The following is a 230,686-nucleotide window of genomic DNA, read 5'->3' on the forward strand; positions in this document are numbered from 1 at the left end:
TGAATGTACCTAATGCGACGGTAATGGTGATTTATGATGCGGACCGCTTTGGATTGGCCCAACTTCATCAACTTCGCGGACGGGTGGGACGGGGGGGAGGAAAAGCAACCTGTATTTTGGTGGCCGACCCCAAGTCTGAGACGGGAGTTGAACGGATGCGTGTAATGACCGACACGACAGATGGATTTGAAATTGCCAGACGGGATCTGGAATTGCGGGGACCGGGAGATTTTTTTGGCGTGAAGCAAAGCGGAGCACCGGAATTCAGGGTGGCGGATCTGATCGGAGATTTTCGTGTGTTAGAGGTGGCCCGGGCGGATGCGGCGGCACTCCTGGAAGATCCGGATTGGGAAGATTCCGATGAGATGGAGCCTTTGCGGAAGGCGATAGAGAGGTTTGGAAAAGAAGGAACCCAATTTGATTAGACAAGTTTTAAAAATGAACCCAACACATATATTGTTGTTGTGACTGAAAAGCCCGGTGGAGTGGGGTCCACCGGGCCGGGATTGGTCGGAATGCCCTGCCGGTTACAGGTAGGGATTTTTTTTTCGGCTCTTTCGTTTGTACTTTTCACCGTAACGCTGAGAGAGTTGTATCAGGGTTTCGAACATTCTAACGACAGCGGACAACAGCAGAATCCATCTCTCCACGTTAGTACCCTCCTTTCAAACCAAGCTCCGACGGAGTGAGCCAACCTGCTCTGAAAGATTGCTGCGGGCCGGTCCTTGAAGGAGATTTACTTGAGGGATGATTTCGCTGTCTTTGTCTGTATTATTTTGGCCTTGATCGGAAAAGGATGTCCTGAAAAAGTGGGTAGTTGGCCTAAGGGTAATATACCATAAAAGTGAAATATTGTAAATACATAGAAAAGAGTTGTGATTTAAGTTCTTTTGTCGTTTTTTGAATATCATTCTGTCAGCCGTGATTCTTCTCATTCCGCCACATGTCCTTTTTCTGTTCAACTGCATAGTTATAAGGGGAGGTCCAAAGACGGGAGGTGTAGTGGATGAGGAGGAATCGGGATTTTTATACGGATTTGGCCCGGACGGTGAACCGAATCCTCGGCAGAAAAGCCCTGTCGGTGGAACGAATCGTCCGGACGGTGGATGAAGCGAAGAGAATCCGGCAAACCCGGGGGGTATTGGTTCTGGTTCAGTATCTGACGACCCTCAGCGAACGCCTGTTTACGCCGGCAGAGGTGGAGAAATTGAGACGTTCTCCACGAAAAAGGGAATATACGGACCGGATGTTGGATCTGATGGTGTCTGAGCAAGTGGTGACTTGCACGGAAGCCCGGATGTTGAAGCGGATGGTTTAGTTGTGTGTCTGGTGAAGTTTGTGTAAGTAGTGAGAGCCCGGTATGGCCGGGCTTGCACTCAGGAAGTACAAGTCTCGCCTGAGGTTGCTACCGCTTCCGGGTCTCGCTAGGCGCTGTTTCGTAAGAGATCGGAGACGGTCATACCGGCCCATTCCCAGCAATAATTGGATCAGACACGCCTTAAAAGCTCTGTGATCTGGAAGTGTTGTGATTTAAAGCAGTCCAGGACGGTCGGGATTGGGTTTCACATTCCGCTTTATTTGTTCTGGCGAGCCAAATACGCTTCAGAAAACCCAGCCCACCAAATTATAATGCTTTTAATGGGAGGATCAGAGGAAATAGGCGGGGGTGTGGGCATTGGCCGGGGACAGGCAACGGGCGAAAACATATGGTATGAGTGTACGGTATCCCAGATTATCTGAAAGGAGGAGACCAATCGATGAAAAGACGACCGATCCGGGCATCCCTTTCCAGAGTGCAAGAAGCCAAGCGTTGGGCTTGGTTAAAAACCAAGATGGAACAGCTGGCGGAGCGCTTGCCTCCACGACCGCCCCAACAGCCCTTTTTTCCTCCGCCACGGGATCCGGAGCCACGTGGATTTGCCAACCCGGGACCCCGCGGCCGCGGTGGAGGATTTGACGATCTCGGATGGGATGCGCCCTTCGGGCTTCCCCCTCGTCCGGAAGGCGGAGCCTCGAGGCGGCCCGAAGAGAGAAGCCCCCGTGACGGGCGGGACTTCCGACAGGATGAATGGTGGGGTGGACCCATGATGGGGTGGGGACGCCCACAGGACCGGGAAGTGCCTCCCTGGACCGAGTCTCCCCGCAACCGTAGCAGGGAAGGAGAAATTCCTTCTTGGAATCAGGCTCCCCGTTATCGCGACGGAGACAGAGAAAGGGAGGTGCCTTCCTGGAGCGGTCTGCCCCAGGACCGGGAAGAAGACACCCCCTATTGGGGCCATTCCCCTCGCGATCGCATCAGAGAAGGAGAAGAGGCGCCTTCCATGGGTCGCAGTCTGCGCTACAGGGAGGGGGATAGGGAAGGTCCGGCGGATCGCCGTTTGGAAGGCGGGCAGAGACGGGGGGAACGGTCCCGGAGAAGGTCCTCGGGACGGGATTGGGAAGAGCTTCCTTCGTTGTTCGATGAAACAGAACATGTGACCAGTTCCGGTGTTCGCCGCCGAAGGAGTCGCAGTTTTCAAAAGAGAAAATATTAAAGGAATATCTGCCTGCGGATCTATTACCCGCAGGTTTTATTTTTAAACCAAAAAAAGACCTGCGGAATTGTGTCCACAGGTCCATGGGATCCGCTTGCGGGCGGATCCTGAATGGGAGAGGAGAAACCGGAGGAAGAGCTTATGGGGAAACGTAAGTCTTCTCCGCGGTTTGACAGCATCTCCCGATGCTGTCATCCCCTATCTTTACCCTTTTCAGGTAGAATATACATACCTCAGGGCATTTTTTTGAGAAAGTCATGATTTCCATCCAGCGTGTTGATTATCCATGTTAGATAGGAAACAGGGGCGGGATGGGAGGCAGTGAAGAGGTCTTTGCACTCACCCGCACAAGTCTCGCCAGTGTCACTTCGTTCCTGGGTCTCGCTATGCGCTTTTGCAAGGAACCATAACCGTCCCACCATCCTCACCCCACAAGCAATATTTACGAGTGGGGTCAGGACGGAACGAAAGGTCTGTTTTTTAACACCTGGTTCCTACAGCCGGATTTCCATGTTTCAATCCTTTATGGTAGGATAAAAAATGTTCAAAACTTGACGGTAGGTGTCGTGATGCGGATCATTGCCGGTGAAGCAAAAGGAAGGCGGCTGAAAATGGTTCCGGGGGTGAAGGTACGGCCGACCACGGATCGTGTCAGGGAGTCTCTGTTTCAGATCATCGGTCCCTACTTTGAGGGGGGATGGGTCTTGGATTTGTTTGCGGGCAGCGGCTCCCTCGGCCTGGAGACACTCAGCCGGGGAGCTGAGCGAGGGGTGTTTGTGGACCGTTCCCCGGAAAGTGTGAAGACGGTGAGGCAAAATCTCCAGCTGGTGGGATTTGCGGATCGGGCGGAGGTTTACAGAAGGGATGCCAGGGCAGCTTTACGTGTGTTGGCTCGTCGAAAACTTTCCTTTCGGTACATATTTTTGGATCCGCCTTACCGGGAAACATTTTTGCCGGCTCTCCTGACGTATATTTCAGAACACGGTTTATTGGAATCCCAGGGAATCCTGATGGCGGAACACGGAGCCGCCTCCCGTCTTCAATCCCGATACAACCATCTGTCAATGGTCCGGGAGTTGGAGTACGGTCATACAGTGATCCATCTTTATCAAATGGAAAATCCAGGAGGTGTAAAGAATGCGAGTGGCAGTTTATCCGGGAAGTTTTGACCCGATCACCAACGGACATCTGGACATTGTGCAGAGGGGGGCGAGAGTGTTTGATCAGGTGGTGGTGGCCGTTCTTCACAACTCCCAGAAGAATCCGCTTTTTTCAGTGGAAGAAAGAACCCGCCTGATCCGGGAAGTCACTCGGGACATGGAGAATGTGGAGGTGGACAGTTTTGATGGATTGTTGATTGATTATGTTCACCAACGGGGGGCCCAAGTGGTGATCCGGGGTTTGAGAGCGGTTACCGACTTTGAATATGAATTGCAATTTGCATCCATGATGAGGAAGCTGGATTCCCAGGTGGAGACATTGTTCATGATGACCAACAACCAGTATTCTTTCCTCAGTTCGGGAATTGTCAAGGAGGTCGCCTCCGGGGGAGGGGATATCAAAGGCCTGGTGCCGGAAGTAGTGGAGCAAGCCCTTGCCGGAAAGTATGGATATTGAAAACCCGATGGTGTCATCGGGTTTTTTCGGTTTGGGGTAAGGGGGATCACTATTTTTCAATGGGTTCTTTCTGTCCGGAAATGTCTCAAAAATTGGATTCCCACTCCTATCAAAGCCAAGATTCCGAGCAAAAGGATCGCTCTCCATCCCAGATAGGAAACCCGTTCGGCCAGACCGTGCCATCCCGTCTCGGGAAGTTGGCGAAGAAAAGCGGGGACGGCGGCATCTGAATATAGGATGTACTGTTCCACCGGATTCCAGATCAGGAGGGTGATCCAACCGGCGAGAATCCCATGAATCAAGCGGGCGATTCCATAAGGGGCATAACGGATGTCTGTCCGGCTCAAGATGCTGGCCACTTGGGCGTGAACAGACAGACCGCTCCATGCAGTGACGGTGCCGACGATGGCGATTTTATAGGCCAGGTGGACAGTGTTGGGCACCTGGCTGGCAACTTGGGCACCCAGTGTGATTTCAAAAAGACCGGATATCACTGGGGATGCCAGTTCTCCCGGAATCCGGAGGAGGGAAAACAGATGGCTGATTCCCGCAGCCAACCATTCGGTGATCCCCACTTGACCCAATACTTCGATAATGACGGAAAACATCATGATAAATCCGCCGACCACCATTAAAGTGTTGATAGATGAGGTGATCGCATCCCCCATCAATTCTCCCAAGCTGCGGCCGTCTTTTAACCGCGCCTGATGCATTTCCCGATAGGCCCGGATCAGGAAATGGGTTTGATCCTTCGCCGGTACGGGAGTCGTGGATCCCTGAGGGTCGTGAAAACGCATCAGAATTCCCAGCAACAAGCTGGATGTATAGTGGGCGATCGCGATAATCACCCCCAGGGAGACATCGTGGAAAAAACCGACGGCGACAGCACCGAACATAAACAAAGGATCGGCGGTGTTGGTAAAGGAGACCAATCTTTCTCCCTCGGATCGGGTGATCAGATTTTGTTCCCGCAAACGGGCGGTCAGCTTGGCCCCGATGGGATAACCCGATGCCAGTCCCATCGCCATCACAAATCCTGCTGCTCCGGGGACGCGGAAGAGAGGCCGCATCAATGGCTCCAACAGAACACCGAGGAAATGGACGACGCCGAATCCCATCAGAATCTCCGAAGCGATAAAAAAAGGCAATAAAGCGGGAAAAACGATATCCCACCAGGTTTTTAGTCCTTTCAGCGAAGAGTTGAAAGCTTGCTCCGGAAACAGGATCAGGGAACCCACGAGAAATAAGGCGACACCTCCCAGGGTCAGGGAGCGGAAGTGGTTTTGGAAGGGGTGGTTCATCGGCTCCATTCAAATCCTCCCGTTCATCTACTGGGTTTGGTACATGTCTACGCTTAGGGAAAAAAATTAGACCGCCTGTCTCAGAAAGGTTGAAAGATTGGAAAAGGTTGGATCATCCAAGGCAGAGGAGGAGATGGTTGTGCCTGGACCCAAGGTGGGACTTGCGCTGGGTTCCGGAGGAGCTAGGGGTTTGGCCCATATCGGAGTGTTGAAGGTATTGCAAAGAGAAGGGATCCCTGTAGATGTAATCGCCGGGAGCAGCATGGGGAGTCTGGTGGGCTCCCTCTTTGCGGTGGGTCTCGATTTGGATATGATTGAAGGACTGGCTGTCCATTTGAAACGAAAGCACTGGCTGGATCTGACGGTTCCCCGACGGGGATTTGTGACGGGGGAAAAAGTAAAAGAGATGATCCGGCTTCTGACCCGGGGCCGTACCCTGGAGGAACTCCCGATTCCAATGGGGGTGGTGGCCACGGATCTGAACAGAGGTGAGCGGGTGGTTTTTCAAACAGGACCCCTGGATCTGGCAGTCCGGGCGAGCATCTCCATTCCGGGGATTTTCGAACCGGTTCGGTGGCAAGGAAGGACCCTGGTGGATGGTGGGGTGGTTGACCGGGTTCCTGTTTCGGTGGTAAAAGAGATGGGAGCCGAAATGATCCTCGCTGTGGATGTAGTACCCCGGACGACTTCTGTTCGTATTAGGAATATTTTTGATGTGATCGCACAAACTCTCAGTGTGATGGAGCGGGAAATACTCAATCAGAGATTGTTGGAGGCGGATGTGTTGATCCATCCGGACCTGGCGGACATCAGTCCCACAGCGTTCACCCGTGTGGAGGAGTGTATCCGCTTGGGGGAAGAAGCGGCACTCCTCCAGGTGGATCGGATCAAACGTTTGATCGCGAAGCGGGGGGCGCGGATTGAATGAAACATTCAAGTCCTTGGTACAGACGGAGACGGTCATGGATCATCACCGGAGTGATCACGTCGGCTCTGTTTGTTTTGTTGTTTGTCGTGCCGACACCCTATTACATCATGCAGCCGGGTTCTGCACTGGAAGTCCGGCCGATGATTCAGGTGGAGGGTTCCCGGAACAAGGAACAGGGTGCCTTTTTCATGACCACGGTTTCGATGCGGGAAGGCAATCTGTTGGGATCGATCATCTCCAAATGGGATTCCCGGTATGAATTGCTGCCCAGAGATCAGGTTTTGGTCGAGGGAGAAGATCCGGTGGAGTATGAGCGAAGACAAAAGGAAATCATGAAACAATCCCAACAGAATGCCGTTTTGGCCGCTTTTCGTGAAGCGGGGTATCCAGTTAAGGAACAGTTGCTTGGCGTTCGGGTCTTACGGGTGTTGGAAAAAATGTCTGCAGCCCAGGTATTGAGGCAGGGAGATATCATTCACCGGGTGAACGGGGATCCGGTCAGAAGCCCGGAAGAATTGATCAGACAATTGGCTGAAAAAAAAGTGGGCGAGACCGTTCGGTTGGAGATCACCAGGAATGGGAAAAAATTGATTCCAAAGGTGAAGTTAAGATCCCTGGGGAGAGTTGGCGGGAAAGACAGGCCCGGGATCGGAATCGAACCGGTGACGGAGAGGAAGATTCAAACAGACCCCGAGGTGAAGATCCGTGCGGAGGAGATCGGTGGCCCCTCCGCCGGATTGATGTTCTCCCTGGAGATCATCAATCAGCTGGAAAACAACGACTTGACCCGGGGTTACCGTGTGGCTGGCACCGGCACCATCTCACCAAAAGGAGAGGTGGGTCAGATTGGGGGCATTCAACATAAAATTGTGGCGGCGGATGAGGAAGGGGCGGATATTTTTTTCGTTCCAGCAGATATTCGTCCTGGGGATTCCAATGAAAAAAAAGCGATTCGGACAGCCAAGGAGATCGGTGCCGACATGAAAGTGATCCCGGTGAAGAACTTGAGAGAAGCCCTTGGTTTTCTGAAAAAACAAAGGTTGAAAAGTGGTTCCCTGAAGGACTGACATTGACTGAAACGGTTTTCTGACATATAATTACCCTGTTTGAAAAGGGAGTCGTGCATATGATGTTCACTTTCCGGGAATTGAATCAAAACACCAATCCTCTTCACTGTGAAGAGGAAGTGCGGCTGGACGGGTTGGAGAAGGAAAATCCCGATCTGATCCAACTGGAGCCTGTAAAGGTGGAGATTACGGCCTGGAAGGATCAAGGTTTGTTTCATGTGCAAGGGGATCAGTCCGCAAAGGCGACCTTTCGCTGTTCCCGGTGCCTTTCCGGATTTGAGAGGGACTTATCCACCCGTTGGCACCGGGTTTTCACCGAAGACGAAAACCGGGTGGATGCCAGCGGAGAGGAAGAAATCCTCCTAGTCTCACTTGATCGGCCGACCGATCTGACTCCTTTTATCCGGGAAGCTTTGCTGTTGAGCATGCCCTTTGCTCCAGTGTGCCGGAAAGATTGCAAGGGTTTGTGTCCCACATGCGGAACCGATTGGAACAAAGCTTCCTGCCAGTGTGACAACCGGCGGGTCGATCCCCGGTTGGCCAAACTGGGAGAACTTTTGAACAGGGATCCATAATCCCCATATCGGTCTGTTTTTGAAGAGGGGGTGAAACCAATGGCAGTACCTAAAAGGCGAACTTCCAAATCCCGCAAGCGCAAACGTCGGACCCACTTCAAACTGTCGGTCCCGGGGATGGTGAAATGCCCGCAGTGTGGTGAAATGAAACTGTCTCATCGGGTTTGCACGGAGTGCGGTTACTACAAAGGGAACGAAGTGGTGAACGACTGATCTTCATCACGGTGTCAAGGACCCATCATTCGGGTCCTTTTTATATTTATGATTTTCGGAGGTTGCCTTGGAAAGAGTGTTTCGCTATACTGATTTAGTACTTGGTATTAGTACGTGATAATAAAAGGTGGTGAACCCTCCGCTGTGCGCCTGTCAAAAAGAGAACGGCAGAAAAAGTTGCAACGGGCTTTGGAGTCCGAGCCGTTTTTGACTGACGAGGAGATGGCCCGTCGGTACCGGGTCAGTATCCAAACCATCCGACTGGATCGAATGGAGTTGGGAATCCCTGAGTTGCGGGAACGGATCAAAAACATGGCGGAGAAAAACTTTGACCAGGTTCGCTCTCTCGGACTGGAAGAAGTCATCGGGCATGTGACTGAATTGAAACTGGATCACAGCGGGACCTCGGAGTTGAAAATCCGGGAGGAGCATGTGTTTGCCCGCCATCAGATCGCCAGGGGTCACCACCTGTTTGCCCAGGCGAATTCTCTGGCGGTTGCCGTGGTCGACGCGGAGCAGGTGCTGACCGCCACCGCCAGCATCCGATTTGTTCGCCCTGTTCGATTGGGTGAAACATGTGTGGCACATGCAAGGGTGATCCATTTGACATCCCATCGTACGCAGGTGGATGTCCGTACACTCGTTGGGGAAGAGACGGTTTTTCAAGGTATATTCGATGTTTACCGCTCAAAGGAGGATCAATGATGCGGATCGCATTGGACATCATGGGCGGTGATCATGCACCGGCGGCCATGGTGGAAGGAGCTCTGCAGGCAGCGGAGGAGTGGTCAGATACAGAACTGATCCTTCTGGGTCCGGCAAAAAAGTTCGAGGCCTTGCTAAAAGGACGGCTTCCCGCCAATCTCAGCCTGAAAGCGGTGGAAGAATGGATCACAGCGGAGGAAGAACCGGTACGGGCGATTCGCCGTAAAAAAGGTTCCACCATTGTGGTCGGCTGCCGGATGGTGAGGGAGGGCGAAGCGGATGCATTCATCAGTGCTGGTAACACCGGGGCATTGATGGCTGCCGGCACCATGGTGACCGGCCGTCTCGACGGGATCGCACGTCCTGCCTTGGCTCCGATGTTTCCCACCCTCGACGGGAAGGGAATGCTGGTGTTGGATGTGGGGGCCAATCCGGAGGCTCGCCCTGAGCACTTGGAGCAGTATGCCCTGATGGGCAGTATCTATGCCGAAAGAGTGCTCGGATTCAAGAAACCTCGTGTGGGTCTTCTCAATATCGGCACCGAAGAAGGAAAAGGGACGACATTGACCAAAGAATCCTTTGAACGAATTCGGGTGTTGCCGGTCCATTTCATCGGCAATGTGGAAGCGCGGGATCTCCTGGATGGGGGTTGCGATGTGTTGGTATGTGACGGATTCACCGGAAATGTTCTTCTGAAAAACACCGAGGGTGTGGCGAAGGCTGTTTTCGGACGCCTGAAGGAGGAGCTGACCCGGAGTCCTGCCACTAAACTGGCCGCCGCCATCCTCAAACCGGGCCTGAAACGGTTCGCCAAGGAGATGGATTATAAAGAACACGGGGGAGCGCCGCTCCTCGGCCTGATCAGGCCGGTGGTGAAAGCCCACGGCTCTTCCGATACGCGGGCGGTGTACAATGCCGTCTGCCAGGCCCGCCGCTTTGTCGAACGGAATGTGATCAAGGAAATATCCGAGGAACTACAACGACTTGGTAGGGGATGAGGATCATGGGATCGGTGGGGATCATCGGCACGGGAGCTTATCTGCCCGAAAAAGTGTTGACCAATGCTGATTTAGAGAAAATGGTGGATACCAGTGACGAGTGGATCGTCAGCCGAACGGGAATCCGGGAGCGGAGGATTGCTGCAGATGACCAGGCCTCTTCCGATCTGGCCGTGGAAGCGGGTCGTCGGGCATTGGAATCTGCGGGGATCAGGGCGAAGGACCTGGACCTGATTATCGTAGCCACGGTGACCCCGGATATGTCCTTCCCAGCCACGGCTTGTCTGGTCCAGGATCAGTTGGGTGCGGACAGAGCGGCCACCTTTGATTTGTCTGCGGCCTGCACCGGATTTTTATACGGACTCTCCGTCGCCACTCAGTTCATTTCCAACGGAATGTACCGCCACGCTTTGGTGATCGGGGTGGATTGTCTTTCCAAGATCACCGATTTTACGGACCGGAACACCTGTGTCCTGTTCGGGGATGGAGCGGGAGCCGCTGTGCTGGGACCTGTGGATGAAGGAAAAGGGTTTCTTTCTTTTGAACTGGGGGGAGATGGTTCCGGCGGCCATTTGTTGAAGCAGCCTGCCGGGGGGTCCCGGATTCCGGCATCGGCTCAATCGGTGGAAGATCGTCTCCACTTTATCTCGATGAATGGCCGTGAGGTCTTCAAGTTTGCCGTCCGGGTTCTGGGAAGCTCCGCGGAGGAAGCTCTTCGCAAAGCGGGAATGACCAAGGAGGATGTGGATTTCCTGATTCCTCACCAAGCCAACACGCGCATTATCGATACCGCTGTCCAGCGACTGGGGTTGTCCCCGGATAAAGTGGTGATCAACCTGGACCGCTACGGCAACATGTCTTCCGCCTCCATTCCTGTCGCTTTGGATGAGGCTGCCCGGAGGGGAAGTATCAAACCAGACGACACCCTGGTGTTGGTCGGGTTCGGCGGGGGAATGACCTGGGGAGCAGCGGTGCTGAAGTGGATCATGGAGACGAAATGATCCACAGTTGTTGAAGGAGGACGGTATTCTTGGGCAAGACAGCATTTCTGTTTCCGGGGCAGGGGTCCCAGACCATCGGGATGGGAAAGGCGGTCTATGATACGGACCCACGGGCCCGGGAAGTGTTTGAACAAGCTGATGAAGAACTGGGTTATTCTCTTTCCCGCCTCTGTTTTGCGGGTCCGGAAGAGGAACTTTGCTTGACGGCCAATGCCCAGCCGGCCATTCTCACCACCAGCGTGGCTTTGTATCGTATGGTGGAGACGGCAGGGTTGACAGCGGACTTTGTGGCAGGCCACAGTCTGGGGGAGTATTCCGCACTGGTGGCGGCAGGGGCTCTCACTTTTAAAGATGCGGTCCGCACCGTTAGAAAACGGGGTTTGTTGATGGAAGAGGCGGTTCCCGCCGGAAAAGGAGCTATGTCAGCGGTGATCGGTCTCGACCGGGAGAGTGTGGACCGGATTTGTCGTGAAGTAAGCGGGGAGCAGGGGGTGGTGGAACCGGCCAATTACAATTGCCCGGGACAACTGGTGATCTCGGGCAGCAAAGAAGCGGTGGAAGCGGCTGGTGCGAAGGCGAAGGAAGCCGGTGCCCGCCGGGTGCTCCCCTTGTCTGTCAGCGGACCTTTCCACTCCAGTCTGATGAAGCCGGCGGCGGAACGGATGAAAGAGGTACTGGACCGGTTGGAAATCCGGGGGGCCCGGATTCCTGTGGTGGCCAATGTTTCCGCCTGTCCGCGACAGGAAGCCGCCGGCATCCGCAAAGCACTGGTGGAACAGGTGGCCGCTCCCGTTCTGTGGGAAGACAGCATCCGCCGGTTGATCGATGAAGGTGTGGATACCTTTGTGGAGATCGGTCCGGGGAATGTGCTGACCGGACTGGTGCGGAAGATTCAGCGGGGGGTTACAGCCCTTTCCATTCAAGATGGAGAATCGATGCGGAAAACTTTGGATAAAATGGGATAAAAGGGGGTTCATCATGTTAAGCGGCAAAGTCGCGATGGTGACGGGGGGTTCCCGGGGAATCGGACGGGCGGTCAGTCTTTCACTTGCCGAAGCCGGGGCTGATGTGGCTGTCATCTATGCGGGTAACCGGGATGCGGCGGAGGAAACCGCGGACAAAATCCGGAGAGTCAGCCGGCAGGCCGATATCATCCAAGCGGATGTATCTGATGCCGGACAAGTTGATTCCGCTGTCAAAAAAATTCTGGAATCCTTCGGGCGAATCGATATCCTGGTGAACAATGCCGGGATCACCCGGGACAATTTGATGCTTCGCATGAAAGAAGAGGATTGGGATCGGGTGGTGGACACCAATCTGAAAGGGGTCTTCCTCTGCATCAAGGCGGTCACAAGGCCGATGTTGAAGAAACGGTCCGGTCGGATCATCAACATCAGCTCTGTTGTCGGAATCTCGGGTAATCCGGGGCAGGCCAACTATGTGGCAGCCAAAGCGGGGGTGATCGGACTCACCAAATCGGCGGCCAAGGAACTTGCCAGTCGCGGAATCACTGTCAATGCGGTGGCCCCTGGTTTTATCGAAACCGATATGACCGCCCAACTGGGTGAAGAGGTTCGCGAGGAAATGATGAGTCAAATTCCCCTGGCACGACTCGGCAAGCCGGAAGACGTGGCCGGTGCGGTCCGATTCCTCGCCTCCGACGCGGCGGGCTATATCACGGGCCAGACCCTCCATGTGGACGGAGGGATGGTCACTTCCTGAGTCTTTCCTGCGGGAAGTGACGTTTGCTAGTTTTTTTGCAGGCCATTTCGTATAATACGAGAGGGGAGGTGAAGGAAGTGGCGGATACGCTGGATCGCGTAAAACGAATCATCGTGGATCGTCTGGGGGTGGATGCCTCCGAAGTTACCTTGGAAGCATCCATCAAGGACGACCTGGGGGCTGACTCCCTCGATGTGATGGACATGATTCTTGAACTGGAAGATGAATTTTCCATGGAGATTTCCGATGAAGAAGCGGAAAAGATTAACACGGTGCAAGATATCGTTACTTATATCGAATCCCGTGCCTGAAGGAGTCGGAAGTCCCGTTCATTGACGGGACTTTCTCCCCTTCATCATCTTCCTATGGCACGTAAATTTCAAAGGCGGTGACGAGATTGTCGAAGCGAGTGGTGATCACCGGTCTGGGCGTCTTATCACCGATCGGCAATGATATCCCGACGTTTTGGAATAACTTGATCATCGGGAAGTCGGGGATTGGACCGGTCACCCAGTTTGATGCAAGCGCCTATCCCACTCGGATTGCGGGGGAGGTCAAAGATTTTGATCCCCTAAAATATATGGACCGTAAGGAAGTCCGGCGGATGGATCGCTTTGTCCAGATGGCAGTGGCGGCTTCCTTGGATGCGTTGAAACACGCCGGCATCGACATGTCCAAAGAAGATCCGGATCGGGTCGGAACCTATGTGGGTTCGGGGATCGGCGGGCTGAAAACCTGGGAAGAAGAGCACATCAAGCTCCTTGAAAAAGGTCCCCGCCGGGTCAGTCCCTTCTTCATCCCCATGATGATCGCCAATATGGCGGCAGGGCAGGTCTCCATCACCGTCGGGGCGAAGGGACCCAACAGTTCCGCAGTTTCCGCCTGCGCCACGGGTACCCACTCCATCGGGGATGCGGCCAAAATCATCCAGCGGGGAGATGCCGATGTGATGATTGCCGGTGGTGCAGAAGCCACTTTAAGTCCGATGGCCTTTGCCGGTTTTTGTGCAAACAAGGCGATGTCCACCCGAAATGACGAACCGGAAAAAGCGAGCCGCCCCTTTGACATGGAACGTGATGGGTTTGTCATGGGGGAAGGAGCCGGAATTGTGATCCTGGAGAGTCTGGATCACGCCCTTGCCCGGGGAGCGGAGATTATCGCTGAGTTGGCCGGTTATGGGATGAGCGGGGATGCCTATCATCTGACAGCCCCGGCACCGGAAGGGGAAGGCGCCGCCCGGGCGATGAAGCGGGCATTGAAGGATGCTGGGCTGGAACCGGAGGAGGTTGATTACATCAATGCTCATGGGACCTCCACCGATTTAAATGATAAATTTGAAACCATGGCGATCAAGACGGTTTTTGGCGATCATGCTTACAAATTGGCGGTCAGTTCTACCAAGTCGATGACCGGCCATCTGTTGGGGGCAGCCGGGGGTGTTGAGGCGATTGCGACCGCTCTCACCCTGAAGGAGCAAATCCTGCCCCCGACGATCAATTATGAACACCCCGACCCCGAGTGTGATCTGGACTATGTTCCCAATGAATCCCGCCGAGTGCCGGTCCGGGCAGCCTTGTCCAACTCATTGGGTTTTGGCGGCCACAATGCGACCATCGCTCTGAAGAAATACGACGGGGCCGAATAAGCAGGTGGTGATCGGAGTTGAATCTGGCCGAACTCGGACAGACCATCGGCCTGTCTCTCCAAAACAAGGAGCTTTTTTTACAGGCATTCACCCATACATCTTTTGCCCATGAGCGGAAAGGGGAACGCCACCAACCGGATAACGAACGGCTGGAGTTTCTCGGTGACGCAGTGCTGGAACTGACTGTCTCGGAACACCTCTACCATCGGTTTCCCCATCTTAAAGAAGGGGACTTGACTCGAATGAGGGCCCGGATCGTCTGTGAGCCTTCCCTGGCTTCTTTTGCCCGGGATCTGAATTTCGGCAAATATGTCCGACTGGGTAAGGGGGAGGAGCTTACCGGAGGTCGAAACCGTCCCGCCCTCCTGGCTGATGTTTTTGAAGCATTTATCGGTGCCCTTTATTTGGAGAAGGGCTTGGACGGGGTGATCGCTTTTATGAACCGAGTAATTCTCCCCCGGATTGACGACCAATGGCTCGCCCAGGGATCAGACGCCAAAAGCAGACTCCAGGAGGCGGTGCAACAGGAGCATCTCGGCTCTCTGGTGTATCAGATTGTCGACGTCCAGGGACCGGCTCATGACCGTCAGTTTGTGGCCGAAGTGTGGTTGGCCGGAGAAAAGCTGGGAACCGGAGCGGGACGTTCCAAAAAAGAAGCGGAACAGCGGGCCGCCGCCGAGGGACTCCAACGGTTTCATCAACAGAAACAGTAAACGAGCAGCCACCGGTTTCCCAGGACGATAACCGGTGGTTTTCATATTTTAAAGCCGGTGATGACAGGCTTCCCTTTGTCTGCTATCGAATCTTCCCTTGTGTTAGAAGCGTTGTGGATAAGTGCCGGGTTGGTCGTGGTGGGTTTCACATTCCGGATCCAAAAGTCAGACGATCCAAACATGCTTCATGTGAAAGGAAACCCTCTCTGTGAACGGCTTTTTCACAACGCATCAGGTGCAATGAATCGTCCGATGAAATCCGCTGTTGACGGATCGGGTTTCATAAAGATCACCGAGGAGGGATCAAATGATGGCATTTAACATGGGGCCTTCTGCCCCTCGCTCTGATCGTCCTTATGCTCATCTTCGCGTGGCGGAATCAAGGCTTATGAACGGATCGCCGCTTTTCTGAAGAGGTTGGTGCGAGCAAAAGAAATGGAGAATAGGTCGGAGCCGGGTGACGGAAGAGGGAAACGGAAGCAGATTGATGTCGACCGAACCTGAAGTTGAGATGGGCTCCATCATTATTTTTCGTATAGAGGAGGGATTCAGATGGCTCAGATCCATTTTGATGACTTTTTGAAAGTGGAGATCCGCACCGGCAAGATTCTTCGGGCGGAGGCATTTCCCAAAGCGCGCAAACCGGCGTATAAGCTGTGGATCGACTTCGGGGAGGAGCTGGGAGTGAAAAAAAGCAGTGCCCAGATCACCAAACTCTACACTTTGGAGGGGCTTGCTGGAATGCGGGTGTTGGCTGTCACCAACTTCCCACCGTTGCAGGTGGCTGATTTCATGTCCGAAGTTCTCGTTTTAGGAGTGGAGACAGGGGAAGGGGAGGTGGCTTTGATCCAAGCCGACCGGGAGGTGCCCCTGGGAAAACGGATCAGCTGAAATCCGGCGAAACAAAGATTCGGTACAGGATTCTTTTCCCGGCGTCTCCCCTTTATAGTAAAATATAATTTCGGACAAGGAGAGGAGGGAAGTACTATTGCACTTAAAACGGCTGGACATGATCGGGTTCAAATCCTTTGCCGACCGGACCGAATTGGAATTCCCCCCCGGGGTGACCGCAGTGGTGGGTCCCAACGGGAGCGGGAAGAGTAATGTGACTGACGGGATGCGGTGGGTGTTGGGAGAGCAGAGTGCCAAATCACTCCGGGGGGCATCGATGCAGGACGTGATTTTCTCCGGCAGTGATTCCCGGAAGCCTGTCGGCTACTGTGAGGTTTCCATCACCTTTGACAACACCGATCACAAACTCAACCTGGATTTTTCCGAGGTGACGGTGACCCGGCGAGTTTATCGGTCCGGGGAGAGTGAATATTACATCAACAAACAGTCCTGCCGTCTGAAAGACATCACCGAACTATTTATGGACACTGGTATCGGGAAAGAAGCTTACTCCATGATCGGGCAGGGACGAATCGACGAGATTCTCTCTCATAAGTCGGAAGACCGGCGGGCCATCTTTGAGGAAGCGGCGGGGATCGTCAAGTACAAGTCCCGCAAGCGGGAGGCGGAGAAAAAGCTGGAGTCCACCGATCAGAATTTGTCCCGGATCCAGGATCTGGTGAGTGAACTGGAAGATCAGGTGGCTCCCTTGGAGGAGCAGGCGGCAAAAGCCAAACAGTACAAGGAATGGAAGTCCGAACTCGCCCGGACGGAGATTGGGTTGTATGTACATAAGATCGAAACGTTGCATCAAAATTGGCAGGAAGCCAACCGCTCCCTTCAGGAGCGGCAGGAGGAGCAGGCCCGGCTGGCTGCCGATGTGTCCAAACGGGAAGCCGAATTGGAAGAATTGCGATGGAAAATCGGGCAAAAGGAAGAACAACTGGAGAGTCTCCAGGGGGAGCTGCTGTCTGTCAGTGAGGAATTGGAGAAGACTGAGGGACAGCGGGAGGTGTTGCAGGAGCGTTCCCGCAACCGGTTGGAAACGATGAAACAGACCCGGATGCGGATCCGGGAGTTGGAGGAGGAGAAGGAACGCCTCACAGCAGAGTTTCACAGGCAGCAAGAGCGGTTGCGTGAGAAAGAGAAGCAGTTGGCTGAAACGGAATCAAGCCTGAAGGAGGCGGAGTCCCGGCTCACCGGCCAGGGGGACGGCCTGGAATCGGATCTGGACCGGTTAAAGGAAAGATTGCAACAACTCCTCAATGACCGCACCCGTCTTCAGAGGGATCGGCACCACTTGGAGGAAGAGGGACGGAAAACAGCGGAGCGGAAGGAACAGCTTGCGGTTCAGGAAGAATTGGAAAAGCGAACCGCGGCGGATCTCCAAGTTCGGATCGATGGGTTGGACAAAGAACTGAAAGAAATCGGGGAATCCTTGGATCGTTGCGCGGAACAATACCGGAAACAGGTGGAAGAGAAAAAAGCTCTGGAAGGGGAAATCAGCTCTGCCGCCCACCTGCTTCGCGAAGTGGAGCAGAGGAGGGACAACCTTTGTTCCCGGCGGGAAATCGTCAAGGAGATGGATGCGGAGCACGCCGGTTTCTTCCAGGGAGTCAAAGAGATTCTAAAGGCACGGGACCGTGGGGCGGGGGAGCTGGCGGGAGTCCGTGGGGCGGTTGCCCAGCTCATCCGTGTTCCGGAATCCTATGAGGCGGCCATTGAGACCGCACTCGGCGGAGCGATGCAATATTTGGTGGTGGAGGATGAGCAAACCGGCCGCAACGGGATTCGTTTCTTGAAGGAACGGCGGGCCGGCCGGGCCACTTTTCTTCCGTTGGATGTGATCCGAGAGCGCCTGTTGCCAACGCGGGAGCGGGAGATACTAAACGGCTTGCCGGGTGTGGTCGGAGTCGCCGCCGAACTGGTGGAGACGGATCCCGATTATCACATTCTCGTCCGCAATCTTTTGGGCCAGGTGATTGTGGCCCGGACTCTGGAAGATGCCAATACCATCGCCCGCCGAATGTCCTACAGATTTCGTGTGGTCACGCTGGAGGGGGATGTGGTCAACCCCGGCGGATCCATGTCGGGGGGAAGCCGGCAAAAAAATCGGGCCAACCTGTTGGGGCGCTCCCGGCAGGTGGAAAAATTGGACCAAGAAATCAGAACAGCCCAGGCGGAGCTGAAACAGGCCGAGGAAGTTCACCGGGAGACCCTCCGACGGATGGAGGAACTGGAAGGCCGGATGGATGAGGTCCAAAAAGAAGGGGAAAAGCTGCGCCGGCGGGAGCAGGAACTGAATGCGACCCGGCGGGAAGTGGCGGTTGAAGTGCGAAACCTGGAATCCCAACGGGAGAAGACCTCCTCCGAAAAAGTCCAAAGCGAGAAAGAAGCCCGGCGGATTCAGGACCGTCTTTCTCAACTGGACGAGGGGATCACCGCGATGGATGTGCAGGAAACGGAACTGAGGCGACACATCCATCAAGCCCTGGAACAGATGGAGAGACAGGCGTCAGAAAAGGATGAAGCCAGCCGTGAGGTGACGGATTGGAAAATCAAGGCGGCCCGGCTGAACCAGGAACGGGAATATTTGGAGTCGGACTGCCGCCGGTTGGAAGGGGAAGGGGAGAGACTCACCCATCAGCTGACCGAGCTTGAGGAGCAATTGGCCGGGTTGGAATCCGGTGAAACAGATCACAGGGAAGAAAGCCAGATCTTGGCGGAGCGCGCTGAAGAGTTGCGGGAGCGAAAAGTGACATCCCAGGAGGCGCTCACGATAGCCAAAAAAGAACGGGATCATCTTCACAGCGACCGGGGGGAGCAGGAGCAGAAGCTCCGCACCCTTCGTCAGGAGCTGAAAAAGCAGGAGGAAGGGTTGCATCAACAGGAAGTGAAAGCCAACCGGATGGATGTGGAATTGAACCATCTCTTGGAGAAACTGGCCGAAGAGTATGAAATCAGCTTTGAGCTGGCCAGAGAGCGGTATGGAAAGCCGGAAGAGCCACAGCGGGCGGAGCGGGAGGTTCGTTCCCTGCGCGGGAAGATCGCCTCCCTCGGGGAAGTCAACCTGGGGGCGATCGAAGAGCATAACCGGTTATCCACCCGGTTGGAGTTCCTCAGTTCTCAACGGGATGATCTGCTGGAGGCGAAAGCCTCCCTTCAGGATGTGATCCGCAATATTGAATTGGAGATGTCCAATCGTTTCCAGGAGAGCTTTACGGTGATCCGTGAGGAATTCGTCGACGTTTTTGCTAAAATGTTCGGTGGAGGAAGAGCGGATCTGCGGTTAACCGAACCGGACAATTTGTTGGAGACGGGGATTGAGATCATTGCTCAGCCCCCCGGTAAGAAGCCGCAGAACCTGGGGCTTCTCTCCGGCGGTGAACGGGCGCTGGCGGCCATTGCCCTTTTGTTCGCCGTATTGAGGTACAAGCCGGTTCCCTTCTGTGTGCTGGATGAAGTGGATGCCGCCCTGGATGAAGCCAATCTGAGCCGTTTCACTCGCTATCTCCGGGAATTTTCCCAGAAGACTCAGTTTATCATCATCACCCACCGCAAACGGACGATGGAAGGGGCGGATGTGATGTATGGGGTGACGATGGAGGAAGCAGGGGTTTCCAAGATCGTCTCCGTCCGGTTGGAGGACTTTGAAGGGCAGGATGAGGCGGCGGCTGGCCAGGGATAAGGAGGTTTAAGGTGATGAGTTTTTTTCAACGGTTGAAGGAGAGCGTTTCCCGAACCACCGATTCGGTGACGCAGAAATTTAAAAGCGGACTGAGCAAGACCAGTGCCTCCCTGGTGGGGGCGATAGATTCGGTGTTCAGTCGCAATCGAATCGATGAAGAGCTTTATGAAGAATTGGAGGAGGTCCTGATCGGCGCCGATGTTGGCGTCAACACCACCCTGGAAATTGTGGGAAAGCTCCGGACCGAGGTCAAGGAACGGAAATTGAAGGATCCCGGGGACTTGAAGCCCCTGTTGTCGGAAATCCTCCTTGGGATTTTGCAAGGGGACGGGGAAGACCAGGCTATGAATTTAAAAGAAGATAGCTTGTCCATTGTCCTGTTTGTCGGTGTCAACGGTGTCGGCAAGACGACCACCATCGGCAAGCTGGCCCACCAGTACAAGGAACAGGGTCGAAAAGTGGTGCTGGCGGCGGGGGACACCTTTCGGGCGGGAGCGATTGAACAGTTGGAGGTCTGGGGTGAACGGGTGGGAGTCGATGTGATCCGTCACCAAGCCGGATCCGACCCGGCGGCAGTGATCTTTGACGGCATCCAAGCAGCCCTTGCCAGGGGAGCGGACATTTTGCTGTGTGACACCGCCGGCCGGTTGCAAAACAAGGTGAACCTGATGGAGGAGCTGAAGAAAGTCCACCGGGTGATTGGCCGGGAAGTGCCTGAAGCTCCTCATGAGACCCTGCTGGTGCTGGATTCCACCACCGGGCAGAATGCTATGCAACAGGCAAAAATATTTCATGACGCCACCCGGATCACCGGGATCGTCCTCACTAAGATGGATGGCACTGCCAAAGGCGGGATCGCTCTGGCGATTCGGCAGGAATTGGGGGTTCCTGTCAAATGGGTGGGTCTCGGAGAGCAGATGGACGACCTGCAGCCTTTTGATGGGGAACAGTTTGTCCATGCCCTGTTTGTGGAGGAGATCGAGAAGGAAACAGGAACCGATCCAAACTGAAGCAACCCCGGCCGGATCCGCTGTCCAGGAATCGGTCGGGGTTGCTCTCCGTCGTTTGGAACAGTGGTTCACAAAATGGACCGTCAGTTTTGGCTATTTCATTCCGGCATTCACCACCTGACCACAACTGCCAGCCATTCCCCATCTTCATCCTGTGGAAAATAGACCAGATCACCATAGAAACCGCCGGATACGGCGGTTTCTTCATGTTGTTCACCGGGCATGGGCAGGTGCAGGTTCAGCTTTGAAAAACAATTGGTTTCAACGAGGGTTGGATCTGGTTCTGTTGCATCACTATCTGCAATTTCCCTTAAAAGAATGGAAAAGAATACGATCCAAAATGCGAAATGGAAAGTGGATAATAGTAAAATATGGCTGGGTGAAATTCGATATGAACCGTTACATGAACTTTACGAGTCGGGATTACGAACGGCTTTGGTACGAATACCCTCATGACCGGTTACATGTGGAGAAACGGTTTGAGACTTTGTTTTTGGTGGGAAGCTCCGGGATATTCCGTTATATGATCAAGAGCTTTATCGATTTGTCCAGAACAGGCCCCCGCATCTCGGTGCCGGGAAGGTATCATGATCATGCACATCTGGATTCGTTCTTGAAAACAGATCCCACGGTGTCGGAGTATATCTCTTTGACAGCGGATTTTTACGATCAAAAGATGTGGGGATCTTGAAGAGGTTGGAGGGGTTAGAGATCCACATGGATTTTCCGCTGTCGGTTCAAAGGAGTGGGCTGAGGAAGCTTTGGCATTCCTGCGCCCGCAATTGTCTGAGGGGACGATCGACTTTGTGGGAACGGAGCACTGGCTGGGTGAGGAGAGTCCGAAGGAAGTGGAGCTGGTGCTGGCGGAAGGGATGGAGCCCTGGGACATCCTGCGTCGGCTACGGACAAATGCGATCAACTATGATATGGAGACGGAAGGTTTGATCCGGCAATAGATGGAGGCGGATGCTCAAATCAATTTTCTCCGTACCCGCTCACACAGCGCCTCGATCGCTTCCTTCCCGCCCCGGGGTGCATCAGGCCACTCATTGACCCGCCCCCCCAGTATTCCCGAGGAGCACCGGGGTAGCGGGGGATCACATGGATATGAAGGGGGGAATGTGGTGGCCCAGGACGAAGGACAGATGAGATCGACACCTTCACTTTCCTTCAGGGCGTGGCTGAGACGGGTCGTCATCCGGCCGGTCTCAGCTGCTTCGATATCGGTGAGTTCGCCGAGACCTTCGATATGCCGTTTCGGTTCGATCAGAAAATGGCCCAAGTGGTGCCGATCTCCTTCTCCGGGGATCAAATGGGAGATCAGAAGGCGATCACTTTCGTAAACGGCACCACCCATCAAAGGGACGATGCCGCGAAGCTTTTTGCAAGTGATACAATCTTTTTCCCTCTGACGACCTGAATACCATCGATCACCCTCCTTGGTCAGACTGTCATTGATTGTTCGACGGGAGTTCTGAATTTCCTTCATGGACGGGAAGGGTTGCCGTGCCGGATGAAGCCAAACCTTCATCACTGCGGTGAGTCTTTTATACTAATTATAATGCTTCACCTTCAACTGCTCCAAACTCTTGAACTCATATCCTTGTTGCCGGGCATCATCAATGATTTTTGCCAAGGCCTCCGCGTTATCTTTGGAGACGGAGTGAAGCAGAATCACCGCCCCGGGATGGAGCTGAGACATCACTTTTTGATAAGCATGATTCCATCCTTTTTGCTGCTTCGGATTCCAATCCTGATAAGCGATTGACCAAAAAACTGTGGTATACCCGAGCTCTTTGCTGACAGCCAAGGTCTTTTCGCTGAAAATTCCCCGGGGAGGGCGTTCAAAATGCATTTCCTTTTGTCCGGTCAAATGAAAGACCTTTTCCTGGACCTTGGACAGCTCATCCTTCATCCTGCTGACAGGGATTTGAGACATGTCCGGATGGCTCCACGAGTGATTTCCAATCACATGCCCTTCTTTCACCATCCGCTTGATTAATTCAGGCTGGTCTTTGACATAATGGCCCGTCACAAAAAAAGCGGCGGACACCTTTTTCTTTTTTAAAACATCGAGAACCTGGGTGGTATACCCGTTTTCATATCCGTTATCAAAGGTGAGATACAGTTCTTTTTTATCTGTATCCCCGAGAAAGATGGCACCCTGCTTCCGAAGGATCTCCATAAAACCTTCCTGTGCAATGGAAGCGAGCTGACCGTCCTTACTCTTTTTAAAACCAAAGTGATAAGGCGTTGTCCCGTAAGCCGTTGCAGGCGGGATCGCCAATAGTGATGCGATGATGATGGAAACAAGTGCCAACCAGGGTGCACGCTTCATAAAGTGTCACTCCTTTATTCGAGATATTGGAAGCATTGTGAATGAGTGCTGGCCGAGATGACTGGGATTGAGTTTCACATGACCTTTTTGTAGTTCTGAACTGCCAACATCACTCCATGGAAATCCAACCCGCCCTGTGGCTTTTCACAACGCTTCTAGGTAATATTTCGCGTAGACTGAAGACGATCCAACCAAATAAAGGGGTCTAAGCCAAATCAAACCTTTACCCGGGATCTTAAGACTGCCAATGGGAAAACCTTGACACGGGTCCTCCCGCCTGATATGATAGCTTTCGTGTAAAGGTGTTTGGCTTGACGGGATGTGAGGTGGGTTCATGCTGGAGGAAACGACCCGGGTCAACCTGCTGTATGACTTTTACGCCCCTTTGCTGACGGAGAAGCAGCGGCAGGTGATGGAGTTGTATTTCTATGAAGACTGGTCCTTTGGGGAAATCGCAAATCACCTCGGCATTTCCCGTCAGGGAGTTCATGAGACCGTCAAACGCTCGCGAAGTACAATGGAGAACCTGGAGGAAGAACTGGGACTCCTTACAAAACACCTCCGCAGGCGGGAGTTGGCTGACAGGATTCTGGAAAGGCTGGAAGGCCACCCGACGCAGAAGGATGTGGAGGAACTGCTGAAGGAACTTTTGGGCATGGATTGACCGGTGATGACCGGGATCACATAACGGGGAGGCTTATCGCATGGCATTTGAAGGGTTGTCCGAACGGCTACAATCGGCCCTCGCCAAATTGCGTGGCAAGGGAAAGGTGAGCGAGGCGGATGTGAAAGTTGCGATGCGGGAAGTTCGATTGGCCCTCCTCGAAGCCGATGTCAACTACAAAGTGGTCAAAGACTTTGTGTCCAAGGTGCGGGAACGCGCCGTCGGACAGGAAGTGCTGAAAAGCCTCACACCCGGCCAGCAAGTGATCAAGGTTGTCAATGAGGAGCTTTCCAGCCTCATGGGCGGGACCCGGGAGAAACTGAATCTCACTTCGAAACCCTCAGTAATCCTGATGGTCGGGCTCCAGGGGGCGGGGAAGACCACCACCACCGGAAAGTTGGGTCGCCATCTCAAAAAGCAGAATCGCCATCCGCTCTTGGTGGCTGGTGACGTCTACCGTCCGGCGGCCATCCGGCAGCTGGAGGTTCTTGGAGACCAGGTGAAGCTGCCGGTTTTCTCCATGGGGGATCAGGAAAGCCCGGTCCGGATCGCCGCCGAAGGGGTGGCCAGAGCCAAGGAAGAGGGCCACGATACCGTCCTGATCGATACCGCCGGTCGTCTCCATATCGATGAGACGATGATGGATGAACTGAAGGCGATCAAGGAGAAGGTGCAACCCGACGAAATCCTGCTGGTGGTGGATGCGATGACCGGTCAGGATGCCGTCAACGTCGCGGACAGCTTCAACCGGGAACTGGGGCTGACTGGTGTGATTCTGACCAAGCTGGATGGAGACACCCGGGGCGGAGCCGCCCTATCGGTCAAATCGGTGACGGACTGTCCGGTGAAATTTGTCGGCATGGGGGAAAAAGTGGATGCACTGGAACCCTTCCACCCGGAGCGGATGGCTTCCCGCATCCTGGGCATGGGGGACGTCCTCACTCTCATCGAAAAAGCCCAAGCCTCCGTCGACGAGGAGAAGGCGAAGGATCTGGAGCGAAAATTGCGCACCCAGCAGTTCACCTTCGATGACTTCCTTGAACAGATGGAGCAGGTACGCAATATGGGTCCCTTGGATGAACTCCTGGGCATGATGCCTGGGATGGGACAGATGAAAAACATGAGGAACCTCCAAGTGGATGAAAAACAGCTCACCAAGGTGGAGGCGATCATCCGTTCGATGACCCGGGAGGAGAAACAGCATCCCGAGATCATCAACGCCGGCCGGCGTAGACGGATCGCCGTCGGCAGCGGGACCACGGTGCAGGATGTCAACCGGCTGATCAAGCAGTTTATGGACATGAAGAAGATGATGAAGAACCTTACCTCCATGTCCAAGGGAAAGAAAAAGAAAGGGTTCGGGAAGCTTAAATTTCCGTTCATGCCCTGAAGAGGAGGTGAAAGCAAAAATGGCAGTGAAGATCCGTCTGAAACGGATGGGAGCCAAAAAATCCCCGTTCTATCGTGTGGTGGTGGCCGATTCCCGTGCTCCCCGCGATGGTCGGTTCATCGAGGAAATCGGGTACTACAACCCGCTGACCCAACCGGCTCAGGTCAAGATTGACGAGGAGAAGGCGATGAAATGGCTGAACACGGGTGCCCAACCTTCCGATACAGTGAAAAACCTGTTCCGGAAAGAAGGCATTCTGAAAAAGTTGCACGACGCCAAAAACCAAAAGTAATCCCAGGCTGAAATCATCCGGCCCGAGGGGGAGTCAGATTGAAGGAACTGGTAGAGGTGATTGCCCGGGCGTTGGTGGACCACCCTGATGCCGTACGCGTCCGGGAAACAGAAGATCAAGACGGCCTCGTCCTACAGCTTTCCGTTGATCCGGAAGATATGGGCAAGGTGATCGGAAAACAAGGCCGTATCGCCAAGGCGATTCGCACGGTGGTCGGTGCCGCCGCCGTGCGAGAGCAGAGACGGGTCACGGTGAAGATCGTCTGATCGGAGTTTGAAAGGAGGGCGCTCCATGCAGACACCGGATCAGTTGACAGTGGGCCGGATCGCCGGTACCCACGGCATCCGGGGGGAGGTTCGGGTCCGTTCACGGACGGACTACCCGGAGCGTCGCTTTGCCCCCGGCACTCAGCTTCTCCTGGTTCATCCGAGTCTGGAGGAGAGGCGCCCCATCACAGTGGTCCGTGCCCGTCCGCACAAGGATTTCTGGTTGCTGCAGTTCAAGGAGTGGACGGACATCAATCAGGCGGAACCCTTCAAGGGCGCCCTGTTGAAGGTCAACCGGGAGGAAGCGGTGGAACCTGAGGAGGACGCTTTTTACCTACATGAAATCATCGGGTCCCGGGTCGTGACCACGGAAGGCGAACCTGTGGGGATCATCACCGAGATCCTGCAGCCCGGAGCCAACGATGTCTGGGTGATCCAAAAAGACGGCGGTGGGGAAATCCTCATCCCCTTTATCGATGATGTGGTTCGGAGAGTGGACCCCTCGGCCAAGCAGGTGATCATCCGGTGGATGGAAGGGTTGGAGTGATCGAGGTGACACGGCCTTGCGTTTCGATGTCTTGACACTGTTTCCGGAAATGTTCGAGGGTTTCTTTTCCTCCAGCGTGATCGGTCGGGCGATCGAGCAGGGGCTGGTGAAGGTTTCGGTTACAAACTTCCGTGATTACAGCAACAACAAGCACCGCACTGTTGACGACACCCCTTATGGCGGCGGCAGTGGGATGGTGTTGAAACCGGAGCCCCTGTTCCGGGCGGTGGAGGACCTGGTCCGGGATGCACCGATCCGGCCTCGGGTGCTGATGATGAGCCCCCAGGGATTTCCCTTCACCCAGCAAAAGGCGGAGGAGTTGGCCGGTCATGATCGTCTGATTCTCCTGTGCGGCCATTATGAGGGGTTTGATGAACGGATCCGGCAACATCTGGTGGATGAGGAGATCTCCATCGGCGATTACGTGCTGACCGGAGGCGAGTTGCCGGCGATGGTGCTGATGGATAGCGTGATCCGTTTGGTTCCTGGTGTTTTGGGCAACGATTCTTCGGCGGAAACGGATTCCTTTTCCATGGGGTTGCTGGAATATCCCCAGTATACCCGCCCCGCCGATTTTCAAGGGTGGAAGGTGCCGGATGTCTTGTTGTCGGGACACCATGCAGAGATTGATCACTGGCGCCGGCGCCAGTCCCTGATCCGCACTTGGGAGCGACGGCCGGACCTGCTGGAGACGGCGGAGTTAACCGAAGAAGATCAGCAATTCCTCAAAAAATTGAAAGAAGAAACCGGTGAAAGTTGACTCTCCACGGTGTTCATTGTTTTCAGTGAAACCATGTGCTAAAATGGTTTTTGTGCTTAAGTAAAGTTCGGAGGATATATAACACTGACGGGAAGGAGGGAAACCCATGAACCAGCTCGTACGCGAAATCGGCGATCAACAATTGCGTAAGGATATCCCCGAATTCCGTGCTGGTGACACGGTTCGGGTTCACGTAAAAGTTGTGGAAGGTCAACGGGAACGGATTCAGGTTTTTGAAGGTGTGGTGATTCAGCGGCGTGGAGGAGGAATCTCCGAGACGTTCACAGTCCGGAAGATCTCATATAACATCGGCGTTGAACGGACCTTCCCGTTGCACTCTCCACGGATCGACAAGATCGAGGTGACCCGTCGCGGTAGAGTGCGTCGCGCTAAGCTGTTTTATCTGCGCAAACTGCGTGGCAAAGCGGCTCGGATCAAGGAAATTCATTAATCAGTTGGGAGGGCTTGGGTATCCCAAGCCCTTTTATCAACATAATATATCTGAAATCTCCATATTCTTGTTGGTGTGATCGCGAGAGTCAGGAGGAGCCTCATGAGCGAGTTCATCTCCCGTTCCACCAGACACGGTCACAGTAAGCGGGGTTACGATGAAACCTGGGAATGGGTGCAGGCATTAGCGATCGCAGCTATCCTCGCCTTGGTGATCCGCTATCTGGTCTTTTCTCCCTTCAGCGTTTCCGGACCTTCCATGCTGTCCACTCTGCATGATGGGGATCTGGTGATCGTCAACAAAGTAATCTACCACTTTCGGGACCCCAAACCGGGCGAAGTGGTCGTTTTCCATGCCACAAAAAACAAAGATTACATCAAAAGGGTGATAGCGCTTCCGGGTCAGACTGTTTCCGCCCAAAATAATATGGTTCGGGTGAACGGGAAGAGTATTGAGGAACCGTACATAGATGAGGGGAACCGAACGGCGGACTTTGAACCTGTAACAGTCCCCAAAGGACATGTTTTTGTGATGGGAGACAACCGGATGAACAGCAGTGACAGCCGCAGCCCGGAGCTGGGGCCGATTCCTATCGATTCGATTGTGGGACGGGCAGACCTCGTGTTTTGGCCCGCAAGTGACTTTTCCTTTCTTTGGTGAAAAGGTGATTCCAAGATGACAATCCAATGGTTTCCGGGACATATGGCCAAAGCCCGCCGGCAAGTGGAGGAAAAACTGAAGCAGGTGGATCTGGTCTTCGAATTGCTGGATGCCCGCTTACCTTTGTCCAGCCGTAATCCGATGATCGAGGATCTGATCCGGGAAAAATCCCGTCTCATCCTCCTCACTAAAAGTGATCTGGCGGATCGGGAGGCCACCCGGCTCTGGGCCGGGTTTTTCCGTTCAGATAAAGTGCGGGCACAGCCGGTGGATATCTTGTCCGGTACAGGGATCAAACAGATCGGTCCCATCAGCCGGGAATTGGTGAAGGAGAAACTCGCCTCCCAAACCCGCAAAGGAATCCAACGTCACCGGATTCGGATCATGGTGGTGGGTGTGCCCAATGTGGGCAAATCGGCCCTGATCAACCGCCTTGCCGGACGGAGCACGGCAAAAACCGGGGACCGGCCGGGCGTGACCCGAACTCAACAGTGGATCAAGCTGGGAAACGGAATGGAACTTCTGGATACGCCTGGGATCCTTTGGCCTAAATTTGACGACCCCAAAGTGGGCCTGCGACTGGCGGCAAGCGGAGCGATCAAAGAAGAGATTCTCCCCGTGGAAGAAATCGGTCTCTACCTGTTAAATTACATAGCGAAACGCTATCCTGATCTCATCCGGGATCGATATCGGGTGAACCCCGGGAAGGAGCGGGAAGCACGTCTCTTGCTGGAAGAGGTGGGGAGACGCCGAGGATGCATGAAGAAGGGCGGGGAAATTGATTTGGAAAAGGCGGCGGAAGTGGTGTTGCGTGACTACCGCTCCGGTCGCCTGGGCAGGATCTCCTTGGAATTTCCCACGGATTGGGAGGAAGAAACCGATGAGCGTGAAGGGAACGATCCGTGAGATCAAGATCCGTCTGGAGCAGGATAAAGACGTATCCCCTTCTTTCCTGGAAGCGCTCCAGACGGATTCCCGGGCCGGCGTCCGCAAGCTGGCTGTCTCTTACATAAAAAAGCAGGAAGCCCGCCGGCGGGAAAAGGAACGGATTGACAAAATGTGGCGACTGGAACGCACGTACCGCCGTCAAGGCTATCAGGCGATCGCCGGCGTGGATGAAGCAGGTCGCGGTCCGCTGGCCGGACCGGTGGTGGCGGCGGCGGTGATCCTGCCTTTGGAATTTGATGCAACAGGGTTGAACGATTCCAAAAAATTATCCCCTGAAGAACGGGAGTCCCTACGGGTAAGAATTGAACGGGATGCGGTGGCTATCGGTATCGGGGTGGCCGATCATCGATACATCGATGATCACAATATCCTTCAGGCCACTTACGAAGCGATGCGCCGTGCTGTGGCGGATCTATCACCGGCAGCGGATTGTCTTCTGTTGGATGCAGTGGAGGTTCCGGGGCTTCTTCTTCCCCAGCATCCCATCGTCAAAGGGGATGCACTCAGTCATTCCATCGCCGCTGCTTCTGTCATCGCCAAAACCGTCCGGGATCGATGGATGATTGCGGCAGGGAAAAAATACCCCCAGTACGGATTTGAAAAAAACATGGGATATGGAACACCGGATCATTTGGCTGCGCTGGAACGTTGGGGAGCCTGTCCCATCCACCGGAAAAGTTTTGCACCGGTAAGGGAACGGGATGAAAAAAGTAACCTCGCCTGAGAGATGGCGGGGATTTTTTGTGGCTATTCGTGGAAATAGAAGGAATTATGTATTATGATGGATTTAAAAGAAAATTGAGGGAGGGAGGATTTTGTGAGCAGAGACCGGCGCAGGGAAACCGGTCGGATCGGTGAAGCCTTGGCTGCCCGCTATCTTGAAAATAAAGGGTACAACATCTTAGAAACCAATTGGCGCAACCGGTATGGAGAACTGGATCTGATTGCAGAGCGGGCAGGGGAGTTGGTGATTGTTGAGGTTCGGACCACCCGTGGGCGGCAATATGGTTATGGTTTTCAATCCATCGGTCGCAGAAAACAACAACAAGTTCGCAAACTGGCACTGGCCTACTTGCAATCACGACAACCACAGATGGCCTCATTTCGGATCGATGTGATCTCCGTACTCCTGTCTCCCTCCGGTGTTCCCCTGCGCTTTGACCATTTGGAAGGGGCTTTTTGAACCTTTCTCCCACGGAAAAAATCCGGTGAATTCTCACCGGATTTCAACAGAGAGTCAAACAGCTTCCATGTGGCTGTTTAAAAGCTCTTGGTAGAGCTCATCTCCCCCGATATGCACACGTAGTGAGATTTGATCTTTACCGGCGCTCTGCCATTGGCATAGCTGGTGAAATACAAGATAGATACATTTTTTCACTTCCGCATGGGGATACCGCTTCAAATCGACAAAAAAGCTGTAAAGGTCGGGTTCATCCACTGTATGGGAGACCACCTTCATCGCTTCAAAGGTTTTCACCAAACCTTCACAAAGATAGGGAATCCATTCCGGTCGGTTGTTTCGTCCATTTTCATCTAGATAATGGATGGTGAAACCCATCATGGGATAGCGATGGATATCCGCTTCCGTGTAGTGGGTGTCTGTGTCGTTTTTGAGGTCATACAGGAAAAACTCCAGATGGTACCGGCGAGAGGATGGACTCTCCGTTTTCCGGTTGCTGATTTGGCTGTTTTGTCGCAACTTTTCATTCTCTTTTTTTAAATGCTCCAGTTCTTTATGTAAATCCTCTTTCGTATCGGAGTGGTTCGGCTCCGGAGTGAAGTCGAACAGCTCTTTAAGTTTCGAGAACATCCCAACTCTCCCCTTTTGAGCCTGATTATCACCATTATATCGAAAGGTATTATGGAGAAAAAGGAGGGAAGTCAAGGAGGCGGCGGGAGGGCTCTTTCCCGGCAACTTCTCAGCCGGAGGTCTGTCTTCCTACCAATAAAATCAAAAAAGGAATACCTAGCAGGAGTCGAAAAATAATCGGCATTGGGGGTTGGAGGAAGGAGCAGGGCGAGGAGAGAGCACGCTGAGGTGGAGCACTGCGGGGGAAGGCGGACACGTTGTCCCGTAAGGGCTGACAAATGCGGGTGAGGAATTGAAGATGAGGGGAACGCCTGGTGAAAGGGGGCAATGAGGCTGACGAGTATCTGTTTCATTACGTTCTTGGAGGCTGGGAATGGGATTCACATCCCGAAAGGAGACCTTGTCAGCTCAGATAACCAGGTATTCGGATTTTTTACAAAAGCGGGAGGAAGTTATGTACGCTAAATTGTACAGCAGTTCCGTATTGGGGATTGATGGGTATATTGTGGAAGTGGAGGTGGATATCAGCAACGGGTTGCCGGTGTTCGATCTGGTGGGCTTGCCCGACTCCGCGGTACGGGAATCCCGGGAGCGGGTTCGCGCCGCTGTCAAGAACAGTGACTGTCAATTCCCTTTGCAACGGATCACGACCAATCTGGCCCCGGCGGATCTGAAGAAGGAGGGAAGCAGCTTTGATCTGGCGATTGCTGTGGGAGTGTTGATCGCCAGTGGTCAAGTGTCTGGAGAGGGGATGGCAAAGACCCTGTTGATCGGGGAGCTGGCTCTGGATGGGATGCTGCGCCCCCTGGCCGGAGTTTTATCCATGGTGATCGCCGGAGTGGAAGGAGGCTTCAATCGGGTGATTTTGCCTGTTTCCAATGCAGCGGAAGCCAGGTTGGTGGACGGGATGGAAGTGATTCCGGTCTCATCACTGCAGGAGACAGTGGCTTTTTTGCGGGGAGAATGGCAACCGGAGCGAACCGGAGATGACGTACCTGCCGGCACCGAGGTGGAGCCTCCATTGGATGATTTTTCCGATGTGCGGGGACAAGCCCATGTGAAACGGGCGATGGAGGTGGCCGCTGCGGGAATGCACAATCTCCTTTTCATCGGTCCTCCAGGTTCCGGAAAAACCATGTTGGCCCGAAGGCTCCCCTCCATCCTGCCGGAGATGACGATTGAGGAGTCCCTGGAAGTGACCAAGGTAATGAGCATCGCCGGGCACCTGGCCCGGCGGGGGAGGCTGGTGACACGCCGTCCCTTCCGCTCTCCCCATCATACCATCTCCCAGGCGGGTCTGATCGGCGGAGGTTCAACTCCGAAGCCCGGGGAAGTCAGCCTCTCCCATCGGGGGGTTCTTTTCCTGGATGAGATGCCCGAGTTTTCCAAAAGTGTCTTGGAAGTGTTGCGTCAACCCTTGGAAGACCGGGAAGTGACTGTGGCCCGAGCCCGGGCGGTGTTGACGTTCCCGGCGGAATTTATGCTGGTCGGCTCCATGAATCCCTGTCCCTGCGGTTACTTCGGGTATGAGGAAGACCGGGCCTGCACCTGTACCCACCAGCAGGTCCGCCGCTACCGGTCCAAGCTGTCCGGTCCTCTCTTGGATCGGATCGACATCCATGTGGAAGTGCCCCGGGTGGATTATCAAACTCTCTCCTCCACCCAACAAGGGGAATCGTCCGCCACCATCCGGGAACGGGTCGCCCGTGCCCATGCCATCCAGGCAGAACGTTACAAGGGAACTGGGATCCTCCACAATTCCGTAATGTCCGCCTCCTTGATTCGCAACCATTGCCCATTGGATTCGGAGTCCCGGGATCTGTTGAAACAATCCTTTGACACTTTGGGTCTCTCTGCCCGCGCTCACGATCGCATACTCAAACTGGCTCGCACCATCGCCGATCTGGCAGGAAAAGAGAGGATCGACGCCAGTCACGTCGCCGAAGCGATCCAGTACCGGACCTTGGACCGGAAGTGGTGGGAGTGAGGGGGGGAGCTGTGATTGATAACCTCTTTCTTTTATAGGAAGTTTTAGAAAAGCTGGTGAGAAGTCAGTTAAATGATTGGAAGTCATGTGAATCAATTTTTTAGGGGTTTATACTTGAAAAACACCCCTGCTCGGCGGGGATAGGCTCCATAAACCGTCGTAAAGGTCACACGTTGGGGGAAAAAACGCTTGAACCTGTATTTAAGCGTTGGGAGGGGTATAGATAATGGATATAAAAAATGAACTGGAACAGCGATTTAGAAGGTATCCTAAATTTAACGGGAGGTAATAAAGCGTGGATTCAAAAACAGTTCATGACATAGAAAAACGGGAAGAAGAAAGGATCCGAAAGGTCATCCGGGAAGAAAACGCTGCTTTATTATCAGCGTTAATTCAATCATTTCAACAAGTGATCGAGGAGCTTCATCAAAAACAATCAGAAGGAAAGTCAGTGGAGAAAGAAGAGATCAAGCCGGAAAATAGAGAAAAAACTGTTGTTTCCTTGTATGAACAAGACATTTACATGGATTTAAGAAAGATGAAGGGGGTTCGCAAGCAAACGATCGAATTGGCCAAGATCATAGCAGAAAGCTTACGAAGACGGGGTCCATTGAAGTTAAAGGAGATAAAAATGGAATTGCAGAAATATGGTAAGGATTTGGGGAGTAACTCCACGACCCGGATGAAATCGATTATGAAAATCTGCCCAGGGATCAAAAAAGCGGGTCATGGTCGCTATGTCTACGAAAATTGAGAAACAGCAACCTCTGTGCTGTGTAATGCAGTCTATACAGCGGAAATCGGGTAAACACTTAACGAAGACAAGCGGTGGAAGTCCCCTTGTCCGTTCCCGGATGGACGCTGCCCGGGGTGATGTCTATCGGTGGGAAAGCGATCAACGGTATGGAGGCCAGGACTTTGCAAAAACCGGGGAGAATCACGAACAATCAGTCTAGACCGAAGATGTGGGCTTCTGCCATCCGTTTCCGGATATTTATCTTTTCCTGCGACTTTTGAGGAAGAAAGGGTCAATTTTCTCTGGGTGACAAGAAAAAGAAGGAAGTCCCCGTTTTTTATATCCGCTGGAACCGGAGTTCATGATCAGGTCCACCTTGCGAAAATGATGGGAGGTCCATAACTGGATTCCGGTCCGTCAGTTGGAATTGATGTCTGAGTTGGGGAAGGAGAGCACGGGCCCCGTCTTCCTCTCTTTCTTACCTGGGAACCCTGTCGGAAAGATCTGATGATTCAGGGACAGTGTAAACAGGTGATGTTCTTAAGGAAGAACGGAGGATCCTTCTATTTAAATGTTTTCCGGGGTGGGTCGCCGGTCGCTTTGCCAAGAAGATCAGCTATCTGATCGGGAACCTCGAGGGGGAGCATGTGCCCGGCTCCCTCCACCCAGACGAGTTCAGCTCCCAGGCGGTTGGCCAGTTCGCGCCCACGGCTGGGCGGCGTCAAAAAATCCCGGGTGCCGTGAACCACAGTGACCGGAACGTCGGTCCACTTCAGGTCACGCAAGTCCATCACTTGCATCGCAGCAAGGATCGCGCTTCGCACATTGGATTCGCAGGTGACAAAGTGGTCCCGTGTGTTTACAATATCCTCCTTCCGTGCCTTTCGGCCCAGAGCACCGCGGACAAGGAGATGACCGAGTCGGCGTCGCATCACCCATTCCAGCGGGGCGCTTCCGATCACAGATGTTATCAGTTCGCGGAGCCGGTTTATTCCGATCCCGTATGCGGCAGTCGCTACGAGAAACACCTCGCGTACATGCTTGTGAATACAATCCGGATGATGAAGAGCCATTGCCTGGATGGCCATCCCTCCCAAGGAATGACCTGCCACAGTCGCATCTTTGGCTTCGATTGACTGAAGAAGGAATGCCAGATCCGCACCGATCCGTTGAATGGTCAAACCTTCGGAACCGATTGTCGAGGCGCCGTGTCCCCGCTGGTCATATGACAAGACGCGGTGTCCCCTTTCGACGAGACGTTTTGCAACCGGGGCCCATATGGCATGGCTGCCCGTCCAGCAATGGGAAAGTACGACGAGTGGTCCTTCACCGGTTAACTCGGCTGTCAAGACAGCACCATCATCGGCGGTTATGGACAGATGCTCCTGAAAAGGAGTATCTTCTGCCGGTGCTTTCACACTCACGTTGTGATCATCCGGGGGAAACATCGATTCCATCATGCCGTCGGAAAGGAGTATCTCCTGGAAAGATGTCATCGCCTTACACCTCCAACACTAGAGATTTGACGTGATGCCGAGTCATAGTTCCCAGGATCGGATCACCGTGTCCGCATTTGGAATTTTCACCTGAAGTCGGGCCGGAGAGTCGTGCTGCCAGCTCGCATATCCCCCTGTATTCCAGAAGGTGCGGTTCATACGGGACTGGATCCTTTTATTATATGTCTCGAAGAGCTCACGCCGGATCTCGGGGCGATCTATGTTCTCTTTTTTTCATCCAGTTTAGCGCATTCAGAATGTAGGTGTCTGGGATTCATTCATAAAATGTGTGAAGTATGGCCAATCCCGGTGTTGGATCCGGATAAAATTCAGGCAAGGTGGTTCCCGATTCCTGAGAAACCCTTGCAGATGATCGCCACTTGAAAATGTTTTGATTCCCGCTGTCATAGTGATTCCACCTCAGACTGATTTTTTCCTTTCTGTTTTCTGTTTTGGCTACTATACTCACAAAAAAACCCGGTTTGCCGGGGTGAATAATTGTCATGTCGGAGGATGAGAAACTATTCCTCCTTGAGGGTGTTTTTTGGGAGGGTACAGTCGACATCTTATAACCGCCCGTCCACTGTTGTAACCGGGTTAAACGCTCAGATTGATCCGTGCAAAAAAGCGGGTAAGCCAGTTTCGGATTAAAAACAAAAAAAGAACGGAGATGGTACAACAAGGGCGTGTCTAGCAGTTCCAAGTTTCTGAGGAAGACGGTCACACCCGGTCCGTCCCTGGGGACATCTTAAGCGATAGATGCCCCTTTTTGCCGGGGGACGCTGCTTGCTGCCTTCTTTTGAACGATCAGCAAGCGTACCAAGAAGCCGAGGGAAGCGCAGGTCAGGCCGATGGTGATACCCAGCCAGAAACCGAATGGGCCCAAGGTTGTAAAGGAAGCCAGCCCGTAACCGACGGGAATTCCAATTCCCCAATAGGAGATGAGTGCCGTGATAAATGGAACCGTGACATCCTTATAGCCGCGAAGCACCCCCTGAAGGGATGCCTGGGCGGCATCCGAAAGCTGATAGAAAATGGCGAATACTAAAAACTGTTTCACCCATGTGATCACTTCCGGATTGTTAGTATAAAAGCCGGCGATCCACCCGCGGAAGAAATAAAGGAAAACAGAGGCGACAGCGATTAGGCCCACTGCGGAGAACACGCCAAAGCGACTGTATTGTTTTGCATCCGATAACCTCTTTGCACCCACCTCAAAACCGACCACAATCGTTAAAGCCATCGAAATGCTTAAGGGGATCATGAAAAGGAGCGATGTAAAATTGATGGCGGCCTGGTGCGCGGCAACTGTCACTGTATTGAACATCACACCCACCATCAGAGTGACCACAGCAAAAATACTTGCCTCAAAAAATACGGAAAGCCCCATGGGGACACCGATGGCCAGCTGTTCCTTCCAGGCTTTCACAGAGGGAGCAAACCAATGGACAAACAGGGCATACTTACGCATCACTTCGACCTTAAAGGTGATCACTACGCTGATGATGAAGATGAACCAGTAAGTGATCCCGCTTGCGTATCCGGAACCAATCCCCCCCAATTGCGGAAAACCTAACTTTCCGAAAACCAGCATATAGTTCAGCGCAATGTTAAAGGGAACCGCCACTAACATAATCGTCATCATGATCCGGGTATGTCCTTGGGCATCAAAAAAATAGCGAAGCACATTTGCTGCGAACAATGGGAGGATGCCGACTGACAGTCCGATCAGATAATGCTTTGCAATGTGCTGTACCGCGGGATCCAGATTCATCAATGAAAGCAGTGGTTCAAGAAACAGGATCCCGGAAAGAACAACAGTCACAGTGAGCAGGACAGATAGATACAGGGCTTGTGTCACTGCTCCTGAAATTTTGTGATGTTGGCCGCCGCCGACCCATTGGGAAACAATCGGTGTGACTGCCATCAGAATTCCGTTGATGCCGGTAAATATGGGCATCCAGAGACTGGCTCCAATCGCCACGCCGGCAAGATCATCCGTTCCGGCTTGGCCGGACATCATCGTGTTAAACAGGCTCATGGAATATAAACCGATTTGTGTAATCAAAACGGGCCATAAGATCTTAAAAAACAGAGCGATTTTTTCTCTCATCGTTTGGGTCTGATGCATCGTACACCCTCCTTTGCCAAAAAGTCATCTGAGGACAAGGCTGTTGGTCAACCTGGAAATGGACGTTGAAAAGGGAGTCGTTAATTGTCGTACCGAGATCTGAGCGAAGCGACCCAAAGCGAGACCTAATGGATGAAACGGTCACGCGGTATAATGGGATCTCCACACTTGAAATACGTTAATCAACTGCTTTGACTCGGGGAGTTATATTTTATTTAAAAAGAAGTAACCCGCCTCCCTGCAAAGGTTCGCGGGTTACTTCTCGCGTACGGTAGTGGCCGTTTGCGACAAGGGTGCAGGCCAAACCGGCAGTGATGTCCCCACCGCTGTTACCTTCAGAATATCACAGATACAGGTTCTCAGTCCAGTCCGCGACCGGAGTGACGGATTGAAGGGGGAGCGGGTTTGTACCTTCAGCAGGTGCCGGTTTTCAGGAGAGGGCTTGTTCGTCGGGACTGATTCATTACACCTTTTTTTACATTGAATAATAAACAGAGAATAGAATACGAGGAAAGGGGATCATCATGTCAGGGATCCACAGGTTGAGAAAAATCATTCGGCACACCGGTTTACATCATGAACTGGCCCATCGTCCCCCGGGAAAGCGTTCTGTTGCCGTTGCCAAAAAAGGGAGATCCCTCCAACGCTGTCACGGGACCCGTCGTTCCACCTGTCTGTGGAAGGGAAAAGAGCTTTACAAGAAAGCCAGATAAAGTAAGTCCACACTTAAAACCTCCGGAGCATCCCCGTGCGGGATGCTCCAATTCTTTGCAAAGAGACGTCCATATCGGCTACGGCAAAATCATTGGATACATAAGACCATTGGGATATTTCGGGGATGGCTGCTCACTGGGACGGGTTGCGGAAATGATGACTCTTCTGGATATGCGAAAACAATATCATCATCGGTTGTACACTGTCCAGGGGTGGTTGCACTGCTGGCCGGTTATTTTCCCGGTAAACGAGCCTCGTGTCCATTCGGCGATCCCGGGAAGCCCAGCAAATTTGTGCCGCTTCTCATGAATTGCGCACACCCTTGACCGTCATTCACAGTGAAGTTGACAGCCGAAACAGGGCGTTGAGTGTTTTTCCTGGAGTCCCATCCGACTTTGGAGTTATCGGATATGGTCCGAGGCCCCCGCTGACAAGAGCGGGGACCTCGGTTCATCCTTCCTGCAGGATGATCGTCGTGGTTTGTTTTTTCCCGTTTCGGTAATAAGTTACCTTCATTCGGTCACCGATCTTTTTTTCTTTCTGCAGATAAGATTGAAGATCGGATCCGTTCGTTACCTTTTGCTCATCCAGGGAGACAATCACATCCAGTCGGCTGAGTCCGGCCTTGGAGGCGGCACTGCCGGCGGCGATATCCAGAATAACAACCCCATCTGTGACGGAAGCGGGAAGGTGCAATGTCGCTTGTTTGTCTATTGCAGTGATCGTGTCCAAGTCTTTCAGAGCGATTCCCATGAAAGGTCGTTTTACTTTGCCATACCGGATCAGCTGATCGATAATCGGCTTGGCTTCGTTCACCGGAATGGCAAATCCCAGACCTTCCACTCCCTCTTTTGAGATTTTCATACTGTTGATCCCGATCACCTGACCGACTGTATTGATCAACGCTCCACCACTGTTCCCGGGATTGATTGCGGCATCGGTTTGGATCACCTCCATGGACAGGTTCCCGGAGACGGTGATCTTGCGGTGGGGTGAACTGATCACTCCGGCGGTGACTGACTGGGAGAACTCCATTCCGAGGGGGTTTCCGATGGCAATAGCGGGTTCTCCCGCTTTGATGGTGTCAGAGTTTCCAAACGGGGCGACGGATGTGACTTTCTCATCCGGTATTTCCAGGACGGCCAGGTCGGCGCTCTCATCACTGCCCAATACTTTGCCCCTCACCTTTTTTTCGGACTTCCCGTCATTCACAACAACGACAACTTCATCAGAACCGGCAACCACGTGGTGATTGGTGACCACCCGGGCTCTTTCCTCTTTTTTTTCAAAGATGATCCCGGATCCGGTTCCCTGTTCTTCTGTTTGCAAACCAAAGGGATCATCACTTTTCTTGCGGTTCACAATCCCGACCACGGCGGGCTGAACTTTTTTCACTCCTTCGGTGATGTTACTGTTTACATCGACACTCACCTTCTGTACGGGCACAGCTCCCTCATCGGTGGAGGAGTCGGATCCAACGGAGGGAGCCGGGGAAAAGAGAGTGGTCTGGGTGAACAGGAGGGAGAGTGAGAGTGTCAATACCAAAACTCCGCTGACCAAGCCTGAAATCAATCCGGTAAGTAAATGGGAAGCACGTTTGCGGGTGTGATCTGATCGGTCGTAAAATCCCATGTTATACAACCTCCTCGGTGTTCATAATGTTACATTTGACAGATATTATTATGGAGAATGAAGCTTGGGATTTTCTTAAGATCCCGGTTGCCAAGGGCATGACCCCGTTGAAGCTGATGAGAGCGAAAAATGCTCCCAATCGGAATTGCACTGTCAGTATGCCGGAAAATTGGGAATTTCAAAGGAAGAACTGGAGGCGGCGCAGCCAGCTCCGACGACATTGGCATATTCCCATTACATGTTGGCTGTCGCCCACAGTGGATCGATCGCACATTTGTTGGCGGCACTCCTCCCTTGTTTATGGAGTTATTGGGAGATTGGAAAGGAGTTAAGTCGAATTCCGGGGTCGACGGAGCACCCGTTCTACGGAATTTGGGTGAAGATGTATTCATCGGAGGATTTCGGTCAACTGGCTCGCTGGGCCATTGATCTGATGAATCAGGAGGCTGTGGGGAAAAATGAAGCGGAACTGGCCCACCTGGAAGAGATCTTTCTCAATACAAGCCGGTTTGAATACATGTTCTGGGAGATGGCGGATCTGAAACAGATGTGGCCCTTGAATGCGTAAATCGTTGATGAACGGGTAAGTGGGATCCGGAAAGTGCTTTTTTCACTCCTTCTTTCTTTGTCACCCGGTATTTATCTGAAAAATGGTTGATCCACACACCTGATTTCCCCCAAAAAATGAAACCCTAAGGATCGGTAACAACCTCACTCTTTTGATAAAAGGTGAGGTTTTTTCGTTTTATCGGATGCTTCCTGACTCGCATGTCGTTTACCACCGTTCCGAGGATTTTTAGTGCATATGCTGTTTCATGAGATTTGAAAGGTCAATAGATTTATACAAAGGAGAGTGATCTTTTGGCAACCAAGATTTTTCTGGATCCCGGACATGGCGGCAGTGATGCAGGTGCAGGGGGAAACGGTCTGAAGGAAAAGGACATCACGTTGACGATCGCGCTGGAAACCCGCCGGATTCTTTTGGAAGAATACGAGGGTGTCACGGTTAAAATGAGCCGCGAGAAGGATACGACAGTTTCTCTCACCCAACGGACGAATGCGGCCAATGCGTGGAACGCCACCTTTTATCTTTCTGTTCACATCAATGCCGGGGGCGGCACGGGATTTGAGTCCTATCGGTATGTCGAGAATGGATCCTCCACCACCATGACCGCCCAAAAAAATATACATGCCGCCGTGCTGTCCGCATCGGGTTGGAAAAATCGGGGTCAAAAGTGGGTAAGCTTTCATGTTCTCAGAGAATCCAAAATGCCGGCACTGCTGACGGAAAACGGATTTATTGATACTTCAAGTGATGCCGCCAAATTGAAGGACACGTCTTTTCTTAAAAAGCTGGGTCGTGCTCATGCGGAGGGGATTGCCAAGACTTTCAAGCTGAAGAAAAAATCGACCCCTTCACCGACAGGTACACTTTACCGCATCATCGTAGGCTCCTGGAAAGATAGGACCTCTGCGGAAAATCATCAAAACACCCTGAAGAAAAAGGGAATTGACATTTGGCTTTGGGAGTATGAAAAAGGGAAATACCGCGTTGTCGCGGGAAGCTTCTCCAATAAAAGTGAAGCGGACAAAGCATCGGCGGATCTTAAAAAGATGGGCATTGACAATTGGATCGCTGTCGTTGACCAATGATAAAACTTCAAAACCCGGGCAGGTTGACCCCCTGCCCGGGTTTTGATTTTCTTCATTAATGGTAGTGAAGGACCATTGGGTTCATTCTTATACTAAATGTGTCCGGGCTTGGACAGTCCCTTTCACGTCTAGTGTTTTCTGGTAAATCGGGATCTGATGACAGTTAGCGGAATAAAGGGATTATAGGGATAAATTTGACTAGATTGAATATTTGTCCGATAATACTGATACGTATCAGTATCAACAAAAGGAAGGAGCGATTTGTATGCCGTTTGAACCTTTCACGGAAGCGTGGGCCCAACAATATAAAGAGAAGTTGAATCAAAACATGCAGTACCGGCAAGCCGCCAGGACTTGGGAAGGACCGATTGTATTTATGGTGGAGAAAGATCCATCTGTCGGGTTGGAAGAGGACCGTTGGGTTTATCTGGATTTGCGACATGGAAAATGCCTTGAGGCGAGAGTCTCCTCAAAGGCCGATCTGGAGTCGGCGCCCACTGTGATCAGTGGTGACACCCGAACCTGGAAACAACTTTTTGACGGTCGGCTGGAACCTCTATCGACACTGATGCGGGGGAAACTGCGCTTGGTCAAAGGGAATATGGCGGAGTTAACAGCCTATGTGATCGCATCTCAACAGCTCATGAAGACCGCGATGCAAATCGATACGGAAATACCGGAAGGTCTGAAGTGAAAGCGGTTCCGATTTGAATAAAAAAATGGAGGGAATCATAATGCGTGTGATGCAAACCACCAGTACGGGCTTGGACCATTCCATTCTGCCCATGCGTCTCTACCACAAGGCCAAGAAACTGGGTACCTGGGATCCCAAAGACATCGATTTCTCCCAAGATAAGAAGGATTGGGCCGCTTTCAACGAGGTTGAAAAAGGGATGTCACTGAGGATGAATGCTGTCTTTCTGGGGGGGGAGGAAGCAGTCACAAAGGATTTGCTCCCTCTGATCCAAGTGATTGCCAATGAGGGGCGCCTCGAAGAAGAGATGTATCTGACCACTTTTCTTTGGGAAGAAGCAAAGCATGTGGAAGTGTTCCGCAGAATGGTTGACGAACTGGGGATCACTGGTGATCTGTCCATTTATCACGGCGACAACTACAAGAAAATCTTTTATGAATACCTGCCGGAAGCGATGGAGCGTTTGACCCGTGATCCATCTCCCGAGGCTCAGGCGGAGGCGTCGGTCACGTACAATATGATCGTTGAAGGAATGCTGGCGGAAACGGGATATTATTCCACATTTAAGTCCTATAAACGATTGGGGATCATGCCAGGAACCGTCCAGGCCTTTGAATATTTGAAAAGGGATGAATCCCGCCATATCTGTTATGGAGTTTATCTATTGTCCCGTTTGATTGCGGAGCACGATCATATTTGGGATGTTGTGAATAAACGGATGGAATTGCTGTTGGAACCGGCGATCGGCTTGGTTAACGATTTGATCTCCGAGGTGGAGGAACTTCCCTTCGGATTGGATAAAAATGAGATGGTACAGGTAGCTGTGAAACAGTTTGGATCGCGAATGAATGTCCTCGAGCGGGCCCGAGATCAATCTGTCGATATGATCCGGCAAGCCAGTGAGGAAGAGATGGGGGAGGCATTGTAACCGATGTTTTAAGGTTTGGAAGCGCTGTGAAAAAGCAGTACAGGGAGGGGCGGGTTTCACATGGAGTGATTTTAGACAACGAAAAGGTCAAGTGAAACCAAATCCGAAATGTCCTGTAACACACTAAATCACAACACTTTTAGTGGTGCCAATCGGGATCAGGATTGGCCTCCCCTCAAGGGGAGGTCCCTGCTCTTGATCCTTCTGTTCAACCATCCCACCAAAAAGTGGAGAATGGGATAGAAGCATGACCCCATCAACAGGGCTGATCATCCGGATTCAGGTTGGCTGAAGCGAGGACAGAAAGGAGGCGCTGTATGGGTGCCAAGCCTGCGGAAAAAATCCATGTCGGCAAAGAGGATATTCTCCGGGGAAGGAAGGAACAGTTGCGGCGCGAAGTTCAAAAAATACGCGACGGAATCAACCGGAACAAAAGATTTCGCACCATGATCAGGGTGTTTGCCAAACACGGCTTGCTACACCTCCTCGACCGGAAGAGTTTCCGGCTGTTCCGTGGGGGAGGGAGTGAAGGAGACCAGGATCAACTGCGAAAAATCGGGCGGAGGATGCGCTTGGCCTTTGAGGAGTTGGGACCCACCTTTATTAAGTTGGGCCAGGTATTAGTGACCCGGCAGGAGATCCTTTCGGATTCCATCACGGCGGAGCTTGCGGAATTGTTGGATGATGTTCCTGCTCAACCTTTTTCACATATGGCCCTGGTGTTGGAGGATGAGTTGCCCGAAGGTTTGCAAACCTTTGAGTGGATCCACCCTGAACCGATCGGTTCCGCCTCATTAGCCCAAGTGTATCATGCGAAATTGAGAGATGGACGGGAATGTGCCGTAAAAGTGGTACGACCCACGGTGGACAAGTTGTTCCAAACAGATATCTCCATCATCCGAACCTTTGCCAAATATCTGCAAAAACGGCTTCCCCCGGCGATGGCAGCCTCTGTGGAATTACCCGGACTGATCGAGGAGTATTACAGCAGTTCGATCAATGAACTGGACATGCGCGTTGAATCCAGAAATATTGAGGAACACAAGCGGATCGGGGCGGAATTTGAAACTCTGGGTGTACCAAAGGTCTATATGACTACCCATCATGTTTTGGTGATGGAATTTATCGATGGTTGGAATCTCAAAGAGTTTCCCGTCGATTTCTTTACTTTTGAAGAACGATTCATGAGAATGATGGATCTGGCCCACTACTATGTGAAAACCTTTTCAAACGGGTTTTATCATGCGGATCCCCACGGATCCAACCTGATGGTGGACCGAAGGACGAAGAAGATCATCGGAATCGATTGGGGTATGGTGGGTAGAATGGACTCCCTTCATACTGAAGCGATTTTTCGCGCCTTGATGCATATCCGGGTAAATCAGGCTGAGGATGCGGCAGAAGCGGCGCTGGACTTGGTTCAACCGACTCCCTATACGGATCCGGTGCGTCTGAAAGATGAGCTTCGCTCCATGTTTATCCACTATGTGAACAGTGAGCAAGGGAGCCGCTATAACTGGGGAAACCTGTTGATTCAACTGATCACCATCGGGATGAGAAACCATTGCCGCATTCCCAACGGTCTGGCACTGTGGGCAAAGGGATTTACGGCGGCTGAGGGCACGGCGCGGTGGTTGTGTCCGGAAATCAGTTATCATACGGCGGTGGAGTCCGCGGATGTCCAGATTCTTCGCCGCTGGTTATCCCGTCGTTTGAACTATCGGGCAAATGCCAGCTTGATCACTGAACTGAGTAAATTGGTGGGGACCTTTCCCCGCAGGCTGAACAAGATATTGGAGAAACTGGCCTGGAACGATCTGAAGCTACCGGTGGAACATCGAGTCCCCAATGATATCAGGCGATGGGTGAATCGTTCAGTCAATCGGCTGACCCTGGGAATCTTGGCTGGTGGGATCTTTGTCGGGGCTTCTTTGCTCCTTTCATTCGGCACAGAGGCGATGAAGGTGACTCCTTCCCTTCGATGGCTGGGAGAAGGGCTGATTTGGTCCTCCGCTGCCTTAGCTGTTTACGTGTTTTGGAGGGTGATTCGTTCCAAACGTGCGTAACCGGTGAATCGAATATGATAAGGGGAGACAGGTATGGGTGAGAAAAAAATGAGTATGGAAGAGAGGATTCAGGCGTTTTATCGTCAGAGTGGAGGACCGCATAACAGCCAGATATCCGAACTGTTGGAGAAACATTTATTGTACGGTGAGGACCATGGGATGGACGGCTACAAGGAAACATTTGAAGACGCCGTGATGGATACCCTGATCGGTGATCCAAGCTTGCTTTTGCTTTATGAGCGATACCAGAGGTGGAAACTGAACCGGAAGCAGGAAGCTGCCAACATTGCCGGGTTGGAGGAGAGAATCAAGCAGTTGGAAAATGAGATCCGTGAATTAAGAGAACTTCTATCCAAAAAATCCGTGCCTTTCGAGTCTGGTTGAAAAGATAGATAATTGTTTGAATGATCTCTTGATTTTAGGATGGGAACAGGTTATGATACGAGTACGTACTCGTATCATCGAGGGTTATTCCACCCATGTACTTTAGGTGCAAAATAACTCCGGAAATATCTGAACTTACAGATTTAATCCATTTCGGTTGGGGGAGGCGGTTGATTTGATTTCATTTCAGCCTACAGAGGAGGAATCGGCCTTTGTGGATCTTGCCGGGGGAGTGGCCCGGGAACGGATCCGACCCATGGCCACGGAGTGTGAACAAGAGCGACGAGTCCACCCCGATCTGGTGAAGACCATGATGGATCTGGGCTTTACCACTCTTGAACTCCCTCATAGTTGGGGCGGTTTGGAGATGCCTTTGATCTCCCAAACTCAGATCTGGGGAGCCCTCAGCCACGGGGACCTTGGAGTCGTGCAAGGCTTGCCCGGCGCCGGGGACGGGGCATCTCTGATCCGTTTGATTCCGGAGCATCCGGCCTTGCAATCCTATAAAGCGGCCGGCGCAGACGGGGATTGGCCGACTGTTGCTTTCCTCCAGGCTGCGGATGGAGAGAATCCAGGATTGTCAGGAGTCCAGGCGGTTTCAAATGGATCGGGATATGTTTTAAGAGGAATCTCCCTGCCCTTTCGATTGGCTGCATTTGCTGACAGCCTGCTCGTGGCAGTGAATGATCCCGAGGGAGAGACCCTCCTCTTGTGGTTGGATCGCCGGGAGGACAGTAGATGGCATGCGGTGGAAGGCGACTATCGCTTGGGACTGCTGGCCGCAGGTTGTGCACGTGTGCAGTTTGAAGAGGAAGTGATCACATCGGATCAAGTGATTGCCAGAGGAAGTGAAGCACGGGAACTCTTGTCACAGGCTCAAGCACGGATTTACGTGCTGGAGGCGGCCAAAGAGGTGGGTCTGATGGAAGCCGCCGTTTCCTATACCGCTGAATATACGTCACAACGGAAAGCTTTTGGCCAGGAGATCGCCAAATTTCAGGGAGTCTCTTTCACCTTGGCAGATATGGCGATCGAGACGCGGACTTCTCGGAACCTTCTGTGGCAGACGGCGGAGAGAATCAATGATGGAGATTCCACCGGGAAGGAAGCAGCGGGTGGGATGCTGTCCCGGGTGCACAGATCCCTTCGCTTTGTAACCGATTCCGCCGTACAATTGCTTGGTGGACATGGATACGTTCAGGAATTTCCCGTTGAAAAATGGATGCGTGATGCCCAAGCCCAAGTCAGCCTGTATGGGCGGGAGGGTGAACTGTTGGCCCGACGCGGTGAACAATTGCTGGGTGACCGCGTACCAACCGGGACTTAAAGGAGGGACGCCTGATGATCTCTTACAAATTATCTCCGCATCAACAGCAAGTGAAGGATGTAGTGCACTGGTTCGCCGAAAATGAAATGCGTCCGCTCTCCATGGAAGCCGACAGATTGGGGAAGGTTCCCGATGATTGGTTAAATAAGATCAATCAGCTGGGAATACAGTTGAATACATCCTCATTCGGTGATGATAAAAACGGCAGGGAGAAGGAGAGCGGTAAAAAGGTAAAACGGGAGCGTCAAGCCAACCGGTTGGCCGTGATCGCGACAGAGGAACTCGGCTGGGGGGATCCGGCCATCGCATTGACTCTTCCGGGGCCGGGACTGGGAGGGCCGCCGGTGCAATCCAGCGGCACACCGGAACAGAAGCAACGTTTCTTATCCATCTTTTCAAAGGATGAGCCGCCCCGTTGGGGAGCGTATGCATTGACCGAACCGGAGGCGGGATCTGATGTCTCGGGGATCCGGACCACTGCCCAAAAAACAGCCGGCGGGTATATCCTCAATGGGCAAAAAATCTTTATCACCAATGGGGCCCGCGCTTCCTGGGTGGTTGTGTTTGCTACGATCGATCGGAGTTTGGGTCGTGCCGGACATCGTGCCTTCGTCGTTGAAAAGGGTACACCGGGTTTCAGTTGCACCCGCCTGGCCAAAAAAATGGGGATCCGTGCTTCAGAGACGGCGGAGTTGTTGTTGGAGGACTGTTTCGTACCGGAGGATAACCTCCTCGGCGGTGAATCCTACTACGAAAACCGGGGTTCCAGTCCGTCAGGCTTTCGGGTGGCGATGAAAACTTTTGACAATACCCGGCCCATCGTGGCCGCGATGGCGATCGGAATCGCCCGTGCCGCTTTTGAATATACAAGGGACTTGGTACAAAAAGAGTATCCGAAACATGGACGATTCTATCACTTGGCTTCTGAGAAGTTGGCCTGTGCGGAACTGGAGATCGAGGCGGCGCGTCTGCTTACCTGGGAAGCGGCATGGAAAGCCGATATCGGCCAACCCAACGCCCAAGAAGCCGCCATGTGCAAAGCCTACTCCGGAAAGATTGCGCTGGAAGTATGTGCGGGATGTCTGGAGCTGCTGGGACCCGCCGGTCTGGACGGACAAATCGTGGAGAAGCTTTATCGGGATGCCAAGATCTTTGACATTTTTGAGGGGACCAATCAGGTTCAGCATCTGATCACGGCACGCCATCTTTATGAACCCTACGGAGTGCGGGTCTGAAGTGGTTGAACAGAATGAATCAATCCCGACCGACCCGGAGTGCTCTGGAAACAGAATGTTTTCAAGGAGGTGGTGCAGAGAAAAAGTCGTCCGTTCTGCTCGATTTTTGATGAATTACATTTCCATATAAAAGAGAGGAGAATGTCAAATGGATAAAAGCATTGATGATTACACTCTGGAGGAAGCCTGGGGAAAAATCGAAACCGCTTTGAATGAAAACCCGAAACCGATCGAAGGACTGAACGCTGTTTATCAATTTGACATTTCCGGAGAGGAGGGGGGCACCTATCAGCTTCATCTCTCCAACAACAAGGCAAAGGTGGAGAAAGGAACCTCTTCTGAAGCGGATTGCACACTGCAGATGGCACTTCCTGATTTCAAGGAGTTGCTGCTGGGGAAATTGAACGGGACTGCCGCCTTTATGTCCGGAAGGCTGAAGGTGAAAGGAAATATCGGTTTGGCCATGAAGATGGATAACATCTTGCGTCAATACGACGTCCAAGAACATATCTGAATGGGATGACCCGGTGTCTCGCCGGGTCCCCCTTTTAAAACAGGCGCTGAAAAGTCCATGGGGAAATAAGACTCTAAATGTGGCGGTCGATCGATGGACCTGAAATGCGGGATGCCGGGTGAAATTGCCGCCGGCTGTACAACCAACGGGGAGGGGAAAACATGAGTCTGCCGCTGGAAGGAAAAGTGGCACTGGTGACCGGGGCGTCCCGGGGATTGGGCAGGACCGATGCCCTGACGCTGGCTGCTGCCGGTGCCGATGTGGTAGTCACCGATATTCTGATCGAAGAGGATGAAAACCTGGAGCAGACCTCTGAAAAATGGGGGCCCATGGCCCAGATGATGGCACAGTCCCAAGTGGTGTACACCCAATCTACCGCTGCGAAGATCCGGGAGATGGGACGAGAGTCCGCCGTCTTCCGGATGGATGTGACGGATCGGGAGGAAGTTCAATCGGTGATGGAGCAGGTCAAGGATCGATTTGGCCGGATTGACATTCTGGTCAATAATGCGGCCACCCTGGATCACACGGCCCGGTTGGAAGATCAGAACGATGATTTTTGGGAGCGTGATCTCCGGGTCAATCTGACCGGTGCCTACAATTGTTCCAAGGCGGTTTGGCCCTATATGAAGGAGCAGAAATGGGGCCGGATCATCAACATGGCCTCTGTCGTCGGACTGATCGGAGGATTCGGCCAGGCGAGTTATTCCGCGACCAAGGCTGGTGTGTTGGGATTAACCAAATCATTGGCTTTGGAAGGGGCCAGGTACAATATCACTGTCAACGCTATTGTTCCCGGAATTATCAATACGGAAGCATTTCAGATGAGCAACCCGGACATGCGTGAACGGATGATTGCCCGAACGGCTTTTAAACGGCCCGGAGAACCCGAGGATATCGCCCATGCGATCGCTTTTCTCGCATCGGATCAGGCGTCCTATATCACAGGGATCGGTTTGCCGGTGACGGGTGGAATCGACTTGTTCACCTTTTGATCCATCCCAGCCCATGAATCGACGGTGGAAAGGGTGAAAAATGTGCAAGATCGGGATGCGGTAATTATCGATGCGATCCGGACCCCCTTCGGACGGAAGAAAGGATCCCTTGCCGGTATCCGGCCGGATGAAATGGCGGCTTTTCTCCTCAAGAATCTGGTTCACCGCCAGAACCTGAATCCTTCCGAAGTGGAAGATATCAAAATGGGTTGTGTCACCCAAGTGGGAGAACAAGGTTTAAATATCGGCCGCATGGCCGGACTGATCGCAGGTTTTCCCGTGGAAGTGTGCGGTGTGAGTGTCAACCGGATGTGTGCATCCAGCCTGGAAACGCTGGCTCAAGGAGCTCATGCAATCATGGCGGGGATGTCCGACTGTGTCATCGCCGCCGGTGTGGAAAGTATGAATCGGGTTCCGATGGGAAGTGATGGTGGCCAATTCAGCGACCTTTTGTTGAATCAACATACCATCATCCCCCAGGGTTTCTCCGCAGAATTGATCGCAGACAAGTGGGACCTTTCCAGAGAGGAATTGGACCGCTTCTCTCTGCAAAGTCATGAGCGGGCAGTTCAGGCCCAAAGGGAAGGATGCTTTGACCGGGAGATCATTCCCATCGACGGGAAGAACCTCGACGAAGAAAACATCCGCCTGGAGGCGGACGAAACCCCGAGACCGGATACCAGTCTGGAGGCGCTGGCGGGGTTGAAGCCGTCATTTCGTCCTGACGGCAAAGTGACAGCGGGCAACTCCAGTCAAATCAGCGACGGGGCAGCTGCTGTTCTTCTCACTTCCCGGAAGAAAGCGATTTCTCTCGGATTGGTTCCCCGGGCCAGAGTGGTGGCGACAGCGCTGGCGGGGGTGGATCCGGAGATCATGTTGACGGGGATCATCCCGGCCACCCAAAAGGTGTTGCGACGGGCCGAGCTGTCCCTGGATGAAATCGATCTGTTTGAAGTGAATGAGGCCTTCGCCTCGGTGGTGTTGGCTTGGCAGCGGGAGATCGGTGCCGATCCGGAGAAGGTGAATCCCAACGGCGGAGCCATCGCCCTGGGCCATCCCCTCGGCGCCAGCGGTGCCCGGTTGATTGCTTCTTTGATCAACGAATTGGAACGGCGGGAGGGCCGTTATGGTTTGGCCACTCTGTGTATTGGATTTGGCATGGCCCTGGCGGTGATCGTGGAACGGGAGGAATCATAATGGGAGATGCGAACTGCAAGTGGGAGATTCGGGACCGGGTGGCAGTGGTTACGATCGACCGCCCCCCAATGAATACGTTAAGCCGGGATACACTGGTTGAACTGGAAGAAATCCTAGATCAGGTGGAGCCGGATGAATCAGTCGGTTGCCTCCTCATTACCGGGTCTGGCGACCGGATGTTTTCCGCCGGTGCCGATGTCTCCGAGTTCGGGGAAATGGGCGGTGATCGGGAATCCGCGGAAAAATTTTTGAAACGGATACATGTTCTGTTCAACCGAATCGAAGCTTTTCCCAAACCGGTTATTGCCTGTCTCAACGGGAAAGCTCTCGGAGGAGGAAATGAACTGCAGATGGCTTGCCATCTGACGATTGCCGCCGAAACGGCGGAGCTGGGGTTGCCGGAAGTGAGACTGGGCATCATCCCCGGATATGGAGGGACCCAGCGGCTTCCCCGGCTGATCGGCCGCCGGCGGGCTCTGGAACTCATGCTGAGCGGACACCGGATTTCCGCTCAGACCGCCTTGGAGTACGGATTGGTCAACCGGATTGTACCGCAAGATCAAGTTCGTGAAGAGGCCTTCCAATGGGCAAAAGAATTGGCTGCCGGTCCGCCGATCGCGATGAAGGGGATCCTGGACTCCGTGGTCAGAGGATGCGAAAAAGATTTGTCCCGAGGACTATCCATCGAACGGGAGAATATGTTATCCGTGATCCGGACAGAGGATGCCATCGAGGGCGTGACAGCTTTCTTTACCAAGCGGGAACCGTCCTTTAAGGGCAGATGATCGACACAGAGGCCGTGGGAACTTTCCCACGGCCTCTGTGTCGCTTAAAGGGCATGGGTCGGTCATCTGAAATGGGCAACAAAGTCCCAAACACCATCATCTCTATCTTCATAGATTGATAGAAGAGGTGATGCAAAATGGCAAAAAAAGTAGTGATCGATCCAGGGCATGGAGGAAGTGACTCCGGAGCAGTAAACGGAAGTTACCGGGAGAAGGATTTTACACTGGATATTGCTTTGAAAGTCAGGAATTACTTGGTGAACAACTACGATGTCAACATTCTGATGACCCGGACGACGGACACCACTGTCAGCCTGACCCAACGCACGAACTATGCCAACGCCAACAACGCTGACTATTTCGCGTCCATTCATATCAATGCTGGCGGGGGAACGGGCTGGGAGAGTTATATTTACAACGGAACTGTCTCCCAATTCACCATCCATGCCCAGAACACGATCCATTCCACCGTTATGGGGGTGATCGGTCCAAAGTACGGTGTCAGGGACCGGGGTAAGAAGCGGGCCAATTTCCATGTGCTGCGTGAAAGCAACATGCCGGCCATCTTGGTGGAAAACCTGTTTATAGACACGACCCAGGATTTGAATCTGCTGCGAAACGCCACGTTCATTCAGGATTTGGCCAACGCCATCGGCCTCGGAATTGCCCAAGCGCTCTCCCTTCCCAAAAAAGCGACGGGCTTGTACAAAGTGATCACCGGTTCCTTCCAAAGCCTAGAGAACGCCCAAAGTCGAAAGAGTTTCCTGGAGAAAAACGGGATTGAGGCGACAATTGTAAGTACGACAGTGAACGGCCAAACCTATTACCGGGTGCAAGCCGGGGCTTTTTCCCAGCGCGCCAATGCGGAAGCCCGTTTGGACGAAGTGAAGGCCCTGGGGATCACCGATGCATTTATCCTTTATGAGTAAGGAGGGGGTGTGGAAGTTGACACTGGCCCCAGTGAACAAGCGTCAACTCCGTGCGGCATGGGTGGCCACCGTCGGAAACCGGGACTGGCCCTCTTCCCCCGGTCTTTCAGTCACACAGCAACAGGAAGAATGGAAGCGTCTTCTCGATCAAATGAAATCGATGAACCTGAATGCGGTTATCCTGCAGGTCCGACCCATGGCGGATGCCTTTTATCCCAGCAGCTGTAATCCCTGGTCCAAGTATTTGACCGGCACCCAAGGAAAAGATCCTGGGTATGATCCACTCGCCTTTTTGCTGAAGGAGACTCACCGTCGCAATCTGGAGTTCCATGCCTGGTTCAACCCCTTTCGGGTCAGTACGGACACCCGCCTCGAATCCCTGGTTCCCGATCATCCGGCGCGTCGTCATCCGGACTGGGTGGTCGCTTATGGAGGACAGCTGTATTACGATCCCGGCATTCCCGAGGTGAGGGATCATGTCATTGACAGTATCGTTGAGGTGGTCAACCGGTATGGAATTGATGCCGTCCACCTGGATGATTATTTCTATCCCTATCCCGTCGGAAACGAATCTTTTCCCGACGATGGGACGTACCGACGCTACGGCCAGCAGCGGTTTGCGAATCAGGAGGATTGGCGAAGGGACAATGTGAACCGTTTTATTTGCGGTCTCTCGAAAAGTATCCGACAACTGAAACCGAAGCTAAAATTTGGTATCAGTCCCTTTGGAATCTGGCGGAATCGCACTACAGACCCGACAGGTTCCGACACCTCCGGATTGCAGAGCTTCGATGAACTCTATGTGGATACCCGAACTTGGATTCGACAAGGTTGGCTGGATTATGTGGTTCCTCAGATTTACTGGAATCTCGGGTATTCTCCGGCGGCATATGAAAAACTGGTGAATTGGTGGGCCGGGGAAGTTCGGGGATACCCCCTTCACCTTTACATCGGCCATGCAGCTTACAAAATCGGACAGGACAATGAGGCCTGGGACAATCCGGAGGAGATTGCGAATCAACTCCACGAGAATCTATTATACCCGGAAGTGAAAGGGAGTGTATTCTTCGCGATTTCCGACCTGTCACGAAATCCCCTGGGTGTTCGGGATCGGCTTGCCACGGATTTCTTTCGATGTCCCGCCCTGGTTCCTTCGGCTCCCTGGCTGGATCAGGCCCCGCCGCCGGCACCCGCGATCCGGTCGGTCAAACGGATCCCCGAGGGAGTGAAGATCGAGTGGACAGATCACTCTGCGGATACTGTTTATCTGGTGCTCTATCGTTTTGCCGATGGGGAAGCGGAAAACCGGGAAGATCCCCGAAATATCCGGTTTTTGATCAGGAAAAAGGGAAGCAGCTCCTCAGTGACGGATCCCACAGCTTCGCCGGGAAAAACTTGGACCTACCTGCTGACAGCAGTGGATTCTTTGCACAATGAAAGTCCGCCCAGCAAAACCGCCCGATTGATTCCCCTGTACAAAGTGATCGCAGGCTCTTTTCAAAAGTTGGAGAACGCTCAAGCCCGAAAGAGTTACCTGGAACAGAACGGGATCGAGGCTGCGATCGTAGAAATCCAGGTGAACGGAGAGAATCGCCATCGGGTACAGGCAGGGGCCTTCAGCCAACGTTCCAGTGCGGAGGCCCGGTTGGAGGAAATCAGGAAATTGGGTATCACTGACGGGTTTATCGTCTACGAGTAAACAGTGAGCGACTCTCATTCCCTGGGTGGAGGAGAGTCGCTTTTTCATGTGCTTGTACAAGACTGTTGAATTTAAATCTTTTGATTTTATTCTTGCTTTTCCTGTAACTTTGCTAGGATTTTTAAAAAAATTTATTTTTAAAAGGGAAAATGGAAGACAGAATCGAAGATAACCATTTAAACTCAATCGATGGTGGAGGAGGCTGTTGTAAAGGAGCTACGAAGTTTCAAGGGGTTGAACAGCTGATGTCTGGTACAGGCGGGGAAAGTCAGAGGATTGTCACTCAAACCAAAGAAGGTATCCCTCAACAAAAACAAGGTTGCCAAAGGAGGAAACAGCGGACATGGTTAAAAGATCATCTTTTTGGGGAGTCGTCACAGCTCTTTTTCTCATTTCGTTTTTGACCTTTCTACCCGGCGTATATGCAGCAGAAAAATCGGATCAAGACCTGTCTGAGAAAGTGGAACAGTTGGAAGAAGAGATGAAGCAATTGAGTGCCAAGGATGACAGTTATGATTACCTTAAAGAAGAAACCAAGGCCTATCGTGAATTTGTTGAGGGAGAATGGGATCGGTTTTTAAATTGGTTTTTCGGCATCATAGGGATTGTATCAGTAATGATCACTGCAGTCATCACTTTCTTTCATATGAGTTCCAAAAAAGAGATCAAAAACAGCGTCAAAGCACAGTTGGATCAACGGGTGGAAGAGGAACTGAATCGTGAAACCGAAAAGCTGAAGATCCGGATCAGAGAATTGGAGGGGGTTGTAAACAGGGAATCTTGGCTCCGCAATTCTAAAATCCTTGCCTTGGATCGTGGAAAATTGAAAGACATTATTTCGTCTTCACCCTTGAATCAACAAAATGTTACCTATGACTTTCCTCCTTTTAATCGTCTCCCTTATCTTCTAGCAAAAGGAGAAGTTGATATTGTTGTGTATGAATATGATCATGAGTCGGAAAAGCAAAAGGATCAAGATCTGATATATCTCTTGGATCAACTAAGGCGTCATTCAAATCGATCTGTTCAGATCCCGATCGTCATGTATACAGACGGTAAAGAGGTAAGAAATACAGAGGTTCAGAAATTACTTGAAGCATATGAATGGTATACATATGCCAACCATCGGATTACCCTGGTTGCCAACACGTATGGCCTTACTCATGCTTATTGCTCGGCGGTAAATAAAGCGTAATTGCGAATCGGAGAGTAATCTAAAAAAGGATTAAAATTGGATTCTTTAGGTATTTGTCCGGGCTGTGGGATGCAGGATCCCGCATATCATCAAACGTCCATATCCCCAAGCTTCTTGTACACAGTACATCCTGCCGAATTACGGCAGGGTGTGTTTTCTTTTTTTCAAAATGTTACTGCCCTGTGAAAAGGTAATTCACTTCCCGGGAAAGACCAGAATCGCATCACCGATGGGACGTTCTCCGGTGGCGTCTGAAGGTTGGTTGACCATTTGTTGGTGAACTGTCATCGTGGTGGAACCACCGCCGTCCAAGTTGACGGCATCCGTAGCTCCCAAGGCTTTCATAAGCTCCGCACTTTCCTTAAAATTGAGGCCGACACTGAAGCCCGGTTGTCTTCCGTCCACTGTGACCAACAGAATATCTCCTTCCGATGTTGTACCCGCCAGCGTTCGGGGGTTGCGGTAAATCCCGAATCGATAATAAAATTCGGGGTTTTCCTCCCAATGAAACCCTTCAGCGAAGGCAGTGATGTGGGTGTTTCCCCCCTGAAGCAGCCGGGGACCGCCGTTTATGATTCCCACCTGCGATTGCAAAGGCAGGTACCTCCCATCGGAGAAAACTTTTGTTTTCACTTTCATTCGGGTTCCGGGTCTGGCACGGATTCGCAGCCAGTCTGCTGCATCCCCTGTCGCAGACAGCACTGATCCTTTTTCCGGAATGGGATTTCCCCGGGAATGATGGGTATCGATCACCCGCCCTTTCTCATCCAATACGACTTCCACCCCGGCCCCGGGTTCGGTTACCTTGCCGAAGTCGGGAGTGAATTTATTCAAGAAAATGTCCAATATTGTCCCAAGTCAATTGAAAACAGACGGTGATTCTGCATTTGGAGCTCGCTCCACACCCACAATACAGATTATGTTCGACATCGATTGACACTCTTTAAGTAAGGCTCAAGGCAGTACTAGGTGATCTTTTTAAATAATCGTATGAATGCCGAGAAAGTGGTTGGATCCGAGTAGCTTTTAGAAAAATGATTTTTAGGAATCATCCGTAAGGATTGGTTTCACAATCCGTATTTTTATGTGAAACCCAATTTTTCGCAACATTTTTAGGGGGGAGTCGTCACATATGCCACGAAGAGCTGAATATATTGAGAATGATATGTTTTGAGATCTCTCTTCTACAGCTTTGACCTCGCCACTGCTCGGATGAGATGTGCTCTTTAAAACTAATCAGATTAAAACGATTATAATTTAGTATTGATTTTCATATTGGTTGTATTATAATAAGCATAGAATCCAACGATGAGAAGAGAGGGGATTGTCATTGGGTAACAGAAAAACACTGACCACCGGTGCGGGGATTCCTGTGGGAGACAATCAAAATTCAATCACCGCCGGTAAACGGGGTCCTGTATTGATCCAAGATTTCCACTTGCTCGAAAAGTTGGCCCACTTCAACAGAGAGCGCATTCCGGAACGTGTCGTTCACGCAAAGGGTACTGGGGCTTATGGATATTTTGAAGTTACCAACGATGAAATTTCCAAATACACAAAAGCTGATTTTCTGAGTGAAAAAGGGAAACGAACAGAGATGTTCGCGCGTTTTTCAACCGTTGCCGGTGAATTGGGTTCAGCCGATACGGTTCGGGACCCGCGGGGATTTGCGTTGAAGTTTTATACCGATGAAGGAAACTATGATCTGGTCGGTAACAATACCCCCATCTTTTTCATCCGTGATGCGATCAAGTTCCCCGATTTCATCCATACCCAGAAACGTCACCCGAAGACCGGCTTAAAAGACCCGAATATGGTTTGGGATTTCTGGTCCTTGTCACCGGAATCACTGCACCAGATCACCTATATGCATGGGGATCGCGGCATTCCCGCCACATACCGTCACATGAACGGTTACGGCAGCCACACCTTTAAGTGGGTCAATGATCAAGGTGAGCAATTCTGGGTCAAGTATCACTTCCTCAGCGACCAAGGGGTGAAAGGGCTTGACGTGGATCTGGCCGCAAAACTGGCGGGTGAACAGCCGGATTACCACAGGGAAGACCTCTTCAATGCGATTGAAGAAGGCAATTATCCCTCCTGGACGTTGTACGTTCAGATCATCCCTTACGAAGATTATAAAACCTACAAGTGGGATCTGTTTGATGTGACCAAGACGGTATCCAAAAAAGATTATCCGCGGATCGAAGTGGGCAAAATGGTCCTGAACCGCAACCCGGAGAACCACTTTGCCGAAGTGGAACAATCCGCCTTTACACCGGGCAATCTAGTTCCCGGAATCGAAGCATCGCCGGATAAAATGCTGCAAGGCCGGATCTTCAGCTATGGTGACACCCACCGCTACCGTTTGGGTGTAAACCATCAACAAATACCGGTCAACCGCCCAAAAGCCGATGTTCACAATATGCAGCGTGATGGATACATGACGGTGAACGGCAACGGTGGCGGCGAGCCCAACTATGAGCCCAACAGTTTAAACGGCCCCATCGAGGATCCCACGAAAAAAATCACACCATTTGAAGTTTACGGTGAGGCGGACAGTGTCGCTTATGACAGCGACGATCACTATACGCAACCCGGAGATCTCTATCGTCTGATGAGCGAAGACGAGAGAGGGCGTTTGGTGAAAAATTTCGCGGATCATATGAGGCCGGTCAAAAGTGATGAGATCAAACTCCGCCAAATCGGTCATTTCTACAAGGCTGACCCGGAATGGGGAGAGAGAGTCGCTGAACAGCTGGGCTTGTCTGTTCCGGCGGGTGTTAAGTGAATCCATGCCGGAGGAATACGAAAGCCGGTTGAATCCTGGCACGGATTCAACCGGCTTTTTTGCATGCTCCTTTTCAGTTACTGAGACGAAGTGATTTCCTTATAACCTCCGAACAGGGCGTGTCCCGCCTTCACCCAAAAGGCGTCCACTCCTCGATATCCCGCTTCATGCATCCAACCCAATTGTTCAAAAAGGGTGGATGGGTGATCCACTTCTTCATCAGGATGTAGAAACAGGTTCCAGCGTTCCCGGCGAAAGATTTCCAACCCTTCCAAATCACCCAGGAAATCGAGAGAACGCCGGGCAGTTTCCTCTTCCCAGGCCCTTGCCATATATTGTCGTCCCCGATCTCCCGCTTCTTTCATGATATCCGCAATCAGGAGAGCTCCTCCCGGTTGCAGACAACCGTACAATTTTCGGAAGAGACGGGCCTTCCCCTTTCCATCGAGATGGTGGATGGCCAGACTGCTGACGAAACAGCGGACCTCATCGAGAGAATCGGGCCAATGTTCATCCAACAAATCGAATCGTTGAAAGCGAAGCCGGTCAGAAAAACGTGCCAGTCGACCCCGGGTGGCTTCGATCATAGAAGGGGAACCATCGAGGGCGATCACTTCCGCCCGGGGGAAATGATCCAAAATCGCCTCGGACAGCCAACCTCCTCCCACCCCCAGTTCCACCACCCGGAAAGCTTCGTCTTGATCAGCCGGGATCAAGTCGATGAATGCACGTGCCAGTCTCTCCCTCTCCGGCACAAAGATATGTCCGTATTTCAGGAACAGCCGGGAATCTTCCTCTTCCCACAGGGACGATTTTGTATATTCCTCCATCCTTCCGACCTCCTCAGGCAACTGATGAGCGGTCTTGACGCCGTTGGATCCCCCGCGGCTATCATCTTTTCAACAAATGCGGGATATATCCAGCCGGAGGGAAGTGGATCCAAATGCGGTCCTATACACCTGATCAAGGAGGCCGGGTCGAAAGAGAGGTTTGAAGGGGCTCTTTTTCAGGAAAGAAGAACCACAGGGGGTAAAGTCACCCCCTGTGGTACTCTGCTACACTGGTAGTGTGATTACAGTTAATCATACAATTCGGAAAAAGTAAACGTGGTTGAGAGATGCAGGAATCTGGTTGGCTTGATCGAAAATAAAACTTTGAAAAATCATTTTGGAGAGGATGAGAACGATGGTATGGCTCATTGTGGGGATTGTCATCATTATTATCCTGATCGTGAGCTTTTCAGGGATCTTGCGAGGCAAAAGTACGAGAAATCAAAGCAGCCGCTACACCGTTTCGGGGGCAGGCTCCGGTTTTTGGTCAGGTGACAGCAGTTCCGGAAGCGACGGTTGCAGGGACAGCGGTGGCGGAGGTGGTGATGGGGGCGGGTGTGATTAAGAGACGGGACGGGGTGAGGTGTGATGAAGAAACAGGGAATATGGTGGGAAATCTTTTTTCCTGATTGCCCGAAAAAGCAACGGATATCCCGCTCTTTCCACGGATCTTCCTATGGCTGTTTCACGCGATGACGGTCATCGCCCCCGTTACATCTTGATTGCTGGCCTCGGGTCATTAAATCTTACAGGGGGCGAGCTCCCTTTTGAAGCGGTCAGACCAGGTGTGTTGATTAACTATATTTTGGATGGGGAGTTCGTGTTCTACCACGCGACCGTTGCGCTCATAGGATACAAGTCGCGCCTGGTTCGTTTCGCTCCCGGTCTCGCTATGGCAGTACATGACTCTTTCCCTGCCAATCTTTACAAAACCTTTGATTTTCAATATAGTTGGAGTAACTGATAGATTTCCCGAACAGGGAATGACGGGGGAACCAACTTTGGATGATCATGGGTCACCTCTCCGATCGCGGGCGGAAAGGCAGAGGCAGGAATGGCGGAAAAAGAGGCTGTCCATCCGGCTTGCGCTGATCTTCACAGTTGTCACCGGGATGTCGTTACTTCCGTTATCCGGTGTGCATGAGGCAGCAGATTCATCTCATACGGAAGAGGAAAAGGAAAGAAAAAACACGGAAATCTCTCTCACCAAACAAGATCAAAAGGATGTAACAAAAAAAGAGTCTCATACCGATGAACCGGAGCAAATCGAAGTGGATACCGATCCGACCAGTCACACCGTTTTGGTGAACCAATCCCATCCCTTACCTGACGGCTATGTTCCGCCGGATTTGGTGTTTCCGGATGTTCCCTTTCCCTTTAGTGAAAACCTGCCTAAAAAACAGTTGCGTCGGGAAGCAGGGGAAGCACTGGAACAACTGTTTGCGGAAGCCGAGAAGCAGGGGATGATGTTATATGCTCAATCCGGTTACCGTTCTTATGAACGACAGCAAGAGCTTTATGCTTTTAAGGGGAACAGAGCGGGGGGAGCAGCCAACCAGGTGAGTGCCCGTCCCGGCACAAGTGAACACCAGACGGGGTTGGCCATGGATGTCACTTGCAGGGCTGTCGGTTTTAAGTTGAACCAATCCTTTGCGCAGACCCGGGAGGGTCGGTGGGTGGCGGAACACGCCCATCAATACGGCTTTATTATCCGATATCCCAAGGGAAAGGAAGAGATCACGGGATATACGTATGAACCTTGGCATTTGCGCTATGTGGGGAAGAAGATGGCCAGCGAACTCAAGAGAAAGAATCTGACCTTGGAAGAGTACTATGAGGGTCCGGCCCCCGAAGTGGATTCCGGAAAAAAGTGACGGGGTTGACAGAGAGCCGGGGTGCCGGCTCTTTTTTTGGGTTGGAGTTTGCGCAAATCATGCTATAATTGAGAAGGATTCTACAATCTTGTGGATTTCAACCAATTGCATATTCGAGGGGTACAGGTGCCGATCGGTAAGGATCCGATTGGCTGAAAAGGGAAGACCGGTGCAAATCCGGCGCGGTCCCGCCACTGTGAATGGGAGCCTCCTGCAATACGCCACTGTCGAAGGACGGGAAGGCGCGGGAGGTGATGAACATGAGCCAGGAGACCTGCTTGTACCTTCGACACGGGAATTCCTACGCGGATAGGAGGTGTTGACTGAAGCCGACGTGTGCCTGTAGAGGTACGCCATCGGTGGGATTTGACGTGAACAGGGCACTCCGCAGGGAACGGGGTGTTTTTTTGTGCACAAATATCAAAGGAAGGATGAAAGGAATGCACCTCCATAAAAAGTGGTTATCCACTGTCTTCGCTCTGATCCTCTTTCTGACAGCATCTCCCGGCGTGGTCCTCGGAGAGGCTCCTCCTGCACCCCTGGAGGAAACGGAAGTCGGGGAGCAGGTGGCGGATACAGTTCAGCTGTCGGTCACCGGAGACGGTGGCCGGGAAATGTACCCTGCGACGCCGGTGGAGATCGAAGCGGGTGAAACGGCTTTCAGTGTCTTGCTGAAAACCCTGGGCCCAGATCAGGTGATCTACACCGGTTCCGGGAGCACTCTCTATGTCCGCGCCATCGGCGGTCTGGCCGAGTTCGATCGGGGTCCTCTGAGCGGCTGGATGTACCGGGTGAACGAAGAGTTTCCCCCTCACAGTGCCGGTGTTCATCCGCTGACAAAGGGGGATGTGGTGGAATGGGTCTACACCACCGATGGCGGAGGGGATGTGGGATTTCCCCTTTCCCGTACCGGCGGGGAGGGAAACAACCGACTGCGGGAAGCACCTGAGTCTCAAACGCCGGGGACAGATCTTTCCCCTTTGACCCCGGGGGACAAAAAGGCTGAGAATAGGGCAGCGGAAACAAGACAACGTGTTCCGGGAACTGACCATCTCGAGGAGAAACCCGGGCCCGCCCGGGACGTAAAGGCGGCCTCTTCCGACAAAGCGAAGGCATCCTCCCTGCAGGAGAGGGATCTTTCCCGGGCGGTGGCGGATGTGGTCCGTTGGATCTCGACGAAGGGATCCGGTTCCGACTGGCAGGCACTTGGATTGTTTCAGGCCACGGGAAAGGTCCCGGCGAATTATTTGGAAGATACCATCCGTTATCTTGAGGAGAATGACGGGGAATTCCGCAAAGTGACTGATGTTGAACGGATGGTTCTCGGGATTGGTGCCGGCGGAGGTGATCCCCGAAGTATAGCCGGATACAATCTGATCGAAAAGATCTACAACAATGAACGGATGACCCTGCAAGGGAGCAACGGTGTGATCTTTGCCTTGATCGCATTGGATTCTGCCCGTTATCCCGTACCCGACGATGCTTTGTGGACCCGGGAAAAACTCCTGAACTGGCTGTTGGAAAATCAGAACAGTGACGGCAGTTGGGCGTTGGTGGCCGGGTCCCGGGGAGATGTAGACATCACTGCCATGGCACTTGCAGCGTTGGCCCCCTATGATGGGGCAGCGGTGGATCAGGCCAAGCAAAAAGGATTTCGGTGGTTATCTTCTCAGCAGACGGAGAATGGGGGATTTCTCTCTTGGGGAGTGGAAACCAGCGAAAGTGCTTCCCAGGTGATTATCGCCTTGACAGCTAACGGGATGAATCCCAAAGCGGAGGCTTTTACTAAATCAGGTGGAAATGTGCTGGAAAATCTGCTGTCCTATCAACAGAAGGATGGAGGATTTGCCCATGCGGGAGATGAAGATTCCAACGATATGGCCAGTGAACAAGCGTTGCTCGCCTTGACTTCCTATCGCAATTACCTGGCGGGAAAGCCCGGGATTTATGATCTGGGTGACATCCATACTCCGCCGGGTGAAGAGGAAAAGCCGGATCCGAAGCCCACTCCGGATCCGTTGCCACCCAAGGGTGAAAAAACGGAACCACAGCCCGGCTTCGAAGATGGGAATCCCAAGTTGCACCGGGCGCTTCCAAAGCCTCCGATTCCCGGAATCGGCGGAGGTCCACCGGAATCGACCGTATTTCTGCAGGCTCCCGTTTTTCACTCAGGTTCCTCCGCATTTCCATCCATTCTGGAGGGGACTGGGATCGGGTCCGTTACCACCGGGAAGCCGACAGAAAATCTGACGAAGGAAGATCCCGAGGAGGAACCAATCACTCAGCAGAATCTCGCTTCTTCGACCCCGGTTCAGGGTGTTCCGGACTCTCCCAAATCTGCTTCTCATCCTCATCGGGGATATGTCATGATTCTCCTCGGGGTATTGTGCGCTTTTGTCGGAGGCGGATTTTACCTGTATGAGCGAAGGAGGAGTTGGCAGTGAGGAAAAAGCTTTCCTTTTTTCTCATCGCCGTCGGCCTTTTGCTGACCGGTGCCGGAGGTTGGGAAGCTTACAGTGCTGTCCGGACCCCGGATACCGTCCCGGCTGATATCTCTTCCCGTGGAGGGACCGAAGCGGACTTGGCACAACGGGATCCAAACACCAAGAAGGCTGAGGGGACACCTTCGGATGCGGGCCCTTCTTCTGGATCGAAAGAGAAACACAGGGAAGAGGAGAACAGAGCCATCTCTCCGGGAGAGACAACATTAGAAACGGCTCGTGTCACCAATGGTGACGGAGGCGGTGAACAGAAAGACTCCTCTCGCCCTTCCGGCAGATCAGAAGGATCTTCCCCTTCGGCTCCCAAAGGTTCCGTCCCCCAATCGACGGCAACCATTTCCATCACCGGGGATCGGGGAGTTCGGATTCTGCCCGCCACCCGGGTGGAAATCCAACAGGGAGACACCGTTTATGATGTCTTGCTTCGGGTGACCCGTCAACATGGGATTCAGATGGAGGCCCGGGGATCCGGAAAGACCCTGTATGTGGAGGGGATTAACAATCTCTACGAGTTTGACGGAGGGCCGGAGAGCGGATGGATGTACCGGGTCAACGGGGTGTTTCCCAACTACAGTGCGGGGGTGTACGTGGTGCGGAACGGGGAGCGGATTGAATGGCTGTATACCCGGAATCTGGGACGGGATATTGGAGCGTCTTTTTAAATGAGCCGGGGATTTCGCGATCTTCACCCGGTGGTGACTTTCATTTACTACACTGGAGTCCTGCTGTTGTTGTTGCTGATGTTCCATCCTCTGTTTATCCTGTCCGCCTGCATTCTCCTTCTAGCTGTAAATCTGCTGTATGACGGGGGAAAGGAACTGTTTCGGTGGAAAGGTGCGATGGGGATGACTGCCGGGGTGATCTTGGTGGTCAATCCTCTTACCTCCGAACGGGGAACGCACGTACTATGGGAAGGGACTTCCCATCGGGTGACATGGGAGGCAGTGTTATACGGGGGCATGATGTCGGGGATCATTCTTTGTGTCATGGCGACTTTCATTTCCTATCAGCAGGTGATTCCCACTAACAAGTTTCTCTATCTCTTTTCCCGTCTGTTGCCCCAGTGGGCGTTGTTGATAGTGTTGGCACTCCGGTTGGTCCCCCTGTTGCGGGAGAGGTTGGGGGAGATCGAGATGGTGCATCGGTCCCGGGAGGATGAAATCCCGAAACTATCCCTTCAGGAACGATTGCGCCGATCGATGAAGAGGTTGGAAGTGTTGCTGACGTGGTCATTGGAAGAGGGGTTGCAGAGGGCGGACTCGATGAAAGCCCGCGGGTACGGGACAGGGAGACGCTCCTCTTACTCCCCTTACCGGTGGCGTCCCCAAGATGGGGGTGCCCTTCTTTTTCTGCTGATCTCTGGGGGTGCTTGTTTTTATGGTTGGACCCAGGGATTGGGTGTTTTGACCATTTATCCTGAAATGGGGTCCCTCGGACTGACCGATGAGGGATGGGCTCTCCTGGGAGGGTATCTCTCTTTTTTGGGCTTTCCTGTTTTGGTGGAATTGGGGGGGATGATCCATGAATGATCTGAAATGTGTCCAAGTCGGTTTCAATTATCCGGGGACAAGCTCTCCGGCTTTACAAAATATTTCTTTTTCCATTGCACCGGGTGAATTTGTCCTCCTCTGCGGGCCATCGGGGTGTGGAAAGACCACTCTGCTCCGAATGATCAAAAGGGAGTTGCGCCCTGCTGGTCAAATGACGGGAGAAATCCTATATGGAGGGATTCCGTTGCAGGATCTTCCGGCGCACCGGGCGGCAGGCGAGATCGGCATGGTGTTTCAACATCCCGGGCATCAGATCGTGATGGAAAACACTCTGCAAGAACTGGTCTTCGGTATGGAAAACCTGGGATTCTCCTCAGAGTTGATGCGCCGTCGGGCGGCAGAGACCACCGCTTATCTGGGATTGGAAAAGGTGTTGTCCCGGCCCACCGAATCCTTGTCCGGCGGACAAAAACAGTTGCTCAATCTGGCCTCGGTTTTGGCCTTGCGCCCCCGGCTGTTATTGTTGGATGAGCCGACAGGTCACTTGGATCCTGTCGCTGCGGTTCGTTTTTTGCACACGGTGAAACGGTTGAACGAAGAGACCGGGATGACGGTGATTTTCACCGAACATCGACTGGAAGAAGCTTATCCCCTGGCAGATCGGGTGCTGGTGATGAATCAGGGGAAGCTCTGTTTCAACGGACTTCCCCGGGAAGGGGTCCGCTGGATGAAGGAATCCGGGCCGGGTCATCGGGATCTGATCCCCGCGATACCATCCCTGATTTTGCAGACAGGGGGCTCTGAAGGAGGTGCTCTGCCATTAACGGTGAAAGAGGGAAGGAAGTGGCTGCAAGAGAGAGAAAATCTACCGTTCCTGTCTTTCTCTGATCCCCCAAGACGGGCTTCTTCCTTTTCTCCCAGGCAACCGCTGTTGTCCCTTCGACGGGTTGACTTCCGGTATGCGGAGGAAACAGTGCTGAAACAAACCACTTTCGATATTTTTACCGGGGAATGTGTGGCGATCTTCGGCGGCAATGGCTCCGGTAAATCCACGCTGTTAAAGGTGATGGCCGGACTGTTGCCTCCGAATACCGGATCGATCCGGTATCGGGGGAGGAAATGGACCCGGCGGGTCTCACGGGAGCGGATCCGTCGCATTGGATACCTTCCGCAGAATCCGGAGTCGTATTTCCTCCATGAAACCGTGGAAGCTGAACTTCAAGCTGCCTCCCGGCAAGCTGGAGAGGAAAGGAGGGAGCGTTGTCGGGAAGTGATCTCCGGCTTTTCCTTAACCCCCTTTCTTTCCCGGCATCCTCACGATCTCAGCGGCGGGGAAATGCAAAAAGTGGCGTTGGCTTGTCTCCTCCTGCGGGACCTGGAACTCCTGTTGCTGGATGAGCCGACCAAAGGGGTGGATCCCGAATGCAAAAGTCTTTTCTCCCGACTGTTGAAATCCTTTGCAGAACAGGGGAAAACCGTGGTGTTGACTACACATGATGTGGAGTTTGCTGCCGTGACTGCCACCCGTTGTTCGCTGTTGTTTGACGGGGAGATCCTCGCTTCAGGGACAGTCGGCTCATTTTTCCGGGAAAACGATTTTTACACGACTGCCGTTTATCGGATGACCCGGGATACCGGGGTGCCGGAGGCGGTGACGGTGGAGGAGGCGGTTCGTCTGTGGCAAGGGCAGTCTGGGCGCTCGGTATTGTCTTGATCTTGCTGATCGGTGTCCTGGCTTGGCTGGAACCGGTCCGAAAGCATCCTCTTCTGGTCAGCCTGTTCTTTGCCGCACTGATGATCGTCCCTTTTGTACTCCGCTTTGAGTGGCGTTCCTTGGACAGCAGGGAACTGGTGCTTTTGGCCTTGTTGACGGCGATTGCCGCTGTCTGCCGGGTTCCCTTCGCCGGACTGCCCAGCGTTCAACCCACCACCTTTGTGATTATCGTCACGGCTGTGGTTTTTGGTGCAGAAAGCGGATTTGTCGTCGGTGCGGGAGCGGCTTTGGTCTCCAACATTTTTCTGGGACAGGGTCCTTGGACCCCGTGGCAGATGCTAAGTTGGGGATTGGTGGGCTTGACAGCGGGAGCGCTGCAAAACACTCCCGTGATGCGCTGGAAATCTCTCCGGCTTCTCTTCGGTTTCATCTGGGGTTTTCTTTTCGGTTGGATCATGAACCTGTGGGTGGTCGCGGGGATGGAGAATTGGAGTCTGTCCACTTTTGCTGCTGTTTATGTGGCCAGTCTCTATTTTGATCTCGCCCACGGGCTCTCCAATCTCTTTTTTCTGGCTCTGTTCTCATCCACTTGGATTCGGATCCTGCAACGCTTCAAGGTGAAATACGGGTTGTTGGAAAGGTGATGGTACCGTTTCAAGCAGAAACACCGGGCAGGTGACTCCCGCCCGGTGTTTCTGCTTGAAGTGAATCCGTCAGATCCAAACCCCTGGTTAGGAGCGTTGTGAATTAGTCTGGCTGGGTGGCCGGGGTTGGGTTTCACATGACCTTTCCGTTGTTCTTAACTGCCAAAATCACTCCATGTGAAACCCAACCCTCCCTGTGAACCGGATTTTTCATAACGCTTTAGGGGATGGGTGAAAAATCTATTGGATTGAATTCAGACCCACCCTCTGGCTTCCATGGCTGCAGTGATCCGTTGGATGGAAATCATGTAAGCCGCGGTGCGAAGATCGGTTTGGTGCTGTTTGGCTAGAGTGTGGACCTCATGGTAGGATCGAACCATCTGCTCCCGAAGTTTGCCGTTTACTTCTTCTTCAGACCAGTAGTAATTCATCAGGTTTTGCACCCATTCAAAATAAGAGACAATCACCCCGCCGGCATTGGCCAAAATATCAGGCAGGACGAGAATTCCTTTTTTAAACAAGATTTCGTCGGCTTGGGGCGTGGTTGGACCGTTTGCCGCTTCTGCAACGATGTTGGCTTTGATGTTGTTTGCATTTTTCAGGGTGATCACATTTTCCAGTGCCGCCGGAACCAAAATATCCACTTCCAGTCCCAGTAAGTCTTCTGGACGATCCAGGACGTGGGAATCGGGGTCATCCTGGATCGAGGCGGTTTCCTCATCTTTGAGGTGCTCCACTTGCCGGAGGTTTAACCCTTCGGGTTGGTAAATGGCACAGGTGGAATCACTGACAGCCACAATTTTACAACCTTGTGCCGCCAACAGATCGGCCAGGATCCGGCCTGCATTACCGAACCCCTGAATGGCGACAGTTGCTCCTTCCATGGGTTTGTTCAACGTTTTCATCGCCTCTTCGATGGCAAAGACACAGCCTCTCGCCGTGGCTTCGTTCCGTCCTTTGGATCCGCCGAGAATCAGGGGTTTTCCGGTGATGACCCCCGGGCTGAATTGTCCTTTCATCCGACTGAAGGTATCCATCATCCAGCCCATGATTTGGGGGGTGGTATATACATCAGGAGCCGGAATATCCCTTTCAGGGCCCACAATGTCAGCGATCGCTTCCATGAATCCGCGGCTGATACGCTCAATCTCGCCTTCACTGAACTCATGGGGGTCACAGATCACCCCCCCTTTTCCTCCACCATAGGGGACATTGACGACACAGCACTTAAAGCTCATCCACATGGACAAAGCTTTCACCTCATCCATGGTAACCTCCGGATGGAAGCGGATCCCCCCTTTGGTGGGCCCGATGGCATCGTTATGTTGTGAGCGGTAGCCTTCAAAGACGCGGGTGGAACCATCATCCATTTTGACCGGGAAGGAGACATAAAGCACACGCTTCGGTTTTTTGAGGATGTCCAGCACATCCTTGGATACCCCCAGTAATTCTCCGGCATGATCAATTTGTGTCTGCACGATTTCATATGGGTTCAGATTTTCTTGTTCATTTGAAATGAGATTCATTTCTGACATCAACTTCACCCTCTTTATATCCAGGTTTTTAAATCTCTATCTGCCGTTGTTCGCATTTTATAATTAATTTGTATTTTACAGCTTTCGATTGATCGAAGCAATGCTGTTTATAGAACGAATCAATGTCCATATGAGATTAGTAGGCGGTAATCTTTTGTGTCAAGGGGGAAGTTCATTGGCTTTTGATCAGGTGTTATAGGTTGGAGTTTTTTGGAGGTGGACCGATCTTCTTCACCGAATAATTAGAGTATCGGGAACGAGGAGGGATGGTGTTGCGTCAAGTTTGGAAAGGTTGGCGTGGGCGTTGGATGATCGTCGGGGTGCTGGTTTTTTCCTTTATTTTGGCAGGGGCGGGCAATGGACGGGAAGACGCCGTCGCTTCCAATGGAAAAGGGAAGTCCCAGGTGGTCTTTGCGATTCATGGAGGCGCCGGCGGTGGCAGGGTTCCCCCGGATCAGGAAGAAGAGTATCGGAACACGATGCTGTCCGCTCTGAAAGCAGGAAAAAAAGTGATCGATTCCGGGGGCTCCGGTGTCCGGGCAGTGGAGAGGGCAGTAAATGTGCTGGAGGATTCTCCGTTGTTCAATGCGGGCAAAGGGGCGGTTTTCAATACGGATGCCGCTCACGAATTGGATGCTTCGATCATGGACGGAAAAGATCTGAGTGCCGGTGCTGTGGCCGGTTCCCGGCATGCGAAAAATCCGATCACCCTGGCCCGGATCATCATGGAGAAGTCTCCCCATGTGATGCTGGCAGGAGATGCGGCGGATCAATTCGGGGAGAAACACGGAGCCCAAATGGTGACACAGGATTATTATTTCACTGAAAAACGGTGGGAGTCCTTGCTGGCCGCCAAAAAGAGAGGGGCAGGGGCCGGCGGACACGGAACTGTCGGGGCGGTTGCTCTCGATCGGAAGGGCAACCTGGCCGCGGCCACGTCTACTGGGGGGTTGACCAACAAAGCAGTCGGCCGGGTGGGAGATTCTCCGATCATCGGCGCCGGAACTTATGCCAATAATCAGAGCGTGGCTGTTTCCGCCACCGGGACGGGGGAAGTGTTCATCCGGGGAACGGCGGCCGCCGACATTGCCGCATTGGTTCAATATCGGAAACTTTCCGTACAACAGGCTGCTGACAAGGTGGTGAAAGAAAAATTGATGTCCTTGGGTGGCACGGGGGCTGTGATCGCTCTGGATAAAAAGGGGAACTTTGCCGCTCCCTACTCCACAGAAACCCTTTTTTACGGAACAGTTACAAAGGATGGGAAATATAAGATCGTCCTTTCTCCCCAAGACGAAAAATAGGAACAGACAGTAAAAAAGAGGAGCCGGCAGCTCCTCTTTTTTGGATATATATTTCACAAATCCAAAAAGGTTAAATACATCGATCTTTCAGTGCAACGTACATGCTCCAATATGAAAAAGACCGGAGCGGAGAAGGTTATTTGAGGTTGGGGAAGAGCTTGAGGGTTTGAAGTGATCCCCGTGTAGCCGATCACTCCGAGCCCTGATTTTTAGTCCAGTCAGTGAAAAGGGTTGCCATATGATTGAATATTCATTATTATTTGGGTCGATCGTCTATTTTGGCTCAAGGGGAAGGAAGTGATGGGGTGAAAACTGCGTGGCGCAATACCATTGGAGATTTGCTTCGTCGCAGTGCCGGACGGATGCCTGACAAAGAGGCCCTCATATTCGAAGAACGCCGTTGGACGTATCGGCAGTTGGAAGAGATGAGCAACCGATTGGCGCGGCAATTGTTGGAGTTAGGGTTGCGGAAAGGGGATCGGGTAGCGGCCTATGGGCGCAATTCCGATGCTTATGTGTTACTCTGGCTGGCGGCGGCTAAGGCGGGGTTGGTACATGTTCCCATCAATTATGCCTTGACCGGGGATGAGCTGATCTACCTGGTAAACCAATCCGGCAGCAAAGCCTTGTTCATTGATCCGGAATTGGCTCAACAAGTGGTGGCGGTAGAGGAGCGGCTACAGGTGGAAATCCGGGGGACGCTGAGGGAGGGGGAGAAGCTGGATGTGTTTCATCTGGCCGGGACAGGCTCCGGCGAGCCGCCGGAGGTGGAGGTGGAGGAGGACGATCTGGTCCAGTTGTTGTACACTTCCGGAACCACCTCGGCCCCCAAGGGAGCGATGATGACCCATCGGGCATTCATCTATGAATATATCAGCTCTGTCCAGGCCTTGGATTTCCGTCCCGACGACAGCCCGCTGCATGCGCTCCCCCTGTACCACTCGGCCCAAATGCACGTCTTTTTGATGCCGTATCTGATGCTGGGTGCAACCAACCGTCTGTTGGAAGGGCCGGACCCGGAGAAGGTGTTGCAGATTCTGGGACATGAGGAGATCAACAGTTTTTTTGCTCCTCCCACCTTTTGGATCACGCTGTTGAATCATCGCGATTTTCAGGTGAAATCGTTGCAGAAAGCGTATTACGGTGCATCGATCATGCCGGTGCCGGTGGTAAAAAAACTGCAGGAAGTGGTGAAGGGGCTGAGCCTGTACAACTGCTTCGGTCAATCGGAAATCGCTCCTCTCGCCACTGTTTTGCGACCGGAGGAACACGAACAACGTCCCGATTCGGCGGGCAAACCGGTGCTGTTTGTGGAGTTGCGGGTGGTGGATGAAGAGATGGAGGATGTGAAACCAGGGCAGATGGGGGAGATCCTCTACCGCTCTCCGCAACTCTGCCAGGGGTATTGGGAGCAGCCGGAGGAGACAGAGGCGGCCTTTGCGGGGGGATGGTTTCATTCCGGGGATTTGGCCCGGATTGATGAGGAAGGATACATTTATATTGTTGATCGCAAAAAGGATGTGATCAACACCGGTGGTGTATTGGTGGCTTCCAGAGAAGTGGAAGAGGTGATCTACACCCATCCGGCGGTGAAAGAGGTGGCTGTCATCTCCACACCTGATTCCAAGTGGGTGGAAGCGGTGACAGCGGTTGTGGTGTTGAAAGAGGGGGCGGTGGCTACGGAGTCGGAACTGATCCAATATGCCAAGCAACATCTGGCCTCCTTTAAAGTGCCTAAAATCCTGCGCTTTGCAGAGGATCTGCCTCGTAACGCTTCGGGCAAGATTCTGAAACGGAAGTTGCGGGAGGAGTGGGCGGAAGCCGGGGCTGTTGATTCAAGCGCTTCGGATCATTCCTTTTGATGTGATATGCCGGAAGCTGACAGGATCGGTGGCCTGCATCGGTATTCACCATGTTCATATGGCAAAGCGATCGGTTCTGTAACAGTTGAACGTCCATAAAAAAGGGTGTTGAGAACAACACCCTTACACTTGTTCCAGCCTAAAACGGACCAACATGCCGACCCACTGAAATGTTTAACGGATCTGCCCGCTGCCGAGAATCCGGTACTTGTGGGAAGTAAGCTCCCGCAAGCCCATGGGACCCCGGGCATGAAGCTTCTGGGTGCTGATCCCGATTTCTGCACCCAATCCGAATTGAGATCCGTCGGTGAAGCGGGTGGAGGCGTTGCGGTAGACTGCGGCAGCATCGACGCCCTGAAGAAAACGGCGGGCGGCGGCATCGTCTTCAGTGATGATGGCCTCGGAGTGACCGGTGCTGTAGCGATCGATATGGTCCATGGCATCCTCAAGGGAGTCGACCACTTTTACCGCCAGCACCTGCTCCAAATACTCTGTCTCCCAGTCGGTTGCCGTGGCGGGAACCGACTGGGGGAAATGTTGCCGGGTCCGGGAACAACCCCGGATTTCCACTTGGTGCAGGGTCAACTCTTCACACATCGATCCCAAATGCTTCTCCGCCCATTCCTGATGGACGAGAAGGGTCTCCGCGGCATTGCAGACACCGGGGCGGTCGGTTTTTGCGTTGATGACAATGTTGCGGGCCATCCCGGGATCGGCGGTCCTGTCCACATAGATATGGCAGTTGCCTGCTCCCGTCTCCAGCACCGGAACCGTGGCTTCCCGCACCACCCGCCGGATCAGACCGGGACCGCCTCGGGGGATGACCACATCGACTCCTCCCTTGCAGGTAATCAATTCCCGAACGGTTTCCCGGCCGGGGTCTGTCACCAATTGAACGGCCTCCGGGGGGAGGGAGGTGTCAGCCAAGGCCCGGCGGATGACATCAACCAGTACGGAGTTGGAACGGAGGGCGGAGGAACTTCCGCGGAGGATGATGGAATTTCCTGATTTTAGGGCGAGTCCCGCCGCATCCACAGTGACGTTGGGACGGGCTTCAAAGATCATCCCGACCACCCCTAAGGGAACCCGGACCTTTTCGATGCGAAGATTCTTCTGCCCATCAGTGACCTCCAGAACCTCACCGACGGGGTCTGGCAGACGGGTGACTTCTTCCAATCCCCCGGCCATCGCCTCCAGCCGTTGTTCCGTCAATTTCAACCGGTCCATCAGGGCGGTGGAGAGGCCGGCTTTTTTCCCGTCGGCCAAATCTTTCCGGTTTTGTTCCAGGATCAGCGACTTCTGATCGCGCAATGCGTGGGCGATGGCATCAAGGGATTCATTCTTTTGTTCCGCAGATGCAATTGCCAGTCTTTTCGAGGCGGAGCGGGCCGCCGCGACTTGTTTTTGAATTTGCCTCATCATCGGGACGCCTCCTGTGGTGATCGGTTCGTCGATGGAGCTTCACCCCGAAAGGAAACCCAATCGTTCCGGTGGATCACTTCTTCCGGATGGTTCGGGATCAGCCGGGAAATTTCCCGCGTGCTCCATCCTTTGACACGTCGGAGCAATGGGGCGGAAAAACGGGCGACTCCCCGTCCCAGTGTGCCATCGGGCCCGGCCACTTCCACGATCTCTCCGGCTTCAAAGTCGCCGCCCACCTCTACAACCCCACAGGGCAGCAGGCTTTTTCCTCTTTCCACCAACGCCTGGGCGGCGCCGTCATCCACCTTCAAATGTCCCCGGGGGCGGGAGTGGGCGGCGATCCATTGTTCCTTGCGGCTGGATCGACGGGGCTCTGCGTCCATATAGGTTCCGCTCCCTCTCCCTTTCACGGCATCCAGCATCCAGCCGGGAGTTTTACCGGCGGTGCCGATATAGACCCGGATGCCGGCACGGGATGCTTTGCGGGCAGCGATCAGTTTGGAACGCATGCCGCCGCTTCCCAAGCGGGACTTGCTGTTATCCACTTGAGCGGGCATGGATCCGTGAAAGGGAGGAATACGACGAATTTTCTCCGCCTGGGGGTGATCCAGGGGGTTGGCGGTATAGAGCCCGTCAGTATCTGTAACAAACAGCAGCCAATCCGCCTGCAACAGACCGGCCACCAGAGCGGCCAGGATATCATTGTCACCCCAGCGAATCTCGTCCCCGGCAACGGAGTCATTTTCGTTGATCACCGGAATAATGTCCCGTTCCAACAGGAGTTGAAGAGTGTGCAGTGCATTCAGAAAGCGGATGCGATGATCAAAGTCGCTTCTCGTCAGGAGAACTTGAGCGCAGATTTCCCCATGGGTAGCAAAGGCTTCCCGGTAACGCTGGACCAGATGTCCCTGTCCGATGGCGGCTGATGCCTGTTTCTCCGCCAGGGAGCAGGGCCGGTGAGTCAAGCCCAGCTCATGAAAGCCGGCGGCAACGGCTCCCGATGAGACGAGTACTACCCGGGTTCCGGCCTGTTTTAACCGGGTCAGGGCCTCCGCATGGGTCTGCAAAGCCTCCGGATCCAGTTTTCCGGAGTCATCTGTCAGGGATGAAGTTCCGATTTTTACGATGACAGTTTTGTGGTTCATCTTCTTTCCTCCTGTTATAAAAGAACACACTCCCTTTGTTCAAGGACGAAAGGGAGTGTGTTCTTCCGCGGTACCACCTTGGTTGACAGTTACATGTCCACCTCATGCGACTGTAGTCACAACACAGCCGCTACCCGGAAATAACGGTCGGGGACCGTTTCGGCTTGTCGCCGCCCGCATCGGGAGGTGGGTTCGGGCCGGCTTCCCGACAGAACCTCCCAGCCACGGATTCTGCTCTCTGGGCGATCAGCCGGCCGTACTGGCCTCCGTCATCGCGTTTCACAGGATGGATGATTCAGTTGGGTTTGTATTATTATGCACTGGAGTGGTTGGTCTGTCAATTGGTAGAAAAACATCACCGGGCACCCATCCAGTTTAAATGTTGGGGATCCGCCAATCAATCTCCTCCATTCCCGCCTCGCTCAAGGCCCGGTTGATAGCGGAGAAGGGTCGGCTGCCGAAGAATCCCCGTTTGGCGGATAAAGGGGAAGGATGGGCCGATTCGATGATATAATGCCGTTCGGTATCGATCCATTTCTTCTTCTTTTTGGCTTGGTTTCCCCACAACACGAACACCACCCTCCCCGGTTTCTCATTCACCTTTTGGATGATAGCATCAGTAAGGGTTTCCCATCCCTTGTTTTTATGGGAGTTGGGCTCATGAGCCCGCACCGTCAGGACGGTGTTCAGCATTAACACCCCCTGGCGCGCCCAAGGTATCAGATGTCCGTTGTTGGGAACGGGGTGTCCCAGATCTTCTTCCAATTCTTTGAACATGTTTTTCAGGGAGGGGGGCAGTGGAACCCCGGGGCGTACGGAAAAGGAGAGTCCGTGGGCCTGTCCCTCGTTGTGGTAAGGATCCTGTCCGAGTAACAGCACTTTTACCTGCTCATATGGTGTTAAAGCCAGGGCGGAGAAAAGATCCTCCTCCGGTGGATAAACCGGGTATTGTTTTCTCTCGTTCTCCAAAAATGTTTTCAATTCCAGCAGATAGGTCTGTTTCAACTCTTCCGCCAACACTTGCTGCCAGTCCTGCGGCAGTACAAAGGCCATTTATTTACCCTCCGATCGAAAAATGATTTGTTCCACATCTTAGTAACGACTTCTGTGGCGGGAATGATTTCCTCTATTTTATTAAATCACAGGAAAGTGTGAAGTTCCCAACCTTTTTTAAAAGGAGTTGGAGAGGACTATCCGGGAGTGACCGTACATTCTGGGAAAGAACCGATTAATGAGCGCTCAAATTGGCCATTTTTCGGGAGGGAATTTGATCGGTTTGGCATCCCCTCTCTCCGAATAGTATGATGGTTGGGAAGGTATTTTAATAGTTTTTCAGGAGGGATCGGAGATGACGGAGGTTTTGATCGTCGATGGTGCACGGACCCCCTTTGGCTCCTTTGGCGGGGCCTTGCGGGAAGTGTCAGCGGAAGAACTGGGCTTGGTTGCGGCAAAGGAGGCGATCCGGCGGGCGGGCTTTGAAGCGTCTCAGGTGGACAACGTGGTGCTGGGAAACGTGATTCAGAGCCACAAGGGAGCTCCTTACCTGGCCCGGCATGTGGCTCTCCGGGCGGGTGTCCCCATTGAGACTCCGGCGCTGGTGGTCAACCGCCTCTGCGGCTCGGGCTTGCAGGCGGTGATCTCCGGGGCTCAATCGGTGAAATTGGGGGAATCGGAGGTGAGCTTGGCGGGGGGGGCCGAAAATATGAGTCAGGCTCCCTATGTCCTGCGTCAGGCTCGTTGGGGAATGAAGATGGGGGAAGGAGAGTTGGCGGACACCCTGTCGGAGACTCTGAGTGACAAGCTGTGCGGCATTGGAATGGGGATCACCGCGGAAAACTTGGCTGAACAGTATTCCATTTCCCGGGAAGAGCAGGATGAGTTTGCATTTTTGAGTCAACAGCGTGCCGCAGCGGCAGCTGACAGCGGTCGCTTGTCCGAAGAGATTGCATCGGTCACGATCCAGGGAAGAAAAGGGGAGAAGGTGATCTCGAAGGATGAACACATCCGGCGGGATACGACCCGGGAAAAGCTCGCCCACTTAAATCCGGTGTTCAAGAGGGGAGGGACCGTCACCGCAGGTAATTCCAGCGGAATCAACGATGGGGCCGCCTGTTTGATTCTCGCTTCCGAAAAGGCGGTCCAAAGGCAGGAGGTCTCGCCGATTGGACGGATAGTCAGCTGGGCTGTCCGTGGGGTGGAGCCCAGTATCATGGGGATCGGTCCGGCGCCGGCATCACGGCTGGCCCTGGAACGGGCGGGGTTGACGCTGGAGGAGATAGACCTGATCGAAATCAATGAAGCCTTCGCCGCCCAATATTTGGCGGTAGAGAAGGAGTTGGGTCTCAACCGGGAGATCGTCAATGTGAATGGAGGTGCCATCGCTCTGGGGCACCCCGTCGGTGCCAGCGGAACGAGGATTCTACTGTCACTCCTTTATGAGCTGAGGCGCCGGGGAAAAAAGTACGGTTTAGCCTCTCTCTGTATCGGGGGCGGACAGGGGATCGCTCTGGTGGTGGAGGCTCTTTGACATTTTTTGCGAAAGACCCTCCGCCTGGATTGGCGGGAGGTCTTTCGCTTTTGATGATTCCGGTCGAACGTGGATTATCTGGGCGTGTGCATTTATTTCTAGTTGGAGTGAGTGGATCGCAGGAGGAATCCTGAGGGGATTTGCTGGATGACTGTGGAGTGGCAAACGATATTGAATGTGTCTTTGGAAAGGGAATAGGGGTGACAACAGCCTTGCCTGTGGCTGGAAGTCTGGCAGGAAGGACGGGGCCTCTCCCCGGGTTGAATCTTATCTCACCCCTTGGGTGGAGCCTCTGATTATTTTCGGGTTTTCAATTGGCCGCTGGGGGCGATCGGATTTTTCCTTTTTCTGATAGAATGAAGCCATCTAACTACGAAATCGGTCCAGATTGGAGAAAAACTCCTGCAAAAACTGATGAAACAACTTTTCCGAGGGAGGAAGTTCGCGGTTTTTGGGGATGATGATCCCCACTGTGCGCGTCAGTTCCGGTTCGCTGATCGGGATTTTCACTGTGGTTCGGGGGATGCTTTCCATCAGGGTGATCTCAGGCAACAGGGTCACCCCGAGACCGGCGGCGACCAATCCCTTGATGGCATCAATATCTTCCCCCTCAAAGGAGATGTCGGGGGTAAAGCCCATCTGTTGGCAAGCGTTTACCACCAGCCGGTTCAAAACAAAGCCGGAGGGAAACAGGACGAAGGACTGATTCCGCAGTTGATCCAAGCGCAGGAGAGGTTGATCAGACAGCTCGTGTCCGATGGGGAGAAGCGCGACCAGTTTCTCGGAAAAAAAGACCTCACCCGCAAACTCCTTCTCATCGGTGGGGACAGGGGCCACCATGGCCAATTCCACCTCGCCGCGCACGAGGTCGTGAATCAGTTGGCGGGAGGATCCCTGTCGCAATTGAAAGTTGATATGAGGATATTTGGCCCGGAAGGCGGAAATGACCCGGGGCAGAATATGGGAAGCCATGCTGCTGGGGAAGCCGAGCCGGATCGTTCCCCGTTCCGGATCGAGAAACTCCTTGATTTCCACCTGGGCCTTTTCAATCGCCAAGATCGCCTTTTCCGCGTGCTCCTGAAAAATCCGTCCGATCGTGGTCAGCCGCACGTTTCTCCCTTCCCGAAGCAAAAGTTGAACTCCCAATTCCGCTTCCAGATTGGCAATTTGCCGACTCACCGCCGATTGGGCGACATGTAGGGCATTGGCCGCTTCGGTGACGTGTTCCCGTTTGGCCACTTCGATGAAGTATTGAATTTGCCTGAGCTCCATCTGTTTAACCTCCGGTCTCATCCATATCAATCTGAGAATATTATGGACATCTAAGAGACATTGTTGCTATGGATCAGTGCCTTTAAGGGTAACAAATCGGGGGATAATGCGCAACCATCCAGGGAGTGAGGTCTGTCTATGGATCAACAGATCGAAAAGACCATCCATTATGTCAAAAGAGAAATGATGAGTCAGGATGGAAGCCACGACTGGTTTCACGTAGAGCGTGTGTGGCAAAATTCAATTTGGATCGGCAGCAAGGAAGGGGGCGATCAGGATGTGATTCAGCTCGCCGCGTTATTACATGATATCGCCGATTGGAAGTATCATGACGGCAATGAACAAGCGGGTCCCAAAAAGGCACAGAGTTGGCTGGAACAACTTCAGATGGATTCATCCATCGTCAATCATGTCTGTGAAATCATTCAGGATTTATCCTTTAAGGGAGCCGGGGCCTCCACAGTCATGAGCACGAAAGAAGGAATGATTGTACAAGATGCTGATCGGTTGGACGCCATAGGTGCTGTGGGGATTGCGCGTGCTTTCACCTACGGCGGGTATAAAAAACAGGAGATCTACAATCCCGAGGTGTTGCCCAAACTTCATCAATCATTCGAGGAGTATAAGCAAAGCCAAACAACCACATTGAATCATTTTTATGAAAAGCTCCTTTTGTTAAAGGACCGGATGAATACAGCCACAGCCAAGGCGCTTGCTGAAGAGAGGCATAAATTTATGATTTATTTTCTGAACACCCTCCAAAAGGAGTGTGGTCTGAACTTACCTGTGATGGATTTTGAATCATAATTTTCTCCAGGACTGTGCTCGCTCTTGGGACCGGCTTCTGCAATCTCAATCGTCGCCCGATCATAGTCTGAGATCCAATCAGTGTCATTTTTTCATTCCATGTCTGTAGAGGACTTGCCGATCCGATGACTTTGGATGACTGCGGTTGTAATCATGGAAAAGCACTCTCCGGTTATGTATGGTGACCAATTCTCTCGGGATGGGGATGTGATCCAGGCGTTATCCTTCACCTCACAGCGGGAGCGGAGAAAAATTGGCACACTGTTTCCAGAAACTTTTCAGTCTCTTCCAGGAAGGACCAGTGATCCGAATGTTCAAAAACGACCATTTTCGCAGGACAACCAGGGAAGAAGTGTTGTTTGCAAATCTTCAGGACTGATCGGATCGTATCTGCCCTGAACGATTTCGATCGAGAGATTCCCCAGTTGTGAAAGACTCTCTGTCAGGTCGTAACGGCGGAGAATGTCGGCGCAAAGCGCTTCGTTCACCTCCGGTGAGATCTTCGTCTGTGTCAACCGGAGAAACAGGATGGGCTCTCCTTCACCGAGGATCTTCACATAAATGGGAATCCCAGCTATATTCAGGAACTCTTCGGCTGTCTTGATTTTTGTTCTCCTTTCCACGCAAAAAAGGCTCCCACCGAATGTGGAACTTTTTAACAGGATCGAAAATGTAAGGTCGTGGACACTTGTTATTTCTCCACAGGACGTGGGTTCTCCTCCAGTTTCCTTTTCATATGGGGGTCAAACCTCTTCCGCATCCAGAATGAGGGAGAATGGGATGAGTTGACGGCCTTCGTCACTGCCCAGGAGGATCCATCTTTCGGTGGGGTTGATTTTGATAACGGTTCCGCCGGTTTTCCGGGGTCCGTACTTGCTGGCATAGGTGATCCGGACCGGCTTTTTGTCCAGACAGGAACGCTCGATCTTGCGCCCGATCGTCTCCAATGCATCAGGATCCAGCTCAGGGGGGCGATATTCTTCCTGTCTGCGCCGCTCCCGCCGCAGGCGTTCTTCATGTTCGGGAAGGATCATCCGATGACCTTCCCACAGTTTATTTCCGCGCTCCAAAGCCACTTCCTCTCACCTCTGATTCCATCATACACGAACGTATATTCGCTTATAATCTGTAAATGTTGGAAAGCGGAGTTGCATAATATACTGAAATATAAAAATATATTGCATTAAAGCGCTTTCACCATTAAGATTCACTGAAAGGGCTCATATTTTGACCTGCTAAAAGGAGGAGTTGCCCATGAGCAACCAATATATGATGACAGGCTACCCGGGGTTTATTGCCGGGCGGCTGTTCCGTGCATTGGCTGAGAGGGATCCCTCTGCTTCCTTTGTCTTTCTCGTTCATCCGAGTCAATTGGAGAAGGCCCGAGAGTTGACGGAAGCGGAAGAGAGGGTTCGTCTCTTGGTGGGAGATATCACCCGGGAGGGTCTGGGACTGTCGGCGGAAGAACTGCCTGCGCTGCGGGAGAGCATCACCCATTTCTTTCATCTGGCGGCGATCTATGATCTGGCGGTTCCCAGGGAGGCAGCCTATACGGTCAATGTCATTGGAACGGAGCATGTCAACCGGTTTGTCAGCACCTTGAAACATCTGAAACGGTATATCTATTTCAGCACTGCATATGTTTCCGGCAATCGGACCGGGATTGTGAAAGAGGATGAGTTGGACTGTGGACAGGGATTTAAAAATCACTACGAGGCGACGAAATTTGAAGCAGAAAAACGGGTGGCGGCCCTGAAGGATGTTCCCTGCACGATCATCCGACCGGGGGTGGTGGTGGGCGACTCCCAAACGGGGGAGACGGTCAAATTTGACGGTCCGTATTTTGTAATGCGGTTTCTGGATGGGATGGGGAATCTGCCGGTTCCCTATGTCGGTAAAGGGAGCAATCCATTCAATATCGTTCCTGTGGACTATATCCTGAAAGCAACGGTTTGGCTGGCCCATGCGGAGAAAGGGGCCAACCGGACATTCCATCTGACGGATCCCTCTCCTTACACCGCCCGGGAGGTATATCGTATGATCTGTGAAGAACTTCGGGGGAAAGCACCCTCCTACACCATTCCCGGAAAGGTGGCGGATTGGTTGATGTCCATTCCCCCGGTCCGAAAATTTTTCGATGTGGAGAGAGAATCCATTTCTTATATGTCTGAACAGTCCGAGTACGATTGCAGCCAGGCAGTTTCCGTGTTGGCGGAGGGGGGGATCCGTTGTCCCGACCTTGCTTCTTACTTGCCGACACTGGTCCGTTACTACAAAGAACACCGGGAAGATCCGGACAAAAAAATTCTGATTCGCTGAATGGAATCTCTGATTTTTTTCGAAAGTGGACTCAAAATTCTTCTTTATTACGAATAAATGAAGTAGGAAACAGATTCCTCTCAGTCTTTGGTCTGGTCTTTTTTCACCCCGTGCCGGCAGGCGCGGGTTTTTTTGCGGAGGAAACACATTTACTTTCCCGTCTGCTCTGGTTTAACATGAAAGTATTCTTGGTTCATTATCATGATTAAAGGGGAAACGAAGAAACGTGCCTGAAACAATCATCACATCCGGGATGACTGATCGACTGGCGGAGATATACCGCCTGATGAAATTGAAAGAAGATTCCCTGCATCCGACCCGGATCCGAGATTTGATCCGGAAGAGCCGGGAGCGGGAGTTTGTGATTGCCTTTTGCGGTCATTTTTCTGCAGGCAAATCGACATTGCTCAACGAATTGTACGGGAAAAATCTATTGCCCACCAGTCCGATTCCCACCAGTGCCAACGTGGTGAAGGTGCGGGCGGGGGAGAACCGCGTGGTTCTGACTCTCCATTCAGGGGAGCGGCGTGAATTCCGCGGCGATTATATCGATGAGGATTTGAAACGATTGTGCAAACGGGGCGACGAGGTGATTGCAATCGATATTTACCGGAGTGATGCCCCGCTGCCGGAGAGGGTTGCCCTCTTGGACACACCGGGGGTGGACTCCACCGATGATGCTCATCAGACTGCCACGAAGTCAGCTCTTCACTTGGCGGATCTGATTTTTTACGTGATGGATTACAACCATGTGCAATCGGAAGTCAATCTCCGGTTTATTAAGGAGCTGAGTGCACGGGGGAAACGGATCTGGCTGGTGATCAATCAGGTGGACAAGCACCGGGAGGAGGAACTCCCCTTTGACCGCTACCGGGAGCGGGTGGAGCAAACCTTTGGGAACTGGGGCTTTAAGACGGAAGGAATCTTCTACACCTCCCTGAAGCAACCCGGTCATCCGCTGAACCAGTTGCCTGTTTTGAAGAAGAAACTCCGGGAGATGATCGGGGAACGGGAGAACCTGGCGGAGGAGAGCCTCCGCCGGGAAGCGTCTCACTTGATGAGGGAATATCTGTTGGACTTGAAAGAGCGGAACCGAAAAATCATCCAGGACCGGAGGGATCACTTGGGAGAAGAGATCCCATCCTTGAAAGAATTGGACCGAAAACTGCAACTGAACCGGGAGGAGAGGAAGCGGTTGTCCCAAGAACGGGACGGGATGGAAGCGGAGTTTCTCGAAGGCTTGGAGGAAATTCTCGCCAACGCATACCTGATGCCTTATGAAAACCGGGAGTGGGCACACCTTTATTTGGAAACCGTGCTGAGTCGCTTCCGGGTGGGCTGGTTGTTCTCCAGGGGAAAGACAGCCAAGGAGAAGGAACGCCGGTTCTGCATCTTTTATGACAAGTTGAAGCAGACAGTGGATACCCAGCTGGACTTTCATGTCAAGCAGTATCTCATCCAGTATTTGAAGGAGAAGGGGCTGTATACCGAGGAACGGGGGGAAGCCGTCTACGAATTGGAGAGTCCGCTGGATCCGAATTGGCTGAAGGAGACGGTCCGGGAGGGTGCCGGGCTCACCGGGGACTATCTGCTCAAGTACACCGGAGATTTGGCCGATCGGATCAAACGGGAAGTTCGGCGGCAGGCGAAGGAATATTTCGATTCGGTATCCACTCCGCTTTTGGAACGGATTCAGGCCGACATGGCCGGGGCGGAGGAAGAAGGGGACCGATTGCGGATGTTACGGGAGGCTGCCCGGGACATCGAGCAAATATTGGAGGAGGAGCAACTCCATTCAGAATGTTTGCGTCAGGTCCTGGAAGGGGAGCGGGAGCCGGAAATGGATGAAGTGACAGTGGATGCCATCTTGAATGAGGAGAGACCCATCACCTCTCAGGAGCGCTTGTTCCAAACTCCGGATTCAGGCAGGTCCGCCTCTGTGGAAGCGGAGACGCCAACCGCCGGCTCTGCCCTTTGTTCCCGGGGCTACACGGAAAAGGCGCTTCATCACTTCCGTGAGGCGGAGGAGGGGATGTCAGATGTGAAGGCTTTGGCCCCGATCCGAAGAGATTTGGCGGAAAAACGGAAGCGGGTGAAAAATCGGCGTTTCACAGTGGCTCTATTCGGAGCCTTCAGTGCAGGAAAATCCTCTTTTGCCAATGCCTTGATGGGGGAAAGTGTGCTTCCCGTTTCTCCCAATCCGACCACGGCTGCCATCAATCGAATCACGGCTCCCGATGGGGATCATGCCCATGGGGAGGTGATCATCCGGTTCAAGACGGAGACGGCCTTGTTGGATGAATTGAAACAGGTTTGGAGTCGGTTCGGCAAGGAGGTTGATTCCCTGGCAACGGCGGTGGAGGCGATCAGGGAGCTGGAGGATCTGCCGGAGACGGACCCGGCACAGAAGACGGTCCTGCCATTTTTGCGGGCAGTGAAGCAGGGGTACAAAGAGGTGTCCGGGGGTCTGGGGAAAACCCGTCGGATGTCCCTGAAAGACTTCGGCCGTTATGTGGCTGTGGAGTCCCGTTCCTGTTTTGTGGAGCTGGCGGAACTTTATTTTGACTGTCCTCTCACCCGCCAAGGAATTACTCTGGTGGATACACCTGGGGCGGACTCCATCCACGCCCGTCATACGGAGACGGCTTTCCGCTATATCAAGGAGGCGGACGCGGTTTTGTTCGTCACCTATTACAATCATGCCTTCTCCCGGGCAGACCGTGAGTTCCTGATCCAGTTGGGACGGGTGAAGGATGCCTTTGCCATGGATAAAATGTTCTTTGTCATGAATGCCGCCGATCTGGCGGCCTCCACGGAAGAGCTGGAGGATGTGGCTATCTATCTTAAGGAGCAGCTTCTGGGATACGGAATTCGTCATCCCCGTCTGTTTGCCGTTTCCAGTCTGTTGGCCCTGCAAGGGGGAGAGCAGGGTCAACCGCCGGCAGGTTCCGGGATGGCCGCTTTTGAACAGGCGTTTGCCCGGCTTTTGAATGTCGACTTGATGTCGGTTGCCCTCCATGGGATGAAATCGGATCTGAAACGGGCTCGGGCGCTTCTGGGGAGATTGTCCGAGGATGCCCGTCAGGGAAATGAAGAAAAAAGGGAGAGAAAGGTCGCCTACGTCAAAGAACGGCAACAGGTGCTTCAGCTCCTGTCCGGATTGGATCCTCGCGCCGATGCACACGCGCTGGAGCAGGAGATCGAGGAGCTTCTGTACTATGTGAGACAACGTCTCTTCCTCCGCTACCAGGATGTCTTTGTCGAGATTTTCCACTCATCCGTGCTTGGCGACGGTAGCCGTGTAAAAGAGAGGCTTCGCAGCTGCATGCGGGAGATCATCGAGTTCCTTCGCCAGGAGTTGTTACAGGAGTTGCGAGCCACTTCACTCCGTGTGGACCGCTGGATCGGTGGGAGGCTGGGAGAACACGCCCTATCCATCGGTGAAGATTGCCGGAAGCTGAACGGGAGTCTGCCTCTGGAACCGAAACCGTTCCCATCCGTCGACTCTCCCGGGTGGAGAGAGCCCTTTCCGGAGCTGGAAGCAGAATCGTTCAAAAAAGCGGCAGCTGCTTTTAAAAACAGTCGGGATTTCTTTGAAAATAACGGGAGAGCCCGGATGCGGGACCGGATGAAGTCGGATTTGGAAAAAGTGGTGGATGCCTATCTGGAGGAAGAAAGGTCGCGCTGGATTCGGTATTACGAACAAAAGTGGCGGGAAGCGGTGGATCGATTGAAACAAGAGATGGTTGAAGATGTGCAATCTTATTATGATCCACTCTTGGAGGGATTGTCGGAGCAGGTGGATCCCGCCGGTTATGATCGGGTTTTGAAACGATTGGATGAATTGATCGGGCGATTGGAACAAATTCTTCCAGATTTGTAAAGCATGCCAAAGTGCATGCTTTTTTCTTATGTGCATAAAAGGAGGCTTCATCTGAAATGTTAAGTTTAACCTGATGCGCCGAAGTCTCTTGCTGGATCGGTGCAGGAAAGGCAACTCATTAAGCTTGATCTGGGAGAGATCCATGATGAAAAAGTTGATCAGCCTCGGTCTGATTTCCCTCCTCTTGTTCACCGGTTGCGGGGGGATGGGAAAACAGAGCAAGGGGAATGAAAACACCATGCCCCGGCAGACCGGCTCGGCCCATCCACCACAGGAGACAAGAGTCCAATCGGGGGATGAGGCGGGGCCCGTGAAACAACGCCCCTCCCAACCGGGCATTGAGACCCTGGGATTTATTGAGCCGATCGATGCGAAAAAAGCGGCCCGGGACATTCACGATGTGGGAGATGATCTGACCTATGTCAGTTTTTTCAGTTACCAAGTGAAACCCGACGGGGGACTGATTCCTCTCCATGATGCTTCCAGCTTGAAAGTGGCCCGAAATCACGGGGCAGTTCCCATGTTGGTACTCACCAATTTCGCCGACGGAAACTTCCAACCGGATATCGCCCACCGGATTTTCACTGACAAGCAGGCGAGCAAGCGGTTGATCCGAAATGTGGTCCGGGTGATGAAACAGAAAGGGTACCGCGCTCTGAATATCGATTTTGAACACATTCGGGAACAGGACCGCCAGTTGTACAACGGTTTTCTGGAGACAATTCTCCCCATTGTGAAAAAGAAAGGATTTACTGTGTCGACGGCACTCGCTCCCAAAAGCAGCGACCGGCAGGCGGGGCCTTGGCACGGTGCTCATGATTACGCCTTTCATGGAAAAGTGGCCGATTTTGTTCTGTTGATGACCTATGAGTGGGGATGGACCGGAGGGCCTCCGATGGCAGTGTCTCCGCTGCCCCAAGTGCGCAAGGTTTTGGATTACGCGGTCACTAAGATTCCCCGGGATAAAATTATGGTGGGGGCCCCGCTGTATGGGTACGACTGGACTTTGCCTTATCGAAAAGGGGGGCCTCCCGCAAAGCGGCTGGCTCCCCAAGCTGCAGTCGAGCTGGCGCGGAAGACGGGGGCCCGGATCCGTTACAACAACCGCGACCAGGCTCCCTATTTCTACTACCGGGATAAACAAGGGAAAAAACATGTCGTCTGGTTTGAAAACGGACAAAGTGTCCAATCCAGGTTTGACCTGATCAAGGAGTACCGTGTCCGTGGGATCGGATACTGGGTGCTCGGGCAATCTTTCCCCGAGCAATGGTCCCTGCTCCGGGACAATTTCAAGATCAAGAAATATTGAAGACATAGACCGTTGACTCAGGTTGTGAAAGTAGGTAGTGGATGAAGAGAAAATGAGCCGGGAGCATTGTTTCTCCCGGCTGCTATTTTATTGTTTTCAAAATCCCATCGGAGTTCCACTGGACAATCATCGGAAATCAAACGGGTGCATAGGATGGATCATCCTCGATATAAGGGTGGTACCGATGGCGAAGAAAAAGCGTCACAGGGGAAGCCAGCACACTATTGCACCGAAAACGCCCCGCAAGAAGAAAAAGATCAAGGAGGCGGATCTCTTCTACAGCCGGGAAGTGGCCCCCTTGCGCAGGGAGCTGCGCCGGGCACAGCAGTCCCGTCATCTGGAGGCGGTGGATAATTTGTGGAAACGGCTGCAGGAATCCTTGAAACAGCACCGGCTTTTGGTGAAGCGGGCCCGGTTTGTGACCCGACCCTAAAATCGTTTGCCAGACAGGGATGGGAAGGAAAACAGGCGAAGTGATAGAGTGCGGAATTCGGAGGTGAAAAGAGCCGTGGCCGGCTCTTTCGCTGCCTATTCCGAGTTTCGATCTATCAACGGAGAGAGTGAGTGAAATGATGAACCGATTGGATCGCATCCAGGGCGGGTTCTGGGGGTTGTTGGTGGGGGATGCGCTGGGAGTTCCCTATGAGTTCAATGGGCCGGAAGTCCTTCCGCCAATAGAGGAGATTGAATTCATCCCCCCGGAAGGTTTTAAGCGCAGTTACCCCTCGGTTCCTCCGGGTACATGGTCCGACGACGGTGCCCAAGCTTTGGCCCTTCTGGATTCTTTGTTGAGCAAAGGAAAGATGGATGCGGAGGATTTTGCGGGAAGGTTGTTGCGTTGGTATGAAGAAGGGCTCTGGGCGGTGGATGGACACGTGTTTGATGTGGGGATGCAAACAGCCGATGCCCTCCAAGCTTTTCGATCCGGGACACCGGCGGGGAGAGCCGGATGGGTTCGTCCGGATGGAAAGGGAAACGGTTCCCTGATGAGGGTTCTTCCCTTGGTCCTCTGGCACAGGGGAAGCGATGAGAAACTGGTGGCCGATTCCCATCTTCAGTCTCTGGTTACCCATGCTCATCCCACGAACCAAGTCTGTTGTGCCTTGTATTGCTTGTGGGCACGCCGGATCCTGGAAGGGATGACAACGGAGGAGTCTTACAAAGAGGCCGTGAACCGTCTGTGCTCTATCTACCGGGGTTATCCGGAACACCTCCGCGAGCTGGAAGAGACCGTCCGTCCCGATGAAGAACCGGTCAGCCAAGGGGGCGGCTATGTGGTGGAGACCTTGAACAGCGTCCGATTGGCCATGCGGGAATACTCCTATGAAGGGGTGGTCAAGGCGGCAATCAGGCTGGGGGAGGACACGGACACCAACGCTGCGATTGCCGGAGGTCTGGCCGGGATTCGAGAGGGAGCCTCCTCGATTCCGAAGCGCTGGATGGAACAGCTGAGGGGGAAAGATCAGGCTCGACAGCTGCTGAACCAACTGATGGAGCACCTGAATTAAAGCGAACTTCAGGTTTTGATGGGGACCTGCACGGGATATTCGGATTACCAGCCCAACAGAAAAAACGACCCCTTCCTTGGTGGAAGGGATCGTTTTTTCTTGAAGATTTCACCGGAAAGGCAATCGATCTGTTCGCCAGATCATTTTGCCCAGCACGTGATCGATCGGGATCGGGCCGATTTCCCGGCTGTCTCTGCTGTTATCCCGGTTGTCCCCCATGACGAACACATGATTTTCGGGGACTTTATACTTGGTTTGGTTATAGGGGTCCGTTGTTTCGTCCAAGGTATAGGGCTCCTCCAACAGTTGATTATTGCGGTAAACCCGGTTGTTTTTGAATTCCAGGGTGTCTCCCGGCTTCCCGATGACCCGTTTCAGCCAGCGGCTTTCCGTCTGCTTTTTTCCTGTGAGCAACCGGTAGAGAGAGGCTTCCTTCAGTTCCCGGATCAGAGTGCGTTTCTCATCTGTCCGACTGTCGATGACCACAATATCCCCATATTCGGGAATTTGGTTTAAGGTATGGGGGATTTTGGATACAAAGATGTAGTTCTTGTCCTGAAGTGTCGGTTCCATGGATTGACCGTGAACTTCCGCCGGTTCGATCAAGAAGGTGGTGATCAAGAGGGCGAGAACGGCGGCCACGGCAATGGAGAGCATCCATTGAAATAAAGTTTGAATCGGTTTCATCATGTTTATCCTCCATATGGAAACCAGTTCTTTGGAAAAGGTGAAGGGAGCACCTGTGATCCAATTCGCGATATCTATCATGGTAACATATATTGAGCATCAGCTGATCTCCGTTTCAAGGTCTGCCACCCGTTTTTCTGCGTAATCAGCATCTTTGCGCCCATAAAAAGTTTCTGCCTTTTCAAGGATGCAGGTGGTGTTGTACTCGGGAATTCCAGCGTGTTCTTCATAGATCCCCTTGGGAATGAGGATATTGCCCTCAGGCCAATGCACACCCAGGTTTCCGGGGTGGATCGGGGCGAAGCGTGCCCGGCCGTGAAAGCGCCCATGCCGGTTGTACAGAACGATCGCATCTCCCTCTTCAATAAAGAGCTTCGCGGCATCCTCCTCATGGATGAGTACATCATAACGATCCGCATTATTAAAGGGATCTGTGTCACTGTAGATCATGGAGTTAAACTGTTTGCCCCGTCGGGTGGTGATTCGGAATTGACCCTCCGTTTCCCGGTGTTCCGGAAGATCTATGGGGAGAAGGTTTCCTCTGCCGTCAGGGGTGGGACAGAACCCTCCTTCACACAACCAGGCTCCTCCCCACTGGAACACATCCCCTTGTTTTCGCAGATGCTGGATCCCATCGTAATCCGGTGCCGCCTGAGCGATCTCCTCCCGAATCTGCTGTGCGTTTTCCAGGCCGAGACACTCTTTTGCTCCGGGCTTGACCCGTGCCGCCAAGTCGAGGTAGATTTGCCACTCCGGACGTGCTTCTTCGATCCGGGGCCCCTCAATCTCCGGAGAGAAATAGACCATTCGCTCAGTGGAAGTGGAGGTGCAACCTCCGGGTTGCTCATACCGGGTCATCGCCGGCAGGACAATCACCGCTTCCCGGGCATCCAGCAAGGTGGAGCTATTGAAAATAATGTCCTGATGGACCCGGACATCCAGTTGAGTCAAGCTGCGACGGACGAAATCCGGATCAGGCATGGTTTCCAAAAAATTGCCGCCGGAGAGATAATAGAGACGGATTTTCTGCTCGTGATCGTCAGGGAGGAGGGCGTTTTCCAGGGTGACCCCGACAATATCCCCCTGCCATCGTGGAATTTCAAAGTTCCAGACCTTTTCCAACCGCTGCAGAGTAGGCTCGTCAAAGCCGCCCCCGGGCAAACTGAAGGGGTCAGCTCCCATTTCACCGGAGCCCTGAACGCCGGAATGTCCCCGGATGGGCATGACGCCGCAATGTTCCCGGCCGAGAAACCCACGGAGCAAGGCGAGATTGGCCACCTGGGAAATATTGTCCGTACCGAAGCGGTGTTGGGTCAACCCCATCGACCACACGAAAACGGCGGATTTGGCCCCGGCGAGGAGTTGGGCGAACTTCCGCATCTGTTCCCGGGTGAGCCCTGAGGAGCGCTCCAGCTCTTCCCAACCATATTTACTGATGTGTTTTTTCAGGGCCTGGTATCCGTTGGTGTGAGCCTGAACAAAGGAATGGTTGATGGCAGAACCGGGATTTCGCTCCTCCATTTCAAACCAGTGTTTCATCACCCCGTTCATAAAGGCGATGTCCCCACCGATATTCACCTGGTAAAAATCGTCGGCGATCCGGGTGCCAAACAGGGCGGAATCCGGTATGGACGGAACCCAGTAAGCATCCATCGATGGTTCATGGTAGGGATTGATGACAATAATCTTAGTTCCTTTACGTTTGGCGGCGTACATATATTTGGTGGAGACCGGCTGATTGTTGGCGGCGACTGATCCCCAGAAGACAAGAACATCTGTCCCGATCCAATCCTTGTAATTGCAACTGGAGGCGCCGATCCCGAGGGAGCGTTTCAGAGCGGTTTTGGATGGGGAGTGGCAGATCCGGGATGCATTGTCGATATGATTGGTTCCCAGAAAACGTGCGACTTTGGCGGCAACGTAGTAAGTTTCGTTGGAGCTTCCCCTAGACGTCAGATAAAAGGCGAACTGCCGGGGATCCAATTTTTTTATTTTTTCCGCGATCCGATCCAAGGCCTCATCCCAGGAAATGCGTCGGAATTTTTGATCTCCGGGTTCCCGGAGCAGGGGATAGGGGATCCGTCCCAGCTTGCGGAGTTCCTCACTGCTCAGTTTCCGCAATTCATCAATATCTTGGTGGAGGATTTCCGGTCTCATCGCCGGCATCGTGTTGAGTCTCAGAACATTGAGGCGGGTGGTGCACAGATGGGGTCCGGTCAAGGTCTGATCCTTGAGACCGGCCACGCCCAGTGCACAACCGTCACAGACTCCTTGGGTCAGGATCCGGTAGGCGTAGGGCAGATTGTCCCGGTTATCCCAAATGACCTTCATCGTATCCCGGATGTGCCGGGGTTTCACCTTTCCGATTCCGAAGGGAACATAGCTTACCCAAAGGTTGGGGTCCGGGGTTTTGGGAAGTGAGACAGGACCGGTATGTCGGGTTTTTCCCATGGTGAGTCCTCCTTGCAATATCCGTTGCACTGAACGGATTTGTCCCCTCCGGCTCCCGAAGGGATACAGAAATTTTAGACAACACAATGATATGGTATCACGAGATCATTGACCGTCACAAGGTGGAAAATCCAGGTGAACCATCCACTGTCATCACGAATTTATTTACTCTTTTATGTCGATTTGTTCTCCCTTTGACGGAAGGGTTTTTTTTCTTCAGATTGTTCAACGATACCTGCTTGGTGTCTCCTTTCCCGGTTTGGATTCGAATCCTTCACCGTCCGGGGGCCCAGGAGAGAAGCTTCCCATATCCTTCGGGAATGTTGAAGAGAACCCGGCCATAGATTCAAGATAACCATCTTGATGAAAAGGAGGTGGTACAGGGGCAATATTCCAACCATTGTTTCAATTGTTTTGGTATGATGAGGAGTGATAATTCCGAATTCAGTGAGAGATGTTGGTGGAGGTGGGTTGGATGACAAGTGAGGCCTTGGTGACCAGCCCCTTTGGGGTAGGTGCAGTCATAACATCTCTTATCGCCATATCTTTTTGGCTGGACCGCAGGTTCAGGTTTTTTTCCTGGTTGGGCACGGCGATACTGGTGATCACCGGAGGTGCTGTCCTGGTCAACCTGGGGGTGATCCCTTCCGCCGTGGGCGGAGAGGAACTGAACCCTGTCTATATTTTTGCAAGTGATTACGGGGTTCCTCTTGCCATCGTTTTGCTCCTGTTGGCAACGGATTTCAGCCAGGTTCGCTCTTTGGGCAGGCCTGCGCTGGTGGCCTTTATGTTGGGAGCGATCGGGACTGCTGTCGGTGCGGTGGTGGGGGTTTGGCTGACTGCCGGAGGGATCGGCGGGGAGGCCTGGAAATTGGGTGGGCAGTTTGCTGCTAGTTACATCGGCGGGGGAATCAACTATGCCGCTGTCGGCAACGCTCTTGGAACATCGGAAACGATGTTTGCCACGGGAGCCGCAGCAGATAACATCATGACCAATATATGGATGGTGATGACGGCGATCCTGCCGGTGATCCTGATTCGTTGGTATCCCAGTATACGCAACCGGGTCGATTCGGCGAAACAGCGGGGGACGGCGTTTTGGAACCGGCGGGAACTCGTCATTCAGGATTTGATCCTCCTGTTTGCCATCTCTTTTACGGTGGTGGCGGTGGCTGAAGCGATCACCCCATGGATCGACGGATGGGTCGGGTTTGAGATTCCCCCGGTGATCTGGTATACCACTTTGGCTTTGCTGCTGGCGCTTTTCACCCCGGTGAAGCGGCTAAAAGGCGGGGAAGAGGTGGGGAACTTCATCCTTCATTTCTTCTTCGCCACGATGGGGGCGGGTACCATCCTGGGTACGCTGGTTGACAAAGGGCCGGTGGTGTTCCTGTTCATCTCGATTGTAGTCGGGGTTCACGGTCTCGTTATTTTTGGAATGGGACGCATTTTCAAGGTGGAAGTGGAGATGTTGGCGGTGGCCAGTCAAGCTTGTGTGGGCGGCCCGTCCACAGCACTCGCCCTGGCCAGTTCCAAAGGATGGACTTCTCTGGTGACCCCCGCCGTATTGTTGGGGGTTTTGGGGTACGCGGTCGGTAACTATGTCGGGATCTTGATGGGGCAATGGATACATTGGTTATTGGGGAGTGGATAAATCTGACCCACGTGAAGGCCGACCCCGGGTCGGCCTTATTTCATGATGAAGGTTTCATCAGGTCCAAGATAAAGGCTTTCAGATCTACGATCCGCCAATGGCGGGGTTTCTGATCCGTACCGGAGATAATAATGGGAGCGACTGAGTCGATCCGGTGCAAGGAGCCGTGGCCGGCACCTCCTTTGTGAGTGGGGGAGGGGGCATCGGCCAATTCATATCCGGGGCGGGCTGTCACCACCAGGAAACGGCCCGGATGAGAATTGAGAGATGCGGACAGACGGGCCAGGGCGTCGGGAAAATCGCCGTAAGAAAGGCGCCTTTTTTCCCGGTCCAAAGACAAATCGAGTGCTGCAGGATTCCCTTTCAGTTCCCAGGCTTGATCATAGGGGTCCGTCCAGTCTTCTCCCATCCGAAATTGCATTTCTTGATCCCTGGTGGCGTTCAGTACCCGGATCCAGTCACCTTCCCCGGGATGGGCGATCAGGTCGATCCGATCATCTTTTTTCAGGTTGTCTGCCAGCGTCTGTAAAGAGATGCTCCTTTTCAGGGAATAGACGTATGCAGAGCGCTCATTGACGGCCAGGACCAACTCGGTTTTGTCGTCGGGTTGTTTGCCTGCTTCCAGTATTTCATATTCGTGCAGGAGCTGATCCAGCCGAACCACCGGATTCTCATCGGAAGGGTGGATGGGCGTCTGTCCACCATCTCCCGTGATCACCCAGGTGACTTTATCCAAGGCTTCCTCCCAATTGGGAAAGCTGTCCAGCAACTTTTGGATATTTTGATCTAATTTTTGTAGCCCTTTCCTTTCTGCCTCTCCACTTCCCTTTTTATGAAGAAGTTTGTCCAGATCGGGAAGATAGACGAATAGGAAATCCGGCAGTCGGTTTTTTTGGATCAGATATTTTGTCGTTTCAATGGCGTAATCATCTTTAAAGCCGAATTCCTGAGTGGGACTTTCCGAAAGGGGGACTTCCCCCTGCAGTGGATTGGAGAAAGCACCGAGAGATAAAAAATCGGGCCCTTTCACCTTCAACCGTTGTGGGAGTGAAGTGGGAGTGGCCAGCCACGAGGGAAAGGACAGGATATGATCCGACCTTCCCCGGTGGATCATCCCGTTGACAGAACCACTTAGGATTCCCTGGTCGGCCAATTCTTCGTAAACAGTGAGAGTCTCCTTGCTTAAATGACTGCCGTTCAGGTGAATCGCAGCGTCTTCTATGGTTTGGTTGAGTCCATCGCTGATCACCTCATGGAGACCGGTTCCATAGTTGACCAGGCGGTTTTCCTTTTGATCAAACCAGATTAACCCGGGAATTCGATGCTGGTCCGGGAAGGTCCCGGTCAGCAGGGAGCTGTCCACAGTGACGGACATGGTGGGAAAAGAGCTGACCAATTCCTTTTTGTATGTTCCCCGCTGAATCAAATAGGAGAGGGCGGGGAGCTCTTGGCTGTTCACTCCCTGGTCGATGACATGGGACATCAGGGAGTCCACCAGTAGCCAGATCACTTTCCGATCTGTGTTACCTGCGGGGCTGAGACGGTCAAGGTCGTGCTCGTGCTGCTCAGGCTTGGACCATTGATAATAGAGATAGATCAGGGCTAAAAGCAATAAAAGGATCAACAACCAGTGCATTGGGAACACATCCTTGACATTGGGGTTCATATCCAAATAGTGGCTCTTTCGGTGAGGTTTTATGCATACACAACCTGAATGATTGTTCATTCAGGTTGTGGTATACTACATCTATGGTTTTAGAGAGGAGTGGCATCGTGCAACGGGAATTTGAGTTGACAGTCAGATCGACGGATGTGGATATGATCGGCCACGTTAATCATGCCAAATATCTGGAGTATTTGGAATGGGCCCGTTTTGAATGGTTGCGTGAGGAGGGCCTGACCATGGAAGAGCTTCAGCGGCGCCAGATATTGCCAGTGGTAGTTCATGTCAGTATCGATTACATCAAAGAGTTGAAGTTTGACGAGCGGATCCGCATCGTCTCTGACCTGCTCCGGATTGGGGGCAAAAGCAGTGTGATCGGGCAGACCGTCTACAACTCCGTTGGAGAGTTGGCCTGCAAGGCAGAGATCACCTGGGTGATGATCGATGCCTTGAAGCGAAAGGCGGTCGAGTTGCCCCCGGAAATAAAAAAGATCCTTCAATCTGTTTGAAGAGGCTGTTAACAAGCCTCTTTTTTGTACACTTTCGGCATCCAAAGGCGGGATTCAAGGAAAGTTCACAGCGAGGATGGCAAAACTGCTGTTAAAATCGATAAACTGAAAGATGAGGTTGTGGCTTTTTGTGATCATTTGTGGTGTTTCCACACAGAGGAGAGAAAAGGGGGATCCGGTGTGGATAAGATGATGGAGATGTTTTTGCATCCGGCCAACTACAGTATTTCACTGAACCTGTCGGTACTTCTCGTGATCGGGTTGTATCTGTTGTTCACCGGACCGTTGCGGAATCGTTTTCCCGATGCGGAACCACCGTCGATTCGCCAACTGTCTTATTTTCTGACTGGTGCGTTGATCTTTTATTTCTCCCTCGGAAGTCCCATGGAGATGATCGGCCATGAATTATTCAGCATCCATATGGTGCAGATGTCCCTGCTGTTTATTGTGATGCCTCCCTTCTTGCTGATGGGATTGCCCGGTTGGTTGGTGGCGCCGGTGTTTCGCTTGAAAGGGGTGGGAAAACTTGCAAAGATTTTGGTCCATCCTGTATTCTCGACGTTCTTTTTCAACGGCATGATTTGGCTGTATCACATTCCCTGGGTGTTTGACCGATTGATGGAGATCCCTGCGCTGCATACGGGAGCCCGCGCTCTCTTGCTGATCGGGGGAATGGCCATGTGGTTTTCGGTTCTCTGTCCGGTTCCGGAGATGGACAAGATGAGCGAGCTCAAAAAGATGGGCTATCTCTATGCCAACGGAATGCTCCTGACTCCGGCCTGCGTCATGATTGCCTTTTCCGATACGACATTCTTCGCCCTGTTCCATGAACAATCCCAGATGTTTCCGATTTTATCTCCATTGCATGACCAACAACTGGGTGGTGTTCTGATGAAGATCATCCAGGAAATCGTCTATGTAGCTGTGATTGTTTATATCTTCTTCTTCCAGTGGGTGCGGAAAGAGCGGGAAAAAGACCGTCGGGAAGCGGAGGAGTCCGCAGGGAACCACCCGGTTTCCCAGCCGGTTTCAGAATCCCTGTAAAATCAGACCCATCTGGGATCTCAATGAAAGAGATCCGGAATACTTTGGCCGGCAAGGGGTGATGATGGAAGATGTTACCCACTGAACGGCGGGAACGGCTCCGTGAGTTGATCCGAGAAGGACATCATGTGAAGATCTCGGATCTCAGCCGGGCGCTGGGGGTTTCGGAGATGACAATTTACCGGGATCTGAAGCCCATGCTGGAAGAAGGGTGGGTAAAGAAAACATACGGTGGGGTTACCTTGGTCAGAGAGAAGAGCCCGGCTGCAGATCCCAGCTGCGTATATTGTGGCCGGAAACCGGATTCGAGGTTGGCCTATCGTCTGGTTCTTCAAGACCAACAGACGGAGACTGCCTGTTGTTGTCATTGCGGATTGTTGCGTCACAGTCAGATGGAAGGTCAGGTGGTTCAGGCCATCTGCCAGGATTTTATCAATCAGCTCACCATCAGTGCCCTGAGGGCATGGTATGTACTGAATCCGGAGGTTTATGTCGGTTGTTGCCGGCCCCAAGTTCTTTCATTTGAACAACGGGAGGTCGCCGGCAGATTTGTCCGTGGATTCGGTGGAGCTCTTCTTTCTTTTCCAGAGGCGATCCAACAACTGACACAACTAATGGGACAGGAGAAGCACCGCGGCTGCGAACATTCTTGATTAAAAGGAGTGGGTCTGGATGAGTGCGAAAAATTGGATGATCGGGCTGCTTGCTCTGATGACAGCGGTGGGTTTGACTGCTTGTGGAACCACCCCTAAAAAGGAGACCCCGGAGAAGCAAGAGCAAAAAGCCCATGAGGAGGATCATCATGAGCATGAGGGAGATCAGGGGGATGCAGCCCAGGACTTGCCTCAGGTGGAGATGAATCTGCCCAAGGACGTACGGGCCGGTAAGGAAACCCGGATGGAAGTGAGGATCACCCATGAGGGAAAACCGGTCAACGATGCAGATGATGTGAAGTTTGAGATCTGGAAGAAGGGTGCCCCCAAAGATGAGCATGAGAAGATAGATGCCAAAAAGAGCGGGGACGGGGTTTATGGGATTGAAAAGACTTTTCCCGAGGCGGGTGAATATCAAGTGATGTATCATGTGACCGCCAGGGGTGGGCATGTGATGGAGCCGGCGGAAACACTTACGGTCGGGGAGTGATCCGGGATGAAGACTCTGCGCGTGAACGGGATCGCAGGGTCTTTGTTTTTGAGACAAGAGGAAAAGAAGGAATGAGTGGGATGAACAACAAAAAAATATAGGTAATTTCCGCAAGGCAACAAAGTGGGGAAAGAAGGGTGAGTGATGAAACCGGCGGACTGGTTTGCGTTTGTTTTGCTGAGTGCTCTGTGGGGGCCTCTTTTTTGTTCATACGGGTGGCTGCACCTGCTTTTGGCCCTGTGTTCCTGATGGATGTTCGGGTCTGGTTGGCGGGGTTGTCCATGCTTCTGTTTGCAACAATTACAGGGAAGCGGATCTCTTTCCGGGGCAGGGTCAAATCTTTTCTGCTCCTGAGAGCACTGAATGCCGGGGTTCCCTTTACGCTGATCGCAGAGGCGGAAATGGAGATTCCCGCTTCACTGACTGCGATGATCATTGGGACAACGCCGATGTTGACAGCGGTGGCTGCATCCTTTCTGGGGGAAGAAGGGATGACATTCCGGAAAACAGTCGCCCTGTTGGCCGGTTTGGCAGGGGTGGGTGTCCTGGTTGGGTGGACACCCATACCGCTGACCTCTGAGACCCTGTTGGCTGTGGGAGTTGCTTTCCTGGCGGCGTGTTGTTACGCTCTGGGTGGGATTTATGTTTCTAGAAAGTTTCAGGATTTTCCGGCGTTCACCATGGCTGTCGGCCAGCAGTTGGGGGCAGGGGTGATATTGTTGCCTTTGGCCCTGCTTCGTCTGCCAAGGGAGGCTCCGCCTGCGGAGGCGGTGTGGGCGTTGTTGGCCCTGGCCTTCTTCAGTACGGTTCTTGCCTATCTCTGTTATTTTCGCTTAATCCGGAATGCAGGTCCCACCACAACATTAAGTGTCAATTTTCTAATCCCCGTGTTCAGCTTGGCTGGAGGTGTCCTCTGGCTGGATGAAACAGTGAGTTGGGGAACTTGGGGCGGGTTGGCCCTGGTTTCTCTCAGTCTCTTTTTTGTAACCAAGGGTGGAAACGGCGGGAGGCGAAGAAGTGGCATGGAGAAGAGGCCTCTCCTGAGATAGAAAAAAGTCTGATCGTCAGTTTTACGGGCCTGGACGGGGGGATTCTCCGGCAAGTTCGACGTGTCAGTCCCAGGAGCGGCAACCTTAATCTGCCCGCAGTGTGAATCCCACGGCGGGGACTGAATCACATACATCAGACAGGTGTCCGTCGACTCAAAGTTCCGATGATAGCTAACGGGCCTAGATTCCAACCTGTATATAAAATTTTGGTAGAAAGATGCGTCGACAGAGATTGGGCCCGGAACGAAAAAAGCCCGGATGAGCATCCGGGATGGGGAAGCACTAATACAAATAGGGAATCAATTTCCAAGTTCGGGCCTGGTAATCCCGGTAAGCGAGGCCGAAAAAAATGACGAGAGCTTTCTCCTCCACTCGCATCCGGTAAGTATAGGCCATAAAAAAGCAGATGAGGTTGCCGGCAACGGCCAACCAGGAAGCTGTACTCAACGCAAATCCGAGAAAGGTTCCCAGTGTTCCCAGATATCCGGGATGCCGGATATATCGGTAACATCCGGTATTCACCACCCGATGCTGTGACTGAATCCCGATATTGCGGCTGAAAAAACGGCCCAGAGTCCGCATGGCCTTCGTCCGGAACCAGACACCCGCAATCCCCAGGGTGATGCCGGTGTAGAACAGGGGATGAGGGGTGAAGGGAGTTTGCCACTGGTCGAGAAGAATCACTGTGGGCAAAAGTGTCATACAAGCCAGCGCCGCAGCGAGAGCCAAGGTGGAAGAGCAATCTTTTTTTTGCTCTCCCTGGGGGGGTTTCCGGATCCCTTCCACCAGCAGGTAAAGTAAAACCGGGGTAAAAGCGAACCACATCATAGAACAACCGTCCTCCCAGGTTGGTAGGATATTCTATGGGATTCTTGGATCGGCAGAAACGGCGTTTGGCCTGAGAGTGGCTACGGGAAGAGAAACTGGGGGAGTGTTGGGGTGGGGGAGGATTTTGATGAGGGATGAAGAAAGGGATTCTGATTCGGATGGACAGGGGATGATTCCAATGCAAAAAAATGAGCCGAAACCCCATACAGTCATGGAAGCACTGGGGATCGAAACCGAGGAGTTGACGCCGGAACGTGTGGTGTTGAAGATGCCGGTGGATGGACGCCATCACCAACCCTTTGGGATTCTGCATGGAGGTGTCTCCGTCGTATTGGCGGAGACTGCCGCCAGTCTTGGGGCTTGGATGAACTGTGACCGGGAAAAGGAGACGACGGTGGGATTGGAGATTAACGCCAACCATATTCGTCCCAAGCGGGAAGGTATTGTCACCGCAGTGGCTGAACCCCTTCACAAGGGCAGGACCACTATGGTGTGGGAGATCCGGATTCGGGATGAGGAAGAGAGACTGATCTGTGTCTCCCGCTGTACCATGGCGGTGGTGCCTCTGAAAAAAGAGAAAGGAATGGTAGAGGAAAGATTTAGAGAAGGGAACAAATGATAAAAACCCCGGCCACCGGTCCTCCAGTGGCCGGGGTTTCCCTTTTTTTCGCGGATGTCATATCCAGGGAAGGTGGGTGGGGGGGTGCGGAGGATTACCGGGAATAACAGGGGCACTTTCCAGAGTATTCACTCCGCCACTTCCTATGGGTCTCACCGGAGTTGCCGGTATATTGCCGCCACCGCCTACCGGCCCCGTCGGTCTTCCGACCGGACCGAAGTGGGGATTTGGCTGAACCTGAACAGGCACCCAACACCAACAGGGTTGAAGAATCCAACAAGGAATCACTGTGAATTGCCCCTTTCTTCGTGGTTCCTATATCCTATGCACCGGCGGAATCATCGGCTATGCTGGGGAATGGATCAGGGGGAACCGTGTGATCCTCTGATCCCTCTTTCTCATCCGTTCCGATTGAATCCGAGGAACTCCATTTTTTAACTTTACCCTCCGGATATTTTTACTTTTCAAAATGTATACGCCCTCCGGGGCTCCGTTCTCTTTTTCGGGGAAGCATTGTCGTGTATTCTGTAAGATAGGAGTTAAAAGGGGGAGAAATCCATGACCAATCACCGAAAAGGAGTACCGGAAGAGGGAATTCACACGGATTTCAGCCAGGAGATGACCTACGGGGACTATCTTCATCTGGACCGGATCCTGAACAGTCAGCAACGTTTGTCGGGACACCACGATGAAATGCTGTTTATCATCATCCACCAGGTGAGTGAACTGTGGATGAAGCTGATTCTCCATGAGCTGGAGGCAGCCGTCACTTCCATCCAGAAAGACGACCTGGAGCCTGCTTTCAAGATGCTGGCACGGGTTTCGCGGATTCAGGAACAATTGATCCAATCCTGGGAGGTGTTGTCCACCCTCACCCCCTCGGAATATATGCAATTCAGGGGGAAGCTGGGCCATTCTTCCGGCTTTCAATCCTACCAGAACCGCCTGATTGAGTTTGCACTGGGTCATAAGAACCGGCGGGTGCTGGCAGTCTACCAACATGAGCCGAAGTTGTACCGACGACTGGAGAAAGCCCTGAATGAGCCCGGTATTTACGATGTGTCGATTCGGGCACTCGCGGCCCGGGGGCTCCATGTGGATGACTCATGTTTGAAGCGGGATTGGTCGGAGGATTACCGGTCCCATCCCAGTGTGGAGGCGGCTTGGCTGGCGGTGTACCGGGATGTGGAGAAGTATTGGGATCTGTATGAGCTGGCGGAAAAGCTGATGGATATCGAGGATCGGCAACAGCAGTGGCGATACAACCATATGAAAACTGTAGAACGGATCATCGGTCACAAACAGGGGACCGGGGGCTCCGCGGGTGTCAGCTATTTGAAGCGGGTGCTGGATCACCACTTCTTTCCGGAACTGTGGAGTCTTCGCACACAGCTGTAAATGGCCGACCCAGTCAGGAGGGATCGTAAATGGAATTCATATTTGACACATCGCGGGAGACGGCGGAGAAGCTGGACCGGGCAGATGGACTGGCGCGGTTTCGTGAGGAGTTTTACCTTCAAAAGGGAAGGATCTATCTCGATGGAAACTCCCTTGGTCTGTTGTCCCGCCGGGCGGAACAGAGTCTGTTGTCTATCCTGGACAGCTGGAGGGAGTATGGGATCGACGGTTGGACGGAGGGATCCCATCCATGGTTTTATCTGTCCGAAGAGCTGGGGAAAAAAAGTGCTCCCCTGGTGGGGGCCGAACCGGAAGAAGTGATCGTGACCGGCTCCACCACGGTCAATCTCCACCAACTTCTGGCCACATTTTATCGCCCGGAAGGGAAACGGACGAAAATCCTGGCTGACGCTCTCACCTTTCCTTCAGATATCTACGCCATGCAGAGTCAGCTTCGGCTTCACGGACTAAATCCGGAGCAACACCTGATCCGGGTGGAGGGCCGGGACGGGCAAACTCTGGAGGAGGAAGACCTGATCGCTGCCATGACTGATGAGGTGGCCATCATCATCCTTCCTTCGGTATTGTATCGAAGCGGGCAAATCCTGGATATGAAGCGGTTGACGGCGGCGGCCCGGGAGCGCGGGATCCCCATCGGCTTTGACCTGTGCCACTCCATCGGGGTGATCCCCCATCAGTTGCATGAGTGGGGCGCCGATTTTGCCTTTTGGTGCAACTACAAGTACCTGAACGCCGGTCCCGGCGGGGTGGGGGGCTTGTTTGTCCACGAGAAGCACTTTGGGCTTATGCCCGGTCTGGCCGGCTGGTTCAGCTCGGACAAATCGGTTCAATTTGACATGAAACATCAACTGACGCCGGCGACAGATGCGGGTGCTTATCAGATCGGGACGCCACACCTTCTCAGTCTGGCTCCCCTGATCGGTTCCCTGGAGATATTTGAGGAGGCGGGGATCAGGTCAATCCGGGAGAAATCCCTTCGTCAGACCCACTATCTGATGGAGATGGTGGAGCAGGAGTTGGCCGGGATGGGCTTTTCCATCGGAAATCCTCGGGAAGATCACCGTCGGGGCGGCCACGTTTGTCTGGTCCATCCGGAGGCGGTCCGGATCTGCAAGTCCCTGAAGGAGAAGGGAGTTATCCCCGACTTCCGGGCCCCCGATGTGATCCGTTTGGCTCCGGTGGCTCTGTATACCGCTTATACTGATATATGGGAGGCGGTGCAACGGTTGAAGCGGATCATGGAAGAGAAGGATTACGAGCGACACGAGAAAAAAAGGGGGGTGGTCGCGTGACCGGCTGGATCGATATTTCTCAGAGATTGGAAGAGGGGATCCCGGTTTGGCCAGGGGATACTCCCTTTTCCTATCGGTTGACCTGGAGCAAGGAGGAGTCCGGTTCCGTCAATGTGGGGCAGATCACCATGAGCACCCATACCGGCACCCATATCGACGCTCCTTTCCATTTTGATGAGGAGGGCAAGCGGGTGATTGACCTCGATCTCGACCTGTACATCGGGCGGGCCCGGGTTCTTTGTCTGCCTCATCCGAAGCAGATCGGGATCGAGGAACTGCAGTCGGAAAAACTGGAAGGGGTCACCCGGCTTCTCATCCGAACGGATACCTGGTCCGACCGATCCGCCTTTCCCGGCTCCATTCCGCCGGTCGCTCCGGACGTGGCCCCTTTTTTGGCAGAGAAAGGTATCCGACTCCTGGGACTGGACCTCCCCTCGGTGGATCCTCTGGACAGCAAAGAACTTCCCGCCCATCATGCTCTCGCCCGCCATGGGATTCACATCCTGGAAGGGGCTGTGTTGGATGGGGTGGAACCTGGAGACTATCAGTTGGTCGCTCTCCCTCTTCCTTTGACTCAGGCCGATGGCAGCCCGGTCCGGGCGGTGTTGAAGCGGTTGGAGTGAGAGGGAGCGGGGAGTGAACCCGGCCTTTACCACACAATAAATATCCCCGCCTTCTGAAAGGCGGGGTTTCTTTATGATGGATTCCACCGGGGCGACTACAGTTCGGGTAAGAAGCAAAATGGCGGAACAATACAATGGTCACAAAAGTACATTGGCACACATAGTAATATTGCATAACATGTATCCTGGAAGGAGGGTTACTGTGGGAACCACTATTTCGACAGACCTGATTCGCGGTCATACCGATACGATCATTTTGAATGTGTTGCGCCAGGGTGACAGCTATGGATACGAGATATACAAAAAAATCGTGGAACTGAGCGGCAAGCAGTATGAATTGAAAGAACCCACCTTGTACACCGCTTTTCGTCGTTTGGAGAAAGAAGGCTATATCTTCTCCTACTGGGGTGATGAAACCCAAGGCGGCAGACGCAAATATTACCGGATCACCCCCGAGGGAAAAGGCCACTATGAACAACGCATCAAAGATTGGAACTTTGCCAGGGAAGTGCTGGATAAACTGGTTAAAGGAGAGCTGGATCATGCAGAAGAATAAGAAAGCGCTGGATGAGAAAATTGAACGGTACTTAAAAGATCTTTTTGCTGGAGTGGGGCAAAGTCAACAGCTGTTCGACCTGAAGGAAGAGCTGTCCACCAACCTGAAAGAAAAAATTGCCGATTATCAATCCCGGGGACTGGCCGATGAGCAGGCATTCAAAGAAGCTGTCATTTCCATGGGAGATTTGAGCGGGTTGGTGGAAGATCTGCGAGCTGGGACAGGATACGGCCAAACAATCGGTTTATTCCTCGATGGCAAACCGGATTTCCACCGCCGGCACCATAGCCGGGGTGTTACTGATCCTGTTCGGAGGGTTCACGATCCCCATGCTGTATTTCATGGGTCTCTCTTCCGTGAATGTGGTGAGCCCCGGCATCTTCATCGGTCGCGGCCGGGCCGTTATTGACTTACAGTCTATTGACCAGAGAAACGCACAAAAAATATGGAATGAATAAAATTCGTGCTGCCCTCTATGCAGTGTCGGCAGGGGTGATTTTGTTCGCTCTCTTCTCAGGGATCATCACCTATTTCGCCACTGGTGAATTGTATACAGGGATTTCTGCATCGATGGTGTTTTCCTTGGTGGGTGTCGGATTGTTCTTGGGTTTGATCCTGACCGGGACGGATCGCCGGAAGAACAGCAGCAATCGCAGGTGAAAAAAGTGAATGGGGAACCACTCCGGGAGCAGGATTGCTTCAGGTGGGGGCGTCCGGGAAGGTGGGGGCGACTTAGGCAGCAGGAACCCTTCGCTGAAGACAAGGGTGACTATGGCGACGTGGAATCGTCAGGGTGGCTGGTGGTAACCTCTGCCCTGATAAAGTGGATGAGTAAAAGGGGGAAAAGGGAGTGATACTGGAAGCGGAGGTGAACAACTTGGCACGGAATAAACGAAACATCAGTGAAAAAGATCCCCGCTTCGCTCCGGATCTCACCGATCAAGCGATTAAGGCCGAAGCGACAGAGGAGGAGATCAGACAGGGTGAGTATACCCAAGTGACCAGACTGGAACCGGCCCCCGACAGGGCCGGTGAAGACTAGAAGTGTTGTGAAAAAGTCGTCATACCCACAGGGCACAAGTCGTGCCAGGGTCGCTTTGCTCCTTGGTCTCGCTGTGCAGGGAGGGTTGGGTTTCACATGAAGTGTCTTTGGATCATCAGAACTTTGGCGCCGGAATGTGAAACCCAATCCCGACCTCAAGAGCGGACCAGTGTTTTCCGGTGAAGCGACAAGTCATAAGCTAGCGAGACCGGGAACTTATTGACCGGGACGATACAGTACATCGGAGACAGTATCTCCAGTCCACCGATTACGCGTGATTTGGGGACATGAAGAAGGTTGGGTATAAAGAAACTCCCCGCCGTATGGCGGGGAGTTTCTTTATGATGACTGGCTTTGTTTGGATTCCACCGACGATTCCGGTTGGTACTCATTCTCCCAGAAGTCGGCGTTGGCGATCCCGGCTTTCACCGGGTCGAATACCGGGTCTTTTCCTTCTTTTCTCTGCCGTTCATAATCCTTCAATACTCGAAGTGCCGGCTTGGTAAGGAGAAGGATCGCGATAATATTCAACCAGGCCATACTGCCCACTCCGATATCTCCCAAGGTCCAGGCGAGCTCTGCATTTTTGATACAACCGTATAACACGACCGCCAGGATCCCGAATTTCAATAAATATTCCGACCAGACTCTTTTGGTTTTGCGGTTAATATATGCCAGGTTGGTCTCCGCCATGTAGTAGTAGGCCATGATGGTGGTAAAAGCGAAAAATAACAAGGCAATGGCGACAAAGGGGGCACCGAAGCCGGGCAGAGAGGATTCGACAGCAGCTTGTGTGAAAATGGGTCCCGCTTCCACTTTGCCCAGATTGTTTACGATCATTTGATCGGATCCTTCCGGTTGCACATTATACATACCGGTGATCAGAATCATGAAAGCGGTTGCGGTGCAAACAAACAGCGTGTCAATATAGACGGAAAAAGACTGAACCAGCCCTTGTTTCGCAGGATGTGAGACTTCCGCAGCCGCGGCGGCATGGGGGGCTGTGCCTTGTCCGGCTTCGTTGGAATAGATTCCGCGCTTGACTCCCCATGCAATCGCGGCTCCGAGGATTCCGCCAAATGCGGCATCGGCACCAAATGCACTCTTGAAAATCAGTTTAAGCACATGGGGCAGTTCGGAGATATTTAAAATGATCAACAGAAGCGCCACCAATATATACCCCAGTGCCATAAAGGGAACAACGACTTGGGCCACTTTGGCAATTCGTTTGACACCGCCAAAAATAATGGTTCCCAAAACGATGATCAGTGCGATCCCAGTAATGAGCGGCGAAAGCCCAAATGCATTGTTCATGGCGGAAGCGATGCTGTTCGCCTGTACACCGGGCAAAAACAGGCCGGTGGCGACCACCGTGACGATTGCAAACAACACGGCATACCACTTCAGCTTGAGTCCTTTTTCAATGTAGTAGGCGGGTCCTCCCCGGTATTGGCCGTCCAGTTTGGATTTATATACTTGCCCCAGTGTGGCTTCCACAAATCCGGAGCTGGCCCCCAAAAAGGCAATCACCCACATCCAGAAGACCGCCCCGGGCCCCCCGTAGAAAATCGCGGTGGCCACACCTGCGATATTCCCGGTTCCCACCCGGCCGGACAGTGCCATGGATAATGCCTGGAAAGAGGAGACCCCGGCTGTGGAGCTTTTGCCCTGGAACATTAAAAGGACCATATCCTTGAGGTGACGTAGCTGTAAGAAACGGGTGGCCAAGGTAAAAAACAATCCCGTCCCCAAACAGAGATAGACCAGTGCATCACTCCAAATAATATCGTTCAACCAACTTACAAATAACTCCAACAAAATCCCCCCTTGGAAAACATAAGATAATTTAATTATAAAATATGCTGTCTCTTCCCACAACTCAGTAGTATAAGTTTGGTTAAGGTAAAAGATGGAATATAGGCGATTTGGGGTAGATCCTGCCGTTACCTCTATGAACACTCTCGTCTATTCCCAAGGCGATCCGCTTTGATATCCCCATCGCTGGTAAAACCGCTGACAAAGGACATTGTGTGCTCAACGCTCTGGATGGTCAATAAAGCCCCCTGTACCCGTAAAATGTGCAATGACAAGTGTGTTGATTAGCCATATTTTAGGTAGGAAATGGGGTCGGGATGGTGGGGGGTTGCAAGAGATCGTAGCGGTCCCACCATCCCCGTCCCCACAAACAATATTTTATGATTCGGGCAAGGGGAAAAGCGAAAGGTCAGTTTTGTTTCCATCACCCATTTCCTGGTTAATCAACAGCTCTGGTGCAATGAAAAAAATCACCAGCTCTGTACTAAGGAGCCGGTGATTTTTCCTGCTGTGTTTGAGACCTGCCGTCTTTGAGTTGAATCCTCACACCCATTTGATCCGGAATTTCCGATTGCTACAGATCCATGGAAGCAATGGGCGATCTTGAGGGAGGACGTGCCCCAGGACATTGACCCGTTCGTCTGCATCCAAATCGGTGAGTGTGATCTGGATTTCCCCCTGATATCGCAAATAGTTTTCATTATCCATGGTAATCGTGCCAACAGGGCGCGCCACACAATTTTGAGGTTGGATGGATGGGTGTCCGACTGCAGCATAGCTCCTTGATTCCACGGACCGAATGACGTCACGGGCATGATCTGCCCTGTTCGTATGCAAACCGCTGGCTTTTTCAATTTGCTCGTTAATCGCTTTTTCACTTCGCCTGGCCCGAAGCAAAATTTCACCTTGCTGATACGATACGAACTGGTCCACTGATGATTCACTGATGCGTACGTCCCCAATGACCACCTTGTCCACCAGTCCCATCTCTTTCATTTCAAGGAAAGCGGCGAAAGGAGACAACCCGCGATGTTTCTCCAGCGTCGGAAGTTTTGCAAAAAGTGGTCCTCTTAAAGATTTGTCCCCCGGGACAAATGCCACGACAGACAAGCCTTCTTCCTTCAGCCACCTGTTACGCATCACAAAATGGGATTTCCCCAGTCCGGTTTCCGGTCGTGGATAAAAATTGTGCCAAACCTCTGTATTCTCCAGATTTAATCCATGATATTTCAGATTTTCCAATTCTTCTTTTGTGAGGGTACTCGCATTCAAGGCAATTTTTAGTTTGTGGGAAAGTGCCGCCACTCTTTTTTCGTCCACTCCATAGTCGATCCGCAAACCCGTCAGACCCCAGGCGCGGAGAACATCCGCATCACACCAGCTGAGCCCGAGAGTTTTTAGGGAAGCAGGGGAGATATCCGCCATCAGTTCCATATCCAGTGCAGATGCGATCCTTCCCAGTTGAGTGAGTTGCTCCTTGTACAAGGTTGAATGATCTTCCGGAATATGGAGTGATGTAAAGATGGATTGAAATCCGTTCCGGTTCATGTTTTGAATATAGGCTTCCTGGTCTGTGATGGACTGGTTTCCCAAATAAATCGATATCCCCAGCATGATGGATCCTCCTTTTGGCAACGAAAGGGCGTCTGACCTGATCTGAAGAAATAACCGGATTCCGGATGTAGGGTTGTCCTGAATTTTTTTTAAAAGGGGAGTTATTGTATGCCATCAAATATCTTTTGCCATTTCCTCTTTGAACCCGAACAGGTACGTAAACAAGAAGCCTCCTGCATAGCCAACCACCAGTCCCAGGAAATACAGAAGATATTTTCCGTCATCTATGAGTGGAATCAGAGACAATCCGGATACTCCGATCCCTTTGGCGGCGGTTGCCATTACTGCTTGGAACGCACCACCGAGTGCTCCCCCCATACAGGCAGTAACAAAGGGACGACCCAATGGCAGAGTGACCCCATAGAGCAACGGTTCACCGATCCCGAGAAACCCAACGGGAAGTGCACCTTTGATGATGTTTTTCAAACGCTGGTTTTTTGTCTTTACATAGATCGCCATTGCGGCACCCACCTGACCTGCACCAGCCATGGCGAGAATAGTCAGCAGGGCTGTATTTCCGTAGGTATTGATCAATTCAAGGTGAATGGGTGTTAAACCGTGGTGAAGACCCACCATGACCAGGGGTAAAAAGAAACCAGCCAAAACTGCACCTGCGATGACGCCACCCATTTGGATCAAGGAGGTCAGACCTTGCGTGATTCCATCCGATAATACACCGGCAACCGGCATCACAACGAACAAGGAAACAATACCTACGATCAATAATGTAATCAAAGGTGTAAAGATGATATCCACTGCGCCGGGAATTACTTTTCGAACCCGCTTTTCAACAAAGGTCATCAGCCAGGCGGCAAAAATAACTCCAAATAATCCTCCACGACCCACTACTAATTCTTCGCCGAAAACCGCAATATTCTGCAACGCCGGGTTAAACAGGATCATCCCGGCGATCGCACCAAGGACAGGGGTTCCTCCAAATTCCTTTGCCGTATTCCATCCGACCAAAATCGCCAAAAAGGTAAATAAGCTGCTGCCGAGCAAGAGCAGTATTTTCATCCAGGTTTCTTCATTGCTTACCCCCGCATTGACCGCAAAGTTGGAAGCACCATTTATAATTCCTGAAGCAACCAGACCAGGAATCAGCGGGATAAATATATTTCCTAAGCGACGCAAAAAGTTCTTGAATGGCGTTCTGTTTTTTTGTTTGATCGCTTCCTTGTTCCGAGCTGCTTTTTCCTCAAACGTCATATTGTCAACTTCCGGTTCTGCTTCTTCTCCAATTGCCAATCCAGTAAGACGGCTCATTTCATCGGCCACCTTGTTCACGGTTCCGGGACCGATCACAAGTTGCAACGTCTCATCATCCACGACTCCCATGACACCCTCCACTTTTTTGAGCGCATCATGATTCACCTTGCTGTCTTCCTTCAAGGAGAGTCTGAGTCGTGTCATGCAAAAGGCCATGCGGCGGATATTCTCCTTTCCACCCACATGAACCAAAATGTCCCTGGCCATCCTTTGTTCTTTTTTCATGTCCAAACCTCCCCATTCATTTTTTATCCTTCATCCGGCATCAGATTCAGTGACGGCAATCACCCCCTTAATCGGATAGAGCTTCACGTACGAATCCATTGCTTCTCTTGATTTTTTCGGCTGCTTCTTTTTTCGGGCAATCGAGCAAAAGCATGACAATGGCTGTCTTTACTTGATGATCGGCTTTTTCAAAATAGGTGCTGGCTGTTTTATAATCCACACCGGTAGCTTCCATGATGATGCGCTTGGATCTTTCTTTCAATTTATTGTTGGTTGGTTGTACATCCACCATCAGATTTTGATACACCTTTCCGATTCCCACCATGGCAGCAGTCGAAATCATATTCAGCACCATTTTTTGTGCTGTTCCGGCTTTTAGTCTGGTTGAACCAGTCAATACTTCAGGGCCTGTTTCCACCTCGATGGCAATATCACTGTAGGCACTTATTTCCGAACCGAGGTTACAGGAAATGCTTACGGTGGTGGCACCTTGGGATTTGGCGTATGCCAGCGCTCCTATGACATATGGCGTCCGTCCACTTGCGGCAAGCCCTATGACCGTATCTCTTTCCGAAAGATGTATCCTCGCTAAATCCATTTTACCAAGCTCTTCATCGTCTTCTGCACCTTCCACAGCATTCGTAAGCGCTTCCAATCCACCGGCAATGATTCCCCTCACCATTTCCGGGGAGGCACTGAACGTAGGAACACATTCCACTGCATCCAATATACCTAGTCGTCCACTCGTGCCCGCACCGATATAGATTAACCGGCCCTGATTCCGGAATGATTCCATCACCCGATCAACAGCGATCTCAATATGGGGTAATTGGGTTAAAATCGCTTGGGGTACCCGTTGATCTTCTTCGTTCATGACTTGCAAAATTCCCCTCGTGGACATCTGATCCAGTGCCATGGTTTTTCGGTTTCTTGTTTCTGTTCCCAATTTTTCTAACACGGATTCAAACTCCTTTCTTGCTATCCCTTTTGATTATAACGAGGTACGAAATTAAAAGTCAATGAACGACCCTTTTTTACCGAAATAAAATTTCATTTGAATCAAACCAGTGCTTATTCAGAGAATTCCCTGTTTTTCAGCAAGGAGGGGACAGGATGGTGGGACGGCTCCGATCTCTTGCAATGAATCAACTCCCCACCCTCCCTCTGTTGTTCTCACAACGCGTCTCACATTCCTTCGGAAACTTGAATTACCAGACACGCACTAAATCACAATGCTTCTAGCGGCGCAGCTTCACCACCTCCTCTCTCGCTTCCTGATATTGTTCCAGTACATGTTTGCCAATGGTATTGAAGAGACTGATATATAACGTATCGATCACGGTCAACTGCGTCATTCTTGATGTAATGCTACCGGAACGGAAATCCTTTTCCACCGTTGGGGTTGCCAGCCGGATATCCGCTTGCTTATACAGCGGTGATTTATTAATATTGGTGATTGCAATCACTGTTGCTCCTTTCTTTTTGGCAAAACGAACCAATTCCATGACATCCTTCGTTTTTCCAGACATGCTGATGGCGACAAATACATCCTTTTCACTCAAATAAGGTATCAAGGACAGCATGTAGTGAAAATCATGGTTGAATTCGGTCTGAAAACCCAGTTTCGTAAATTTGTACAAACCGTCCACCGCAGCAATAGCTGAACCGCCAACACCGAAGAATAATACTCTTCTTGCCTCTTTTAACACATTTACTGCCCGTTCCAGTTCCTTTTTATCGAGAGAACTGGCCAACAGCTCAATCGCTCTTTTGTTCACGTGAACAACTTTCTGGAATAAGTCATATGGAGAATCCTTCTTGTGAACGATTGAGAAATCGGAGATATACTCTTTATCCGCAACGGCCAATTCCTGTGCCAGAGCAATTTTGAATGCCTTGAAGCTGCCGATTCCGATCGATTTGGAAAAGCGAATCACCGAGGCTTCACTGACTTCAGCCTTTTCTGCCAATTCTTTGGTTGTCATGTTCGGGATCAGTTCGGCATGATTTAAAATATACCGGGCAATTTTCTCTTCCGCTTTGGAAAACTTCCCCAATCCGCTGTTGATTCTCGTCAACATCATGGATCCCTCCTTCACTCACTTTGTCCACTTTATCATGTTATAAAGGATTGTCCCACTTCAGCCCTACCGGTATCGGGAGAGTTTTGTTGTCCCTCCCTTCATCGATACTATGCCCCCAATTCCCTCTTAAGAAGACCATCCAAAATGGCTGGAAGCGATAAAGTGGTCCTTGTAGAACAGGATGATCCTGCTAATGAAAAGGTAAGCCGGTCGTGTCATCGACCTCCAATATTGTAAAAACCCCTGGGGATCACAACAAAGATATGTGGCGGGAAAACGAGTATAATCGAATGATGTTAAAATTATGTTAGAATTTGTTTTGTTTTCTTAGGGAATTTTTCGTAATATGAACATATCGGAAAGATGGCTTTGGAATGGCAGTTTGATGGGGTTTTAACGTACCTATGAGAAGATAAACTTATCCAGTCCATAAAATTTTGATTTCCTATTTATCTCTATTTCTTTTAGGGGTGTAAGTGCTAAGTGAAATCTGAATAGTAGGAGGATGACCATGAGGGTTTTGTTGCTGACGGTTGGAGGGTCAGATGAACCAATTGTCAAGTCAATAAGACATTACCAACCGGATCGGGTGATTTTCTTTTGTACAGAGACGAAGGGGCCTGCCAAGGGTACGGAGGAGATGGTGGACGGAGAAGGAAAGGTGTGTGGTCGTAACCGGGAGCGGCCCAGCATTGTTGCTCAGACTCAACTTCGGGAATCTTCCTATAAAGTGGTTCTTGTGGAACCGGATGATCCCTTTCATTGTTATCGATTGGCACTGGAAGAAATCGAGGCATTATTACAGGATGACCATGAAGTGATTATCGACTACACCGGTGGGACGAAATCAATGTCTGTCGGACTCGCATCAGCGGGGATCGAATATCCCGAATGCCAACTCAGTATCGTTTCCGCATTGCGTACCGACCTGATAAAAGTCAAAGACGGTATGGAAAGAGTGTCCAAACTCCCCGTTAATAAAGTCTATATCGAACGCCAAATCGGCGTCTGGCGCTCGCTGACTCAGTCGAGGGATTATGAAGCGGCGGGGGAGATCATTCATAAGCTGAGTACATATGGACATATAGAGGATACAGAAGAATTTAACCGTATGGATTATCTGACAAGGGGTTTTGCGGAATGGGATCGGTTCAATTATAAAGGAGCTGCTAAGTTTATAGAGGTGTATAAGCAACTCCCCGAAATCGGGCCATACAATACAACGGTAAAACAACTCGCCCGAATAATTGAATTTGTTGAAAAGTGGAGTCCGGATGATCGTCAGAGACCGCCTGGTGAGGGTTTCTTACTGGTCTATGATGTTCTGAAAAATGCTGAACGAAAAGCGGATCGCGGCTTTTATGATGACGCAGTTTCACGCATCTACCGGGGCGTGGAGATGTATGCGCAATTTTGCCTGATGACAGGAAACCCGAGGCTGAAAAGTGATGAGATCGATGTGGGGGCCCTGCCGGAAGAGTGGCAGGAGCATTATGAAAAAAAACGAAACCCAATCAATAAGAAGGTGCAAATCGGACTCAAAGAATGTTACCAGCTGTTAAAACAGACTCAGCATCCTGTTGGTGAAGTTTGGGGGCAATGGGAGAACCGGGTAACGGATGTGTTGCAAATAAGAAATTACAGCTATTTGGCCCATGGGCTGAATCCGGTCACTAAAGAACAATATGAAGAAGTGAATCACACCATTTGGCGCTTCATCGATGAATGTGATCGGAAGCTGAAGTTTAAAAAAGGACTGAAACATTACCAACAGCTTCCGATGAAACTGTGAGTATGATCGAGCAGATCCGTACTTTATAAAACACCATATAAACTGTGTCGTGATCCCCAGTAGCATAAAACCCCGGAGATCGACGACAAGAAGAAATCGAATACCTCTTGCTCCCCCCCGTATGGTATACGAAATTGAAACAGCGGGCGATATGAGTGACTGTGTTTGAGATATCCCAGTTTTTAACGATCTATGAAGAATTGAAAACCCTGCCGCATATTTGACACCCTATATGTACTAACAAACTTTTATCGTACATTTAAGACTTTGTGTCCAAGTGAGTCGGAAAATTTCCGGCTCTTTTTGTATTTAGACACAAAACCGATAGTAATAAAAAATAATTTTATGCAGGAAAAAATGGGTTCCATATCCAATTGTAATAGTAATGGAATGGAGGTGAAGTAGTGGAAAGGTTGGAAGTGAAGTATTCGATCGTAACCCCACTGTTTTTGGCGGGGGCGGATCAGGGGAAAGCCGAGGTGAGAGCCCCTTCGATCAAAGGAGCACTCCGTTATTGGTATCGTGCGGTCGCACCCAGGTATAACCTGGCGGTTCCGGGAGGGAGCACTACATATGAAAGCGAACTGTTTGGCGGTACGGGAGCGGGAGAAGGACAGGCTCGTTTTTTAATTCGAACCTCTCCTGTTTCATTGAAAGAAGAAGTGGTCGATCGCGAAAGCCGTATATTGCGGGGAGTCGATTACTTGGGATTTTCATTGAAGCCGCAGCGGGATCGACGTACCGGTCAACAGTCGTTTCGTTCCTGTATTGTTCCCGGTCAGGATCTGAGGGTTTCTTTTTTGATGCGTCCTGTTGCGAAAAAAGGAATCGAGTCGTTGGTGGCGTGGAAATCCCTAATTGCCTCCATCTGGCTGTTGGGACACGTAGGTGGGTTGGGCTCCCGTTCCCGTCGGGGATTTGGTACCGTTTCGCTGAAAGAATGGCGGATGGAAAGAAATCCGGCGGCGGAAAAACTCCTGAAGGAGTTGCCCATCGCTTGCAATACCGACAACATCGAGAAGTGGTACCAGGGTTTCAGGAATGGTCTTTCCCGGATTCAATCCTGGTTTGACGGGAAGCCCATAGTGGATCATACGGTGATCGATCCGCAATCCTCCTTTTTTTATCATCCTGCTGGAGCAGCGTCCTGGACCGAAGCGATGCGACTGGCCGGTGAGTATCTGAAAGAGTTTCGTAAAGAGAATCGGGGTGGACGGATGGCTCTCGGATTGCCGATGATGGTTCCGCAACGGAGTATCCGCTATGAACCGGAAGGTTTCAATCGCGTCGCCTCCCCGGTGTGGATCCGGGTAATTCGGGCGGGTGAGCGTTTTTATCCCTTTTTTGCTCTGTTGTCTGCTCCTTATCCCTCCAAGCTCAAAGAAAAATGTACCAGGCGAAACATGGCGGATAAGGAGTACTCCGCCCCTGACATGGCAACGATGATGGAGCAGTTACAATCCTATTTGAAAAACCAGGGCTTCCGGGGGGAGGGAGATAGATGAGCCTGAAAAAGTTTCACTTTACCATTGGACCTGTTCAGGGATTTGTCACCCAGTCCCGTCGTATCCGGGACCTGTTGGCCAGTTCCTTTTTGCTCTCTTTTCTGTCGGGACAGGCGATGGTCGAGGTGGATCGGCAGGGCGGGCGTCTCCTGTTTCCCGAGATCGGGAATCAGGAGAAGGGCTTTCGGGATCCTCTGTTCCGTGCCATTCAAGCGGAAAGAGCGGGCGAGGAATGGGTGAAAGGGCCCTGGATCGGGTCTCTGCCCAACCGGTTTACGGCGGAGGTGCCGGAAGATTTTCTCCCCGATTCCTGTGTGAAAGCCGTTAAAAAAGCATGGAAACGGGTGGCGGATGCGGTTTGGGAGCGTTGGGTGAAACAGGTGGCTCCGCTTGGGATAAACACGGAATCCATCTGGAAAAGACAAGTGAGCAGTTTCTGGGAGACGGCCTGGGTGTTGGGAGAGGGGACTGATCTCCTGGATCGGCGCAAAAATTGGCGAAATCATATCCCTTCGCTGGAAGAAGGGGACAAATGCATGTTGATCGGGACGCTGCAAGAGATTTCCGGCCATCTGCGCGGAGGGGCGCAAAGGGAGTTTTGGAGCGAATTGCGCGAATCCGTGTCCACCCATTCATGGCAGTTGGGCGAAAATGAACGCTTGAGCGCCATTGCGTTGATCAAACGCCTCTATCCTTTGGTAGCCAAAGAGGCGATCGGCTGGCCCTTTCCCCGGGAAGCTGTCGGGTTTCCATCCACCGCGTACCTGGCTGCTTTGCCATGGATCACAAAAGCGGTAACTGAGCAACCCTCATTGGCTGCCTCATTTCTGGAGGCCGCTGCCGCATGCCGAATCCCCCCCACGGAAAACGGGGCGCATTTCGGATCGGTTCAAAAGCTGAAGCCGGACGGGGAAAATTTAAGAGCGATGTTCCGCCTCGATGGACCGTGTTTTTTTGAATCCAACCTTCAAGAGGGTTCTTTGTATTGGAAAGAGTCACCGTCTTCTTGCGAGCGGCGTAAAGATCTGTGGGAGGCACGCAAGCGACTGGTCAAAAAGATTGGGGAGCCCAGCCCTTTTTACGCTCTGCTGCTGATGGACGGGGACCGGTTGGGGGCCTTGTTGCAGTCGGGGGCAGTGGACGGAGTCGATCCAGGGGTACGCGTCAGTCGTGCTCTGTCGGCATTTATCGATGGATTGCCTGACCTAATTTCAGAGCATGACGGTGTAACCATCTATGCCGGCGGGGATGATGTTCTGGCCATGTTCCCGCTCCATGGGGCGCTTCCCTCTGCGGTTCGGTTGCGCGAAAAATATATGAAGGCTTTTGCCGGAGAGGAGGGGGAAGGCTTTTTCGCTACCCTCTCCGCCGCGATCGTTTATGCCCATTATCGTGCACCGTTGAAAGGTGTGCTCCAACACGCCCACCACCTCTTGGATGATGTAGCAAAAGAATCTTGTGGCCGGGACAGTCTGGCTGTCGGTGTGTGGAAATCAGGGGGCCCGACACTGACGTGGTCTGCCCCTTGGGATACCTTTTGTAAACGGCCGGATCAGCCAACCCAACTGGAATTTGAGGTGGGCCAATCGGGAGGAAACGATGAGGCCCTGTTTTCCCGCAGCTTTCTGTACAAACTGCGGCAGTTTGAGCGAATCGGTCAGTTTTCCGGAGGGCCTGGGGAAAACCGAAATATACTGATCGACTTGGCGGCTGCGGAGTATCTACGTGGAACCGGATCGATCGATGGGGGGATCGAGAGAGCGAAAGAAGAGGTGACTCCCTTGATCGATCTCTGTTTACGCTCATGGCGGGATGACACGGGTAAACTACATCAGTCAGAAGGGCCGTTTCGAGCGGATGGTGCGTTGTTGGCCGGTTTCTTGGCACAGAAAGGAGGGGAATCTTCCTGAGCTGGGTATGGAGCTTCCAGGCAATGGATACGTTGTTTTTTCGGGATGGTACTCCCTTTCATCTGGGTGAAGGAGGATCGGTTCAGCCTCGGGGTAGTTTTCCTCCGTCGATAATGCCTTTGCAGGGGGCCATCCGGACAGCGCTGGCCCGCGGGAGGGGCTGGCGGCCGAATCACCCCAATCGTTGGCCGGAGGAATTGGGCACTCCGGATGATCTGGGTGATCTGCGGTTGCGGGGTCCTTTCCTCCGTTTCGGGGGAGAGCGATTGTATCCGATTCCGCTCGTGCTATTTGGAAAATGGGGTGCAGAATTGACGCGTCTGGTCCCAGGGGAGAAGGTGGAGTGCGACTTGGGGCAGGTCCGACTGCCCAGATTGGCGCAACCAGTGACCGGAAAAATGCTGGAAGGCTGGTTGACGCAGGATGGACTGGAATCGGTCCTTCGGGGGGAAGTGCCCGCTGTGACAGAAATTTTACAGCCGGAGAAGATGTGGAAAGAAGAACGGCGGGTGGGGATTTTGCGCAATGTAGATACCCGCAAGGCGGAGGCCCATCATCTGTATACAGCCACCCATGTCCGGCCGGTGAAGGATCTGATGGTCGAGGTGGATGTACAAGGGATTCCGGAGGATTGGAATCCGGAGGCCTCCCTGACACTCCCTCTGGGAGGAGAGGGACGAATGGCCTATGTCACAGTCTCCAAAAAAGCTGGGGATCAAGCGGATTTTCCCCGCATGCCCGAATGGTCGCAAACGGAAGATACAGTGAGATTTACCGTCACTCTGTTGACACCGGGACGATATAGGAACACGTGCTCCGTGATCCAGACGGGACCGAAAGGGATTCCGGGGCGGTGCATTTCAGCCAGCATCGGCAAAATGGTTTCCCTGGGGGGCTGGGACTTGAAGCGTTGTCGTCCACGTCGGTCGGTTTCTCTCCTTCCCGCAGGGTGCACGTGGTTTTATGAAGCAAAAGTGGAACAACTGGATCAAATTAAAGGGTTACACGGAACATTCACGGGAGAAATGAATGCATACGGGATGGGACAAATCGCAATCGGAACATGGCAGGAGGGAACAAGATGAACGGTGTTGTGATGGGACTGTTGGCGGAGACGGCCCTACACCCGGGAAGCGGGCAATCGGCGGGGGTGATCGATCTGCCTGTGGCCCGGGAAGCCACTACACAGTATCCGGTGATCGCGGGCTCCAGCTTGAAGGGAGCCCTGCGGGACAAGGCCGAACAGGAAAACTGGGAAGAGATCACACAAATTTTCGGCAGCCCGGGTGGCGCCGGTGGGATTTCTGTAGCCGATGGGCGTCTGTTGTTGTTACCCGTCCGCTCCTTGTCGGGTCATTACCGCTGGATTACCTGTTCCTATCTGTTGGAACGCTTGACGCGGGATTTGCAGATGATCGGTAAAAACGGGGCGGATATCAAGCTGGATCTCCAACCGGGAGAGACGTTGGTGGCACAAGGTGAGGAAAAAACTCTCTTCCTGGAGGAGCTCTCTTTTGAACAAAGGTTGGAGGCGGAGAAAGTGGAATGGGTAGCAGAATGGATCAAGCCATTGATTGCGCATCCATCGGTACGCGATCGCCTGGTTCGGCAGCTGGCGGTTCTCCATGATGATGACTTTGCCCATTTTGCTCAATACGGCCTTTCCGTTCAGGCACGAAATGCGCTGGATGAGAACAAGCGAAGTAAAAGTTTGTGGTTCGAGGAGACCTTACCTTCGGACACTCTGTTTTATAGCTTGCTGATGTCCCGCCCCGGGCAGGAGGAATGGTTGAATGTCCTGCGCCAAAACCTTCAAGCTCCTTCCTATCTGCAGATCGGGGGAAATGAAACCATCGGTCAGGGCTGGTGCGTCCTGTCCATGATGGAGTGAGGAGGTTGAAGATGTCGGATCAAAAGCGGATGCTGGATCTGGAACGGGCCACATTTTCTCTGAAAAAAGTGAAGCGGATCGAGGAAGATTTTTCTGCGGAACAAGCCGATGCTTATGCTGACTATACGAAACGCCTGCCCGCGGCGATCTTGGGAAATGGCCTCGGACAAGCCTTGGCTCAACTGAGGGCGGCGGCGGTCGGTTCTCACGACAAGAAGACGGATCCCCACTACCTGCTGTATCAGGATATACATGACTGGTTGTGCCGGGACGATTCCCGGGCCCCATATGCCAAGGCGAAGGATCTATTGGAAGCCTTGGTGGCGGGAGATCGCCATACCTATCTCCGGGCGCGGGCAGAGACGATGGCTTTGTTGGAATGGCACAAAAAATTGGCGGTCGCTTATTTGAAACAGCCGGAAGCGGTGAACCGGCATGAATAAAAAAGCAGGTCTTCTTCCTCTGTACCGAAATGCCTCCGCCCCCGGCATTCGCCCGCAATGGGGGCATGCCGGCTTGTGGTATGAGAAGTTTTGCAACGTCTGGAGTCGGCAGGGTGGGGCTTGGACTTTGGGGACCGACAAAGCCCGTTGGATTGATAACGTAACCGGGGAGATCGGGGATCAACAGGGGATCGAGGAGACGGTGGAGCGAATGAAACAGCTGGTTGCCGCCCGATCGGGAACTCTCCTTCACACCCGGACCGAAGGCCGGTTTGTCACCGGATTGGGACGTTCCCATCCCGTGGAAAACGGATTTGCATGGCACCCCACATTGGGCACCGCCTATTTGCCCGGCTCGTCAGTAAAAGGATTGGTCCGCTCCTGGGCAACACAATGGGAGGAACAGGTGGACCCGGAAGATGTGAAACGGATTTTCGGTTGCCAGGATGGCACCGCTGTCAGTGTCGGGAGTGTGATTTTTTATGATGCACTTCCCCTTGAGCCAATCCAGTTGGAAGCGGATATCATGAGCCCTCATTACAGCCCTTACTATCAACATCCTGGGGAATATCCGCCGGTGGACTGGCACGCTCCCGTCCCGATCCCCTTTTTGAGCGTGGCAGCGGACCAACCCTTCCTCTTTTCAATGGCACCGCGACGGCCGGGGGAGCGTGAAGGGGATGTAGAGCAGGCCAAGGAGTGGTTGCAGCAGGCACTGGAATGGATAGGGGCCGGGGCGAAAACAGCGGTGGGATACGGCCGGTTTGTGGTGGACCAGAACAGACAAGAAGAGTGGAAACAGCTGCTGGATGATCGGAAACGGGAACAGGCGAAGCAAGCCCGACTGTCCCAAATGACCCCGGTGGAACGGGAGATGGAAGAAGACGGGTATCAACAAGATCCAGATCGGTTTATGAAGGCGCTCACCGGTAAATGGCTGGACCGGATGGAGAGCGATGACACCCCGTCGGCAGAGCAGATGGAGATCGCTCGGCGTCTGGCGGTTTGGTATCAGACCCACCGATTGGATCATTGGAAAAAGCCCAATAAGAAGAATAAGGAGAAAATCCGGCGCATCCGGGCAGTGTTGCACGGGAAAAGTTAATCAGACCTTTGTCGTTGATCCCCAGTAACGTAAAAACCCCCGGGGATCGACGACAAAGCCAAAATGACGAGATCACTTGATATAATGGGAAGAAATCGAATGTCTCTTGATCTCAAAGGGTATTTTCCGTATGATGGACCTAACGTAGAAATGGCTTTGGACCGGCTTTTTGGTGGGTTTTTATCGTACCTATGAGGAATTGAAACAAAAATCGAGATTCACTTTGTAATGCTTCGCGAAATGTTTTTATCGTACCTATGAGGAATTGGAACGATCGTTGATAACCAGTTTTCCAACCGCGCGGGCAGTTTTTATCGTACCTATGAGGAATTGAAACCTCCTTCTGTTGCGGATTCGGAGCTGATAATAACGGTTTTTATCGTACCTATGAGGAATTGAAACTAGGGTTTATTAAGTTTCGCCCGATTAAATTAAAAGTACCTATGAGGAATTAAGAAAAATCTGTTTTAGTCCAATGGTAAGCATAATTGGAAAAGACCCCAGAATGTTGGACAAAGGTAATGGTATAAATGTAATCCATCAAAATGTCCCATAGTCATTTGATTTATAGGGATTATTAATACAAATTGTGGGTATTATTCGATTACTCAGACCGTGGGAAGTGGAGAAATGAGGAAGGGAATTCTCAATTGAGCTGAAAACCCAAATAGCTCTCGGAATTCATAAAAAAGAAAAGCTTGTGCTCAGTTATCTTACCTGGCAGGGTATGTTTGTCAGCAAGCTTGAAAAATGGTCAATAGAAGAGAAGCAGCCCAGACTCGGGAGACTATCTTCGGTGATCAGCAGACAAGTTAGTGTCTCATTGATGTGAAATGCGTCAGGGTGGTTGGTGGGTTTTGCTTTTGATTTTCCTGCCAACCACCCTGCTTTTCCGTAAACTAGTTGAATGTACCCGGAGTATATATGTCAATCGCAAAAAATGGCATTTAAACATTGATTATCCAAACGGTGTGTATTATTCTCTTAGTAGGTCTATTAAAATAATGAATTAATTCACAAGTTAGGGGGGTGAATCAATTGAAATTGGTGATGACGTTTTCGAAACAAGACGGGATGATTGAGCTTCCGATCGATCACAACCACATGTTGCAATCCTTTTTGTACCGTCATATCAGTGATGATCAGTATCGGGATTTTCTTCATGAACAGGGGTACTCGTTTGAGAAACGCAAGTTTAAAGGGTTCACTTTTTCGAGATTGAACAGTACATACATTATAGACAGAAAGCGGGGAGTGATCTGTTTCCGATCACCGGTCACCTGGGTTGTAACTGCGGCCACGGAATCATTTATTCGTGATTTGATGACGACTTTACTGAAACAGGATCAGTTCATATGGTACGACCAAAAGGTATATTTGGAGTCTCTCCACGCTGAAGCGATACCCAATGTAACATCACCGACTCTTGTACGGACTCTTTCCCCGATCACTATGTATACTACGATGATTGACGAACACCGTAACAAAAGGACTCATTACTATCATTGTGAAGACCAAGCTTTTTCTGCTCTTATACAACAAAACCTTATAAAAAAATATGTGGCTCTTCATGGAGTGGAACCGGAGAATAATTCTTTTTCAATCTCTCCCGTCCGTATAAAACAACGGCCGGAGACTGTGAGGTTTAAGCGCTTCATAATTAAAGGCTGGAAGGGGGAATTTCTATGTACAGGGTCCCCGGAGTTGATTCAGTTTGCACTGAAGGTTGGTGTCGGTGCCAAATCATCACAAGGTTTTGGCTGTATCGAAATTTGGAAAGGGGGCGAACTTATTGATCGAAGCCGTTCGCAAGCTAGGTGAACCGATTGCCAAACTAACACAACAAGAACAGGCCGATGCACTTGTTATGCAGGTGGCAGGAACCCAAGAAGGATCGGACTATGTTGTCTTCCTTAACTTTGATTTGAATACCCAAACGTTTTCACTTGATCTGGAACCGATGACCGTCGATTCCTCCCATCAATATTTTCATATCGGAACAGCAGACGGACCGAGCAGCGAACAGTGGATGCTGACTGGCACACGCCCGGATTATATTGTATCACAAGCTCTATACGCACTTATAAAGAGGCTTCCGGACTGTGAATGGAAGGATCGATTAGCTCAGGTTAAGCAAGATTTTTTCTATGATACAGGCGAAAAACAAGGCATGAAAGCCCGCTATCGCTATGTTTTGGATGTTAAGCATTTGAGAAGCGGCACCACGATGGAAGCATTGATGGAAAAGGCGCAGGGGGATGAGAAAAAAATTATATCCCTTGTAGTAAAAGAGCTGAACCAGTCGGTCGAGAAACAGTTGGAAGTTAAAACGAAAGATGTTGCCCTTTGGGTGCTTTCCGTAAATGGTGAATTTCCTCAACGAAGTGACCAATATCGTCAGCTGGCGTGGCAATTGAAAGAGGCCGCTTTTGAGCGAGCGAAAAACGGCAAGTGCTTTTTGTGCAATGAAAGGACCGCCGTTACGGATGATACGAGCAAATTAAAGTTTAAAAGCTATATAACCGATAAGATCAATTTTGCCAGCGGTGTTTCCAAGGACTTTTCGCGCAATTTTCAGCTGTGTCGAACCTGTCATCGTGAATTAATACTTGGTGAGATGCGGGTGATGGGGGAATTCGCGGCTCGGATCGGGAGGTTGTCTCTCTATATCATTCCGGAATTCTTGTTTGACAACGCCGGGGAGCTTTCCAGTAAGTGGGGACATGATGCGGCCAATCAGGGACGGGCTGTTCTGGATATGAAAGCGGCATACGAGATGGACGTAAAGCTACTGACTCGGCATCAGTCACAGATAAACAACCAATTTACGTTGCATTTTCTTTTTTACATTAAGCAACAGAACGAGTTTCGTGTAATTAAGTTGATAAAAGATGTCTCCCCTTCGAGATTAATACGTTTGCAACGGATCACCGCGGATTTGGAGGAGCTCGGAAAAAAGTATTTTAAAAGCAGGAATGAACAAGAGCACAGTGACTGGATGACAATTGACTTTGGACAGATCTATTGGTTGTTTCCGCTCAAGGAAAGCCAGGGTCAACTGGTTGAGTATCGAAAACTGTTGCAGCTGTACGATGCAATTTTTGCTGAAAAACCGGTTGAAAGACGTGTTCTTGTTTCCAAACTTCTCGAATTGGCCAAAGTGTACCGATTCGAACAGACAGGGGCTTATCAGCTGTCGGCACCACTCGGCAACAATCGGGATTATGCCATGATCATTGGCCTGTTGAAAGGGTTGTTGTTCCTGAAATACCTTGAAATGGCCTGTGTTCTAAAAGGAGGAGAATCCATGGACGTTTCCTTGTTGACTGTCAAGGATGAATTAAAGGGTTTCATTCAAAAAATGGGCTACAGTGAAAGCCAAACATCGTTGATCCTGTTGGGGTTGCTGATCAACCAGGTGGCCCGAAAACAGTATAATCACAACCTCACGTCAAAACCGATCCTCGATAAATTGAATTATCAGGGAATGAACCCCGGAAAGTTGCAACGACTCAGTACAGACGTGTTTGCCAAGATAAAGCAATATAAGGCTTTATATCCGGCAAACGAAAAAATGTATGCGGATCACACCATGCTGTTGCACAAAAATCTGAAACGGTGGGACCTGTCCGATCAAGAAAATGTGTTCTATGTACTGTCCGGTTACGCGCTGGGAACAAGAATTATGGGTGTGCAAAAAGAGGAAGAAACTATAGCAACATAAAGCGTGAGTCAATCTGAGGATAATGTATTCCTAAAGGAGGAAGAATAAATGAATAACAGCGATTTGTTGTTTTTGTATGATGCGAAGTTGACGAATCCCAACGGAGATGCAGATGACGAAAACCGTCCGCGCATGGATTATGAAACATCACGCAATTTAGTGAGTGATGTACGCTTAAAGCGATATTTACGTGATTTTTTGCAAGAGGCCGGGCAGGAGATCTTTGTTGCGAACATCGAAAACAAAACGGTAATCGCAACAACTCGCCTGGAGAACCTGTTTGAAAAGTACGACGGTAAAGTGAATATTAAAAAATTGGGCACCGAACAGATTGAGTGGATGTTGGATCAATTATTGGATGTTCGGCTGTTTGGGGCAACGATGCCGATAAAAGCGGAATCGGGCAAAGGATCGTCGTTGACGTTCACAGGCCCGGTGCAATTTAACTGGGGGTATTCACTCAACCCAGTCAGTTTGGTCGATTCGAGTACAATTACATCTCACTTCAGTTCGGAAAGCAGTAACGAACGTGGAACCATGGGGAAAGATTACCGCCTGTACTATTCACTGATCGCTTTTCACGGAATTATCAGCGGTCGGCGGGCAGTACATACAAGGCTGAAGGAAGCCGATATCGATCTGCTGGATCAAGCGATTGTCCGCTCGATTCCGACCCAGGCGACCCGCAGCAAAATCGGTCAGTACCCGCGTTTGTACATACGTGTGGAATATGTAAATGATCAATTGATCCTCGGTGATCTGCGGGATTTGATTCCCAACTTGGAAGACCCCAAAATCCGGGAGATCAGTCAGTACGAACTCCAAATGGAGGAATTGCGTCAAAAGTTGGTGGATCACAAGCAACAAATTCACAAGATTCACTATTGGCATGACTCCAAACTGCAACTTGTAAGTGCAAACGGGCGGGGAACATTGGAGGATGTATTGGGATCGGATCTGCATGACCTGATGCACCCGCTAGACGTTTAAAAGGGGGGAGGGACTGTGCAAGCACAACCGATCCTGGTGTTGAAGTGGTGGGGAGCAATGGCTCATTTCCGGAAATTTTATACCAACTCATCGTCACTCAGTTATGCCTTTCCTCCAAGAACGGTCATCATGGGTATGTTATCCGGCATTGTCGGATATGAGCGGGATTCGTATTATGACCGCTTTGATCCTGAAGATTTTCATTGTGCTGTGGAATTGGTTGCCCCCGTGAGGAAGATTTCGCAAACGGTGAATTACATTTTTGCCAAATCCGCAAAGGATTTGAACCGCTCAAGCGGTCCGACTCAAATTCCACTGGAAATTATTTTGAGCCGTCATTCAAAGGAACATGGGTACAGCCGGGTCTGCTACCGCCTGTTTATACGTCATCGGGATCTCAGCATCATGCGCGAATGGCAACACCGGGCACAAACAGGGTCCTTTTATTATCCGCCTTGCTTTGGTTTAAGTGAATTTAGTTCTCAGTTGGAGTATGAAGCTTGGATCGATGGAGAAAAAATCAGCGAACTGCCGTCGGGCACACAGACAGAGATTCATTCGGTCTGTTCGATGTCCGGTGTTGAACCGAAAGGATTGGAGTTGGATTTATGGGGGACTCGTCAATATTTGAAAGAACGTATGCCGCGGCATTTTTCGGGAAACCGTCAGCTTAAGGAAACGGAACAATACATTTTTGAGCAAAACGGCAAGTCAATTGCCGGTACATTCCGTCACCCTGTGACCTGTATTGAGCTGGACGGAACAATGAAGAACATCATATGGATGTAGGTGATCCATCATGTACTCCCATATCAAAAGAAACATACAAGGTGAAGTGATCTCGAAGAAGCCGCTTGTTCAACATTTGCGGGAGGTGGCAGCCTCCGCAGATCATTTGTCCCCATTGCCAGACAGCCAGGATGAGGAATTACTCAGACAGTTTCACTGTATCCATGCTTATGGACATGATTTCGGAAAATATACACCCTATTTTCAAACCTATCTACTGACCGGTGAAAAAAAGGGGAAATTGCACCACCATTCCTATATTTCGGCGGTGTGGACCGCTTGGTTATTGACAAAAATTAGTCCAGAGGAGGGGTGGGGGCGTTATGCCCCACTCCTCGGTTTTCTCGTTGTTCTTCATCATCATGGTGATCTTGGATCGCTGGAGCACGATATTCCCGAAGAAGAAGATATCGATGTGGAACTGGCCCGATTCTTGGGACACGTAAGCCGCCACAGGGATAAAGTTGAACAACTGAAAAGGCAGATCGACAGCCTGATTCCCCATCGGGAAACTATTGAGAGCGATTATGCCTCAATGCTCGGGACAGCGGTCAGTTTTCAAGATTTCAGTGATGGTTACCTCACTGTATTTGGGATGTTGGTTCAACTGAAAGAACAGCTGTCAGCAGAGAACGAAAGCTTAAAAATCAAACTGTTTTTCTATTTACAGCTGCTGTTTTCTTTACTGATCGATGGGGACAAACACAGTGCCGCAAACGTTTCCTTTATGGAAAGAAGAGCTCTGCCTGCAGACTTGGTGAATCTATATGCGGCGGATCATTTTAAGAAAAAACCGGAAACGACCCTTGATTACTTGCGTGTCGATTTTTCACAAACAGCCAGAGACCAACTTGCTCAATTTAATGTGAAGAGACGTCTTTATACGATGACTTCTCCGACTGGAACAGGTAAGACTTTGACTTCTTTTGCGGTGGCTCTCGGAATGCGTGAGGCGATTAAGAAAGAGCTGGGGTATGAAGCGAGAATAATTTACGCTTTGCCTTTCACGAGTATCATCGAGCAAAATTACGATGTGCTACGAAAGGTCCTTTGTTATATTCCGGAGTTCGATGGTTCGGAAGAGTGTTACTTGTTGAAACACCATCACTTGGCAGAAGTTGTGTACAGGGAAAACAACGCGGATAAACCGATTTCCGATACACTTCTTCTGATGGAGAGCTGGGAGTCAGAAATTGTCGTCACCACTTTTTATCAGCTGATGCACAGTATCATCGGGTTTAAAAACCGCTATTTGAAGAAAATTCACCAGCTGTGTGGAAGTATCATCATCTTGGACGAAGTGCAGAATGTTCCCGCTGAATATTGGCCACTTCTTAATAACATGTTGAAACACTTATCGCAACACTTGGGGTGCTATATTTTGCTGTTAACAGCTACAAAACCCTTTATTTTCGAAAAGGGAGAAGCGCAGGAGTGGTTGCCGCCAAACAAGGTGAAAAGGTATTTTCAGTCCCTTGATCGGATGAAGATCGTTCCTGTTCTCCCCAAGGATCGAGGTGGTTGGTCCGAGGATGAATGGTTTGTCCGTTTTATGGAGCGGTACGATGAAGAGAAGTCGTACTTGCTCATTTTAAATACGGTGCAAAGCTCGATAAACGTGTATCAACGAGTGGTCAAACACATAAATGGCCCAAAAGTTTATTATTTATCGACGAATATTACACCACACGAGCGAATGAAGCGATTACGAGCCATCGGGCAGGATTTAAAACGGAGGGAACCGATTGTTCTCGTCTCGACACAAGTCGTCGAAGCCGGGGTTGATCTTGATTTTGATGTCATCGTCCGCGACCTTGCACCGATCGATAGTATAGTGCAAGCGGCGGGACGCGGTAATCGGAATGGACACCGTGGACAAGGGACCATGTTTGTGCTCCCGATGATGCGTAATGAGACGAAAAGCGACTGTGCTCTCGTCTACGGTGCCATCCATCGCAAACTTGCGATCGAAGGATTAACCCGGGATGTGATTCATGAACGTGACTTTTACCCCTGGATCGAGTCTTATTTTACAAAAAGAATGGAAAAAACAAATCAAACGATTTCACGGCACATTTGGAACGGTGTACGATCCTTGCGTTTCCATGATCAGGACAATCCAAACAATAGTGAATCCGTTTCCCGCTTCAGGCTCATTGAGCAACGGTTGGACATGGCTTCGTTGTTCGTACAAATGAATGAAGAGGCTGAAAAAGTGTGGGAGCGTTACATGACAGAAGTTGTGGATCAGCCGGAGATGTTGTTACGGAAAAAAGCATATCTCAAACTGCGACGTGTATTTCAATCCTATGTGATTTCCGTACCATTGAAACGTGTTAGAAATTTGGAAATGTACGGTGGTGTATTTTTACTCCGGAATGAACTGCTCAGTCAATATTACAAGGTAAACGACACCGGATTTATCCGCAATCCGGAAGATGCTGATGTGTGGATGTTATAGGAGGGGGTAGCCAACCATTTCGAAAGAGGGGTGGTGTTGTGCAAGTAACAGGGACACTGGTCTGGTACTATTTTATCTGCCACCGGGAAGTATGGTTGCTGGCCCGCCAAATTATTGCAGACCAGGATCATGAGGATTTGGATATGGGACGGTTTATTCAGGAAACGTCTTATTCCCGGGAGAAAAAAGAGGTTGCAATTGATAACATTCGGGTTGACCTGATCCAACGTGATGGTGAAGAACTTGTAATCAGTGAAGTAAAGAAATCTTCCCGATTTGAACAGGGTTCGCGAATGCAACTGTTATTTTATTTGTACAAGTTCAAACAAAAAGGCGTCAATGCAAGGGGAGAGCTGAGATTTCCCAAAGAAAAAAGGAAAGAGACCGTTTGCTTGACAGAAGCGGTTGAGAAGGAATTAGAACGAATCATCCACCACATTCGAACAATCATTAAACAACCGGTACCTCCCCCGCCTGTCAAGTGTAAATACTGCGGGAAATGCGCCTATTACGAATCCTGCTGGGTATAAAACAAGAGGTGACTAAGTGAAAAAAACGCTTTATATTTTTCAAAATGGAAATCTCAGACGCAAAGACCAAACCCTGCGGTTGGAAACGGAAGAGGGGAATAGGTATATTCCTGTTGAGGATACGATGGAAATCCTCATTTTTGGTGAAGTTGATTTCAATAAACGATTACTTGAATTTCTTTCGCAAAAAGAGATCATCTTGCATATTTTTAACCATTACGGTTATTATGCAGGGTCCTTCTATCCCAGGGAGCATCTCAATTCGGGTTATATGATCTTAAAGCAGGCTATGTGTTATCAAAACGGAGAAAAAAGGATGGGATTGGCGAAGTTATTTATTAGTGGCGCGGTTCATAACATTTTGCAAGTGCTGAAGTATTACCAAAACCGTGGAAAAAACGTTGCTTCAATCATAGAAAGCATCCGTTCGCTACAAGAAATGATAAATGCGAGTACAACAGTTGAAGAGCTAATGGCACTGGAAGGGAATATAAGGGGTTATTACTATCAATCATTTGATCATATTTTGGAAAATGAAAATTTCACTTTTGAAAACAGGTCAAAACAGCCGCCCAAAAATGAAATGAATGCTCTTGTGAGTTTCGGCAACACCATGCTCTATACAGCAGTCCTGAGCGAAATATATAAAACGCATCTGGATCCTCGCATTGGTTTTTTACATGCAACCAACTTTCGGCGGTTTACGTTGAATTTGGATGTTGCTGAAGTATTCAAACCAGTACTTGTCGATAGACTGATTTTTAGTCTGGTTGCAAAAAAGATGATAACCGCGAAAGATTTTGATCGGCGTGCAGGAGGAACATTTTTGACTGATCGTGGGAAGAAGGTGTTTATTACTGAGTGGGATAAACGATTAAAGACAACCTTCAAGCACCGGGATTTGAGAAGGAATGTTTCCAATCGTCGTTTAATTCGTCTGGAGCTCTACAAAATTCAAAAGCATCTCATGGAAGAAAAAAATTATGTGCCATATAAGGCTAAGTGGTAACAGGGAGGATGATTTAATTGTTTCGTCATTCTTGTGTATGATATCGGACAGAAACGGGTAGGCAAGGTATTGAAGACGTCACGCAAGTATTTAAATTGGGTGCAAAACTCGGTATTGGAAGGAAACATCTCACGTGTTAACTATGAAAAGTTAAAAGCTGAACTGAACAGCATAATTAATCCCGAAGTGGATTCGGTGATCTTTTACACATTCCGTACGACGAAGTATTCGGAAAGAGAGATTATCGGTATCCAAAAAGGGGGCGAAGAAGTCATATTATAATCATTCATGTGATGAGTTAGAAGCCGCATCTAGATATTGCAATGGATCACCTCTGCCAAAAGTCGTCGACCCCCGGTGGTGTAAAAACCCCCGGGGGTCGACGACTTTTATATGCAGCCCAAACTCTCCGCTACAGCAACGAATTTGATCAACCAAACCTTATGATCCCCACAGGAACACATGTCAGAACCAGTCTTGAAACTCAATAAACATGCCTGTAAAATGGGTTTAGAACGTACCTATGAGGAATTGAAACCAGGACGGGATCATCCGGAAAAGGAGGAGAAATAAGTTTAGAACGTACCTATGAGGAATTGAAACTCATCAAAAATGAGGTTTATATCGGCCACATCATCGTTTAGAACGTACCTATGAGGAATTGAAACCGGGCACTTGATCCGCTGATCCAAGGCTTTCAAAAGTGTTTAGAACGTACCTATGAGGAATTGAAACTTCGGTATGTTTCCATCAATACGTCGTTTTCTTGCGTTTAGAACGTACCTATGAGGAATTGAAACTCGTGAATTTAGCAAAGAACAAAGCCCAAAACTTTAGTTTAGAACGTACCTATGAGGAATTGAAACAAGCGCTGGATGTAAAAGAACGCGCGGAGATTTATGGTTTAGAACGTACCTATGAGGAATTGAAACAACAGGCGGGGATATTTTTCACCATTTATCGGGCCCGGTTTAGAACGTACCTATGAGGAATTGAAACACGTCAGCCAGAATCTCAGTAGATTCAGCTTCAATTCGCGTTTAGAACGTACCTATGAGGAATTGAAACTTGAACCGAAGACAATCGGAATATATTCAACCATCGCGTTTAGAACGTACCTATGAGGAATTGAAACTCCCTTTCTTGAAGCTGTTTTTTGTACTCCTTGACGTTTAGAACGTACCTATGAGGAATTGAAACATGCGGATCAACAGCACTATTTGGAAAGTTTTTTGGTTTAGAACGTACCTATGAGGAATTGAAACTCGAGCATACCGAGAAGGGATTCAAGCTGGATTCATGTTTAGAACGTACCTATGAGGAATTGAAACGCCGAAAGGGTGACAAGTATTACACCCTGCTGGAGTGGTTTAGAACGTACCTATGAGGAATTGAAACAGAAGATATTCGGATTTTCCAATCAGATCGCTTTGACTGTTTAGAACGTACCTATGAGGAATTGAAACGTATACTCCTCGTTGTTTACTTTGTACACACGCCCGTTTAGAACGTACCTATGAGGAATTGAAACTTTTGTATTCGAAAAGCAGATCGCGCCCCTCGTATTCGTTTAGAACGTACCTATGAGGAATTGAAACAAAATAAGGAGTGAGGGTTTACCCCTCAACTCCTCCTGTTTAGAACGTACCTATGAGGAATTGAAACTCTTATACGGTTTTCAAGGTGCGGCTTGGAATTTCCTGGTTTAGAACGTACCTATGAGGAATTGAAACCTGGAGATCGACGACAAGATTTAATCGGTTTGCATATCGTTTAGAACGTACCTATGAGGAATTGAAACAAGGAAATGAAATGTTGACGGCTGCATTGTGGTACGCGTTTAGAACGTACCTATGAGGAATTGAAACGTTGCTCCGCAATCAAAAACTCCTCATATGCGGCACAGTTTAGAACGTACCTATGAGGAATTGAAACTTCGTCTGTATCTTGAGCTACAGCAGGAGATATTGACGTTTAGAACGTACCTATGAGGAATTGAAACTGTCGAAATTCGGTAGAGGGGAAGCCGCCGGGGCTGGTTTAGAACGTACCTATGAGGAATTGAAACTTTTTCCTTGAACGAGGAAGAGATACCGGAAATCCCCGTTTAGAACGTACCTATGAGGAATTGAAACATGCTGTCATCCAAGGAACGGGGGCAGACATTCTGAAGAAGATAGGCATTGAATATGGCCGGGTATGCAGGGAAAAATGTTGGTTGCTGATGGCTTCAATTCATGACGAAATTATTTCGTTTAGAACGTACCTATGAGGAATTGAAACTATATCTCCCCGTCCTCGCCGATGATCCGCCCAGAACGTTTAGAACGTACCTATGAGGAATTGAAACTGGGAGGAATAAGCATGAACCCGGTAAGGAGAGCACGCGTTTAGAACGTACCTATGAGGAATTGAAACAATAGGTGAATAAACCCTATTTCGGCGATTTGTACAACGTTTAGAACGTACCTATGAGGAAAGTGAAACAAGAAATCTTGGACCAACTGAAGGGGGCCTGACTGAGTTTAGAACGTACCTATGAGGAATTGAAACCTGTGACCATTTTGCTGATGGCGAGCTATCGGGAAGTTTAGAACGTACCTATGAGGAATTGAAACCCGGAAAGCCCTCTCCCGGGTCCGGAACAAAAAGAAGGTTTAGAACGTACCTATGAGGAATTGAAATGAAAGTGACTGGGGACCGGTTCGTTTGAAATCAACTTTCAATTTCTATGAGGAAGAGAAATACGAGTGTCTGCCAGTCTTTTCAGATAAATAAAATAAGTTTTCATTTATACAAGAAAACTAAACTCCCACCCGATACGACGCTCTCCCTCAGGCGGGGAGGAGGGGTTTACCGGCTTCCCCCTTTTCTCTCCTCCACAATATGTTTCGTGAACTCTTTCAAACCGGAACTAGCGAAAAACAAAGAAAGCCCCCGGGCCAAACTGATGTGCACCCCTTAAAGTAGACACAAGGGAAAAACCCCTGTGAAAATGAACTACTTTAAAGGGGTGTTCTTTTATGGCGAAAAAAGGTCAGAAGTTTCAGTCCTACCCTTCTCGTTGAAAATGCAGGCGATCCAAATGCGATTAGAGGGGGTGACCAAACGGGACGTGGCGGAAAAGTTGGGAATCCATGATGTGGGTCGCTGGAAAGTATGGATGCGTCAATATAAGCAAAAGGGGGCAGAGGGGCTTCGGGATCATCGGGGAGGACGAAAGAAGCCACTGGAGCGGGACGAATACGTCCATCAATTGGAATTGGAGAATGATGTCTTAAAAAAGTGGTTGGAAATCCGGTACAAGGGAGGGATCAAAGCAAAATATCAATGGGTTCAGGCCTTAAGAGGCCGCTACACGGTTCAGGAGCTGTGTGATTACTTGAAGATCTCCCGAAGTGGTTTCTACCGCCATCTCCAATGTCAATCCGTAAACGGGCGGGAGAAGGAATTGAAAGAGAACATCCGTCATATTTGCCCTCATCGAAAAGGAAGATACGGATACCGAAGGATTCAAGTGGAACTGGAACGGCAATATGGGATCCGTGTGAACCACAAACGAGGGTTTCGGCTGATGCAGGACATGGGGTTAAAAGCTCTTATTTGCCGGAAATTATCGTCACGGCCGGGTCCAACCTGGCACTGAACGAGTGGCGGAAAATCTGTTGGCACAAGCCTTCCGTGCAAAGGCTCCCAACCGGAAATGGGTCACCGATGCCTTCCTCCCTGTGTGAAATCAATGGCTTTACCTTTCTGCAATCATGGACTTGTTTAACAACGAAATCGTGAGAAACTAATGCCTTGGTCCTTCAAACGGTGAAACAAGTTCTCCAAAAAAGAAAGGATGTATCCGGAATCATCCTCCACAGCGACAGAGGATTCCAGTATACATCCCGAGCGTACGACGACATGCTTCACCAGGTGACCCTGACACCCAGTATGTCGCGGAAAGACAATTGCTTTGACAATGCCTGCATTGAAAGCTTCTTTTCCCACTTGAAAACAGAAGCTCTCTACCCTTATGTTAACTTAGATGCAGACCAGGTGCAAAGACGTATGGAGGAGTATATTCTGTTCTACAACGAACAGCGCATTCAACTGAATTTAAATAAGTTGACGCCTGTGGAGTACAGGCGCCAACTTGCTGCTTAACTCGGGACTTTTCTCCGTGTCTACATAATGGAGGCTTGACCAAACCGGCCGGGGGCTGATTTTACATCTTCCATGTGAAAATGGTGATAGCAACATGAACGCGAGATCGATTCATGGGGTGATCATCATGCGTCGAGTTCCTTAATCAGGCCCTGGTTCACTTTTGCTGATACCTGTGGACTCGTGCACAGGGTTTGATGAAGGTAGGGAGAGATAAGAAGCCGTGATGATGAACAACCCTGGGAGCAGGAGGATGAAAATTTGTTTAGTCCATTTCTTCAAAAAGTACGCCCTCCTCATTTTGCAGTTCAACTTGTAACGTAAACATAATTCGCGTTAATTCCTGAAATTCCTGCTCATCAACACCATTTAAACACTGGGCCAAATGGAAAGTAGACTGATAGGATCGTTTCTTTAAGCCGTGCTGTTGAGCAATTTCAAGTGCCTGTCGATAGCAGGGAATGGCTTTGGATTTCTCCTTACGGAGTCGATAATAATCCCCCATGATTTGCAGGGCATGGGTTAACCGAGGAATATCCTGTTGTTGCTTTCCGATCTGAATTGCTTTTTGGAGTGTTTGATGGGCTTCATCCGCTTTTTTTATGTTTATGTAAAGCTTCCCCAACCGAGTGTAAGTGGTAATCAACCTTCTTTCATCTTGTTCCGGGAGTTGATCTTTCAACTCCAACGCCATGGAAAAACAATGTTCTGCCCGTTTCCAGTCTTCCAGTTTCATGGCGGTATTGGCGAGAACAGTCCAAAAATCGAACATCATGGAATAGTGTTGATTCAATCGGGCCAATTCCAGGCCCGTTTCGGCATAGTGAACAGCTTGATCCCATACGCCGGTTCGGCGGGAAAGTTCTGACTGAAGCCAATAAAAAGAGAGTTTGGTTTCGATCTGTTCGATTTGCGGCAGCCACTCCCATGCCTCATTGACGACCTTCATCGCTTCACCCAGGCGGCCCAATCGTTCCAGATAGATGGCTTTATTCCGTCTCAACAAGTACTTTATTTGTGGGCGCTCACCGGTGTCTTCAAATGAAGCGATCCCACTTTCCGCATACTTGAGGGCTTGCTCCAACCGGTTTTGATAGTAACTGCACAGGCTTAACTCATTGAATGCCGCCGCTTCTAGATCCGAACGGGTTTGGCTGCCGATCCGGACGGCTTGATACAGGGAGCGCTCTGCCTTTTTCCAATTCTTTTTGCTGCGGTAGGATTTCCCTTGGATGTAGTGATACAAAGCGGCATGAGGGTGAGTATCCTCCACCTCCAGTTGGGACAGCTTCTCCAGTGCATTATCGGGCTTGCCGATACTAACCAGTGATTCACAGGAAAACAGTTGAAATTTGAGATTTTTCAGCTCTTCTTTCTCCTCCAGGATCAGTTCGGGGATTTGATCCATGGAGATTCCCAGCTTGTCCAACAAATAATCCAACTTATCCTGTTTGACATGGGGGACACCTCGCTCCAGATTACTGATGGTCGCCGGGGAGATATTTTCGTCGGCGAGATCCTCCAAGCGTAGCCGGCGCCTTTTCCTGACCCTTCGGATGATTCCGCCGATTTCAGTTGACACCGCAGGAGACAAAGGAACTACCTCCTTGATCAGTTCGATTCACATAAATATTACATCAACTCACGGAAAATGGAAACCATTTTTTGATAGGGATCGAGTGAAATTTTTATGAGAAAGTGTTCCCCGCCCGACACACTCTCTTGGATGGGGGATTTATCCGATATACTCCGGAAACTCCTGCAAAAAGGTTTTGGCCACCTCTTCATATTCTTCATCGGGGATGTCATACAGTTCGCCGTCGGCGAGGCGGAAGAAGAAGGGGGAGTTGTCGCCGGGAGGGCGGCGGTAGTACATGCCGATCCGGTGGCCATGGACGTGGAAGGTGGCACCCAGGATGACGGGGAAGGTTCCCTCGTCCGTTTCCAGCTGGCGGAAGAAAAAGGGTTCCAGCTGGTTCCAAACGGTTTCCTCATAAGTTTCACCGGGGTGGGTGAGGGTGAGAGTGTTCCCTTCTTCTTCAGCGATGAAGAGTTGTTTTTTGGCCTCTTTGGACCAGACGAGAAGGAGGTGCTTGATGTTTTCATGGATAAAGACGTACTGATGTGGAGTGGAAAAGCGGATGTTCAAGGCGATCTCTCCCTTCTCCGAAATGGGTGAGGCCAATATACCATGTTTTCGGATAAAGAGAAACCAAACCCTAAAGCCCCCGGGCCGACCGGCCGGGGACTGATGTTATTTTCCTTTTTCCAGAACGGTGATATAGGCGACCATGGGGCCATGGGATTGGGGAGTGAGATGATCGTGGCAGATCAGTTCATAGGTACCGGGACGGTCTGCGGTGAATGAGACTTTGGTCTGTTTTCCCTTCTTCACGGTACCCTCGATCCCGAATTCTTTCAAGGAGAAGCGGTGAGACTTGCCGTGGATGCCGTGGAGAACCAGGTGAACCCGGTCCCCCTCCCGCACGACCAAGCTGCCGGGATTCCATCGGTAGACCTCCATCTCTTTGCCGTCCAGCTGTGTTTTGTATTCCGTCGTCACCAGATGAAAGGTCCGCTCCTCCGGAGTGGACGTAGAGGAAACTTCCTCCACCTCTTGGAGAGTCGTCTTGCCGTTAAACCAGGGCATGGGGAGCAGTGCCAGGATGGCGATCAGGACGAGAGCAAAGGCGATGCTCAAATACAGCCATTGTTTTGAGGTGGTCATAGCGGTTCCTCCTTTGTTCAGGCGGTTTCATCTTTTCATCTCTCTGTATGGACAAAAGGTAGCAGGTTTAACCCTTCATTTCCAATAATTAAGGTGTATATGTTTTCAATCGGCGGGCATACAATGGGAACAAACGTTTCGGAAGTGATGGGTGATGGTGGAAACTGTGTTGCATCAAGCAGCTCGGGAGAAGGAGATGGTGGAACTGATCTACCTGGACCGGAAGGGGCGCCTGACCCAGCGGCGGGTACGAATTTTTAAATGGAAGGAAGAGGGAGTTTGGGTCTACTGTGAGGAGCGAAAAGCCTTCCGTCGGTTGCGTCGGGAAGGGATCCTGGCGGCGGAGAGGAAAGGGAGGCGGTGACAGCCAGGTGGGGGGCCGAGCAAAAGTGTGTCTTTTTCATGAATCGGCGGGTGCGTCTTTTTTTCGCCGGTCACAAGTATTTTCCGCATCAGAAAAGCATGCTATACTGGACGGGAACATTGTTTCAGGACGGTGTCAGTGTCCGTCCGTGGATTATAGGGCCTGGGGTTTTTCGTTAGGTCCGGATGCAGGAGGGTGAAAGATGAGCTCCCAAACGAACTCCCGAAACCAACACGAAGAAAACGATTTTTTGGACATGGTGAAAGGGACGGCTCTCTTTACCGGGCTGTTCTTGGGAATTGCACTGGTCGGCGGGATCCTGGCCGAGGTATTGAAGTGATCTTTTGAGGAGAGAGGGCTGGTGACGGCCCTCGTTTTTGATGCCCGGATTCCGGCGGGAAGATGTGTGAAAAAAACCAATCGGCGGGAGGGTGGGGTTTCCGCAGAGTGCCTTTGGCTCGTCAGAACAATGAAGCGTAGCGGAAAGCCCAATCCCGACCGCCTTCAAATGCAATAAATCACAACACTTTTAGGGCGTGTCTGATCTAATCATTGCTGGGGGTCGGACCCGGTGTGACTATCTCCAATCCCCAAGGCTCTCCGCCGGTCACACCGGTTGCTCCCTACAACACCTGAAATTGAAAGTCCGGACCGCCCTAACGCCGGGGTTTTCTTTGGCTTTGACAGGGAAAAATGACAATGAAGGGTGTCCACGTCAAAAGAAAGCGCTTCACCATCAGTTGGCAAGAGGTTGATGCTTGCGCTATACTTTCAGGGGGTTGAATTTGGTTTTTCCCTACATAAAGAGCATGGGTGAAACCATCGGCAGCCGGACAGGCTGTGTAACCATCATGAAGGAAGGCATTTTTCCGGATAGGGGGATGGGACATGAACGTACATGAGTATCAGGGTAAGGAAATTCTGAAGCAGTACGGGGTGGTCGTTCCCCGCGGCCATGTGGCTTTTACCCCGGAAGAGGCGGTGGATGCCGCCAAAAAGCTGGGGGGGGATCTGTGGGTGGTTAAAGCTCAGATCCACGCAGGAGGTCGCGGGAAAGCCGGCGGAGTAAAGCTGGCCAAGAGCCTGGACGAGGTAAAACAATATGCCGAAGAACTCCTGGGCAAAACGCTGGTCACCCATCAGACCGGTCCGGAAGGAAAAGAAGTGAAACGTCTTCTGATCGAGGAAGGCTGCAAGATCGAGAAAGAGTATTACGTGGGTGTGGTGATCGACCGATCCACGGACCGGGTGACGATGATGGCCTCGTCAGAGGGGGGCACCGAGATTGAAGAGGTGGCCGCAAACACCCCTGAAAAGATCGTAAAAGTGGTGGTGGACCCGGCGGTGGGTCTTCAGCCCTTCCAGGCCCGAAAACTGGCCTTTGCCATCGGGATTCCGAAAAATTTGGTCAATAAAGCCGTCAAGTTTATGATGGGTCTATATCAGGCTTTTGTGGAGAAGGACGGCTCCTTGGCGGAAATCAACCCGCTGATCACGACGACGGACGGCCAAGTGATGGCGCTGGATGCCAAGCTGAACTTTGATTCCAACGCCCTGTACCGCCATCCTGAGGTGGTGGAGCTGCGGGATTTCTCTGAAGAGGATCCCAAAGAGATTGAAGCCTCCAAGTTTGATCTGACCTACATCGCCCTGGATGGAAACATCGGTTGCATGGTGAATGGAGCGGGGCTGGCCATGGCCACCATGGACATCATCAAGCATTACGGCGGGGAACCAGCCAACTTTCTGGATGTGGGAGGTGGCGCCACTACAGAAAAAGTGACTGCCGCCTTCAAGATTATCCTGGAAGATCCCCATGTCAAAGGTATCCTGGTCAACATTTTCGGCGGGATCATGAAGTGTGACGTTATTGCCGAAGGGGTGGTGGAAGCGGCCAAACAGATCGGTCTGGATCGCCCCTTGGTGGTGCGACTGGAAGGGACCAATGTGGATCTCGGCAAAAAGATCCTGAATGAATCGGGCCTCAAGATCACGGCGGCCGATTCCATGGCCGATGCCGCGGAAAAAATCGTCTCCCTGGTGAAGTAAGGGACAAGTCCATCACATCTGGAAAGGAAAGGCGGGTTCCAACTTGAGCATTTTCATCAACAAGGATACGAAAGTGATCACGCAGGGGATTACCGGAAAAACCGGTCTATTCCACACCAAAGGTGGGCTGGAGTACGGCACGCAAATGGTTGCCGGTGCCGTGCCGGGCAAGGGCGGCACCCAGGTGGACATCACCCTGGACAATGGTGAGGTCAAATCGATCCCGGTGTTTGATACGGTGGCGGAAGCGAAGGAGAAGACCGGGGCCAATGCATCGGTGATTTACGTACCCCCGGCATTTGCGGCGGATGCGATCATGGAAGCGGTGGATGCTGATCTGGATCTGGTGATCTGTATCACCGAAGGTATTCCGGTGATGGATATGGTGAAAGTGAAGCGTTATATGGAAGGGAAACGGACGCGCCTGATCGGCCCCAACTGTCCGGGTGTGATCACTCCGGGTGAAAGCAAAATCGGCATCATGCCAGGGTATATTCATACTCCGGGGCGTGTGGGTGTCGTTTCCCGTTCCGGCACTCTGACCTACGAAGCGGTTCATCAGTTGACCCAGCGGGGAATCGGTCAATCCACCGCCGTGGGAATCGGGGGAGACCCGGTCAACGGAACCAATTTCATCGATGTGTTGGAACAGTTCCAACAAGATCCGGATACCGCGGCGGTCATCATGATCGGGGAAATCGGGGGAACTGCCGAAGAAGAGGCGGCGGATTGGATTCAGGCCAATATGACCAAACCGGTGGTCGGTTTCATCGGCGGTCAAACGGCTCCTCCGGGAAAACGGATGGGCCATGCGGGAGCCATCATCTCCGGCGGTAAAGGAACAGCGAAGGAAAAGGTGGCCAAGCTGGAAGCATGCGGGGTGGCGGTGGCCCCGACTCCAGCCGACATCGGCGAAACCCTGGTTCGGGTCCTGAAGGAAAAAGGCCTGCTGGAGGAGTGCACCACGGCGAAATAACATCGGAGCTTTTTATAAGGGATCTCAGGGAGATCCCTTTTTTGTTTTTCAAAAGGAGGGAATAAAGTGGAGACCTGGGATGAGCGGGAGGGGCTGGTGGCGATGCATCAGATTCGGGGTGTCGGATGGGGCACGCTGGATAAGTTGCAAAAGGTGGGCTGGGATCCCGGCAGGCTGCCGGAGGAGGAAGAAATGAGAATGTGGCGGGAAGTGGGGATCCATTCAGCCACGATCGACCGGATTCGGGAAAGGTGGACTCCCCGTTGGGTGGAACGGGTGACCGGGGAGTTGAAAAAACGGGAAATCCAGGCGGTAACCCTGCTGGATAGGGACTACCCGCCACTGTTGGGTCAGTTGCCCCAGCCTCCCTGGGTGCTGTATGTGCGGGGGGATGTGTCCCACCTGCAGGGGCCCGGCTTGGCGGTGGTAGGCACCCGCAAGCCGACAGCCTATGGAAAACGGGTGACGCGGCAACTGGCAGGAAACATCGCTAGCCGGGGATGGACAGTGGTGAGTGGTCTCGCCGCAGGGGTGGACGGGGAAGCCCATCGTGCGGCCTTGGAGGCTGGGGGAAGAACCGTTGCCGTGCTGGGTTGCGGGGTGGACGTGGTTTACCCGCGTCACCATCGGGAGCTCTACAAAGAAGTGGTAAGAAAGGGAGCGGTGATCTCCGAGGTCCCCCCGGGAACGGAGCCTCACCCGGGTCTGTTCCCCCAGCGGAACCGGATTATCAGCGGGCTGAGTTGGGGGACACTGGTGGTGGAGGCAGCGGAGAAGAGCGGATCCCTGATCACGGCACATCACAGTCTTGAGCAAGGGCGGGAGGTATTTGCCGTGCCCGGTCCCGTCACCTCTCCATGGAGCCGGGGTACCAACCGACTGATCCAAGAGGGGGCCAAATGTGTGATCGATGCCGATGACCTGTGGACGGAGCTGATCCACGTCTCCCAGCCGGAAGCCCCGGTCCGCGGGGAGCATCTTTCTGAAACGGAGTTGGGGCCGCGGGAGCAAGCGGTCTTGGATTTCCTTGGGGAGGAGCCTCTTACGGTGGATTCCTTGGCCGATCGATCGGATACCTCCCTCGGGGAGTTGCACCGAATACTCCTTCAGCTGCAGGTGAAAGGAATGGTCCATCAATTGCCGGGAGCCCGGTTCGTAAAAAAGTGAAAGTTTACTAGGTGGCACCTTCTGCTGGAGGTGTTTATTTTTGCTTTTCCATGGCATCTGCTCATTCCGATCCCATGCCTTTTTCATATAAAGATAGAAAGAGTATAAGGAGTGAAGAGTCAAAATGGGTGAATCGAGACAGGTGATCCTGGAGCATCATGAAAAAAAGAAAAAGTTCAATATTCGTCCAGGTCGGTTTTTAAACTTGGCGTGTCACTTTTTCCGTGTCCGGGTGGCCACGATTGTGTTGCGGCCCGGAGACTTTGTCAAGGTGACCTGTAAGGGGCGCACGGTGATCGTGTTCAACTCCTTCCGCGCTTTTAATCGGGGAACGATTCATTTGCGACGGGGGGAATTCGTCACTTTTATCGGTGCTTTCCGCCGCGAAAGACCACGGTGACGGATCGATGGGGAAGGGGAATCCCTCCTCTTTTTTTATGGGATGATTGGATCCCTTCTTTTTTCCAAAAACCCGTTGCTTTGGTTTTGGGGATCGGATAGAATGGGTTTATCAATTTTTCGGAAGCAGGAGGTGGAAAGGACTATGCGTATCCAAACACCCATTTCTGCCAGCATCATGAATCGGATCTCACCCCGGTTGTGTGTTGCAACTGCACTCCACGGGATCCGTATGTTTTTGGATGGAAAAACAAGTAAATTCATTCCTCGAAGCAAGGAATTCCTTTCCATTTCCTTCGCGGTCCATTCGGGTCTGCACCTCCGGGCGGGGCGCCCCTAGAACGCATTCGGAACCGGGAACCATGGGCAGGGAAACCTTGCCTATGGTTCTTTTTCGTGTCCGAAAAAGAGACAGAGAAACGGAGGGAGACCGATGCGTTGGAAAGATTGGGATTTGAATCTGAAAGTCCGGTTGTTGGGAGAAGGGCTCATCAACGTCTTGTTCTGGATGTTCTTCCCCTTTATGGCCATCTATTTCGCGGATTCCTTTGGAAAAGGAATCGCCGGCGCTCTATTGATTTTATCCCAAGTGATCGGAGTGTTGGCCAATGTGGTCGGGGGTTATTGTGCCGACCGGTTCGGTCGGAAGCGGATGATGTTGATCGCTTCGGCGGTGGATGGGATCGCTTTTGTCGTGTTTGCCTTGGCCAATTCACCTTGGTACCATTCTCCGGTGCTCACCTTCATCTGTTTCAGTGCTTTGGGGGTATCGAGCTCCTTGTACTTGCCTGCCAGCCATGCCATGGTGGCCGATTTGGTGGAACCGAAACACCGGAATGAAGTGTTTGCGGTGTTTTATACCATGGTCAATATCACAGTGGTGGTCGGTCCGATTCTGGGTGGAATCTTCTTCTTCAAGTACCGGTTCGTCTTGCTTGTGGCCGTTGCAGTGCTAAGTCTGCTCTTAACTGTGGCCATCGGTTGGTATATCCGGGAGACCGTGCCCCGCTCGGAAGGGTCATCTGGCTTTCCGAAAGAAAAAAAGTTGCCCTGGCACCGCTTTTTGCTGGCCGAGTTGAAGGATTACCGGGTGATTCTGTCCGACCGGAATTTTATGTTGTTTATCCTGGCGGGGATTTTGGTCGCTCAGACCTTTATGCAGTTGGATCTGACCGTGGCGGTCTATGTCAAAGAGGAAATCTCACGACAGACGCTTTTCTCTTTCGGGGATTGGTCCGTCCGGACGGGAGGGGCGGAATTTTTCGGCTGGTTGTTGGCGTTGAATGGTTTCCTGGTGGCTCTGTTCACCGTGGTCGTGACCCGTTGGGTCAACCGGTTGCCGGAAGGACGTGTCTTCATCACGTCTTCTCTCTTGTACGGGCTTTCAATGCTGGTATTTGGCAGTTCGACAGCCCTCTGGGTGGCGGTGGTGGGAATGGTCGTCCTGACAGTGGGGGAATTGGCTGTGGTGGGGATCCAGGAAGGGTTTGTCTTCAAGTTGTCCCCGGAGAATATGAGAGGGCAATACTTCGCCGCTGCCAGCCTCCGCTTCTCCATCGGCCGGGCGATCGCTCCCTTGGCCATTCCGGTCACTGCCTGGATCGGATACAGGTGGACTTTTATTCTGTTGGGGATTTGCGCTTTCATCAGTGCGTGGGTGTATCAGCTCCTGTTCCGTCGGTTGAACCGGATGTCCAAGGGAAACGACATTCCGGTGGCACAAGGAAGAGACACCCTGGAAAAGGGGATATCATGACAAGTGGCTGGGCAGGATTTTGACAGTAAGGAAACGAATCACCCATTAGGCCTGTTTTCCGTAACGGGAAGCGGGCTTTTCTCTTTGCAAGGTCATCCTGAAAATGGATTTGTTTTGAGTCGTCGTATTGCCTCAGGGCTTCTCCGTTTGGTATGGTACAAGAGCGATGCCACCGCAGGTGTGTCAATCAGCATACTGCCAGATTCTCATGAGGAACGGATTGCGTCTGGGTTGTTGTGACACAACTCCATTGGCACCATTCCGGTTCATCAACCGCCCCGGATTTCCTGGGTTTATACCTTGCGACAGGTTGGGTAAAGATTGACATTAGAAATATGACGCTTCCATATAACGGTTAATTTTTTGAGAGGGGGTCGAGGCATGGCCGATTCACTGGTCATTGTCGAATCACCCGCCAAAGCGAAAACCATCGGTAAATATTTGGGGAGAAAATATATCGTCAAAGCATCGATGGGTCATGTGCGGGATTTGCCCAAAAGTCAACTGGGCGTGGATACCGAAAACGGGTTTCAACCGAAATATATCACGATCCGGGGTAAGGGGGATGTGCTTAAAGAGTTGAGAGACGCAAAAAAGAAGGTGAAACGTGTCTATCTGGCCGCTGACCCCGACCGGGAAGGGGAAGCCATCGCCTATCATCTGGCCCACAGTCTCAATATGGAGGTGGATGAAGAGTGCCGGGTGGTGTTTAACGAGATCACCAAACAGGCGGTCAAAGAAGCCTTCAAGCATCCGCGCAGGATCGACCTGGATTTGGTTCAGGCGCAGCAGGCGCGAAGAATTTTGGATCGGCTCGTGGGATACAAGATCAGTCCGGTGCTGTGGAAAAAAGTGAAAAAAGGTCTCTCCGCCGGGCGGGTCCAATCTGTGGCCGTCAAGCTGATCATCGACCGGGAAAAGGAGATCCGGAATTTCCAACCGGAAGAGTACTGGACGGTGACCGCGGTCCTCGACGCGGAGGGAGAGACTTTTGAAGCGAAGTTTCACGGATACGGAAAGAAGAAAAAAGAACTGAAAAACGAGGCGGAAGTCAAAGAGCTGCTGGCAGCGATCAAGGGCAAGCGGTTTGTCGTGGACGAGGTGAACCGGAGTGAGCGCCGACGCAATCCCGCCCCTCCTTTCATCACCAGCTCCCTCCAGCAGGAAGCGGCCCGGAAGCTGAATTTCCGTGCGGTGAAAACGATGGCTGTCGCCCAGCAACTCTATGAAGGGGTGAATCTGGGCAAAAAAGAGGGTTCCGTCGGTCTGATCACCTATATGCGAACCGACTCCACCCGGATCTCGGAGACCGCCCGACAGCAAGCCCGGGATTATATTCAGGGTCAATACGGGGAATCTTACGTTCCGGCGCGCTCCCGGGCCCATAATAAAAAGTCCGGAGCCCAGGATGCTCATGAAGGGATTCGCCCCACTTCGATCCTGCGGACACCGGCGGAGATGAAGCCCCACTTGTCCCGGGATCAATATCGACTGTACAAGCTGATCTGGGAACGGTTTCTTGCCAGTCAGATGTCTCCCGCTGTCCTGGATCAGATCTCTGCTGACATCCGGGTCGGGGAGGCTCTGTTTCGGGCGACGGGATCCAAAGTGAAGTTCCCCGGCTTTATGAAGATGTATATCGAGGGAAATGATGATGGAAACAAGGAAGAGAACAAATTCCTCCCTGCTCTGGAGAAAGGGCAACTTCTGAAAAGAAAGTCGATCCATCCGAAACAGCATTTCACCCAGCCGCCACCGCGCTACACCGAGGCCCGTCTGGTCAAAACCCTGGAAGAAAAGGGAATCGGGCGCCCCAGCACCTACGCCCCCACGCTGAGCACGATTCAGAAGCGGGGCTATGTGATGCTGGAAGAACGACGTTTTGTCCCGTCGGAACTGGGGGAGATCGTCATCTCCCTGATGGAGGAATTTTTCCCTGAGATTCTTGATGTCGAATTCACCGTCCAGATGGAGGAGAGTCTGGACTACATCGAAGAGGGCAAGGTGGACTGGGTTCAGATTTTAGAACGGTTTTATGAAAAGTTTCAGAAGCGGCTGGAAGTGGCCGAGGCGGAGATGAAGGAGGTGGAGATTCGGGATGAGGTTTCCGACGAAGTCTGTGAAAAGTGCGGCAGCCCGATGGTTTATAAGTTTGGCCGTTACGGCAAATTCCTGGCTTGTTCCGGGTTTCCCGATTGCCGCAATGCAAAGCCCATCCTGAAAACCACAGGTGTCACCTGTCCCGGCTGCAAGCAAGGGGAAATCGTGGAAAGAAAAAGTAAAAAACAGCGCACTTTTTACGGATGCAATCGATATCCGGAGTGCGAATTTGTCTCCTGGGACAAACCGGTTCCCCGGCCGTGTCCCCGGTGCAACAGCTTGATGGTGGAGAAAAAGAGAAAAAAGGGAACCATGATCCAATGCACTCACTGTGATTACCAGGAAGAGAAAAACTGAGGGGGGAAAATTTCATGACCCAAAGGGTAACCGTGATCGGAGCCGGCTTGGCCGGAAGTGAAGCCGCTTGGCAATTGGCCCGTCGCGGTGTGTCCGTCCGTCTGGTGGAGATGCGGCCGGTGAAACAAACGCCGGCCCACCATACCGGGCAATTTGCGGAGCTGGTCTGCAGCAATTCACTCCGATCCAATGAATTGACCAACGCAGTCGGAATTCTGAAAGAAGAGATGCGGCGACTGAACTCCCTGATCATCGAATGTGCCGATTCCCATGCTGTTCCCGCCGGGGGGGCACTGGCCGTGGATCGGGAGGGATTTTCCGGCTGTGTGACCGAGAGGTTGCGCAATCACGAGAAGGTGGAGGTCGTTGGCGAAGAGGTGCGGGAGATTCCCGGCGGGATCACGGTGATTGCCACGGGTCCTCTCACCTCCGATGCCCTTTCCGGGGAAATCCGGAAGCTGACCGGGGAGGAACACCTCTACTTTTACGATGCGGCAGCACCGATTGTGGAGAAGGACAGTATCGATATGGACAAAGCATTTATCGCCTCCCGTTACGGCAAAGGGGAGGCGGCATATATCAACTGTCCGATGACGGAGGCGGAGTTCAAGCGTTTTTATGAGGCGCTGGTGGAGGCGGAAGTGAGTCCGCTGAAGGAGTTTGAAAAAGAGATTTACTTTGAAGGTTGCATGCCGATCGAAGTGATGGCCCGCCGGGGGGAAAAAACCATCCTCTACGGTCCGATGAAGCCGGTGGGACTCATCGATCCCAGAACCGGGAAGCAACCTTATGCCGTGGTTCAGTTGCGTCAGGACAACGGAGCCGGCACTCTTTACAACTTGGTCGGATTCCAGACCCATCTGAAGTGGGGGGAGCAGAAGCGGATTCTCCGCATGATCCCCGGTCTGGAACAGGCGGAGATCGTCCGGTACGGGGTGATGCACCGCAACACCTTTATCAATTCACCGAGAGCACTCTTGCCGACTTATCAGTTCCGGGAACGGGCGGATCTCTTTTTTGCGGGGCAGATGACAGGTGTGGAGGGGTATGTCGAATCGGCGGCGGCAGGTCTGATCGCTGGTATCAACGCCGCCCGTCTGGTGCTGGGAGAAGCACCTATCGTCTTTCCAGCGGAAACGGCGATGGGCAGTTTGGCCCGATACATCACTGAGGCGGATCCGGACCATTTTCAGCCGATGAATGTCAATTTCGGTCTCTTCCCCCCGCTGGAAACCCGGGTGAAACCGAAGCGGGAGCGCTATCGTCAACTGGCTGCGCGGGCTCTCCGTTCCATGGAGGAATTTTCTTCACACCTGTCAGGGGTGGAAACTCCTGCCGGATGACCATGCTTCGTCGCCGGGATCGATTTCTGTTGATCCCGGGCGATATGAAATCAGAATATTCCGCACAAAATCCAACATTGCCTTGATTGGGCCAAACTCTCTGTGTTACGATGGGGTGGAGTCTGGAATTGGGAAGCTTTTACACTTTTTTGAAGAAAAAAAGAACCAACTACGGCAACAGAGCCGTTGACCTTGCTCGGCACAAATGACAGCCGGACGTGATTGACGTGAGGGGGAGAAAAAGGTTGGAAAGCATGCATGCAACGACAATCTTTGCGATCCACCACAACGGTTCAGGAGCGATGGCCGGTGACGGTCAGGTAACCTTCGGCAACCAGATGGTGATGAAACATCAGGCAAAAAAAGTCCGGCGTCTCTATCGAGGCCAGGTGGTGGCGGGCTTTGCGGGGTCTGTGGCGGACGCCGTCACTCTGTTTGAGAAATTTGAAGGAAGATTGGAAGAGTTCCATGGCAATCTGCCCCGGGCCGCGGTGGAACTGGCCAAGGAGTGGCGGGCTGACAAAGTGCTCCGCAGGTTGGAAGCAATGCTGGTGGTGATGGATCGGGAACACCTGTTGTTGGTTTCCGGAAACGGGGAAGTGATTGAGCCCGATGACGGGATGATGGCGATCGGTTCCGGAGGGAGCTATGCTCTGTCGGCAGGCAGGGCTCTCAGTCGTTACGCCTCCAACCTCACGGCCCGTGAGATCGCGAATGCGGCGCTCACCATCGCATCGGAGATCTGTGTGTTTACCAATGATCAAATCGTTCTGGAGGAGGTATGAGGGTGTCCGCATCCCTTGGTAAGCAGTCTAAACAATGGACTCCGCGGGAAATCGTGGCGGAGCTGGATAAATACATTGTGGGCCAGAACGAGGCAAAGCGGGCAGTGGCCGTGGCTCTCCGCAATCGTTATCGGAGGACACTGCTGCCGGAAGATCTGAAAGACGAAGTGGTTCCCAAAAACATCCTGATGATCGGCCCCACGGGTGTCGGGAAGACAGAAATCGCCCGCCGCCTGGCCAGGTTGGTCGGTGCTCCATTTGTTAAGGTGGAGGCGACCAAATTTACTGAGGTTGGTTATGTGGGCCGGGATGTGGAATCGATGGTCCGGGATTTGGTGGAGACGGCCATCCGCATTGTCAAGGCGGAGAAACTGGAAGAAGTGAAAGAGAAGGCGGAAGAACTGGCTGATGAGAGAATCGTCTCTCTCCTGGTTCCTTCAGACAAAGGGAGCAATCAATTCAAAAACCCCCTGGAGATGTTTTTCAATTCGGGGAAAGGAGAGCGAAACGCCGATCAGGAGGAGGAAAAGCGCGATCAGGAGCGGGAGCGGAAGCGGCGTCAGGTCCGGTTTCAACTGAAGAGTGGTTCATTGGAAGATGAAGTGATCGAGATCGAAGTGGAAGATCAGTTGCCGATGATGGATATGTTTGCCGGGTCCAGTGTGGAGCAAATGGGCATCAATATGCAGGAGATGCTGGGGCAGTTTATGCCCAAAAAGACCAAGAAGCGCCGTCTGCCCATTCGGGAGGCCCGCAAGGTTCTCATTCAGCAAGAAGGGCAGAAATTGATCGATATGGATCAGGTGCAACAGGATTCCTTGAACCGGGTGGAACAGACGGGAATCATCTTTATCGATGAGGTGGACAAAATTGCAGGGAAAGACCGTCAGGGAGGACCCGATGTCTCCAGAGAAGGGGTGCAGCGGGATATTTTGCCCATCGTGGAGGGTTCCACAGTAATGACCAAGTATGGCCCGGTGAAGACGGACCATATTCTCTTCATCGCCGCCGGCGCTTTTCACACCGCCAAACCCTCGGATATGATCCCCGAATTGCAGGGGAGGTTCCCGATCCGGGTGGAACTGGCGGATTTGACGGCCGAGGATTTTGTCCGGATTCTGACCGAACCTAAAGGGGCCCTGTTGAAACAGTACACTGCTCTCCTGGAGACTGAGGGCATCCGGGTCACCTTCACTGAGGATGCGATCCGGGAGATCGCCAAACTGGCGGCGGATGTCAACCGGGGGACGGAGAATATCGGGGCCCGGCGGCTTCATACCATACTGGAACGGCTGCTGGAGGAACTCTCTTTTGAAGCCCCCGACATCACATTGGAAGAGGTCCGGGTCACTCCCGAGTACGTTCAGCAACGATTGGGTGATATCGTGGGGAACCGAGACTTGAGCCAATATATTTTGTAAAGAGGGGAGGAACCCATGGAAATGGACCTATTGTCCAAAGCGCGGGAGATTAACAATCTCCTGCAAAAAACCGGGGGACAAGCTGTCAGCTTCAAAGAGATGGCTGAAGTTCTCCGGGATATGATCATGGCCAATGTTTATGTGGTCAGCCGCCGGGGAAAGATCCTCGGGTACGGGACTGCACAGGAATCCCAAGGGAATGAGCTGCAGTACCGGGCTTTGTCCGAGGGTCATCTCGGGGAAGAATACAATGATCTTCTGAAATCGGTGCGGGAAACTGTCGCCAATCTGGATGAAAACAGCGAATTCAGTCTGAACCCCCGGACGGATGGCAGCCATACCCATCGTTACACCACCATCGTTCCCGTCATCGGTGGTGGGAATCGCTTGGCCACCTTGCTGTTAACCCGTTTTGATCACCCCTTTGTGGAAGACGATCTGGTGTTGGCGGAATACGGGGCCACCGTGGTCGGGATGGAAATCCTGCAGATGAAGTCGGAAAAGGCAGAGGAAGAAGCCCGCAACCGGGCGATGGTTCAGTTGGCGGTGGATTCTCTGTCTTACAGCGAACAGGAAGCGGTGGAACATATCTTTGAGGAGTTGGAGGGGCTGGAGGGAATTCTGGTGGCGAGCAAGGTGGCGGACCGGGCCGGGATTACCCGATCCGTCATTGTTAACGCTCTGCGAAAATTGGAAAGCGCAGGAGTGATCGACTCTCGATCCCTGGGAATGAAGGGAACGCATATCAAGGTATTGAATGACAAATTTCTTCCCATGTTGGAAAAACTGAGACAATCCTGAGGGATGAAGGAGAAAATTCCTTTTTAATCGGTCCCGGGTTCTTGCGGGGGCGGTTTTGCTTGTGGTATATTATTTAACGGTGTGAATACACACGTCGGCCGATGTGGGCCGGTCGGTGCCTTCGGGTCCCGGTCACCGAAGCCGGCGGAGGAACAACCAAAAGGAGGAACTGAACCATGGCTGTGGTTTCCATGAAACAGCTTTTGGAAGCGGGTGTTCACTTCGGACATCAAACCCGTCGTTGGAACCCCAAGATGGAAAAGTATATTTTTACGGAACGAAACGGGATCTACATCATCGACCTGCAAAAAACGGTCAAAATGATGGAAGAGACTTATAACTATGTGCGTGACTTGGCCTCCAAAGGAGGAAAGATCCTGTTTGTCGGGACGAAAAAACAGGCGCAGGATGCCGTGCGCGAAGAGGCCGAACGCTCCGGCATGTTCTATGTCAACCATCGGTGGCTCGGGGGTACGCTCACCAACTTCCAAACAATCCGCAAACGGATCGATCGGTTGCATAAGCTGGAAGCGATGGAGGAAGACGGAACCTTTGAGGTTCTTCCCAAAAAAGAAGTGGTCATGCTGAAGAAGGAACAGGCCCGTCTGGAGAAATTCCTGGGCGGGATCAAGCACATGAAGGAATTGCCCGACGCCGTCTTTATCATCGACCCGCGCAAAGAGCGCATCGCTGTGGCGGAAGCGCGCAAATTGGGGATCCCGATCATTGCGATCGTCGACACCAACTGTGATCCCGACGAAATCGACCATATCATCCCCGGCAATGATGATGCCATCCGAGCGGTGCGTCTTTTCACCTCCAAGATGGCCGATGCCTCTCTGGAAGGGAAACAGGGAGAAGAGACGACGACAGCGTCCTGAAGAGGAGAGCAGCAGGGTGGCCGCAGGATGCGTGACCACCCTTTTTAAATGATAATCCACAGGAGGAACAATCATGGCGATTACTGCGGCCCAAGTGAAAGAGTTGCGTGAAAAGACCGGCGCCGGCATGATGGATTGCAAAAAGGTGCTCCAGGAAGCAGACGGAAACATGGAAAAAGCGATGGAGTTGCTTCGGGAAAAAGGGCTGGCCAAGGCTGAAAAGAAAGCGGACCGCATTGCCGCTGAAGGACTGGTGGAAGCCTACATACATGCCAATGGCCGGATCGGTGTGTTGGTGGAGGTCAACTGCGAGACGGACTTTGTAGCCAAAACCGATGATTTCAAGGAATTTGTCAAGGACATCGCTATGCAAATCGCGGCCCTGAATCCGAAATATGTCCGTCGGGAAGATGTACCGGAATCCGAAGTGAACAAGGAGCGGGAAATCCTGAAGAACCAGGCTCTGCAGGAAGGAAAACCCGAACACATCGTGGACAAGATGGTGGAAGGTCGCCTCGGCAAATTTTATGAGCGTGTCTGTCTGTTGGAGCAGCCCTTTATCAAGGACGGAGACAAGACTATCGATGAACTGGTGAAAGAAAAGATTGCCAAGATCGGCGAAAATATTTCGATCCGCCGGTTCACACGCTATGAGTTGGGCGAGGGATTGGAGAAGAGGCAGGAAGACTTTGCCTCCGAAGTGATGTCCCAGGTGAAGAAGTAAGACTGTCGGGACACGAGGGAACACACCGTGTTCCCTTTTTTTGCACGGGGGTGGAAGAGGAACTGCCCCTGGCGGTGTCGAAATGGATGATTGGAAACGGGGGGTCAGGGATGGCAGGTCCGAGATACAAACGCATCGTGCTCAAATTGAGCGGTGAAGCTTTGGCGGGGGAACAGGGTTACGGGATTGACCCGAATGTGATTCACTCCATCGCCGTCCAGCTGAAAGAAGTGGTCGAGATGGGGGTTCAGGCGGCCATTGTGGTCGGTGGCGGCAACATCTGGCGAGGGATGGCCGGCAGTGCAAAAGGGATGGACCGGGCCACGGCCGACTACATGGGGATGCTGGCCACGGTGATGAACTCCCTCGCTCTCCAGGATGCTTTGGAAGCCGAGGGAGTCCCGACCCGTGTCCAGACATCCATCGAAATGCGACAAGTGGCGGAGCCTTATATTCGGCGGAGGGCCATTCGTCATCTGGAGAAGGGGCGGGTCGTCATCTTTGCTTCCGGGACCGGAAACCCCTATTTTTCCACGGATACCACTGCTGCGCTTCGGGCGGCGGAAATCGAAGCAGAGGTCATTCTGATGGCCAAAAATAAAGTGGACGGAGTCTATTCTGCAGATCCCAGCCGGGACCCGGATGCTGTCAAGTATGATTCGCTGACCTATATGGATGTGCTGAACCAAGGTCTTGGAGTGATGGATTCCACCGCCTCATCACTCTGTATGGACAATGACATTCCGTTGATTGTTTTCAATATCGAAGGTACCGGAAATATCCGCCGCGTCATTCTGGGGGAACAGATCGGTACCCTTGTCAGGGGGAATGTATAGATGTATGCTGCTGTCAAAGAAGATGCCAGCCAACGGATGGAAAAAGCGATCCAAGCTTTAAAAAGGGAGCTCGCCTCCATTCGGGCAGGGCGTGCCACGCCAGCCTTGTTGGATAAGGTGATGGTGGAGTGTTACGGGAGTGAAATGCCCTTGAATCAGTTGGCCAACATCTCCACACCGGAACCTCGGCTGTTGGTGGTACAACCTTGGGACAAGTCGACACTTGGCGATGTGGAACGGGCTATACTCAAATCGGATCTGGGTCTGACACCCAACAACGACGGAAATCTGATCCGGATCTCCATTCCCGCTCTTACGGAAGAGCGTCGGGCCGAATTGGTGAAAGTGGTGAAGAAGACCGGGGAAGAAACCAAGGTGGCGATCCGCAACATCCGTCGGGATGCCAATGATGAGATGAAGAAGCTGGAGAAAAAGGGTGAGATCTCCGAGGATGAATCTCGCCGTGGTCAAGATGAAATTCAAAAGTTGACGGACCGCTTCATTCAGGAGACTGATAAAGTAATCGATACAAAGGAAAAAGAGATCATGGAGGTTTGACAGGGTGATCCCCCTTAACATGCAAGGGGGGTTTGTTTTATCTCCGATGCCGGAGGTCATCCTCTCGCAAGTCCGACAAATTTTTGGTATCTTTAAAGTACGGGTGAACATTTAAATCACATCACACACTGAATCGATTGAAACATGAATTCGCCTTTTCAACGTTGAGTGGAAGTATGTGAAAGCAGACCAGGTTGCGGATTCTTCCCCCTGAGCCGGCGAAATCCCGAGCCGAAGGTGTTTAACGGGGCAAAATCCAACGCCCAAACATCGTATGTTGCAGAGCTGCGGGGGTATGAGGATGATTCATTGGTTAAAAAAATGGTTGGTGGGTTATCACCGGGAGACGGAAAAAACCGGAACGGATCGCGAACGGATCCACACTCTCCAAAAGGGTCCCCTCCCCCGTCACGTGGCCATCATCATGGACGGAAACGGACGTTGGGCCAAAAGCCGGGGAATGCCCCGGGTGGCCGGCCATCGGGCCGGAATGAAAACAGTCCGTCACATCACGCGGGCGGCGGATGATTTGGGGATTGAAGCACTGACATTGTATTCTTTTTCCACAGAAAATTGGAAGCGTCCAAAAGAGGAAGTCAATTACCTGATGGGCCTGCCGGGGGAATTTTTGCGGACAGACTTGGACGAACTGGTGGCCCGAAACATTCGGGTTCGGATGCTGGGAGAAGAAGACCAGCTGCCCAGTCACACGAGGGATGCGATTATGAAATTCAAGGAAGCGACCCGGGACAATACCGGGATGATTCTCAGTTTCGCTCTCAATTACGGGTCCCGTGCAGAAATGATCCGGGCGATGCACGGGATTATAGATGACGTCATATCGGGTAAGCTGGAAAAGGAGGCTGTGGATGAGGAGTATTTTGGGCGTGCTCTGTATACGGCTGACCTTCCCGAACCCGATCTGATGATCCGGACCAGCGGTGAAGTTCGGATCAGCAACTTCATGCTTTGGCAATTGGCATACAGTGAACTTTGGTTTACCGATGTCCTGTGGCCGGACTTTACGAGAGAGATGTTTTTTGAGGCAATAGACGATTTTCAGCGCCGTTCCCGCCGGTACGGGGCGGTCTGATGGAAAACGGGTGAGAGTGGATGAAACAACGGATCATCACGGGGGTGTTGGGCGGAGCCGGTTTTCTTGCTTTTCTCTGGGTGGGCGGATGGAGTTATGCCGGATTGATCGGTGTGTTGGCGACGATCGGCTATTTGGAGTTCTGCCGAATGAAGAAGATTCCCTTTTATTCCTTGGAAGCGGTGACCGGACTGGTTCTGATGTGGCTCATCCTTTTGACCGGATTGACCGAGCAAGGGTTTTTACCTCCGATCTGGCCGCTTCAGATGCCAGATAACATCCAGACGGGTCTGGTTGTATTTCTGACTTTGATGGTCATCAGCCGTAACCGAATCCAGGTGGAAGAGGTGGCCTATCTTTTTTTGGGGTCTTTATACATAGGATTTGGATTTTCCTACATGATCCAAACTCGTCTGATGACCGATGGCATGATTTGGTCCCTGCTGGCGTTGACAGTCACCTGGGCCAATGATTCCGGTGCTTACTTTATGGGAAAACGCTGGGGAAAACGGAAGTTGTGGCCGTCCATCAGCCCTAACAAAACCGTGGAAGGGTCCTTGGGAGGGATGCTTCTGTCTCTGATTATTAGCGCAATCATCGGTCTTTTGTTTCCGGAATTGGGGAGTCTCGCCACCGTTCTGGGAATTGGGTTGATGATCAGCATCGTCGGTCCATTGGGAGACCTGATTGAATCGGCGGTGAAACGGACGACGGGTGTGAAGGATTCCGGTTCCCTTCTCCCCGGTCATGGGGGGGTCCTGGATCGCTTTGACAGCCTCCTGCTCGTTTTTCTCGTTTTGCACACGATCCAGCTGATCTAGGGAGAGTGAAATGTGATGAAACAACGATTGGCGATCCTGGGTTCCACCGGTTCCATCGGAACCAACACCCTGGAGGTGGTCCGGCAACATCCCGACCAGTTTGAAGTCGTCGCCCTCGCCGCCGGCGGCAATGTGGACGAGATGGTGAAACAAGTGGAGGAATTTAAGCCGAAGCTGATCTCCATGTCTTCCAAAGATGCGGCGGAAGAGGTAAAATTGCGGGCAAACCGGCCAGTCCGAACGGTATATGGGGAAGAGGGGCCCATAGAGGTGGCCACCCATCCCGATGCCACCTATCTGGTGTCCGCTCTGATGGGGAGTCGGGGATTGATTCCGACGCTGGCGGCGATCCGAGAGGGAAAAACGATCGGTTTGGCTAACAAGGAGACGTTGGTGATGGGAGGGGCCATCGTCATGGAGGAAGCGAAGAAAGCTGGGGTGGCGATCCTTCCCATCGACAGTGAACATTCGGCGATCTATCAATGTCTGCACAAAGAGAATCCAACACAGGTGAAGCGAATTATATTAACGGCCTCCGGTGGACCTTTTCGGGATTGGCCCAGGGAAAAAATCGAGCGTGCAACCCGGGAGGAAGCCCTCAATCACCCGAACTGGTCCATGGGAGAAAAGATCACTGTGGATTCCGCCAGTTTGATGAACAAGGGCTTGGAAGTGATAGAGGCCCACTGGTTGTTCAACCTCTCCTATGATCGGATCGATGTCCTGATTCACCCTGAGAGCATCATCCATTCTATGGTGGAGTTTGTGGATGGAGCCGTGTTGGCGGAACTGGGTACACCTGATATGAAAGTTCCCATCCAATACGCGCTGGGTTATCCGAAGCGTTTACCCTTGCGCACGAAAACCCTCGATCTGGTCGAGCTGGGGGCTCTCCATTTCCGTGAGCCCGATCCAAAACGGTTTCCCTGTCTGCAGATGGCCTACGATGCAGGCCGGGCCGGCGGGACGATGCCGACGGTTCTCAATGGGGCCAACGAAGTGGCCGTGGAACGCTTCCTCCGAGGGAGATTGCCCTTTCCCATGATCGAGGAGATCGTCGGGAAGGCTCTCTCCCGACATAGGACGGTGACTGATCCTAATTTGGAAGATTTGTTTGAAGCGGACCGCTGGGCCCGGGAAACCGCCCGGCAATGCTTGGAAATGACGGATTGACGGGTCCGCGACCAATCAAGGCGGTGATGGTTTGATGCAGACAGTGATAACCTTTATCTTATTGATCAGTGTGTTGGTATTCATCCATGAACTGGGACATTTTATCTTTGCCAAACGGGCAGGGATTCTGGTACGGGAATTCGCCATCGGTTTCGGTCCCAAATTGATTTCCTGGTTCAAAGGGGAGACGCAGTATTCCATCCGTATCCTTCCTCTGGGAGGATATGTGCGAATGGCCGGGGAGGATCCGGAAATCGTCGAATTGAAAACTGGTGCCCCCCTGGTGTTGGATCGCGACGGGGAAGGTCGTGTCATTCGGATCCGCACCATTCCATCCCGGAGGAAGGATTCAGGAAGTACGGGGGAATGGGCGAGGGAATACGAGGAAGTGGACGATTTTCCGGGAACAGGCCTACCGAAACACTTGCCCGCTGTGGCGGAGACGGTATCCGGAAAGTTGTTGGAAGCGGATTTGGAAGAGAAGCTCTTCATTCTTGTGGAGGATGAGGAGGGGAATGAGATTCGTCACCGGGTCCATCCCCAGGCCGTGATCCAGTACGATGAGAAAAACATCATCCAGATTGCCCCCTTGGACCGGCAGTTTGCCTCCAAAGGTATCCTGGATCGTGCGCTGACCATCCTGGCGGGGCCCGTGTTCAACTTCCTGCTGACGATTGTTTTGATGGCGGTGGTAACCCTGGTGGTCGGCTTGGAGACCAAGGTTTCGGTCGAGGACATCGATCCCGGCACACCGGCGGAAAAAGCCGGGATCAAACCAGGGGATATCGTCCGGAGTGTGGAGGGCAAGGAAGTCAAAAGTCTCAATGACATCCGCATGCCCTTGCAGGAGGCCGGGGGAAAACCGGTATCCATGGTATTGGAACGGGCGAACCAGAATTATGACATCACTGTCAAGCCTGTAAAGAAAGACGGGCAATTCCTGATTGGAATCCGGATGAAACAGGAATTACGGGATGCAACTGTCTCTGAAGCGGCAGTGAGCGGCTTTAAAAAGACTTATGAACTGACCGGAGTGATGCTTCAAGGGATCAGTCAGCTGATCACAGGCAAAGTGGGTCTGGAGAGTTTGGCGGGGCCGGTGGGAATCGCCGATATCACGGGACAGGCGGCAGAGGCCGGATGGTTGCCGTTGGTCCGTCTGACCGCTCTGCTCAGTCTCAACCTGGGGATTCTCAACATCCTTCCTTTTCCCGCATTGGATGGGGGGCGGCTCGCCTTTATCGCCTTTGAAGCTCTGAGGGGAAAGCCCATCGACCCCAACAAAGAGAGCCTGGTTCACTTTGTCGGATTTGCTTTACTGATGATGTTGATGTTGTTGATCACTTACAACGATGTTGTACGGGTCTTTTTCAGTTGATCCCGGCTGATGAGGATTCCAGGTGCAAAATAAACCAACCGAACCCTGCCCTTTGCGGCGGGGTTTTTGGTTGAGAAGATCTGGTCGTGACAAAGGGTTTCTGATACACTCTTTTAAGATAGAAGATAGATTCGGAGAACAGGAATCGGAGGTGATGGGGAGTGTCAATGACGGATGTGATGCGGGATCGGCTGGAGGATGTGTTCCGGCGGGCGGAGATTCCGGAGGAGTCTGTAAAACATTTTGACGGCGCGTACATAGAGAAAGTCAAAGTGAGTCGGCGGAACAGAAGTTGGACCTTTTATCTGGTGTTGGGTAAACCGGTTCCTCCCCAGATCTTGTTTGCCGTTCAGGATCGGATCAGAGAGGCTTTTCGTACAGTGGCCGAGATCCGGTTTTCGATCCGGTACGGCCAGGCGAACCTTTCTCAGCTGATGGAGATGTATTGGCAATGGATCCGCAAGCGGGTGGCGGATCAACTTTCACCTTCTGCGTCGGGGTGGCTGGCCCGGGCTAAATGGGAGCTGAAGGGGGAGCGACTAACCCTCGTTTTTCCCAATCCGATGATGAATCAGATGGCGGTGGCCAAACAACTGGATCAAGTGGTTGCCTCATTCTTTCAGGAAATTTCCGGGACACGGATTCAAGTGGCACTCACCTGCAGAGAATCCGATGAGGCCAGAGAAAGATTTCTGGAAGAACGGGAAGAGACGGAACGGCAGCTGGTAGAGGAAGCGATGATCCACCTGGAAGAATCCGTACCGCCGGAGGAAGGAGCGGAAGGTGAGGGGCCAGTGGCCATCGGTTACGATTTTCACGATGAGCCGATCCTGATCAAAGAGATCACCGATGAAGAACGGCGTGTCTGCATCCGGGGGTCAGTCTTCAAGTCCGAGGTGAGGGAGCTGCGCAGCGGCCGAACTCTGCTGACCTTCCACTTGACGGACTACACGGATTCCATTGCGGTCAAGGTTTTCGCCCGGGACAAAGAAGACGCCGCGACCGTCAACCGGGTGAAGGATGGGATGTGGGTGGCGGTTCGCGGTTCCGTCCAGTTTGACACCTTTGCCCGGGATTTGGTGGTGATGGCCAATGATCTGAAGGAGGTTCCTCCCTACCGAAGGGAGGACACAGCAGCGGAAAAACGGGTGGAGCTCCACCTTCACACGGCGATGAGTGCCATGGATGGCGTCCATGAACCTGCGGTGTTGGTGAAGCAGGCGGCTGAGTGGAGACATCCCGCCGTGGCGATCACAGATCACGGGGTGCTACAAGGGTACCCCGATGCCTATTCCGCAGGACAGAAGTATGGAATCAAGGTGATTTTCGGGCTGGAGGCCAATGTGGTGGACGATGGGGTGCCGATTGTGATGAATGAGGCCCCCCGGAGTTTGCAAGAGGATACCTATGTGGTGTTTGATGTGGAAACCACCGGTTTGTCTGCGGTTCACGATGAAATTATTGAGCTGGCAGCGGTCAAGGTGAAGAACGGGGAGATTATCGATCGCTTTGAATCCTTTATTAATCCCCATCGAAAGCTGACAGCCACGATCACCGAATTGACCGGGATTACCGACGAGATGGTGGCGGATGCACCGGAACTCTCCGAGGTGTTGCCCCGATACCTGGAATTTATCGAGGGAACCGTGCTGGTGGCCCACAATGCCCGTTTTGATATAGGATTTCTCCAGGCAGCTTGCAAAAAGACCGGCTGCCAACCCGTGGACCATCCGGTGGTGGATACCTTGGAGTTGGGACGGTTTCTGTATCCCCGGCTGAAGAATCACCGGCTGAACACCTTGTGCAAGCAGTTTGACATTGAACTGACCCAACACCACCGGGCAATTTACGATGCGGAAGCGACGGGTTTTCTCCTGTGGCGGATGATTCAAGATTGCACCGAGCGGAAAATTCTGCGCCTGGATCAGCTGAACGAGTTTACCGGTGAGCGGGATTTGAATCGTCTGCGGCCTTTCCATGTGATTGTGCTGGTGAAAAATCATATTGGGCTGAAGAATCTTTACAAGCTGGTTTCTCTGTCTCATTTGCAGTACTTTTACCGGAACCCCCGGATTCCGCGCAGCCTGTTGGAGAAACATCGGGAAGGATTGATTATCGGATCCGGATGCGAAAAGGGGGAGCTTTTTGAGGCGGCTCTGCAGAAGTCACCCGAAGAGGTGGAGGAGATAGCCCGTTTCTACGATTTCCTGGAGATCCAGCCGGTGGAGGTGAATCGCCATCTCCTCGAAAAGGAGATTGTGGCCAGCGAGGAACATCTCAGACAGGCGAACCAGCTGTTGTTGAAAATAGGGGATAAACTGAATAAACCGGTGGTGGCCACTTCCAATACCCACTATCTGAACAAATGGGAGGCCGTATACCGCGACATCCTGGCTTTCAACCAAACCGGCGGATTTCGGAACAAGGGGCCACTTTCTCCCGCTCATTTCCGGACGACAGACGAGATGCTGGAGGAGTTTTCATATCTGGGGGAAGAAAGAGCCTGGGAAGTGGTCGTGGGCAATCCCCGGAAAATTGCTGATGAGATTGAGGAGCTGAAGCCCTTTCCTGACGGGTTGCACACGCCGATCATCGAAGGGGCCGATGAAGAGCTCCGCCGGATCTGCTACGAGACAGCAGAAGATCTCTACGGACATCCCCTTCCGGAGATTGTGGAACAACGGTTGGAAAAAGAATTGGGAAGTATTATCAAGCACGGATTTGGTGTCATTTATCTCATCTCACACAAGCTGGTGACCAAATCCCTCGCTGACGGATATTTGGTGGGTTCCCGGGGATCTGTAGGCTCCTCCTTTGTAGCCACCATGAGTCATATCACCGAGGTGAATCCGCTCCCTCCCCACTATGTCTGTCCAAAGTGCAAACACAGCGAGTTCATCGCTGACGGGTCCGTCGCTTCCGGATTTGACATGCCGGACAAAGACTGTCCTGAGTGTGGAGCCCGGATGAAAAAGGACGGCCACGATATCCCCTTTGAGACTTTCCTGGGATTCAAGGGGGACAAAGTTCCGGATATCGATCTGAACTTTTCCGGGGAGTATCAACCCCGGGCTCACAAATACACCGAGGAACTCTTTGGTAAGGATTATGTCTACCGGGCGGGAACCATCTCCACTGTGGCTCAGAAAACGGCTTATGGTTATGCGAAGAAGTTCCAAGAGGAAAAAGGATACCAATGGCGGAACGCCGAAATCGACCGGATGGTGGAGGGTTGTACCGGGGTGAAACGAACGACGGGCCAGCATCCCGGCGGTCTGGTGGTGATTCCGCAGAACAAAGATGTGTATGATTTTACGCCGATTCAGCGGCCCGCCGATGATGTCAAGTCGGAGACGATCACCACCCACTTCGATTACCATGCCATCAGCGATAATTTGCTGAAGCTGGATATTCTGGGGCATGATGATCCCACGGTGATCCGCATGCTGCAAGATCTGACAGGGGTTGATCCCCGGTCAATCCCAATCGACGATCCGGCGGTGATGAAGCTGTTTAACAGTACAGAATCCCTCGGGGTGACACCGGAGGAGATCGGCACGGTTACCGGAACCCTCGGCATTCCCGAATTTGGGACCCGGTTTGTCCGTCAGATGCTGGAGGATACTAAACCGACGACCTTTGGGGAGTTAGTCCGAATATCCGGTCTGTCCCACGGCACAGATGTTTGGTTGAACAATGCTCAGGATCTGGTCCGTTCGAAGACGGCTGTCCTTTCCGAAGTGATTTCCACCCGGGACGATATTATGATTTATCTGATTTACAAAGGGATGGAACCTTCCCTTGCCTTCAAACTGATGGAGAAAGTGCGAAAAGGGAAGGGACTGACTGAGGAAGAGGCGGATCTGATGCGCAGTCACGATGTGCCGCAGTGGTATATCGATTCTTGCCGCAAGATCAAGTACATGTTTCCCAAAGCCCACGCAGTGGCTTATGTGATGATGGCGGTCCGAATCGCCTGGTTTAAGGTCCATTATCCCATTGAATACTACGCTACTTATTTTTCAGTGCGTGCAGATGATTTCGATGTGGAGATTGCTCTGAAAGGAATGGATGCTGTCAAAAAGACGATTCGGGATATCGAAGAGAAAGGAGTGACCGCCAGCCCGAAGGAGAAGGGGTTGCTAACAGTCCTGGAATCCGTACGGGAAATGCTGGCCCGGGGACTCTCTTTTCAACGAGTGAATCTGTATCGCTCTGATGCCATCCGATTCTTGGTGGACGGGGATAATTTGATTCCTCCTTTCTCTTCCATTTCCGGCGTGGGGACCAATGCCGCCCGTAATATTGCCGAAGCCCGGGAGAACGGAGAGTTTCTGTCCATCGAAGATCTGACCAAACGTGCCCGTCTCAGCAGTGCGGTGATCGACGCTTTGAAACGGTTGGGATGTCTGGAAAAGCTTCCGGAAAGCAATCAGTTAACTCTTTTCTAGAGCCGTTGTGAATTTCGTGCTAGCCAGGTGGTCGGGATTGGGTTTCACATGACCTTTTCGTTTTTCTGAACTGCTAAAATCACTCCCTGTGAAACCCAACCCACCCTGTGAACGTCCAGGGTCTGTCCGATAAACCCATTTCTGGGGGGGTGGGTTGTGATCGTCTTCGATCTCCTCCAATAAGTGCATAGCGAGATCAGGGAGCGAAGGGAGACTTGTGCCCGATGGGTACAAAAGATCTTCGCTGGTCGCACCGGCCTCTCCCGCAAGTTTGACTTCTGTTCCGCCTTGCTGTATGATCGACCCAATCGGCGATCTTATGACAGGTCTGGGCGAAGAGAGGTTTTGTATCACTTTGGACTGTGATACGATGGCGTCACAAACCATCCCTTCATGGAGCCTTTGACTGGCGGGAAGTGCTCCGGATACGCCGGATCAGCTTTTTTCGCGTTGTGGTTTGCAATCTTTTTGGCTATACTGTATGTAGATATGCGTTCGGCCGAAAAGAGTGGGTTGTCACCCACTCTTTCCCTTTGTGATGGAATTCCACTGGGTGGAGGACCGAACTGAAGGAGGGTGAAGATCAGGTGAGCCGAAAGGTGACCGAAGCGGTGGAAGAGATGGTCAAACCCATTCTCGCGGAAGAAGGATTGGAGCTCTACGATACGGAATACACAAAGGAAGGTAAAAATTGGATACTTCGCGTGTATATTGACCGTCCGGATGGAAAAGTGGACCTGGATGATTGCGGCCGGGTGAGTGAGCGACTCGGGGAGGTGTTGGATCGGGAAGATCCTCTCACCGGACAATATTATCTGGAGGTCTCATCCCCGGGAGCAGAGCGTCCGTTGAAGAAGTCTGCCCATTTTGAGGCGGCGGTGGGCAAGCGGATCTTCCTCACCACCTTTGAACCGGTTGAAGGACGAAAAAAATTCGAAGGGGTTCTGACCCGCTATTCTCCGGAAAGTCTGACGGTTGAAACAGATGAAGGTGCGGTGGAAATCCCAGGTGAGAAGGTGGCCAAGGCGCGTCTGGTCCTCGTGCTTTAATTGAAGGGAGGAAAATAAGAACGATGAATGCCGAATTCATCGACGCCCTCAACCAACTGGAGAAGGAAAAGGGCATCAGCAAAGAGGTGTTGATCGAGGCGATCGAAGCAGCCCTTATTTCCGGTTATAAGCGAAACTTTCATTCCGCCCAGAACGTGCGGGTGGACATCGACCGGGATACTGGCCGGGTTCGTGTGTTTGCCCGCAAGACGGTGGTGGAAGAGGTGACGGATCCCCGTCTTGAAATCTCGTTGGAGGCAGCCACTGAGATCAATCCCTCCTTTGAGTTGGACGATATTGTGGAGATCGAAGTGACACCTGCGGATTTCGGCCGGATCGCAGCCCAAACGGCCAAACAAGTGGTTACCCAACGAATCCGGGAGGCAGAGCGAAGTATTATTTATGAAGAGTTTGTGGATCGGGAAGCGGATATCGTGACCGGGGTGGTACAACGGGCGGACAACCGACACTATTATATTGACTTGGGACGGGTGGAGGCGCTCCTTCCCTTTGCGGAAACGATGCCGGGGGAGAGGTTTAAGCATAACGACCGGGTCAAGGCGTACATCACCCGGGTCGAAAAATCGACCAAAGGTCCGCAAGTCTTTGTCTCCAGAACCCATCCCGGTCTGTTGAAGCGACTGTTTGAACTGGAAGTGCCGGAAATCTATGAGGGAATCGTGGAGATCCGATCCGTAGCCCGTGAAGCCGGCCATCGCTCCAAGATTGCCGTCATTTCCCGGGATGAGCAGGTGGATCCCGTAGGTGCCTGTGTCGGTCACAAGGGGATGCGTGTGCAAACCGTGGTCAACGAGCTGAGAGGGGAGAAGATCGATATTGTCCGCTGGTCCGATGAGCCGGTGGAATTTGTCTCCAATGCTCTCAGTCCGTCGAAAGTGGTCCGGGTGGACATCCGGGAAGCGGAAAAAGTGGCTCAGGTTGTGGTTCCCGACCATCAGTTATCCCTCGCCATCGGCAAGGAAGGGCAGAATGCCCGCTTGGCCGCCAAACTGACCGGTTGGAAGATTGATATCAAGAGTGAATCGGAATCAGGTTCCGAGCCGGAAAAAGAAGAAGAGGAAGTGTTTGAAGAAGCGGTGGCAGAGGAGTTTTCGCCAGATCCGGGCGATCGGACCGGGGCGGATGAGGGCGAAAGATAAAAACCATCCCCGTGAGGAGGTGGTGAATGGTGAAACAACGGAAAGTTCCCATGAGGAAATGCGTCGCTTCCCAGGAGATGTTTCCGAAAAAAGAGTTGATCCGCGTGGTGCGTACACCGGACAATGAGATCCTGATCGACCCCACCGGCAAAAAATCGGGTCGGGGTGCCTATGTTTGTGCCAAGGAAGAGTATGTGGATTTGGCGAAAAAGAAAAAAGCCTTGGATCGTGCACTGAAGACCAAAGTGGGCGAAGAGGTGTATGAGCGTCTGCGGAAGTACATTGCGACGGGGAAGCTCCATGAGTAAGCTTTATCAATTGTTGGGTCTGGCCATGCGAGCCGGGAAGGTGATTTCCGGTGAAGAGAGAGTGCTCTCCGCGATTCGTTCGGGGGCTGCTTTTCTTGTCCTGATCTCCGATGACGCCGCTCCCAATGCCCGGAAGAAAATCTCGGACAAAAGCAAATATTACGGGGTGCCGCTGATGACAGCGGGTACCCGGACAGAATTGGGCCGGGCATTGGGAAAAGCGGAGCGGGTCGTTGTCGCCGTGACCGATCCGGGCTTTGCCAAAGCGATCCGGAAGCGGTGCGAGTAACCGACGGAGGTGAGCAGTTTGGCGAAAGTTCGCGTATACGAATATGCAAAGAAAATGAATATGAGCAGTAAAGAGATTCTCACCATCCTGAAGAGGCTGGACGTCAAGGTCAACAATCACATGAGTGTGATGGATGATGAGATGGTGAAGAAAGTGGAAAAATTCTTCAATGATGTAAAACAGGGGGCGGCGAAATCGGAAACGAAACAGACCAGAACAGAGGATAAACCGAAGAAAAAGACAATCCATGCAAACCAGAACCGTTCTGGAAGATCCAACCAGAGTGGAGGGAACAAAACCAATCGAAACCGGGGCCGGAACAATCCGGAAAACCGTGACAACAACCGGAACCGGAACGCCAAGGATCAAAACCAGAATCGCAAGGGGAACAACAAGGGGCGGGGCCGGAACCGCCGGGGCAACCGTCGGGACCGCAGAAGTTCGCAGCATCAAAAGCAGGCTCCGGTCCTTCCCTCCGAGATCGAGGTGACCGGTCCGCTGACGGTAGGTGAATTGGCCCGACTGTTGCGCCGGGAATCCTCGGAAGTGATCAAGAAGTTGATGGGTCTGGGTGTGATGGCCACCATCAATCAGGAGATTGATGTGGATACGATCACTCTGGTTGCCGAGGATTTTGGGGTGAAAGTTCATTTCAAAGAAGTGATCGATGAGTCGGCATTTGAGGAATTGGTGGAAGAAGATGCTCCGGAAAATCTGCAGGAGCGCCCCCCGGTGGTTACCATCATGGGCCACGTCGACCACGGGAAGACAACCCTTTTGGACACGATTCGCCATACCAAGGTGACTGCCGGTGAAGCGGGAGGGATCACCCAACATATCGGGGCGTACCAAGTAAAGGCCAACGGGAAGAAAATCACTTTCCTGGACACCCCCGGTCACGCCGCCTTCACCACGATGCGGGCTCGGGGGGCTGAGGTGACCGATATCACGATCCTGGTGGTGGCCGCCGATGACGGTGTGAAACCTCAGACGGTGGAAGCGATCAATCACGCCAAGGTTGCCGATGTGCCCATCATTGTGGCCATCAACAAGATGGATAAGCCGGAAGCCAACCCGGATCGGGTGAAACAACAGTTGACGGAACATGGCCTGGTTCCCGAAGACTGGGGCGGAGACAATATCTTTGTCCCGGTGTCTGCAATCAGAGGTGAGGGAATCGACGAGTTATTGGAAATGGTTTTGCTGGTGGCAGAGATGCAGGAGAAAAAGGCTAATCCGAACAAACGGGCCCGGGGAATTGTTATCGAGGCTGAATTGGATAAAGGGCGCGGTGCAGTGGCCACCCTTCTGGTCCAAAACGGAACTCTCCGGGTAGGGGACGCCGTCGTGGCCGGGAATAGCTTTGGCCGGGTGCGGGCCATGATCAATGATCTCGGCAAGCGGGTGAAGTCTGCCGAACCTTCCATGCCTGTCGCCATTCTGGGGCTATCCGATGTGCCCGAGGCGGGGGACCCCTTCATGACCTTTGAAGATGAGAAAAAAGCACGGGATATCGCTGACAGACGTTCCGAAAAAAGACGGCAGGAAGAGTTGGGAGCCTCCAGTCGGGTCACCCTGGATGATCTATACAAGCAGATCCAGGAGGGTGATGTGAAGGAGCTAAACGTGATCATCAAGGCCGATGTGCAAGGTTCTGCCGAGGCCCTTCGGGGCTCCTTTGAAAAGATCGATGTGGAAGGAGTACGGATCAATATTATCCACTCCGGTGCCGGGGCCATCACTGAATCGGATGTCAGCCTGGCTTCCGCCTCCAATGCCTTGATCGTGGGATTCAATGTTCGCCCTGAACCCCAGGCCCGGGCGACGGCAGAACAGGAAAAAGTGGAGATCCGATTATACCGGGTGATTTATGATGCGATTGAAGAGCTGGAGTCCGCCATGAAAGGGATGCTCGATCCCGAATTCCAGGATAAAATGGTGGGCCGTGCCGAAGTCCGTCAAACTTTCAAAGTTTCCAAAGTGGGCACGATTGCAGGCTGTTATGTGACAGAAGGAAAAATCGTCCGTGATGGAAAAGTCCAGCTGATCCGTGACGGTGTCGTGATCCATGAAGGGGATATCGACACGCTGAAGCGGTTTAAGGACGATGCCAAAGAGGTGGCCCAGGGATATGAATGTGGTGTCACTCTCAAAAATTACAAAGATATCAAGGAGGGCGACGTCCTCGAAGTCTTCATCCTGGAAGAGGTGAAGCGGTAAATCCATGGTTGTCAGTCTGCTGGTCTGTCGCTGCCGTATTTTGTATTCCACTTCCCTCAAGGACAAACGACGGGCGGTGAAAAGTGGATTATCCCGCATTCGCCATCGTCTCAATCTGTCTGTGGCGGAAGTGGGTTCCCAGAATGACCGGCAGTGGGCGGATTTGGCTGTTGTCGGTGTTGGAAGCGACCGGAGGATCGTGGACAGAGAACTGAAGGAAGCGGTCCGGATCCTGGAGGCGATTGACGGCTTGGAGATCGTGGATGTTGAAATCTCCTTTTTGTAAAATTCGCCCGCCCCACCAGGCGGGGCGAACAGGAGGTGTCGACGATGGCGCGCATCCGTGCGAGTCGGGTCGGCGAACAAGTGAAAAAAGAGCTGAGCTATGTGTTGCAACATGAGATAAAGGATCCCCGGGTCGGTTTTGTAACGGTGACTGCAGTGGAGATGAGTGGAGATTTACAGCAAGCGAAAGTGTATATCAGTGTGCTGGGAAATGACGAGAAGAAAAAAGAGACTTTGGAGGGGCTGGAAAAAGCAAAAGGTTTCCTGCGGACGGAGATTGGAGGCCGAATCCAGCTTCGCCATACCCCGGAGCTGATTTTCAAATTCGATGAGTCGATCGAACACGGTCAGCACATTTCCAAATTGTTGGAAGAAGTGAATCGAAATGAGCGCAACCCTGGTTGAGAACTGGAAACTGGCGGAAGCCTTCGTCTCGGAGCCGGGACCCTATCTGGTGGTTTCCCATCTGCATCCCGACGGGGATGCGATCGGCTCCACTTTGGCCGTCGGAGGAATTTTGAAGCAGTTGGGGAAACAAGTGATCATGGTCAACGAGTCCCCTGTTCCGGGCAAGTTCCGGTTTCTTCCAGGAGCGGAGGTGATCCGCTTTCCGGAGGAAGTTGCGGCGGAAAGTCCGTATCGACGGGTGATCGCCGTCGATGTGGCGGACCGGGAACGGATGGGATCCGCCTACCGGCTGTTGGCGGAGGATGCCGAGATCTTGAATATCGACCACCATCCCACCAATGACCGGTTCGGGACATACAACTTGGTGATTCCCGAGGCAGCGGCGACGGCGGAAATTCTTTGCCATTGGGCCCGGCGTTTGCAGGTGGAGTGGAATCGTGATCTGGCCACCTGTCTTTATACGGGATTGTTAACTGACACCGGTGGCTTTCGCTATGCCAACACCACACCGGAAGTGATGGAATTGGCCTCGGGTTTGTTACGTCACGGGGTGGATCCCGGAATGATCGCGGACCGGGTGATTGAGACGATGACACGAGGGCAGTTGGCATTGCTTCGTCGGGCTTTGGACACCCTGGCTTTTTCCGATGACGGACAAGTGGGTTGGATCAGGCTGACCCGGGAGGATTTCCGTTCCAGTGGAGCAAGGGAGGAAGACCTGGACGGGATCGTCAATTATGCACGCAATGTAGCGGGAGTGGATGTGGGGATTCTGTTCCGGGAAACAGACGGGCAAGGAATCAAGGTCAGTCTCCGTTCCAGGGAAATCGTCGATGTGGGGAAACTGGCCCAATCCATGGGCGGAGGCGGCCATGCGCGAGCGGCGGGTTGTACACTGACCGGAACCTTGGATGAGGCTGAAGCCGTCTTGTTGGGGCAGGTGAAGGCGGCACTGAAGGGGAGGGGGGGATGATGCTGCATGGTGTGGTCCCTGTCAATAAGCCGGCAGGGCTGACCTCCCATGATGTGGTGAACCGGATCCGACGTCTGTCCAGGCAGAAAAAGGTGGGGCATACCGGCACTCTCGATCCTGCAGTGAAAGGGGTGTTGCCCATCTGTCTGGGACAGGCGACCCGAATCGCCGAGTATATCCAGTCTCTCCCCAAAAGATATTGGGGAACCCTTACACTGGGAGCGGCCACCGATACCCAGGATCATACGGGCAGGGTGACGGAAGAGCAGCCGGTGAGTCCGTTGGATCCGGAACAAATTGACAGGGTGTTTCGGAGGTTCATCGGAGAGATCGAACAGGTCCCGCCGATGTATTCCGCTGTAAAGGTGGATGGGAAGCGGTTGTATGAATGGGCGCGTCAAGGACGGGAAATCAAGCGAAGCTCCCGAAGGGTCACCGTCTACTCTTTGGAACGAACCGGAATCGAGGGGGGAGAGCAGCCCCGAATCCATTTTGATGTCCGATGCTCCAAAGGCACTTATGTGCGGACCCTGTGTGTTGATTTAGGCAAGGAGCTTGGTTATCCGGCCCACATGTCCCGGTTGGTGCGCACGGAGAGCGGTCCCTTTACGCTGGAGGAAGCTTTCACTCTTGACAGATTGGAGAGGGTGGCGGCTTCGGGAGAGTGGGGAAGTGTCTTGACCGGGATCGGGGAGGCGCTGGGACATTTGCCCGAGATCGTGGTTCCCCAAAGTTTATTTACTTCTGTGATGAACGGCAGGCTCCTTCATCCCGGGAAAGGGGAGGGGCTCGCGGTCGGCACGCTTTTCCGCGTGTTCACCGAGGAAGGTCAATTTTGTGCCTTGTACCGGATGAAGGATGAACGGACAGCCAAGCCGGAAAAAGTGTTTCGGGTCAGGTGAAATCCATGGAAACGATCCATTTAACTCATCCATTGAAAATCGAAAGAGAGGTTCCTCCTGTTTCTTTGGCGATCGGTTATTTTGACGGAGTCCATCTTGGGCACCGGAGTGTGATTGATCAGGCCCGTCAAATGGCTGGAGAGCTTGGGGTGTCCCCTGCGGTCATGACCTTTCATCCCCACCCCCGGGAAGTGTTGGGGAAAGCTTCCGTGTCCCGCTATCTCACTCCCTTGCCGGAGAAGTTGCTCCGGTTTGAGGAGCTGGGTGTTCAACGAGTGTATGTGATGAAGTTTGACCGTGGTCTGGCTTCGAGGACCCGGGAGGAATTCGTTGAAGAAGTGCTGATTCCACTGAAGGTGCGCGGGGTGTCTGTGGGCTTCAATTTCACCTTTGGCCGGGGAGCTGCGGGAAAGGCGGAGGATCTCAACCATCTGAGTGACGGCCGATTCCGGGTGGAGATCGTTCATCCCATCGCCAGTGGCGGAGATTTTGTCAGCAGTACCCGACTGCGGCAAGCCCTGGCTGAAGGGAATGTGGGAGAGGCTGCCAAGATTTTGGGACGTCCTTATTCCCTCCGGGGGGAAGTGGTTCGAGGAGATCGGAGAGGGCGGACCATCGGTTTTCCCACGGCCAACATCCGGTTGGAAGATCCGTTTATCATTCCCGCCACAGGGGTTTATGTGGTCCGTGTCCGTAGGGAAGAGGTTTCCCAAGAACTTTTCGGGATGATGAACATTGGATATCGACCCACTTTTCGGGATCCGAACCCTGTGAAAACCCTGGAAGTCCATCTGTTTGATCTGGATGAGAACCTGTACGGCGACCGGTTGGAAGTGGAGTTTCTTCATCGTCTCCGGGGTGAACAACCCTTTGAATCGGTCTCGGCATTGACGGAACAGTTGAAGTCCGATGAGAGGAACTCCCGGACATGGCTGAACCGGCAGAGTCTCTGTTGACGGGAGCGCATTTACTCGGAAACTGTTCTGTGCTATACTGTTTTGGTACTGGCCGGGATACTCTGTCCCGTGCAAAACCCTGGCGCGGATCATCGACTGCCTCGACGATGGCCTGGGCCACGGGGGTTTTTCCAACAAAGGAGGTGAAAGGGATTGACTCTGTCCCTGGAACGGAAGCGGGAAATTATCGAAGAATACAAGACTCACGAGAGCGATACCGGGTCCCCGGAAGTTCAGGTGGCGATCCTGACGCACCGGATCAATGAGTTGAACGAGCATCTGCGTGAGCATAAGAAAGATCATCACTCTCGCCGCGGTCTGCTGAAGATGGTCGGGCAGCGACGCAACCTGCTCAATTACCTGAAGAAAAATGACGTCGCGCGGTACCGGACGTTGATTCAAAAACTGGGCTTGCGCCGGTAACTCTGGAAGAGCGGGGATTTCCCCGCTTTTTCAATAGGAGCATCTATGCATGCTCCTAAAAACCGGGCAGAAGGAAATAATGCAAGGATGAAGAAAGTAAACATGTGTGCGTTGAGAGGAGGAAATGCGGCATTGATGGAACCGACCATATTTGAGACTGAATTTGCTGGAAGACGGCTGACGATAGAAGTCGGCAAATACGCCAACCAGGCCAACGGAGCAGCGCTTGTCCGTTATGGGGATACTGCGGTGATGGCCACGGCCACTGCATCTGATGAACCGAAGGATCTTGGCTTTTTTCCATTGACGGTCAACTATGAGGAAAGGCTTTATGCTGTGGGTAAGATTCCCGGTGGTTTTATTAAACGGGAGGGACGACCCTCGGAAAAGGCTGTCCTGGCCAGTCGACTGATTGACCGTCCCATTCGCCCGCTGTTCCCGGAAGGTTATCGGAATGATGTTCAGGTAATCACGACGGTGATGTCCGTGGATCAGGATTGCTCCACGGAGATCGCGGCGATGATCGGTGCGTCCACCGCTTTATCCGTCTCCGATATTCCTTTCGCAGGTCCGATTGCAGGTGTGATCGTCGGACGGGTGAACAGTAAATGGGTGCTGAACCCTTCCGTGGAACAGGCGGAAAAAAGCGATCTTCACCTGGTGGTCGCCGGTACCAAACACGGGATCAACATGGTGGAGGCAGGGGCCAATGAAGTTCCCGAAGATGTGATGCTGGAAGGGATCCTGTTTGGCCATGAAGGGATCAAGGAGATGATCGCATTTCAGGAGAAGATCGTGCAACAGGTGGGGAAAGAAAAGATGGAGCCGGATCTCCATCAAGTGGATCCCGAACTGGAACGAAAGGTCCGTGAACTGGCAGCGGTCCCCATGGAAAAAGCCGCTCAAGTAGAAGAGAAACAGGAACGGCAGGATGCGATCCAACAGGTAAGAGAGTCGGTTTTGGAGCAGTTGACTGGGGAAGATCCGGAGGAGGAACAAATCAGGGAAATCGAAGAGGTTTTGGACACGGTGCTCAAGGAAGTGGTGCGTCGGATGATCCTGGAGGAAAAGAAACGTCCCGACGGCCGTTCTCCGGAAGAGATCCGACCTCTTACCAGTGAAGTGGGAATTCTCCCCCGTACCCACGGTTCCGGCCATTTCCGACGGGGCCAAACCCAAGTCCTCAGCGTCTGCACCCTGGGAGCTCTGGGTGATGTTCAGATCCTGGATGGGCTCGATCTGGAGGAGTCGAAACGGTTTATGCACCACTATAACTTCCCGCCCTATTCCGTCGGTGAATCCCGTCCCTTGAGAGGACCGGGGCGACGTGAAATTGGACACGGAGCCCTGGGTGAACGGGCCTTGGAACCGGTGATCCCCTCAGAAGAGACATTTCCCTATACGATTCGACTCGTATCCGAGGTGCTGGAATCCAACGGATCCACTTCCCAGGCCAGTATCTGCGCTTCCACCCTGGCCTTGATGGATGCAGGGGTGCCAATCAAGGCACCGGTGGCAGGGATTGCGATGGGGCTTGTCAAGGAAGGGAATCAAGTGACGGTCCTGACGGATATCCAAGGGATGGAAGACCACTTGGGGGATATGGATTTCAAGGTGGCCGGCACCCGCAAGGGAGTCACCGCATTACAGATGGATATCAAGATCGAAGAGATTGACCGACAGATCCTTTCCCAGGCATTGCAACAAGCACATCGTGCCCGGCATGTGCTTCTTGACAATATGACGGCCACTCTGGGTGAACCCCGCCGGGAGCTGTCCCCCCATGCTCCGAAAATCCTGACTCTGAAAATTCATCCCGACAAAATCCGGGAAGTGATCGGGCCCAGCGGCCGGGTGATCAATAAGATTATTGATGAAACCGGAGTCAAAATCGACATTGAGCAGGATGGAAGGATCTTTATTGCGTCGGCGGACCCCGAGCAAAATGAGAAAGCGAAGAGCATTATCGAAGATTTGGTCCGGGAAGTGGTTGTCGGGGAAACCTATACCGGAACGGTCAAACGGGTGGAGAAATACGGGGCTTTTGTGGAGATCCTTCCGGGAAAAGAAGGGTTGGTACATATCTCTCAGTTGGATAAAGACCGCGTCAACAAGGTGAGCGATGTGGTGAACCTGGGAGATCAGATCCGGGTGAAAGTGACCGAAATCGATAACCAGGGGCGGATCAATCTGTCCAGGAAAGCGATCCTGACACAAGGATCCTGAATCCTCCCCCGCACAAAAAGAGTCAGAGCGATCTGTCTCTTTTTTTATGGGGAAAAGCCCTCTGTATAGGACCTGGTTCGTGTGCATAAGTTAGTAGCATCCAATGGGGTGACGAGGTGTTTTTATATGAAGGGAAGATTGCAGAAGCGTTGGGTGCTGCTGGCGCTGCCCCTGATCTGGTTGGCGGTCTGTTCCCCTTCAGTGACCGCTTATGTCACATCTGTTAAAAAAGGAACGGCGGAGCCGGTGTTTAAGCAGAAGGAGGATGAGAAGCTGAGGGAAGTGATCGAAAAGGGCTCCCGCGCTCGTTTAGATCCCCCGGTGGATGCCCGCATCGACCGCATATGGAGGGCGATCCCTGGTTACAATGGGCTGGAAGTGGACAAGGAAGCCACCTATCGATTTGCAGTCAAAGGGGGAAGAAGGAAACCTGTTTCCTGGATTTACCGAGAGATCCCGGTCAAGGTTTCCCTCGACCAATTGCCTGCGGAACCCATCTATCGGGGAAATGAAAAAAAGCCGATGGCCGCTTTGATGATCAATGTGGCCTGGGGAACAGAACATTTACCCCGGATGTTGGATATCCTGGAGAAGGAGGGGGTTGCTGCCACCTTTTTTCTGGATGGTTCTTGGTTGAACAAACATCCGGGGGAGGCGAAAAGGTTATTGGATAAAGGTCATGAGTTGGGAAATCATGGTTACAGCCACCCCTTGATGAGCCGGATTTCCCGGGAGCGGATTCGTTCAGAGATTGAAAAGACAGAGGCTCTGATCCGGAGGTTGGGGATAAAATCCGCCTATTTCGCTCCCCCGGCTGGGGATTTCAACCGGGTCGTGCTGGAAGAAGCCCGGCGAATGGGAATGAAGACGGTGTTGTGGACCGTGGATACGGTGGATTGGAGAAAAACTTCTTCGCCGGAGTGGATGACTCAGCGGATCCGCAAAGGGATCGGCAAAGGATCGCTGATATTGATGCACCCCACGGAGCGAACCGTTCAGGCACTTCCTCAAATCATCCGTGTGATCAAAGAGAAGGGATTGCGATTGGGAACGGTCAATGAAGTGTTATCCCCCAAACGGGTGGAGATTGTTGAGCCTGTCCCCTCCTTTTGATATAGTGGGAATGGTTTTTTTAAGGTGGGATATTGGGATAGGGGGGAACGCATAAAAAGTGATTCAGAGATATCAGCTTCCCAATGGGGTCCGGGTGGTGGCGGAATCGATTCCGCATGTCCGGTCGGTAGCTTTCGGACTGTGGATCGGAGCCGGATCCCGTTGGGAGACAGAGGAGAACAACGGGATTTCTCATTTTTTGGAGCACATGCTTTTCAAAGGAACCAAGAAGCGGACCGCCCGTCAACTGGCGGAAACCTTTGATGAAATCGGCGGGCAGGTGAACGCCTTCACATCGAAGGAGATGACCTGTTATTACGCCAAAGTGTTGGATGAGCATCTGGAAATCGCGATCGATGTGTTGGCGGATATGTTTTTTGAATCCCTGTTTGATCCGGAGGAGATAGAAAAAGAGCAAAAAGTGGTGGAAGAAGAGATTCGGATGGTGGAAGACACACCGGACGATGTGGTTCACGACTATCTCTCCGCAGCTGCCATGGAAAATCATTCTCTCGGATATGGGGTCCTCGGAAATGTGGAAAATGTTCAGGGTTTTAACCGTTCTCTCTTACTGGAGTACAAGGGGAAGCATTACCGTCCCGATCAGTTGGTGATTGCACTTGCGGGAAATTTGCCGGAACATTATCAGGAATGGATCGCAGAACGCTTTGGTGGATTCCAAGTGGAGGGAAAAGCTGGTTCAATGAGTGGTGTCCCGTTGTTCACCGCTGGAAGTTCCATCCGCCGCAAAGCGACAGAGCAGTCCCATTTTTGTATCGGGCTTGCCGGTGTTTCTGTTGGGGATCCTCAAATTTATTCGTTTAATTTGTTGAACAACTTACTAGGTGGAAACATGAGCTCCCGTCTTTTTCAGGAAGTGCGGGAAGAACGGGGGTTGGCCTACTCGGTCTTCTCTTACCACAGTGCCTACAGTGATACAGGTTTATTCACGGTTTACGCCGGAACGGCGCCCGGTCAGGAAAATGAAGTGATCGAAATTCTCCTTCGTATTTTAAAAGAGTTGCGGGAAGATGGCGTGACTGAAGAGGAACTGCGAAAAGGAAAAGAACAGTTGAAGGGAAGCATAATGATGAGCCTGGAGAGCACCAACAACCGGATGAGCCGCCTTGGAAAAAACGAGCTCCTTCTGGGTCGTCACAAATCCCTCGATGAAGTGGTGGCAGCAGTGGAAAGTCTGACTTGCCAGGATCTTCTGAAAGCGGCACAGAGGGTTTTTTCCCAGCCGATGGCCTTCTCCATCATTTCGCCGGAGGGTGCCCTTCCCACGGCTTTCAGGAGGGACGCTCTTGTACTTTGAGGTGGGAATCAAAAAGCTGCCCGGAAATGAAGATTTGTCTTTGCCTGAGCGGATGTCGGAAGGGGCGAGCGGTTTCGACCTGTCTGCGGCGCTCAGGGATGAACTCCGGTTGGAACCCGGAGAGTGGGGGTTGGTCCCCACGGGGATCGCCTTGGAGATGCCGACCGGGATGGAAGCACAAGTCCGCCCCCGCAGTGGCTTGGCTTTGAAACACGGGGTCACGCTGTTGAATTCTCCGGGAACCATCGATGCGGATTACCGGGGGGAGATTTCCGTCATTCTCCATAACCTGGGCAAAAAGCCCTTTGTGGTCCGGCGCGGGGAGAGAATCGCTCAGCTGGTGTTCCAGCAGGTTCTTTCGGTTCGACTGATGGAAAAGGAAAAGCTGAGCTCCACCGATCGCGGGTCCGGTGGATTTGGCCACACGGGCAAGTGACAAGAGAAAAGGATAGGGTGGCTCAAGAGGAGATCGATTGGATCAAGCTGCCTGTTTCAAGCGGCCTCCCTTCCGTATGGAATGGGGCGGAAATACTCATTCAGGGTGTTTATTCACTGGAAAACAGGCGTTGGAAAATGAATGCTGGTTTGCTACAACAAAATCCTCTCGTTAAGAGAGGGTTTTATCATTATCTATTTCATGTGGTATAAACCCTTTCCGTGAACAGCTCGATAAAGGACATGGGGGCCGCAGTGAAGGATGGAAGCGTCTTTTCTGCGAGAGCTATGCTTGCAGAGATTTCCTCTTGAAAGAGAAACGTTTGTTACTGATGGGAGGTTGTCATAAGTCCTGTCCCTGATCGATAGACTGCAGCAGGGGGGATCCAGATGCGTTTCAGTGAATTTGCGGAAAAGGAATTGATTGATGTGGCGGGCGGGGAACGGATCGGGTCTGTGGGCCAGGCGGATCTGGTGATCGATTCCCGAACCGGGGAAATCCGTTCTCTGCTGTTGCCTGTGGGGACTTCCTGGTTTGGGAAAAAGCAGGGGACACGAAAGATCGCATGGGGTCACATCCGGAAGATCGGCCCCGAGATGGTGATTGTAGAAGGGGGAGAGCGTTCCTATTAAACTGATCCCGTTTTTGGACCCGGGCGAACTCTGCGCCCGGTTTTTTCGTATGAACAGGCTGAAGTTCCGGTAACCGTGGCTGCTCTCCTCTCATATGATGCAAAAGCGGAGACTTCTCAGTGAGGGTGTCCCCGTTTTCAAGGGGTGCTCCCCCGGGAAAGGGGTTTTACAGGGGAGATGTTGACCGGGAAACATATCGCATTCATCGGTGGCGATGCCAGGCAACTGGAAGTGATCAAAAGTTGCATCGAAGGGAATGCGAAAGTCAGCCTGATCGGATTCGACAATCTGCAAAGCCCATTCAGCGGTGCTGTCAACCGCGAGCTGAGCACCCAGTTCGCCAAATCGGTGGATATGATGATCTTGCCCATCGTGGGCACCGATGATCATGGGCTGGTGGATAGTATTTTCACCCAGCGGCGAATCGTTTTGACAGAAGAGCATATATCCGCATTGCCGGACCACGCTATTGTGTTCGCAGGAATGGCGAAACCTTATCTGAAAAGCCTTTGTGAGAAGTATTCCGTACGTCTGGTGGAATTGTTGACGCGGGATGATGTAGCCATTTATAATTCGATTCCCACTGTGGAGGGGGCTTTGATGTTGGCGATCCAAAACACCAACATCACCATCCACGGTTCCACCTGTGCCGTTTTAGGGCTGGGAAGAGTGGGGATGACTCTTTGCCGGACGTTGCATGCTCTCGGGGCCCGGGTGAAGGTGGGGGTCCGGAGCCCGGATCATGTGGCCCGGGCGGAGGAGATGGGACTCTCCCCTTTTCTGATGAAGGATCTTCCAAGCCAAGTGGGGGACTTGGACCTTCTGTTCAACACAGTACCCGCCCCGGTGGTGACGGGGAAGGTGTTGAACCGGATGTCCTATGCTTGTGTGATTATCGACTTGGCTTCTAAGCCGGGGGGAACCGATTTTACCTTTGCGGAAAAACGGGGGATCAAAGCGATGCTGGCTCCCAGCCTGCCTGGAATTGTCGCATCTAAGACGGCGGGCAGGATTTTGGCTCGGACCATCACCCGCCTGATGGAGGAAGAATTGGGTGAGGAAGGGTGATACAAGAATGAATCTCCAAGGAAAAACGATCGGATTTGGAATGACTGGTTCCCATTGCACTTATGATGAAGTGCTGCCTCAAATGAAGCGCTTGGTTGATCTGGGGGCACGGGTGATCCCGATTCTTTCACATACAGTTCAAACAGTGGACAGCAAATTCGGCGAAGCACGGGAATGGCTGGACAAAATTCGTGGGATCACTGATGAAAAGATGATCACCACAGTTCCGGAGGCGGAACCGATCGGTCCCAAAAAGTTGCTCGATTGCATGTTGATCGCTCCCTGCACAGGAAACAGCATGGCCCGGTTGGCCAATGCCTTAACGGACGGTCCGGTTCTGATGGGGGCCAAAGCCCAGATGAGAAACCGGCGTCCCGTGGTTCTTGCCATTTCCACTAATGATGCCCTGGGACTCAATGCAGCCAATCTGGCTCGTTTGTTGCCGGCAAAATACATCTATTTCGTCCCCTTCGGCCAGGATGCCCCTGAACAGAAACCGAACTCCCTGGTAGCCCGAATGGAATGGATTCCGGAGACAATTGAAGCGGCTTTGACGGGGAAGCAAATCCAACCATTGATAGTTGAAAAATACCGGGATTTAACCTCATAATAGATAGGGATTGATAGTTTGCGAAAGATATGCGTCGGCCTGATCTCATCACCGGAGAGATCCCACGCATCTGGCTGAGGAAAATGAGGGGGATTATATTTTATGCCGTCAAAGGAAGTAACTGTGGCTGTTCTGGGAGCGACAGGTGCTGTCGGAGAGCAGATCTTGAGAAACCTGGAGAGACGTTCCTTTCCTGTGAAAGAGCTCCGCTTGCTTGCATCCAGTCGATCCGCCGGCAAAAAGGTCCGTTTCAAGGGAGAGGAAGTGGAGGTGCAACTGGCATCTCCTGAGGCCTTCAAAGGAGTGGATATCGCTCTTTTTAGCGCGGGCGGAGGTGTGAGTGAAGCTTTTGCTCCCGAAGCTGTGAAACGGGGAGCCATTGTAGTCGACAACACCAATGCATTCCGAATGGATCCGAAGGTTCCCCTGATCGTGCCGGAAGTGAACGCGACTGAAATTGACAATCATCAAGGAATTATAGCCAACCCCAACTGTTCGACGATTCAGATGGTCGTGGCTTTGAAGCCCCTTTATGATCGGTTTGGTTTGGACCGGGTGATTGTGTCCACCTACCAGGCAGTCTCGGGATCCGGGGCGGCCGCAATGGAGGAATTGAGAGAGCAGTCCCGGTCTGTGCTGGACGGTAAGGAAGCGGTGAAAGAAATTATGCCTGTGGGCAAACTGCCCCGGCACTATCAAATCGCTTTCAACGCCATTCCGCAATGCGACGTGGCCGAGGAGAACGGTTTCACCCTGGAAGAGATGAAGATGGTCCGGGAAACAATGAAGATTTTCGGCGACGAGTCCATCGGAGTGACGGCCACTTGTGTCCGCGTTCCGGTCTCCCGGGGTCACAGTGAATCCGTCTACGTCGAGTTGAAGCGGGATTTCCAACTGGAGGAAGTGCGCGAGGCATTTCAACAGGCCGAGGGAATCATTCTGCAGGACGATCTTCATCATCAAGTTTATCCGATGCCTTTGGAGGCAACCGGACGGGATGAAGTTTTTGTCGGTCGGGTTCGGAAAGACACAGTCCATCCAAGGGGTCTCAATTTTTGGGTGGTGGCCGACAACCTTCTGAAAGGTGCAGCAACCAACGCCGTTCAAATCGCAGAACATCTGGTTTGATCCAAACGAAGAAGGGATTGTCTCATGAGAATCCGTGTACAAAAATTCGGAGGTACTTCCGTGGCTACCCCGGAACGCCGGAGCCGGGTGATCCATCATATCCGGAAAGCTCTGGATGAGGATTACAGGGTGGTCGTGGTGGTCTCGGCGATGGGACGCAAGGGGGATCCCTATGCCACGGATACATTTTTGGATCTGGTTTCAGAGAACGGTGATCCTTTGTCACCCCGTGAACAGGATTTATTGCTTTCCTGCGGAGAGATTATCTCCGCGTCAACCTTGTCCGGCATTTTAAACCGGGAAGGGATTCCCAACACCGTATTGACCGGTGGCCAAGCGGGAATTATCACCAATAATCAATACAACAACGCTCAAATCCTCACGGTGAATCCGACCCGGGTCCGACATGAACTGGAACAGGGTCGGGTGGTGGTTCTGGCCGGTTTTCAGGGAAAAACCACAGACGGGGAGATCACCACACTGGGTCGGGGTGGGAGCGACACGACAGCTACAGCCTTGGGCGTTGCCCTGCAGGCGGATACCGTGGATATTTTCACCGATGTGGAAGGCATTATGACAGCTGATCCCCGGATTGTGGAAGATGCTGCTCCTTTGGATACAGTCACCTACTCTGAAATTTGCAACCTCGCCTTCCAGGGTGCCAAGGTGATTCACCCCCGGGCCGTGGAGCTGGCCATGCAGACCAATGTTCCCATCCGGGTGCGCTCCACCATGAGTGATCATCCTGGAACGTTGGTAACCAGTACCCATCTTCGGGATCAACCGGGCAGAGAGTTTCACGATCGTCTCATAACCGGGATCACACATGTGCCCCAAGTGACTCAGGTGAAGGTGCCTGCCAAGGAGGGGCAGTACGATCTTCAGTTAAAAGTGTTCAAGGCGATGGCTGAGAACGGGATCAGTGTGGACTTTATCAATATTAATCCCAGCGGAGTGGCCTATACGGTCTATGATCGGGTGGCGGACCGGGCAGAGGAGATTTTGTTCTCTCTGGAGCTGGAACCGGAACTGGTGCGTCACTGTGCCAAGATTTCAGTGGTGGGTGCGGGGATTGCCGGTGTGCCGGGGGTGATGTCCCGGATCGCCGAAGCTTTGACGCAAGAGGATATCCAAATCCTCCAATCGGCCGACTCCCACGCCACGATTTGGGTGCTGGTTCCGGGAGAGGACATGGTTCAGGCGGTCCGCTCTCTGCATCAGAAATTTGAGCTTCATAATGTTCATATGAGCTCATAATCAAGGTCACGTATACACAGAATTACATTATGATCAGATCGGGATTTAGGGGGATGGACACCGTGGAATTTGGCAGACTTCTGACTGCTATGATCACTCCCATGACGAACAGCGGGACCATTGATTGGCCGAGTGTCGATTCTGTTCTGGAACACTTGATCGGTGCCGGCACTGATTCCATTGTCGTTGCAGGGACGACAGGGGAATCACCCACGCTGACTCACGGGGAGAAGCTGGAGCTGATCCGGTATGTGGTCCAAAAAGCGGACGGGCGTGTAAGAGTGATTGCAGGTTCCGGCAGCAACGATACCGCTTCCTCGGCTCAATTGACCCAAGAAGCGGAAGAAGCGGGTGCGGACGGCGTGATGCTGGTGGTTCCTTACTATAACAAACCGACGCAGGAGGGGTTGTACCAACATTTCAAAACGGTGGCCCAATCCACCTCGCTCCCGGTCATGTTATATAACATTCCTGGTCGGAGTGCGGTCAATATGAGTGTGGATACCATGGTCCGCCTGACCCATGATGTGGATAACATCACCTCGATCAAGGAGTCCAGCGGTGATTTGGTTCAGGTGATGGAACTGGTGGAGCGGAAGCGGGAGGATGTTGCTGTATACAGCGGGATGGATGAGTTGACGGTTCCGTATCTCTCCGCAGGAGGAGCCGGAGTTGTGAGTGTGGCCAGCCACGTGGTTGGTGAAGAGATGAAGGAGATGGTGGATTCCTTTCTCCGTGGGAACGTGGATCGGGCAGGTCAAATACAGCGCCGTCTCGTCCCCTTGATCCAAGCGCTCTTCATGACTTCCAGCCCGGCACCGTTGAAGTATGCCCTGTCGTTGATGAAGATCTGCGGCGATTCAGTCCGCCTGCCGCTCGTTTCGCTCAAGCCGTCAGAAAAAGACCACATGCATTCGCTTCTCCGACGGATGAACAAACTGTTTTAACATTCAACAGCCGGATCCCCTGGATCCGGCTGTTTTTTTGTAACAGATAAACCCAGGTGTGATAAGGGCCTGTCCGATGTGAGGCGAGGCTTTTGGTGAATTGTATGTTCGGAAGATTTCGTTGCTGGCTCATTTCCGGAAGCTTTCTTGAAAGCTTCTTTATAGATCGTGTATAATACACCTAAGTGACTTGGTGCGGTTTTTTTGGGTGAACTACAATTGAATACATTACAGGAGGAAACTTTCTTGACGAAAAACAACTCACGAAGCAAACTATCTGTTTTTGCTCTCGGTGGGTTGGACGAAATCGGGAAAAACATGTATGTGATCCGGTACGGGGACGACATCGTGGTGATCGATTCCGGGTTGATGTTTCCGGAAGAAGAGATGCTGGGGATCGATGTGGTGATACCGGATATCACATATCTGTTGGAGAATCGCGACAAAGTGCGCGGTATACTCCTGACGCACGGGCATGAGGACCATATCGGCGGCCTTCCTTATATTCTGAGAGAATTGAACGTACCGGTATACGGAACCAAGCTGACCATGGGCTTGGTGGAACACAAACTCCGTGAAGCCCATCTGCTGAACAAGACCAAACGGGTGATTATCAATAACCGATCGGAAGTGAAGCTGGGGTCGATCCAGGCGACTTTCTTCAAGGTGAACCACAGCATTCCCGACGCTGTCGGGATTTGTTTGGAAACACCGGAGGGCAGGGTGGTTCACACTGGCGACTTCAAGTTTGATATGACCCCTGTCAATGGTCAAGCCGCCGATATGCATCAGATGGCTGAAATTGGAAAAAAGGGTGTTCTATGCCTTCTTTCCGACAGCACCAATGCGGAACGGCCGGGCTTCACAGGTTCGGAGTGGACTGTCGGTGAGGCTTTGGAAGAGGTGTTCCGGAAAGCAAAACAACGGGTGATTGTAGCCACTTTCGCTTCCAATATTCACCGGATCCAACAAGTGGTGGATGCGTCGGATCTGTACCAGCGAAAGCTGGCGGTTGTGGGGCGGAGCATGGTCAATGTGGTCAATATCGGAATGGAATTGGGCTATTTGCGTGTTCCCCCCGACCTTCTGATTGACACTGACGATATTAATCGCCTTCCTGCCCACAAAGTGACGGTCATGTCCACAGGAAGCCAGGGAGAACCCATGTCCGCCTTGACGCGGATGGCCCATGGCTCTCACAGAAAAATTGAAATCCTCCCTGGCGATACGGTGGTGTTGGCTGCCACTCCCATCCCGGGAAATGAAAAAACGGTGGCCCGTACTGTGGATCAACTCTTTCGGGTCGGGGCCAATGTGGTATACAGCACCACCTCCCAGCATGGTGTCCACGTGTCCGGCCACGGCTCCCAGGAAGATTTGAAACTCATGCTGAATCTGATCAAACCGAAATATTTTATCCCGATTCATGGTGAGCACCGGATGCAGCGTGCTCACGCCCAACTTGCCGAAACTGTCGGAGTCCGTCCGGAACATATCTTCATCTGTGAAAACGGAGATGTTGTCGAATTCTCGGGCGGAAAAGCGCGTTATGGAGTCAAGGTTCAGACGGGCAATGTCTTGATTGACGGACTAGGTGTCGGAGACGTGGGGAATATTGTTCTTCGCGATCGTAAGTTGCTGTCTCAGGACGGCATCCTCGTAGTTGTAGTCACCCTGAGCAAAAACAATGGAAAAATCCTGTCCGGACCCGATATCATTTCACGTGGCTTCGTCTATGTGCGCGAATCAGAAAAACTGCTGGATGAAGCCAACCGCATTGTCACTCAAACGATGGAAAAATGTGCAAACGAACGGGTCAGCGAGTGGGCTTCGCTCAAGACGAGCATCAGGGATGCCCTCAGTCGTTTTCTTTACGACAAGACCCGGCGACGTCCAATGATCCTTCCGATTATCATGGAAGTGTGAACTTTCATCTGCAGGAAAGCTGCCGTCCCTGTTTGCGGGGATGGCGGCTTTTTAATTATTTAGCACGAATTTTGTTCACTGTTTTTTCAAGGGCGGTGTTTCGTGAAGCCTTGAAATACAATACGGAACCTTTAGGAACATTTTTACGGAGATAATTTGCCACTTTTGCCGGTTGATTGGGCAAGGAGTGGATCTTCCCTTTGTATCCGGCTAAAGAAGCTCCCTTTGCGATTTCTATTGCTTGGGGTCCGACGGTGATTAGGGCCGAGGGATTTAATCTGGCCACAAATTTGCCCACCTTCCTGTGACTCTCGAGGGACAGTTTCCCCAATGAATGCATATCCCCCAAAACTGCAACACTGTGTTTTTTTTCTGCAACCCGCATCAGAACCTTTAGCCCTGCAATCATCGCAGAAGGATTCGCATTGTAACAATCGTTGATCAACAACCAATTTTTGATTCCTTTGATTCTTTGGAGTCGCATCCGTGGCGCCGGGAAAGATCGCAACCCTTTTTGGATCCATGGAGTGGGCACATTCAGTTGCCTGGCGACGGCTATGGCGGCAAGAGCATTGTATACGTTATGTCGTCCCCAAATTGGAATTTGATAGGGAACTTTTCCGATGTAAAAGGACATCCCGTTTTTCGTGTATTTTACCCGGGTCGCCCGGATGGTTGCCGGATTTTTGATTCCCAAGGTGATCACCTTTCCACGGAATCCTCGGGTACTGAGACGTTTGCTGCCGGGATCATCTGCATTCAGTATGAGTGTTCCCCCTCGCGTCAGTCCGTTGATCAGCTCCTGTTTGGCACGTGCCACATTGGCCAACGAGTGGCCCAACTTCCCGACGTGAGCCTCGCCTACATTGGTGACAATTCCAAGGGAAGGTTTGGCGACACCACACTGCTTACGGATATTTCCGAAACCGGCCATTCCCATCTCCAAAACTACCACTTGATGATCGGGGTGCAGTTGGATCAGATTTTGGGGCATGAGGGAATATAAGTTGTTATTGGCGACGGATTTTAGCACTTTGTACTTGGTACTCAGGATCGACGCAGTCATTTCCTTGGTGGTTGTTTTGCCCGCACTGCCGGTAATTCCGATAAAGACGGCCCGGGATTGGGCTCTTAGCCAATGGACCAGCTTCCAAAGGGCCTTTTTTGAATCGGACACTTCAATGACCGCATGGGAAGACGGAATCTTTCTGCTCCAACCCGCAGGGCAGATAACGCCGGCGCTCCTTTTTCTCTGAAGTGACGCTAATTGTTTTTCCGCATTTTTTCGGGGATTGAAGAACAAGACAACCCTTTCTTTCAAATGCCGGGTCTTGCCATAAGTGGCCTGCTTGACAGGTGTTCGGGGGCTTCCTCGCAACAGTCGTCCCCCGATCAATGAGGCTAACCGGCCCAACCGCATGGGATACACTTCTTTCACCTCAATACTCAGTCGGTCGGGATCAGGTTTCTCTCGAGCCAAAGACGCCCCATGTGAAACCCAATCCTCCCTGTGACGTATTTTTTTACAACGCTTTTAGGGGTCCCATCATAGACTATGATTTTTGAACTGTGATGGTTTGAGACAAACGATGGTTTTGGACTTTGATTCCAGCTGCAGTGAACGGATCAGGTTGGACGGGGATCGAAATCTTCGGGTATGTGTTTTCTTGTTTCCTCCCATACTACGGGTGGAAAAGGGGGATGAGTATGAACAACAAATCCGATGTAAATCCCGCAGTGCAACCATCGCAGCCGGGTCCCCAAAAGCCCCGGGAGCAGGACCCGGAGCCCAAAGGGGAGGGAAAGAAAGGGATCGTCGATGCGATTCAGCAGTTGGGCCAGTCCAACGTTCCACAATTGGAGTCCAATATCCATTGCCTTTCTATCATCGGACAAGTGGAAGGTCACTTGGTCATGCCAGCGCAAAACAAGACCACGAAATATGAACACGTGATCCCTCAGATTGTGGCGGCGGAGCAGAACCGGAATATCGAAGGTGTGATTATCATCCTGAACACCGTCGGGGGGGATGTGGAGGCGGGGTTGGCTCTCGCTGAAATGATCGCTTCCATGAGTAAACCGACAGTCTCTCTCGTATTGGGGGGCGGACACAGCATCGGTGTTCCCATCGCCGTTTCCGCGGATACCTCCTTCATAGCGGAAACAGCGACGATGACGGTCCATCCTGTCCGTCTGACCGGGATGGTGGTAGGGGTTCCACAAACCTTTGAGTACATGGAAAAAATGCAGGATCGGGTGATCCGGTTTGTTTCCGACCATTCGAAGATCACCGAAGAGCAATTCCGGGAATTGATGTTCCGAACCGGTGAACTGGCCCGGGACATCGGGACCAATGTAATTGGTGCCGATGCGGTGAAGCACGGGCTGATAGACCGTGTCGGCGGATTGGCTGAAGCATTGGAGGAACTGAATCACAGGATCGAGTTGAACCGCCAAGGTGGTATGGTCCAGTGATCTATTACTCTGTGATTCCCGCTGAAGTCGCTTTGCAGGATCCCGCTCAACCGGAACCGAAAATCCGGGAAGTCCTCGTCGAAGGAGTATCTATGATGGTAGAGGTGGATGGCGCGGGGGAAGGACGGATTCTCCGACTGTTGTCCACGGATCCTGCACATTACCTGGATCCCCGTTATCAACCGGGATCCAGGGTCAGTCTGAAGTCTTGAACCATCTTTTGCCCTCCGGTGGACTACTGGAGGGTCTTACCATGTTATAATGAGAACAGGCATGGTTTGGATAGGAAAAGGTGGTCGGTTATGGGGAAGAAAAAGAAAAAAGGTTCGGGTGGGATTTCCAAAGCGATCCTGTTTGAATTATACGGAATCATTCTGTTCACCCTGTCTTTGTTGGCGATCGCCGGTCTGGGAGCTGTGGGCCGTTCGCTGTGGTATTTGTCCCGCTTTTTTTTCGGCAGTTGGGGCTTTCTTCTTCCTCTGGGAGGGATGGTCCTGGCTGTGCGGGTGATGGTGAAACGGAGTTGGCCGGATCGCTGGTCAGCCCGTTGGACGGGGATCCTGCTGATCATCCTCGCGTTTTTAATCTGGAACCATATGGACACCTTTGATACTTTGGAATCACGGGGACAAGGAGGGCCCGTCCTTTCTGTGACTTTGGATCGGGTGCTGGAAGAGAGAAATTCCCGACTGCCCACAGATATCGGAGGGGGAATGGTCGGGGCTTTGGGATATGCCCTGTTCCAATTTCTTTTTGATCGATCGGGCTCCACCTTGGCAGTCATCGCTCTCGGGATGGCAGGGGTACTGTTGGCGACGGGATTTTCGTATGTGAACAGTCTGAAGTCCCTCAAAGAGTGGTGGAGAGGTTTGATTCGGGAATGGAAAGGTCAACTGATTCGACGCTTTTCCTCTTCCCGGGTAAAGGAGGGGGAAAAAGCACGGAAGCGCCCCCGAAAAACCAAGACGGAGGAGAGTCGTCCAAAAACTGCGGCGACTCCTGAGATTCCGGTTATCCACGATTTTTCCGAGAAGGAAGAGACATCTCCACCGCCGCCGGAACAACCGGAACTCTTCCCTAAGCAGAAGGTGAATACAAAAGCTTCCGCAGAGAAGGAGGCGGGGGAGGAGGCAGTGGTGGTCCGGTTCAACAAAGAACAGGATCTTCCCGAGTATCGGTTACCTTCCTTCACTCTTCTGGAAAAGACAGAAAAAAGCAGTAGGCAGCAGGATCACAGGGGAATGACTGACAATGCCCGCAAATTGGAGGCTACGCTGGGCAGTTTTGGAGTAAAAGCAAAAGTGACCCAGATTCACAGGGGACCAGCGGTGACCCGCTATGAAATTCACCCGGATACGGGAGTGAAGGTAAGCCGGATTGTCAATTTGGCAGACGATATCGCCCTTGCTCTGGCTGCGAAAGATATTCGTATCGAGGCGCCGATCCCGGGCAAATCCGCGCTGGGAATCGAGGTACCCAATCGGGAAGTTTCCATCGTGGGTCTCAGGGATGTATTGGAGAGCTCCCAATATCATGAGGCGATCTCCAAGCTATCCATCGGGTTGGGTAGGGATATCTCCGGGGAACCGATCGTGGGGGATCTTACGAAGATGCCCCACCTGTTGGTGGCAGGTGCGACGGGTTCGGGCAAGAGTGTCTGCATAAATGATATCATTTGCAGTATCTTGTATAAGGCAAAGCCCCATGAAGTGAAGTTTATGATGATCGATCCCAAAATGGTGGAGCTGAATATTTACAACGGAATTCCACATCTGTTGGCCCCTGTCGTGACAGATGCCCGCAAGGCTGCCGTCGCTCTGAAAAAGGTGGTGGCCGAGATGGAGAAGCGGTATAAGATGTTTGCCGAAACCGGAGCGCGGGATATCGACCGATATAACCAACTGGCCGGCAAAGAAAAAGGAAAACCGATTTTGCCATACATTGTGGTGATTATCGACGAATTGGCCGATCTGATGATGGCAGCACCGGCGGATGTGGAGGATGCGATTTGTCGGCTGGCGCAAATGGCGAGGGCGGCGGGGATCCATCTGATTATCGCCACCCAGCGACCTTCAGTGGATGTGATCACCGGATTGATCAAAGCAAACATTCCGTCACGAATTGCCTTCGGTGTTTCCTCCCAAGCCGACTCGCGCACCATCTTGGATATGGGTGGAGCGGAAAAATTGTTGGGCAGAGGGGATATGCTCTACCTTCCGGTGGGGGCCTCCAAACCGACCCGGGTGCAGGGATCTTTTGTCTCAGATCAGGAGGTGGAAGCCGTGGTCCGCCATGTGAAGCAGCAACAGCAAGTCCGTTATCATGAAGAAATGATTCCCAATGAGGGAGAAACGGAGGATGTGGGCGAAGAAGTGGAAGATGAACTCTTCCCCCAGGCAGTCCAGCTTGTGGTGGAAGCCAAGACCGCTTCCGTATCCTTGTTGCAACGTCGTCTGCGTGTCGGTTACACCCGGGCAGCCCGATTGATCGACTATATGGAGGAACGCGGGATCGTCGGTCCCTATGAAGGGAGTAAACCGCGGGAGGTATTGATGACACCGGAACAATTATCCAAACAACATATATCTTAGACCGGTGGTTTGATAAAACGGCTGGTCAATCGGGTAACCAGCATGGTATAACAATAAAGGGACATGAAACCGGCATAAGGGAAAACGGTTTCACTTCAATCCCGGACAAGCCGTTTATCCCGGACTTGGGGGAGGATGCATCCCCGATTGTCGGAAGCTGTCAATATACTCAAGGGGGTCGCTAAAATGAAAAGAAAATCCTGGGGCATCCTGTTTCTGAGCATCTTGCTCATCATCGCTACTGGCTGTGGTGCCGGCGGTAACCAGGGGGGCGAAAAGGGAGAGGCTTTTTCTGCCGGCTTGGTGACAGACACCGGCGGGATCAATGATGAGTCCTTTAACCAATCCGCTTGGGACGGAATGGAGAAAGCAAAGAAAGATCTGGATGCCAAAATTAAATATCTGGAATCGAAGCGGGATGAGGATTACCTCCCCAATCTGACCCGATTTGCCAGGGAAAAACAAGATATTATCTGGGGAGTCGGCTTTAAATTCAACAAAGCGATTCCGGAAGTGGCCGATCAGTTTCCGGACCATAAATTTGGGATCGTGGATGACAATCTGGGGGGAAAGATCCCGGACAACGTGGTTGCTGTCACTTTTAAAGAGCACGAAGGTTCGTTCCTGATGGGTGTGATCGCCGGCTCTATGACAAAAACTGACAAAGTGGGCTTTATCGGTGGAATAAGTTCTCCCCTGATCAAAAAGTTTGAAGTCGGTTTCAGGGCGGGTGTCCAAGCCGTCAATCCCAAGGCGAAAGTGACTGTGGTCTACGCGGAGAGTTTCACTGATGTGGCCAAAGGCCGTTCCTTGGCTTCCAACATGTACAATGACGGAGCGGATATCATTTATCATGCCGCCGGGGGTGTGGGCAAAGGTCTCTTCGACGAAGTGAAGACACGGGAAAAAGGAAAGTATTGGGCGATCGGTGTTGATCTGGATCAGTCCAAATTGGCTCCTGACCATACTCTCACCTCCATGGTGAAGCGGGTGGATGTAGCAGTTTTCGATATCATGAAGGATATGAAGGAAAACGACAAGTTTCCGGGTGGTAAACAGGTGGAGCTCGGGCTGGAGGAAGATGCAGTGGGTCCGGCCGAAACTTCCGACAAACATGTCCCTGACAAAATCATGAAAAAAGTGGAAGATTACAAGCGCCAGATCATCGATGAAAAAATCGAAGTCCCGTCCAATGAACAAGAACTGAAAAAATTTAAGTCGTAACAAAACCTGTCAGCCGAGTGAGCCGGGCTAGCCTAGTGCTAGCCCTTTTCGCCGATAAAGAAAGGAGGACCTCCGTGAATATCGTCGAAATGAAGGGGATCACCAAAAGTTTTCCCGGAATTGTGGCCAATGACCGTATTCATCTGGAAGTAAAGGAAGGGGAGATTCATGCCCTTCTGGGGGAAAACGGTGCGGGAAAGTCAACCTTGATGAACATTCTATTTGGACTTTATCAGCCGGATGAGGGGGAGATTTGGATCAAAGGAAAGCAGGTTCAAATCACAGGTCCCAATATGGCCGGCGAGTTGGGAATCGGAATGGTCCATCAACATTTCATGCTTGTGGAACCATTTACTGTAACCGAGAACATCATTCTGGGAAATGAACCGGTGAAAGGTGGATGGATCGATCGAGACGGAGCGGAGCGAGAAGTACGGGAGATCTCGGATCGGTACGGTCTCCGTGTCGATCCCAGGGCAAGGATCCAGGATATCTCCGTAGGAATGCAGCAAAGGGTGGAGATCTTGAAGATGCTGTATCGCGGAGCTGATATTCTGATTTTTGATGAGCCTACCGCAGTGCTGTCTCCGCAGGAAATCCAGGAATTGATGGGAATTATGAACAACTTGGTCGAGGAAGGTAAGACTATTATTTTCATCACCCACAAACTGAAGGAAATCATGCAAGTCTGTGATACGGTGACCGTAATCCGTCGAGGAAAATTTATCGACAGGGTGAAGGTGGAGGAAATGGATGAGAACCGCTTGGCTTCGATGATGGTGGGTCGGGAAGTCTCCTTTGCTGTTGAAAAGGAAGCAGCCAAACCCAAGGAGACGGTCCTGTCCATTGAAGGATTGCACGTAACCGATTCCCGGGGTGTCGGCGTGGTTAACGGACTCGATCTGGAGGTTCGAGCGGGTGAGATTGTGGGGATCGCCGGTGTGGACGGGAACGGTCAGACGGAACTTCTGGAGGCAATCGCCGGATTGCGGAAGGTGCAAAAGGGGAAAATCCAGCTGAATAACTCCGAGATCACCAACCAGAGGCCTCGGGAAATCACGGAACGCGGAGTGGGTCACATACCTGAGGATCGACATCGCCGGGGACTGGTCCTCGATTTCACCATCGGAGAAAACATGGTCTTGCAAACGTATTATCAATCGCCCTTCGCCAGAGGGATCCATTTGCAATATGATCAAATCCATCAATATGCCGAGCGTTTGGTCAAGGAATTTGACGTACGAACCCCGGATATTCACACACCGGCACGGGCTCTTTCCGGTGGGAACCAGCAGAAAGGGATTATCGCCCGGGAGATGGATCGGAATCCGGATCTGTTGATCGCGGCCCAGCCGACTCGGGGTCTCGATGTGGGGGCGATCGAATTTATCCACAAGCGGTTGGTGGAGCAACGGGATAAAGGAAAAGCAGTTCTTCTGATGTCCCTGGAGTTGGATGAAGTGATGAAACTGAGCGATCGGGTTGCTGTCATCTATGAAGGAAAGATCGCCGGCTGGGTCAATCCTCAAACGACAACGCAAGAAGAAGTGGGACTGTTGATGGCGGGCGGCAGTACCGGCACGGAGGTGAAACATTGATGCAATTGATACAGCGCAAGCAGTCAACCTTTCTGACATCCCTGGTCTCAGTTTTGCTTGGGATGCTGGTGGGGGCCGTGATGATGTTGGTGGCCGGTTACGATCCGATCCAGGCGTATGCGGCCCTGTTATCCAGTGCATTTCTCATGCCTTATGACATCGGTGAAACGATCCGGACCATTTCACCGTTAATCCTGACCGGTCTTGCAGTGGGGCTGGCTTACCGGACAGGGCTGTTCAATATCGGGGTGGAAGGTCAGTTTATCATCGGCCAATTGGCGGCAACTATTATCGCTCTCAAACTGGATTTGCCTCCGGTGATTCACGCGGTGGTGGCTGTGATCGCAGGTGCCATCGGGGGAGCCCTGTGGGCCTTCCTGCCCGGACTGCTCAAAGCGACTCGGGGAGTTCATGAGGTGATTGTGACGATCATGATGAACTTCATCGCTTTATATCTTTCCAACGTGCTGGTCCGCAACTGGCTGTCCGCCGGGGCCGATTCCACGGAGAAGATTCCGTCTTCAGCATCCCTTCGCTGGGATTCTCTCTCTTCTTTGTTTGGCGGTGCACGGATTCATATGGGGATTTTTATCGCTTTGGCCAGCGCACTGTTTATGTATTATCTCCTGTGGAGGACTACTTCCGGGTTTGAGTTGCGGGCTGTCGGTTTTAACCCTGATGCTTCCGAGTACGCCGGGATGAGTGTCAAGCGCAGTCTGATCCTGTCAATGATGATCAGCGGTTCCTTTGCCGGATTGGCTGGGGCATCAGAGTTGCTTGGAACATCGGGCTATCTGGCGATTCAGGGAGCACATACCGGAATCGGCTTTGACGGAATCGCAGTCGCCTTGCTGGGGGCTAACACTCCGGGGGGGATCCTTCTCGCAGCCTCCCTGTTCGGGATTCTCACCTACGGAGGAAGCAACATGCAATTTGTGGAGGGAGTTCCCTTCGAGGTGGTGCGGGTGGTTTTTGCTGCGATCATCCTCTTTGTTGCGGCCAATATAGTCCGTTGGGGCACTCAGAAGTTCCGGAAAAAGGCGGTGAAAGAACATGCTTGATGTGCTCACCAATATATTGCAGACTACGGTTCTCTATGCCACTCCCTTGATCCTGGCGGCCATTGGAGGTCTGTTTTCGGAGAGGTCAGGTGTGGTTAACATCGGCTTGGAGGGATTGATGACCATCGGGGCGTTTACGGGAGCCGTCGTGACTCTGGCCACCCACAACCCCTGGATCGGTCTGCTAGCAGCCATAGTCGCCGGAATTTTGTTCGCTCTCCCCCATGCGGTGGCGTCAATCACTTTCAAGGCAGACCAAGTGGTCAGCGGGGTGGCCATCAACTTTCTCGCTCTCGGGGTGTCGGTCTATTTGGTGAAGTCCCTGTACGACGGAGCTGCCCAGACACCGACGGTGAAGGAAACCCTTACACGGCTTCCGATTCCCGGTCTGGACCAAATTCCCGTGATCGGTCCGGCTTTGTTCAACGCTTTTCCAACCACGTATCTGGCCATATTGGTGGTGATCATCACTTACTTTCTTCTGTACCGGACTCCCTTCGGCATGCGTCTCCGTGCAGTGGGTGAACACCCCCGTGCCGCGGAGACGATGGGGGTGAATGTGTTCCGTATGAGGTATATCGCTGTGTTGATCAGCGGGGCATTGGCGGGTGCCGGAGGTGCCGGACTCTCTATCGCCATCGGGAGTGAGTTCAATCAAACGACTGTGGCCGGACAAGGATTTATCTCCTTGGCTGCATTGATTTTTGGGAAATGGAATCCGTTCGGCGTTTTGGGTGCGGCCACTTTCTTCGGGTTTGCAGTCGGCTTGGCACTGATCGGTCAGATCTTTGGTTTGACAACCTATATTCCCAGTGAAGTTTTGAATATGCTTCCCTACATCCTGACCATCCTGGCTTTGGCCGGATTTGTGGGGCGGGCGGAGGGGCCTGCTGCTGTGGGCAAGCCCTATGAGACCGGTGGACGATAAAAAACGATTCGATGTCTCTTCCCGATGGGAAGGGGCGTTTTTTTGTATTCTGGAAGAGGGGATGGAAGAGTTGTCGATGTTCGCAACATTTCTCCGATAAACGGACATAATATAAAAAATGAAAAGGTATTGATCCTTTCCGAGTACTTCTCCTTTCTTATATAATGGGGGATACATACTCAGAGAAAAGAGGTGTTGGTGTGTCTGAAATGTCCTTTGAATCAGTGAATGTTGGAAATCTCAGGGTCCATATCTGTTCCACAGATAAATTTAAGACTACATTGATGGTGGCGATGGTTCAACAGGAACTGTCAGCAGAGACGGTGACCCGTCATGCTCTCTTGCCCAATGTCCTGCAGCGGGGGACCCGGACCCATCCTTCGACAGTGGGATTGAAGCGAAAATTAGACGATCTGTACGGGGCCACTCTGTTTGGGGATGTGTTCAAACGGGGAGAGCGACACATTCTTCAATTGGGCCTGGATCTGGCAGATAGCTCCTTTTTGACCGATGCGGATACTTTGTTGGAGGATGGAGCCGCTTTTTTGGGAGAGCTTCTGTATCGGCCGGTGACGGATGAAGAAGCCTTTCGGGAAGAGTATGTCCGGGCGGAGAAGAAGAATCTGAAACAGAAAATTGAAAGCTTGATGGATGACAAAATCCGCTTTGCTGCCCTTCGTTGTGTGGAGGAGATGTGTAAAGGAGAGCCTTATGCGCTGTTTAACCATGGACGGTTACAGGATTTGGACGGGATCAATCCTCAAAATCTGTATACATACTATCGGGAACTGATTCGGACCCGTCCGATCGATCTGTACTTTGTCGGCAACCTGAGTGTGGATCGAGCGGTGGAACTGGTTGAAAAGCACTTTTCCATGGAGACCGCATCCAGGGTAGAACTGACTCCGCCCCAAGTCAAGTCCGTTCCCGGCAAAGTGCGGGAAGTGGTGGATCGTCTGGATGTGAATCAGGGAAAACTGAATATGGGATGTCGGACCGGGGTGACTTATGCTGATGACAACTACGCCGCTTTGTTGATGTTCAACGGAATTCTGGGAGGGTTTCCCCATTCCAAACTGTTTATCAACGTCCGGGAAAAAGCCAGTCTGGCATATTATGCGGCTTCACGTGTGGAAAGTCACAAGGGGATTCTCACGGTCCAATCGGGGATTGAAATCGTCAACTATCAAAAGGCTGTTGACATTATCCGGGAGCAGTTTGATCAGATGAGACAAGGGAAGTTTACTGATTCGGAAATTTCCCAGACCCGAGCGATGTTGATCAACCAGTTGAAAGAGAGACAGGATCGTGCCTTTGACCTGGTGGATGCCCATTACCACGGGATTGTGGGTGGCAAAGAGCGTCCCTTGGATCAAATGATCAGGGAAATCCGTCAGGTAACACGGGAAGAGATTACAGCAGTGGCGCAAAAAACGACCTTGGATACGATCTATTTCTTGAAGGATCGGAAAGGGGGAGAAGGCGATGGGAAAAATTGAACACCGACAACTGCGGGAAACCTTGTTTCACGAAGAGCTCCCTAACGGTCTTAAGGTCTATTTGTTGCCGAAGCCGGATTTCAACAAGACTTATGCCACTTTCACCACCCGTTATGGCTCCATTGACAATCATTTCACCCCGCCAGGAGGACAAGAATTGAAAGTGCCTGACGGGATTGCCCATTTTTTGGAGCATAAAATGTTTGAAGAGCCCGATGGGGATGTGTTCAGCCGTTTTTCCAACCAGGGAGCTTCCGCCAACGCGTTCACCAGTTTTGACCGGACGGCCTATCTTTTTTCCTGTACGGAAAATGTGCATCAAAATTTAACCACTCTGATCGATTTTGTCCAGAATCCTTATTTTACAGACCAGTCGGTGGAAAAAGAGAAGGGGATCATCGGTCAGGAGATCCGGATGTATGAAGACAATCCCGACTGGCGTTCTTATTTCGGGTTGATCGAAGCGATGTTCAAGCAACATCCCGTCCGAATCGATATCGCCGGAACAGTGGAATCGATCGACAAAATCACGAAAGAGACCCTTTACACCTGTTACGAAACTTTTTATCACCCGAGCAATATGCTTTTATTTGTAGTAGGTCCGGTGAATCCGGAGGAAACGATGGAGCTGGTTCGTCAAAATCAGGCAGCGAAGTCCTATGAGAAGCAAGGGGAAATCCGGCGTTACTATCCGGAAGAGGATGCTGGTGTAGCCCAGGAGATCAAAGAAGTTTCCCTGGCGGTGGGAATTCCTAAATGCCTGTTTGGATTTAAGGAAATTCGCACGGGTTTGACCGGAGATGATCTGCTCCGTCAGGAGCTGGCCACGGAAGTGATGTTGGAGGCCCTGTTCGGGCAGGGGTCAGACTTGTATCAATCTCTTTACGATGATGGACTGATCGACGATCAATTCGGCTACGACTACAGTCTGGAGAAGGGGTATGGCTTTTCCATGGCGGGTGGGGACACGATCGATCCGGATGCCTTGGTAAAACGGATCCGGAAGGAACTTCCTCACCTTGTTCAATCGGGGATTCCGCAAGATGTGGTGGAGCGGATCCGGAAGAAAAAACTGGGGAATTATCTCAGGTTATATAATTCCCCCGAATGGATTGCCAATCAGTTCACCCGTTATAAGTTCAGCGGAACGGATCTGTTCAATATTATTCCGCTGTTGGAAGAACTCCATGGGGACGAGGTGAATCAACGTTTGAGAGAGCATATCGGATGGGATCGGTTTGCGGTCTCCATCGTTCGGCCGAATCACGAATAAAAACAGCTGGAAAACAAGGTTGCTGATTAATCGGAATACGGTTAATCAAAGCACCTGAAGTTGTTCAAACCTGACGTGCCTTTCGGCGCGTCTTTCTTTCGCTTGGAGGGGAAAGTCAGATGAATCCGTTACAGGGAGAGATAGCGTTGGTATCAGGAGGCAGCCGGGGAATCGGGGCGGCTGTCGTCCGCCGGCTGGCCAAAGACGGTTCCGATGTGGCTATCGTTTACCGCCAGGCGCGGGAGCAGGCGGAAGAGACAGCGGAGGCTTGCCGTTCGCTTGGAGTCAAAGCCTTCGCCTATCAGACTGATGTTAGGTTTCGCACAGAGGTTGAGAGATTGTTGAAGAAAGTGGCCAATGACTTAGGATTGCCCACGATCTTGGTCCACAGCGCCGGAGTGACTGGAGAAAGTTGGGTGTTCCAGGATGTGACGGATGGGGAGTATGATCGGGTGATGGACACCCATGTCCGGGGAGCTGTTCATCTGGTACAAGCGGTCCTGCCGGAGATGATTCGCCGCAGGAAAGGGCGAATCATTCTGTTGTCCTCCATCTGGGGTGAATCGGGGGGGGCGGGAGAAGTTTTGTATTCCGCGGCCAAAGGAGCTTTAAATGGGTTGGCACGGGCGCTGGCCAAGGAGGTGGCCCCTTCAAAGGTCACGGTCAATGCCGTCGCCCCGGGGGCGATTCAGACGGACATGTTGGCGGAACAGTTGTCAGTGGAGGATCGGCGGGAATTGACTCAACAAATTCCCGCGGATCGTCTGGGAACAGTGGAGGAGGTGGCCGCTTTGGTCTGCTGGTTGTGTCTCCGGGAAGCGGAATATCTGACGGGACAGGTCCTTCATATCAATGGAGGCTGGTATCCTTGAATCTCTTTAACGGTTCTTTGCATAAGTCGGACCCGTTGGGTTCATATTAGCAACGAAGACATCATCCGGATGAAGGAGGATTTGACCATGTCAGTATTGGACAACTTCCAGGATTGGAAAAACTTCTTGTCCCAACGTGTGGAGCAAGCACAGGGGATGGGAATGGACAAAGAGACCATCACCGATGTGGCTCAGCAGATCGGTAATTATCTAGCCAAGGAGATCAGCCCTCAAAATTCTCAGGAACGCCTGTTGCAGGAACTGTGGAACGCCGCTGATGAACAGGAGCAGAAAACAATAGCCGGATTGATGGTCAAGTTGGTCCATGGCGGCGAGGGCCCTCAACATTGATCGGTATGAAGCACCCTGTCGTAGGGGTGTTTCATTTTTTGACCAACAATTTTCTGTGACGCCGGGTTTCTCTTTCCAAGTGACATGTGATATACTATTAAACAAATTTGCAAGGTTTTTTAAGAGTACAGAACAATTTGACAGGGCACGAAAGGTGTGTGGCTATGGGCGGTCACGATTGGTATATCGAGTACCAGATTCATAAAAACCGACCTGGTCTGTTGGGAGATCTGGCTTCCCTGCTCGGAATGCTCTCCATCAACATTATCACCATCAACGGAATGGAGAACAAACGCAGGGGGATGCTTCTCAACACGGATAACCGGGAGAAAATCCACGCCCTGAAGCACATCTTGAACCGGGTGGATAATATTACGGTCACAGCTCTTCGTCCGCCGACGTTGATGGATCGAATGGCTGTCCGTCATGGCCGTTATCTTGACCGTTGCCTGGAAGACAGCAGAACTTACAGATTCACCCGTGAAGAGTTGGGTCTTTTGGTGGATTTTATGGCTGAGCTGTTTAAAAAGGAAGGGCACCAATTGATCGGGCTGCGTGGAATGCCCCGTGTGGGGAAAACAGAGTCCGTGGTTGCTTCCAGCGTATGTGCAAACAAGCGCTGGACTTTCGTTTCGTCCACCCTTCTCAAACAGACGGTTCGAAAGCAGCTGGCTGATGATGAGATGAACACGGAGAACGTCTACATCATCGATGGGATTGTCTCCACTCTTCGTTCGACGGAACAACATCACATGCTGGTACAGGAAATTATGCGGATGAACGCCACGAAGGTGATTGAACATCCCGATATTTTTATTCGGGAGACGGAATTCACTTTAGATGATTTTGACTATATCATCGAACTGAGAAACCATCAGGATGAAGTGATCAGCTATGATATCCTTGATGAGGATCTCACTGCTTTCGATATTAGATGAAATGATGATACTTAGATAGAGAGAGATCGGAATTCAGGAGGTGCAGTTATGTCCGGTATCGGAACCCAGTTGAAGGAGACAAGGGAGGCGAAGGGTTACTCACTGGAACAGGTGCAACAAAGCACAAAGATTCACATCGAGTATCTGCGTGCATTGGAAAATGATCAATTTGACTCCTTACCGAGTCCTTTTTATGTTCGTGCTTTTCTCAGAACCTATGCTCACTGTCTCGGTTTGGATGCCCAACCTTTGATGGATCGGTATGAACGGGTGGCGATTCATGGAGGCCCGCCCCTCAGGCAACCAACGGTTTTTCAGGGGATGGAACATGAAAACTTGAACAGAGGCGAAGGCCAACGTCCTTTTCGTGGAGAGCCGAGATTGGGTCGAACCTATTCTTCGAGGCAACAGCGTATGACATCACCGAAAGGGCAACCGATTCAATCTTTCCCGGATCAAAATACTCATCTTCCCGCTCGCAGTCGGCGGCATTCTCCCCCTCCGGGAACGGGGAGCTTCCCGGCCCAGTCTTCCCATCCGGGAACGGGGAACCTCCCGGCCCAGTCTTCCCATCCGGGAACGGGGAACCTCCCGGCCCAGTCTTCTCATCCGGGGACGGGGAGCTTCCCGGCTCAGTCTTCTCATCCGGGGACGGGGAGCTTCCCGGCTCAGTCTTCCCATTCGGGGACGGGGAGCTTCCCGGCTCAGTCTTCCCATTCGGGGACGGGGAGCTTCCCGGCCCAGTCTTCCCCTCCGGGGACGGGGAGCACTTCGGCCCAACCTTCCCATCCAGAGATGGGGAACACTCCGTCCCCTCAATCGAAAGGAAGCAGCCTCCAGCAGACGCAGCGAATACAATTGCCGATGGGTAGTCAACCGGCAGCCGCCCGTTCCGGAGAGTCAAGGGAACACTTGCAACAGACGATGACTCCCCGTAAGGTATCTCAAGAGGTGAAGCGGGGAGTGGAAAAAGGGGATGGGAAACCGAAAAAGGGGGGAGCCAGCAAGTGGATGATCCGTGTCGCTTCCATCGGGGCATTATTGCTGGTTTCCATCGGGGGTTACACCATCCTGACGAATAATTCCGATTCGGGGGCTTCCAAACAGCCGTCAGCGGATGAACAAGGTGCCGGCGTACCCAAGAATGATACTGCCAATGCTCAGGATGTGAACACTCCACAGTTGACCAAGGTGAAAACGGGCAATGACCTGGAGGGGGATTTGCTCACCCTGGAAAATGCCAAAAAAATCGAAGTGGAGATCAAAGCGACCAAGGGAAACACGAATATCTCCGTCGGCAATAAAGTGAACAATGTGGAGGAGTCCTACGAGATTAAGGTGGGAGAGCAGAGAAAGCTGAACGCGGATCAATTCATCTGGTTCCGACTGATGAAACCCTCCAACACTCAAATCAAGGTTAACGGTGAAGAAGTCGACACGACGGCCCAGGATGTACCTAAGAGCTATCGGATCCAATTGAAGAAATAATCATCAGAAAAACAAATCACTCGCAGGAGGTGGGCCGGGTGTCGGTTGAAATCGGTCACCGACTCAGACAAGCCCGGGAAGCCCAAGGGTACTCCCTTGACGAGATGGAACAATTCACCAGGATCCCTGCCCATGATCTCGCATCCTTGGAAGCCGGCGATTTCTCGAATTTTTCCAGTTCCTATTACGTTCGGGCATACCTCAGGACATATGCCAATACACTTGGGCTGAATCCCCGGGAAGTTGTGGATGCTTACCGTTTGGTAAGGAAGGGGGGGGTTGACGGTAGTGCAGCCGGTCGGTCCTATCAGGGATCTGCTCAGGTGCGCGGCCGGGGCTCAAATCCTTCCGCCATCAACCCCCTTCCTATGGAAAATAAGCAGGTCGCTGCAGAGAGAACAGAGGAGACACCTCTTTCCCGAAGCTCCCGGTCGAAGTGGAAACAGACCGCTTCAGAGAGAGTCGCGTCCCAGGAAGGGCGAAGGGTTAGTATGCCTCCGGATGTTCCGGAGCCCGAAGAATTAGGACTATCTCCCATGCATGAAAAAAATCGGGAATATCCTCCAGCAGAGGCACCATCTTTGAGCCGAAGCGCTTCCAGGCGTGGTAAAACCAAAAAGCCGAAGGAAAGCACGTTTGGAATCTGGTACACCCGTTTCCTGATTCTGATGGCGATCCTGTTGGTTCCCGCTTCGATCTACGTCTATCTCCTGGTGACAGGAGATGATCTGGACCAAGCGGCCGGTAAGTCCGGTAGCGAAACCAAGCCCCTAAGTGAACAGGAGAAACCGGCAGGCGAGGAAAGTTCCAAACCCCTTTTGGTTCCGGTTCAACAGGGAGGTTCAGGAACGGACCGTTATGAACTGACCCACGCGGACCAGATCGAAGTGAAGCTCAGATCCAACGGGGAGTCCCGGTTTCAAATCCGGGAGCAGGAAGTGGGTGCTCAACTGAAGGATGGAGTATTGCAAAAAGGGGAGACCGTTTCTTATCCATACAAAAAAGGGAAAGATCTTTATCTTCAGCTCAGTCATCCCTCTTCGGTGGAAATGACAGTCAATGGAATGAAGGTGAAGACTTCATACGAAAAAGAGAAATTGTTCCATATTTCCCTTGTCAATTGAGGCTCCCCCTTGCCGGGAGCCTTTTGACATGAGTCTTTTGCCTCGGTTATACTGAACAGGGCTTTTTTCTTCCTTTTCAATCTGCTCTGATATAATTTGATTCCCCATGGATGTGTCAGGTGGCGGCAGGAGGTGATCCAACCATGGCGAAACCGACCGACCGACTCAGACAGGCGAGGGAAGAGGCCGGACTCACCATGGAAGATGTGCAAGATCGGACAAATATCCAGATTCGGTATCTTCAAGCGATGGAGAAGGGAGACTTTTCGCTTCTTCCCGGAAAATATTACACCCGTGCTTTTTTAAGGAATTATGCGGAGTTCCTTCATCTGGATCCGACACCTATGATCCATCAGTTTGAAGAGTTCCAAAGTGAGGCGGATTCGTCACCCCTAACTGAGGAAAAGAAGCCATCTCCTGTTCTCAGCAGGAAAGAACGGTATGCAGCGGACAAGGCGGAGGAAAAGAAATCTTCCTTACTGGTTCGGAAGTTGTTGTCCATGTTCGCGATTCCGAAAAAGGGTTCCGTTTGGTTGTTGGTGATCGGGCTTATCTTGTTGATTCCGGCGGTGATTGCATATTTTGTCTTCAGCGATGACCCGCCGGAGGAGAAAAAAGGGGAATCCACGGTCCGGGCGGAATCGGGGAGGTCTTCTGAGGATAAGAAGGATACTTCACAGGTAAGACTGGTGAAACCTTCAGAAACCTATGATTACGGGGACGTCTTTGAAGTTTCCAATGCAAAAAAAGTGGAAGTGACGGTGGAAGCCGATAAAAATACTTGGTTTCGCTTTCGTCCCGGGGGGCCGACTGAAAAGATCGGTGAAGAAGCAAACCTTGCTGCAGGAGAGAAAAAAAACTTTGAACATCCGGAATGGATTTCCCTGATGATCGGAAATCCAAATTATGTAAAATTAACCGTGAACGGACATGTGATCGACACCACAGAGGAGAAGAACGCCCATGCATACCAGTTGAAGTTAAAGAAGTGAGTCCAATTCTGAGCCTACCCAAATCGGGGTGGGCATTTCCGTTTTGACACCGAAGAAAAGAATGGTTTATACTTACCAGCAGAGAATGGGAAAGTGCACGTATGAGCCCCAGTGAGAGGGCTTGTTTTATGCGGGAAAAATGGTGTAGAATCGTTATTTTCGGATATACATGGACGGGGTCTGTTTCTGACGGTTTTTGAGCATGCTGGATTATGGTAAGGTTATATAGCAAGCTTCACCCAAGCAACGGGTGATCACCTGAAACAGCGAAAAGGAGACTGGATGCGGAGGAGAGTTTTTGCAACCTTGTACCTTCCATTCCTGCGGGGGAGGTTCGCTGATGTGAATCTGGCAAATAAAATCACTCTGGTCCGGATTATTCTGGTCCCAGTAGTGATGCTATTTCTTCTGGTCAATTACGATCTGGGTCAATTCCGCATCGGCCAAGGTGTGATCACTGTCAGTGAGATTATCGCCACACTGGTGTTTATTCTGGCGGCGGTGACAGACGGCTTGGACGGTTATATCGCCCGAAAACGGAAACTGGTGACCAATCTGGGGAAGTTTTTGGATCCCCTGGCGGATAAACTGCTGATTTCGGCTGCGTTGATTTCCCTGGTGGAGATGCAGCGGTTGGATGCTTGGATTGCGATTGTTATCATCAGTCGGGAATTTGCAGTGACCGGTCTCCGTCTGGTGGCGGCCGCTGAAGGAGATGTGATTGCGGCCAGTCCTCTCGGCAAACTGAAGACGATCGTCCAGATCATTGCCATTGCTGCGCTGATGTTAAACAACTTTCCCTTTTCTTTCATCGCCTTTCCTTTTTCTCAAATATTCATCTGGTTGGCGGTTTTGATCACCGTCTGGTCTGGGATCGATTATTTCTTGAAAAATCGCAGTGTCATCCGCTTCTCAAAATCCCGTTAACCCCGCTGAGAAAGGAAGTCATCGGATGCGTGCTGAATTGGTCGCGGTGGGAACCGAGCTGTTGTTGGGGCAGATTGTGGACACCCACTCCGCATTTTTGTCTCGGGAACTCTCGAGCCTGGGAATTGATGTGTATTTTCACACTTCCGTCGGTGACAATCGGGATCGGCTCGTTGCTGTGGTGAAGACAGCTGTTTCCCGCTCCGATTTGGTTATTTTCACTGGTGGATTGGGTCCAACTGAGGATGATCTGACGAAAGAGACTGTGGCTGAGGCTTTGGGAGTCCCGCTGGTGGAACATCCTCCCTCGGTGGCTTCGTTAGAACGGCTGTTTTCCGAAAAGGGTCAAACTATCCCACCATCCAACTATAAACAGGCGTTGGTGTTTGAAGGGGGAGAGGTGTTCCCAAACCCCAATGGAACTGCCCCCGGCGTGGCGGTATCGACGGATTCGGTTACCTGTGTTCTCCTTCCGGGTCCTCCGACGGAGCTGTATCCTATGTATCATGCGGAGGTACGTCCCTTTTTGGAATCGATCCGCAGCAAAGAGGAAGCGGTGGTATCCCATGTTCTCCGGTTTTTCGGAATAGGTGAATCCCATCTGACAGAGCGGATTGGAAATCTGATCCAAGACCAGACAAATCCGACGATTGCCCCTTTGGCCAAGGAAGGGGAGGTTACTCTTCGCTTGACGGCGAAAGCCGATGACCGTCAAAGAGCGCAGGAATTGATGGCTCCGGTGAAGGAGGCGATTTTGCACTCTGTCGGTCAGTTCATGTACGGTGAGGATGATGACACCTTGGAAAAATTGGTCATCTCTGCACTCAGGGATCAGGGAAAGAGGCTGGCTGTGGCTGAAAGTTGCACCGGGGGATTGCTGGCTCAGACACTGACATCGGTGCCCGGCAGCAGCGCGGGTTTTCAAGGTGGAGTCGTTTGTTATGCCAATGAGGTGAAAACGGGAATGCTCGGAGTGTCCCCTGAGCTGTTAAAAACCCACGGGGCGGTCAGCATGGATTCGGCTCTTGCCTTGGCGGAAGGGGTGCGGGGCCGATTCGATACCGACTTTGGTCTCAGTGTGACGGGTGTGGCAGGTCCAGGCCGGGTGGAGGAAAAACCGGTGGGCTTGGTTTATCTGGGAGTATCCGAACGGGGCGAGGCGACCCGGGCCTACCGTTTGAATCTTGGCGGTTCCCGGGAAAAGATTCAAATCCGGGCTGTCAAACAGGCACTCCATGCTCTGTTGGAACGATTAAAGAAAGGTGTAGCTGCGAAATGAAGCGTTTTGATTCCTTTGAATTGGATGCCCTGATTATGAAAGGGATCCGGGAGATGGGGTTTGAAGAGCCGTCTCCCATTCAGGCGGAATGTATCCCCGCCGTCCTCCGGGGAGAGGATGTGATCGGCCAGGCCCAAACGGGGACCGGAAAAACGGCCGCTTTTGGAATTCCCCTCCTGGAGCATGTGGACTCCGGCTCCAGAAAAGTGAAAGCTGTCGTGCTGGCTCCAACCCGGGAGTTGGCGATCCAAGTTTCCGAAGAACTCCGCAAGATCGGGCGCGCCAAGCGGGTTAAGACGTTACCCATCTATGGCGGACAACCGATCGGACGTCAGATCAAGGCTCTAAAACAAGGCGTTCAGGTGGTGATCGGCACACCGGGGCGCATGCTGGATCACCTTCGTCGTGGAACTCTTCGTTTGGATTATGTGGAGATGCTGGTGTTGGATGAGGCAGACGAGATGTTGGATATGGGATTCATCGACGATATTGAGGCAGTGATGGATCACTTGCCGGAGAACCGGCAATTGTTGCTTTTCTCGGCCACCATCCCGCCGGCTATCCGGCAGCTCGCTCGCAAATATATGAATAAGCCCCGGTTTATCACGGTGAGCCGTGGGGAAGTGACCGCTCCGGTCATTGAACAGGTTTATTATAAAGTTTTGGAAAGTACCAAACTGGATTCGCTGTGTCGCATCTTGGACAGCGAGTCCCTGGAGCAAGGAATCCTGTTTTGTCGTACGAAAAAAGGTGTGGACGAGCTGGCAGAATCCTTACAGGCGCGGGGATACCTTGCCGCCGGACTGCACGGGGATCTGGCTCAGCAACAGCGGGACCGGGTGATGAACTCTTTTCGACGGGGGGACATTGAGCTGTTGGTGGCCACTGATGTGGCGGCCCGTGGAATTGATGTGGGAACAGTCTCCCATGTGATCAACTATGATATTCCTCAGGATGCGGAAAGTTATGTGCACCGTATCGGTCGGACCGGTCGGGCCGGCCGCACGGGAATTGCCTTGACGTTGGTCACTCCCCGGGAGATGAAACAACTTCGCTCCATCGAACATGAAATCGCCGGTGAGTTGAAACCCCGGGAGCTTCCGAGCCTGGAGGAAGTGGCGGAACGGCAACAAGAGTTGCTGAAAGAGCAGTTGGTTGAGACGATCCAGTCCGGTGAACTGATCCCGATCTTTGAAGAGCTGGTGCAAAGCTTGACCGAGAAACACGATGCAAATCAGATCGCGGCAGCGGCCCTGCACATGGCTTTTGCGGACCGCTTTACCGGGGGAACCGATGCAGTCTATGACTTTGGCGAAACGGGAGCTTCCCCGGGCATGGTCCGTTTCTTCATCAATGTGGGTCGCAATGCGGATATCCGTCCGCGGGAGCTGGTGAAAGCGATCGCCGAGCAGGCGGGAATAGCTGCCAAAAAAGTGGGTCGGATCAATATATATGATCGGTTCTCGTTTGTGGAAGTTCCCGAAGAGGCGGCTCCCTTCGTATTTGAAGCCCTCCGTCAGAGCAAGATCAATGGTGCAAGGGTCAATTTGGAGCCGGCCCGGCCCCGGAACCGTTCCTGATCCTGCAACGAAAAACCCCCGCCGGTTGGAGACGGCAGGGGTTTTTCGTTGTTTTTTTCAGTGGATGCCCAAAGCCATCTTGGCATACCGGGACATCCGATCTTTGCTCCAGGGGGGGTTCCAGACGATGTTCACTTCAACACTCTTGACTCCCTCGACGGACTTGACGGCGGTTTCCACCATCTCGTTGATCATTCCGGCAAGAGGGCATCCCATGGCGGTCAAGGTCATGGTGACCTTGACGTTTCCTTCATCATCGATATCCACTCCGTAGACCAGACCGAGGTTGACGATATCGATATGAAGCTCGGGGTCTTCAACAGTTTCCAGAGCTTCCATGACCTCTTCTTTCATGTTTTCTTTATCCACTTTTCCCACTCCTTTGCAGGGGATTCGGGTTCTGCTGTATGGGATGGATTTTCGCGTCCCGGACGCGTGCGGAGGCATGTGCCTCCATCTGTTAAGTGTTTCCACACCCTATCCCCCATGATACCAGAGTTTTTCCGGAGTTGCGAGGGGACGGGGGTACCGAATAAATGTTCGCAAATGGTCTTGGCAGGGGCTGAAAAAGGATGTATGATGAGGATATCCAAGGGAATCGAAGGAGTGAGGATGCATGTCCGACCGCCGTCAGGCTTTGGATATGGCTTTAAGGCAGATAGAGAAACAGTTTGGTAAAGGTTCGATCATGAAGATGGGGGAAGCTGGTGCCCGTCAAGTGGAAACAGTCTCCAGTGGAGCACTGGCTTTGGACATCTCGCTGGGGGTTGGAGGATACCCCAGGGGGCGGATCATTGAAGTGTACGGTCCCGAGTCCTCAGGGAAGACGACAGTTGCCCTCCACGCGATCGCCGAGGTTCAACGGGGGGGAGGACAGGCCGCCTTTATCGATGCGGAACATGCCCTGGATCCCGTTTACGCGGAAAAGTTGGGGGTGAACATCGATGAACTGCTCTTGTCCCAGCCGGATACGGGGGAACAGGCACTGGAAATTGCCGAGGCTTTGGTTCGTAGCGGAGCAATCGACATTATCGTCGTCGACTCGGTGGCGGCCCTTGTGCCGAAGGCGGAAATCGAAGGTGAGATGGGGGACTCCCATGTCGGTTTACAGGCCCGTCTCATGTCCCAGGCTCTTCGCAAGCTTTCCGGTGCGATCAGCAAGTCGAAGACGATTGCGATCTTCATCAACCAAATCCGGGAAAAGGTGGGTGTCATGTTTGGCAACCCCGAAACCACCCCTGGAGGCCGCGCCCTGAAATTCTACTCCAGTGTCCGTCTGGAAGTACGGCGAGCGGAAACGATCAAACAGGGCAACGAAATGGTTGGCAACCGCACCCGGATCAAAGTGGTCAAGAACAAGGTGGCCCCTCCTTTCAAGCAGGCGGAAGTGGACATCATGTACGGGGAGGGAATCTCTAAAGAAGGCAGCATTCTGGATATCGGAAGCGATCTGGACATTGTGAAAAAGAGCGGTGCCTGGTACTCCTTTGAAGGAAATCGGTTGGGACAAGGCCGGGAGAATTCCAAGCAATTCCTCAAGGAAAATGCCAAGGTAGCTCTCTCCATCGAAAACAAGATCCGGGAACATTTCAATCTGCAGACGGTCAGTCCGGAACAGGAGCCAAAGGAGCAGTCGAAAAAGGCGGGGGATGAAAAAAAAGCGGAAGCTCTTTCCCTCGACCTGAAGGAATAATGGAAGAAGGCGTGAGATCCGATGGAAGGCGATGCGGGAGAAATCACGCGGATTGAGAGACAAAAAAGCGGCTTGCCCCGTTACAACATTCATATTGACGGCACTTATCGATTCTCTGTTCACGAGGATGTATTGGTCCGGTTTGCCCTGTCGAAGGGGATGAAAGTGGATAGAGAGGAGATTGGGCGGATCCTGGCGGGGGAAGAGCAGAACAAGGTTCGCCAGTCCGCTCTTCGCTATCTCGGTTATCGTCCCCGGACGGTCCGTGAGGTGGAGCTTTATCTCACGGCCAAGGGGTATGAACGGGATCCCATCCGTCAAGTAATCACCGAAATGAAAAATCAGGGTTTTTTGGACGATCGACAGTTTGCCGAAGCGTGGGTGGAAGAACGTCGCGGGCGAAAAGGATACGGCATTCTGGCCCTGAAGCGTGAGCTGGAACGGAAGGGAATTCCCCCGGAGATTGCAGAAGATGTGCTCAGCCGGGTGGACGAGGAAGAAGAACGGAAGCTGGCCCGGGAGACGGCGGAAAAGCGATATCGTCGTCTTGCCGGGGAACCCTGGCCCAAGGTGGAAAGGCGCCTGGGCCAGTATCTGTTGCGTAGAGGATTTGAACCCTCGCTGGTGTATGGGCTGTTGCACGAGTTTCGGATGAGACACGGGGAAGAGGAAAGGGGATGATCCGATGCTTCGTCTCCTCTACGTGACGGATACCCATATCCGGGGGACGGCTCCCCGAAGCAGAACCGATGATTTTGTGGAAGCCCTCCGGAACAAGTTGAATGAAGTGATCGACATTGCCGGTCGGGAAAAGGTGAACGCCGTACTTCACGGTGGAGATCTTTTCGACAGACCGGACTTGTCTCCCGCCGTTGTGCGGGATTTTGCCCGTTTATTGCGCCGGTTGGAAATACCGGTCTATACGATTGCGGGAAATCATGATATCTACGGGCATAATCCGGAGACGGTGGATCGGTCGATGTTGGGTCTTTTGGATGCTTTTGGAACGGTCGGCTTGATCCGGTCCGGAGAAAAAATCTGTTTGGAGGAGGGGGGAATCCGTGTGCAACTCACCGGTCAACCCTTCCACTATGATTTGGATCGGCGGGATCCGGCATTGGATTATGTGGTGAAAAATGAGACGGGAGCCGATTACTGTGTTCATATGGTTCACGGAATGGTGGTGGATCGCGCACTTCCCGACAGTGTTCCCCACACCTTGACGGACCACCTATGGTCGGAGGAGGTGGATGTCCTGTTGACGGGACATTACCATGCCGGCTTTCCCATCAAGAAAAAGGGTGGCCGTTATATCATCAATCCGGGAGCCTTGGCCCGGATCAACAACCACCCGTCGGAAATCAGCCGGCATCCTCAAGTGGCATTGCTCGATTTCGGAAGTGAAATCACCGTGAAACTCCTTCCCCTGAAATGTGCCGCTCCAGGGGAAGAGGTTCTGGACCGGTCTTGGGTGGAACAGGCGGCTTACCGGGAAGAGAGGATCGCCGCCTTTGAACGGGAAATCCGGGATCATGATTTTCGAAGTCTCCATGTACAGGGAATTGTGGAGGAGATCGCCGGATCGAAGAATGTGGAGGATGAGGTCCGCCACGAAGCATTGCGACGGATTGCGGTGGTGCAAGAACACTTGGGAACCGGGAGGGACGAGGATTGAAACGTTTTGAACGGTTAGTGATCGAAAACTTTCAGTCCCATGAACAGACAGAGGTGTTCTTCACCAATGGGCTCAACGTGTTCGTCGGCCCGTCGGACAGCGGAAAAAGCGCGATCCTGAGGGCGCTCCGATGGGTTCTCTACAATGAACCCAAAGGGACCGACTTCATCCGGGCGGGAAAAAAAAGGTGTCGGGTCACCCTGACTCTATCTGACGGTACACAGATCACGCGGATGCGCTCCTCTTCCGTCAACAGGTACATACTGAAGACTCCGGAGCAGGAGGAACAAGTGTATGAGGGGTTCGGATCCTCTGTCCCTCAGGAAGTCCTGGATGCTCATGGGATGCATGTGTTGAAGCTGGACTCGGATTGGAAGCTTCCTGTCCAGTTCGGTACTCAGCTGGAACCGCCGTTTCTGCTGGCGGAAACGGGAATGGTGAAGGCGAAATCCATCGGCAGGGTCAGCGGAGCACACATCATTGACATCGCTTTGCAAGGAACGGCAAAGGATTTGACCGCGGTCAATTCGAGACTGAAACATGTGGTGGAGCAATCGGACGAGCTAAAAAAGCGCTTGGAGCCCTATGAAGATTTGCCCAGACTCCAGGAAAGACTGGAAGAGGCTGAAGCCCAATATGAGGAAGCGACGGCCATGCATGCTCGCCTGGAAGCTATTTGTCAACTGAAGGGTCGCCTAGATCTGATGAGCCGGGAGAAGAAGGAGACCCGGGACAGGTTGGGACGGTTGTCCGGTGTTGATGAAGCGAACCGGATCCTGCTGGAAGCGGAACGGGCCCTTTCTAAACTGAGTTACATGAAGCGGCTTTCCTCAGCCTGTTTGGGTATCTGGAGGGAACGGGACGGATGGAAAAAAGTCTGGGTCGAAACCGGACGAACGATGGAAGTGGAGGAGCACCTGTCCAATCTTTTGAAGGAACAGGAGCGACTGAGGCAACTCACCCCGCTCCGGGAGAATCTGAAACGGGTGCAACAGGAAGCCGGCCGACAGCGGAGGATTTGTTCGGCAACCGCCGCAATCGATCAGATAGATCTGGATCAACTGGAGGGTCTGGGCAGGCGTTATCGGGCTTTGGTGGGGCTGCTTCCGAAGATTCGTGCATTGGGACAGGAAAAGAAGCAGTTGCACAACCGACTTCGGAAGCTGGTTGATCTGCCGGAAGAACAGGTGGAAAAGTTGAATGATCTGGTGGAGAAACGAGGACGTCTCCTCAGTCTGGAACAGGTATGGAGGGACTGCCGGAGGCGTTTGTCCCGGGGGCGCCGTTTTTTGAAGGAAAAAGGAGACGTAATCGATAGATACACCGGACAACTGGCTGCCCTTCTCCGTGCATTGGGCCGGTGTCCCACCTGTAGTTCCCCGATCGACGATTCCGTCCTGGATCATATCATGGAAGAATACGGAGGAGGAATGGCCGGTGCAGCAGCAGGAAGAGAAGATCAAACAACTTAAAAATGCGCTGAACAAAGCGAAGGATCAGCGTTACAGGGCTGAAGCCAGGTTGGAGAGTCTGGAACAGGAGGAAAGGAAACTCCTGAAAGAGATGGAGGAACTCGGAGTGGAGCCTGATCGGCTGGAAGAGGAGATCAAAAGGCTGGAAGAGGAGATTGAAAGTCGGATTCAGGAGGCATGGAAGCTGTTGCCGGAGGAGCTGAAACGCAACCATGGATCGGACAAGTGAACTGAATGCGTTGAGCCGGGCTTTGTCTTCGGCCAAAAAGGAAGCCCTAATCAGGGAAACGGAGAGAAACGGGCTGCAGGAGCTCTTGAATGATACGGAAAAACGGCGGCAGGATGCGGAAAAAGAGCGGGACCTTTTCGAAAAGGTGAGAGTTCTCCTTCAGGGCTCGGCGGAGCATGCCCGTCGACAAGCGAAGGAGCAGATGGAGACATTGGTGACCAATGCCCTCCAGTATGTATTTGGCCCACAGTTTCGATTTGAAATCGAGCTGTTGGAACACGGTGGCAAATCGGCGGCTGAGTTTTATGTCATCACGGACTGGGAAGGGGTCCCAGTGAAGACCAAGCCCCAGGATGCCCGCGGAGGGGGAGTGGTGGATATCATCTCTCTGGCACTGAGGGTGGCGATGGTGGAAACTTTTCGACCCAGACCGGAAGGCCCTTTGATTCTGGATGAGCCGGGAAAGCATGTCAGTGCGGAATATGTGATTCCCATGCTGGAATTTCTCAAATCCACTGCAGAGATGTTTGGTCGGCAGGTGATTCTGGTCAGTCACAATTCTCACCTTACGGAAGGGGCTGATCGAGTCTTTCAGGTTCAGATGAGAGGTGGGGGAACTCTGGTCCGCCCTTCCGGTCTTCTTGACAATGGGGTCGAGTAAATAATACAATTGGAGTGCATCTAAAATCCTTAAATTGGTTTGGAAAGATGCTTGCTCAGGGATGTGTAAGTGCCCACTGTTGAACCGGGCGGGAGCTTTATCATAGGATTGGTGTTCTCTGATATGGGATGGGTGCGCCCTGATCCGGAAGAAAGATGCGGATGCGGGCATCCTGGGCATCCTGTATAAATAAACACGGGGGTGCCTGTGGAATCTCGTGTAAGCATGTGATGCAACAGACCGAAGCGGATCGGTCTTGTTTTATACTTGGGGAAGGGAGGAGGTGGGTAGCGATCGAGGCGACTGATTTTCTCGTGTGGTTACTCCTGTTCCTCCTCGGGATCGGTCTTGGTACGGCCATCGGGTATCGGATGCGGAGATTGACAGCGGAAGCACGGATTGGCAGTGCCGAAAAAGAGGCGGAACAGATCATCGATAAAGCGAGAAGCGATGCGGAATCGTTGAAGCGGGAAAAAATCCTGGAAGCCAAAGATGAGGTGCACCGTCTGCGGACGGAAGCGGAACGGGAAATACGCGAACAGCGAAACGACCTGGCCAGGTTGGAACGTCGTCTGATGCAGAAGGAAGAGACCCTGGACAGGAAGCAGGAAAGCCAGGAAAAGCGGGAGGAAACTCTCAGCCAAAGGGAAGATGCAATCCGGCACTGTGAAGAGAAGATTGATGAGCTTTACCGAGACCAGGTGGCGGAATTGGAACGTCTGTCCGGATTGACCACGGATGAAGCAAAGCAACTGATTCTGTCCAAAGTGGAAAATGAGATGAAGCATGAGACCACCCAAATGATCAAAGAGATGGAGCAGCAGGCTCTGGAAGAAGCCGACAAACGGGCCCGGAGCATCCTCTCCCTGGCCATCCAGCGATGTGCCGCCGATCATGTGGCTGAAACGACTGTATCCGTGGTGACTCTCCCCAATGATGAGATGAAGGGAAGAATCATCGGGCGTGAAGGCCGTAACATCCGAGCATTGGAAACATTGACCGGAATCGATCTGATTATCGACGATACGCCGGAGGCAGTGATCCTTTCTGGATTTGATCCGATACGAAGAGAAGTGGCTCGCGTGGCGCTGGAAAAGCTTGTGGCTGATGGCAGGATTCATCCGGCCCGAATTGAGGAGATGGTGGAAAAGTCCCGAAAAGAAGTGGACGAGCGGATCCGGGAGTATGGCGAACAGGCGACCTTTGAGACAGGGGTCCATGGTCTCCACCCTGATCTGATCAAAATTATGGGTCGGTTGAAATTCCGGACGAGCTATGGACAAAACGTGCTGCAACACTCCATGGAAGTGGCACATTTGGCAGGTCTGTTGGCAGCCGAACTGGGTGAGGATGTCCACCTGGCGAAACGGGCCGGTCTCCTGCACGATATCGGGAAAGCGATTGACCATGAGGTGGAAGGTTCTCATGTGGAAATCGGAATTGAATTGGGTAAAAAATATAATGAACACCCGGCTGTCATTAACGGAATTGCATCCCATCATGGCGATGTAGAGGCCACCAGTGTGATCGCGGTTCTGGTCGGTGCGGCAGATGCCTTGTCGGCGGCGCGGCCAGGTGCGCGACGTGAAACCCTGGAGGCGTATATCAAGCGGTTGGAGAAGTTGGAGGAGATCTGTGAATCCTTTGACGGGGTTGAGAAATCCTATGCAATCCAAGCCGGTCGTGAAGTCCGGATCATGGTCCGCCCGGATGAGATCAACGACGGTGAGTCCATCCGGCTGGCACGGGAGATTAAAAAAGAGATTGAGAATAAGCTGGACTATCCGGGACATATCAAGGTTACGGTGATCCGCGAGACACGGGCTGTCGAATACGCTAAATAAAGCGGCATTGTGCCGCTTTATTTTTTTCCCGATGAGGAGCTGTATAAACGATGAGAATATTGATGATCGGTGATATTGTTGGTTCACCGGGTCGGAAAGCTTTATTGGAATATCTTCCTCGGCTGAAACGTTCCCATCATCCCGACCTGGTTGTTGTGAATGGGGAGAACGCCGCCGACGGACGGGGAATCACCCGATCCATCGCTCGGGAGTTTTTCGGTTCCGGAGTCGATTGTATCACTTTGGGCAATCACACCTGGGACAAGCGGGAGATTTTTGATTTCATCGATGGGGAAAAGCGGATCGTTCGCCCGGCCAACTACCCGGAAGGAACCCCGGGACAGGGGTATGCCCGCTTGAAGTTTCACGGCGGAGAGTTGGTGGTGATCAATTTGATGGGGCGTTCTTTCCTCTCCAATCTGGATTGTCCGTTCAGAGAGGCAGACGCCATTCTGAAAAAATTGAAGGGAAATCCACCAGTGCTGGTGGACTTTCATGCGGAAACTACATCCGAGAAGCTGGCTCTCGCCTGGTATCTGGATGGTCGTGTATCCGCGGTGATAGGGACCCATACCCATGTTCAAACCGCTGATGAGCGGATCTTGCCCAAAGGAACCGCATACTTGACCGATGTGGGGATGGTGGGTCCCTATGACAGCGTGCTGGGAATGAACAAAGATTTGGTCATCAAGAAGTTTTTAACCCAGTTACCGGTCCGCTTTGAAGTGAGCAAGGGCAGGGTCCAGTTCAATGCTGTACTGATCGATTTGGACTTAGTGACAGGAAAGTCAACGAGAATCGATCGGCTCCGCTTTGATGATGATAAACCATGGTTTGAATAGCGACGGGTGATGCAAATGGAGAGACAGACAGTGACTCTTGCCGTCTTTTCCCGGTGGTTCGGAAAATAAAGGAGCACACTGATGAATAGAAGGAATTTATAAAAGATTGCCGAATATATTAGCAGTGGATTCACTCCAAACCATCGAGGAGGTAGCCAACATGGAAGTATTAAAAGTTTCAGCAAAGTCCAACCCGAACTCCGTCGCTGGTGCGCTTGCAGGTGTCCTGCGGGAACGCGGCAATGCCGAAATCCAAGCCATTGGAGCAGGTGCACTCAATCAATCCGTCAAAGCGGTTGCGATTGCACGAGGATTTGTTGCGCCCAGTGGAATCGATCTGATCTGCATTCCTGCTTTCACCGATATTGTCATCGATGGTGAGGAACGGACGGCGATCAAGCTGATCGTGGAGCCTCGCTGAGGGGAATGACAACCGAACTTAAACCTGTTTATGAACCATAAACAGGTTTTCTTTTGTGTTTACATAAGGAGGACACAAGATGAAATGGATAGACGGTCATTGTGATGTATTGTATAAGCTGTGGAAATATCCGGAAGAGAGTCTTGACTTCTACGGGAAAGGGCACGATCTGGATGTCACATACGCTCAAGCCCGACAGGCGGGAGTATTGATGCAGGTGTTTGCGATCTTTGTTCCGGAAAATGTTCCTCGAAGTCAGAGCTGGCAGGTGGCGTTGGAACAGGTGGATCTGTTCTATGAAAAGGTGGTCCGAAAAGGCGGGCTGCAACCGGTCAGAACGTCGGAGGAGCTGAACTTTCTGTCCCGGGAGAATCGCATGGGCGGACTGTTGTCACTGGAGGGGGCAGACGCGTTGCAGGGAAGTCTTCGCCATCTGCGAATCTTGTCCCGACTGGGGGTCCGTCAGGTGGGTTTAACTTGGAATTACGCCAATGAAGCGGCTGACGGGATTGAAGAAGAAAGAGGGGGCGGCTTGACCCGTTTCGGCAGAGAGTTGGTTCGGGAGATGCAGCGCCTTCGGATGGTGTTGGACGTTTCCCATCTTTCGGTTCGGGGATTTTGGGAAGTGATGGAGGAGAACCTGCCGGTGATCGCCTCTCATTCCAATGCCCGTGCCATCTGTTCTCACCGGCGGAACCTGATGGATGATCAGATCCGGGCCCTGGTGGACAGAAAGGGGTTGATCGGGATTACTTTTGTTCCCAAGTTCGTCTGCGATGATCCCGATGCTGCCACGGTGGACGACCTTTTGAGGCATATTGAACATATCTGCAGCCTGGGGGGAGAAGAGAGGATCGCTTTTGGGTCTGATTACGACGGGATTGAACAGAAAATACTTGGATTAGAACACATTGGAAATCTGGTTTCCCTGGGTGAGGAGTTGTTGAAGCGCTACCCGGAGCATTTGGTGAAACGGTGGACTTGGACAAATTGGTATGAGTTTTATGCTGGCCGATTGTGAGCAGTTTCAGTGGTTTCCGGTGGTTGCTTTTTGAGGGCAAGGGGTCTAGAATGAATAACTGAACAACGGATGCAAGAGAACTCGCAATCACGGATTTCCGGCCTGCGGGCCCCCGTTTATCCCTTCCTGGGAAAACGGGCCGGTCGGCATACGTTCTTCAGGGAGACGGCCTGTGACGATCAGAAAGAGATACAGTTAGCCGGTTCGTGACGATGGTGGTGCGACAGTTGCAGGGTAGAACCAAAGGAGATGAGTTCATTTGATCAAGCAACTCTCGTGGAAAGTGGGCGGCCAACAAGGGGAAGGGATCGACAGTACCGGTGAAATCTTCTCCACCGCATTAAACCGCCTGGGGTATTATCTGTATGGTTATCGCCATTTTTCTTCCCGTATCAAGGGGGGACATTCCAACACCAAGATTCGGATCAGCACCCGTCCAATCCGGGCCGTTTCCGATGATCTGGATATTTTGGTCGCCTTTGATCAGGAAACCATCGACTTGAATGCCCATGAATTGCACGCTGACGGGGTCGTGTTGGCGGATTCCAAGTTTAACCCTGTACTGCCGGAGGGGATCCAAGCCCGCCTTTTTTCTATTCCCTTCACTCGGATCGCCCAAGATGTGGGACTGGCCCAGATGAAGAATATGGTTGCTGTGGGTGCTTCCAGCGCCTTGATGGGATTGCCTTTGGAAGCCTTCCAAAGTGTGATTGAAGGGAGGTTTGCCCGAAAAGGCGAGCAAGTGGTGGAGAAAAACATGCAAGCGATTCGCGAAGGGGCCGATCGAATCCGGCAGAAGTGCGGAGGACCGATGGAAGCGCTTCTTTTGGAGGAATCCGACAGGAAAAAGCGACTCTATATGATCGGCAACGATGCGATCGCTCTGGGAGCGATTGCTGCAGGAGCCCGACTGATGGCCGCCTATCCAATTACGCCATCGTCGGAAATTATGGAATACTTAATTAAGCGCCTGCCTGATTTCGGGGGCACCGTGGTTCAGACCGAGGATGAAATTGCAGCTATTTCCATGGTGATCGGTGCCAATTTTGGCGGTGTTCGAGCTTTAACGGCATCCGCCGGCCCGGGATTGTCGCTGATGACAGAGGCAATCGGTCTTTCCGGAATGACTGAAACCCCCGCCGTGATTGTGGATACACAGCGGGGTGGACCCAGTACAGGGCTTCCCACCAAACAGGAACAGAGCGATATCAACGCAATGATTTACGGTACCCATGGGGAGATTCCGAAGATTGTGATTGCTCCCAGCACGGTGGAGGAATGCTTCTATGATACGATTCAAGCCTTCAATCTGGCTGATCGATATCAGTGCCCGGTGATCCTTCTCTCTGACTTGGCTCTTTCTCTCGGAAAGCAGACCGTGGAACCCCTCGATTATGACCGGATCCAGATCGATCGCGGCGAGCTGGTAACTGATTCGGAGGAGTTGAAGGAACTGGAGAACTCCGAGCTGTTCAAGCGTTATGAACTGACGGAGGAGGGGATTTCCCCGCGGGTCTTGCCGGGTGTCAAAAATGGTCTTCACCATGTCACCGGGGTGGAGCATGATGAAACCGGTCGCCCATCGGAACTGGCATTGAACAGGAAAAAGATGATGGAGAAGAGATTGCGAAAGCTGAGTCAGGGAATTGAGTTCCAGGATCCGGTGCATATCCATGCCAAGCATACCCAGCCCGATCTGTTGATCGTGGGTATCAACTCCACCCGGGGTGTAATCCAGGAAGGGATGGAGCGGTTGGAGAAGAACGGGGTCAAAGTCAACCATCTGCACATTCGCCAGCTGTTGCCATTCCCGACAGACCAAGTGAAACCTCTGATGGAGCAAGCGAAAAAGGTGGTGGTAGTGGAGAATAACGCCACCGGGCAGCTTGCCAATTTGGTCAAGCTCCATGTGGGGATGGGCGAAAAGATCTCCCATATTCTCAAATATGACGGAAATCCCTTCCTTCCTTCGGAAATCTACAATCAATGTAAGGAGATGTTGGTCCATGGCCACGTTTAAGGATTTCCGCAATAAAGTAAAGCCCAACTGGTGTCCGGGTTGTGGCGACTTCTCGGTATTGGCTGCAATGCAGCGTGCTTTTGCCAATCAGGGTCTGGAACCTGAAGATGTGGTTCTCGTCTCCGGGATCGGTTGTTCCGGCCGAATTTCCGGTTACATGAACGCTTACGGTTTTCATGGAATCCACGGACGGGCATTGCCGATCGCCCAGGGGTTGAAACTGGCCAATCGTGATCTGACAGTGGTGGCCGCCGGAGGGGACGGCGACGGGTTTGCCATCGGAATGAACCATACGATTCACGCCATCCGGAGAAATATGGACATCACCTATATCGTTATGGATAACCAGGTCTATGGATTAACCAAAGGGCAGACTTCCCCCCGGAGTGAAATGGGTTTTAAGACGAAGAGCACACCCAAGGGTTCCATCGAAACCGCCCTTGCCCCCTTGGAAATGGCACTCACTGCGGGAGCGGGTTTTGTGGCCCAAGGTTTCTCCAGCGATTTGAAACAGTTGACCCGGCTGATCGAAGAGGGATTGAGGCACAAGGGGTTCTCTCTGATCAATGTGTACAGTCCCTGTGTGACTTACAACAAAATCAACACCTATGACTGGTTTAAGGAACATTTGGTCAATCTGGATCAGGAGGAGGGTTATGATCCTTCCAACCGGATGATGGCTATGCAGAAGCTGATGGAGACAGAAGGGCTCGTGACGGGTCTGATCTACCAGAATAAAGAACGGTCAAGCTATGAGGAGCTGATTCCAGGATTCCGGGAGACTGGGCTTGCCAAACAGGATCTGGGATTGGAACGGGAAAAGTTTGACCAGTTGGTGGCGGAATTTTCTTGAGTACCTGTAAGTGCCGCTTTCCTTCGGGAAAGCGGCACTTCATTAGATGCGTTGTGAAAAACCAGTCAGAGGGAGGTGGGTTTCACCTTCCACTTCAGCTGACGAGCCAAAGCGCTCCAAGTGAAACTCAATCCCCACCGATTCAGAAAAAACAGTAAATGACAACGCTTTTAGGAGGAGAGTCCAATGAGATGGACTGTACTCGGTTGCCAAAGTCCGTTTCCCGGTCCTGGAGGAGGGACTCCGGGTTACCTGCTGGAGGTGGAGGAAAAAAAGATCCTGGTGGATTGCGGGAGCGGCGTCCTCTCCCGATTGGGGAATTATCTGGCGCTCCACGAATTGGATGCTGTTTGGCTCTCCCATCTGCATCACGATCATATCGCCGATTTCTTTGTGCTTCAGTATGCGATGCTGACAGCCTTCCGACAGGGAAAGAGGAAGGAACCATTGACGGTGTACGCTCCCTCGCAACCCGCCTCCTGGGCGGATAAACTGAACTATTCACAAGTGGTCCGGCATCAGCCGATCCGGGAAGGAGAGAGCTATTCATTTGAGGGTTGGAGCATTACACTGCACCGGACAGAGCATGGGATCCCTTGCTATGCCATGGTCATCCGTTCCAAAGAGCGGGTGCTCCTCTACGGGGCTGATGCCGGCCCCGGAACCCGGTGGATTTCCATGTGCCGGGAGCCGGATCTCTTTATTTGCGAAGGGAGCTATCTCCATCAGGATACACCGGATCTTCCTGTCGGCCACCATTCTGTACGTCAGGCTGGTCAGGCGGCCCGGGAAATTGGAGCCCGTCGGTTGCTGTTGACTCATCTCTACCCGGAAATCCCACTGGAATCCCTGCGCCGGGAAGCGGCTGATGCCTACGACGGGGAGCTTCTGTTGGCGAAGCCGGGCATGGTGGTGGAATTGTAACCTTTCCCGTTCATCATGTTATAATAAAAGGTCAGAAGGATCAGTCCGAACGGGAGGTTCAACCGATGCTGGGACTGTTCAATGATGAAGAGAAGCGGAAGATGATGATTAAGAAAACCAGACGGTTTCTGGAAAAGGGGTTTGAGAAAGGAAAAGTCGGGGTCCAGAAAGCATGGGAAGAATACCGGGAAGAACGGGCACGCCGGGAGCGGGACAAAGCTTACGAGGAGGATTATGAGGCGGAATTCCGCTTTCGGGAAGGGGATATTGATTTTCGGATGCTGATCTCCGCCGAAGAAGCCCGCCTGTATGAACGGGCCAGAAGGAAGTTGAAGGAAGTGAAACTGATTCATTCCGACTCCCGAGTTCACCAACAGTGGGAGTCCAAGAAATATCTGACCCTGCATGATTATTTCACTGAGAAGATTCAGCATTATTACCAGCGGAGAAATGAGGATCCGGTTGCGCTCCACCGTACGATCCGTTTCTGTGAACGACAGATTGAATACGCCCCTGTGGCAGTGCGGGCGTACCGCATGGATCCGTACAATTTCAGTCTTCCGGAGCATCCCGGCTATGAGACGCTGATCTCCCTGTACGAAGAAGTGGGGGAGTGGCATGAAGCGCTTCGTCTGGCCCGAAAGGCGAAAAAACAGGGCTGGGAGGGAGACTGGGATGCTCGGATTCGTGAGTTGGAGGATCGGGGGGGAACCTTATAAGAGACAAGACAGCCGCGCTTTGGCGGCTGTCTTGTCAACTGTTGGATGAAGCCTTGTCCCGTTTTTGCCGAAGCCGCCGGATCCGTGTTTCCCAATCCCCTTTCCAACCTTCCTCCAGAGCTTGTTTGCATAAGCGGATCGCTTCATTGAAACAACCTTGTTTTTCATAGATAATGGCGAGTTGTTTGTACCCATAATGTTGCGGAAGTCCCTTGGATTGGGGATTCATTTGGTTGGCGCGGATCGCCATGGGGGCATATGCGATCTGTTTTTCACAATATCGGATGGCCATCTCCAGCGCTTCCGGCTCTTCTTCACGCCGCTTGTAGAAATATTGGGCACGGTCGCGGTAATAAATTTGCAAACACCAATATTGCATCGCTTTCAAATGTTTCAGCTGGTTCATTTCCCAGGCGGAGCTGTCATCTCTGATTCGAAGCTTCGCCTCTTCATATTTCTTTCTTGCTTCATGGAGAACGAGACGCTCTTCTTCTTCCAACGGCATGGTGAAGATGAAATCCCCCTCCGTGTATCGGAGGGGGATTTCATCTGTCCCATTTTCCGACGGTTCAACGGGAGACTCAGGAACTGTGGTTTTCACAGTTACAGCTCTGGATGAGGTGGACTTTTGTGAAGGTTCCACCGGCTCCGGTGCAGGAGACGGGGAAGGTTTAAACAGTGATCGGGCCTTGGTCAGTAATTTTCTGAACACTCCACCGACCTCCTTTTGACCAATCCTCTGGAAACGTTGTGATTTAAATCGTTTTTGGAGGGGCAGGATTGGTGGTGTTCCACTTGAAACCCAACCCTCCCGTGATGATTCTCTCACAACGTTTCTAGATAAAAATCGACAGGCTTTGTCTAACGAAATCGTATCTTCAGCGGTCGGTTCTGTCAATTCATACACTTAAAATATCGACTCAAATGTTCTGGATATCATGGATCCTTAGCAAGGGGCACAAGAAAATCCGGAACCTGGAAGCGAGTTCCCTTCTCCCATCAGTGTGGACGGTGGTGCGGGGTGCAAAAGGTGCTTCTGAATGAAATTCTTCTTGACAATTCTGTGACGGACAAGACATCATGTTTGTAGAGAATAGATCTGGATATTTTGTGGGAGGGACATAATGAAAGCGCTTCAATTATGGTGGAATCATCTGTGGGTATGGAATGATGATGTGAAACGGCTGTTCCGGATGACTGTGGGTGTGAGAACAGCATCTTCCTCCTCCCCGGGTGGTGAAACCAAAAGGCTAGCTTCCACGCCCGGCCCGTCGCGACCCTACAATCGTCGGCAGCTGATCGGACTTATTTTGGGTCCTTTGTTGTTTATAATTACGTTCCTTTTTATTCATCCTGAAGGGATGTCGAGTCAAGCACAGGCGGTTTTGGCATCCACTTTGTGGATTGCCGTTTGGTGGATCACAGAAGCGATTCCGATCCCGGCCACTTCGCTGTTGCCGATCATCCTCTTCCCGTTGACAGGTGCCTTGGAGGCAGGTCCCACCACTTCAGCTTATGGTGACCCCAATATCTTTCTGTTTATGGGCGGCTTCATGATCGCCTTAACCATGGAACGGTGGAACCTGCACAGGCGGATCGCTCTGACCATCATCTCCTGGGTGGGCACACAGCCGCAACGGCTCGTATTGGGATCGATGGTGGCCACCGGCTTCCTGTCTATGTGGATCTCCAATACAGCCACAGCGATGATGATGGTCCCCATCGGAATGGCTGTCATCAATCATGTGGGGGAATCCTTCAAAAAATCGGATCCCTTGGTGGACACGACGAAGGGTAACTTCCCCTTCGGTACCGCGATGATGCTGGGGATTGCTTACGCCGCTTCCATCGGGGGTCTGGGCACCCTGATCGGAACACCGCCCAACGCCATTTTTGCCGCTCAAGTAAAACAGATTTTCGATGTGGAAATCTCCTTTGCCACCTGGATGCTGTTCGGGGTACCCGTTGTTATCGTGTTGTTGTTCTTTACATGGTGGTACCTTGTTAAAGTGGCATATCCGATGAAATATGATGAGATCCCCGGAGGCGGGGCCATCATCAGCCAGGAGAAAAAGTCTTTGGGAGCTCCCAGTGCCGAGGAGAAAGCGGTCTTCGTCGTTTTCATACTGACTGCTTTGGCCTGGATTTTCCGGGATCTGATATTGAAAAAGTTTATTCCCGGTATCGATGATACCGTCATCGCTATCTCTGCCGCCTTGGTGCTGTTTCTGATCCCTTCCCGAAACCATCCGGGAGAATTCCTGTTAAACTGGGATACTGCCAAAAATCTTCCCTGGGGGGTTCTGCTCCTCTTCGGCGGAGGCTTGGCCATTGCTGCCGGAATTGTGGGATCGGAATTGGACAAATGGATTGGCCTGCAGCTGATCCAATTGGATGGTATGAATTTCTTGCTGATCCTGGTTGTCGTTATTGCCTTGGTCATCTTTCTGACGGAGATCACCTCCAATACGGCGACTGCTACAATGATGTATCCCATTATGGCATCATTCGCTGCTGCTCTCAGCGTCCATCCTTACGGATTGATGGTGGCGGCCGGTCTGGCCGCTTCATGCGCCTTCATGTTGCCGGTTGCAACCCCGCCCAATGCGGTCGTCTTCGGCTCCGGGTGGGTGCGGATTGAGCAGATGGCCAAGGCTGGTTTCTGGCTGAACCTGATCTCCATCGCAGTGATTACGGTGGCTGTCTATTTCCTGTTGCCAATGGTTTGGAGAATTGACTTGATGACACCGATGACGTGATGATTTTCATCATGGCCCCCGTTGAAAACTCAGCGGGGGTTTTCTTGATGCATATCACGGATCTTATGATAAAGGAAAGGACAAGAGGATTTCGACTGTAAAAACATGAATATTCGGATTATGTCCTTTGGAAGAGGACAATACCGATATGGGGAATATCATGCTATAATATAGTTGTATCAAGGTTTGTTCGGATTTTGTATGAAACGAGGTGTCCGCTATGAGTGGAACTATGCGCGCGCTGGTAAAACACCATGCTGGTTTTGGCGCTCAACTGAGGGAAGTTCCCATTCCAGTTCCCGGACCGGATGAGGTGTTGGTCAAGGTCCGGGCAACAACGATTTGCGGAACGGATGTCCATATATACCGTTGGGATGATTGGGCCTCTGCCCGGGTGAAAACGCCGATGATATTCGGTCATGAATTCTCCGGGGAAGTGGTGGAAGTGGGGGCTGGGGTGAGACAATTGTCTGTTGGTGATCATGTCTCCGCGGAAACCCATATCGTATGCGGTTATTGTCCCCAGTGTCGGCGGGGGGAAGCTCACGTCTGTGCCAACACGGAGATCATCGGAGTGCACCGCACGGGATGTTTTGCTGAATATGCGGTGATGCCCGCGGATAACCTGTGGAAACACAACGAAGAGTTGCCGCCCGAGGTGGCATCGGCGATGGAACCGATGGGAAACGCCGTTCACACGGCTTTGTCTGGTCCCATCGCCGGAAAGTCTGTCGCCGTCATCGGTTGTGGCCCCATCGGGGTGATGGCGGTGGCGGTGGCCAATGCGGCAGGTGCCTCCCAGGTGATCGCCTTGGATCTCAACGAGTATCGGCTCGAACTGGCCCGAAAGATGGGGGCGGATGTGCAGATCCACTCCGGAAGGCAGGATCCTGTACGGGAGACGGCGAAGTGGACGAAGAATCGGGGAGTCGATGTGGTGCTGGAGATGTCGGGAAATGCCACTGCCATTCGGCAAGGATTTTCCATGTTGACAGCTGGTGGCCGGATCTCGATGCTGGGTCTTCCCACCAGACCGGTGGAGCTGGATGTGAGTAATGAGATTGTTTTTAAGGGAATCCAGGTCCATGGGATCGTGGGGCGCCGGATGTATGAGACATGGCAGCAAACCACCGCTTTCCTTGAATCGGGACAGGTGGATCTGGCACCGATGATCACCCACCGGTTCTCCCTGGATGAGTTTGAGAAAGGTTTTGAGCAGATGATGAGTGGTAACTCCGGCAAGGTGGTTTTGTATCCTTGAAATCATGAAACGGGACCTTCAGGAGGGAAATGAATGAACAGCTTTGAATATCTGGAGAAAGAGATTCAGGTGTGGAAAGATCGAGGGACTTACCGGCCTTTGACGGAACTGGAATCGGAACAGGGTTCCAAAGTGAGTATCAACGGACGTGAAGTGATTCAACTCTCCTCCAATAACTATCTGGGCCTGACTACTCACCCTCGTCTAAAACGGGCTGCCTTGGAAGCGGTGGAGAGGTATGGTGCGGGAACCGGGTCAGTCCGGACGATTGCAGGCACTTTCTCCATGCATGAGGAATTTGAAGCGAAACTGGCTCGCTTTAAACACACCGAGGCGGCATTGGTCTTCCAATCCGGTTTCACGGCCAACGTCGGAGTTCTCTCCTCGATTTTGTCGGAAAAGGATGTGGTGATCAGCGATGCTCTCAACCACGCCAGCATCATCGACGGAATTCGTCTCACCAAGGCATCCCGTCGGATCTATCGCCACGTTGATCTGGAGGATTTGGAAAAAGCATTGAAAGAGACGCAGACGGCCCGCACCCGTCTGGTGGTGACCGATGGCGTATTCAGCATGGACGGGGATGTGGCCCCGCTTCCCGAAATTGTGGAACTGTGTGAAAAATACGATGCGCTGGTGATGGTGGATGACGCACATGCCAGTGGTGTGATGGGGAGAAACGGCCGGGGAACGGTGGATCATTTCGACTTGAATGGTCGGGTTCACATTCAGGTGGGAACGCTGTCCAAGGCCGTCGGCGTCCTGGGAGGATATGTTGCGGGCCCCTTTGTTTTGCGGGATTATCTGATCCACCGGGCGCGTCCCTTCCTGTTCAGCACATCCCATCCGCCGGCAGTGACCGCCGCATGCTCCGCTGCCATCGATGTGTTGCTCGATGAGCCGCAACTGGTGGATCGTCTCTGGGAAAATACACGCTTTTTCAAGGAAGGTTTGGCCCGGCTCGGATTTGACACCGGCAAGAGTGAAACACCGATCACACCGGTGATGGTGGGCGAAGATGCCCTGGCGATGAAATTCTCCGACACTCTGCTGCAAGAAGGGGTCTACGCTCAGGGAATCGTTTTTCCCACGGTGCCGAAGGGGCAGGCACGTGTCCGCACCATTGTTACAGCGGGCCACTCCAAAGAGGATTTGGAGCAGGCTCTGACGGCTTTTGAGCGTGCTGGAAAAAAATTGGGGATCATCTGAGAAAAAGCAACCGGATGATTCCGGTTGCTTTTTTTAATAAAAAAACTGTAAACAAGTTTGCTATCCAAACCAAATCTCGAAAAGACGCCCCGCCTTACCGGGAACCCCTGATTGGAAGGGGGTTCCTTTCATTGAAGGTGACCTCCGCCTTCGTTTATAATTGACAGAAGAGGCATGGCTGATTCTCCAAAGCCTCCTCAAGTTCTCCAAAGAGGCGAGACTGGGGAGCGACAGCACCCCCGGCTAGAATCTCCACGGTCACACCAACTTCTCCCATTTTATCTTTTTTGCTTGAGACCGGTTATCAGAGAATGGGCCGGGGCTTCACATGAACGATTCACTAGAAGTGTTGTGGTTTAGCGCTTGAGTCGGTCGGGATTGGGTTTCACATGACCTTTTCGTTGTTCTTAACCTGCCAAATCACTCCATGTGATACCAGTCCTCCCTGTGACGAGCTTTTTCACAACGCGTTCAAGGATTTAGTAAATGCGGTTTTTGCCGGCGTAATCAAACAGATATCCATGATGCTTCCATGACTTCAAGGATATGGGAGGTTGTAAACCAAATAAGGGTACCTTATTTATTCCCTATTATTCAGGAAAGAGGTTTCCATATTGGAGGGAAATGATATGAACGAAGAGATGCGTCGGTATTTTACCCCGCCGGATCTGAAGGCAGCTAAGAAACGGGGAAAAGAAGATATCTCCGTGTTGAAGTTTGATCAGATTCCTGATGAAATGAGGGGAATCGGTCAAGGGAAGAAGTACTTGATCAAAACCTACGGTTGTCAGATGAATGTGCATGACTCCGAGACGATCGCCGGTATCTTGGAATTGATGGGTTATCGTCCGACGGAGGCGGAAGAAGAGGCGGCGGTTATCCTGATCAATACTTGTGCCATTCGGGAAAACGCGGAAGACAAGGTGTTTGGGGTGATTGGACGGCTGAAGACGTTGAAGACGGAAAAGCCGGAGCTGGTGTTGGGAATGTGCGGGTGCATGTCCCAAGAGGAGTCTGTTGTTAACCGGATCCTGCAAAAGCATCCGCATGTGGATCTGATTTTCGGTACCCACAATATTCACCGTCTTCCCTATCTGCTCAAGGAAGCGCTGATGAGCAAAGAGATGGTGGTGGAGGTTTGGTCCAAGGAAGGCGACATTGTGGAGAACTTGCCCAAGGTACGTGAAGACGGGCTGAAGGCTTGGGTCAACATCATGTACGGCTGTGATAAATTCTGCACCTATTGCATTGTCCCTTACACACGGGGTAAGGAACGGAGCCGCCGTCCGGAGGACGTGTTGGCGGAAATTCGGGATCTGGCCCGTAAAGGCTATCGGGAAGTCACCCTGTTGGGTCAAAATGTCAACGCCTATGGAAAGGATTTTGAGGACAGGGATTACCGATTTGGCGATTTGATGGAGGATGTTCGGAAAATCGGGATTCCCCGGGTCCGGTTCACCACGAGCCACCCACGGGATTTTGATGATCATCTGATTGAAGTGCTGGCCCGGCGGGGCAATCTGGTGGAGCATATCCATCTTCCGGTTCAATCGGGCAACAATGCGATCCTCAAGATTATGGCACGGAAATACACCCGGGAGCGGTTCCTGGAATTGGTGGGCAAGATCAAGGCGGCGATTCCCGATGTGGTGTTAACCACGGATATTATTGTGGGATACCCGGGAGAGACGGAGGAACAGTTTGAGGATACACTTTCCCTAATGAGGGAGGTGGAGTTTGATTCCGCTTTCACCTTCATCTATTCTCCTCGGGAGGGGACCCCGGCAGCGAAGATGAAGGATGATGTTCCGATGGATGTGAAAAAAGAGCGATTGTACCGCCTGAACCGTATTCAGGATGAAATCAGCCGGAAGAAAAACCTGGCACTGAAAGGTCAAGTGGTGGAGGTGCTGGTGGAAGGCGAGAGTAAAAAAGATCCCAATTTCCTCTCCGGTCGCACCCGCACAAACAAGTTGGTCAACTTCAGGGGACCGAAACACCTGATCGGTGAATTTGCCCAAATTCGGGTCACGGAACCCCGTACCTGGACGCTCAGCGGAGAATGGGTGGAGGGGCCTTCCGTCCGGAAGGTGGGGAGTTGAAAATGAATCAGCCGAATCCGGATCACCCGATTTTGGTTCATGCATCCCGCTTGGGCCGTCGCTTGTCGGAGACAGAGGAAATCCGCCGCTTTCGTCTGGCCGAGGAGCAGGTCAATCGAAGCCGCCGGGTTCAGGGATTGATCGAGGAGATCAAGCGGAAGCAAAAAGAACTGGTACACGCGAAACACTATCAAAAGTCGGAGTATTGCCGGCGGTTGGAAAAAGAATTGGATCGTCTGCAGCTAGAGATGGAGAATCTTCCCATCGTCAGGGAGTATCAGCAATCCCAAGTGGAGATGAACGATCTTCTCCAGACACTGACAAATGTTTTGGCGGATGCTGTTTCGGAAAAACTGAATGTGGATGTCGGCGGTGATGTCGGCGGTGGTTGTGGCAGCGGGGGGCCCTGCGGCTGCCGGTGATCCTCTTTGACCTGTGTTGGAATGCAGGTCTTTTTTTATGTATTCTTCTGTTTCGATTCTGTGGGGCAGCAGGGCTTTTGCGGAACTTTCCCGTGGTTTTTTAGGCACCCTGGACTATAGCCCTGCATACTATTTGTACTGAATGACTGTTTGGAGGAGGGAGTATCGTGTCAAATACAAACAGCGGAATGCAATGCCGACAAATCATCACCAAAGCGGTCACCGGCAGAGGCAGCAAGTTCTCCCAGACAACGCACTCCATCCAGCCCCCCGATCATATTTCCAGCATCTTGGGTGCCTGGATCATCAACCACAAATATGATGCCAACCGGGTGGGGGATGTTATTGAGGTCACAGGGAGCTATGATATCAACCTTTGGTTTTCCTTCAACCGGAATACCAAAACCGAAGTGGCCAATCACACGGTGCGGTATGTGGAGCAGGTTCCATTGAGCTATTATGACAGCAATGTTCGGGAGGGAACGATGGAGGTCAGCGCAGTGGCCACCCAACCTCCCAACTGTATCGAAGCCACCATTGCAGAAGATGGAGAGGTCCTGGTTCGGGTAGAACGGGAATTTTACGTGGAGATGGTCGGTGAAACAAAGGTTTGTGTCTTGGTCAACCCCGGCGGCTGTGATGACTGGGATGATAAGGGAATTGACGGGTCAGAGTTGGAGGGAGTCTCAGATGGTTTTGAGGATTTGGATCCCGATCTGGTGATCGATGATCTGAGCGACTGACTTTTTAATTCCATCGCGGCAGGGGAGGCAGGATGCCTCCTTTTTCTTTTTATGCACTAACCACAGGAGGGTTCTTGACATAACATATCAGCAGACCAGTTTTAGGGAACGCGAAAGGGGAAGAGATATGGAAGCGCACTTGCTCCCGTTCAACCAGACAGACGAAGGGGGATTACGGAACCGGCTGGTCACCCCAGAAAACACTCTTGCTCCTTCGCTCTACTTACATTCGTCCTTGAGCGGTGCTTATACGGAACAGATGACTGTTTTGAATGATGGAAATGCGGTGGAACGTGCCGGAGACCCTGATTATCGAATTGCTTTTTTGCAGTTGCACGGGATTAAAACGGCAAAAGGAAAGACCCGACTGCTCAAACGATATATTGTAGCTGTTTTTCAGACTCAGGTTTTAGTGATGTACTGTTCCAACGGGCCTATGGTGTGGCTTGCAGGAGATCGGTCGAAAAAGAAGGAGACTTTTCGCAGGGTGAATCCACAGGGGAACTCACGGGAAGTTCGGCGCGTAAGAAATTTATCTGTACGGGCCTTGTATGCGATAGGGCTGGACTATGGTGTTGTCAAAATCGGCATCCTGCCGGGAAACAAGGCGACGGTTTTGGATATAAACCCCAGCCCCCCGTTGAATCAGGAGATGACGCGTTCTTTTACCGAAGCTATCCTTCAATACAGCCGAAAACTCCCCGGGATGGTGGCAAAGCTGAATCAGGTGGTTCTTGGAGCGGATCCGGAATTTATCCTGCGTAAACCCGGTGGAGACCTGGCGATGGCCTCCGACTATTTCCCCCGTTACGGCAGGGTGGGCTGTGATGCGATCTGGCAGGGGGAAGATCGGTCAGCAAAGCCGTTGGTGGAGATTCGTCCCCGACCCACCCCGGATCCGCGAGAATTGGTGATTCGGATTTACAAGGGATTGATTCAGGCATCCCGAAGGATCAAGGATGGTCGCATCCAGTGGTTGGCAGGGGCGCTTCCCCACCCGGGTTTTCCTTTGGGAGGCCATATTCATTTCAGTGGAGTGCATCTCAACTTTAAATTGTTGCGTGCCTTGGATCATTATCTGGCCTTGCCTTTGATGCTGGTGGAGGATCCAAAGGGAGCCCGTCGCCGTCCCACATACGGGTATCTGGGGGATTTTCGCCCCCAATTCCATGGCGGCTTTGAATACCGAACTCTGCCCAGTTGGCTGGTTTCCCCCACCCTGACCAAAGGGGTCTTATCTGCGGCCAAGCTGGTGGCAGCCAAATATCCTCTGTTAGGGGCTGACGATCTGAACAGTTATGTCGTTCAGAAAGCATACTATCGGGGAGAAAAGGATGAATTGCGGGAAATCGTCCACGGTCTTTGGAATGAATTGCGCAGTGTGGATGGATACCATCGTTACAGCCGTTATCTGGATCCCTTTTACCGAATGATTGAGTCAGGGAAGAGGTGGAACGAGGAAAGAGATATCCGGCCACTGTGGAAGTTGCCCCTCCGCAAGTCCTGAAGGGCTGTTGCTTGTTCCCGCAGAAGGGGCATGGTACAATGAAACTCATGCGGTTCATGAATCACCCATACTACACAAAATTCGGAGGTTTGTCCAAGTGGCCAAGTATACTCCGATGATTCAACAGTATCTTTCAATCAAGGCGGATTATCCCGATGCCTTTTTATTTTTTCGTTTAGGCGATTTTTATGAGATGTTTTTTGAGGATGCCCGCAAGGCGGCGGAAGAGTTGGAGATCACCCTGACCTCCAGAGATGGCGGAGGGGAGAGAATTCCCATGTGCGGAGTGCCTTTTCACTCCGCGGAGGTGTACATCAGCCGTCTGATCGGAAAGGGTTACAAAGTGGCCATCTGTGAGCAGATGGAAGATCCCGCTGCGGCCAAGGGGGTGGTCCGACGGGAAGTGGTCCGGGTGATCACCCCGGGCACAGTGATGGAAGAGAAGATGCTCGCTGAGCGGGAGAATAACTTTCTGGCAGCCTTGACCTGTCATCGGAAGCATTATGCGCTGGCGGCGGCGGATTTGTCCACGGGGGAGTTTTATGTGACGGATGTTGCCGGAGGTGGGGTACGTGTGATCGATGAGCTGGCGGCATACCAACCAAAGGAAGTGCTTCTGGCCCCCTGTTTGGAAGAAAAAGGGTCTCTCCTGGAAGAAC

At 52.2% G+C, this 230,686-nt stretch carries 214 protein-coding genes, 2 pseudogenes, 2 CRISPR repeat arrays and 1 riboswitch (2 of these 219 cut by a window edge); of the genes and pseudogenes, 183 read left to right on the forward strand and 33 right to left on the reverse strand.

What is annotated here, in order from left to right:
* Positions 1-425 carry the 3' end of an ATP-dependent DNA helicase RecG gene (gene recG, locus IEV46_RS01255; protein WP_188428975.1) on the forward strand. 1,621 nt of this gene lie to the left of the window's left edge, so 425 of the gene's 2,046 nt are visible here — the last part of the coding sequence; its start codon lies off the left edge, out of view; it ends in the stop codon at positions 423-425.
* 102 nt (positions 426-527) lie between these two features.
* Here recG and IEV46_RS18305 read toward each other — a convergent pair whose 3' ends face one another.
* Positions 528-650 (reverse strand): hypothetical protein, encoded by a 123-nt coding sequence (locus tag IEV46_RS18305; RefSeq protein WP_268235857.1) that lies wholly within the window; start codon positions 648-650, stop codon positions 528-530.
* Between the two features lie 356 nt (positions 651-1,006).
* Here IEV46_RS18305 and IEV46_RS01260 point away from each other — a divergent pair, with 356 nt between their 5' ends.
* The 4 genes from IEV46_RS01260 (at position 1,007) to coaD (ending at position 4,151) form a co-directional block, all read left to right on the forward strand.
* Entirely contained in the window at positions 1,007-1,318 is a 312-nt protein-coding gene (locus tag IEV46_RS01260) for a hypothetical protein (RefSeq protein ID WP_188428977.1), read from the forward strand.
* A gap of 439 nt (positions 1,319-1,757) precedes the next feature.
* The gene (locus IEV46_RS01265; protein ID WP_188428979.1) at positions 1,758-2,534 is read left to right on the forward strand and encodes a hypothetical protein; all 777 of its coding nucleotides are present in this window, start codon (positions 1,758-1,760) and stop codon (positions 2,532-2,534) included.
* A gap of 569 nt (positions 2,535-3,103) precedes the next feature.
* Positions 3,104-3,703 carry a 16S rRNA (guanine(966)-N(2))-methyltransferase RsmD gene (gene rsmD, locus IEV46_RS01270; protein ID WP_188428981.1) on the forward strand — a complete coding sequence of 200 codons (600 nt, stop codon included), beginning with the start codon at positions 3,104-3,106 and terminating at the stop codon, positions 3,701-3,703.
* On the forward strand, positions 3,672-4,151 hold the full coding sequence (gene coaD, locus IEV46_RS01275) for a pantetheine-phosphate adenylyltransferase (protein ID WP_188428983.1): 480 nt from the start codon (positions 3,672-3,674) through the stop codon (positions 4,149-4,151). The genes rsmD and coaD overlap by 32 nt, the downstream gene beginning before the upstream one ends.
* 56 nt (positions 4,152-4,207) lie before the next feature.
* Here coaD and spoVV read toward each other — a convergent pair whose 3' ends face one another.
* Positions 4,208-5,461, reverse strand: coding sequence for a dipicolinic acid transporter SpoVV (gene spoVV, locus IEV46_RS01280; protein ID WP_229735801.1), 1,254 nt, complete (start codon positions 5,459-5,461; stop codon positions 4,208-4,210).
* A gap of 124 nt (positions 5,462-5,585) precedes the next feature.
* Here spoVV and IEV46_RS01285 point away from each other — a divergent pair, with 124 nt between their 5' ends.
* From IEV46_RS01285 to IEV46_RS01365, 17 genes are all read left to right on the forward strand, one after another.
* Complete coding sequence (locus IEV46_RS01285) at positions 5,586-6,380, forward strand: patatin-like phospholipase family protein (protein WP_188428985.1); 795 nt, start codon at positions 5,586-5,588, stop codon at positions 6,378-6,380.
* A complete protein-coding gene (locus tag IEV46_RS01290; protein WP_188428987.1) occupies positions 6,377-7,447 on the forward strand; it encodes a SepM family pheromone-processing serine protease in 1,071 nt (356 codons plus the stop codon). The genes IEV46_RS01285 and IEV46_RS01290 overlap by 4 nt, the downstream gene beginning before the upstream one ends.
* 59 nt (positions 7,448-7,506) lie before the next feature.
* Positions 7,507-8,022: a YceD family protein gene (locus IEV46_RS01295; protein ID WP_188428989.1), complete on the forward strand. Its 516-nt coding sequence runs from the start codon at positions 7,507-7,509 to the stop codon at positions 8,020-8,022.
* A gap of 39 nt (positions 8,023-8,061) precedes the next feature.
* Positions 8,062-8,235 carry a 50S ribosomal protein L32 gene (rpmF, locus tag IEV46_RS01300; RefSeq protein ID WP_188428991.1) on the forward strand — a complete coding sequence of 58 codons (174 nt, stop codon included), beginning with the start codon at positions 8,062-8,064 and terminating at the stop codon, positions 8,233-8,235.
* Between the two features lie 150 nt (positions 8,236-8,385).
* On the forward strand, positions 8,386-8,940 hold the full coding sequence (gene fapR / locus IEV46_RS01305; protein WP_229735859.1) for a transcription factor FapR: 555 nt from the start codon (positions 8,386-8,388) through the stop codon (positions 8,938-8,940).
* Positions 8,940-9,938 carry a phosphate acyltransferase PlsX gene (plsX, locus tag IEV46_RS01310; protein ID WP_188428994.1) on the forward strand — a complete coding sequence of 333 codons (999 nt, stop codon included), beginning with the start codon at positions 8,940-8,942 and terminating at the stop codon, positions 9,936-9,938. The genes fapR and plsX overlap by 1 nt, the downstream gene beginning before the upstream one ends.
* Positions 9,935-10,939 carry a beta-ketoacyl-ACP synthase III gene (locus tag IEV46_RS01315; protein WP_308420255.1) on the forward strand — a complete coding sequence of 335 codons (1,005 nt, stop codon included), beginning with the start codon at positions 9,935-9,937 and terminating at the stop codon, positions 10,937-10,939. Before plsX ends, IEV46_RS01315 begins: the two co-directional genes overlap by 4 nt.
* A gap of 29 nt (positions 10,940-10,968) precedes the next feature.
* The gene (gene fabD, locus IEV46_RS01320) at positions 10,969-11,904 is read left to right on the forward strand and encodes an ACP S-malonyltransferase (RefSeq protein WP_188428998.1); all 936 of its coding nucleotides are present in this window, start codon (positions 10,969-10,971) and stop codon (positions 11,902-11,904) included.
* A gap of 13 nt (positions 11,905-11,917) precedes the next feature.
* A complete protein-coding gene (gene fabG, locus IEV46_RS01325; protein WP_188429000.1) occupies positions 11,918-12,661 on the forward strand; it encodes a 3-oxoacyl-[acyl-carrier-protein] reductase in 744 nt (247 codons plus the stop codon).
* A 77-nt stretch (positions 12,662-12,738) separates the two neighbouring features.
* Positions 12,739-12,972, forward strand: a complete 234-nt coding sequence (locus IEV46_RS01330) for an acyl carrier protein (RefSeq protein ID WP_188429002.1) — start codon at positions 12,739-12,741, stop codon at positions 12,970-12,972.
* Positions 12,973-13,058: 86 nt separating this feature from the next.
* Positions 13,059-14,306, forward strand: coding sequence for a beta-ketoacyl-ACP synthase II (fabF, locus tag IEV46_RS01335; protein ID WP_188429004.1), 1,248 nt, complete (start codon positions 13,059-13,061; stop codon positions 14,304-14,306).
* A 17-nt stretch (positions 14,307-14,323) separates the two neighbouring features.
* Positions 14,324-15,019, forward strand: coding sequence for a ribonuclease III (gene rnc, locus IEV46_RS01340; RefSeq protein ID WP_188429006.1), 696 nt, complete (start codon positions 14,324-14,326; stop codon positions 15,017-15,019).
* A 552-nt stretch (positions 15,020-15,571) separates the two neighbouring features.
* Positions 15,572-15,910 carry a tRNA-binding protein gene (locus tag IEV46_RS01345; protein WP_188429008.1) on the forward strand — a complete coding sequence of 113 codons (339 nt, stop codon included), beginning with the start codon at positions 15,572-15,574 and terminating at the stop codon, positions 15,908-15,910.
* 97 nt (positions 15,911-16,007) lie between these two features.
* Positions 16,008-19,598: a chromosome segregation protein SMC gene (gene smc / locus IEV46_RS01350; protein ID WP_188429010.1), complete on the forward strand. Its 3,591-nt coding sequence runs from the start codon at positions 16,008-16,010 to the stop codon at positions 19,596-19,598.
* Between the two features lie 14 nt (positions 19,599-19,612).
* Positions 19,613-20,608: a signal recognition particle-docking protein FtsY gene (gene ftsY, locus IEV46_RS01355; protein WP_188429012.1), complete on the forward strand. Its 996-nt coding sequence runs from the start codon at positions 19,613-19,615 to the stop codon at positions 20,606-20,608.
* Positions 20,609-20,999: 391 nt separating this feature from the next.
* Positions 21,000-21,299, forward strand: coding sequence for a hypothetical protein (locus tag IEV46_RS01360; protein ID WP_188429014.1), 300 nt, complete (start codon positions 21,000-21,002; stop codon positions 21,297-21,299).
* Between the two features lie 70 nt (positions 21,300-21,369).
* The gene (locus IEV46_RS01365) at positions 21,370-21,564 is read left to right on the forward strand and encodes a hypothetical protein (RefSeq protein ID WP_188429016.1); all 195 of its coding nucleotides are present in this window, start codon (positions 21,370-21,372) and stop codon (positions 21,562-21,564) included.
* A gap of 14 nt (positions 21,565-21,578) precedes the next feature.
* Here IEV46_RS01365 and IEV46_RS01370 read toward each other — a convergent pair whose 3' ends face one another.
* Together IEV46_RS01370 and pdaA are read right to left on the reverse strand one after the other, a co-directional pair.
* Positions 21,579-22,142: an HIT family protein gene (locus IEV46_RS01370; protein WP_229735804.1), complete on the reverse strand. Its 564-nt coding sequence runs from the start codon at positions 22,140-22,142 to the stop codon at positions 21,579-21,581.
* Between the two features lie 18 nt (positions 22,143-22,160).
* Positions 22,161-22,946 carry a delta-lactam-biosynthetic de-N-acetylase gene (gene pdaA / locus IEV46_RS01375; RefSeq protein ID WP_188429018.1) on the reverse strand — a complete coding sequence of 262 codons (786 nt, stop codon included), beginning with the start codon at positions 22,944-22,946 and terminating at the stop codon, positions 22,161-22,163.
* 334 nt (positions 22,947-23,280) lie between these two features.
* Here pdaA and ylxM point away from each other — a divergent pair, with 334 nt between their 5' ends.
* The 11 genes from ylxM to IEV46_RS01430 all read left to right on the forward strand — a co-directional run bounded on the left by ylxM (position 23,281) and on the right by IEV46_RS01430 (position 30,107).
* Positions 23,281-23,610, forward strand: a complete 330-nt coding sequence (gene ylxM / locus IEV46_RS01380) for a YlxM family DNA-binding protein (protein WP_188429020.1) — start codon at positions 23,281-23,283, stop codon at positions 23,608-23,610.
* A gap of 40 nt (positions 23,611-23,650) precedes the next feature.
* The gene (ffh, locus tag IEV46_RS01385) at positions 23,651-25,000 is read left to right on the forward strand and encodes a signal recognition particle protein (protein WP_188429021.1); all 1,350 of its coding nucleotides are present in this window, start codon (positions 23,651-23,653) and stop codon (positions 24,998-25,000) included.
* Positions 25,001-25,019: 19 nt separating this feature from the next.
* Positions 25,020-25,292 carry a 30S ribosomal protein S16 gene (rpsP, locus tag IEV46_RS01390; RefSeq protein ID WP_188429023.1) on the forward strand — a complete coding sequence of 91 codons (273 nt, stop codon included), beginning with the start codon at positions 25,020-25,022 and terminating at the stop codon, positions 25,290-25,292.
* Positions 25,293-25,330: 38 nt separating this feature from the next.
* The gene (locus tag IEV46_RS01395; protein WP_188429025.1) at positions 25,331-25,558 is read left to right on the forward strand and encodes a KH domain-containing protein; all 228 of its coding nucleotides are present in this window, start codon (positions 25,331-25,333) and stop codon (positions 25,556-25,558) included.
* 25 nt (positions 25,559-25,583) lie between these two features.
* Positions 25,584-26,105, forward strand: coding sequence for a ribosome maturation factor RimM (gene rimM, locus IEV46_RS01400; protein WP_188429027.1), 522 nt, complete (start codon positions 25,584-25,586; stop codon positions 26,103-26,105).
* A 16-nt stretch (positions 26,106-26,121) separates the two neighbouring features.
* Entirely contained in the window at positions 26,122-26,865 is a 744-nt protein-coding gene (gene trmD, locus IEV46_RS01405) for a tRNA (guanosine(37)-N1)-methyltransferase TrmD (RefSeq protein ID WP_188429029.1), read from the forward strand.
* 106 nt (positions 26,866-26,971) lie between these two features.
* On the forward strand, positions 26,972-27,316 hold the full coding sequence (gene rplS / locus IEV46_RS01410) for a 50S ribosomal protein L19 (RefSeq protein WP_188429031.1): 345 nt from the start codon (positions 26,972-26,974) through the stop codon (positions 27,314-27,316).
* A 102-nt stretch (positions 27,317-27,418) separates the two neighbouring features.
* Positions 27,419-27,976, forward strand: a complete 558-nt coding sequence (lepB, locus tag IEV46_RS01415; protein ID WP_188429033.1) for a signal peptidase I — start codon at positions 27,419-27,421, stop codon at positions 27,974-27,976.
* Positions 27,977-27,991: 15 nt separating this feature from the next.
* A complete protein-coding gene (gene ylqF, locus IEV46_RS01420; protein ID WP_188429035.1) occupies positions 27,992-28,882 on the forward strand; it encodes a ribosome biogenesis GTPase YlqF in 891 nt (296 codons plus the stop codon).
* Positions 28,857-29,648 carry a ribonuclease HII gene (gene rnhB, locus IEV46_RS01425; protein ID WP_188429037.1) on the forward strand — a complete coding sequence of 264 codons (792 nt, stop codon included), beginning with the start codon at positions 28,857-28,859 and terminating at the stop codon, positions 29,646-29,648. Before ylqF ends, rnhB begins: the two co-directional genes overlap by 26 nt.
* Positions 29,649-29,741: 93 nt before the next feature.
* Positions 29,742-30,107, forward strand: coding sequence for a YraN family protein (locus IEV46_RS01430; protein WP_188429039.1), 366 nt, complete (start codon positions 29,742-29,744; stop codon positions 30,105-30,107).
* 54 nt (positions 30,108-30,161) lie between these two features.
* On the opposite strand, the gene IEV46_RS01435 is transcribed toward IEV46_RS01430, so the two are convergent.
* Positions 30,162-30,734 carry a hypothetical protein gene (locus IEV46_RS01435; RefSeq protein WP_188429041.1) on the reverse strand — a complete coding sequence of 191 codons (573 nt, stop codon included), beginning with the start codon at positions 30,732-30,734 and terminating at the stop codon, positions 30,162-30,164.
* A 454-nt stretch (positions 30,735-31,188) separates the two neighbouring features.
* Between IEV46_RS01435 and IEV46_RS01440 the strand changes: the two genes are divergently transcribed.
* Both IEV46_RS01440 and IEV46_RS01445 read left to right on the forward strand, forming a co-directional pair.
* Positions 31,189-32,721, forward strand: coding sequence for a YifB family Mg chelatase-like AAA ATPase (locus IEV46_RS01440; protein ID WP_188429043.1), 1,533 nt, complete (start codon positions 31,189-31,191; stop codon positions 32,719-32,721).
* A gap of 295 nt (positions 32,722-33,016) precedes the next feature.
* Positions 33,017-33,475, forward strand: a complete 459-nt coding sequence (locus IEV46_RS01445) for a Rok-like winged helix domain-containing protein (RefSeq protein ID WP_188429045.1) — start codon at positions 33,017-33,019, stop codon at positions 33,473-33,475.
* 545 nt (positions 33,476-34,020) lie between these two features.
* Here the strand turns inward: IEV46_RS01445 and IEV46_RS01450 are convergent.
* Together IEV46_RS01450 and IEV46_RS01455 are read right to left on the reverse strand one after the other, a co-directional pair.
* Positions 34,021-34,953, reverse strand: coding sequence for an alpha/beta fold hydrolase (locus IEV46_RS01450; protein ID WP_188429047.1), 933 nt, complete (start codon positions 34,951-34,953; stop codon positions 34,021-34,023).
* A gap of 748 nt (positions 34,954-35,701) precedes the next feature.
* Entirely contained in the window at positions 35,702-37,084 is a 1,383-nt protein-coding gene (locus IEV46_RS01455; protein WP_188429049.1) for an MATE family efflux transporter, read from the reverse strand.
* Positions 37,085-37,608: 524 nt separating this feature from the next.
* Here IEV46_RS01455 and IEV46_RS01460 point away from each other — a divergent pair.
* On the forward strand, positions 37,609-37,797 hold the full coding sequence (locus tag IEV46_RS01460) for a hypothetical protein (RefSeq protein WP_188429051.1): 189 nt from the start codon (positions 37,609-37,611) through the stop codon (positions 37,795-37,797).
* 451 nt (positions 37,798-38,248) lie between these two features.
* Here the strand turns inward: IEV46_RS01460 and IEV46_RS01465 are convergent, their stop codons facing one another.
* Positions 38,249-39,430, reverse strand: a complete 1,182-nt coding sequence (locus IEV46_RS01465; protein ID WP_188429053.1) for a S1C family serine protease — start codon at positions 39,428-39,430, stop codon at positions 38,249-38,251.
* Positions 39,431-39,566: 136 nt separating this feature from the next.
* Here IEV46_RS01465 and IEV46_RS01470 point away from each other — a divergent pair.
* The 15 genes and pseudogenes from IEV46_RS01470 to IEV46_RS01540 all read left to right on the forward strand — a co-directional run.
* Positions 39,567-39,998 (forward strand): annotated as a pseudogene (locus IEV46_RS01470) (thiaminase II/PqqC family protein); the annotation flags it as partial.
* 293 nt (positions 39,999-40,291) lie between these two features.
* Positions 40,292-41,083, forward strand: a complete 792-nt coding sequence (locus tag IEV46_RS01475) for an N-acetylmuramoyl-L-alanine amidase (RefSeq protein WP_188429057.1) — start codon at positions 40,292-40,294, stop codon at positions 41,081-41,083.
* A gap of 265 nt (positions 41,084-41,348) precedes the next feature.
* Complete coding sequence (locus tag IEV46_RS01480; RefSeq protein ID WP_188429059.1) at positions 41,349-41,777, forward strand: SCP2 sterol-binding domain-containing protein; 429 nt, start codon at positions 41,349-41,351, stop codon at positions 41,775-41,777.
* A gap of 40 nt (positions 41,778-41,817) precedes the next feature.
* On the forward strand, positions 41,818-42,705 hold the full coding sequence (locus IEV46_RS01485; protein ID WP_188429061.1) for a R2-like ligand-binding oxidase: 888 nt from the start codon (positions 41,818-41,820) through the stop codon (positions 42,703-42,705).
* A 317-nt stretch (positions 42,706-43,022) separates the two neighbouring features.
* Positions 43,023-44,771 (forward strand): ABC1 kinase family protein, encoded by a 1,749-nt coding sequence (locus IEV46_RS01490; protein ID WP_188429063.1) that lies wholly within the window; start codon positions 43,023-43,025, stop codon positions 44,769-44,771.
* A gap of 33 nt (positions 44,772-44,804) precedes the next feature.
* Positions 44,805-45,155 carry a hypothetical protein gene (locus IEV46_RS01495; RefSeq protein WP_188429065.1) on the forward strand — a complete coding sequence of 117 codons (351 nt, stop codon included), beginning with the start codon at positions 44,805-44,807 and terminating at the stop codon, positions 45,153-45,155.
* Between the two features lie 175 nt (positions 45,156-45,330).
* Positions 45,331-46,482, forward strand: coding sequence for an acyl-CoA dehydrogenase family protein (locus IEV46_RS01500; protein WP_188429067.1), 1,152 nt, complete (start codon positions 45,331-45,333; stop codon positions 46,480-46,482).
* A gap of 14 nt (positions 46,483-46,496) precedes the next feature.
* Positions 46,497-47,717: an acyl-CoA dehydrogenase family protein gene (locus tag IEV46_RS01505; RefSeq protein ID WP_188429069.1), complete on the forward strand. Its 1,221-nt coding sequence runs from the start codon at positions 46,497-46,499 to the stop codon at positions 47,715-47,717.
* 148 nt (positions 47,718-47,865) lie between these two features.
* A complete protein-coding gene (locus tag IEV46_RS01510) occupies positions 47,866-48,231 on the forward strand; it encodes an SCP2 sterol-binding domain-containing protein (RefSeq protein ID WP_188429072.1) in 366 nt (121 codons plus the stop codon).
* Between the two features lie 161 nt (positions 48,232-48,392).
* Complete coding sequence (locus IEV46_RS01515; protein ID WP_188429074.1) at positions 48,393-49,226, forward strand: SDR family NAD(P)-dependent oxidoreductase; 834 nt, start codon at positions 48,393-48,395, stop codon at positions 49,224-49,226.
* A gap of 33 nt (positions 49,227-49,259) precedes the next feature.
* Complete coding sequence (locus tag IEV46_RS01520; protein ID WP_188429076.1) at positions 49,260-50,423, forward strand: thiolase family protein; 1,164 nt, start codon at positions 49,260-49,262, stop codon at positions 50,421-50,423.
* A complete protein-coding gene (locus IEV46_RS01525) occupies positions 50,423-51,208 on the forward strand; it encodes an enoyl-CoA hydratase-related protein (protein WP_188429078.1) in 786 nt (261 codons plus the stop codon). Before IEV46_RS01520 ends, IEV46_RS01525 begins: the two co-directional genes overlap by 1 nt.
* A gap of 137 nt (positions 51,209-51,345) precedes the next feature.
* Complete coding sequence (locus IEV46_RS01530) at positions 51,346-52,137, forward strand: N-acetylmuramoyl-L-alanine amidase (RefSeq protein WP_188429080.1); 792 nt, start codon at positions 51,346-51,348, stop codon at positions 52,135-52,137.
* A 7-nt stretch (positions 52,138-52,144) separates the two neighbouring features.
* On the forward strand, positions 52,145-53,836 hold the full coding sequence (locus IEV46_RS01535; protein ID WP_229735807.1) for a family 10 glycosylhydrolase: 1,692 nt from the start codon (positions 52,145-52,147) through the stop codon (positions 53,834-53,836).
* Between the two features lie 469 nt (positions 53,837-54,305).
* Positions 54,306-55,031 (forward strand): hypothetical protein, encoded by a 726-nt coding sequence (locus tag IEV46_RS01540; RefSeq protein ID WP_188429085.1) that lies wholly within the window; start codon positions 54,306-54,308, stop codon positions 55,029-55,031.
* A 195-nt stretch (positions 55,032-55,226) separates the two neighbouring features.
* On the opposite strand, the gene IEV46_RS01545 is transcribed toward IEV46_RS01540, so the two are convergent.
* Positions 55,227-55,865, reverse strand: a complete 639-nt coding sequence (locus IEV46_RS01545; RefSeq protein ID WP_188429087.1) for a phosphodiester glycosidase family protein — start codon at positions 55,863-55,865, stop codon at positions 55,227-55,229.
* 496 nt (positions 55,866-56,361) lie between these two features.
* Between IEV46_RS01545 and IEV46_RS01550 the strand changes: the two genes are divergently transcribed.
* On the forward strand, positions 56,362-57,822 hold the full coding sequence (locus IEV46_RS01550; protein WP_188429089.1) for a catalase: 1,461 nt from the start codon (positions 56,362-56,364) through the stop codon (positions 57,820-57,822).
* Between the two features lie 77 nt (positions 57,823-57,899).
* Here the strand turns inward: IEV46_RS01550 and IEV46_RS01555 are convergent, their stop codons facing one another.
* Positions 57,900-58,652, reverse strand: a complete 753-nt coding sequence (locus tag IEV46_RS01555) for a class I SAM-dependent methyltransferase (protein ID WP_188429091.1) — start codon at positions 58,650-58,652, stop codon at positions 57,900-57,902.
* Between the two features lie 491 nt (positions 58,653-59,143).
* Between IEV46_RS01555 and IEV46_RS01560 the strand changes: the two genes are divergently transcribed.
* The 7 genes from IEV46_RS01560 (at position 59,144) to IEV46_RS01590 (ending at position 66,875) form a co-directional block, all read left to right on the forward strand.
* Positions 59,144-59,281 (forward strand): hypothetical protein, encoded by a 138-nt coding sequence (locus IEV46_RS01560; protein WP_188429093.1) that lies wholly within the window; start codon positions 59,144-59,146, stop codon positions 59,279-59,281.
* 372 nt (positions 59,282-59,653) lie between these two features.
* The gene (locus IEV46_RS01565; protein WP_229735809.1) at positions 59,654-60,526 is read left to right on the forward strand and encodes a M15 family metallopeptidase; all 873 of its coding nucleotides are present in this window, start codon (positions 59,654-59,656) and stop codon (positions 60,524-60,526) included.
* A 107-nt stretch (positions 60,527-60,633) separates the two neighbouring features.
* A riboswitch (cobalamin riboswitch) is annotated at positions 60,634-60,822 on the forward strand.
* Between the two features lie 144 nt (positions 60,823-60,966).
* Positions 60,967-62,970, forward strand: coding sequence for a DUF4430 domain-containing protein (locus IEV46_RS01570; protein ID WP_188429095.1), 2,004 nt, complete (start codon positions 60,967-60,969; stop codon positions 62,968-62,970).
* A complete protein-coding gene (locus tag IEV46_RS01575; RefSeq protein WP_188429097.1) occupies positions 62,967-63,689 on the forward strand; it encodes a DUF4430 domain-containing protein in 723 nt (240 codons plus the stop codon). The genes IEV46_RS01570 and IEV46_RS01575 overlap by 4 nt, the downstream gene beginning before the upstream one ends.
* Entirely contained in the window at positions 63,690-64,556 is an 867-nt protein-coding gene (locus IEV46_RS01580; RefSeq protein ID WP_188429099.1) for an energy-coupling factor transporter transmembrane component T, read from the forward strand. It begins immediately after the preceding gene.
* Positions 64,549-66,231: an ABC transporter ATP-binding protein gene (locus tag IEV46_RS01585; RefSeq protein ID WP_188429101.1), complete on the forward strand. Its 1,683-nt coding sequence runs from the start codon at positions 64,549-64,551 to the stop codon at positions 66,229-66,231. Before IEV46_RS01580 ends, IEV46_RS01585 begins: the two co-directional genes overlap by 8 nt.
* Complete coding sequence (locus IEV46_RS01590) at positions 66,195-66,875, forward strand: ECF transporter S component (RefSeq protein WP_188429103.1); 681 nt, start codon at positions 66,195-66,197, stop codon at positions 66,873-66,875. Before IEV46_RS01585 ends, IEV46_RS01590 begins: the two co-directional genes overlap by 37 nt.
* Positions 66,876-67,129: 254 nt before the next feature.
* Here IEV46_RS01590 and IEV46_RS01595 read toward each other — a convergent pair whose 3' ends face one another.
* Complete coding sequence (locus IEV46_RS01595) at positions 67,130-68,401, reverse strand: Glu/Leu/Phe/Val family dehydrogenase (protein WP_308420258.1); 1,272 nt, start codon at positions 68,399-68,401, stop codon at positions 67,130-67,132.
* A 275-nt stretch (positions 68,402-68,676) separates the two neighbouring features.
* Between IEV46_RS01595 and IEV46_RS01600 the strand changes: the two genes are divergently transcribed.
* A complete protein-coding gene (locus tag IEV46_RS01600; RefSeq protein ID WP_229735811.1) occupies positions 68,677-69,714 on the forward strand; it encodes an isoaspartyl peptidase/L-asparaginase family protein in 1,038 nt (345 codons plus the stop codon).
* Between the two features lie 305 nt (positions 69,715-70,019).
* Complete coding sequence (locus IEV46_RS01605) at positions 70,020-71,576, forward strand: acyl-CoA synthetase (RefSeq protein WP_188429107.1); 1,557 nt, start codon at positions 70,020-70,022, stop codon at positions 71,574-71,576.
* Positions 71,577-71,750: 174 nt separating this feature from the next.
* Here the strand turns inward: IEV46_RS01605 and IEV46_RS01610 are convergent, their stop codons facing one another.
* From IEV46_RS01610 to IEV46_RS01620, 3 genes are all read right to left on the reverse strand, one after another.
* Entirely contained in the window at positions 71,751-72,995 is a 1,245-nt protein-coding gene (locus tag IEV46_RS01610) for a glutamate-5-semialdehyde dehydrogenase (protein WP_188429536.1), read from the reverse strand.
* Complete coding sequence (proB, locus tag IEV46_RS01615; RefSeq protein WP_188429109.1) at positions 72,995-74,143, reverse strand: glutamate 5-kinase; 1,149 nt, start codon at positions 74,141-74,143, stop codon at positions 72,995-72,997. Before proB ends, IEV46_RS01610 begins: the two co-directional genes overlap by 1 nt.
* Positions 74,144-74,518: 375 nt before the next feature.
* Positions 74,519-75,196 carry a uracil-DNA glycosylase gene (locus IEV46_RS01620; RefSeq protein WP_188429111.1) on the reverse strand — a complete coding sequence of 226 codons (678 nt, stop codon included), beginning with the start codon at positions 75,194-75,196 and terminating at the stop codon, positions 74,519-74,521.
* Positions 75,197-75,491: 295 nt separating this feature from the next.
* On the opposite strand from IEV46_RS01620, the gene IEV46_RS01625 reads away from it, so the two are divergent.
* Entirely contained in the window at positions 75,492-76,670 is a 1,179-nt protein-coding gene (locus IEV46_RS01625) for an acetyl-CoA C-acetyltransferase (RefSeq protein ID WP_188429113.1), read from the forward strand.
* A 366-nt stretch (positions 76,671-77,036) separates the two neighbouring features.
* On the opposite strand, the gene gltC is transcribed toward IEV46_RS01625, so the two are convergent.
* Positions 77,037-77,942: a glutamate biosynthesis transcriptional regulator GltC gene (gene gltC, locus IEV46_RS01630; protein WP_188429115.1), complete on the reverse strand. Its 906-nt coding sequence runs from the start codon at positions 77,940-77,942 to the stop codon at positions 77,037-77,039.
* Between the two features lie 138 nt (positions 77,943-78,080).
* On the opposite strand from gltC, the gene IEV46_RS01635 reads away from it, so the two are divergent.
* Positions 78,081-78,749 carry an HD domain-containing protein gene (locus tag IEV46_RS01635; protein ID WP_188429117.1) on the forward strand — a complete coding sequence of 223 codons (669 nt, stop codon included), beginning with the start codon at positions 78,081-78,083 and terminating at the stop codon, positions 78,747-78,749.
* 314 nt (positions 78,750-79,063) lie between these two features.
* Here the strand turns inward: IEV46_RS01635 and IEV46_RS01640 are convergent, their stop codons facing one another.
* The gene (locus IEV46_RS01640) at positions 79,064-79,372 is read right to left on the reverse strand and encodes a hypothetical protein (RefSeq protein WP_188429119.1); all 309 of its coding nucleotides are present in this window, start codon (positions 79,370-79,372) and stop codon (positions 79,064-79,066) included.
* A 120-nt stretch (positions 79,373-79,492) separates the two neighbouring features.
* Complete coding sequence (locus tag IEV46_RS01645) at positions 79,493-79,825, reverse strand: YolD-like family protein (RefSeq protein WP_188429121.1); 333 nt, start codon at positions 79,823-79,825, stop codon at positions 79,493-79,495.
* A gap of 178 nt (positions 79,826-80,003) precedes the next feature.
* Here IEV46_RS01645 and IEV46_RS01650 point away from each other — a divergent pair, with 178 nt between their 5' ends.
* From IEV46_RS01650 to IEV46_RS01670, 5 genes are all read left to right on the forward strand, one after another.
* Positions 80,004-81,068, forward strand: coding sequence for an SDR family oxidoreductase (locus tag IEV46_RS01650; protein WP_188429123.1), 1,065 nt, complete (start codon positions 80,004-80,006; stop codon positions 81,066-81,068).
* Between the two features lie 226 nt (positions 81,069-81,294).
* Positions 81,295-84,951: a dynamin family protein gene (locus IEV46_RS01655; RefSeq protein WP_188429125.1), complete on the forward strand. Its 3,657-nt coding sequence runs from the start codon at positions 81,295-81,297 to the stop codon at positions 84,949-84,951.
* Between the two features lie 145 nt (positions 84,952-85,096).
* Positions 85,097-86,260 (forward strand): glycosyl hydrolase family 18 protein, encoded by a 1,164-nt coding sequence (locus IEV46_RS01660; RefSeq protein WP_229735813.1) that lies wholly within the window; start codon positions 85,097-85,099, stop codon positions 86,258-86,260.
* Positions 86,261-86,444: 184 nt separating this feature from the next.
* Positions 86,445-86,693, forward strand: a complete 249-nt coding sequence (locus IEV46_RS01665; protein WP_188429129.1) for a hypothetical protein — start codon at positions 86,445-86,447, stop codon at positions 86,691-86,693.
* 136 nt (positions 86,694-86,829) lie between these two features.
* Positions 86,830-87,768, forward strand: coding sequence for an ADP-ribosylglycohydrolase family protein (locus IEV46_RS01670; RefSeq protein ID WP_188429131.1), 939 nt, complete (start codon positions 86,830-86,832; stop codon positions 87,766-87,768).
* Positions 87,769-87,876: 108 nt separating this feature from the next.
* Here IEV46_RS01670 and lepB (IEV46_RS01675) read toward each other — a convergent pair whose 3' ends face one another.
* Together lepB (IEV46_RS01675) and IEV46_RS01680 are read right to left on the reverse strand one after the other, a co-directional pair.
* On the reverse strand, positions 87,877-88,455 hold the full coding sequence (lepB, locus tag IEV46_RS01675) for a signal peptidase I (protein WP_188429133.1): 579 nt from the start codon (positions 88,453-88,455) through the stop codon (positions 87,877-87,879).
* Between the two features lie 99 nt (positions 88,456-88,554).
* Positions 88,555-90,906, reverse strand: coding sequence for an FdhF/YdeP family oxidoreductase (locus tag IEV46_RS01680; protein ID WP_188429135.1), 2,352 nt, complete (start codon positions 90,904-90,906; stop codon positions 88,555-88,557).
* A 475-nt stretch (positions 90,907-91,381) separates the two neighbouring features.
* On the opposite strand from IEV46_RS01680, the gene IEV46_RS01685 reads away from it, so the two are divergent.
* On the forward strand, positions 91,382-92,560 hold the full coding sequence (locus tag IEV46_RS01685; RefSeq protein ID WP_188429137.1) for a DUF819 family protein: 1,179 nt from the start codon (positions 91,382-91,384) through the stop codon (positions 92,558-92,560).
* A gap of 40 nt (positions 92,561-92,600) precedes the next feature.
* Here the strand turns inward: IEV46_RS01685 and IEV46_RS01690 are convergent, their stop codons facing one another.
* Positions 92,601-94,196, reverse strand: a complete 1,596-nt coding sequence (locus IEV46_RS01690) for an alkaline phosphatase family protein (RefSeq protein WP_188429139.1) — start codon at positions 94,194-94,196, stop codon at positions 92,601-92,603.
* 137 nt (positions 94,197-94,333) lie between these two features.
* On the opposite strand from IEV46_RS01690, the gene IEV46_RS01695 reads away from it, so the two are divergent.
* The 5 genes from IEV46_RS01695 to IEV46_RS01715 all read left to right on the forward strand — a co-directional run bounded on the left by IEV46_RS01695 (position 94,334) and on the right by IEV46_RS01715 (position 97,968).
* Positions 94,334-94,732 (forward strand): acyl-CoA thioesterase, encoded by a 399-nt coding sequence (locus tag IEV46_RS01695; RefSeq protein WP_229735814.1) that lies wholly within the window; start codon positions 94,334-94,336, stop codon positions 94,730-94,732.
* A gap of 189 nt (positions 94,733-94,921) precedes the next feature.
* The gene (locus IEV46_RS01700) at positions 94,922-95,776 is read left to right on the forward strand and encodes a cytochrome c oxidase assembly protein (protein WP_229735861.1); all 855 of its coding nucleotides are present in this window, start codon (positions 94,922-94,924) and stop codon (positions 95,774-95,776) included.
* Between the two features lie 71 nt (positions 95,777-95,847).
* Positions 95,848-96,429 carry a DeoR family transcriptional regulator gene (locus IEV46_RS01705; RefSeq protein ID WP_188429145.1) on the forward strand — a complete coding sequence of 194 codons (582 nt, stop codon included), beginning with the start codon at positions 95,848-95,850 and terminating at the stop codon, positions 96,427-96,429.
* Between the two features lie 19 nt (positions 96,430-96,448).
* The gene (locus tag IEV46_RS01710) at positions 96,449-96,919 is read left to right on the forward strand and encodes a FixH family protein (protein ID WP_188429147.1); all 471 of its coding nucleotides are present in this window, start codon (positions 96,449-96,451) and stop codon (positions 96,917-96,919) included.
* Positions 96,920-97,056: 137 nt separating this feature from the next.
* Positions 97,057-97,968, forward strand: a complete 912-nt coding sequence (locus tag IEV46_RS01715) for a DMT family transporter (RefSeq protein WP_188429148.1) — start codon at positions 97,057-97,059, stop codon at positions 97,966-97,968.
* Between the two features lie 282 nt (positions 97,969-98,250).
* On the opposite strand, the gene IEV46_RS01720 is transcribed toward IEV46_RS01715, so the two are convergent.
* Positions 98,251-98,796: a methyltransferase family protein gene (locus tag IEV46_RS01720; RefSeq protein WP_188429150.1), complete on the reverse strand. Its 546-nt coding sequence runs from the start codon at positions 98,794-98,796 to the stop codon at positions 98,251-98,253.
* Between the two features lie 178 nt (positions 98,797-98,974).
* Between IEV46_RS01720 and IEV46_RS01725 the strand changes: the two genes are divergently transcribed.
* The 8 genes from IEV46_RS01725 (at position 98,975) to IEV46_RS01755 (ending at position 104,347) form a co-directional block, all read left to right on the forward strand.
* Entirely contained in the window at positions 98,975-99,415 is a 441-nt protein-coding gene (locus tag IEV46_RS01725; RefSeq protein ID WP_188429152.1) for a hotdog fold thioesterase, read from the forward strand.
* A 558-nt stretch (positions 99,416-99,973) separates the two neighbouring features.
* The gene (gene kynA / locus IEV46_RS01730; protein ID WP_188429154.1) at positions 99,974-100,813 is read left to right on the forward strand and encodes a tryptophan 2,3-dioxygenase; all 840 of its coding nucleotides are present in this window, start codon (positions 99,974-99,976) and stop codon (positions 100,811-100,813) included.
* A 29-nt stretch (positions 100,814-100,842) separates the two neighbouring features.
* On the forward strand, positions 100,843-102,126 hold the full coding sequence (gene kynU, locus IEV46_RS01735) for a kynureninase (RefSeq protein WP_188429156.1): 1,284 nt from the start codon (positions 100,843-100,845) through the stop codon (positions 102,124-102,126).
* Positions 102,123-102,749, forward strand: coding sequence for an arylformamidase (gene kynB / locus IEV46_RS01740; RefSeq protein WP_188429158.1), 627 nt, complete (start codon positions 102,123-102,125; stop codon positions 102,747-102,749). The genes kynU and kynB overlap by 4 nt, the downstream gene beginning before the upstream one ends.
* A gap of 178 nt (positions 102,750-102,927) precedes the next feature.
* Positions 102,928-103,305, forward strand: coding sequence for a PadR family transcriptional regulator (locus IEV46_RS01745; RefSeq protein WP_229735865.1), 378 nt, complete (start codon positions 102,928-102,930; stop codon positions 103,303-103,305).
* Positions 103,292-103,714, forward strand: coding sequence for a permease prefix domain 1-containing protein (locus IEV46_RS17940; RefSeq protein WP_229735817.1), 423 nt, complete (start codon positions 103,292-103,294; stop codon positions 103,712-103,714). The genes IEV46_RS01745 and IEV46_RS17940 overlap by 14 nt, the downstream gene beginning before the upstream one ends.
* Before the next feature lie 41 nt (positions 103,715-103,755).
* Positions 103,756-103,965 (forward strand): hypothetical protein, encoded by a 210-nt coding sequence (locus IEV46_RS17945; protein WP_229735819.1) that lies wholly within the window; start codon positions 103,756-103,758, stop codon positions 103,963-103,965.
* A gap of 190 nt (positions 103,966-104,155) precedes the next feature.
* Complete coding sequence (locus IEV46_RS01755; RefSeq protein ID WP_188429562.1) at positions 104,156-104,347, forward strand: hypothetical protein; 192 nt, start codon at positions 104,156-104,158, stop codon at positions 104,345-104,347.
* Positions 104,348-104,686: 339 nt separating this feature from the next.
* Here the strand turns inward: IEV46_RS01755 and IEV46_RS01760 are convergent, their stop codons facing one another.
* The 5 genes from IEV46_RS01760 to IEV46_RS01780 all read right to left on the reverse strand — a co-directional run bounded on the left by IEV46_RS01760 (position 104,687) and on the right by IEV46_RS01780 (position 111,351).
* On the reverse strand, positions 104,687-106,165 hold the full coding sequence (locus IEV46_RS01760; protein ID WP_188429162.1) for an alanine/glycine:cation symporter family protein: 1,479 nt from the start codon (positions 106,163-106,165) through the stop codon (positions 104,687-104,689).
* Positions 106,166-106,705: 540 nt separating this feature from the next.
* Positions 106,706-107,776, reverse strand: a complete 1,071-nt coding sequence (locus IEV46_RS01765) for a DUF871 domain-containing protein (protein ID WP_188429164.1) — start codon at positions 107,774-107,776, stop codon at positions 106,706-106,708.
* Positions 107,777-107,890: 114 nt separating this feature from the next.
* Positions 107,891-109,270 carry a PTS transporter subunit EIIC gene (locus IEV46_RS01770; RefSeq protein WP_188429166.1) on the reverse strand — a complete coding sequence of 460 codons (1,380 nt, stop codon included), beginning with the start codon at positions 109,268-109,270 and terminating at the stop codon, positions 107,891-107,893.
* 67 nt (positions 109,271-109,337) lie between these two features.
* Positions 109,338-110,228 carry an N-acetylmuramic acid 6-phosphate etherase gene (gene murQ, locus IEV46_RS01775; protein ID WP_188429168.1) on the reverse strand — a complete coding sequence of 297 codons (891 nt, stop codon included), beginning with the start codon at positions 110,226-110,228 and terminating at the stop codon, positions 109,338-109,340.
* Positions 110,229-110,508: 280 nt separating this feature from the next.
* Positions 110,509-111,351, reverse strand: coding sequence for a MurR/RpiR family transcriptional regulator (locus IEV46_RS01780; RefSeq protein ID WP_229735822.1), 843 nt, complete (start codon positions 111,349-111,351; stop codon positions 110,509-110,511).
* Positions 111,352-111,865: 514 nt separating this feature from the next.
* On the opposite strand from IEV46_RS01780, the gene IEV46_RS01785 reads away from it, so the two are divergent.
* The 17 genes from IEV46_RS01785 to IEV46_RS18550 all read left to right on the forward strand — a co-directional run bounded on the left by IEV46_RS01785 (position 111,866) and on the right by IEV46_RS18550 (position 133,655).
* Positions 111,866-113,146, forward strand: coding sequence for a TIGR02710 family CRISPR-associated CARF protein (locus IEV46_RS01785; protein ID WP_188429173.1), 1,281 nt, complete (start codon positions 111,866-111,868; stop codon positions 113,144-113,146).
* Between the two features lie 404 nt (positions 113,147-113,550).
* A complete protein-coding gene (gene cmr1, locus IEV46_RS01790; protein WP_188429175.1) occupies positions 113,551-114,651 on the forward strand; it encodes a type III-B CRISPR module RAMP protein Cmr1 in 1,101 nt (366 codons plus the stop codon).
* Positions 114,648-116,561: a type III-B CRISPR-associated protein Cas10/Cmr2 gene (cas10, locus tag IEV46_RS01795; RefSeq protein WP_188429177.1), complete on the forward strand. Its 1,914-nt coding sequence runs from the start codon at positions 114,648-114,650 to the stop codon at positions 116,559-116,561. The genes cmr1 and cas10 overlap by 4 nt, the downstream gene beginning before the upstream one ends.
* A gap of 23 nt (positions 116,562-116,584) precedes the next feature.
* Positions 116,585-117,646 carry a type III-B CRISPR module-associated Cmr3 family protein gene (locus IEV46_RS01800; protein WP_188429179.1) on the forward strand — a complete coding sequence of 354 codons (1,062 nt, stop codon included), beginning with the start codon at positions 116,585-116,587 and terminating at the stop codon, positions 117,644-117,646.
* On the forward strand, positions 117,643-118,452 hold the full coding sequence (gene cmr4, locus IEV46_RS01805) for a type III-B CRISPR module RAMP protein Cmr4 (RefSeq protein WP_229735827.1): 810 nt from the start codon (positions 117,643-117,645) through the stop codon (positions 118,450-118,452). The genes IEV46_RS01800 and cmr4 overlap by 4 nt, the downstream gene beginning before the upstream one ends.
* Before the next feature lie 11 nt (positions 118,453-118,463).
* The gene (gene cmr5, locus IEV46_RS01810; protein ID WP_188429183.1) at positions 118,464-118,895 is read left to right on the forward strand and encodes a type III-B CRISPR module-associated protein Cmr5; all 432 of its coding nucleotides are present in this window, start codon (positions 118,464-118,466) and stop codon (positions 118,893-118,895) included.
* Positions 118,888-120,000, forward strand: coding sequence for a type III-B CRISPR module RAMP protein Cmr6 (gene cmr6, locus IEV46_RS01815; RefSeq protein ID WP_188429185.1), 1,113 nt, complete (start codon positions 118,888-118,890; stop codon positions 119,998-120,000). The genes cmr5 and cmr6 overlap by 8 nt, the downstream gene beginning before the upstream one ends.
* Before the next feature lie 1,104 nt (positions 120,001-121,104).
* The gene (gene cas6, locus IEV46_RS18545; protein ID WP_373284534.1) at positions 121,105-121,821 is read left to right on the forward strand and encodes a CRISPR-associated endoribonuclease Cas6; all 717 of its coding nucleotides are present in this window, start codon (positions 121,105-121,107) and stop codon (positions 121,819-121,821) included.
* Positions 121,793-123,724, forward strand: coding sequence for a TIGR02556 family CRISPR-associated protein (locus tag IEV46_RS01825; protein ID WP_188429189.1), 1,932 nt, complete (start codon positions 121,793-121,795; stop codon positions 123,722-123,724). Before cas6 ends, IEV46_RS01825 begins: the two co-directional genes overlap by 29 nt.
* Before the next feature lie 48 nt (positions 123,725-123,772).
* Positions 123,773-124,714 (forward strand): type I-B CRISPR-associated protein Cas7/Csh2, encoded by a 942-nt coding sequence (gene cas7b, locus IEV46_RS01830; protein WP_188429191.1) that lies wholly within the window; start codon positions 123,773-123,775, stop codon positions 124,712-124,714.
* Between the two features lie 15 nt (positions 124,715-124,729).
* Positions 124,730-125,503, forward strand: coding sequence for a CRISPR-associated protein Cas5 (gene cas5, locus IEV46_RS01835; protein WP_188429193.1), 774 nt, complete (start codon positions 124,730-124,732; stop codon positions 125,501-125,503).
* Between the two features lie 10 nt (positions 125,504-125,513).
* Complete coding sequence (cas3, locus tag IEV46_RS01840) at positions 125,514-127,964, forward strand: CRISPR-associated helicase Cas3' (RefSeq protein WP_188429195.1); 2,451 nt, start codon at positions 125,514-125,516, stop codon at positions 127,962-127,964.
* Between the two features lie 38 nt (positions 127,965-128,002).
* On the forward strand, positions 128,003-128,494 hold the full coding sequence (cas4, locus tag IEV46_RS01845) for a CRISPR-associated protein Cas4 (RefSeq protein ID WP_188429197.1): 492 nt from the start codon (positions 128,003-128,005) through the stop codon (positions 128,492-128,494).
* A 16-nt stretch (positions 128,495-128,510) separates the two neighbouring features.
* Complete coding sequence (gene cas1b / locus IEV46_RS01850; protein WP_188429199.1) at positions 128,511-129,503, forward strand: type I-B CRISPR-associated endonuclease Cas1b; 993 nt, start codon at positions 128,511-128,513, stop codon at positions 129,501-129,503.
* A gap of 27 nt (positions 129,504-129,530) precedes the next feature.
* Positions 129,531-129,785 (forward strand): CRISPR-associated endonuclease Cas2, encoded by a 255-nt coding sequence (cas2, locus tag IEV46_RS01855; RefSeq protein ID WP_188429545.1) that lies wholly within the window; start codon positions 129,531-129,533, stop codon positions 129,783-129,785.
* A gap of 226 nt (positions 129,786-130,011) precedes the next feature.
* A CRISPR array of direct repeats spans positions 130,012-131,639; the repeat unit is 30 nt; unit sequence GTTTAGAACGTACCTATGAGGAATTGAAAC.
* 117 nt (positions 131,640-131,756) lie between these two features.
* Positions 131,757-132,188: a CRISPR direct-repeat array (repeat unit 30 nt; unit sequence GTTTAGAACGTACCTATGAGGAATTGAAAC).
* A 385-nt stretch (positions 132,189-132,573) separates the two neighbouring features.
* The gene (locus IEV46_RS01860) at positions 132,574-133,149 is read left to right on the forward strand and encodes an IS3 family transposase (protein ID WP_373284535.1); all 576 of its coding nucleotides are present in this window, start codon (positions 132,574-132,576) and stop codon (positions 133,147-133,149) included.
* Positions 133,150-133,304: 155 nt separating this feature from the next.
* Positions 133,305-133,655, forward strand: a complete 351-nt coding sequence (locus IEV46_RS18550; RefSeq protein ID WP_188429203.1) for an IS3 family transposase — start codon at positions 133,305-133,307, stop codon at positions 133,653-133,655.
* 265 nt (positions 133,656-133,920) lie between these two features.
* On the opposite strand, the gene IEV46_RS01870 is transcribed toward IEV46_RS18550, so the two are convergent.
* The 3 genes from IEV46_RS01870 to IEV46_RS01880 form a co-directional block, all read right to left on the reverse strand.
* Complete coding sequence (locus IEV46_RS01870) at positions 133,921-135,249, reverse strand: helix-turn-helix domain-containing protein (RefSeq protein ID WP_188429205.1); 1,329 nt, start codon at positions 135,247-135,249, stop codon at positions 133,921-133,923.
* Between the two features lie 141 nt (positions 135,250-135,390).
* The gene (locus IEV46_RS01875) at positions 135,391-135,804 is read right to left on the reverse strand and encodes a hypothetical protein (protein WP_188429207.1); all 414 of its coding nucleotides are present in this window, start codon (positions 135,802-135,804) and stop codon (positions 135,391-135,393) included.
* A gap of 105 nt (positions 135,805-135,909) precedes the next feature.
* Complete coding sequence (locus tag IEV46_RS01880) at positions 135,910-136,383, reverse strand: cupredoxin domain-containing protein (RefSeq protein ID WP_188429209.1); 474 nt, start codon at positions 136,381-136,383, stop codon at positions 135,910-135,912.
* 169 nt (positions 136,384-136,552) lie between these two features.
* Between IEV46_RS01880 and IEV46_RS01885 the strand changes: the two genes are divergently transcribed.
* The 43 genes from IEV46_RS01885 to IEV46_RS02095 all read left to right on the forward strand — a co-directional run bounded on the left by IEV46_RS01885 (position 136,553) and on the right by IEV46_RS02095 (position 183,450).
* Positions 136,553-136,747 carry a hypothetical protein gene (locus tag IEV46_RS01885; protein WP_188429211.1) on the forward strand — a complete coding sequence of 65 codons (195 nt, stop codon included), beginning with the start codon at positions 136,553-136,555 and terminating at the stop codon, positions 136,745-136,747.
* 202 nt (positions 136,748-136,949) lie between these two features.
* A complete protein-coding gene (locus IEV46_RS01890) occupies positions 136,950-137,087 on the forward strand; it encodes a hypothetical protein (protein WP_188429213.1) in 138 nt (45 codons plus the stop codon).
* A 548-nt stretch (positions 137,088-137,635) separates the two neighbouring features.
* A complete protein-coding gene (gene sucC, locus IEV46_RS01895; RefSeq protein ID WP_188429215.1) occupies positions 137,636-138,796 on the forward strand; it encodes an ADP-forming succinate--CoA ligase subunit beta in 1,161 nt (386 codons plus the stop codon).
* A gap of 43 nt (positions 138,797-138,839) precedes the next feature.
* Complete coding sequence (sucD, locus tag IEV46_RS01900) at positions 138,840-139,772, forward strand: succinate--CoA ligase subunit alpha (protein WP_188429218.1); 933 nt, start codon at positions 138,840-138,842, stop codon at positions 139,770-139,772.
* Between the two features lie 66 nt (positions 139,773-139,838).
* On the forward strand, positions 139,839-140,939 hold the full coding sequence (dprA, locus tag IEV46_RS01905) for a DNA-processing protein DprA (protein WP_188429220.1): 1,101 nt from the start codon (positions 139,839-139,841) through the stop codon (positions 140,937-140,939).
* A gap of 124 nt (positions 140,940-141,063) precedes the next feature.
* Positions 141,064-141,339, forward strand: coding sequence for a hypothetical protein (locus IEV46_RS01910; protein WP_188429222.1), 276 nt, complete (start codon positions 141,064-141,066; stop codon positions 141,337-141,339).
* 432 nt (positions 141,340-141,771) lie between these two features.
* Entirely contained in the window at positions 141,772-143,094 is a 1,323-nt protein-coding gene (locus tag IEV46_RS01915) for an MDR family MFS transporter (RefSeq protein WP_188429224.1), read from the forward strand.
* 381 nt (positions 143,095-143,475) lie between these two features.
* Positions 143,476-145,551, forward strand: a complete 2,076-nt coding sequence (gene topA / locus IEV46_RS01920) for a type I DNA topoisomerase (protein WP_188429226.1) — start codon at positions 143,476-143,478, stop codon at positions 145,549-145,551.
* A gap of 14 nt (positions 145,552-145,565) precedes the next feature.
* Positions 145,566-146,894, forward strand: a complete 1,329-nt coding sequence (trmFO, locus tag IEV46_RS01925; protein WP_188429228.1) for an FADH(2)-oxidizing methylenetetrahydrofolate--tRNA-(uracil(54)-C(5))-methyltransferase TrmFO — start codon at positions 145,566-145,568, stop codon at positions 146,892-146,894.
* Positions 146,895-147,139: 245 nt separating this feature from the next.
* Positions 147,140-147,679, forward strand: coding sequence for an ATP-dependent protease subunit HslV (hslV, locus tag IEV46_RS01930; protein WP_188429230.1), 540 nt, complete (start codon positions 147,140-147,142; stop codon positions 147,677-147,679).
* Positions 147,676-149,100, forward strand: a complete 1,425-nt coding sequence (gene hslU / locus IEV46_RS01935; protein ID WP_188429232.1) for an ATP-dependent protease ATPase subunit HslU — start codon at positions 147,676-147,678, stop codon at positions 149,098-149,100. The genes hslV and hslU overlap by 4 nt, the downstream gene beginning before the upstream one ends.
* Before the next feature lie 21 nt (positions 149,101-149,121).
* On the forward strand, positions 149,122-149,901 hold the full coding sequence (gene codY / locus IEV46_RS01940; RefSeq protein ID WP_188429547.1) for a GTP-sensing pleiotropic transcriptional regulator CodY: 780 nt from the start codon (positions 149,122-149,124) through the stop codon (positions 149,899-149,901).
* A 176-nt stretch (positions 149,902-150,077) separates the two neighbouring features.
* Positions 150,078-150,782, forward strand: a complete 705-nt coding sequence (gene rpsB / locus IEV46_RS01945; RefSeq protein WP_009708783.1) for a 30S ribosomal protein S2 — start codon at positions 150,078-150,080, stop codon at positions 150,780-150,782.
* Between the two features lie 73 nt (positions 150,783-150,855).
* Positions 150,856-151,506 carry a translation elongation factor Ts gene (tsf, locus tag IEV46_RS01950; protein ID WP_188429234.1) on the forward strand — a complete coding sequence of 217 codons (651 nt, stop codon included), beginning with the start codon at positions 150,856-150,858 and terminating at the stop codon, positions 151,504-151,506.
* Positions 151,507-151,616: 110 nt separating this feature from the next.
* Positions 151,617-152,342 (forward strand): UMP kinase, encoded by a 726-nt coding sequence (gene pyrH / locus IEV46_RS01955; protein ID WP_188429237.1) that lies wholly within the window; start codon positions 151,617-151,619, stop codon positions 152,340-152,342.
* Positions 152,343-152,900, forward strand: a complete 558-nt coding sequence (frr, locus tag IEV46_RS01960) for a ribosome recycling factor (RefSeq protein ID WP_188429239.1) — start codon at positions 152,343-152,345, stop codon at positions 152,898-152,900.
* 301 nt (positions 152,901-153,201) lie between these two features.
* Positions 153,202-153,993 carry an undecaprenyl pyrophosphate synthase gene (gene uppS / locus IEV46_RS01965; RefSeq protein WP_188429241.1) on the forward strand — a complete coding sequence of 264 codons (792 nt, stop codon included), beginning with the start codon at positions 153,202-153,204 and terminating at the stop codon, positions 153,991-153,993.
* A gap of 20 nt (positions 153,994-154,013) precedes the next feature.
* A complete protein-coding gene (locus tag IEV46_RS01970) occupies positions 154,014-154,814 on the forward strand; it encodes a phosphatidate cytidylyltransferase (protein ID WP_188429243.1) in 801 nt (266 codons plus the stop codon).
* Positions 154,815-154,829: 15 nt separating this feature from the next.
* Complete coding sequence (locus tag IEV46_RS01975; RefSeq protein WP_188429245.1) at positions 154,830-155,987, forward strand: 1-deoxy-D-xylulose-5-phosphate reductoisomerase; 1,158 nt, start codon at positions 154,830-154,832, stop codon at positions 155,985-155,987.
* Between the two features lie 34 nt (positions 155,988-156,021).
* Positions 156,022-157,365: an RIP metalloprotease RseP gene (gene rseP / locus IEV46_RS01980; RefSeq protein ID WP_188429247.1), complete on the forward strand. Its 1,344-nt coding sequence runs from the start codon at positions 156,022-156,024 to the stop codon at positions 157,363-157,365.
* A 167-nt stretch (positions 157,366-157,532) separates the two neighbouring features.
* Entirely contained in the window at positions 157,533-161,816 is a 4,284-nt protein-coding gene (locus IEV46_RS01985) for a PolC-type DNA polymerase III (RefSeq protein ID WP_188429549.1), read from the forward strand.
* A gap of 587 nt (positions 161,817-162,403) precedes the next feature.
* Positions 162,404-162,865: a ribosome maturation factor RimP gene (gene rimP, locus IEV46_RS01990; protein ID WP_188429249.1), complete on the forward strand. Its 462-nt coding sequence runs from the start codon at positions 162,404-162,406 to the stop codon at positions 162,863-162,865.
* 23 nt (positions 162,866-162,888) lie between these two features.
* Positions 162,889-164,025 carry a transcription termination factor NusA gene (nusA, locus tag IEV46_RS01995; RefSeq protein WP_188429251.1) on the forward strand — a complete coding sequence of 379 codons (1,137 nt, stop codon included), beginning with the start codon at positions 162,889-162,891 and terminating at the stop codon, positions 164,023-164,025.
* 29 nt (positions 164,026-164,054) lie between these two features.
* A complete protein-coding gene (rnpM, locus tag IEV46_RS02000) occupies positions 164,055-164,333 on the forward strand; it encodes an RNase P modulator RnpM (protein WP_188429253.1) in 279 nt (92 codons plus the stop codon).
* Positions 164,326-164,622 (forward strand): YlxQ family RNA-binding protein, encoded by a 297-nt coding sequence (locus IEV46_RS02005; protein ID WP_188429255.1) that lies wholly within the window; start codon positions 164,326-164,328, stop codon positions 164,620-164,622. The genes rnpM and IEV46_RS02005 overlap by 8 nt, the downstream gene beginning before the upstream one ends.
* 18 nt (positions 164,623-164,640) lie before the next feature.
* Positions 164,641-166,842, forward strand: coding sequence for a translation initiation factor IF-2 (infB, locus tag IEV46_RS02010; protein ID WP_188429257.1), 2,202 nt, complete (start codon positions 164,641-164,643; stop codon positions 166,840-166,842).
* A 4-nt stretch (positions 166,843-166,846) separates the two neighbouring features.
* Positions 166,847-167,128 (forward strand): DUF503 domain-containing protein, encoded by a 282-nt coding sequence (locus IEV46_RS02015; protein WP_188429259.1) that lies wholly within the window; start codon positions 166,847-166,849, stop codon positions 167,126-167,128.
* Between the two features lie 44 nt (positions 167,129-167,172).
* Positions 167,173-167,532, forward strand: a complete 360-nt coding sequence (gene rbfA, locus IEV46_RS02020) for a 30S ribosome-binding factor RbfA (RefSeq protein WP_188429261.1) — start codon at positions 167,173-167,175, stop codon at positions 167,530-167,532.
* Positions 167,513-168,508 carry a DHH family phosphoesterase gene (locus IEV46_RS02025; protein WP_188429263.1) on the forward strand — a complete coding sequence of 332 codons (996 nt, stop codon included), beginning with the start codon at positions 167,513-167,515 and terminating at the stop codon, positions 168,506-168,508. The genes rbfA and IEV46_RS02025 overlap by 20 nt, the downstream gene beginning before the upstream one ends.
* Complete coding sequence (gene truB, locus IEV46_RS02030; protein ID WP_229735828.1) at positions 168,508-169,410, forward strand: tRNA pseudouridine(55) synthase TruB; 903 nt, start codon at positions 168,508-168,510, stop codon at positions 169,408-169,410. Before IEV46_RS02025 ends, truB begins: the two co-directional genes overlap by 1 nt.
* A 5-nt stretch (positions 169,411-169,415) precedes the next feature.
* Positions 169,416-170,366, forward strand: a complete 951-nt coding sequence (locus tag IEV46_RS02035; RefSeq protein WP_188429268.1) for a bifunctional riboflavin kinase/FAD synthetase — start codon at positions 169,416-169,418, stop codon at positions 170,364-170,366.
* Between the two features lie 153 nt (positions 170,367-170,519).
* Complete coding sequence (gene rpsO, locus IEV46_RS02040; protein WP_188429270.1) at positions 170,520-170,789, forward strand: 30S ribosomal protein S15; 270 nt, start codon at positions 170,520-170,522, stop codon at positions 170,787-170,789.
* A 135-nt stretch (positions 170,790-170,924) separates the two neighbouring features.
* Complete coding sequence (gene pnp / locus IEV46_RS02045) at positions 170,925-173,015, forward strand: polyribonucleotide nucleotidyltransferase (protein ID WP_188429272.1); 2,091 nt, start codon at positions 170,925-170,927, stop codon at positions 173,013-173,015.
* A gap of 126 nt (positions 173,016-173,141) precedes the next feature.
* Positions 173,142-174,128, forward strand: a complete 987-nt coding sequence (locus IEV46_RS02050; protein ID WP_188429274.1) for a polysaccharide deacetylase family protein — start codon at positions 173,142-173,144, stop codon at positions 174,126-174,128.
* A 58-nt stretch (positions 174,129-174,186) separates the two neighbouring features.
* A complete protein-coding gene (locus tag IEV46_RS02055) occupies positions 174,187-175,446 on the forward strand; it encodes a M16 family metallopeptidase (RefSeq protein ID WP_188429276.1) in 1,260 nt (419 codons plus the stop codon).
* The gene (gene dut / locus IEV46_RS02060) at positions 175,436-175,882 is read left to right on the forward strand and encodes a dUTP diphosphatase (protein WP_188429278.1); all 447 of its coding nucleotides are present in this window, start codon (positions 175,436-175,438) and stop codon (positions 175,880-175,882) included. Before IEV46_RS02055 ends, dut begins: the two co-directional genes overlap by 11 nt.
* 389 nt (positions 175,883-176,271) lie before the next feature.
* Positions 176,272-176,514, forward strand: a complete 243-nt coding sequence (locus IEV46_RS02065) for a YlmC/YmxH family sporulation protein (RefSeq protein ID WP_188429280.1) — start codon at positions 176,272-176,274, stop codon at positions 176,512-176,514.
* Between the two features lie 177 nt (positions 176,515-176,691).
* The gene (gene dpsA, locus IEV46_RS02070) at positions 176,692-177,582 is read left to right on the forward strand and encodes a dipicolinate synthase subunit DpsA (RefSeq protein ID WP_188429297.1); all 891 of its coding nucleotides are present in this window, start codon (positions 176,692-176,694) and stop codon (positions 177,580-177,582) included.
* A gap of 7 nt (positions 177,583-177,589) precedes the next feature.
* Positions 177,590-178,192 carry a dipicolinate synthase subunit B gene (locus tag IEV46_RS02075; RefSeq protein ID WP_188429303.1) on the forward strand — a complete coding sequence of 201 codons (603 nt, stop codon included), beginning with the start codon at positions 177,590-177,592 and terminating at the stop codon, positions 178,190-178,192.
* 102 nt (positions 178,193-178,294) lie between these two features.
* Positions 178,295-179,320 (forward strand): aspartate-semialdehyde dehydrogenase, encoded by a 1,026-nt coding sequence (locus tag IEV46_RS02080; protein ID WP_188429311.1) that lies wholly within the window; start codon positions 178,295-178,297, stop codon positions 179,318-179,320.
* Between the two features lie 24 nt (positions 179,321-179,344).
* Positions 179,345-180,577: an aspartate kinase gene (gene dapG / locus IEV46_RS02085; RefSeq protein WP_188429313.1), complete on the forward strand. Its 1,233-nt coding sequence runs from the start codon at positions 179,345-179,347 to the stop codon at positions 180,575-180,577.
* Between the two features lie 53 nt (positions 180,578-180,630).
* Entirely contained in the window at positions 180,631-181,524 is an 894-nt protein-coding gene (gene dapA / locus IEV46_RS02090) for a 4-hydroxy-tetrahydrodipicolinate synthase (protein WP_229735830.1), read from the forward strand.
* Between the two features lie 246 nt (positions 181,525-181,770).
* On the forward strand, positions 181,771-183,450 hold the full coding sequence (locus IEV46_RS02095) for a ribonuclease J (RefSeq protein WP_188429317.1): 1,680 nt from the start codon (positions 181,771-181,773) through the stop codon (positions 183,448-183,450).
* A 55-nt stretch (positions 183,451-183,505) separates the two neighbouring features.
* On the opposite strand, the gene IEV46_RS02100 is transcribed toward IEV46_RS02095, so the two are convergent.
* Entirely contained in the window at positions 183,506-184,930 is a 1,425-nt protein-coding gene (locus IEV46_RS02100; protein WP_188429319.1) for a UDP-N-acetylmuramoyl-tripeptide--D-alanyl-D-alanine ligase, read from the reverse strand.
* A 221-nt stretch (positions 184,931-185,151) separates the two neighbouring features.
* Here IEV46_RS02100 and IEV46_RS02105 point away from each other — a divergent pair, with 221 nt between their 5' ends.
* From IEV46_RS02105 to IEV46_RS18555, 13 genes and pseudogenes are all read left to right on the forward strand, one after another.
* Positions 185,152-185,925, forward strand: coding sequence for a ClpP family protease (locus IEV46_RS02105; RefSeq protein WP_229735832.1), 774 nt, complete (start codon positions 185,152-185,154; stop codon positions 185,923-185,925).
* Positions 185,922-186,137 carry a YlzJ-like family protein gene (locus IEV46_RS02110; RefSeq protein WP_188429321.1) on the forward strand — a complete coding sequence of 72 codons (216 nt, stop codon included), beginning with the start codon at positions 185,922-185,924 and terminating at the stop codon, positions 186,135-186,137. The genes IEV46_RS02105 and IEV46_RS02110 overlap by 4 nt, the downstream gene beginning before the upstream one ends.
* Before the next feature lie 90 nt (positions 186,138-186,227).
* Positions 186,228-188,516, forward strand: coding sequence for an FtsK/SpoIIIE family DNA translocase (locus IEV46_RS02115; RefSeq protein ID WP_188429323.1), 2,289 nt, complete (start codon positions 186,228-186,230; stop codon positions 188,514-188,516).
* Between the two features lie 186 nt (positions 188,517-188,702).
* On the forward strand, positions 188,703-189,740 hold the full coding sequence (locus IEV46_RS02120; RefSeq protein ID WP_188429325.1) for a BMP family lipoprotein: 1,038 nt from the start codon (positions 188,703-188,705) through the stop codon (positions 189,738-189,740).
* Between the two features lie 89 nt (positions 189,741-189,829).
* A complete protein-coding gene (locus tag IEV46_RS02125; RefSeq protein ID WP_188429553.1) occupies positions 189,830-191,338 on the forward strand; it encodes an ABC transporter ATP-binding protein in 1,509 nt (502 codons plus the stop codon).
* A complete protein-coding gene (locus tag IEV46_RS02130; protein ID WP_188429327.1) occupies positions 191,338-192,399 on the forward strand; it encodes an ABC transporter permease in 1,062 nt (353 codons plus the stop codon). Before IEV46_RS02125 ends, IEV46_RS02130 begins: the two co-directional genes overlap by 1 nt.
* A complete protein-coding gene (locus IEV46_RS02135) occupies positions 192,392-193,327 on the forward strand; it encodes an ABC transporter permease (protein ID WP_188429329.1) in 936 nt (311 codons plus the stop codon). Before IEV46_RS02130 ends, IEV46_RS02135 begins: the two co-directional genes overlap by 8 nt.
* Before the next feature lie 209 nt (positions 193,328-193,536).
* Positions 193,537-194,826: an EF-P 5-aminopentanol modification-associated protein YfmF gene (gene yfmF / locus IEV46_RS02140; RefSeq protein ID WP_188429555.1), complete on the forward strand. Its 1,290-nt coding sequence runs from the start codon at positions 193,537-193,539 to the stop codon at positions 194,824-194,826.
* Entirely contained in the window at positions 194,813-196,099 is a 1,287-nt protein-coding gene (gene yfmH / locus IEV46_RS02145) for an EF-P 5-aminopentanol modification-associated protein YfmH (RefSeq protein WP_188429331.1), read from the forward strand. The genes yfmF and yfmH overlap by 14 nt, the downstream gene beginning before the upstream one ends.
* Positions 196,100-196,218: 119 nt before the next feature.
* Entirely contained in the window at positions 196,219-196,971 is a 753-nt protein-coding gene (ymfI, locus tag IEV46_RS02150) for an elongation factor P 5-aminopentanone reductase (RefSeq protein ID WP_188429333.1), read from the forward strand.
* Positions 196,972-197,058: 87 nt separating this feature from the next.
* Positions 197,059-197,322, forward strand: coding sequence for a DUF3243 domain-containing protein (locus IEV46_RS02155; RefSeq protein ID WP_188429335.1), 264 nt, complete (start codon positions 197,059-197,061; stop codon positions 197,320-197,322).
* 164 nt (positions 197,323-197,486) lie between these two features.
* Complete coding sequence (locus IEV46_RS02160; RefSeq protein WP_188429337.1) at positions 197,487-198,260, forward strand: DUF3388 domain-containing protein; 774 nt, start codon at positions 197,487-197,489, stop codon at positions 198,258-198,260.
* A 48-nt stretch (positions 198,261-198,308) separates the two neighbouring features.
* Positions 198,309-198,515: pseudogene (locus IEV46_RS18555) on the forward strand (helix-turn-helix domain-containing protein); the annotation flags it as partial.
* Positions 198,516-198,680: 165 nt separating this feature from the next.
* Here the strand turns inward: IEV46_RS18555 and IEV46_RS17950 are convergent.
* On the reverse strand, positions 198,681-199,136 hold the full coding sequence (locus IEV46_RS17950) for a hypothetical protein (RefSeq protein WP_229735835.1): 456 nt from the start codon (positions 199,134-199,136) through the stop codon (positions 198,681-198,683).
* Between IEV46_RS17950 and IEV46_RS17955 the strand changes: the two genes are divergently transcribed.
* The 6 genes from IEV46_RS17955 (at position 199,125) to IEV46_RS02190 (ending at position 205,650) form a co-directional block, all read left to right on the forward strand.
* Positions 199,125-199,748, forward strand: coding sequence for a hypothetical protein (locus IEV46_RS17955; protein WP_229735837.1), 624 nt, complete (start codon positions 199,125-199,127; stop codon positions 199,746-199,748). The two genes, IEV46_RS17950 and IEV46_RS17955, sit on opposite strands and share 12 nt — an antisense overlap.
* A gap of 38 nt (positions 199,749-199,786) precedes the next feature.
* Positions 199,787-200,872, forward strand: a complete 1,086-nt coding sequence (locus tag IEV46_RS02170) for a helix-turn-helix domain-containing protein (protein WP_188429342.1) — start codon at positions 199,787-199,789, stop codon at positions 200,870-200,872.
* A gap of 143 nt (positions 200,873-201,015) precedes the next feature.
* Positions 201,016-201,864: a helix-turn-helix domain-containing protein gene (locus IEV46_RS02175; RefSeq protein WP_188429344.1), complete on the forward strand. Its 849-nt coding sequence runs from the start codon at positions 201,016-201,018 to the stop codon at positions 201,862-201,864.
* A 342-nt stretch (positions 201,865-202,206) separates the two neighbouring features.
* Positions 202,207-202,791 (forward strand): CDP-diacylglycerol--glycerol-3-phosphate 3-phosphatidyltransferase, encoded by a 585-nt coding sequence (gene pgsA, locus IEV46_RS02180; protein ID WP_188429345.1) that lies wholly within the window; start codon positions 202,207-202,209, stop codon positions 202,789-202,791.
* A gap of 25 nt (positions 202,792-202,816) precedes the next feature.
* Positions 202,817-204,070, forward strand: coding sequence for a competence/damage-inducible protein A (locus IEV46_RS02185; RefSeq protein WP_188429347.1), 1,254 nt, complete (start codon positions 202,817-202,819; stop codon positions 204,068-204,070).
* A complete protein-coding gene (locus IEV46_RS02190; RefSeq protein WP_188429349.1) occupies positions 204,067-205,650 on the forward strand; it encodes a DEAD/DEAH box helicase in 1,584 nt (527 codons plus the stop codon). Before IEV46_RS02185 ends, IEV46_RS02190 begins: the two co-directional genes overlap by 4 nt.
* A gap of 57 nt (positions 205,651-205,707) precedes the next feature.
* Here the strand turns inward: IEV46_RS02190 and IEV46_RS02195 are convergent, their stop codons facing one another.
* On the reverse strand, positions 205,708-206,004 hold the full coding sequence (locus IEV46_RS02195) for a metal-sulfur cluster assembly factor (RefSeq protein ID WP_229735867.1): 297 nt from the start codon (positions 206,002-206,004) through the stop codon (positions 205,708-205,710).
* 262 nt (positions 206,005-206,266) lie between these two features.
* On the opposite strand from IEV46_RS02195, the gene recA reads away from it, so the two are divergent.
* The 14 genes from recA (at position 206,267) to IEV46_RS02265 (ending at position 220,024) form a co-directional block, all read left to right on the forward strand.
* Positions 206,267-207,343, forward strand: coding sequence for a recombinase RecA (recA, locus tag IEV46_RS02200; protein WP_188429354.1), 1,077 nt, complete (start codon positions 206,267-206,269; stop codon positions 207,341-207,343).
* 21 nt (positions 207,344-207,364) lie between these two features.
* Positions 207,365-208,024 (forward strand): RecX family transcriptional regulator, encoded by a 660-nt coding sequence (locus IEV46_RS02205; RefSeq protein WP_188429356.1) that lies wholly within the window; start codon positions 207,365-207,367, stop codon positions 208,022-208,024.
* A 4-nt stretch (positions 208,025-208,028) separates the two neighbouring features.
* A complete protein-coding gene (locus IEV46_RS02210) occupies positions 208,029-209,018 on the forward strand; it encodes a metallophosphoesterase family protein (protein ID WP_188429358.1) in 990 nt (329 codons plus the stop codon).
* On the forward strand, positions 209,015-210,490 hold the full coding sequence (locus tag IEV46_RS02215) for an AAA family ATPase (RefSeq protein WP_188429360.1): 1,476 nt from the start codon (positions 209,015-209,017) through the stop codon (positions 210,488-210,490). Before IEV46_RS02210 ends, IEV46_RS02215 begins: the two co-directional genes overlap by 4 nt.
* Positions 210,456-210,719: a hypothetical protein gene (locus IEV46_RS02220; RefSeq protein WP_188429361.1), complete on the forward strand. Its 264-nt coding sequence runs from the start codon at positions 210,456-210,458 to the stop codon at positions 210,717-210,719. The genes IEV46_RS02215 and IEV46_RS02220 overlap by 35 nt, the downstream gene beginning before the upstream one ends.
* Complete coding sequence (locus IEV46_RS02225) at positions 210,703-211,380, forward strand: ATP-binding protein (protein ID WP_188429363.1); 678 nt, start codon at positions 210,703-210,705, stop codon at positions 211,378-211,380. The genes IEV46_RS02220 and IEV46_RS02225 overlap by 17 nt, the downstream gene beginning before the upstream one ends.
* A 161-nt stretch (positions 211,381-211,541) precedes the next feature.
* Complete coding sequence (rny, locus tag IEV46_RS02230) at positions 211,542-213,224, forward strand: ribonuclease Y (protein WP_373284531.1); 1,683 nt, start codon at positions 211,542-211,544, stop codon at positions 213,222-213,224.
* A gap of 50 nt (positions 213,225-213,274) precedes the next feature.
* A complete protein-coding gene (locus tag IEV46_RS02235) occupies positions 213,275-214,066 on the forward strand; it encodes a TIGR00282 family metallophosphoesterase (protein ID WP_188429365.1) in 792 nt (263 codons plus the stop codon).
* A 160-nt stretch (positions 214,067-214,226) separates the two neighbouring features.
* On the forward strand, positions 214,227-214,487 hold the full coding sequence (locus IEV46_RS02240; RefSeq protein ID WP_040387185.1) for a stage V sporulation protein S: 261 nt from the start codon (positions 214,227-214,229) through the stop codon (positions 214,485-214,487).
* Between the two features lie 79 nt (positions 214,488-214,566).
* On the forward strand, positions 214,567-215,508 hold the full coding sequence (locus IEV46_RS02245) for a dipeptidase (RefSeq protein WP_188429367.1): 942 nt from the start codon (positions 214,567-214,569) through the stop codon (positions 215,506-215,508).
* A gap of 259 nt (positions 215,509-215,767) precedes the next feature.
* The gene (locus tag IEV46_RS02250; RefSeq protein ID WP_188429369.1) at positions 215,768-217,528 is read left to right on the forward strand and encodes a 2-oxoacid:acceptor oxidoreductase subunit alpha; all 1,761 of its coding nucleotides are present in this window, start codon (positions 215,768-215,770) and stop codon (positions 217,526-217,528) included.
* Positions 217,515-218,381: a 2-oxoacid:ferredoxin oxidoreductase subunit beta gene (locus tag IEV46_RS02255; protein ID WP_188429372.1), complete on the forward strand. Its 867-nt coding sequence runs from the start codon at positions 217,515-217,517 to the stop codon at positions 218,379-218,381. Before IEV46_RS02250 ends, IEV46_RS02255 begins: the two co-directional genes overlap by 14 nt.
* A 186-nt stretch (positions 218,382-218,567) precedes the next feature.
* Positions 218,568-219,305: an MBL fold metallo-hydrolase gene (locus IEV46_RS02260; protein WP_188429374.1), complete on the forward strand. Its 738-nt coding sequence runs from the start codon at positions 218,568-218,570 to the stop codon at positions 219,303-219,305.
* A gap of 65 nt (positions 219,306-219,370) precedes the next feature.
* Positions 219,371-220,024, forward strand: a complete 654-nt coding sequence (locus IEV46_RS02265) for a hypothetical protein (protein WP_188429376.1) — start codon at positions 219,371-219,373, stop codon at positions 220,022-220,024.
* 34 nt (positions 220,025-220,058) lie between these two features.
* Here IEV46_RS02265 and IEV46_RS02270 read toward each other — a convergent pair whose 3' ends face one another.
* Positions 220,059-220,736 (reverse strand): tetratricopeptide repeat protein, encoded by a 678-nt coding sequence (locus tag IEV46_RS02270; RefSeq protein WP_188429378.1) that lies wholly within the window; start codon positions 220,734-220,736, stop codon positions 220,059-220,061.
* 412 nt (positions 220,737-221,148) lie between these two features.
* Between IEV46_RS02270 and IEV46_RS02275 the strand changes: the two genes are divergently transcribed.
* The 8 genes from IEV46_RS02275 to mutS all read left to right on the forward strand — a co-directional run.
* Positions 221,149-222,783, forward strand: a complete 1,635-nt coding sequence (locus IEV46_RS02275; RefSeq protein WP_188429386.1) for an SLC13 family permease — start codon at positions 221,149-221,151, stop codon at positions 222,781-222,783.
* A gap of 220 nt (positions 222,784-223,003) precedes the next feature.
* Positions 223,004-224,044 (forward strand): L-threonine 3-dehydrogenase, encoded by a 1,041-nt coding sequence (gene tdh / locus IEV46_RS02280; protein ID WP_188429388.1) that lies wholly within the window; start codon positions 223,004-223,006, stop codon positions 224,042-224,044.
* A gap of 33 nt (positions 224,045-224,077) precedes the next feature.
* Complete coding sequence (locus IEV46_RS02285) at positions 224,078-225,253, forward strand: glycine C-acetyltransferase (protein WP_188429390.1); 1,176 nt, start codon at positions 224,078-224,080, stop codon at positions 225,251-225,253.
* A 629-nt stretch (positions 225,254-225,882) separates the two neighbouring features.
* Entirely contained in the window at positions 225,883-227,355 is a 1,473-nt protein-coding gene (gene miaB, locus IEV46_RS02290; protein ID WP_188429392.1) for a tRNA (N6-isopentenyl adenosine(37)-C2)-methylthiotransferase MiaB, read from the forward strand.
* Positions 227,356-227,357: 2 nt separating this feature from the next.
* Positions 227,358-227,777 carry a YlbF/YmcA family competence regulator gene (locus IEV46_RS02295; protein ID WP_188429394.1) on the forward strand — a complete coding sequence of 140 codons (420 nt, stop codon included), beginning with the start codon at positions 227,358-227,360 and terminating at the stop codon, positions 227,775-227,777.
* 167 nt (positions 227,778-227,944) lie between these two features.
* Positions 227,945-228,520 carry an outer spore coat protein CotE gene (gene cotE / locus IEV46_RS02300; protein WP_229735838.1) on the forward strand — a complete coding sequence of 192 codons (576 nt, stop codon included), beginning with the start codon at positions 227,945-227,947 and terminating at the stop codon, positions 228,518-228,520.
* Between the two features lie 127 nt (positions 228,521-228,647).
* Positions 228,648-230,027 (forward strand): putative amidoligase domain-containing protein, encoded by a 1,380-nt coding sequence (locus IEV46_RS02305; protein WP_188429396.1) that lies wholly within the window; start codon positions 228,648-228,650, stop codon positions 230,025-230,027.
* A 97-nt stretch (positions 230,028-230,124) separates the two neighbouring features.
* Positions 230,125-230,686 carry the start of a DNA mismatch repair protein MutS gene (gene mutS, locus IEV46_RS02310; RefSeq protein WP_188429398.1) on the forward strand. 2,051 nt of this gene lie beyond the right edge of the window, so the window shows 562 of its 2,613 coding nt (coding positions 1-562); the start codon lies at positions 230,125-230,127; its stop codon lies off the right edge, out of view.

It is taken from the genome of Kroppenstedtia guangzhouensis (assembly GCF_014637345.1).
Classification (GTDB): Bacteria; Bacillota; Bacilli; order Thermoactinomycetales; family DSM-45169; genus Kroppenstedtia; species Kroppenstedtia guangzhouensis.

What these genes read in the sequence shown, in the direction of transcription:
- trmFO (WP_188429228.1), top strand. Translation starts at nt 145,566, where the DNA reads ATGACCCAAAGGGTAACCGTGATCGGAGCCGGCTTGGCCGGAAGTGAA.
- IEV46_RS01480 (WP_188429059.1), top strand. Translation starts at nt 41,349, where the DNA reads ATGCCGTTTGAACCTTTCACGGAAGCGTGGGCCCAACAATATAAAGAG.
- pdaA (WP_188429018.1), bottom strand. Translation starts at nt 22,946, where the DNA reads ATGAAGCGTGCACCCTGGTTGGCACTTGTTTCCATCATCATCGCATCA.
- IEV46_RS02130 (WP_188429327.1), top strand. Translation starts at nt 191,338, where the DNA reads ATGCAATTGATACAGCGCAAGCAGTCAACCTTTCTGACATCCCTGGTC.
- IEV46_RS01780 (WP_229735822.1), bottom strand. Translation starts at nt 111,351, where the DNA reads ATGTTGACGAGAATCAACAGCGGATTGGGGAAGTTTTCCAAAGCGGAA.
- rplS (WP_188429031.1), top strand. Translation starts at nt 26,972, where the DNA reads ATGAACCAGCTCGTACGCGAAATCGGCGATCAACAATTGCGTAAGGAT.
- IEV46_RS01595 (WP_308420258.1), bottom strand. Translation starts at nt 68,401, where the DNA reads ATGAATCTCATTTCAAATGAACAAGAAAATCTGAACCCATATGAAATC.
- topA (WP_188429226.1), top strand. Translation starts at nt 143,476, where the DNA reads ATGGCCGATTCACTGGTCATTGTCGAATCACCCGCCAAAGCGAAAACC.
- fabG (WP_188429000.1), top strand. Translation starts at nt 11,918, where the DNA reads ATGTTAAGCGGCAAAGTCGCGATGGTGACGGGGGGTTCCCGGGGAATC.
- codY (WP_188429547.1), top strand. Translation starts at nt 149,122, where the DNA reads ATGGACCTATTGTCCAAAGCGCGGGAGATTAACAATCTCCTGCAAAAA.
- IEV46_RS01800 (WP_188429179.1), top strand. Translation starts at nt 116,585, where the DNA reads ATGGATACGTTGTTTTTTCGGGATGGTACTCCCTTTCATCTGGGTGAA.
- ftsY (WP_188429012.1), top strand. Translation starts at nt 19,613, where the DNA reads ATGAGTTTTTTTCAACGGTTGAAGGAGAGCGTTTCCCGAACCACCGAT.
- IEV46_RS02195 (WP_229735867.1), bottom strand. Translation starts at nt 206,004, where the DNA reads ATGAAAGAAGAGGTCATGGAAGCTCTGGAAACTGTTGAAGACCCCGAG.
- sucC (WP_188429215.1), top strand. Translation starts at nt 137,636, where the DNA reads ATGAACGTACATGAGTATCAGGGTAAGGAAATTCTGAAGCAGTACGGG.
- rimM (WP_188429027.1), top strand. Translation starts at nt 25,584, where the DNA reads ATGCAGACACCGGATCAGTTGACAGTGGGCCGGATCGCCGGTACCCAC.
- IEV46_RS01785 (WP_188429173.1), top strand. Translation starts at nt 111,866, where the DNA reads ATGAGGGTTTTGTTGCTGACGGTTGGAGGGTCAGATGAACCAATTGTC.
- IEV46_RS17940 (WP_229735817.1), top strand. Translation starts at nt 103,292, where the DNA reads ATGCAGAAGAATAAGAAAGCGCTGGATGAGAAAATTGAACGGTACTTA.
- dapA (WP_229735830.1), top strand. Translation starts at nt 180,631, where the DNA reads ATGGACACCGTGGAATTTGGCAGACTTCTGACTGCTATGATCACTCCC.
- IEV46_RS02295 (WP_188429394.1), top strand. Translation starts at nt 227,358, where the DNA reads ATGAATCAGCCGAATCCGGATCACCCGATTTTGGTTCATGCATCCCGC.
- IEV46_RS01660 (WP_229735813.1), top strand. Translation starts at nt 85,097, where the DNA reads ATGAAAAAGTTGATCAGCCTCGGTCTGATTTCCCTCCTCTTGTTCACC.
- IEV46_RS01700 (WP_229735861.1), top strand. Translation starts at nt 94,922, where the DNA reads ATGATGGAGATGTTTTTGCATCCGGCCAACTACAGTATTTCACTGAAC.
- IEV46_RS01515 (WP_188429074.1), top strand. Translation starts at nt 48,393, where the DNA reads ATGAGTCTGCCGCTGGAAGGAAAAGTGGCACTGGTGACCGGGGCGTCC.
- recA (WP_188429354.1), top strand. Translation starts at nt 206,267, where the DNA reads ATGTCCGACCGCCGTCAGGCTTTGGATATGGCTTTAAGGCAGATAGAG.
- IEV46_RS01705 (WP_188429145.1), top strand. Translation starts at nt 95,848, where the DNA reads ATGTTACCCACTGAACGGCGGGAACGGCTCCGTGAGTTGATCCGAGAA.
- IEV46_RS01685 (WP_188429137.1), top strand. Translation starts at nt 91,382, where the DNA reads ATGACAAGTGAGGCCTTGGTGACCAGCCCCTTTGGGGTAGGTGCAGTC.
- yfmF (WP_188429555.1), top strand. Translation starts at nt 193,537, where the DNA reads ATGTCCTTTGAATCAGTGAATGTTGGAAATCTCAGGGTCCATATCTGT.
- IEV46_RS02245 (WP_188429367.1), top strand. Translation starts at nt 214,567, where the DNA reads ATGAAATGGATAGACGGTCATTGTGATGTATTGTATAAGCTGTGGAAA.
- IEV46_RS02005 (WP_188429255.1), top strand. Translation starts at nt 164,326, where the DNA reads ATGAGTAAGCTTTATCAATTGTTGGGTCTGGCCATGCGAGCCGGGAAG.
- rseP (WP_188429247.1), top strand. Translation starts at nt 156,022, where the DNA reads ATGCAGACAGTGATAACCTTTATCTTATTGATCAGTGTGTTGGTATTC.
- nusA (WP_188429251.1), top strand. Translation starts at nt 162,889, where the DNA reads ATGAATGCCGAATTCATCGACGCCCTCAACCAACTGGAGAAGGAAAAG.
- IEV46_RS01455 (WP_188429049.1), bottom strand. Translation starts at nt 37,084, where the DNA reads ATGCATCAGACCCAAACGATGAGAGAAAAAATCGCTCTGTTTTTTAAG.
- IEV46_RS01485 (WP_188429061.1), top strand. Translation starts at nt 41,818, where the DNA reads ATGCGTGTGATGCAAACCACCAGTACGGGCTTGGACCATTCCATTCTG.
- IEV46_RS01745 (WP_229735865.1), top strand. Translation starts at nt 102,928, where the DNA reads ATGTATCCTGGAAGGAGGGTTACTGTGGGAACCACTATTTCGACAGAC.
- IEV46_RS02135 (WP_188429329.1), top strand. Translation starts at nt 192,392, where the DNA reads ATGCTTGATGTGCTCACCAATATATTGCAGACTACGGTTCTCTATGCC.
- rpsB (WP_009708783.1), top strand. Translation starts at nt 150,078, where the DNA reads ATGGCTGTGGTTTCCATGAAACAGCTTTTGGAAGCGGGTGTTCACTTC.
- IEV46_RS02305 (WP_188429396.1), top strand. Translation starts at nt 228,648, where the DNA reads ATGGAAGCGCACTTGCTCCCGTTCAACCAGACAGACGAAGGGGGATTA.
- IEV46_RS02125 (WP_188429553.1), top strand. Translation starts at nt 189,830, where the DNA reads ATGAAGGGGATCACCAAAAGTTTTCCCGGAATTGTGGCCAATGACCGT.
- IEV46_RS02025 (WP_188429263.1), top strand. Translation starts at nt 167,513, where the DNA reads ATGAGCGCAACCCTGGTTGAGAACTGGAAACTGGCGGAAGCCTTCGTC.
- IEV46_RS02160 (WP_188429337.1), top strand. Translation starts at nt 197,487, where the DNA reads ATGGGCGGTCACGATTGGTATATCGAGTACCAGATTCATAAAAACCGA.
- IEV46_RS01625 (WP_188429113.1), top strand. Translation starts at nt 75,492, where the DNA reads ATGACGGAGGTTTTGATCGTCGATGGTGCACGGACCCCCTTTGGCTCC.
- IEV46_RS01315 (WP_308420255.1), top strand. Translation starts at nt 9,935, where the DNA reads ATGAGGATCATGGGATCGGTGGGGATCATCGGCACGGGAGCTTATCTG.
- frr (WP_188429239.1), top strand. Translation starts at nt 152,343, where the DNA reads ATGTATGCTGCTGTCAAAGAAGATGCCAGCCAACGGATGGAAAAAGCG.
- ffh (WP_188429021.1), top strand. Translation starts at nt 23,651, where the DNA reads ATGGCATTTGAAGGGTTGTCCGAACGGCTACAATCGGCCCTCGCCAAA.
- IEV46_RS01495 (WP_188429065.1), top strand. Translation starts at nt 44,805, where the DNA reads ATGGGTGAGAAAAAAATGAGTATGGAAGAGAGGATTCAGGCGTTTTAT.
- cmr4 (WP_229735827.1), top strand. Translation starts at nt 117,643, where the DNA reads ATGAACGGTGTTGTGATGGGACTGTTGGCGGAGACGGCCCTACACCCG.
- IEV46_RS01665 (WP_188429129.1), top strand. Translation starts at nt 86,445, where the DNA reads ATGGCGAAGAAAAAGCGTCACAGGGGAAGCCAGCACACTATTGCACCG.
- cas10 (WP_188429177.1), top strand. Translation starts at nt 114,648, where the DNA reads ATGAGCCTGAAAAAGTTTCACTTTACCATTGGACCTGTTCAGGGATTT.
- coaD (WP_188428983.1), top strand. Translation starts at nt 3,672, where the DNA reads ATGCGAGTGGCAGTTTATCCGGGAAGTTTTGACCCGATCACCAACGGA.
- dapG (WP_188429313.1), top strand. Translation starts at nt 179,345, where the DNA reads ATGAGAATCCGTGTACAAAAATTCGGAGGTACTTCCGTGGCTACCCCG.
- IEV46_RS01620 (WP_188429111.1), bottom strand. Translation starts at nt 75,196, where the DNA reads ATGGCCTTTGTACTGCCGCAGGACTGGCAGCAAGTGTTGGCGGAAGAG.
- cas3 (WP_188429195.1), top strand. Translation starts at nt 125,514, where the DNA reads ATGTACTCCCATATCAAAAGAAACATACAAGGTGAAGTGATCTCGAAG.
- IEV46_RS01915 (WP_188429224.1), top strand. Translation starts at nt 141,772, where the DNA reads ATGCGTTGGAAAGATTGGGATTTGAATCTGAAAGTCCGGTTGTTGGGA.
- ylqF (WP_188429035.1), top strand. Translation starts at nt 27,992, where the DNA reads ATGACAATCCAATGGTTTCCGGGACATATGGCCAAAGCCCGCCGGCAA.
- cmr6 (WP_188429185.1), top strand. Translation starts at nt 118,888, where the DNA reads ATGAATAAAAAAGCAGGTCTTCTTCCTCTGTACCGAAATGCCTCCGCC.
- IEV46_RS02205 (WP_188429356.1), top strand. Translation starts at nt 207,365, where the DNA reads ATGGAAGGCGATGCGGGAGAAATCACGCGGATTGAGAGACAAAAAAGC.
- pyrH (WP_188429237.1), top strand. Translation starts at nt 151,617, where the DNA reads ATGGCAGGTCCGAGATACAAACGCATCGTGCTCAAATTGAGCGGTGAA.
- IEV46_RS01360 (WP_188429014.1), top strand. Translation starts at nt 21,000, where the DNA reads ATGAACCGTTACATGAACTTTACGAGTCGGGATTACGAACGGCTTTGG.
- yfmH (WP_188429331.1), top strand. Translation starts at nt 194,813, where the DNA reads ATGGGAAAAATTGAACACCGACAACTGCGGGAAACCTTGTTTCACGAA.
- tsf (WP_188429234.1), top strand. Translation starts at nt 150,856, where the DNA reads ATGGCGATTACTGCGGCCCAAGTGAAAGAGTTGCGTGAAAAGACCGGC.
- IEV46_RS01970 (WP_188429243.1), top strand. Translation starts at nt 154,014, where the DNA reads ATGAAACAACGGATCATCACGGGGGTGTTGGGCGGAGCCGGTTTTCTT.
- rny (WP_373284531.1), top strand. Translation starts at nt 211,542, where the DNA reads ATGCGGGCATCCTGGGCATCCTGTATAAATAAACACGGGGGTGCCTGT.
- IEV46_RS01690 (WP_188429139.1), bottom strand. Translation starts at nt 94,196, where the DNA reads ATGCACTGGTTGTTGATCCTTTTATTGCTTTTAGCCCTGATCTATCTC.
- IEV46_RS01585 (WP_188429101.1), top strand. Translation starts at nt 64,549, where the DNA reads ATGAATGATCTGAAATGTGTCCAAGTCGGTTTCAATTATCCGGGGACA.
- rpmF (WP_188428991.1), top strand. Translation starts at nt 8,062, where the DNA reads ATGGCAGTACCTAAAAGGCGAACTTCCAAATCCCGCAAGCGCAAACGT.
- IEV46_RS02265 (WP_188429376.1), top strand. Translation starts at nt 219,371, where the DNA reads ATGCTGGGACTGTTCAATGATGAAGAGAAGCGGAAGATGATGATTAAG.
- IEV46_RS02210 (WP_188429358.1), top strand. Translation starts at nt 208,029, where the DNA reads ATGCTTCGTCTCCTCTACGTGACGGATACCCATATCCGGGGGACGGCT.
- IEV46_RS01465 (WP_188429053.1), bottom strand. Translation starts at nt 39,430, where the DNA reads ATGGGATTTTACGACCGATCAGATCACACCCGCAAACGTGCTTCCCAT.
- IEV46_RS01600 (WP_229735811.1), top strand. Translation starts at nt 68,677, where the DNA reads ATGGTGTTGCGTCAAGTTTGGAAAGGTTGGCGTGGGCGTTGGATGATC.
- IEV46_RS02190 (WP_188429349.1), top strand. Translation starts at nt 204,067, where the DNA reads ATGAAGCGTTTTGATTCCTTTGAATTGGATGCCCTGATTATGAAAGGG.
- IEV46_RS01345 (WP_188429008.1), top strand. Translation starts at nt 15,572, where the DNA reads ATGGCTCAGATCCATTTTGATGACTTTTTGAAAGTGGAGATCCGCACC.
- plsX (WP_188428994.1), top strand. Translation starts at nt 8,940, where the DNA reads ATGCGGATCGCATTGGACATCATGGGCGGTGATCATGCACCGGCGGCC.
- IEV46_RS01510 (WP_188429072.1), top strand. Translation starts at nt 47,866, where the DNA reads ATGGATAAAAGCATTGATGATTACACTCTGGAGGAAGCCTGGGGAAAA.
- IEV46_RS02260 (WP_188429374.1), top strand. Translation starts at nt 218,568, where the DNA reads ATGAGATGGACTGTACTCGGTTGCCAAAGTCCGTTTCCCGGTCCTGGA.
- hslU (WP_188429232.1), top strand. Translation starts at nt 147,676, where the DNA reads ATGAGGGTGTCCGCATCCCTTGGTAAGCAGTCTAAACAATGGACTCCG.
- IEV46_RS02035 (WP_188429268.1), top strand. Translation starts at nt 169,416, where the DNA reads ATGGAAACGATCCATTTAACTCATCCATTGAAAATCGAAAGAGAGGTT.
- IEV46_RS01505 (WP_188429069.1), top strand. Translation starts at nt 46,497, where the DNA reads ATGATCTCTTACAAATTATCTCCGCATCAACAGCAAGTGAAGGATGTA.
- cmr5 (WP_188429183.1), top strand. Translation starts at nt 118,464, where the DNA reads ATGTCGGATCAAAAGCGGATGCTGGATCTGGAACGGGCCACATTTTCT.
- IEV46_RS01985 (WP_188429549.1), top strand. Translation starts at nt 157,533, where the DNA reads ATGACGGATGTGATGCGGGATCGGCTGGAGGATGTGTTCCGGCGGGCG.
- IEV46_RS01635 (WP_188429117.1), top strand. Translation starts at nt 78,081, where the DNA reads ATGGATCAACAGATCGAAAAGACCATCCATTATGTCAAAAGAGAAATG.
- truB (WP_229735828.1), top strand. Translation starts at nt 168,508, where the DNA reads ATGCTGCATGGTGTGGTCCCTGTCAATAAGCCGGCAGGGCTGACCTCC.
- IEV46_RS02255 (WP_188429372.1), top strand. Translation starts at nt 217,515, where the DNA reads ATGGCCACGTTTAAGGATTTCCGCAATAAAGTAAAGCCCAACTGGTGT.
- IEV46_RS01580 (WP_188429099.1), top strand. Translation starts at nt 63,690, where the DNA reads ATGAGCCGGGGATTTCGCGATCTTCACCCGGTGGTGACTTTCATTTAC.
- IEV46_RS02105 (WP_229735832.1), top strand. Translation starts at nt 185,152, where the DNA reads ATGAGTATGAACAACAAATCCGATGTAAATCCCGCAGTGCAACCATCG.
- IEV46_RS01460 (WP_188429051.1), top strand. Translation starts at nt 37,609, where the DNA reads ATGTCAGGGATCCACAGGTTGAGAAAAATCATTCGGCACACCGGTTTA.
- pnp (WP_188429272.1), top strand. Translation starts at nt 170,925, where the DNA reads ATGGAACCGACCATATTTGAGACTGAATTTGCTGGAAGACGGCTGACG.
- IEV46_RS01295 (WP_188428989.1), top strand. Translation starts at nt 7,507, where the DNA reads ATGATGTTCACTTTCCGGGAATTGAATCAAAACACCAATCCTCTTCAC.
- proB (WP_188429109.1), bottom strand. Translation starts at nt 74,143, where the DNA reads ATGAACCACAAAACTGTCATCGTAAAAATCGGAACTTCATCCCTGACA.
- lepB (WP_188429033.1), top strand. Translation starts at nt 27,419, where the DNA reads ATGAGCGAGTTCATCTCCCGTTCCACCAGACACGGTCACAGTAAGCGG.
- IEV46_RS02155 (WP_188429335.1), top strand. Translation starts at nt 197,059, where the DNA reads ATGTCAGTATTGGACAACTTCCAGGATTGGAAAAACTTCTTGTCCCAA.
- lepB (WP_188429133.1), bottom strand. Translation starts at nt 88,455, where the DNA reads ATGAAACCGATTCAAACTTTATTTCAATGGATGCTCTCCATTGCCGTG.
- IEV46_RS01725 (WP_188429152.1), top strand. Translation starts at nt 98,975, where the DNA reads ATGCAAAAAAATGAGCCGAAACCCCATACAGTCATGGAAGCACTGGGG.
- ymfI (WP_188429333.1), top strand. Translation starts at nt 196,219, where the DNA reads ATGAATCCGTTACAGGGAGAGATAGCGTTGGTATCAGGAGGCAGCCGG.
- dpsA (WP_188429297.1), top strand. Translation starts at nt 176,692, where the DNA reads ATGTTGACCGGGAAACATATCGCATTCATCGGTGGCGATGCCAGGCAA.
- IEV46_RS02175 (WP_188429344.1), top strand. Translation starts at nt 201,016, where the DNA reads ATGGCGAAACCGACCGACCGACTCAGACAGGCGAGGGAAGAGGCCGGA.
- IEV46_RS17945 (WP_229735819.1), top strand. Translation starts at nt 103,756, where the DNA reads ATGAATAAAATTCGTGCTGCCCTCTATGCAGTGTCGGCAGGGGTGATT.
- IEV46_RS01670 (WP_188429131.1), top strand. Translation starts at nt 86,830, where the DNA reads ATGATGAACCGATTGGATCGCATCCAGGGCGGGTTCTGGGGGTTGTTG.
- IEV46_RS01290 (WP_188428987.1), top strand. Translation starts at nt 6,377, where the DNA reads ATGAAACATTCAAGTCCTTGGTACAGACGGAGACGGTCATGGATCATC.
- IEV46_RS02115 (WP_188429323.1), top strand. Translation starts at nt 186,228, where the DNA reads ATGGGGAAGAAAAAGAAAAAAGGTTCGGGTGGGATTTCCAAAGCGATC.
- IEV46_RS01265 (WP_188428979.1), top strand. Translation starts at nt 1,758, where the DNA reads ATGAAAAGACGACCGATCCGGGCATCCCTTTCCAGAGTGCAAGAAGCC.
- cas6 (WP_373284534.1), top strand. Translation starts at nt 121,105, where the DNA reads ATGTTGCAATCCTTTTTGTACCGTCATATCAGTGATGATCAGTATCGG.
- IEV46_RS01910 (WP_188429222.1), top strand. Translation starts at nt 141,064, where the DNA reads ATGGGTGAATCGAGACAGGTGATCCTGGAGCATCATGAAAAAAAGAAA.
- IEV46_RS01570 (WP_188429095.1), top strand. Translation starts at nt 60,967, where the DNA reads ATGCACCTCCATAAAAAGTGGTTATCCACTGTCTTCGCTCTGATCCTC.
- IEV46_RS02285 (WP_188429390.1), top strand. Translation starts at nt 224,078, where the DNA reads ATGAACAGCTTTGAATATCTGGAGAAAGAGATTCAGGTGTGGAAAGAT.
- rsmD (WP_188428981.1), top strand. Translation starts at nt 3,104, where the DNA reads ATGCGGATCATTGCCGGTGAAGCAAAAGGAAGGCGGCTGAAAATGGTT.
- IEV46_RS01650 (WP_188429123.1), top strand. Translation starts at nt 80,004, where the DNA reads ATGAGCAACCAATATATGATGACAGGCTACCCGGGGTTTATTGCCGGG.
- IEV46_RS01680 (WP_188429135.1), bottom strand. Translation starts at nt 90,906, where the DNA reads ATGGGAAAAACCCGACATACCGGTCCTGTCTCACTTCCCAAAACCCCG.
- uppS (WP_188429241.1), top strand. Translation starts at nt 153,202, where the DNA reads ATGATTCATTGGTTAAAAAAATGGTTGGTGGGTTATCACCGGGAGACG.
- IEV46_RS02015 (WP_188429259.1), top strand. Translation starts at nt 166,847, where the DNA reads ATGGTTGTCAGTCTGCTGGTCTGTCGCTGCCGTATTTTGTATTCCACT.
- IEV46_RS01260 (WP_188428977.1), top strand. Translation starts at nt 1,007, where the DNA reads ATGAGGAGGAATCGGGATTTTTATACGGATTTGGCCCGGACGGTGAAC.
- IEV46_RS02240 (WP_040387185.1), top strand. Translation starts at nt 214,227, where the DNA reads ATGGAAGTATTAAAAGTTTCAGCAAAGTCCAACCCGAACTCCGTCGCT.
- IEV46_RS01770 (WP_188429166.1), bottom strand. Translation starts at nt 109,270, where the DNA reads ATGAAAAAAGAACAAAGGATGGCCAGGGACATTTTGGTTCATGTGGGT.
- IEV46_RS01435 (WP_188429041.1), bottom strand. Translation starts at nt 30,734, where the DNA reads ATGTTCTCGAAACTTAAAGAGCTGTTCGACTTCACTCCGGAGCCGAAC.
- spoVV (WP_229735801.1), bottom strand. Translation starts at nt 5,461, where the DNA reads ATGGAGCCGATGAACCACCCCTTCCAAAACCACTTCCGCTCCCTGACC.
- rnhB (WP_188429037.1), top strand. Translation starts at nt 28,857, where the DNA reads ATGAGCGTGAAGGGAACGATCCGTGAGATCAAGATCCGTCTGGAGCAG.
- IEV46_RS01525 (WP_188429078.1), top strand. Translation starts at nt 50,423, where the DNA reads ATGGGAGATGCGAACTGCAAGTGGGAGATTCGGGACCGGGTGGCAGTG.
- IEV46_RS02050 (WP_188429274.1), top strand. Translation starts at nt 173,142, where the DNA reads ATGAAGGGAAGATTGCAGAAGCGTTGGGTGCTGCTGGCGCTGCCCCTG.
- rpsP (WP_188429023.1), top strand. Translation starts at nt 25,020, where the DNA reads ATGGCAGTGAAGATCCGTCTGAAACGGATGGGAGCCAAAAAATCCCCG.
- IEV46_RS01440 (WP_188429043.1), top strand. Translation starts at nt 31,189, where the DNA reads ATGTACGCTAAATTGTACAGCAGTTCCGTATTGGGGATTGATGGGTAT.
- IEV46_RS02225 (WP_188429363.1), top strand. Translation starts at nt 210,703, where the DNA reads ATGGATCGGACAAGTGAACTGAATGCGTTGAGCCGGGCTTTGTCTTCG.
- gltC (WP_188429115.1), bottom strand. Translation starts at nt 77,942, where the DNA reads ATGGAGCTCAGGCAAATTCAATACTTCATCGAAGTGGCCAAACGGGAA.
- IEV46_RS01610 (WP_188429536.1), bottom strand. Translation starts at nt 72,995, where the DNA reads ATGAGGCAAATTCAAAAACAAGTCGCGGCGGCCCGCTCCGCCTCGAAA.
- rbfA (WP_188429261.1), top strand. Translation starts at nt 167,173, where the DNA reads ATGGCGCGCATCCGTGCGAGTCGGGTCGGCGAACAAGTGAAAAAAGAG.
- IEV46_RS01530 (WP_188429080.1), top strand. Translation starts at nt 51,346, where the DNA reads ATGGCAAAAAAAGTAGTGATCGATCCAGGGCATGGAGGAAGTGACTCC.
- IEV46_RS01880 (WP_188429209.1), bottom strand. Translation starts at nt 136,383, where the DNA reads ATGACCACCTCAAAACAATGGCTGTATTTGAGCATCGCCTTTGCTCTC.
- cas7b (WP_188429191.1), top strand. Translation starts at nt 123,773, where the DNA reads ATGAATAACAGCGATTTGTTGTTTTTGTATGATGCGAAGTTGACGAAT.
- kynA (WP_188429154.1), top strand. Translation starts at nt 99,974, where the DNA reads ATGACCAATCACCGAAAAGGAGTACCGGAAGAGGGAATTCACACGGAT.
- IEV46_RS01285 (WP_188428985.1), top strand. Translation starts at nt 5,586, where the DNA reads ATGGTTGTGCCTGGACCCAAGGTGGGACTTGCGCTGGGTTCCGGAGGA.
- IEV46_RS02235 (WP_188429365.1), top strand. Translation starts at nt 213,275, where the DNA reads ATGAGAATATTGATGATCGGTGATATTGTTGGTTCACCGGGTCGGAAA.
- miaB (WP_188429392.1), top strand. Translation starts at nt 225,883, where the DNA reads ATGAACGAAGAGATGCGTCGGTATTTTACCCCGCCGGATCTGAAGGCA.
- IEV46_RS02080 (WP_188429311.1), top strand. Translation starts at nt 178,295, where the DNA reads ATGCCGTCAAAGGAAGTAACTGTGGCTGTTCTGGGAGCGACAGGTGCT.
- IEV46_RS01720 (WP_188429150.1), bottom strand. Translation starts at nt 98,796, where the DNA reads ATGATGTGGTTCGCTTTTACCCCGGTTTTACTTTACCTGCTGGTGGAA.
- tdh (WP_188429388.1), top strand. Translation starts at nt 223,004, where the DNA reads ATGAGTGGAACTATGCGCGCGCTGGTAAAACACCATGCTGGTTTTGGC.
- ylxM (WP_188429020.1), top strand. Translation starts at nt 23,281, where the DNA reads ATGCTGGAGGAAACGACCCGGGTCAACCTGCTGTATGACTTTTACGCC.
- IEV46_RS02120 (WP_188429325.1), top strand. Translation starts at nt 188,703, where the DNA reads ATGAAAAGAAAATCCTGGGGCATCCTGTTTCTGAGCATCTTGCTCATC.
- IEV46_RS01860 (WP_373284535.1), top strand. Translation starts at nt 132,574, where the DNA reads ATGCAGGCGATCCAAATGCGATTAGAGGGGGTGACCAAACGGGACGTG.
- IEV46_RS01975 (WP_188429245.1), top strand. Translation starts at nt 154,830, where the DNA reads ATGAAACAACGATTGGCGATCCTGGGTTCCACCGGTTCCATCGGAACC.
- IEV46_RS01450 (WP_188429047.1), bottom strand. Translation starts at nt 34,953, where the DNA reads ATGACATCTTTCCAGGAGATACTCCTTTCCGACGGCATGATGGAATCG.
- IEV46_RS01710 (WP_188429147.1), top strand. Translation starts at nt 96,449, where the DNA reads ATGAGTGCGAAAAATTGGATGATCGGGCTGCTTGCTCTGATGACAGCG.
- IEV46_RS02275 (WP_188429386.1), top strand. Translation starts at nt 221,149, where the DNA reads ATGAAAGCGCTTCAATTATGGTGGAATCATCTGTGGGTATGGAATGAT.
- IEV46_RS02065 (WP_188429280.1), top strand. Translation starts at nt 176,272, where the DNA reads ATGCGTTTCAGTGAATTTGCGGAAAAGGAATTGATTGATGTGGCGGGC.
- kynU (WP_188429156.1), top strand. Translation starts at nt 100,843, where the DNA reads ATGGAATTCATATTTGACACATCGCGGGAGACGGCGGAGAAGCTGGAC.
- IEV46_RS02075 (WP_188429303.1), top strand. Translation starts at nt 177,590, where the DNA reads ATGAATCTCCAAGGAAAAACGATCGGATTTGGAATGACTGGTTCCCAT.
- IEV46_RS17955 (WP_229735837.1), top strand. Translation starts at nt 199,125, where the DNA reads ATGGGTAGTCAACCGGCAGCCGCCCGTTCCGGAGAGTCAAGGGAACAC.
- IEV46_RS01890 (WP_188429213.1), top strand. Translation starts at nt 136,950, where the DNA reads ATGAGCTCCCAAACGAACTCCCGAAACCAACACGAAGAAAACGATTTT.
- IEV46_RS02185 (WP_188429347.1), top strand. Translation starts at nt 202,817, where the DNA reads ATGCGTGCTGAATTGGTCGCGGTGGGAACCGAGCTGTTGTTGGGGCAG.
- IEV46_RS01490 (WP_188429063.1), top strand. Translation starts at nt 43,023, where the DNA reads ATGGGTGCCAAGCCTGCGGAAAAAATCCATGTCGGCAAAGAGGATATT.
- IEV46_RS01765 (WP_188429164.1), bottom strand. Translation starts at nt 107,776, where the DNA reads ATGCTGGGGATATCGATTTATTTGGGAAACCAGTCCATCACAGACCAG.
- IEV46_RS01555 (WP_188429091.1), bottom strand. Translation starts at nt 58,652, where the DNA reads ATGGAGGAATATACAAAATCGTCCCTGTGGGAAGAGGAAGATTCCCGG.